This is a genomic window from Hydrocarboniphaga effusa AP103 (assembly GCF_000271305.1).
GTDB lineage: Bacteria > Pseudomonadota > Gammaproteobacteria > Nevskiales > Nevskiaceae > Hydrocarboniphaga > Hydrocarboniphaga effusa.
In genome coordinates this window covers 337333-565232 of the sequence record NZ_AKGD01000001.1, presented here as the reverse complement: position 1 = coordinate 565232, position 227900 = coordinate 337333, and the positions used below count along the sequence as shown (strand labels likewise).

Here is a 227900-nt window from a genome sequence, read left to right as displayed (position 1 = left end):
TGGCCGTTTCTCGATCGCCACAAGCTCAACCCGAGCAAGCCCGCCAAGATGGCTTTCGCGCTGATCGCCTCGGGGCTGTCGTTCTGGCCGCTGCTGATCGGCGCCAACGCGGCCGCGAGCGGGGAGCTCGCGAGCGTCTGGTGGCTGGTGCTGGCCTACCTGATCCTGGAGATCGGCGAAATCTGCTTGTTGCCGATCGGCATGTCGGCCGTCACCCAGCTATCGGTCGGCCGCGTGGTCGGGCTCATGATGGGCGCGTTCTGGCTCGCGACCGCGTATTCCGAGGTGCTCGCCGCGCAGTTCAGCAAGCTCGCCTCGCTGCAGATTCCGGAAGGCGAGACGCTGAACTTCGCCGAGGCCTCGGCCAAATACGGCGAGCTGTTCGGCCAGATGATCGGCGTCGGCCTGGCCACCGGCCTCATCGCGCTGCTGCTCGTGCCGCTGCTCAAGCGCGGCATGCACGGCGTGAAGTGAGGCGGCGCAGCAGGCCCAGCGCCGCGAGCGCGGCAAGCAGGCCGCCGCCGAGGCTGCCGCCGCCGCTGCCTTCACCGTCCTCGTCGCTGGTGACCTGCCGGGAGTCGAGCCCGCCGAGGCTGGTGATGCCGCTGTTGTCCGGATCGAGCCAGGCCTTGAGCTGGCCGCTGCTCGCGCTGTTGGCCTGGTAAGCCACGTTGAGGCGGGCGAAGTAATCGCTGCCGCCCGTGTTGGCGCACGAGGCATTGCCGCCCGACAGCACGCCGACGAGCCGATGGTCCTGGTTCCAGAGTCCGCCACCCGATGAGCCCTGCTCGGTGGTTCCGCGTGCCCAGTCGACCTGCCAGGCGCGCACGCGCCGCGTGCAGGCCTCGCCGTCGATGCAGACGGTTTGCGCGCTCGCCGACGAGGTGTAGGTGCTGATGCGCTTCTCGTCGCCGGCCGGATGGTGGATGGCGACGCCCGAGCGCGGCGCCGCGCTGCCGGCATCCCAGCCCGCGTAATAGACGTTGTACGCGGCGGGCGGCGTCGAGCTCAGGCGCACGAGCGTGAAGTCGCTGCCGACGTCGCCGGCCAGCAAGGTCGAGCCGCTGATGGACTGGCTCAGGCTGCCGTTGGGAACCGCCCGGTTGCAGGTGCTGGTCTGGTAATTCCAGTAAGTGACCACCGAAGAGGCCGGATAGGCCTGCCCGATCTCGCAATGGTTCGCGGTCAGCAGCAGAGGGCTGCGATCCCGGCGCGCATTGTTGACGAGCTGGCCCGAGCAGACGTACTCGTTGCCGATGCTCAGCAGCGCCACCGAGCGAATCTCGTCGCGCCAGTTGTCGCCGTCGCTGCAGATCGCATCGACATTGCAGGAGCCCGACTTGGCCGGCGCATCGACGGCGGCCCTGCCGATGTCGAGATAGGCGTGGCTGAGCTTGCCGAGCTGCAGCCCCACCGCGGACTTCTGCGCCTCCGGAACACGCAGCTCGATCACTGCCTCGTCGCCCGGAACCAGCGCGGTCCAGAGCTTGCCCTCGGGTGTCTGGTCGCGCTGCGAGTACGGGCCCTGCACGAGCTCGCCCCGCGCGTCGTAGATCCACAGCTCGGCGCCGGCCGGCAAGGCGAAGCGCGAAAACTCCAATGCGATCGCCAGCGCGCCCGACGAACTCACGCGCGAACGCCAACGGGCCCGGTCGTCGGGCGCGCGGTCCCAGAGCCCGCCGTCGAGCGCGACCGGAAGCTCGGCGAGCACCGCGAAGCGCAGCGGCTGGCTCTTGCCGGGAGCCTGCGCGAGCGCCTTGGCAACCGTGGTGGGCGCGACCGCGTGGCGCGGCACGGCGTTGAGGCTGGACAGATCGGGCTGCAAGGCCGCATGAGCCTGCAGCGAGCAGGCCAGGGCGAAGCCGAATGCGAGCAGGCGGAGCTTGAGGTTCATGAGCTAGCGCTTGGGCGGTGGGGAGCCTGGCGGCGATCCTACGCCGTCGGCCGCAATCGCGTTTCGGCGTTACAAGGCCTGCGCGGCGGCCTTGCCCGATGCCCAGGCCCACTGGAAGTTGTAGCCGCCGAGCCAGCCGGTCACGTCGACGACCTCGCCGATGAAGTGCAGGCCCGGCTGCAGCTTCGATTCCATCGTCGACGACGACAGCTCGTCGGTATCGACGCCGCCGAGCGTGACTTCGGCCGTGCGATAGCCCTCGGTGCCGTTCGGCGTGATCGGCCAGTCCGACAGCTGCGCGGCGATCTGCGCCAGATCCGCCTCGCGCAGCTGGCGCAGCGGCTTGCCGTCGAACGCGGGGAACAGCGTCTCGACGAGTTTCTGCGCGAGCCGCTTCGGCAGGTGCGCCGTCAAGGCCGTGCGCAGCTCGATGTTCGGACGATCGCGTCGCTCGGCCTGCAACAACGCGAGCGCATCGTCGCCGGGCAGCAGATCGATTCGCAGCGGCTTGCCGGGCTCCCAGTACGAAGAGATCTGCAGCATCGCCGGCCCCGACAAGCCGCGATGCGTGAACAGCATCTGGTTGTTGAAGCTCGCATTGCCGCAGCTCGCTTCGACGGCCAGCGAAAGCCCCGACAGATCCTGGTGCGCCTCGAGCGGCTTGCCCGACAGCGTCAGCGGCACCAGGCCGGCGCGCGTCGGTTTGATGCGGTGCCCGAATTGGCGCGCGAGATCGAAGCCGAAGCCGCTCGCGCCCATCGACGGAATCGACAGCCCGCCGGTAGCGACGACGAGCCGGGCGCAGCGCACGGGGCCGAGCTTGGTGTTGAGCGCAAAGCCGCCGTCGCGATGCTGCACGCGCAGCACCGGCGTTTCGGTTTCGATGCGTACGTTCGCGGCTTCGCATTCGGCCAGCAGCATGCGCACGATGAGCTTGGACGAGTCGTCGCAGAACAGTTGCCCGAGTTCCTTCTCGTGCCAGGCGATGCCGTGCTTGTCGACCAGCGCGATGAAGGCTTCCGGCTTGTAGCGTGCGAGCGCCGATTTGCAGAAGTGCGGGTTCGCCGACAGATAGCGATCGGGCCGCACGTCGAGATTGGTGAAATTGCAGCGCCCGCCGCCCGACATGAGGATCTTCTTGCCGACCTTGTTCGCATGTTCGAGCACCAGCACGCGCAGGCCGCGCGCACCGGCAGTCGCGGCGCAGAACAGGCCGGCGGCGCCACCGCCGATGACCACGACGTCGAAATCATCCATTAGGGGTTCATCAGGCGGCTGTCGGAACGTCGGCCAGCCCGCTGCGCAGCCAGCCGGCCCAGTCCGCTCGCCCGTTGCGTTCGGCCTGTCGCGCGGCGGATTCGAAGTCGTAGTCAATGCTGAGCAACTCGGCACTCCAGCGGCCGTGTTCGTCGCGTTCGATCAGCGCATAGCGCGCGGCCGGCGAGCCCGTCTGCATGCGGTGCGGAACCGGCAGCAGGTCGTCGTAGGCCGGCAGGCCGACACTGCCCGGGTTCACGACCAGCGGGCCGTCGGCGAGCCTCAGGCTGCGCGGCGTATGCGTGTGCCCGCAGACGATCACAGCCTCGCTGCGCGCGGGCAGCAGCTGCCGCAACTCGGGCTCCGAACGCAGCTGCGCATCGCCGCTGCCGACGTCTTCGAGCAGGTAGACCAGATCACTGTCCGGCGTGCCGTGGCAGGCGTAGATCTCATCGACGCTCAGCGTCTTCGGCAGGCCACGCAGCCACGCGAGCCCGGCTGCGCCGAGCGCCTCGACGTCGTAGCGCAGCGTCGGATGCGTGGGCAGCAGGCCGGGATCGTGATCGTAGAGGTCGCGATCCTGGTTGCCTTGAATCGTCAGCGTCGGCAGGGCCAGCGCCTGCAAGCGCTGCCAGGTTTCGCGCGGCCACAGCGGGCCGTAGCAGATGTCGCCGAGGTTGAAGAGTCGATCGACCTCGCGCCGGTCGAGGTCGGCGAGCACCGCTTCGAGCGCCGGCAGGTTGCCGTGAATGTCCGAGATCAGCGCGATGCGCAACGCGGCAGGTGACGGCATCAGCGGGCGACGCGATCGCTCACGTAGGGGTTGCTCTGGCGTTCGCGTCCGAAGGTCGACAGCGGGCCGTGGCCCGGCACGAAGGTGATGTCGTCTCCGAGCGGGAACAGCTTGCTGCGGATCGAGCGGATCAGGTCGTCGTGATTGCCGCGCGGAAAGTCGGTGCGCCCGATCGAGCCTTCGAACAGCACGTCGCCGACGAAAGCCGCCTTCGACGGCGCGTGATAGAACACCACGTGTCCCGGCGTGTGGCCCGGGCAGTGGAGGACGTCGAGCGTCATCGTGCCGATGGTCACGGTGTCGCCATCGGAGAGCCAGCGGTCCGGCGTAAAGCTGCGCAGCGGCGGAAAGCCGTAGCGGCGCCCGGCCTCGGGCATGCCTTCGATCCAGAACTCATCGTCGCGGTGCGGCCCTTCGATCGGCAGCGACAGTTGCTCGGCCAGATCGGCCACCGCGCCCGCATGATCGAGATGCCCGTGCGTGACGAGCAGCTTTTCGAGCGTCACGCCGTGATGCTTCACACGCTCGAGCAGCTGCGCAATGTCACCGCCCGCATCGACGAGCGCCCCGCGCATCGTCGTCGGATCCCAGACCAGCGAGCAGTTCTGCTGGAAGGCAGTGACGGGAATGATTTCGCACTTCAACGCGGACATGGCAGCGGCTATGTGGCAAATGTGCGGAAAGCATAGCGCAGCCGGGGGAGGGTGCTGGGGCGGCGCCGTGTTTTCCGGAGTCTTGTGGGGAGGCCTCGGTTCTCATGATGCTTGACGGCGCCGCCGTCGTTTAACCCTCTCCCGCGTGCGGGGGAGGGTGGCGCACAGCGCCGGGTGAGAGAGCACTGACGGTATCGCAACCAGCAAACCAAGCCACCAGCTTCCGTCCACCCGCAGCCGATCCTCCGCAACGCCCCACCAGCCGTCCCAAACTCGATGCCGAACGATCACAACCTAGCTCCAACCGATCCAGGCGACCTGAGAGCCGTTCCAGATTCAGTTCCAATCGTTTCAGATGCTATGTCGAATGCTTAAAACAAAGTTCCGACCAATCCAGACGATCTGAGAGTTCATCCAGACCTGATGTCGATCACGTCAGGCGCAATGCGAGCCGCTCCAACGGCGTTACCGCCTCATCCAGGTACAGTGTGAGCAGCCCCCGACCCACATAGCGCGCGCCCCAAGACCGATTGCCCGCCAAGGCAGACGACTTTCGATCGCCTGAAACGAAGTGCTACTGCGAGCAAAGCGCCGTCATTCGTTGCCGGATTGTGTTGGATCGCCTCGCAGTAGCCGCAACTCCATCACATCTTGTCTTCATCCAAAGCACGCATCGCAGTAAACGTGACGTGCTTCACTGATACGCGAAAGCCATCATTGCATCGTCCGCGTACCCGCCGAGTGGCGGCCAAACTTGAGGACCGCATGAACAAGCGCGACGAGCTTCGCTACCAGCGAGCCACGGCAGTACGCACCTTCGGCCAGGAGCGCACTGCGGATTTTCCGCAGACGAGCAAAGCAGCCGAACTGTTTGCGACGATCACCGCGCAGTTGGCCAAGCTCATCATCGTCATGGCCGATCAAAAGCCGGCCCGCATCGACAAGCAACCGCTGCTCAAGAAACTCGAAGCCGACTGCCGAAAGATCGCCCGCACCGCGCGCGCCATCGGCCTCGATGCCGACGACGCCAGCTTTGCCATGCCGTACCGGATGCCCGACAAGAACGGCGAAACTGTATTGCTCACACATGTGGACACCCTGCGCGCGCAGCTGCAGGACCAGCCCGGCGACAGCGCCCAGACCCAGCAAACCAAGCTCACCCTGCGCGCCCGCTTCGCCGCCTACGAACTGCCACTCGATTTCATCGACAAGCTCGGCCAGCGCGCCGACGCCATCCGCACCGCCAGCCGAACCAACCAAGGCGAAAACCAGGAAGGCGTCGAAAACACCATGCGCATCAGCCAGCTCCTGGACGACATCGCCGACACCATCCGCAAACTTGACGCGATCATGGTCAACAAATACGCCGCCGAGGCCGAGAAATTGCGTAAGCGTCCAGAGACTACCTATAGCGGGAGCTGAGCGGCGACATTCCAGGGCAGCAGCTCATCAAGCTTGTTGATGGAATGATCTGCGATGCGATCGAGCACATGCCGCAGATAGGCTTCGGGGTTGAGTCCGTTGAGCTTGGCCGTGCCGATCAGGCTGTAGATCGCAGCGGCACGCACGCCGCCGGCATCGGAGCCGCAGAAGAGAAAATTCTTGCGCCCGAGCGCGACGACGCGCAGGGATCGCTCCGCTGCGTTGTTGTCGATTTCCAGATTCCCGTCGTCGCGATAGCGCGTCAGCGCCGGCCAGCGTGAGGTGGCGTAGCGAATCGCCTTGGCGAGTTCGGATTTCGTCGAGAGCGTGCCGACGGTTTGATCGAACCAGCCCTTCAGTTCTTGCAGCAGTGGTCCGGCGCGCGATTGCCGTTGTGCTTTTCGCTCTTGTGCTGGTTTACCGCGAATGTCTTGCTCGACGACATACAAAGCGCCGATGCGATCGAGGGCTTGCTTGGCGATGGGCGAGGCATTGGCCTGGTGGATGTCGAAGAATTTTCTTCGCACGTGCGCCCAGCAGGCGGCTTCCTGGATCTTGCCGCCGCCGTAGAGGTGATGAAAACCGGCGTAACCATCGGCCTGCAGCGTGCCTTCAAAACGGCTCAGGTGCCGCTTCGGATGCTCGCCCTTGCGATCGGGCGTGTAGCGGAAGAGCACCGCTGCGGGAGTCTGGCTGCCAGCCGGGCGATCGTCGCGCACGTAAGTCCACAGCCGTCCGGTCTTGGTTTTCCCATTGCCTGGCGCGAGCACTGGCACCGGCGTGTCGTCCGCATGAATCTTGGTCGCGCTCATCACGTGCGCGGCAATGCGTTCGACCAGCGGGGCGAGTAGCGCCGCGCTGCCGCCGACCCATTCGGCCAGCGTCGAGCGCTCGATCTCGACACCTTCACGGGCGTAAATCTCGCTTTGCCGATACAGCGGCAGGGAGTCGCCGTACTTGCTGACCAGCACATGCGCCAGCAGGCCAGCGCCGGCCAGGCCACGGGCGATCGGCCGTGAAGGTGCCGAGGCCTGGACGATGCGCGAGCAGGCATCACAGGCGCACTTGGGGCGCACGTGCTGAATCACTTTCCAGTGCGCCGGCACGTAATCGAGCATTTCCGAAACATCTTCGCCGATCGGCCGCAGCGCGCCGCCGCAGTCGGGGCACGCCGATGCCGGCGCATGGACGATGGACTCACGCGGCAGGTGATCGGGCAATGGCTTGCGGGCAGGTTTCTGCCTGGCTTCCGTGGCCGCTGAAACGACCGGTACCGCGTCGGGTGTCTGCAGCTCCTCGATCAGCAATTCGAGCTGCTCGATTTCGCGATCGAGCTTCTCGCTCTTGGCGCCAAACTGCATGCGCTTGAGGCGTGCCAGCTGGATCAGCAGCTTGTCGATCTGGGCATCGCGATGGCGCAGCACGCTGCGCAGCGTCGACAGCTCGGCGGCATGCGACTGCACCAGCGCACGCAGCGCTTCGACGGTATCGGGCAGATCGGATTCGGGCGCATCGAGCATGGCATCTCGATGCAAAAAGCTTGCAGAATCAGGCGGCTTTCGAGGGTTTTGTGGTGCGTTCCGGTCGTCGCCAGTCGATGCCTTCGAGCAGCATCGAGAGCTGGGCTGCGGTCAGATGCACGCGGCCCGACTCCGCCTTCGGCCAGACGAAGCGGCCGCGCTCCAGTCGCTTCGATAGCAGACACAAGCCGTCACCGTCCCACCACAGCAGCTTGAGCTGATCGCCGCGGCGACCGCGAAAGGCGAAGACATGGCCCGAGAACGGATCATCTGCGAGCACCTGCTGCACCCGTGCCGATAAACCATCGAAGCCTTTGCGCATGTCCGTCACGCCGGCCGCGATCCACACCTGTGTGCTGGCTGGCAAACCGATCATCGTGAGCGCAGGCGATCAAGGATCGTCAGCACCATCGCATCGGATGCCGATTCGATGCGTAGGCAGGCACCGTCGGCGAAGGACACGCTCAAAGCGACGCTCGTCGATTGCGGAGTCGGTGCAGCAGGCGGGACGATCGTGACCGGCAGCAACGTCGTCTTGCTCGCCGCGTCCGCCTCGCGCCACCATTTGAAAATTAGATTGTGATTCAGCCCATGGCGCCGGGCGATCGACGAGACCGAACTCTGCTTCTGCCGTGCTTCGGCTACGCACGCCGCCTTGAATTCCGCCGAATAGCTGCGCCGCTTCTTGCCCAAGGATGATGCTTGCATGGTGTCCACTTAATCAATCGTGGACACCATCGGCGCCCAAGGGACGCTTATCTTCTACGCCACAACACTCCCTTCAAGCGGTGAGCCTCGGACGCTTACGAAATTGCATGCCTGGAAGACGGCGAGCCGAGTCGAAAAACTGCCCCGCAAGACTAAAACCGTGGCCGCGTCATCTTGATGGTCCCAACTCGGACCTTTGCGTCTTCAAGGAACGGCAATCTGACCGCTTGTCCTGGTGAAACATTTGCCTCGATTCGCTATAAAAGATCGGAACCGTAGCTCGCGCAATCGACCGGCCAGCTTATGGGACATGACAATCCCCCATCGAGCGAGTGAATTCATATTATTCAAGGGGTTGGGAAGCTATGACGAAGGTTATCGAAACGCCTTGCCAGTTTATTGGACAATCCCGTGTCTTCTAATTCGCGTTGGACCTAAGAGATGGAAGACGAAGTCGCCCCGGACAGAGGGACTAAAGTCACCCGGTTCGTTTGTGGCTTCATTTTCTTTGGTGGTATTGCGCTGCTGTTTATCGGCACGCACTTCGCATCGCTTTCTTGCAAGGCGCTTTTGCTGTCGGCGTCATCTGTAGGTTTGGTGGCCGGGCTTTTGGCCATGCGGCTGGGGGATTCATTTTGGCTCAAAGCGAAAGAGTGGCTTCCATGACGCCATATCCAGAAAGTGGCGGCGCGGTCCAACAAGGCACTCCAGGCGACGGCTTCGCCGCGCCTGAGTTTCGGCGTTGGACCCAGGCCTGACGAGCGCATCAAACCCCGCATTTACCGGCACGATACGCCACCGTACTTTCCCATCTGAAACACCGCTGCAGGCCGCATTCTTGCGCGGTTTCTGGCAAGCCTGAGCAAGTTGTTGAATCTATGACAAGCCCAGGCGCCTGACGGCGCCGTGATGCCCGTAGCCGGGCCATGCTCATCCTTGCGCGTGGCCGGCTTCGAGGCCTCCCGGACGCCCGAGCTTTCGCCTGATACGAGGTTTCCGTACAGAAGTTCTGGACGCTGTAGACGCACGCCGCGACTTCTCCACAGCCGCGCCCTTGCGGGGGCGGGCTGGCTGGATAAGTCCGCGATTACAATCACGATGCAGTCGCAGACCTACGGTTCCACGTTGTTGAAGCAGCGCCACGGTCCAACAAGGAGTTCAAGCCGACATGCTCCGCAACAGCAGCCCGAGATTCACGCCGCAGCTCGCCCGCATGCGGCTTAACTCCGAGCGTTGGGCGCTATGAAAGAAGGGCAAAAGCCTTCAGATTGTCCTGTATGTGGCGCTCGCGTTTCGTTGGCGAGGAAAGCTATGGCTGCGGGCCCCGTCGGCATGCAATGCGGTAGCTGTAGGTCTGGGTTGGGTCAGTCAAAGTCCGCCACAGTGATCCAATGGGCATTGCTTCTATTGTTCGTCAGCAGCGCTTATATCTTGCCAACGTGGCTCGTCGTTATCGTTGGCACGTTGGCAATCGCAGCCATGCTAGTCGTCGCGTCAAGGCATCCATTACAAGTTGTCTATATCGCTCCCGGCGCCCAACAAGGTGCTGCAGCCGAACCGCCCGAAAAGCCGGGCGGTCGGCTGAGCTAGGGCGTTAGCGGCCAAGTCAATGGAAACTTTTATCGTCAAGTCAGCAGAAACAGACGCGCGACTAGTGTTTAGCCAGCGTGTCGGAGAAGACTATTCGGTCGAGTTTCAGAGCCAACAACTTCAAGTGGTCCATTCTGTTTGTGGCTATACAGACCCTCAAGGCGTGGCTCGTTTGTTCCAAGCACTGGCGGCATATTCAAAGCCGTGGAAAGGTCAGCTGCACTATCAGTCTCTTGAGCAAGAGTTCAGCATTTCTGCTTCGTGCAGTTCTCTTGGTACAGTCTCTTTGGCAGTTGCGTTCAGCCGCATTGGAGCAACGCAAGAGTGGTCCGCTACAGCCACAATCCAAATCGAGTTCGGTCAACTTTCGGTGCTGGCGTCCAATGCTAAGAGGTTCTTCGGTGCAGTTGGCCGCTAACCAGGCATTCAACGCGACGGCCCGTAAACGGGCCGCGCGTTAATTCTGGCGTTGGACGTCAAGAAATAGTTTCCATCTCATCCCGCGGCTCTAATTGAGGATCAAATGGCAAAGATCATCTCTGTTTTCAACAACAAGGGCGGCGTCGGAAAATCTACGATCTGCTGGAACCTGGCACACGCTCTTGGCAATCTCAACAAGCGAGTTCTTCTGATCGACTTCGATCCTCAATGCAACCTGTCGATTGCGATGCTTGGAGAAGAAACCTTCGTGCAGGCCCTCCCCACGCAGAACGCGCCATACGGAACCACTGTACGTTCCTTCTTACAGAGGTTTCTGCAGAATACCGGGGGCGAGGAAGTATTCCTGCATCATGGCAGGCACACTAGCGGGAACGTTGATCTTGTGGCAGGTGACTTTTGGCTCAACATCTATGCCGACTCACTCAACGTCGGTAACGACTTGCTCATGGGCAGTGGTCTGTCCAGGTATGTTGCGCTCCGACGAATCGTGTCGGCGGCAGAGGGAAAGGCTAGGCTCCCCTACGACTTTGTGATTGTCGATCTACCCCCTTCATTTGGCGCTCTTGTTCGTGCGGCGTTCTACTCGTCTGATTTTTACATCGTTCCATGTACATCGGATAATTTCAGTGTGTACTGCGTCGGCCTTATCGGACAAATGGTCCCGGCATTCATTTCGGATTGGGACATTGGACTTAATCGATTTAAAGCCACGAATCCTCACTTCCCGGATTTTGACAGTCTTGGAAAGCCGGTCTTTGCTGGGTGGATATTCAACGGATTTGATACGGCCAGAAGGCGTAGGACGTCAGCAGAAATCCGCGCCGGTGTCGAACTGGGCGATAAGGAGATGATTCAAGCTGACAGAACGATGCATGATCGCTTGGAAACCGCCATCACTGACGATCTTGTAGGCGCCCTACGCGGAGCCATTACTCGCTATCAGCCGGTGGCTGCAAACCTACCAGCGGGCTGTCGCGTCGGTGATATCGAGGATGCCAATGTTCTTATTCAGAACAGTCTGTGGCTTAGTGTTCCCCTTAGTGATTTGAACCAGCACCAGCAAGTCGTGTCGCTCCGAGATCGCAGTAAGTGGGCCGATAATCAACTTGAGCAGATAGACCTCTTTCGGCAGAAATTCTCTGAAGCAGCAGACAACGTAGTCCGAATTTGCGGGTAGCGTCCAACAAATGCATCCAGCCGACGTATTTGCCTCCGCTTCGCTACGGCAAATCCGCGGCTGATGCCGGCGTTAGGTGCTTGTGGAAACTCAGTCGCTCATCGGCAAAGTGGTACTCGAGATTTTGACTCCCCTCTGTGAGCCGGTGCATCCTGCGTGGGCCAACGAGCACACGACACCCATCGCTACGTCTATGGCTGTGCTTCGGCTGACCGGCGGCGAGTTGATTCAGCTGGCTCCTTGCGAGGTAGAGCTAGCGCCTGGCAAGTATCCTTCGCTGAGCCTCTCATTGCAGGCTTGCGACTCAAGTGCGTTGCAATGGGTTAGGAACGGAAAGACTTACTCCATGCGCCCGCTCGTTGAGGCAGCCGACTTGCTGCCCTTCACTGTGTCGCAGTTCGAAGAGTCTGATCCAATCGGGGAAGGAGCGATTAGTGAAGTTGTGCTGTTCGGTCCGGACGGATCCCAGTTGCTGTTTCGGCATCTCATGCCGCCAATGACACTAGGCATTGAGGTCACCGGACAAGCACCTAACAGTTCATTCAAGCCGACGCCGCTTCGCGGCGCGGCTTAATTCAGGCGTTAGCTGCTATGAAAGAACAGCGCTTTCCGTTTGTCCCTAAGTCCACTAGCTCACTGCGGCGTGGTCAGTTTTGGTCTATTCCGCTGGCTGGCGGCGGATTCGGCGCAGGTTGTGTCGTCGGGCAGTGCGCTGATACAGACGGCAAGGTCAGTTCGCGTTGCTTCATCGCGGGCGTGCTCAATTGGCATGGGGCAGCAGAGCCAACTGCATCGCAGCTAGTGGGTGTCGGCGTTGCCGCTTATGCGTTTGCTCATATCAAAGCAATCACAACATCCGGCGGCGCGGTCTTGGGGCAAGCAAACATTTCGCTGCAAGGTCTACCAGAGGTAGCGGAGTCTTTGTCTATGAGCACTTGGGGTTTCAACGCTCCCGTTTTGTTGGCACAACGGTTGGCTCGGGGAGAGAGCGCAGCTAACCAGGCATTCAACCCGACGTCCACGCCTCCGCTGCGCTCCGGCGCGGCCGCGGGTTAATGCCGGCGTTAGCGCTTATGAACTCGGACTTTGAACAGAGCGCACTCTCAGCAGCCCTTGCTGATGCGACGGTGGTGCATGAGATCTTGCAGGCAATGCCCGGCCAGCCGTACGTCAGTCATTTTCGGAAGCTCATATCCAGCTTGCAGGCTCGTAACATCGAAGAAGCCGTTCGCATTCGCGGGTCTGTACCATTCGCCGGCATGGGTGGCTTCGGCGAGTTCCTAGAAGCCACGCCCGCCATCCAGGCTCGGTACAAATCGCTCGTAGAGCAAATCGGCAAGCTCAAAGTAAATTCACGCTATGGTCTTGTTCCAAATGGCCCGCGCTAACCAGAGCATCAAGCCGACGTCCACGCCTCCGCTGCGCTCCGGCGTGGCCGCGGCTTATGCTCGGCGTTGGGCCTAAAGGACTGTCGTGATCAATAAGACAGAAAATCCGGTGGAGTTCGCGCTGTGGCTATATGAGCTGGAGGATGCGAAGGAGCATCTAGAGCAGCTAATAAAGGAAGCCTCAACAGATTCCGAGTTCGGTGAAGAGGAGTTGAGAGTTAGCTTGGGGCATGTCTTGGCGCATTTGAATCGAGCCTGGAACTCGCGCAACACAAGCGCAGAACTGACAGAGGAGCAATGGAATGCATTTAGGGCGTTTCCACAAGACTTGGAGCCGCTTGTATGAGGCCCAACCAGGTGCTCCAGCCGACGTACTTGCCTTCGCTTCGCTGCGGCAAATCCGCGGCTGAGCTTCGGCGTTGGACCCCATGAAGCGCTGCACAGCGCTGCTGATCCTTTTTGTAACGGCAAGCTGCGCGCAATCGGTAGCAGCACCGCTGAGCATAGAGATATTGCCGGCTGCGTATTTGGTCGATGGCAAGCAGGTCGATACTGCCTTGGAGTTAGATACTGTGGTGGCAAGAACAAAAGCCACAGAAGCTCGGGTGGTAGCGTATCCGCAATCGTCATACGAACAAGTGGCAGCGGCTTTGCATGTACTTCAGCAGCGTAATATTTCCCTTGGGCTGGTAGGCAATGTTCAAGAAAAGTAGTTGCGTCGAGGTCCAATTAGCAGCGCGTAAACCTGAGTGCTGGACCTCAAACGTCGGAGACGAAGCGTGTACAGAATCCTGTCGGCACTAGCAGCGGCATTCCTGTTGATTGCGAGCAGTGCTAATGCCGCGCCAAATGATGAAGCCAAAAAGCTCTTTGAGCGGTATGTGGCGCTTGAGCATGCGTTCGACCCCGAGGTCGCGGATCTTTATGCGGATGACGCGCTGATAAAAAACAGGAGAACTTATCCCACTGGCCAAGTGCGTGAGCTGACCATGCCCGCTCCTCAGTACAAAGCGCTCATTCGGCAGTCGATGCCGCTAGCCAAAGCCAAGGGCGACACCAGTTCGTACTCCGACATCACGTACTCACAAGAAGACTCAGGCGTTAGGGTACGCGCAACGCGCTTCTCCAACCTCAAAAAGTACTCCAGTCCTGTATCACTGCTCGCCGCTCCCAATGCAGATGGGCTGTGGCGCATTCGTGAGGAGCTGTCCGAGTCGCAACCATGAGGTCCAACGGGGCGTTGGCCATGAAAACTTATCCAATCAAAACCAATGATGGTCGGTTGTTGGCCTTTGAGATTCCTAACTGGCGTTTAAGTCGTTCTGGCGCCTGCGTGGTCGTAGAGAGAATTCCGGGTGTAGTTCTAGTTCGCAGACCCAAGATCATGTCTTGGTTCCGAGAGAGCGCGTTCTGTGAGTTCAAAGTCGAGGGTGAGCTTTACGAGATCGAGGAGCCATTTGGAGACAACAGCAGGTATTGGGTCGGTCCCAAGCCACCTCGTGTGTTGCCTCAAACGGAGGCCGTGCATGCTGCATTCTCACGCTGGTAGCAGGGCCAACAAGGCGCTCAAGCCGACGGCCCGCAAACGGGCCGCGCGTTAACTCTGCGTTGGGCCTAAATCAATGGCACATCTAGCCCGCTCAAAAGCCTCGCTTCGAATCTTCGGCGACGATCTCAACCCTGAAGAGGTCACAAATCTACTCGGGTGCATTCCGACTAAAGCGTGGCACAAGGGGCACATCCAAACGGGTACGTCAGGTCGCGGCATCACAAGAAAGTCTGGTAGCTGGCATCTGCATGCCGGCGATGCGGAACCAGAAAATCTAGATGGTCAGGTTTCGGAGTTGCTCGAAAAGCTCACCAGTAATTTGGCCGTATGGGCCGGGCTGTCGCAGCGCTTTGAATTAGACCTGTTCTGCGGCTGGTTCATGAAAGAATCAAATGAAGGTGTGTCCATTTCTCCCGCAACAATGCTTGCCCTTGCAGAGCGAGGCATCGAGCTTTCACTAGATATTTACGGGCCGGACGAGCCTCAGTCTGAGACAGAGCCGGCCCAACCATCGCCTCCAGCCGACGTCCCGGCCTCCGTGGCTTCGCCGCTCCAGCCGGGCCGCAGCTGAAACTCGGCGTTATAGCTATGGAAAGCGAAGGCATAGCGTGCTCAAGTGCACCGACGTGGCGCATCTTCCAAGCTTGCAGCGAACCGAATTGCAGCTTGGCTCTGCAAGCGCCCCTGAGTTCGTCGTTGTGCTCGTCGCTTGCAGCCGGGTTTCTGGCTTCGCTGTTGCGGTCGTTGGTGTCGCCAAACAACGTGAGGTCCTAACCAATGTCCTTGCCTCCCAGCCGCCTGCCGATCGTAATGACCGCAACTGAAGGTGGGTGAATGCGCCACTCAATGTCGCGACATTGCAGGCGAATCGATAGAGAGGCCGGAACAGTTCCGTCGGTAGCCAAGGGTTGATATCAACGAATGTAGCCCGGGCGAGATCCGAGTTTCACCCGGGCTACGCGGACTCAACTCCCCAGCAACCGCCCCAAGAACTCATCATCCGACCACTCATCGAGCTCAGTCGCGAGCGGCGCGAATCGCACCACGACGAGGCGCTGCGTCGGCAGCAGGTAAAGCCGCTGATGGCCGACGCCCGCCGCCATCACCATGTCGTCGGGCGCACGCGGTGCGATCTTGCCGCCGCTGCCGGCGACGCCGTCGACGGGTATCTGGTCGATGTTCGGGTCATAGGTGCCGGCGACCGGGCGGTTGAGCCACCAGGTGATGCCGTAGCCGAGGTAGGCGGGGTTCTGGTACGTCAGGCAGTCGCGCACGCCGCTCGCCGGCAGGACGCGGCGGGTTTGCCAGCTGCCGCTCTGCAGCATCAACTGGCCATAGAGCGCCCAGGCGCTGGCCGTCATCGTCGCGCCGCCGGCCATTTGCGGATGCCCTTGCGCATCGCGCTGCCAGGTATCGCCAGCCAGGCCGATCGGCTCGAACACCTTGTCCTGCAGGTAGGCGACCGGATCGGTATTGTTGCTCGCGCGCTCGAACATCAGCGCAAACGCCTGGAACGCCAGCGGGTCGTAGATGAAGGCCTGGCCCGGTGAATAGTTGGCCGGGTCTTCGAGCGCAAGTGCGTAGGTATCGAGGTTCGAGACCTGCGCGGGATTGTAGTTCGGGTTGGTCGACAGCCCGCTTTGCAGGCTCAGCAGATCGAGCACGGTGATGCGCGATTTGTTGGGGTCGCCCTGCCATTCGGTGAGCCGGTCGGCGACGCGCTGGTTACGGCGCACCAAACCATCCTGCTCGGCCGCCAGCATGAAGGCGCACGAGAAGCTCTTGCTGCCGCTCGCGAGCACGTGCGCGTTGTTGCGATTGAAGCGGTTCGCGTAGCGCTGGAACACTACTTGTCCGTCGCGCAGCACCAGTACCGCCTCTCCATCATGCGATTCGGAGTACGAGGCTGCCGAGTTGAACCGGGTGGTTTCCTGCACGGTGTTGAGCAACCGCGGAACATGCACGGTGGCTTCATCGGATTGGGGCGAAGCATCGCCGGCCTCGTCGACTGCCACGACGGTGACCCGGTAGTCGGTATCGGCGGCCAGGCCGCTCAGGCGGACGCCGGTGGCGGTTGCAGGCTGTTCGCTCTGCACGTCGGGTTGGCCGCTCGCGCGCGCGGTGATGCGGTAGCGGGCGGCGCCCTCCACCGCGGTCCAGCCGACATCGGCTGCGGTGACGGCGGGGTTGGCGAACACATCGGTCGGGGCGTCGAGGCTTTCGTCGTAGCTGCCGCCGTTGGAGCAGGCACCGACCAGCAAGGTACAGGAGAGCAGCAGCCGCATCCGTGCAGCTTCGAGGCGCAACGCCATGAGTCGAGTCCTTGAGGGCGCCTCGACCGGATGCCGGGCGCTGAAAGGGCGACCCTAGGTGGGTTCGCCTTGCGTTCAGCTTAAGGGGGCTTTATCCCGCGGCGGTTTCCGTATCGAAGGCACGATCTGTCGGAATTCGGCTCACCGGGGCTCGGCTCAGCCGGCGGCCCGGCGCGGCTCCACGGGCTTGGCCTTCCTGGCCGCGCGGATCGGCGTGACGCGCGGGCTGGCCTGCGCCGGGCTCTGGTTCAAGTGATCGAGCTCGACCCAGCGGATGATCTCGATGCGCCCGTCCGGTGTTTCGCCGAGCGCGGTGCAGCTCTCCACCCAGTCGCCGCAGTTGTGGTACGTCACGCCGTGCAGCTCACGAATCTCGGCGTGGTGGATGTGCCCGCAGATCACGCCGTCCAGGCCGCGGCGCTTGCACTCGCGCGCAACGCTGTCTTCGTATTCGCTGATGATCGCCACCGCGTTCTTGACGCTCTTCTTGGCGAAGGCCGACAGCGACCAGTAGCGCATGCCGAGCAGCGCGCGGCCGCGGTTGAACCAGTAATTGGTGCGCATCGTCGCCTCGTAGGCGAAGTCGCCCGCGAGCGCGATCCAGCGGTGGTAGCGCGTGATCACGTCGAACAGGTCGCCGTGCGTGACGAGCAGCTGGCGCCCGTCGGCGGTGCGGTGAATGTGCTCGTTGACGACGCGGATGTTGCCGATCTCGATGCGGTAGTCGACGAACTTGCGCAGGAACTCGTCGTGATTGCCGGTCACGTAAATGACCTTGGTTCCGCGCTTGGCCTTGGTCAGCACCTTGCGGATGACGTTGGTGTGCTCCTGCGGCCAGAACCAGCCGTTCTTGAGCTTCCAGCCGTCGACGATGTCGCCGACCAGATACAGCGTGTCGCAATCGTTGTGCTTGAGGAACTCGACCAGATGCTCGGCCTTGCAGCCGGGCGTGCCGAGGTGAACGTCCGAGATCCACAGCGTGCGGTAGCGGCGAGCGCGATTCTGGTCTTTGGCCATCGCCCTTCTCCTGATGGTGGTCGTGCGCAGTATCCGCAGCGGCCGCAACCTCAAGATGACAAAGACGTGGCGATTTTGTGACAGCGCCGGCCTCGCGGCCGAGCGAGGCTACGAATCAGTTTGCCTACTCCAGCCCGAAGCCCGGCAAGCTCGGCAGACTGCCTTCGCCCGGAGGGGCGGGCAGTTCGAAGCGGGCCGCCGCGGGCGCGGTGCGATCGACCTTGAGCACGCGCAGCCGGTCGCCGAAGCGCAGCAGGCCGAGCCCCTTGCTGTCGAGCTCGCGCGCCAGGCGCTCGCTGCCGGCCGGTGGCTGGATGCCGGCCGACTTCGCCATGCGCGTGCCGAGTTGGTAGAGCGACAGGCTCAAGTTGTGCAACAGCGCATCGCGCGAAGCGACGACGACTTCTTCGCGCTGTTGCTGGGCGCCGTCGACATAGCGCAGCCTGTAGCGCTCGCCCGCGACGCCGGCGACGGTTTCCTTCTCGCCGGTTGGCGTCAGCGCGATCAGCTCGCGAATGTCGTCGGTCGGCGCGGGCGTGGGCGGCATCTGGCCCTGGCCCATCTGCGCGATCATGTCGTCGGTGTCGATCACCAGCGGAAAGTTGCCGAACTGCATGACGTTGTAGCTGTTCTGGCCGAGCATCAGCAGATAGGCCTGCGGGTAGGCCTGGCTCGACAGCCGCAGATGCTGCGGATCGGAAAATTCCAGCTGCACGACGATCTCGTTGCCGTCCGGATCGTGGGTCTGCAGGACTGCCGATCCACCTGCGGCCCAGGCGGGCAGGGGGATCAAGCACACGGCGGCGAAAGCGAAACGGCGTAGCGACGACAAGCTCATGAAACGCTCCGATGGCGGCGGACCATGCGCACGAGGGCGCGGGCGATCCACGGAAACACCGCGAGCAGCGCGAAGCTGCCGAGCAGGGCCGGAGACAGAACGCCGTGCAGGCTGTCGAGCCGCGAAAGCTGGCTGCCCGCGTTGGCGAACACGAAGGCACCGGGCGCCATGCCGAGCTGGCTGATGAGCCAGAAGCTGCGCATCCGCATTGCCGAGACTCCGAACGAGAGATTGATCAGGAAGAATGGCAGCACCGGTAGCAAACGCAGCGTGAACAGGTACAGCGCACCGTCGCGCGCCAGGCCTTCGTCGATGCGCCGCACCTGCGTGGCATAGCGCCTGGAAAGCCAGCCGCGCAGCCAGTAGCGCGACAGCGCGAAGCCGAAGGTCGCGCCGATGGCGCCGGTCGCCGAGGCCACCAGAAAGCCGCCGCCGGTTCCGAACAGCGCGCCCGCGAGCACGGTGATGATCACCGCGCCCGGCAGCGGCAGCGTTCCGCTCAGCGCGTAGGCGAGCAGAAAGCCGAGCACGGTCAGCGCCGGGTGATGCTCGCCGAAGGCGACGAACTCGGCCTGCCGCGCCTTGATCGTCTCGAAGCTCAGCACGTGATGCAGATCGAGCGCGAAGAAAGCGGCAACCGCCGCGATGGCCAGCGCCAGCATCAGTGCGCGTTTGGGAAGCGTCATGTCGAACCGACTTTGCGACGGTGCTGATAGTTCGCCAGATGCAGAGAAATCAGCGGCAGGGCTTGGCGCAGCATGAGCCGTTGCTGCTCGCTCGGCGGCGTGTTCAATGCGAATTCGATGGCGCCGAGATTCTCGTCCTTGACCCACAGCGGCAGGATCAGCAGATGCGGCGGGGCCGAGCGGCCGGTGCCGGTGCGAACCATCAGGTAATTCGGCGGCAGCTCGGCGAGCTCGATGCCGCGATGCTGGCGCAGGGCTTCGCCGAGCAGGCTGTCGCCAAGCCGGAACTGGCGCAGCATGAGTTCCTTGGCGAGTCCGTAGCTGCCGATCGGCTGCAGCCAGCCGTCCTCGATGCAGTAAAACGCGCCGAGCGCCGCGCCGAGCACGGGCGCAAGTTCGGACAGCGTGAGCTCGGTGAAGCTTTCGAGGTCCTTGGCCGATTGCATGCGCAGGCTCAGCTCGTAGACCTGCCCGCGAACCTCGCGCAGTTCGCGCTCGGCGCGGGCAAATGCGGCGCTCTCGTTCTCCGCCTGGCTCCGGCGCTCGGCCGCCTCGCGTTGCAGCCGCAGAACGAAGAACGCCGCGATCAGCAGCAACAGCTGCGAGGCCCAGAACGGCGGCGTCAGCAGGATGTGATACCAGGCCGAGACCTCGTCGTGGTGATCGAGCGTGATCCACCAGCCGAGGTCGACGAGCGCTCCGCGCAGGTCGGCGACGCCGCGCAGGGGCAGCAGCGGATGAAAGTAGGTGTTTTGGCGCACCCCGGCATTGCCGGCCGAGGCCTGCATGCGCTGCCAGAGTTCGGGGTCGCGACGCGCGAGCTTCTCTTCGGTGCCGATCTGGCCGCCCCAGCGCATCGCCGGGTTCGGGTGATAAAGCCAGTAGCCCTGGTCGTCGATCAGCGTGCCCTGGCGACCGCGCTTGTCGAGGATGCGGTGCATCGCCTCGATGAGCTGATCGCCGTCCAGATTGAGCGTGATCACCATCGCCGAGCGGCCTTCGAGCCGCACCGGGGTCGACAGGCGCAGCATCGGCGTCGGCGGTTGCACGATCTGGCCGCCCTGTACGTCGAGGTCGAAGCGCGAGACGTAGACCGAGCCCGGCTCGAGTTTTTGCGCTTCTTCGAAGAAATCGCGCCTGGCCTTGGATTCGAGCCCGGATTGCGGCGAGCGATCGAGGCTGCGGCCGTGACGCTCGATCCGCAGCAGCTCCATGCCCTGGGAATCGAAGATGCGCAGTCGGCGATAGAGCGGCTTCTGCCGGAGTATCGAGATGAACTCGGTCGCGGTGGTGGCCAGCTGCGGCTCATGCGGGTCGGCGAGCAGCTCGCGCACTTCGTTGCTGGTGGCCAGAAAGCGCAGGTCGGCGATGGCATTGGCGAGCGTCGCCGCGAGGTATTGCACGGCTTCGGCGGCGACCGCGTCGTCGGTGACGGTGCGCTCGGCCGCCGCCTGGGTGTGCTGGCGCCAGCCGGCGAGCGACCACACCACGGTCAGCAGCGCGGCCATGATCGATAAGGGGGGAAGCCAGTGGCGCATCAGGCGGGAAGCTCGGCTCGGCGCGGATCTTGTGAGGGTGGGGGCAGGCGACTTCTGAAGCGATCGAGGCTTGTGCCGCAATGCATCGTCCCCATTATGGCCTGACCCTGCCGCTTCTGATTCGGGCGGCAGGTCCGTCTCCGACTCATTCGAACGACAGGGATCGACACGATGGACGCTGCAACCCTCCAAGACGTCAACCGCCGCCTCGGGGGACAGCCTCAGGCGCTGGTCGGGTGGGCGCTGGCTCTCGATCCGAATGCGGTGGTGACGACGAGCTTCGGGCCTTTTTCGGGCGTACTGCTGCATCTCGTCACCCAGGCCCGGCCCGACGTGCCGGTGCTATGGATGGATACCGGCTACAACACGCCGGAAACCTATCGCTACGTCGAGGAGATCTCGCGCAAGCTCGCGCTGAACCTGCAGATCGTGCATCCCTGGCGCTCGCGGGCGCACCGCGAGGCGGTCGAAGGCCCGGTGCCCGGCATCGACGATCCGCGCCACGAGGCGTTTTCGCGCGAGGTCAAGATCGAGCCGTTCGAGCGCGCGCTGACGGCGCTTTCGCCGAAGGTCTGGCTCACTGGAATTCGTGCCGAAGAAACCGCCGAGCGCGCCCGCATGGAGCCGGTGTCGCTGAACCCGGACGGCATCGTCAAGGTGGCCCCGCTACTCGGCTGGACCGCCAAGCAGCTGCACGAATACCTCAAGGCTCACAGCCTGCCGAACAACTTCGACTATTTCGACCCGACCAAGGTCGACGAGCATCGCGAGTGCGGGCTGCATCTGGCGCATTGAGGCCGATTCCTTTTCCCTTCGGGAGAAGGTGCCCGAGGGGCGGATGAGGGACTTGCCGGGCCTATCCGGCCTTGGTCGGGCCTGGGAATCCCTCACCCGGCCCTCTCCCGGAGGGAGAGGGAGCGAGGCGCTGGTGTATCATCCGGCGCCGTTTTTTTCGCCATCTTTCAGCCTCCCACCGCGCCAGCCAGGATCGCTCCATGACCGAGCCGCTCAACAAACGCTCCCAGACCATCACGGCGGGCGTCGCCCGCAGCCCCAATCGCGCCATGCTGCGCGCGGTCGGCTTCAAGGATGGAGACTGGGAGAAGCCCATCGTCGGCGTCGCCAACGGCCACTCGACGATGAACCCTTGCAACGCCGGCCTCGATCCGCTCGCGCATCGCGCCGGCGAGGCGCTCAAGGCCGCCGGCGCGATGCCGCAGAGCTTCGGCTTTCCCACCGTCACCGACGGCATCTCGATGGGCACCGAGGGCATGAAGTTCTCGCTGGTCTCGCGCGAAGTCATTGCCGACTCGATCGAAACCGCGACCCAGAGCCAGTTCCTCGATGGCGTGCTCGCCATCGGCGGCTGCGACAAGAACATGCCGGGCGTGATGATCGCGCTTGCCCGCATGAATGTGCCGGGTCTGTTCTGCTACGGCGGCACCATCAAACCGGGCAAGTGGAAAGGCCAGGATCTGACCATCGTGTCGTCGTTCGAGGCGGTCGGCTCGTTCGCGGCCGGCAAGATGTCCGAAGAGGACTTCGTCGGCATCGAAAAGAACGCCTGCCCGAGCTTCGGCGCCTGCGGCGGCATGTACACCGCCAACACCATGTCGAGCGCCTTCGAAGCCCTGGGCATGAGCCTGCTCGGCAGTTCGCAGATGGCCAACCCGGACCCCGAAAAGGCCGATAGTGTGGCCCAGTCCGCCGCGGTGCTCGTCAACGCGATCCGTCGCAACATCAAGCCGCGCGACATCATCACGCGGCAGAGCATCGAAAACGCGATCGCCCTGGTGATGGCGACCGGCGGCTCGACCAACGCGACGCTGCACTTCCTCGCCATCGCCCACGCGGCCGGCGTGGAATGGACGCTCGACGATTTCGAGCGCGTGCGCCGCAAGGTGCCGGTGCTCTGCAACCTGAAGCCTTCGGGCCAGTACGTGGCGGTCGACTTCCACCGTGCCGGCGGCGTGCCGCAGGTGCTCAAGATGCTGCTCGTCAACGGGCTGCTGCACGGCGATTGCCTGACCATCACGGGCAAGACCATGGCCGAAGAGCTCGCCAACGTGCCGGACGCCCCGCGCGCCGACCAGGACGTGATCCGTCCGTTCGACAAGCCGCTGTACGCCCAGGGCCACCTCGCGATCCTCAAGGGCAACCTCGCTCCGAACGGCTCGGTGGCCAAGATCACCGGGCTCAAGAACCCGAGCATCACCGGCCCGGCCCGCGTGTTCAATTCCGAGGCCGAGGCGATGGAGTCGATCATGGCCAAGAAGATCGTCGCCGGCGACATCATCGTGATCCGCTACATCGGCCCGCAGGGCGGCCCCGGCATGCCCGAAATGCTCGCGCCGACCGGCGCGATCATCGGCCAGGGTCTTGGCGAGAGCACCGGCTTCATCACCGACGGCCGCTTCTCGGGCGGAACCTGGGGCATGGTGGTTGGTCACGTGGCGCCCGAAGCGTTCGCGGGTGGCCCGATCGCGCTCGTCGAGGAGGGCGACTCCATCACCATCGATGCGCACCAGCAGCTGATCCAGCTCAACGTCTCGGACGAGGAACTGGCCCGCCGCCGCGCCGCCTGGGTGCAGCCGGCTCCGCGCTACACCAGCGGCGTGCTCGGCAAGTTCGCGCGCCTGGTCAGCGGCGCAGATACCGGTGCCGTCACGGACTGAGCACAACAAAAGGCGGCCGACGATGTCGGCCGCTTTGGAGAACGGGACAGGCGGCCGTGCGGCCCGGGATGTGGAAGATCAGCCCGGAGGGGGCTCAGGGATAGAACGAGCTGATCGATGCAACCGCATGCCCGGATTCCGGGGCATCGGCGCTGGTGGTCTGGACATAGTCGACAGCCTTGTAAGCCACCAGGACACACCAGACCAGCGCGAGCGCGAGAGCAAACGAATTGCAGCAGCGACGTTTGATCACCTGATCCATTTTCCTCCTCCTCGTCCTAGGGCCGGGCGTCATGCGCCTTACCTCTGGACTGCATCCAAAATTCTTATGGGACACTATATATCCCAAGGGCTGAACCCGCGCAATCCAAGCACCACCGCTGTCGGTTACCGGGATGTTGGTCCCGGCGGCTATTCTGGCGGCCATCCACGACGTTCCACGGCGCTGTCTCCATGCAACTGCACAACACCCTGACCGGACAGAAGGAAAGTTTCGTCCCCCAGCATCCGGATCGCGTCACGATGTACGTCTGTGGCCCCACCGTCTACTCGTATGCGCACATCGGCAATTACCGTCCGCCGGTGGTATTCGACACGCTCGCGCGCGTGCTGCGCCGGCGTTTCGGGCGGGTCGACTACGCCCGCAACATCACCGACATCGATGACAAGATCAACGCCGCTGCGGCCAAGGAAGGCGTCGACATCCGCGCGATCACCGATCGCTACGCGGCCGCCTATCACGAGGACCTGGTTTCGCTCGGCGTGGAGCCGACCACCTACGAGCCGCGCGTGACCGAGCATCTGCCGCAGATCATTTCGATGATCGAGCGTCTGATCGCGTCGAACCACGCCTACGCCGCCGAAGGCCACGTGTTGTTCCATACGCTGAGTTATGCAGGCTACGGCGCCCTGTCCAAGCGCGACGAGCAGTCGCTGATGGCGGGCGCCCGAGTTGAAGTGGCTCCGTACAAGAAGCACGCAGGCGACTTCGTGCTCTGGAAACCGTCCTCGGCCGACCAGCCGGGCTGGGATTCGCCCTGGGGGCGTGGGCGCCCGGGCTGGCATATCGAATGCTCGGCGATGTCCGAAGCGGTGCTCGGTGAGACCATCGACATCCACGGCGGCGGGCACGACCTGATCTTCCCGCACCACGAGAACGAGATCGCGCAGAGCACCTGCGCGCACGGCGGAGCGGTCTACGCGCGCTTCTGGCTGCACAACGGCTTCGTGAACGTGAATCACGAGAAGATGAGCAAGTCGCTCGGCAACGTGCTGCTCGTGCGCCAGCTGCTCGAAACGCTGCCGGGCGAAGTCATTCGCCTGGTGCTGCTGACCGGCCACTATCGTCAGCCGCTCGACTGGACCGACGACGTCGCCGCCGATGCGCGCAAGAAACTCGACCGTGTCTACGGCGCGCTACGCGATCTCGGCGATATCGAACCCGCCGCCGGCGTGACCGCGCCGCAGGGCTTCATCGATGCGCTCGAGGACGATCTCAACACGCCGATGGCGCTGGCCGAGCTGTTCGAGCTCGTGCGTGCGGCCAACAAGGCCGAGAGCGCGGACGAGAAGGCCAGGCTCAAGGCGCAGCTGCTCGACGCCGGCTCGTTGCTCGGCCTGCTGCAGCAATCGCCGCAGGACTGGTTCTCGGCGGCGACGTCGGAATCGGAGCTTTCGGCCGAGCGCATCGAGCAGCTCATCGCCGACCGCGCGGCAGCGCGCAAGGCGAAGAACTTTTCCGAATCCGATCGCATTCGCAATGAACTCGCGGAACAGGGTGTGCTGATCGAAGACGGCGCGCAGGGTACGCGCTGGCGTCGCACCTGAGCTAAGGCCTCACCTCGAAACAAAAAAGCCGGCGCTGAGCCGGCTTTTTCGTTGGTGCCTGCGGCTGTGACTTACGTGCCGCGGGTCTCGCGCTGTTCGAGCAGCTTGCCCTTCTCGTCAACCGTATGCAGGCGCACCGTGAAGCCCCAGAGACGGGCCAGATGCTTGAGCACTTCGCCGGATTCCTCGCCGAGCGGGCGGCCGCGATGGCGACGATGCTGGATCGTGAGCGACCGATCGCCGCGATGGTCGTAGCGCACCACCTGGATGTCGGGCACCTGGCCATCGCGGTTGTACTGCTGCGAGAGCAGCTGACGAACGCGGCGATAGCCTTGCTCGTTGTGAATCGAATCGACGACCAGATGTTCGTCCTGCGCGTGATCGGCGATCGCGAACAGATGGAAATCGCGAATCAGGCGCGGCGACAGGAACTGTCCGATGAAGGATTCGTCCTTGTAATTGCGCATCGCGAAGTCGAGCACCTTGAGCCAATCACCGCCCGCGATGTCGGGGAACCACTCGTGATCTTCGGGCGTCGGGTTTTCGCAGATACGGCGGATGTCCGTCATCATCGCGAAGCCCAGCGCATAGGGATTGATGCCGCCATAGCCGCGCTGGTCGAAGCCGCGCTGCGCGACGACGTTGGTATGCGAAGACAGCACTTCGAGCATGAAGCCGTCGTCGACGAGACCCTTGTCGTAGAGGCGATTGAGCAAGGTGTAGTGCCAGAACGTGGCCCAGCCTTCGTTCATGACCTTGGTCATGCCTTGAGGATAGAAGTACTGCGCCATCTTGCGCACGATGCGCACGAGTTCGCGCTGCCACGGTTCCAGCTTCGGTGCGTGCTTCTCTACGAAGTAGAGCAGGTTTTCCTGCGGCTCCGGTGGATAGTTTCCCGCAGCGGCATTCTTGCTTTCGTCGTGGCTGCCGCGGCTCGGCAGCGTACGCCAGATGTCGTCGTACTGCTTCCAGGCGTAGTCCTCGCGCTCACGCTGACGCAGGCGCTCTTCATCCGCCGACAACGGAGCAGGGTGGCGATAACGATCGACGCCGTGGCTTTGCAGTGCGTGACAGGAGTCGAGGATCTCTTCGACGGCCGCGTGGCCGTAGCGATCTTCGCACTTCATCACGTAGTTCCGCGCGAACACCATGTAATCGATGATCGCGTCGGCGTTGGTCCACTGCTTGAACAGGTAATTTCCCTTGAAGAAGGAGTTGTGACCGTAGCAGGCGTGCGCGATCACCAGCGCCTGCATCGGCAGGCTGTTCTCTTCCATCAAGTAGGCAATGCAAGGGTTGCTGTTGATCACGATCTCGTAGGCGAGACCGCGCTGGCCCTTGCGATACATCTGCTCGTTGCGGATGAACTCCTTACCGTAGCTCCAGTGCGGGTAGCCAATCGGCAGGCCCACCGAAGCATAGGCATCGAGCATCTGTTCGGAGGCGATCACCTCGATCTGGTTCGGAAAGATATCGAGCTTGTATTCGTTGAGCGCGATATCACCAATGGCCCGGTCGTAACGCTCGATGAGTTCGAACGTCCACTCCGCGCCCGTCGACAGCGGCCCCGCTTCGAGTGCGTTCATCAGGCGGCCTCTTTCTTGAACAGCTCGCGAAGCACCGGATACACCTCGCCGCGATGGGTGACGCTCGACATCGCGAACTTGTCGCTGTCGATGCGCTGATAGGCGTAAGACAGCGGACTCGTGCGCATCGGATCGTCCGGCACTTCGATGTAGGCGAAGTAGCGCGAGTGCGGCAGCAACTGCTCGGTCAGGCAGGCACGGCTCTTTTCGGGGTCGGCGCCGAAAGCGTCACCATCCGAGACCTGGGCGCCGTAGATGTTCCAGGCGTCCGACGGGTAACGCGCCGTCATGATCTCCTGCATGAGCTTGAGCGCCGACAGCACCACCGTGCCGCCGCTCTGGCGATCGTGGAAGAAGGCGTTCTCGTCCACTTCCTGCGCGTTGTCGGTGTGGCGGATGAAGACGAGTTCCACCTTCTCGTACTTGCGTGACAGGAACAGGTACAGCAGCGTGTAGAAGCGCTTGGCGAGATCCTTCTTGTCTTCGGTCATCGAGGCCGAAACGTCCATCAGGCAGAACATCACCGCGCGCGAAATCGGCTGCGGCACCTTCACGCGATGGCGATAGCGCAGATCGAATTCGTCGAGAAACGGAACGCGGTCGATGCGCTTCTGCAGCTCGGCGATCTCATCGTCGGGCGGCACTTCACGCGCCTTGAGTTCGGCGAGCTGCTTCTTGAGCGGGGATTCGAGCGCGATGCGCCGTGCGAGCGCCTGACGCAGCGAGCGCGTCACCGAAAGGTTCGCGGGCACGCCGGACGGCGTGTAGCCCGCGCGCTGCATCTTGAACTCGCGCACGTCACCGACGACGTTGCGGATCAGGTGTGGCAGCTCCAGATCGTCGAAGAACAGGTTCATGAATTCTTCGCGCGACAGCGTGAAGGTGAATTCGTCCTCGCTGTTCTCGCTCTGGCCATCACCACCCGAGCCGTTTCCGCTGCCGCCCCCGCCACCGTCCGGGCGCTTGAGCTTGTCGCCCGGCGAGAACTGCTTGTTGCCAGGCAGGATCATCTCGCGATCGCCGCCCTGTCCGTGGTGGAAGGTCGGCTCGGAAATGTCGCGGGTGGGGATTTGAACATCCCCACCGCGATCCATGTCGGTGATCAAGCGCTTGGACACCATGTCGCTCACCGACTTGCGAATCTGCTCCTTGTAACGACGCAGGAAGCGTTCGCGGTTTACAGCACTTTTGTTTCGATCATTCAGACGACGATCGATGACGATCGACATTGAGATCTCCTGGCTTTTGCTAAGCCGATTTGCGAACCCGCAGATACCACTCGGACAGCAGGCGAACCTGCTTTTCCGTGTAGCCCTTCGAAACCATGCGGCCGACGAAGCTGTCGTGCTTCTTCTTGTCCTCGACCGAAGCCTTGGCATTGAAGGAGATTACTGGCAGCAGCTCCTCGGTGCTCGAGAACATCTTCTTCTCGATCACTTCGCGAAGCTTTTCGTAACTCGTCCACTTCGGATTCTTGCCGCCATGCTGGCTGCGCGCGCGAAGCACGAAGTTCACGATCTCGTTGCGGAAGTCCTTGGGGTTCGCGATGCCGGCCGGCTTCTCGATCTTCTCGAGCTCGGTGTTGAGCGAGCCGCGATCGAAGGATTCGCCGGTTTCCGGATCGCGATAATCCTCATTCTGGATCCAGTAGTCCGCGAAGGTTACGTAGCGATCGAAAATGTTCTGGCCGTATTCGGAATACGATTCCAGATACGCGGTCTGGATTTCCTTGCCGATGAATTCGGCGTAGCGCGTCGCCAGATAGCCCTTGATGAACTCGAGATAGCGGCGCTGCGTTTCATCCGGCAACTGCTCGCGCAGGATGCGCTGTTCGAGCACGTACATCAGATGTACCGGGTTGGCCGCGACTTCGGTCTGGTCGTAGTTGAAGACAGCCGACAGCACCTTGTAGGCGAAGCGCGTCGACATGCCGGTCATGCCTTCGTCGATGCCTGCGTAGTCACGATATTCCTGGTAGCTCTTCGCGGCCGGATCGGTGTCCTTGAGCGATTCGCCGTCATACACGCGCATCTTCGAGAAGATGCTGCTGTTCTCGGGCTCCTTGATGCGCGTGAGCACCGAGAACTGCGACATCATCTCGAGCGTACCCGGGGCGCAGGGCGCAGCCGTCAGCGAGCTGTTCTTGAGCAGCTTGCGATAAATCTTGACCTCTTCGGACACTTGCAGGCAGTACGGAACCTTGACGATGTAAACGCGATCGAGGAAGGCCTCGTTGTGCTTGTTGTTGCGGAAGCTCTGCCATTCGCTTTCGTTGCTGTGCGCGAGGATCACGCCGTTGAACGGAATCGCAGAGAAACCTTCGGTGCCCTTGAAGTTGCCTTCCTGCGTGGCCGTCAGCAGCGGATGCAACATCTTGATCGGCGCCTTGAACATTTCGACGAACTCGAGCAGGCCCTGGTTGGCCTGGCACAAACCGCCCGAGTAGCTGTAGGCGTCCGGATCGTCCTGGCTGAAGGATTCGAGCTTGCGAATGTCGACCTTGCCGACCAGCGAGCTGATGTCCTGGTTGTTCTCATCGCCCGGCTCGGTCTTGGCGATGGCGGTCTGGCGTAGCACCGACGGCTGGATGCGCACCACGCGGAACTGCGACAAGTCGCCTTCGTATTCGGCGAGACGCTTGAGCGCCCACGGCGAGGCGATGCCCGAAAGCACACGGCGCGGAATGCCGTATTCGGCCTCGAGAGCAGCGCCGTCGCGTTCGGGCGAGAACAGACCGAGCGGAGATTCGTTGATCGGCGAGCCCTTGATCGCATAGATCGGGTAGGCCTCCATGAGCGATTTCAGGCGCTCGGCGATCGACGATTTACCGCCGCCGACCGGGCCGAGCAGATAGAGCACCTGCTTGCGCTCTTCCAGACCTTGCGCGGCGTGCTTGAAGAAGGCCACCACCTGCGCGATGACGTCTTCCATGCCGAAGAATTCGCGGAAAGCCGGATAGCGGCGAATCACACGATTGGCGAACAGGCGTGAGAGGCGCGGATCGTTACGCGTGTCGATGAGCTCGGGTTCACCGATGGCCGCCAGCATACGCTCGGCCGGCGAGGCATACGCAAGCGGATCGCTCTTGCAGAGTTGAAGATATTCCTCCAGCGAAAACTCCTCTTCGCGACCCTTGAGATACTGCTCACGAAAACTGTTCAGCAAACCCATGACGTGTCCTCCACTTTGCTGAAGATGAAGCGTGCAAGCTGCAATCGAGTCTTGGACTCGACTGCTGTCTGCAAGCTGTCTACTTCGAAACCATTCGGATGCCGCTGTTCGATTAGATGCAAGCGATGCGCTTGCATTCGCTTCGACAGCACGATCGGTAGGAATTCCCCACCAAGCGGTGATATCGACAGATTTAAAGGGGACTGAAAGAGCGCTGGGTGCGTCGCCGGAAGATGAGCGACTGCTGGCTTGCGACGGACCCGAGGTGACACATCCCGCCGGTCTCGCAACCGGATGCGGAACCGCCCGAGCGGGAATGTCATCACGGTGTCACTTTCGCAGGAAGCATGCCGTTGATGGAAGTGGGTCGATTCGTACTAGACTGAATATCTGCGCCGCAGCTGCTGTCATAAACTCTGCGAAGCCCGTTATTGCTGCGTTTCGACCGTTCGTCAGCCGATGGAAGCTGCGCGGAACGGTGGAAGTCTGGCGTGAGTTACATGCCGATACGCGATAGGGCTGCGCAGCGACGCGCAGCTTCATTTCATCCATGGCGCAAACGCGCGCAGCCCGTGCCAGAGCAACCATGTCGACAGCACGGCGATGAGCGCCCCCCAGAACCAGAACGGCAGATACAGCGCCTGCGCGATCTGGCTGGTGTCCGAGGGCCCGATCCCTTGGGCCGTGACCGCCTCGCGCATGAAGAGATAGTCGCCGCGCGAGAACACCGACAGCGCCATCTGCACGCCGACGAAAACGCTGCCGAACTGGACAAGGCGCGACGAACCGCGCAGCGAGACGATCCCGAGCGCCAGCGCGAGCGCGCCAATGAACAGCATGCCGAACAGATTGCGCGCCCACAGCAACGATACGAGCATGAAGACGATCGCCACCACGCCGAGCGCCCTTCGGGCGCTGAGCGGATGGCGTCCGGCCACGAACAAGACGTAGGCGAACAGCGGTGGGCCGAGCAGGCCGCCGGCCGCGACGGCCGCACGGCGCACTGTGCCGAAGCGCGCTGAATAGAGCGCCACGCCCGAGGCGTCCGGCCAGATGTAGAGCCCGGTGAACTGCCCGCCGAGGAGTAACGCGGTCAGCCCGTGGCCGAGCTCGTGGACCAGGGTCGACAGCAGCACGAGCGGCCAGAGCAGCAGCCGGCCTTCGGGAAACAGATGGAACGACAGATAGAGCGCGAGGGTCGCCGCCGAGGCGGCGATCAGTGCGGTCAGGCCACCGTGTGCCTTCGTCGTGGCGAAGGCGCGCCTGCGAGCCATCCCGCTGCGCCTACCCGCGGTAATCCGGATGGCAATGGCAGCTCGTGAGATGGTCGTTGACCACGCCCATGGCCTGCAGATAGGCGTAGATGATGGTCGAGCCCACGAACTTGAAGCCGCGCTTGAGCAAGGCCTTGCTGATAGCGTCCGAAAGCTCCGTACGGGCCGGAACCTGCGACAGGCTCCTGCGACGGTGGACGATGGGCTCGCCGCCGGCCTGCGCCCACAGCCAGTCCGAGAAGGAGCCCTCTTGCTCGGCGAAGCGCAGCCAGGCCTGGGCGTTGGTGCGCGTGGCCGCGATCTTGAGCCGGTTGCGCACGATGCCGGGGTTCTGCATCAGCGCGTCGAGCTGCTCGTCGGTGAAGGCGGCGATGCGCTGGGGATCGAAATCGGAGAACGCGGCGCGATAGCCCTCGCGCTTGGCCAGGATGGTGCTCCACGACAGTCCGGCCTGGGCGCCTTCGAGGATCAGGAACTCGAACAGCTTGCGCTCGTCACGGCACGGCACGCCCCACTCGGTGTCGTGGTAGTGCTTGTAGGCATCCGAACCCAGCGACCAGGGGCAGCGCGGCTTGCCGTCGTCGATCGACGGGGCCGGCGGTTTAGCGGGCAAAGGCGAGCCTCTTGCCGAGAACCTGCGGCAGCACCTGTCCGTTCTGGAAGGCGATCTCGCCATTGACCCAGGTGGTGTCGATGCGCACGGGCAGCGTCTGGCCTTCGAGCGGAGACCAGCCGCACTTGTAATAGAGATCCTGCTTGCGCACGGTGGTCGGAGCATCGGTGTCGACCAGCGTCAGGTCGGCCCAGTAGCCCTCGCGGAGGTAGCCGCGCTCGACTACGCCGAAACGGTCGGCGACCGCGTGGCTGGTCTTGCGGACGAGCGTGTGCAGGTCGAGTTCGCCGCGGCGGACGAGCTCGAACAGCATCGGCAGCGCGTGCTGCACGAGCGGCAGGCCGGACGGTGCCTTGAAGTAGGACGGGTTGGCCTTCTCCTCGGCCGTGTGCGGAGCGTGATCGGTGGCGATCACGTCGATGCGGTCGGCCATCACCGCCGCGACCAGCGCCTTGCGGTCGGCCGCGGTCTTGATCGCCGGATTGCACTTGATCAGCGAGCCCAGCGATTCGTACGAGGATTCGTCGTAGAACAGGTGGTGCACGCAGGCTTCGACGGTGATCTGCTTGCCCTTGACCGGTCCGGGCGTGAAGAACTCGAGTTCGCGTGCGGTGGTCAGGTGCAGTACGTGCAGCGAGGTGCCGTGGCGCCTGGCGAGGCCGACGGCGAGCTCGGTGGATTTGTAACAGGCCTCTTCCGAGCGAATGTAGGGATGCTGCGACATCGGCACGGCGTCGCCCCATTTCTGCCGCGCGGCCTCCTCGTTGATCTTGATCGTCGGTGTGTCTTCGCAGTGCGTGACGATCGGAATCTGTGCACGCGCGAAGATGTCGTCGAGCACTTTGGGGTCGTCGACGAGCATGTTGCCGGTCGAGGCGCCCATGAAAATCTTGATCGCGCAGGCCTCGCCGGGCACCACGCGGGCGATTTCGTCGGCGTTGTCGTTGGCTGCACCGAAATAGAAGGCGAAGTTGGTGCGCGCCTTGCCGGTGGCGAGCGTGTACTTGTCGGCCAGGCGCTCGCGCGTGGTCGTGGTCGGGTTGGTATTGGGCATTTCCATCACGCTCGTGATGCCGCCGGCGAGCGCGGCGGACGTCTCGGTCGAGATGTCGCCCTTGTGGGTGAGCCCAGGCTCACGGAAATGCACCTGGTCGTCGATCATGCCGGGGATCAGCAGCTTGCCCTTGGCGTCGACGACGGTTTCATTGGTGTTGGTGATGGACGAGGCGATCTTCTCGATCCGGCCGTTGCGGATCAGCACATCTCCCTCGAACTCGCGACCTTCGTTGACGATGCGGGCGTTGGTGATGAGCACGGTGGACCTCGGTGTTGATGGACGGCCATCTTGCCTGCGTAGACCCGGGCTCGCTACCGGTGCGCGCCTTTGAGCGCCAGCGCGCCGACCGTACGAGCGGGCGGGTCAGCGTAGCGTCAGCCACGGCTTCCGACGATTCCGCGCAGACGAATTCAAGCCACCGACAACAAGGAGAACGCGATGGATCGCGCCGAGCCCCGTCGCTCTGGACCTTCCCACCGGGGACGCATCGTCGGCGCGGTCATCATCGTCGCGCTGATCGCCCTGGTGGTGCTCTGGGACTGGAACTGGTTCAGGCCGCTGGTCGAGAAGCAGGCCTCGAGCGCGCTGGGCCGGCCGGTGACGCTGCAGCATTTCGACATCGACCTGGCTTGGCACCCCAAAGTGATCGCGGACGGGATCGCAGTGGCCAACCCGCCCGAATTCCCCGAAGGCAGCCAGCTCGGCTCGGTGCAGCGCCTGGCCGTGCGCGTGAACCCCTGGGTCTGGTTCTCGAACAAGCTGAGCCTGACCGAGATCGACATCGAGCGTCCGGTCGGCGATCTCGGGCCCGGGCCGTCCGGCAAGCCGAACTACATTTTCGAGGCGCTGCAGGCCAAGGACGACGAGCCCAAGTCCGACAAAGAGCCGCTGCTCGTGGAGATTCGGCGGCTGGTCATCCGTGACGGCGACCTCCACGTCGTCGAGCCCGGCTTGAAGGCGGATTTCCGGCTCAAGATCAAGACCGAGGAGCGCAAGGACGGCGGCGAGCCGAACCTGCGCGTCGATGCCAAGGGCCGTTACGCCGGCCAGCCGATCGACGGTTACTTCGTGGGCGGCTCGGTGCTCGCGCTGCGCGATCCGGCCCAGCCGTATCCGGTCGAGCTCAAGCTGCGCAACGGCGACACGAGCGTGTCGCTGGTCGGCACCGTGCTCGATCCGATGGCCTTCGGGGGCGCCAACCTGAAGCTCGAATTCGCGGGCAACAACCTGGCCGACCTGTATCCGCTCACCGGCGTGCCGCTGCCGCCGTCGCCGGCCTACAAGCTCACGGGCAAGTTCGACTACGCCGACGATCGCTTCCGTTTCCGCGATTTCAAAGGCACTTACGGGCAGAGCGACATCGCGGGCGACGCCGCGGTGCTGCCGGCGAGCAAGGGCGGGCGGCGGCAGGTGAACATCGATGCGCATTCGGACAAGGTGGTCTGGAGCGACCTGGCGGGCCTGATCGGCGGAACGCCGGGCGAGGAGAAGGCCCCGACCGACACGCCCGAGAACAAGGCCGAGCGCGATAAGAAGGAAAAGAGCGGCAAGCTGCTGCCCGATACGCCGATTTCGCTACCGCGCATCCGCGCGGCCGATCTCGACGTGAAATACCGCGTCAAGCGCATCGAGAGCGACATCACCCCGGTCGACACGCTCGAAGGCCATCTCGTACTGCAGGACGGCTTCATCGAGGTCAAGCCGCTCAAGCTCGGCGTTGGGCAGGGCAGCATCCTCGCGAATCTGCAGCTCGACGGGCGCAAGGACGTGGTGCACACGGTGGCGGACATCGACTTCCGCAAGCTCGATTTCTCGCGCATCGTCGAGAAGATGTCGGTGTTCAAGGGCGCCGGCACGGTCGGTGGCAATGCCAGGCTCGATGCGCGCGGCAATTCGGTCGCCGCGATGCTCGGCGACGGCGACGGCGAGCTGCGCCTGTTCATGACCGGGGGCGACATCAGCGCGCTGCTCGTGAATCTCGCGGGTCTCGATTTCGGCAACGTACTGGTCTCGGCGCTCGGCCTGCCGAGCCGGGCCAAGCTCAATTGCATGGTCGCCGACCTCGGCCTCGAAAAAGGCCAGGTCAGGACACGCACGCTGCTCGCCGATACCACCGAGGCGAACGTCGTCGGCAAGGGCGACATCGATCTCAAGAATGAGAAAATCGATTACCAGATCCGCACCGAGCCCAAGCGGCTCAACGTCGGTTCGCTCGCAGCTCCGATCAATATCAAGGGGCCGCTCGCGAGCCCGAGCATTCGGCCCGAGATCGGCAATCTCGCAGCGCGCGGCGGCGCGGTGGCGCTGCTCGCAACCGTGCTCGGTCCGCTGGCCGCATTGGTGCCGACGATCCAGCTCGGCCTTGGCGAGGACAACGATTGCGTGGCGCTGCTCGGGAGCATCGATGCGCCGGCGCCGCCGGCCAAGGACAAGAAGAAGTAAGCGAATGCGGCGCCCGCCGACCCGAAGCGTGCCCTGAAACGGCCTTCGAACCCAGGCACAATCGGCGCATAACAACGTCGGCGGTACAAACGGTTCGGGGGAAAGCCGCATGGAATGGCTGTTAGGGCTCGCCGATTGGCAGGCCATCGGTGCCGATGTGCGCGAGAACTGGCCGCTGTACCTGTCGCTGCCGATCGTGAGCGCGGCGATCGGTTACATCACCAAGGTCGTCGCGATCCAGATGATGTTCAAGCCGATCGAGTTCGTCGGCATCAAGCCGTTCTTCGGCTGGCAGGGCATCGTGCCGCGCAAGGCCGAGAAGATGGCGAGCACGGCCGTCGACATCCTGACCACGCAGCTGATCTCGGTGCGCGACATGTTCAACCGGCTCGATCCGCAGCGGGTCGCGCAGGAGATCGAGCAGCCGCTGATGATCGCGATGGAGCGCATCAGCGAGGAGATCGCCGAGCGCTACAAGCCCGGCATCTGGTACGCGCTGCCGGATTTCGCCAAGCGCCGCATCGTCGAGCGCGTGAAGGACGACGTGCCGCAGACGGTCGAGCGCATCATGACCGAGCTGCGCGAGCACATCGACGAGCTGTTCGATGTGAAGCACATGATCGTCGGCAATCTCGTGCGGGATAAGCACTTGCTCAATCGCATCTTCTGGGAAACCGGCAAGCGCGAGTTCAAGTTCTTCGGCACCGCCGGCTTCTACTTCGGCCTCGTGCTCGGCTTCTGGCAGATGATCGCGTGGGTCTTCTTCAAGGAGCCATGGATTCTGCCGGCTTTCGGCCTGTTCGTCGGCCTGACGAGCGATTGGCTCGCGCTGCAGATGTTGTTCCGTCCGCTGCGGCCACGACGCGTGTTCGGCTTGCAGGTGCAGGGCCTGTTTTTGTCGCGCCAGCAGCAGGTCGCGCACGATTACGGCCAGCTCATCGCCGATCAGCTGCTGACGCCGCAGAAGCTCTGGGAAGGCCTGTTGACCGGCCCGCTGTCGGATCGGCTCACCGAAGTGTTGCAGCGGCACATCAAGCACGCGGTCGATGAGCAGTCTGGATTCGCGAAGCCCTTCGTTGCGTTCGCGGTCGGCTCGCGCAACTACGTCGAGATGAAGCAGGCGATCGCCGAAGCCTTGCTGCGTGAAGTGCCGGCCGCGATCCAGCATCTGAACACCTACGCCGAAAACGCGCTCGACATCCGCAACACGCTGGTGACGAAGATGCAGGCGCTCGAGCCCGAGGAATTCGAGAACATGCTGCGTCCGGTGTTCAAGGAAGACGAGTGGATTCTGATTGCGGTGGGTGCCGCGCTTGGCTTTCTCGTCGGAGAGTTGCAGGTCTTCGTGATGCTGCATTGAAGGCAGCGCCGACGAATCAGCCCAGGTCGCCCCACAAGGCCTGCATCGCCGACATCGCGGCGACGCCTGCGGTTTCGGTGCGCAGTACGCGCGGGCCGAGCTTCACCGCCGTCCAGCCGCTGCGCTGGGCGAGCGCGATTTCGGCCTCGCTGAGCCCGCCTTCGGGGCCGACGAGCAGGCAGGCCGAGCTGACTTTCGGCAGATTGCGCAGCGCCGATTGCGCGGTCGGCGCGAGCGTCAGTCGCAATTCGTGCGCGGGCGGCTGAGCGAGCCAGCTGTCGAGCTTGAGCACCGGATGCAGCGTCGGCAGGCGCGTGCGACCGGATTGCTCGCAGGCCGATACGATCACGCCGCGCCAGTGTTCGAGCTTTTTCTCCCAGCGTTCCGCATCGACCTTGACGACGGTGCGCTCGGTCAGCAAAGGCTGAATCTCGTTGACGCCGAGTTCGACCGCCTTCTGCAGGGTGTAATCCATGCGGTCGCCCTTCGACACCGCCTGCGCGAGCGACAGCCGCAAGGGCGATTCGCGATCGACCGCGATGCGCGCTCCGATTCGCACTTGCGCCGAGCGTTTGCCGATCGCAAGCAGCTGGGCTTCGAACTCGTCGCCGCTGCCGTCGAACAGCTGCGCGGTGTCGCCGACGCGGGCACGCAGCACTTGCACCCAGTGACGAAACGCATCGTCGGGAAGATCGAGTTCCGCACCGATGCCGAGTGGGGCGCTGACGTAGAAGCGGCTCATCGCAAGCTCAGCGGTCGCGCGTCGCGATCTCGATGCCGTCGATCGCGGTCTTGGCCATCAGCGCGACTTCTTCGGTCGTCGTCACGTAGGGCGGCATGAAGTAGACGACGTTGCCGAGCGGGCGCAGCAACACGCCTTTTTCGAGCGCATGCTGGTAGACGCGCAATCCACGACGCTCATGCGCCGGATAGGCCTCGCGCTTGCGTGGATTCTTCGCGAGCTCGATCGCGAGGATCAGGCCTTGCTGGCGCACTTCGGCGACATGCGGATGGCTCACGAGTTCGGACACGCGCATCCACATCAAGTGGCCGAGCTCGCGATTGCGCGCGAGCCAGTTTTCGCTTTCGAACACTTCGAGCGTGGCGAGCGCGGCGGCGCAGGCGAGCGGGTTGCCGGTGTAGCTGTGCGAATGCAGGAAGGCCTTGTACGAGGCGTAATCGTCGTAGAAGGCCTCGTAGATCGAATTCGTGGTCATGACCGCCGCGAGCGGCAAGGTGCCGCCGGTCAGGCCCTTCGACAGGCACATGAAGTCACCCCGAATGGGCTGCGGCGTGCGCGAGCTGACTTTCGCCCAGTCGCTCGCCCACATCATGCCGGTGCGTCCGAAGCCGGTCGCGATCTCGTCGACGATCAGGTGTACGCCATGACGCGTGCAGGCATCGCGCAGCATCGTCAGGTAGATCGGGTGATACATGCGCATGCCGCCCGCGCATTGCACGAGCGGTTCGACGATGACGGCAGCGGTGTCCTTGGCATGTTGTTCGAGCGCGAACTCCATGTGCGCGAACATGCGCCGAGAATGGTCTTCCCAAGAGGTGCCGGGCGCGCGATCGAAGCAGTCGGGCGAGGGCACGAACACCGGCTGCATGAGTAGTGGCGAATACGAATCGCGATAAAGCCCGGTGTCACCGACGGCGAGCGCACCGAGCGTTTCGCCGTGATAGCCGTTGCTCAGCGAGATGAAGCGCGTTTTCTCGGGCTTGCCGGAGTTGCGCCAGTAATGCGCGCTCATCTTGAGCGCCACTTCGACCGCGCTGCTGCCGTTGTCGGCGTAGAAGCAGCGGTCGAGCTGTGTGAGCGCGCAGAGTTTTTCCGCGAGCTTCACCGCAGGCTCGTGCGTGAAGCCCGCGAAGATCACGTGATCGAGCGTGTCGAGCTGCTCCTTGATGCGCTGCACGATGGTCGGGTGGCGGTGGCCGAAGATATTCGTCCACCATGAGCTCACCGCGTCGAGATAGCGCTTGCCGTCGGTTCCCGTGAGCCAGGCGCCTTCGGCCGAGGCGATCGGGATCATCGGCAGCCACTCGTGATCCTTCATCTGCGTGCACGGGTGCCAGACGTGATCGAGCGTGCGCTGGCGGAGGTCGGAAGAAGCGTTCATCGGAGAATCCAGGTTGGACCGCGCAGAAGCGCGGTCGAGCGCCGCTCAAAGCGCCTTGACGAGCACCATCGAGTTGCGCTGCCAGTTGTAGAAGCGCCGGCGATCGTTGGGCAGGTCTTCGACCGCACCCTGCACGAAGCCATGCTCGATGAACCAGTGCGGCGTGTGCGTGGTGAGCGCGAACAGCGCGGTGAGCCCGAGCCGGCGCGCCTCGTTCTCGATGCGCGCGAGCAGCGAAGCGGCGCGGCCGCCGCTTTGATAATCGGCATGCACGGCGACGCAGGCGAGTTCGCCCATGCGGCCATCGGGATAGGTGATCAGGGCGGCGCAGGCGATGACGATGCCGTCGCGCACCATGACGAAGAACTGGCCGATTTCGAGCTCCAGCTGCTCGCGCGAGCGCGGCACCAGGATGCCGGCCGCTTCGAGCGGGGCGATCAGCGCGAGTACGCCGCCGACATCGTCGATGGTGGCCGGTCGCGTCGATTCGTAATCGGCATCCGAATAGAGCATCAGGCCGGCGCCGTCGAGCGTGTAGAGCTCGCGCAGCAGGGCGCCGTCGAGCTCGGCCCCGAGCAGGTGCACGCGCGTGACCCCGGACTTGGAGGCTTCGAGCGCGGCGTCGAGGTAGGCGCGATCCTGGGCTTCCAGCGTCGGACCGGCGAGCAGCAGCCCGGCTTCGGCCACCGTCAGCTGGCCAGCGTCGCCGGTGCCGTCGGCGAGCTTCCAGTCGTCCGGATCGCTGCCGACCACGAAGATCAGCTTGTCGGCCTTGAGCGCGGTGGCGACCGCGGTGGCGAGATATTCCGAGCGCAGGTTGAAGATCTCGCCGGTCGGCGAATAGCCCACGGGCGAGATCAGAGCGATGCGGTCGGCGTCGAGCTCGCGCCGGATCGCCTCGGCGTCGACGCGGCGCACTTCGCCGGTGTACTGGTGATCGATGCCGTTGCGGATGCCGACCGGCCGCGCGGTGACCCAGTTGCCGCCGGCCACGCGGATGCGCGCCCCACCCATGGGGGTGCTCGCGAGCGAAGTCGACAGCCGGGCCTCGATCTCGAGCCGCAGGGCGCCGACCGCGGCCTTGACGCAGTCGAGCGCCGGCCGGTCGGTGACGCGCTGGCCGCTTTCGAAGCGCGAAACCAGGCCCAGCTGGGCGATCTGGCGCTCGATCTGCGGCCGGGCCCCGTGGACCAGCACCAGCTTCACGCCCAGGCTCTGCAGCAGGGCGACGTCGTAGATCAGGCGCTCGAAATCGGCACGCTCGGCGACCTCGCCACCGAAGGCGATCACGAACACGCGCCCGTTGTGCGCATGCACATAGGGCGCCGCGGCGCGCAGCGAGGCAACGAAGTCGGAGGTGATCATGGGCGCATTGTACTGATGGCCCAATGCACGGGGGCCTATAATCCGGCATGGACGACATACTGCCTTACGCCGATCTGGCTGCCGCGCTGAGCCGGCTCGGCTCCCCCGAAGAAGCTTCCGAATTCCACGGCACCCTCTGCGGCGTGTTCTGCTCCCAGGACGCGGCCGAGGTCGACCCGCTGGAGCTGCTCGACATTCCGACCGAAGACATCCGCAACGACGAAGAGGCCGAGGCGCTGCTGCAGACGCTCGCGGCGCAGACGCTCGAGTCGCTGATGTCGAGCGAAATGCACTTCGCTCCGCTGCTGCCCGACGACGATATTCCACTGTCCACTCGCGTGCAGGCGCTCGCGCTCTGGTGCCAGGGCTTTCTGTACGGGCTGTCGAGCCGCCGCCACATCGACCTGACGACGGTTTCGGAAGAGGCGCGCGAAATCATCGGCGACCTCTCGCAGTTCACGCAGGCCGGGCTCGACGCGGGCGACGACCAGGAGATCGAGGAGAGCGCCTACGTCGAGCTCGTCGAATACATCCGCGTCGGCGCGCAGCTGGTGTTCCTCGAACTGAACCCGGCCACGCACGCGCCCGCCAACGACGGCACCAAACCCACCTTGCACTGATTCCGCCATGACACTCAGCTCCCAGGACGCCCGCGAGCACGCGCGCCGCCGCAAGGAACTCATGCGCCGCATCGGCAACGATGCGGTTGCGATCATTCCGTCCGCGTTCGAAGTGGTGCGCGCGCGCGACACGCACTACCGCTTCCGGCAGAACAGCGACTTCCAGTACCTGACCGGCTTCCCGGAGCCCGAATCGATCGCGGTGCTCGTACCGGGACGCAAGGGCGGTGAGTTCGTGCTGTTCGTGCGCCGTCGCGACAAGGAACGCGAAATCTGGGACGGCCGCCGTGCCGGGCCGGAAGGCGCGGTCGAGCGCTACGGCGCCGACGAGGCCTACAACATCGACGAACTCGAAGACGAGCTGCCCAAGCTGCTGGCCGGCCGCGAGACCGTGCATTACACGCTCGGCGAATACGCCGAGCTCGACGCCGAAATCGCGGGCATCATGCGGCACCTGCGCGAAGTCTCACGTCGCGGGGCCACCGCACCGACGACTCTCGTCGCGCTCGAGACCACGTTGCACGAGATGCGCCTGATCAAGTCCAAGGCCGAAATCGCGCTCATGAAAAAGGCGGCGGACGTGTCGGCTCGAGCCCACGTCCGCGCGATGAAGGCGACGCGCCCGGGCCGTTACGAGTGGCAGGTGATGGCCGAGATCCACAGCGAGTTCGAAGTCGAAGACATGCAGCCCGGCTACGGCAGCATCGTCGGCGGCGGCGACAACGCCTGCATCCTGCATTACACCGAAAACAACATGCTGCTGCGCGACGGCGATCTGCTGCTGATCGACGCCGGCGGCGAATACCGCGGCTACACCGCGGACATCACGCGCACGTTTCCGGTCAACGGCAAATTCAACGCGGCCCAGCAGGCGGTGTACGAAGTCGTGCTCGAGGCCAACAAGCAGACGATCAAGACGCTCAAGGCCGGCACTTCGGCCGGCAAGCCGCATGACGTCGCCACGCGCATCCTGACCGAGGGCCTGGTCGAGCTCGGCCTGCTCAAGGGCGACGTCAAGACGCTGATCGCCGAGGGCAGGCAGCGCCAGTTCTACATGCACGGCACCGGGCATTGGCTCGGCATGGACGTGCACGATGTCGGCCGCTATCGCCTCGGCGGCAAGTACCGCCCGTTCGAGCCCGGCATGATCATGACCGTGGAGCCGGGCCTCTACATCGCGCCCGGAACCGAAGGCGTCGACGAGAAATACTGGGGCATCGGCATTCGCGTCGAGGACGACGTGCTCGTGACCGAAAACGGCCCCGAAGTGCTGACCACGGGCGTGCCGAAAGAGATCAAGGACATCGAAGCGCTGATGGCGAAGGCGGCCTGATGCGATCGTCGCGTATCGCGCTCGCAGGGCTTGCGCTGTTGCTCGCGGCCTGCGACTCGACGCCGCCGGAGGCCGACGATGCCGCGCTGCGCGATTCGGTGGAGCAGACAGAGCTGAGCTTTGCGCGCAGCATGGCCGAGCGCGATTTCGCGGCATTCGAAGCGCTGTTGTCCGACGAGGCGGTGTTCGTGCACGACGGCGGAGTTCTGCGCGGAAAATCCGCGATCGCCGCGGTCTGGAAGCCTTATTTCGCTTCGCCGCAGGCGCCGTTCTCATGGAAACCCGAGCATGTCGCCGTGCTGGCTTCGGGTACGCTCGCGCAGAGCAGCGGGCCGGTGCTGAATCCGCAGGGGCAAGTCATCGGGCGCTTTCATTCGATCTGGCGGCGCGAGAAATCGGGTAGCTGGCGCATCGTCTTCGATGACGGCGATGCGGTGACGCTCTGTGCTCCGGCCGGAGCCGCGCTGTGAATACGGAGCGCGTCGACGTCGCGATCATCGGTGGCGGTCTGGTCGGGGCGAGCCTCGCGGTCGCGCTCGCTCCGCTCAAGCTGCGCGTGATGCTGATCGAATCGCAGTCGCCACCGGCGTCCCAGCCGAGCTGGGACGAACGCTGCATCGCGCTCAACGCGGCCTCGCAGCGCATCGTCGAAGGCTTGGGGTTGTGGCCGGCCTTGTCGGCCGACGCCGAGCCGATCACCTCGACGCATATCTCCGAGCGCGGGCGCTTCGGCGTCGCGCGCTTCACGGCCGAGGAAGCCGGCTTGCCGGCGCTCGGCTACAACGTGCCGCTGCGCGCGATCGGTGCGACCTTCGCCTCTCCATTGCTGGGCATTGAAGGCCTGCAGCTGCTCGCCCCGGCGCGCTTGCAGCGCCTGCAGCTCGGCGACAGCGAAGCGGTGCTGAGCATCACGGGCGCCGATGGCGAACGCGAAGTGCGCGCGAGTCTGGTCGTCGCGGCCGATGGCGCGCGCTCGACCGTGCGCGAGCTGCTCGGCATCGGCGCGGAGAGTCGCGACTATCGCCAAAGCGCCATCGTCACCGCCGTACGGCCCAAGCGCGCGCATGCGGGCGTCGCCTACGAGCGCTTTCTGCCGACCGGCCCGATCGCGCTGCTGCCCAAGCCCGACGACGAGTTTGGCCACGCCTGTTCGCTGGTCTGGACGCTGCCGTCCGATCTGCATCGCGAAGTGCTGGCGCTCGACGAAGCGAGCTTCATCGAACGCGCGCAGGACGCTTTCGGCGAGCGCCTCGGCGTGTTTCGTTCGCTCGGCAAGCGCATGGCGTACCCGCTCGAACGGGTCATGAGCGAGCGCCTGACGGCGCCGCGCGTGCTGCTGGTCGGCAATGCGGCGCAGTCGCTGCATCCGGTCGCGGCGCAGGGCTTCAATCTCGGCTTGCGCGATGTCGCGACGCTCGCCGAAACACTGGCCGAAACGCTCGCCGAATCGAATGGCGATCCGGGCTCGCCCGAGCTGCTCGCGCTTTATCAGAGCCGTCGCGAGCGCGATCGTGCGCGGGTCGCCGATTTCACCGACGGCCTCGTGCGCCTGTTCTCGAACGCGGTGCCGGGCTTGCGCGGACTGCGCCACCTCGGTTTGCTGATGCTCGACCTGACGCCGCCGCTGCGCCAGGCCGTGCTCGATCAGAATCTCGGCTACGGCAGCGCCGCACCGAAGCTGGCCCGTCGCCGTGGCTGAGCGCTGCGAGATCGCGGTCGTCGGTGGCGGCGTGGTCGGCGCGGCCACGACGCTCGCGCTGAGCCAGGCCGGCTTCGACGTCCGCCTGCTCGAACGCTCGGCTACGCCGCCGACGCCCGGCGAGGATTACGATCCACGCGTCTACGCGATCTCGCCGGCCTCGGCGCGCTGGTTGCGCGAGCTCGGTGTCTGGCAGGCGATGCCGGCGAATCGGCTCGGCACCTACGAATCGATGCGCATCTGGGAGTCGAGCCCCGAGAAGGCGCTGAGCCTCGATGCGGCCGACATCGGCGGCGCCGCGCTCGGCTGGATCGTCGAGCAGTCTCAATTGCTGTCGGCGATCTGGGCTGCCTTGCCCGCAGGTGTAGCTGAGCCGCGCTGCGACGTAACCGCGGCGGATATCGATGCCGACGGGGCCACGCTGAGGCTCGCCGACGGTCGCTCGCTGCAGGCCGAACTCGTCATCGCCGCCGAAGGGGCGCTGTCTCCGCTGCGCGAGCGCGCGGGCATCGCCACCGCCGAGCGGCAGTACGAACAGCTCGCGCTCGTGACGCATCTGCGCTGCGAGCGCGCGCATGGCGGCGTGGCGCTGCAGCGCTTTCTGCCGGGTGGGCCGCTGGCGTTTCTGCCGCTCGCGGACGGGCGTCGCTCGATCGTCTGGTCATTGCCGCCCGACGAGGCCGAAGCCCTGTGCGCGCAGCCGGCCGAAGCATTTCACCAGGCGCTGTCGGCGGCGATCCAGTTCGAAGTCGGCGTCATCGGCGAGTCGAGTCCGCGCTTCACGTTCCCCTTGCGCCTGCTGCATGCGCAGCAATACGTGAAGGACCGGCTCGTGCTGATCGGCGACAGCGCGCACGTGGTGCATCCGCTGGCCGGGCAGGGCGTCAACCTCGGGCTCGGCGATGCGTCGGCGCTGGTCTCGGAACTCGGTGCCGCGCGAGGCGCCGGCAACGACTGGACTTCGGCTCGCCTGCTGCGTCGTTACGAGCGCTCGCGCAAGGCCGACAATCTCGAAATGCTCGCGCTGACCGACGCGCTCGATCGCGCGTTCCGTGGCGGCTCCGCGGGCCTGTCGAAGGTGCTAGACCTTGGGCTTTCGCTGCTCGATCGCGTCGATCCGATCAAGCGGCTGCTGATCCGGCGCGCGATTTCCTGAGCGCATGGGTGCGGTGAATCAAGGCCCGCGGTCTTCCGCGCGCGCCTGCGATTGCCAGAGCGACCAGATGAAGCCGACGACGAGCGAATAGTTGTTGTTGCGCTCGAACAGCGGGCTGTTCTCGTTGGCCGCTCCGGCGTGGTTGTAATAGCGCGTGGCGACGAAGCCTGAGACACGCGGCGTGAACACGTAGCTCAGCCGCGTGCCGATCGACGAGCCCAGATAGCCGGCCGATGCCGAGTAGGCCGGCCGCTGCCCCTCGATCTCGTATTGCGAGTCCACTTCGTAGAAATATTCGTGCAGGGCCGAGGTTGCCCAGTCGCTGCCGATCGACAGGCGCAGCGTGAGCCGGTCCTTGGGCAGATAGCGGCTCGTCAGCGAAAGCTCGGGCGCGAACGTCGCGCCGCGGCTGCGCAGGTCCGATCCCAGCGAAAACACCGCGCGCACCGGCAGATCGAGCTGCAGTTTCGAACGCGGCACCGGGCCATCGAAGCTCAGCCGCAGGTTGGGGCCGATTTCGGCCAGGTAATCGAGGTCCGGCATGCCGCGACGGGCGCCGGAGCTGCTCGAATTGCTCGACAGCGCACCGCCGCCGGAAAAGCCGAGCTCGATGTTCGGAGTGAAGCGATGGCGCAACCGCGAACCTTCGTCGTCGGCCTGCAGCACGCGTCCGCGATAGACGAAATACGGAACCGGTAGCGCCAGCGTGCGGTAATCGTCCGAGGCCGGATAGTTCGGCGTGATGAAGGCCAGCGCGCCGATTCCGACCTCCCATTTCGGACGATCCGGGATCTGCTCGGATACGTCGTCGATCGACGGCAGGGCCTGGGCGAACGCAGTGGCGGAAAACAGAACCAGCGGCAGCAGCACGGCGCAGGCAAAACGCCGGCCGGTGAGCGGCGCGAGCTTCGAAGTGTTCAGGCGGTAACCTTTTTGCGTGATGCCGGCTTGCGGCTCGAACCATAGCGCGCCTTCGGCTCCTGTACGCCGACCGATGACGCATCGGAATGCAGGTGCGAGCGCAGCCAGGAGGCGAAGTCTGCCTCGGAAAGGCTGCCGTCGGCGAGGGCGATGATCGTCAGGTACTTTTCGTCCGAGCTGGCTTCGAGTCGGGCGTGGTTGAGCGCGAGAAAGGTGCGATAGGAAACGAAGGCCGTGCGCTTGTTGCCGTCGACGAAGGCATGATTCTTCGCAAGGCCATGTGCAAGGCTGGCCGCGAGTGCCGCCAGATCGGGCGGCGGATCGCCGTACGCGAACAGCTGCTGCGGTCGTGCGAGCGCGGATTCCAATAGCCCGGCATCGCGCAGCCCACCGCCGCCGCCGTGTTCGGCGATCTGGCGATCGTGCAGCATCATCACGAGCGGCCTTTCAACCCAGATGATCAGATCCATGTGGACGCGCTCAGCTGTCGGCGAGTTTGCGCAGCACCGTGCGGTCTTCGCGCATCACCCGCTCGGCCACCTCCATCTGCGCCGCGAGCGCCGGATCGTGCGGCATGAGCTTGATGCCGTCGGGCGTCTCGGCCGCGTAGAGCACGTCGCCCTTGTCGACGCGCAGGCGGGCCAGCAGCTCCTTGGGCAGCAGCACGCCTGCCGAATTGCCGACCGCGATGATCTTGAGTTCCATGGGTGCGCCTCCGTCTGTATAACCGATGTTATAACTCGATCGGGCGGAATCGTCGAGGGCATTTCCAGCCGGCGACTGGCTGATGCGGTTTGCTCCGCGCGATCGGGCGCGCAAGTCTGGAGCGAGGCGCGGGCCTCGCGTAGACTCGCGCCAGTTGCAACGCACAAGCAGTGCGCGAGAGTCCGGTAAGGAGCGAAGCGCTTCGAGGCCGGCACCGAAGGCGCAAATCCGCCCGGAATCGCTCAGGTCAAGGGAGCGCACTGCGAGTTCACTGATCCGTGTCAGTGGACCAGCAAAATCTGGAGAGCGGCGGCCACGCGTGGTGATCAGCGGCCGTCCACCGATGGGGCACGGCTGCGAGGTTCGCAGTCTCAACTCTCAGGTCCGAAGCGGCTTTCGGAAGGACAGATGGGGCGGACGAACGCGCGAGCCGGCGAGGCGTACTGTCCCGGGGTCGATGTCGTCCACTTTGTCGAGAGAGTCGAACGCATGCTCAAACAGACGGTTCTTCATTCCGAACATCAGCGCCTGGGCGCCAAGCTGGTCGATTTCGCCGGCTGGGACATGCCGATCCAGTATCAATCGCAGCTCGACGAGCACCACGCGGTGCGCTCGGGCGCGGGCATGTTCGACGTCTCGCACATGTCGGTCATCGACCTCAAGGGCCCGCGCACGCGCGAGTTCCTGCGCAAGCTGCTCGCCAACGACGTCGCCAAGCTGCAGACCGTCGGCCGCGCGCTCTACAGCTGCATGCTGCGCGAGGACGGTGGGGTCATCGACGATTTGATCGTGTATCTCATCGCCGAAGATCGCTTCCGGCTCGTCGTCAATGCGGGCACCACGCAGAAGGATCTCGACTGGGTGCGCGATCATGCGGCGCTGTTCAGCGTCGGCGCGCAGCATCGCAGCGACCTCGGCATCCTCGCCGTTCAGGGGCCGCAGGCACGCGAGATCGTCGGCCGCTTCCTGGAGCCCGAACTGCTCTCGGCCAATGCGGCTTCGCTCAAGCCGTTCAATGCCGTTTTCCACGACGACACTTTCGTCGCACGCACCGGTTACACGGGCGAGGACGGCTATGAGCTGATCCTGCCGCACGCCGAACTCAAGACGCTGTGGACGCAGTTGCTGGACGCCGGCGTGAAGCCCTGCGGGCTCGGCGCGCGCGACACCCTGCGACTCGAAGCCGGCATGAATCTCTATGGCCAGGACATGGACGAATCGACGCATCCGCTCGAATCGGGTCTCGGCTGGACCGTGGCCTGGACCGAAGGACGCGATTTTATCGGCCGCACGGCGATCGAGCCCTACGCCGTCAACGGCACGCCGCGGCTGCTCGCCGGCGTCGTGCTCGAAGGGCGCGGCATCATGCGCGCCCACATGAAACTGCGCTTCGCCAACGGCGCGAGCGGTGAAACCACCAGCGGCGGCTTCGCCCCGACGATGAAGCAGTCGATCGCGCTCGCACGCATCGACGCTACCGCCGACGGCGACTGCGAGGTCGAGATTCGCGGCCAGTGGGTGCCGGCGCGGCTGGTCAAACCGCCGTTCGTTCGCAACGGCAAAATGCTGGTCTGAGCGCGGGCTTGGTCCTGCGCTTCAATCGTTTTCTGCAGTTCCTCACTTCAAATTTTTCGGAGACGCCTCGATGAGCAACATCCCCGCCGATCTCAAGTACGTCGCTTCGCACGAATGGATCAAGACGCTGCCCGACGGCACCTTGCTGATCGGCATCACCGACCATGCGCAGGCCGCGCTGGGCGATCTGGTGTTCGTCGAAGTGCCGCAGGTGGGCCGCCAGCTCGCTGCGAACGAAGCCTGCGCGGTCGTCGAATCGGTGAAGGCCGCGTCCGACGTCTACGCGCCGGTCGCCGGCGAAGTGGTCGAGGTCAACGCAGCGCTCGCGGGCGCTCCCGAGCTGCTCAACAGCGATCCCTACGGCGAAGGCTGGATGTGGAAGCTCAAGCCCCACGACATCGGCAGCGTCGCCGATCTGCTCGATGCGGCGGGCTACGCGAAGTCGATCGAGTCTTAAGCACTTTTTCCCTCTCCCGCCTGCGGGGAGAGGGCGGGGTGAGGGAGCACGGCTTGCCGGCGCGTTGATGCTTTCGTATCGATACTCGCCCCCTCATCCGGCGCCGGCGCGCTACCTTCTCCCGCACTGCGGGAGAAGGGATTCAAATTCCGTTTTCAAAGGCCATCATTCATGCCCTTCATCCCCCATACCGAAACCGACATCGATGAAATGCTCGGCGTCATCGGCGCGAAAAGCTTCGACGCGCTGTTCGACGAGATTCCGGCCGAGCTGCGCTGTGGCGCCTTGCAGCACGTTCCGCATCGGCTCACCGAAATGGAGGTCGTGCGGCTCATGCACGGGCGTGCGCATCAGGATCGGCGCGGGCTGAATTTCATCGGTGCGGGCGCCTACGAGCATCACATTCCGGCGGCCGTCTGGGAGATCACCACGCGCGGCGAGTACTACTCGGCCTACACACCGTATCAGGCCGAGGCGAGCCAGGGCACGCTGCAGTTGCTCTACGAATACCAGAGCATGATGACTGCGCTGACCGGCATGGATGTCAGCAACGCGTCGATGTACGACGGCGCATCGGCGCTCGCCGAGGCGGTGCTGATGGCCGAGCGCAGCCACAAGGCGGGCAAGCGCAAGGTGCTGGTGCCGCGCACGCTGCATCCGCTGTATCGCAAGGTGCTGTTCGCGATCGTCGATGCGCAGCAGATCGAGATCGTGGAGTTGCCGCACGATGCGCACGGCCGCACCGATCTCAAGGCAATCGAAAATTTCGAAGCGGGCAGCTTCACGAGCCTGGTGATCGCGCAGCCGAATTTCTTCGGCGTGCTCGAAGACGTCGACGCGCTGACCGATGCGGCGCGCGCGAAGGGCGCGATGGTGATCGGCGTCGTCAATCCGGTTTCGCTCGCGCTGCTCAAGCCGCCGGGTGAGTGGGGCGCGACCGGCGCGGATATCGTCTGCGGTGATGGCCAGCCGCTCGGTGCGCCGCTGGCTTCGGGCGGCCCGTACTTCGGGTTTCTCACCGCCAAGCAGGCTTTCGTGCGACAGATGCCGGGCCGTATCGTCGGCCGCACCGTCGATCTCGACGGCAAGCCCGGCTACACGCTGACCTTGCAGGCGCGCGAGCAGCACATCCGGCGCAGCAAGGCGACCTCGAACATCTGCACCAACCAGGGTCTGCTCGTCACCGCGGCGACGATTCACATGTCGATTCTGGGCGCCGAAGGTCTCGCGCGCGTGGCTTCTGCGAGCCTGCAGCACACGATCGAACTCGCGCAGTTGCTCATCGAGATTCCGGGCGTGCGCAAAGTCTTCGATGCGCCGGGCTTTCACGAAGCGGCGATCGCGCTGCCGAAGCCCGTCGCACCGGTGCTCGAAGCGCTCGCGGGCGAGCAAGGCATTCTTGGCGGCTTCGATCTGTCGAGCGATTTCCCCGAACTCGGCAACGCCCTGCTGATCTGCGCGACCGAAACCAAAACACCCGCCGATCTGCGGCACTACCGCGATGCGCTCGCTGCCGTGCTCGCGAAGGCCTGATCGGGAGACTATGAAATGACCTTGCTACAGAACACGCTCGTCAACAACGACCTGCTGATCTTCGAACGCGGCTCCAAGGGCCGTGGCGCGGAAGCCCAGCGCCCGTCGACGCCGGCCGATTTCACCGCGGTTCCCGAAGCGCTGCGCCGCAAGCGCGCACCTGCGCTGCCGGAAGTCTCGGAACTGCAGGCCGTGCGTCATTACACGCGGCTGTCGCAGAAGAACTTCTCGATCGACACGCACTTTTATCCGCTCGGTTCGTGCACGATGAAGTACAACCCGCGTGCGTGTAACACGCTCGCGATGCTGCCCGAGTTCCTGCAGCGCCATCCGCTGTCGCCGGCCTCGCACAGCCAGGGTTTTCTGGCCTGCATGTACGACCTGCAGGAGATTCTGAAGGACGTCACCGGCATGGCCGGCGTGAGCCTGACGCCGATGGCGGGCGCGCAGGGCGAATTCGCGGGCGTGGCGATGATCCGCGCGTATCACCTCGCGCGTGGCGATCACGGCCGCACCGAGATTCTGGTGCCCGATGCGGCGCACGGCACCAATCCGGCGACCGCGACGATGATGGGCTACGTCTCGCGCGAGATTCCGACCAATGCCGAAGGCGATGTCGATATCGAAGCGCTCAAGGCTGCGGTCGGTCCGCAAACCGCGGGCATCATGCTGACCAATCCGAGCACGCTCGGCGTGTTCGAGCGCCGCATCAAGCAGATCGCCGCGATCGTCCACGAAGCCGGTGGCCTGCTGTACTACGACGGCGCGAACCTCAACGCGATCCTCGGCCAGGTGCGCCCGGGCGACATGGGCTTCGACGTCATCCACATGAACCTGCACAAGACCTTCTCGACGCCGCATGGTGGCGGCGGTCCGGGCGCCGGTGCGGTCGGCGTGAGCAAGCGCCTGCTGCCGTTCATGCCTGTGCCGATCGTCGGCAAGGCCGACGATCGGCGGGAGACGGCAGACGTTTCAGGGGAGACGAAAGATTCTACGTCTCCCGTCTCCCGTCTCCCGTCTCCTGTATTTCGCTGGCTCGACGAAAAGGACCTGCCGCAATCGATCGGCCGCCTGTCCGCGTTCATGGGCAACGCCGGCGTACTGCTGCGCGCGTACGTCTACGCGCGCCTGCTCGGTCGCGAAGGCATGCATCGGGTCGCCGAATTCGCCACGCTCAACGCCAACTACCTGCAGGCGCGGCTCAAGGACAAGGGCTTCGATCTGGCGTTTCCGGGGCGCCGCGCGAGCCACGAATTCATCGTCACGCTCAAGCGCCAGAAGCAGCAGATCGAGCTGACGGCGACCGACGTCGCCAAGCGCCTACTCGATTACGGCTTCCACGCACCGACGGTGTATTTCCCGCTGCTGGTTCCCGAGTGCCTGCTGATCGAACCCACCGAAACCGAAGACAAGCAGACGCTCGATCTGTTCGTCGATGCGCTCGTCGCGATCTGGGACGAGGCGAAGCACGACATCGCCTACGTCAAGGGTGCGCCGTACACGATGCCGGTGCGCCGGCTCGACGACGTGCGCGCCGCGCGTCAGCTCGATATTCGTTGGCGGCCGGCGAGCTGAGCACGAATTCAGGTTGCGAACCGTCGGGCGGCCGGGAGCCGCGCTGACGGTTCGTGATGGGTTGCCATCAATGGCCCGAATCCGTTCGCTTGCATGGTGACGAACGATTTCACTGGACGGGAACCCTCGCGCTTCAGCAGACTTGGACGACGAGACGGAAGGGCCCAGCGCGCATCGTGAAGTGCCGTCGAAGCATTCGTCCGATACGCAATCTCAGGGTTCCAGGGGGAATCAACCAATGAAGCAATGGAAGGCCGGCCTCGGGCTGGCGGTATGCGTCGTGTTGAGTGGCTGCGCGACCGAGAGTCATCGAACGCTCGAAGTCCCCAAGGTAGCCTCCGCAGGCACCGTGTACCAGGGCGTGCGCAGCCCGATCGCAGTGGGCAAGTTCGACAATCGCTCGAGCTATCTGCGCGGCATTTTCTCGGACGGCGCCGATCAGCTCGGTGGCCAGGCCAAAACCATCCTGATCACGCATCTGCAGCAAACCGGCCGCTTCAATGTTCTGGATCGCGACAATATGAGCGAGATCGGCCAGGAAGCGAAGATCAAGGGCTCCACCCAGGCGCTCAAGGGCGCCGACTACGTCGTAACCGGCGATGTCACCGAGTTCGGCCGTAAGGAAGTGGGCGATCAGCAGCTATTTGGCATTCTGGGCAGCGGCAAGCAGCAGATCGCCTACGCCAAGGTCAATCTGAACATCGTCGATGTATCGACTTCCGAGGTGGTGTTTTCTTCTCAGGGCAGCGGTGAGTACAGCTTGTCGAACCGCGAAGTGATCGGTTTCGGCGGCACCGCGAGCTACGACTCCACGCTCAATGGCAAGGTGCTCGACTTGGCGATTCGGGAGGCAGTCAACACGCTCGTATCGAGCGTCGAAGCCGGCGCCTGGAAGCCGGTGAAGTAAGCCGTCGCTGGGTAAGTCGTCGACGGCGTGCGGTCGCTGCGGGGAGCGGCGATCGTGTGGCGGTGCCATCCACTAGGGGGAGTCATGAAATCAGTCTCAACCACGCCGGTCGGCGCGCTGGCGCTCGCCGCTGCGCTGACGGCCTGCGTGCAGCAGCCCAAACCGCTGTATCACTGGGGAAGCTACCAGCCTCAGGTCTACAACTACTTCAAGGGTGACGGCGAGCCCATCGACAAGCAGCTCGTCGAGCTCGAAGCCACCGTGCAGAAAGCGCAGGCCAAGGGTGAGCGCTTGCCGCCGGGCTTCAACGCTCATCTGGGACTGCTGTATCTCAAGTCAGGGCAAGCCGATCGTGCGCAGCAAGCGTTTCGTACTGAAGAAGCCGCTTTTCCGGAATCCAGGCCATACATGGATTTTCTGCTGGCGCGTTTCACCCAGGGCAAGGGATAAAGCCATGCCGCTTCTTCGCATGAGTTCGCGTGTGAAAGCTTCGCTCCCGGCACTGCTCGGCCTTTCGGCGCTGCTGCTGACTGGTTGTGCCACCCAGGCTTCTTACGACTACACCGCATTCCGGGCGAGCCGCCCGCAGACGATCCTGATCCTGCCGCCCGTCAATGCCTCGACCTCGGTCGAGGCGAGCTACAGCATGCTCTCGCAGCTGACAATGCCGCTTGCCGAATCGGGTTACTACGTATTGCCGGTGACTCTCGTCGACGAGACTTTCCGCCAGAACGGGCTCAGCAACCCGGCGGACGTGAGCAACGTGCCGGTCGCCAAGCTGCACCAGATATTCGGTGCAGACGCGGCGCTCTACATCAATGTGACTCGCTACGGTACTTCGTACAAGCTCATCAGCAGCGAGAGTGTGGTTGCCGCCGACGCCAAGCTCGTCGATCTGCGCAGCGGCAATGTGCTTTGGGAGGGCAATGCAAGTGCTTCGAGCGCAGAAAGCCGGGGTGCTTCCAACGCAGGACTCGTCGGCCTGCTCGTTGAGGCGATCGTGAGCCAGATCGTCGAGAGTTCCACCGATGCGAGCCACAACGTCGCCGCCATCACGAGCAGTCGTCTGCTGGCAGCCGGTCGTCCGTCAGGAATGCTTTACGGCCCGCGCTCGCCAAACTACCAGAAGGAATGAGCGCGGCTCGGTACCCCATCCGCGAGTGCGCAGCGTGGCATCCCGGCATCAGCCTGGTGGCGCTCACTCTAACCGCAGGCCGCGCCGGCGCCCTCGCGCTTTGCCGCGCGTAGCCACAAAATCTGCACGAAAAAGCCTCGCCGCGTATGCTCTGGACAGACAACGAGGCCGATAACGAATAGAGGAAAGCAGTGAGCGTCCTGATCAGTGGTTCTATGGCGTACGACACCATCATGGTGTTTCCGGGTTACTTCAAGAACGAAATCCTGCCCGACAAGGTTCACGTGTTGAACGTGTCGTTCATGGTGCCGCAGTTGCGTCGCGAGTTCGGCGGCTGCGCAGGCAATATCGCCTACAACCTGCACCTGCTCGGCGGTGATGCGCTGCCGATGGGGACGGTCGGAAAGGACTTCGACGCCTACAAGTCCTGGATGGACGCAACCGGCGTGCGCCAGGACCAGATCCTGCGGCTCGACGATCACTACACCGCGCAGGCTTACATCACCACCGATCTCGACGACAACCAGATCACCGCCTTCCATCCGGGCGCGATGAGCGAGGCGCATCGCCAGGTCGTCCCGGCCAAGGGCATCAAGCTCGGCACGGTGTCGCCCAACGGACGCGAGGGTATGCTGCAGCATGCGCAGCAGTTCGCCGAAGCGGGCATCCCGTTCATCTTCGATCCGGGCCAGGGCATGCCGATGTTCAACGGAGACGACCTGCGCGGCTTTCTCGACCAGGCGACCTATGTCGCGGTCAACGACTACGAGGCCGAGGTGCTGATGTCGCGCACCGGGCTGTCGCTCAAGCAGATCGGCGAGCGCGTGGAGGCGTTGATCGTCACGCGCGGCGGCAAGGGCTCGGAGATCTTCACCAGGAAGAAGCTCTACGAGATTCCCTGCGCCAAGGCCGAATCGCTGGCCGATCCGACCGGCTGCGGCGACGCCTATCGCGGCGGCCTGCTGTTCGGTATTTCGAAGGGCCTGGACTGGGATACCACCGGCCGCATCGCCTCGCTGATGGGCGCGATCAAGATCGAGCGCCTGGGCCCGCAGAACCACAGGTTCACGCCTGAGAGCTTCGCCGAGCGCTTCAGGGAAGAGTTCCGCTACGACTTCGGCTGAAAAAAGTCGGAGTCGAACTGCAATAGCGAGCGGATCATCGGTTCGACGACGCGTTCGTAAGTGCTGCAGCCCTCGGCCGTCCGTGGCAGCAGATGGACGGCTTTCTGCAGGGCATTGAACATCTCCAGCCTGCGATTGAGCTCGGCTTCCGGCAGCTTGGAGGCTGCCGGTTCGAGGGCGCGCACGATTTGGCGCTGGCGATCCAGCATGCTGTCGTTCGCTTTTCGCATGAGCTCGGCGATCTGCGGATTTCGCTCACCTTCGGCGAGTATTTCGAGGAACAGGGCGCGCTCGCGGCGCCGGGCTTCGTTCTCGGGGCCTTCGTGATGGGCGGTCAGCGCTTCGAGCAGGCTGGAGTCGCGTGCTGCCTCGGCCATTTTCATGAAGAACTCGCCGAGCTTGGTCTCGACGATCGCGGCGATCAGCGCTTCCTTGGCCGGGAAGTAATGGTAGATGTGGCCAACGCTCATTCCGGCGGCTTCCGATATCTGCGCCATGCTGGCCCCATGGAAGCCTTTCTCTTCGAAGCAGCGAATGGCGGCGTCGACCAGCTGCTGGCGGCGTGGCTTACCTTCTGCGGCGCCGTCCCGGGCGTCGCCTGCTGACCGCTTCGGTCGGGTGGGGCGCATCGTTCCTCGCTCAACCGCTCGAATCCCGCCCGCCTGGGCTTGTGAGATCGGCGATCGCTGACTAGAATGAGCGTTCATTCTAATCAAAGCCGTCATCAAGACGGAAGTGGTGTGTACTAGAGGAGCGATGAGGCGTGCAGACTCGCAGCGCCTCGTTCGACGGACGCGAGCGCCTCTACGAAGGAACGTAAAAGATGAAAAAGAAAGCTCTCCTTTTGACCGCGGCCGCCCTCGTTGTACTCGCGGGTTGCAAGAAGGAGGGTGGGGGAGGCGCAGCACCGCCGCCGCCACCACCACCGGAAGTCGGAACGCTGACCTTGCAGGCCGCTCCGCTGACCCTGACGCTGGATCTGCCCGGTCGCACCCTGCCGTACCGCGTGGCCGAAGTGCGCCCGCAGGTCAGCGGCGTGGTGCTCAAGCGCTTGTTTCAGGAGGGCGGTGAGGTCAAGGCCGGCCAGCCGCTGTACCAGATCGATCCGGCGCCGTTCCAGGCCGCGCTCGCGAGTGCGCAGGCCGCGCTTGCGCGTGCCGAGGCGACCGCCGCCGTGAACAAGTCGGTGGTCGATCGCTACCAGCCGCTCGTCGATACCAACGCGGTGAGCAAGCAGGAATACGACAACGCCGTGGCCGGCCTGCGTTCGGCCGAGGCCGACGTCGCGTCCGCCAAGGCGCAGGTGCAGACCGCGCAGATCAACCTGACCTATACCAAGGTGCTGTCGCCGATCGCCGGCCAGGCCGGCCGCACGCTGGTCACCGAAGGCGCGCTCGTCACCGCGAACCAGGAAGCCTCGCTGGTGGTCATCCAGCAGCTCGATCCGATCTACGTCGACGCGACGCAGCCGAGCGTGACGCTGCTGAACCTGCGTCGCCAGCTCGCCAGCGGCAAGCTCAAGCGCGCCGGCGAGAACGCGGCCGAAACCAGGCTCAAGCTCGAGGACGGCAGCGATTACGGCCCCGCCGGCAAGCTGCAGTTCTCCGAAGTCACGGTCGAGCCCGGCACCGGTTCGGTGACCTTGCGCGCCATCTTCCCGAACCCGGACAAGCTGCTGCTGCCGGGCATGTTCGTGCACGCGACGGTCGAGCAGGGTGAGCAGGCCCAGGCGCTGCTGGTTCCACAACAGGCGGTGACGCGCAACCAGAAGGGCGAGCCGACCGCGCTCGTGGTCGGCGCCGACGGCACCATCGCCGAACGCCAGCTCAAGACCGATCGCGCGGTTGGCGGCGATTGGCTCGTCAGTGAGGGCCTGGCCGCTGGTGATCGCGTGATCGTGCAGGGTTTGCAGAGCGCACACGCCGGAGCCAAGGCGACGCCGCGCGAAATGACGCGTGAGCAGCTCAAGGCGGCATCGAGTGCCGAAGCCCAGACCGGCAAGGTGCCCGCGCAGGGCGCCGGCGCTTCCAAGTCCGACAAGCACTAAGGCGCGATCATGGCCAGTTTCTTCATTGATCGCCCGATCTTCGCCTGGGTTCTTGCCCTGGTGACGATGATGGCCGGCGGCTTCGCGATCTACAAAATGCCGGTTGCCCAATATCCCGCCATCGCGCCTCCGGCGGTTTCACTCACGGCCCAGTACCCGGGCGCTTCGGCCGAAACCGTGCAGAGCACGGTGGTGCAGGTGATCGAGCAGCAGATGAGCGGCCTCGACGGGCTCATGTACTTCTCGTCCTCGAGCGCCAAGGACGGCAGCGCGACGATCACGCTGACCTTCAAGCAGGGCACCAATCCGGACATCGCGCAGGTGCAGGTTCAGAACAAGCTGAGCCTGGCGACGCCGTTGTTGCCGCAGGAAGTGCAGCAGCAAGGTATTCGCGTGGCCAAAGCCACGCGCAACTTCCTGGTCGTCGTGGGCCTGGTTTCGCGCGACGGCAGCATGACCGGTCGCGACATCGCGGACTTCATCGTCTCGCGCGTGCAGGATCCGATCAGCCGCACGCCTGGTGTCGGCGACTACCAGGTCTTCGGCAGCCAGTACGCGATGCGCATCTGGCTCGATGCGGCCAAGCTCAATCAGTATGCGATGGTGCCGTCCGACGTCGCAGCCGCGATCCGCTCGCAGAACGTGCAGCTGGCCTCGGGTGAAATTGGCGGCCTGCCGTCGGTTCTCGAGCAGCAGCTCAACGCGACCGTGATCGGCCCGACGCGCCTGCAGACGCCCGAAGAGTTCGGCGCGGTGCTGCTCAGGGTCAACGCCGACGGCTCGCAAGTGCGTTTGCGGGATGTCGCTCGCGTCGAGCTCGACGGCGAAAGCATGGCCCTCAACGCCAAGTACAACGGCAAGCCCGCCACGGGCTTGGCGATCCGGCTCGCCTCGGGTGCCAATGCGCTCGACACCGTGGCCGCCGTGCGCGCGACGATGGACCGGCTCAAGCCGCTGTTCCCCGAAGGGCTCGAAGTCATCTATCCGTACGATTCCACGCCCTTCGTGAAGCTGTCGATCGAAGAAGTGGTGCAGACGCTGTTCGAAGCGGTGCTGCTGGTGTTCCTGGTGATGTATCTGTTCCTGCAGAACTTCCGGGCCACGCTGATCCCGACGCTGGCGGTGCCGGTGGTGCTGCTCGGAACCTTCGCCATCCTCATGGCGGCGGGCTTTTCGATCAACACGCTGACGATGTTCGGCATGGTGCTCGCCATCGGCCTGCTCGTCGACGACGCCATCGTCGTCGTCGAGAACGTCGAGCGCGTGATGCACGAGGAGCATCTGTCGGCCAAGGAGGCCACCAAACGCTCGATGCGGCAGATCACCGGCGCGCTCGTCGGCATTGCGATGGTGCTGTCGGCGGTGTTCCTGCCGATGGCCTTCTTCGGTGGATCGACCGGTGTCATCTATCGCCAGTTCGCGATCACCGTGGCTTCGGCGATGATCCTGTCGGTGATTACCGCAATCGTGTTCACGCCGGCCTTGTGCGCAACCTTGCTCAAGTCGTCCAACGGCGAGCATCGCGAGAAGAACCGGTTCTTCACCTGGTTCAACAAGTGGTTCGATCGCGGCAACAACCGCTACATGAACACGGTGACGTCCATGGTCGGCCGCACCGGCCGCTTCATGCTCATCTACATCGTCATCGTCGGCGGCCTGGTGTTCCTGTTCACGCGGATCAACACCTCGTTCCTGCCCGACGAAGACCAGGGGCTGATGTTCGCGCTGGTGGTTTCGCCTCCGGGCGCGACGCTGGCGCGTACCGAGACTTCGCTGACGCAGGTGCGCGAGTACTTTCTCGAGCACGAAGCCGATGCGGTGCAAGGCGTGTTCACGGTGGCGGGCTTCAGCTTCGCCGGCCGGGGACAGGCTTCGGGCATGGCCTTCGTGCGGCTCAAGGACTGGTCCGTGCGCAAGGGCAATTCGCAGAGCGTGGCCGCGATCGCCGCCCGCGCGATGGCGCACTTCTCCAAGGCGGTGCCGGATGCCCAGGCTTTCGCCTTCGTTCCTCCGGCGATCAACGAGCTCGGAAACGCCACCGGCTTCGATTTCCAGCTGCTCGACCAGGCCAATCAAGGCCACGAGAAGCTCGCGCAGGCGCGCATCCAGCTGCTGCAACTCGCCGCGCAGGATCCGATCCTGATGGGCGTGCGTCCCAACAACCCGAACGACGAGCCGCAGTACAAGCTCGAGGTCGATCGCGAGCGCGCGAGCGCGCTCGGGCTGACGATCGCGGACATCAACAGCACGCTGTCGGCGGGCTGGGGTTCGAGCTACGTCAACGACTTCATCGATCGCGGCCGCGTCAAGCGCGTCTTCATGCAGGGTGATGCGCACACCCGCATGCTGCCCGAGGATCTCGGCAAGTGGTTCGTGCGCAACGCGAGCGGCGAGATGGTGCCGTTCTCGGCGTTCGCGACCGGCCATTGGGTCTACGGTCCGCAGCAGCTCGATCGCTACAACGGCACGCCGTCGGTCGAATTTCTCGGCCAGGCCAAGCCGGGTTATTCGACCGGCGATGCGATGGCCGCGATGGAAGCCCTGATGCAGAAGCTGCCGCCGGGCTTCGGCTTCGAATGGACGGGCCTGTCATACGAAGAGCGCCTGTCGGGATCGCAGGCTCCGGCGCTCTACGCGGTCTCGCTGATCGTGGTGTTCCTGTGCCTTGCCGCGCTGTACGAGAGCTGGTCGATTCCGGCGGCAGTGATGCTGGTGGTACCGCTCGGCGTGCTCGGCGCGGTGGTGGCGACCTTGCTGCGCGGCTTGTCGAACGACGTGTTCTTCCAGGTGGGCCTGCTGACCACCGTCGGCCTGTCGGCCAAGAACGCGATCCTGATCGTCGAGTTCGCCAAGGAAAACTTCGAGAAGGGCGAGGACCTGGTCAAGGCCACCGTGCATGCGGCGCATCAGCGCCTGCGTCCGATCCTGATGACTTCGCTGGCCTTCGGCCTCGGCGTGATGCCGCTCGCGCTGGCCACCGGCGCAGGCGCCGGCGGCCGCGTGGCGATCGGCACCGGCGTGCTCGGCGGCGTGGTCGCTGGAACCGTGCTCGCCATCTTCTTCGTGCCGGTGTTCTTCGTCGGCGTGATGAAGCTGACCCGGGCCAAGCGGCCGAGCGAGCGCGAGCACGCCGGTGCGGGCAACACGGCGGGAGAGCACTGAGATGAGTGATTCCATGCACAGGCCTTCCAGGCTCCACGCCTTCGCCGCGGCGATCGGCGCGATGCTGCTGGCGGGCTGTACGCTCGCCCCGCGTTACGAACAGCCGGCGGCACCGATCGCCGCGCAGTACGACGCCGTGTCGGTCGCCGATGCGACCGGCGCGGTGCCGGCCAGCGCGGTCGGCTGGCGCGAGTTCTTCACCGATCCGACGCTGCAAGGCCTGATCGACACGGCGCTGCGCAACAATCTTGACCTGCGCGAAGCCGCGCTCAACGTCGAGGCCGCGCGCGCGCAGTACCGCATCCAGCGCGCCGAGCTGTTGCCGACGCTCAACGCGACCGGCAGCGGCAGCGTGCAGAAGACGCCGACGTCGGCCCTCGGCTTCGGCTCGGCGGCGGGCGGCGGCGGTGGCGGTGGCGGTGGCGCCGATTCGATCATCATCCGCGCCTACAGCGCGGGCATCGGCGTGACCTCATACGAGCTCGATCTGTTCGGCCGCATCCGCAGCCTCAACAAGGCGCGGCTGGCCGACTATCTGTCGCTCGAAGAAGCCCGCCGCAGCACGCAGATCAGCCTGATCGCGCAGGTGGCGAGCTCGTACTTCGCGCTGCTCGCCGACGAGCGCCTGCTCGCGGTCACGCGCTCGACCTTCGAAAGCCAACAGTCGACGCTCACGCTCACGCAGCAGCGCGTGAACGTCGGCGTGGCCGATGCGCTGACCTTGCGCCAGGTGGAGACCTCGGTCTACACCGCACAGGCCAACCTGGCCCGCTACGAGCGCCAGGTGAAGCAGGATCGCAATGCGCTCGCGCAACTGCTCGGCGTGCCGAGCCTGCCCGAGAACCTGTCCGCCGGCAGCGGCCTCGACGAGCAGCGCCTGGCCGTGCAGCTCGCGCCGGGCCTGCCGTCGGAGCTGCTCGTGCGACGCCCGGATATTCTCGCGGCCGAGCACAGCCTGATCGCGGCGAACGCCAACATCGGCGCGGCGCGCGCAGCGTTCTTCCCGAGCATCACGCTGACCGGCAGCTACGGCTCCACCAGCCCCGATCTCGACGGCCTATTCGACAGTGGAACCGAGTCCTGGAGCTTTTCGCCGAGCATTCGCATCCCGATCTTCGCGGCCGGCGCCAACAGAGCCAACCTCGATCTCGCGCACGTGCAGAAGGACATCAACGTCGCGCGCTACGAAGCTGCGATCCAGACCGCGTTCCGCGAGGTGGCCGACGCGCTCGCCGCGCGCTCGACCTACGACGAGGAGCTCAAGGCCCAGCAGGGCCTGGCCGACGCGGCGAACGAGAGCTTCAAGCTCGCCAATCTGCGCTACGAGCGCGGCGTCGACAGCTACCTCACGGTGCTCGATTCGCAGCGCTCGCAATACACCGCGCAGCAGTCGCTCGAAACGCTCAAGCTCGCGCGCCTGCAAAACCTCGCGACGCTGTACAAGGTGCTCGGCGGCGGCTGGAGCCAGTCGACGCAGGCGCGGACGGCCGAAGCGCAGAACTAGAGTCGCATCGATGTGAAAGCAGCCCGTGGCCCGCAAGGACCACGGGCTTTTTGTTGTGCGCTGCGCCGCTCAGTGCTTCGGCGGATCGACATGCGGACGCATGAGCGACTCGATCCAGTCCATGAACACCTTCACGCGCTGCGGCAGGTGCCGGCGGTGCGCGTACAACAGCGAGACCGGCATCGGTTCGGCCGGAAAATCCTGGAGCACTTCGATCAGGCGACCGTTGGCGAGCATTTTCTCGCTGCCGAGCACCGGCAGCTGGATGATGCCGAGGCCCGCGAGGCAGCAGGCTTCGTACGCGTCGGTGTTGCTGACGGTCAGCGTCGCCGGCATGTCGATGAAATGGCATTGCTCGCCGTCGAAATATTCGAAACCGCCGGACTTGGCGCCGAGCGTGGAAACGTAATCGACGAGCCGGTGATTCGGCAGGTCTTCGAGCGTGCGCGGCTCGCCGAATTCGGCGATGTAGCTCGGGCTCACGCAGTTGATGATGCGCAGCGAGCCGAGTGGCCGCGCGATCAGGCTCGAGTCCTGCAGCGTGCCGATGCGCATCACGCAGTCGAAGCCTTCGCGCACGAGATCGACGCGCCGGTCGGTGCAGCTCAGCTCGACTTCGATCTGCGGATGCTCGCGCAGGAATTCCGGCAGGCGAGGGATGACGAGCTCGCGCGCCGCCCCGCCGGGCATGTCGACGCGCAGGCGTCCACGCAGGGCCTGCGGCGTCTGCTGGAACATGCTCTGCAGCTCGTCCATGTCGGCGAGCAGGTCCTTGCAGCGCTCGTAGAAGCTCCGGCCGTCGGGCGTCATCTGCACGCGTCGGGTGGTGCGATTGAGCAAGCGCGCCCCGAGCTCGGTTTCGAGCTGCTGCACGGCCAGCGAGGCGCTGGCCTTGGGCAGGTTCAGGCTGTCGGCCGCTCGCGTGAAGCTCGCGAGCTCGGCGACGCGGACGAACAGCTGCATGGCGTCGAGGCGGTTCATCGAGGCTCCGGGAGGCGTGAAGTCGGGACTCATTGTCCAGATCAGAATAACACTGAGGACAATATTGGCTAATTTATTGGCGCGTAACGGATCAATAAGCTGTGCCCACCCTCAGTTCTCACCCGCACAGGAGATTCCGATGAGCACCAAAACCACCACCCGCATCGCCCTGATCACCGGCGGCAGCCGCGGCCTCGGCCGCAATGCCGCGATCAAGCTCGCCGAAGCCGGCACCGACATCGTGCTGACCTACCGCAGCCAGCGCGCCGAGGCCGAGGCCGTGATCGCCGAGATCGCCAAGCTCGGCCGCCGCGCGGTGGCCCTGCCGCTCGACGTCGGCGTGGCGGCCAGCTTCGGCGCTTTCGCTGAAGCCCTGCGTGCCGAGCTCGACAAGACCTGGCAGCGCGCAAGCTTCGACTACCTGCTCAACAACGCTGGCATGGGCATTCACGCCTCGTTTGCCGAAACCACCGAGGCGCAGTTCGACGAGCTCATGAACGCCCATCTGAAAGGTCCGTTCTTCCTGACCCAGAAGCTGCTGCCGCTGATCGCCGACGGCGGTCGCATCCTCAACGTCTCGAGCGGCCTCGCGCGCTTCTCGCTGCCGGGCTACGCGGCCTACGCGACGATGAAGGGCGGCGTCGAAGTGCTCACGCGCTACATGGCCAAGGAGCTCGGTGCGCGCGGCATCAGCGTCAACACGCTGGCTCCGGGCGCCATCGAGACCGACTTCGGCGGCGGCGCGGTGCGCGACAACGCCCAGCTCAACGCTGCGATCGCCTCGCAGACCGCCCTCGGCCGCGTCGGCCTGCCGGACGACATCGGCGGCGTGATCGCGGCGCTGCTGTCGCCGGGCACCGCCTGGATCAATGCCCAGCGCATCGAGGCTTCGGGCGGCACGCTGATCTGAGAGGCCGGGAGACGGGAGACGTAGAAGCGCGGTAGCTGCAGCGAAATCGCTTGCGTGGGACATCGGGAAGAACTCTCCCGTCTCCCGTCTCCCGTCTCCCGTCTCCCGTCTCCCGTCTCCCGTCTCCCGTCTCCCGTCTCCCGTCTCCCGTCTCCCGTCTCCCGTCTCCCGTCTCCCGTCTCCCGTCTCCCGTCTCCCGTCTCCCGTCTCCCGTCTCCCGTCCGCGTGCTAGAGTGCCGCGCCCTGCGACCGCTGTGGCCCGCCTGTGCTCACGCTCAAACTCAAAACCCGCGAAGACCGCCGCCTGCGTGCGGGCCATCTCTGGGTCTATTCCAACGAAATCGATACCGCGACGACAGCCGCCAAGGGCGTCGCCCCGGGCACGCTCTGCAAGTTCGTCGATTCGCGCGACAAGCCGCTCGGCGTCGGTTACGTGAACCCCACCGCGCTGCTCTGCGGTCGCCTGCTCACCGGCAAGGCCGATGCGGTGATCGACGCCGACTGGATGCTGCGCCGCCTGCAATCGGCGCTCGCCCTGCGCGAGAAGCTCTATCCCACGCCGTACTACCGTCTCGCCTTCGGTGACAGCGACGGACTGCCGGGCCTGGTCGTCGATCGCTACGGCGACGTGCTCGTGGTGCAGCTGACCACGGCCGGCATGGAGAATCTCAAGGCCATCGTGATCGAGGCGCTGCAGCGCCTGCTCAAGCCGCGCGGCATCCTGTTGCGCAACGACACTTCGGCGCGCGAACTCGAAGGCCTGTCGCTCTATGAAGAGATCATCGGCGAGGTGCCCGAGACGGTCGATCTGCTCGAATCCGGCGTGCCGTTCAAGGCGCCGGTGCGCGGCGGCCAGAAAACCGGCTGGTTCTACGATCAGCATGCCAACCGCGATCGCCTCGCGCCGTACGTCAAAGGCGCTCGCGTGCTCGACGTGTTCAGCTACGTCGGTGGCTGGGCGGTGCGTGCGGCCAAGTTCGGCGCCAGCGAAGTGACCTGCGTCGACAGCAGCAAGCTCGCGCTGGAAGTCGCGGCCGAGAACGCCAAGCTCAACGGCATCGCGCTCGAGACCCGCCAGGGCGATGCGCTCGACGTGCTCAAGACGCTGCGCGGCGAAGGCCGCCAGTTCGACGTCGTGGTCGTCGATCCGCCCGCGCTGATCAAGCGCAAGCGCGATACCGATGCCGGTACCGAGCACTACGCCGCACTGAACCGCCAGGCCATGCACCTGCTCGCGCCGGACGGCATCCTGATCTCGTGTTCGTGCTCGTTTCACATGGAGGCTGCAGAATTGCAGCGCATCCTGCTGCGCGAATCGCGCACGGTCGGACGCAGGCTGCAAATCCTCGAGCAGGGCGGGCAGTCGCCGGATCATCCGGTGCATCCGGCCATCGTCGAGACGCGCTATTTGAAGGCCTTCTACTGCCGCCTGGCCTGAGCCGGCGGCCTGACAACGACGCCCATGATCCAGTACCCGAACTTCGATCCCGTCGCCGTCTCGCTCGGTCCGGTGAAAGTGCACTGGTACGGGCTCATGTACCTGCTCGGCTTCTGGGGCGGCTGGTATCTGGCCCTGCGCCGCGGCCGGCGTGATTTCACGCCGTTCTCCTCGCAGGCGCTGTCGGACCTTTTGTTCTACATCGTGCTTGGGGTGATCCTCGGCGGCCGGCTCGGCTACACGTTCTTCTACAACCTGCCGAACTTCGTCGCCAACCCGCTGGTGATCTTCCGCATCTGGGAAGGCGGCATGTCCTTCCACGGCGGGCTGATCGGCGTGCTGGTGGCGTTCTGGCTCTATGCGCGCTCACGCAAGCTCACGTTCTTCTACGTGGCGGATTTCATCGCGCCGGTGATTCCGGTGGGCCTGTTCACCGGGCGCATCGGCAACTTCATCAATGCCGAGCTCTGGGGTTCGCCGACCTCGCTGCCCTGGGCGATGGTGTTCCCGACCGACCCGGACCGGTTGCCGCGGCATCCGTCGATGCTCTACGAGGCCTTTCTCGAAGGCCTGGTCATGCTCGCCGTGTTGCTGTGGTTTTCGCGCAAGCCGCGCCCGCCGATGGCGGTGTCGGGCTTGTTCCTGACGCTTTACGGCTCGTTCCGCTGGGCCGTGGAGTTCATTCGCCTGCCTGACGCGCACATCGGCTATCTGGCTTTCGGCTGGCTGACGATGGGGCAGCTGCTGTGCATTCCGATGCTGCTGGCCGGCCTGGGCCTGCTCGCGCTCGCTTATCGGCGGACGTTGCACGCAGCTTGAACCCCAAAGCGCCCTTTCGGCCCATAAATTGCCGGTGCAGACCCGCTCCGGCTAAAATTTAGGGCTTTTCGCAGTCGCGCGATCGAAACGATCTCGCTTTTCTCATTTTTTCAGCTATTTCAACAGGATATTCCGATGGCGGTCGAACGCACCCTTTCCATCATCAAGCCGGACGCCGTGGCCAAGAACGTGATCGGCCAGATCTACAGCCGCTTCGAGCAGGCTGGCCTCAAGATCGTCGCTTCGCGCATGACCCACCTCACCGAGAAGGAAGCGGGCGGTTTCTACGCCGTGCACAGCGCGCGTCCGTTCTTCAAGGATCTGGTTTCGTTCATGACCAGCGGCCCGGTCGTGATCCAGGTGCTCGAAGGCGAAGACGCCATCGCCAAGCACCGCGACATCATGGGCGCCACCAACCCGAAGAACGCCGCTCCGGGCACCATCCGCGCCGACTTCGCCGATTCGATCGACGAAAACGCCGTCCACGGTTCGGACAGCGCCGAGAACGCGGCGGTGGAAATCGCCTACTTCTTCCGCACCATCGAACTCGCCCCGCGTACGCGCTGAAGCGAATTCGGACAGTAGCGAGATGAAGGACGAGGTCGTCCAAGCGGTGACAACGGAGGATGCGGCGCAAGCGCTGCGTTCGTCGCGCCGCTCGGCTGCCTCGGGCCGCATCAACCTGTTCGGCCTGGACCGCGAGCAACTGCGCGCGGTCTTCGCCGACATGGGCGAGAAGCCCTATCGCGCCGACCAGATCATGCAGTGGATCTACCGGCGTGGCGTCGACAGCTTCGACGCGATGAGCAACGTTTCCAAGGATCTGCGCACGCGCATGCAGGAGCGCTTCGAGATCCGCCATCCGGAACTGCTCGCCGAACAGCTTTCGCAGGACGGCACCCGCAAGTGGGTGCTCAAACTCGACGGCGGCAACGCCATCGAAACCGTATTCATTCCCGAGGGCGACTTCGAGTCGCGCCTCGAACGTGTTGCCCCGCAGCGTTTCAAGCCCAGCGTATCGGACGAGTCCGACGCTTCGTCTGCCGCAGAATCGGGCACGACGCGCAGCGCAGTTTCGGACAAGTCCGACAAGCGTTACCGCGGCACGCTTTGCATCAGCTCTCAGGTCGGCTGCGCGATGGACTGCTCGTTCTGCAGCACCGCCCAGCAGGGCCTCAACCGCAACCTGACGACGGCCGAAGTCATCGCCCAGGTCTGGTTCGCGGCGAAGACGCTCGGCGGCGATTTCCAGAACGAGCGCGTGATCAGCAACGTGGTCTTCATGGGCATGGGCGAGCCGCTGGCCAACTACGGCCAGGTGATGCCGGCCATCGGCATCCTGCAGGACGACTTCGGTTTCGGCCTTTCCAAGCGCCGCGTCACCGTTTCGACCTCGGGCCTGGTGCCGTTCATGGATCGCCTGCGTGCCGATTGCGATACCGCGCTCGCGGTGTCGCTGCATGCGCCGAACGACGAACTGCGCAACCGGCTCGTGCCGATCAATCGCAAGTACCCGATCGCCGAACTGATGGCCGCTTGCCGCCGCTACACGGCGGGCAAGGAACGCAAGATGCACATCGTCTACGAGTACGTGATGCTCGACGGTGTCAACGATGCGCCCGAGCACGCCCGCCAGCTCGCCAAGCTGCTCGCGGGCATGCCGGCCAAGGTCAACCTGATTCCGTTCAATCCGTTTCCGGAAGCGCAGTACAAGCGCAGCAAGCCGGAAGCGATCAAGCGCTTCGCCGACATCCTGCGCGAGAAGCACATCATGACGACGACGCGCCGCACGCGCGGAGACGACATCGATGCGGCCTGTGGCCAGCTCGTCGGTCGCGTGCAATCCAAGCAGAAGCAGCGCCTGCGCGATGTCGGCGTGCGCGTCGAAGCCGCGGTGCCGCCCGGCGGCCGATGAGCTTTCTTCTCTCGCGCCGCCTGCTCGTTCTGCTCGGCCTGGCCGCTGCATTGAGCGCGTGCGCGACGAGCATTGAGCGCGAGAGCAACAACACCGATACCAAGCCCGATCTGGCCGAGGCTGCACGTCTCAACACCCAGCTCGGTGTCGACTACGCGCGCCAGGGCCAGTACGAGCTCGCGCTCGAAAAGCTCAAGCGGGCGGTCGACCAGGACGGCCGTTCGCCGCTCGCCCATTCGTCGATCGCCTTCGTCTACGCCCGGCTCGGCGAGGACAAGCTCGCCGAGAAGCACTATCGCAGGGCCATCGAACTGAAGTCCGACGATCCGGACGTGCGCAACAACTTCGGCGTGTTCCTGTGCGGGCACGGTCGCGCGGCCGAGGGCGAGCAGCAGCTCAAGCTCGCGATCGACGACAAGCGCTATCGCACGCCCGAAGTGGCGCTGACCAACGCCGGCGTCTGCGCGCGCAAGCTGCCCGACCTCGACAAGGCCGAGCACTATTTCCGCGAGGCGCTCAAGATCAGCCCGCAATTCGGCGACGCTCTGTCGCAAATGGCATGGCTGTCCTACCAGAAAAAGGATTACCTTCGCGCACGCGCCTTCCTGCAGCGCTATCAGATGGTGGGCAAGCCCACGCCTGAAACGCTGCAGATCGGTGCGCTGACCGAGACCGCGCTGGGCGACCTCGCCTCGGCCCGGGCTTACCAGCAACGTCTCAGGCAAGAGTTCCCCGAATCCGTCGAAAGCGGTCATTTGCCGCCGATTCCTTCCCCATGAACGCTGAGAATTCCGATTTCATCCCGGCCCCGGCCGCCCCCGCTTCCGCCGGCGATAGCCCAGGCGTGGCCATTCGCAGGGCGCGCGAAGCCCTCGGCCTGACGCTCGACGAGCTGGCGGCGCAGACCAAGCTCGCGCGCACCACGCTCGATGCGCTCGAACGCGACGACTACGGCTCGCTGCTCGAGCCGGTCTACGTACGCGGCTACTACCGCAAATGCGCCAAGGTGCTGAACCTTCCCGAGCAGCAGCTGTTGCTGGCCTACGCGGCGCGGGTCACGCCGAAGTCGCCACAAGCTCCGGCCAAGCTGCGCCTCGGCACCGGTGCCGACATGGGCGGCGGACGCAGTTGGCGCGGCCTGCTCGGCATCATCCTCATCGTTGCCATCGCCGGCACCGCCATCTGGTATCTGCGCGAGAAGCAGCAGAGCTCGCAGCAGTCGATCGTGCCGCTGCCCGAAAGCACCGCTCCCGGCGCCGACGCGCCCGCGTCCGTGCCGGCCAACAGCCCGCAGGGTGTCAACGACACCGGCGCGCCGGCCGCGGCGGGCGACGTCAACGTCGCGCCCGCCGATGCCCCGATCACGGCCAGCGCTGCGACGACGAGTCCGGCGGCTCCGGCGCCGAGCGCTCCGGCCGCGAGTCCGCAGACCGCCGCGACGACCGGCGAAACCGCCACCGCGAGCGACAGCGCGCTCAAGCTCAATTTCGTGTCGATTTCCTGGGCGCGCATCGAGGACGCCAACGGCAAGGTGCTGCTGAACCGCGTCGTGCAGGGTGGCGAGCGCCAGGTGCTCGACGGCACGCCCCCGTATTCGGTTTTCCTCGGCAACGCGCCGGGGGTCGAGGCCGAGTTCCAGGGCAAGCCGGTCGACTTCAAGGCGCTGATCCGCGATACCGCCACCGCGCGCTTCACGGTGCCGCTGGCGCGCTGATCGCGCCAGAGTTTTCCGAGACTTCCTCGCATGTCCATGCAAGCCCATCACCGCATCGAGCGGCGCGTCAGCCGGCAGATTCGTGTCGGCCGCATGCCCGTGGGCGGCGACGCGCCGGTGTCGGTGCAGACCATGACCAACACCAAGACCGAGGACGTCGCCGCGACCGTGGCGCAGATCCAGGCCGCGGTGAAGGCCGGCGCCGACATCGTGCGCGTCTCGGTGCCGACGCTCGCGGCCGCGCGCGCGTTCGGCCAAGCCAAGAAGATCGTCGGCGACGTGCCCTTGGTTGCCGACATCCACTTCAACTACAAGTGCGGCATCGCGGCGGCCGAGCAGGGCGCCGATTGCCTGCGCATCAACCCGGGCAACATCGGCAGCGACGCCAAGGTGTCCGAGATCGTCGCCTGCGCGCGCCATCACGGCATTCCGATCCGCATCGGCGTCAATGCCGGCAGCCTCGAAGCCGACCTGCAGGAAAAATACGGCGAGCCGAACGCCGACGCGCTCGTCGAGTCGGCCTTGCGCCACATCAACATCCTCAAGCGCCACAACTTCGAGGACTTCAAGGTTTCGCTGAAAGCCTCGGAAGTGTTTTTGACCGTGGCGGCTTATCGGAAGCTCGCCACGCTGATCGACCAGCCGCTGCATCTGGGCATCACCGAGGCGGGCGGCCAGCGCGCCGGCGCCGTCAAGAGCTCGATCGGTCTGGGCATGCTGCTCGCCGACGGCATCGGCGACACCATCCGCATTTCGCTCGCGGCCGATCCGGTCGAGGAAGTGAAGGTCGGCTGGGACATCCTCAAGTCGCTGCACATCCGCAATCGCGGTATCAATCTCGTCGCCTGCCCGAGCTGCTCGCGCCAGAACTTCGACGTGATCAAGGTCGTCGCCGAGCTCGAATCGCGTTTCGAGGAAATCGACGAGCCGCTCGACCTCGCGGTGATCGGCTGCGTCGTCAACGGTCCGGGCGAATCGCGCGAGGCGGCGATCGGCGTCGCCGGCGGCTATCCGAACTCGATCTACATCGACGGCAAGATCCAGCAGAAGGTCCACAACGATGCGCTCGTCGATCGTCTCGAGCAGCTCGTGCGCGAGAAGATCGCGGCGCGCAAGCTCGCCAAGGCCGTTGATCCCGCGACCTGATCGCGCTACAGCGGAAACATTCCTGAATGGCTCAAAAAATCCAATCCATCCGCGGGTTCAACGACGTGCTGCCGGCCGATTCGGGCCTCTGGCAGCACCTGCACGACACCGCGCGCGGCGTGTTCGAGGACTATGGCTATGCCGAGATCCGGCTGCCGGTCGTCGAGCGCACCGATCTCTACAAGCGCGCGGTCGGTGAAGTCACCGACGTGGTCGAAAAAGAGATGTACGCCTTCGAGGATCGCGGCGGCGAGCACATCGCGCTGCGTCCGGAATTCACCGCGGGCGTCGTGCGCATGGGCGTCGAGCACGGCCTGTTCCACAACAGCCAGCAGCGCGTCTGGTGCACCGGCCCGGTGTTCCGCTACGAGCGCCCGCAGGCCGGCCGCTATCGCCAGTTCCACCAGCTCAACGTCGAGGCCTACGGCATCAATGGGCCGGACGTCGATGCCGAGCTCATCGCGATGTCGGCCCGGCTCTGGAAGAAGCTCGGCTTCACCGGACTGCGGCTCGAGATCAACTCGCTCGGCCAGGCCGAGGCGCGCGCGCGCTACCGCGCGGCGCTGATCGAATTCCTGCAGCGCCACGAATCTTCGCTCGACGAAGACTCCAGGCGCCGCCTGCACAGCAATCCGCTGCGCGTGCTCGATTCCAAGGTGCCGACCACGCAGGCGATCGTCGTCGACGCGCCGAGCATCCTCGACTACCTCGATGCCGATTCGGCCGCCCATTTCGACGGCCTGCAGCAAGGGCTCGGCGACCTCGGCGTCGACTACGTGGTCAACCCGCGCCTCGTGCGCGGGCTCGATTACTACACCAAGGGCGTGTTCGAGTGGATCACCACCGAACTCGGCGCCCAGGGCACGATCTGCGCGGGCGGCCGTTACGACACCCTCGTCGAACAGCTCGGCGGCGGTCCGACGCCGGCCGTGGGCTGGGCCAGCGGCGTCGAGCGCCTGATCCTGTTGCTGCAGGCCAAGGCCGCCGAGCTGCAGATTCCAGAGAACGGCCCAGCGATCGTGGTCTGCTCGCTCGGCGAAGCGGCCCAGCGCGAAGCCGCCAAGCTCGCGGAAACCCTGCGCGACCGCTTCCCGGGCGCGGGCGTGCAGCTGTCGGTCGGCGGCGGCAAGCTGCCGGCGCAGTTCAAGCGGGCCGACCGCTCCGGAGCGCATTACGCGCTGGTCATCGGCGAGGCCGAAATCGCCGCAAAGCAGGTTCAAGTAAAATCCCTGCGCGACGCCTCCCCTCAGGAAACCTGCACCTGGGCTGAACTGCCGGCCCGGCTTGAGAGTCTGTTATCGCGCTGATGCCCGAAACCGGTTCACCGGTTCGGCACGCGACATCATCCACCGATCGTTCCTGAAGCACTTCTTTAAGAGACCCCCGTGGCGAATCATCACGACGACGAACAAGAACTCGAGAACCTCAAGCGCTGGTTCAAGGAAAACTGGATCGCCCTGGCGGCCGGCCTGGTCATCGGCTTCGGCGCGATCGGCGGCTGGCAGGGCTGGAAGGGCTGGCACGAAAAGCAGTACCTGGCGGCTTCGCAGATGTACGCCGACCTCAAGAAGGCGCTCGAAGCGTCCAAGCCCGATGAGGCGGCCAAGATCGCCGACAAGCTGCAGTCCGACTACGCGAGCACCCCGTACGCCACCGCCGCCGCGCTGCGCCTCGCGCAGGTCGGCGTGATCGATTCCAAGCTCGACGAGGCCGGTGCGCGTCTCGACTGGGTGATCAAGAACGGCAACGACGACGGCCTCAAGCAGCTCGCCAAGCTGCGCAAGGCGCGCGTGCTCTGGCAGCAGGGCAAGGCCGACGAAGCGCAGAAGGCGCTCGACAACGACGGCGGCGAGTTTGCCTCGCTGTATTCCGAACTGCGCGGCGACCTCGCGCTGTCGCAGGGCGACCGCAGCGCCGCCCGAACGCATTACGAAGCGGCGCTCAAGGCGTCCACCGAACAGGCGCCGAACCGCCCGCTGCTGCAGCAGAAGCTCGATGATCTCGCGGTCGAAACCGCTTCGGTCGCGGCTCCGGCCGCCGAGGCGAAGCCCTGATGCGCCGCTCGCTCGACAAGTACGCCGCCGGCATCGCCGCGCTGCTGATCGGCGCCGCGCTGCTCGCCGGCTGCTCGGACAAGAAGAAAGTCCGCGAACCGACCCCGCTGGCCGATATCTCCAACCCGGCCGTGCGCCCCCATACCGTGTGGACCGCGAGCACCGGCGGCAGCGGCAAGTACTACAGTGAGCTGCGCGCCGGCGTGGAGATCGACGCGATCTACACCGCCGGACTCGATGGCCGCGTGGCTGCGTATTCGCTCGATAAGGGCAAGCGTCTGTGGTCGGTCAACACCAAGTCGCGTGTCGCCGCCGGCCCTTCGGTTTCGAACGACCTCGTGCTCGTCGGCACCCTCGATGCCGAAGTGATCGCGCTCAAGCGCACCGACGGCAGCGAAGTCTGGCGTGCCAAGCTGTCGAGCGAGGCACTCGGCCCGCCGGTCGGCGAGGGCGGCATCGTCGTCGCGCGCTCCATCGACGGCCGCGTGTTCGGCCTCGATGCGAGCAACGGCCAGCGTCTGTGGAATTTCGATCGCAGCGTGCCCGAGCTGGTGCTGCGCGGCATTTCCAAGCCGCTCATCAGCGGCACCTCGGTGATCGTCGGCATGGAGAACGGCCGCGCGATCGCGCTCGGCCTGACCGATGGCGAGCCGCGCTGGGAGCAGGCGATTTCGGTTCCGGCCGGCCGCACCGTGCTCGATCGCCTGGTCGACATCGACGGCGACATGATCGAAGGCGACGACTGCCTCTACGTCGCCAGCTTCGGCGGCGAAGTGGTGTGCCTGTCGCCGACCAGCGGCGAAGTGGGCTGGCGCCGCGGCGTGAAGTCGTACAACAGCCTCGCGCTCGGCGGCGGCAAGGTGCTGGTGTCGGACGAGAGCGGCGTGGTCTGGGCGCTCGACCAGACCAGTGGCGCCGCGGCCTGGAAGCAGGAAGGCCTGCTGTACCGCCGGCTGTCGCCGCCCGCGTATTTCGGCGGCTATGTCGTGGTCGGCGACTTCGAAGGCTATCTGCACTGGCTCGATCCCTCCGACGGCAAGATCGTCGCGCGCACGCGCGTCGGCTCCGACCCGATCATCACGCAGCCGATGGTCGGCGGCGATCTGCTCTACGTGCTCAACCGCGACGGCAAGCTCGCCGCGATCAGCCTGCCGCAGAAGAAGTAACCCTCAATCAGATTCACACCCAAGGTAGAAAAGTCGATGCAATCGGGATTGCCCGTTTTGGTTCTGGTGGGCCGTCCCAACGTCGGCAAGTCCACGCTGTTCAATCGGCTCACCGGCACGCGCGACGCGCTGGTGGCCGATTACGTCGGCCTCACGCGTGATCGCCAGTACGGCCGCGGCGTGTTCGAGATCGATGGGCAAGGCAGGGCCTTCATCGTCGTCGACACCGGCGGGTTGATGCCCGAATCGGCCGATCCGCTCGCCGTGCTCGCCGAAGAGCAGGCGCAGCTCGCGCTCAGCGAAGCCGACCACATCTTCTTCCTGACCGACGCCATCGCCGGCCGTCACGGCAGTGACGAGGCGATCGCCGCGCAGCTGCGCAAGCTCGGCAAGCCGCTCACGCTGCTCGTCAACAAGACCGAGGGCAAGGCGCGCGGCGGAGCCAAGGGCGTGGCGGTTGCGGATTTCTACGCGCTCGGCCTCGGCGAACCCGAGCCGATCTCGGCCGAGAACGGCGACGGTGTGCCGGGCCTGCTGCGCCGCGTGCTCGAGAAATTCCCGGCCGGCGAACCCGACGAACTCGCCGAGGTTCCGGGCGAAGTGCGCGTGGCCATCGTCGGCCGTCCGAACGTCGGCAAGTCCACGCTCGTGAATCGCCTGGTCGGTGACGAGCGTGTGGTCGCGGCGGATCGCCCGGGCACCACGCGCGACGCCATTCGCGTGCCGTTCGAATACGAAGGCAATGCCTACACGCTGATCGACACCGCCGGCATCCGCCGGCGTTCGCGCGTCGAGGAAGTGATCGAGAAGTTCTCGATCGTGAAGACGCTGCAGGCGATCGAATCCGCGCACGTGGTGATCGTGGTCGTCGATGCGCACGCCGACGTCGGCGAGCAGGACGCGCGCCTCATGGGTCTGGTCGCGCAGCGCGGCCGCGCCATGATCCTCGCGGTCAACAAGTGGGACGGCCTCGATCCGGGCGATCGAGAGCAGACCAAGTACAAGGTCGGCCTGAAGATGCCGTTCCTCGATTTCACGCCGGTGCATTACATCTCGGCCAAGCACGGCTCGGGTGTCGGCGTGGTGATGCGCGACGTGAAAACCGCGTACGACTCGACGATGAAGGATCTGCCGACGCCGGAGCTCACGCGCATTCTCGAGCGCAGCGTCGATCGCCATGCGCCGCCGGCCGTGCTCGGTCGCCGTATCAAGCTGCGTTACGCGCATCAGGGCGGCAGCAACCCGCCGCAGATCGTCATTCACGGCAACCAGACCGACAAGCTGCCGGTCACGTACAAGCGCTACCTGGCCAACGAGTTCCGCAATCACTTCGAGCTCAAGGGTGTTCCGCTCGTGCTCACGTTCAAGACCGGCGACAACCCGTTCAAGGACAAGAAGAACGTGCTGACCGAGCGCCAGATCAAGAAGAAGCGCCGCCTGCGCGAGCACTTCAAGAAGTAGTGCGGAAGCTGCTTGCTCAGGCTCGGTATCAGGAGCCTGCGCCGCGCGGCCCGAACAGGATGATCGCCATGCCGAGCAGGCAGACGGCGACGCCGACCCAATCGGTGAGCGTCGGGCGTATCGAATCGACCGCCCACAACCAGATCAGCGCAACGCCGATATAGACGCCGCCATAGGCCGCGTAGACGCGCCCGGCCGCTTGCGGATGCAGGCTCAGCAGCCAGGCGAACAAGGCCAGGCTCAGCGCGGCCGGCAGCAGCAGCCAGATGCTGCGTCCCTGACGCAGCCATAGATACGGCAGATAGCAGCCGACGATCTCCGCGACCGCGGTCAGCACGAACAGTCCGAAGACCTTGAGAATTTCCATCGGCGATATCGATCCCGTTTACATCGATTGCTTCGCAGTGCTGGCCGCGCGAGTCGAGACCTCGTGAGAACACTTATCGCTGCGTTTGGCGTTTCGCCATGAATTATTTCGAGTGGGCATACTGCGCGCATATTTTTTCAGCGGATAGATGTCATGCAAGGTTCGGCGGCGGTGGTGGCGTGTCTCGAAAATCTCCTGCGTGGAGAGCTCATGGCGCGAGACCAGTACTTCATTCACTCGCGTCGCTACAACGACCTCGGCCTGCACAAGCTCTACGAGCGGCTCGACCATGAGATGCAGGAAGAGACCGCGCATGCCGACGTGCTGATCCGCCGCATCCTGTTTCTCGACGGCGAGCCGGACATGCGCCCGCTGCCGTTCACCTCGGGCAAGACCGTCGAGGAGATGCTGCGCAAGGATCTGGCGACCGAGTACGACGTGCGCCAGCATTTGCAGGACGCCATCGCGCTGTGCGAGCGCGAGCGCGATTTCGTCACGCGCGACCTGCTGCTGCCGCAGCTCAAGGACACCGAGGAAGATCACGCGCACTGGCTCGAGCAGCAGCTCGGCCTGATCGAGCAGATGGGCCTGCAGAACTACGTGCAGATGAAGGCCGCGATCGCCTGAGATCCGCGGGTGCTCCACCCGGCTCGTGGGGTCGCGCGGCCTGTCGGTCTCATTCGCAGCGAGTCGCGGTCCGTGCCGGCTGTCACCGCGCGGATCGTGTCGCCTTGCCTGTCGTCGACATGCCGATGAGCGTCTGGCGATCGCGCCTCCGGCGCCTGTTCTCCGGCTCTCTCGTTTCTGGAGCAGTGATTTGATTTCCGATTCCGTCGCCGCCGAAGTCGGCAAGCTGCCGCACAATCTTTCGCCCTGGAACATGTTCCTGGCCGCCGATGTCGTCGTGCAACTGGTCATGCTCGGCCTGGCGTTCGCGTCGCTGGTGACCTGGACCATCTGGCTCGCCAAGCTCATCGAGCTGCGCGCCAGCTCGCGCAGTGTGCAAAGCGCGCTCGACCGTCTGCGCTCGGCGCCTTCGCTGGCCGAAGCGCATCGCGCGCTGGGCGATGGGCCGATCGCCCCGCTCGCGAGCGCGGCACTGCAGGAGGCCACGCAGTCCGCCGGCCTGCCGGCCGAAGGCATCAAGGAACGTGTCGCGGCCACGCTGAGCCGCATCGAAGCCGCGCTCGGCCGTCGCATGAACCGCAGCACCGGCGTGCTCGCGACGATCGGCTCCACCGCTCCGTTCGTGGGTCTGTTCGGAACGGTCTGGGGCATCATGAACAGCTTCATCGGCATCTCGAAGTCGCAGACGACGAACCTCGCGGTCGTCGCGCCGGGCATCGCCGAAGCGCTGCTCGCGACCGCGCTCGGCCTGCTCGCGGCGATTCCGGCCGTGGTCATCTACAACGTGTTCGCGCGCAGCATCGCGGTGTATCGCGCCTCGCTCGGTGACGCTTCGACCGAGATTCTCAACCTCGTCAGCCGCGACCTCGATCGCGCGCACCGCCCATGAGCACCAGGCTCGACCACGGTGACGACGAGCTCACCGAGAACCACGAGATCAACGTCACCCCGTTCATCGACGTGATGCTGGTGCTGCTGATCATCTTCATGGTCGCCGCGCCGCTCGCGACGGTGGACGTGCCGGTGAACCTGCCGGGTTCGAATGCGCAGCCGCAGGTCAAGCCGCCACAGCCGGTGTACCTGACCCTGCAGGCCGATCTGACGCTGTCGCTCGGCGATACGCCGATCACCCAGGAGGCGCTCGCCGAAGTCCTCGACGGCGCCACCGAAGGCAACAAGGAGGAAGTGATCTTCCTGCGCGCCGACGAGACCGTGAACTACGGCGATCTGATGGCGCTGATGAACCGGCTGCGCCGCGCGGGCTACCTGAAGCTCGCCCTGGTCGGGCTGGAAACCGCGGCCCCGTGAGCCTCGCGCTGAGCGAGTGGGAGGCCCGACAGGCGAGGGCCGAGCGGCGTCGATGGTGCCTCAGCGCGGTGGCCGTGACGCTGGGCTTCGGTCTCGCCTTCGCGGTCTTGCAGTGGCGTCCGGGTACCCATGCGATCGCCCAGCCGCCCGCGGCGATGCTGATCGAGCTCGTGGCCGAAGCGCCGCCCGCATCCGAGCCGCTCCCGCCGCGGCCATCGCCGCCCAAGCCCGTGCCGAAGCCGGTTCCGCGGCCGACGCCCAAGCTCGAAGCGCCGCCGCCTTCGGACATCGCCGAACCGGCTCGGCCCGAACCGCCGCCGCAGCCCGAGCAGGCACTGGAGCAGACCGCGCCGGCCACTCCGGCTCCTCCACCGGCCGATCCACGCGCGGCGAGCGGCAAGGTCACCTACGAGGGCCTGCTGCTCGCGCATCTTGAGCGCAACAAGCGCTATCCGAGACAGGCCCGCAGTCGCCGCGAGCAGGGCTTGCCGTACGTGCGCTTCGTCGTCACGCGCGAGGGCAAGGTACTCAGCGCCAGGCTCGAGCGCAGCTCGGGGCACGAGGCGCTCGACCAGGAGGCGCTGGCCTTGTTCGAACGCGCCCAGCCGCTGCCGGCGTTCACACCCGAGATGGAAGACGACACGCTCGAAGCAGTGGTGCCGATCCAGTTTTCGCTGCGCAGGAACTAGCGCTTTCATCGTCTCGACCAGCTCCACGCGAGCTGAGATTGGGCATCCCTCTCCCACCGGGAGAGAGAGGGACCGAGGGTGAGGGATTCGCCGGCATGGCGAAGCCTGGCTATTCCCGAGACTCCCTCATCCGGCGCTACGCGCCACCTTCTCCCGGGGGGAGAGGGGTTTTCGCGCGAGGCTCCGGCCGCCGCCACAGCCAGATCGCCACGCTCGCCATCACGCCGCAGGCGAGCAGCGCGATCCACGGCTTGGGCACGGTGAACCAGATGATCACCGCGCTGATGCTCATCATGATCGTCGCCATCCACTTGGCGCGGCGGCTCACAGCTCCGTTTTCGCGCCAGTCGCGCAGCATGGGGCCGAAGCGCGGATGGTTCTCAAGCCAGGCGTGGAAGCGCGGCGAGCTGCGCGCCGCCGCCCAGCCGGCGATCAGCACGAACACCGTGGTCGGCATGCCGGGCACGAAGATGCCGATGAAGCCGAGCGTCAGGCTCAGACCCGCGAGGACCATCAGAAGGTAGCGGATCACGACCGGACTCTGGCTCCGGGCATGTCGCTGGCTGGCTGTCTCAGTAGGCACCCGTTGCGAAAATTGACATCAGGAGGGCAATGCTCGGCTGTTGCCGCGCGGTGGGCAAGACCCGCGAGCGACGCGGCCTGGCCGGCGCACCGGCGCACCGGCGCTGGCTCGGTCCGGACCCCGTTCATCGTTCCTTGCATACGCTGGCCCCGCTCGTGGACAGCGAGACGCGCCGACGCCGGATCGCCGATCCACCGCTGGAATCCGAAGCCGGCGTCGGGCTTGCTTCTGACGACTCATTGAAAGAAGAGTAAATAGCATTCCACCCACCGCCAGCCGCAGCGAACCGCGCAGGCCAGCTCTCATTTCGACGGCACGACATGAAGACCAGAAGCGAACGCGACACTTTCGGCCTCATCGAGGTTGACTCCGACCGGCTCTGGGGCGCGCAGACGCAGCGCTCGCTGCAGAACTTCGACATCTCCGGCGAGCAGCAGCCGCGCGAGATCATTCGCGCGCTCGCGCAGGTCAAGCGCGCCTCGGCGCGCGTCAACCAGGCGCTCGGCCTGCAGGACGCAGCCAAGACCGATGCCATCGTCAAGGCGACCGACGAAGTCATCGCCGGCCAGCATCCGCACGAGTTCCCGCTGGTGGTCTGGCAGACCGGCTCGGGCACGCAGAGCAACATGAACATGAACGAGGTCATCGCCAACCGCGCGAGCGAGCTGCTCGGCGGCGAGCGCGGTGAAGGCCGCAAGGTGCACCCGAACGACGACGTCAATCGCAGCCAGTCGAGCAACGACGTGTTCCCGACCGCGATGCACGTGGCCGCCGTGGACGCGCTCACGCACAAGCTGCTGCCGGCGATCGCCAAGCTCAAGCAGACGCTGGTCGGCAAGGCGCGCGAGTTCGACGACATCGTCAAGATCGGCCGCACGCACTTGCAGGACGCGACGCCGCTGACGCTCGGCCAGGAAATTTCGGGCTGGGTGGCGCAGCTCTCGCACGGCGAGCGCCACCTGCGCGATGCGCTGCCGCATCTGTGCGAGCTCGCGCTCGGCGGTACCGCGGTCGGCACGGGCTTGAACGCGCCCAAAGGCTATGCCGAAGCGGTGGCGGCCGAACTCGCGCAGATCACCGGACTGCCGTTCGTGACGGCGCCGAGCAAGTTCGAAGCGCTGGCGTCCTGCGATGCGCTCGTACATGCGCACGGCGCGCTCAAGACGCTCGCTGCGAGCATGATGAAGATCGCCAACGACGTGCGCTGGCTCGCGAGCGGACCGCGCAGCGGCATCGGCGAGATCAGCATTCCCGAGAACGAGCCGGGCTCGTCGATCATGCCGGGCAAGGTCAACCCGACGCAGAGCGAGGCGGTGACGATGCTCGCCGCGCAGGTCATGGGCAACGACGTGGCGATCAACATCGGCGGCGCATCGGGCAACTTCGAGCTCAACGTGTTCCGGCCGATGGTGGCGCACAACTTTTTGCAGAGTGTGCGCCTGCTCGCCGACGGCATGGTGAGCTTCAACGATCACTGCGCGGTGGGCATCGAGCCGAATCGCGAGCGCATCAAGGAACTCGTCGATCGTTCGCTGATGCTGGTGACCGCGCTCAACACGCACATCGGTTACGACAAGGCCGCGTACATCGCCAAGAAAGCGCACAAGGAAGGCACGAGCCTGCGCGAAGCGGCGGTGGCGTCGGGCCATGTGACCGGCGAGCAGTTCGACCAGTGGGTGGTGCCGGGCAACATGGTGGGGCGCTGAGTCGAGCCTGATCGATCGGCTCAGGCAGCACCAAAAGCCTGCGCGCATGCGCGAGCCTTTTCTTGGCTGTCAAGTTACCAATACAAACACGTTCTTCAAAATCATAAGGAAACCTATGATGATGCAAAAAGGGTTTACACCAATAGTTTCCCAAAAATGTCTGGACGACCTGGGATCAGCTTGATCCCGCTATTCGTGAATTAATTGTTGACATGAGGTTTCGCGGTGATTTTCTGAATTTGGCTGCCGACCGCGAATCTATCGATTATCCAGATGCGGCGAAAGATTTCCGCGATGCGCTCAAGACGAATGCATCCAATGCGATGTGTAAAGCATTGTTGAAGAATCAGGATGCTTGGCGTAATGGATGGGGAGCTCCAAGAGAAAGGCATGAAGCCCGGCTAGAAGGTCTTGGCTACGCAGATGGCATGTGCGAGGAATAGCTTCATGTTGAAGATGGTAAAGTTTTTGGTGATAGGTTTTCTTGGGGTCTCTCAGCCACTCAGCTACGCAGGGGATGAAGTAATTCCACAATCGCTCCGTGCCTTGCCAAAAGGAACTCCTCCCTACAGCTACGCCTATGGGCCCAATCTCTCTGGGCTTAGTAAAAAAATGGAAGAAGCTGCAGCGGGCCAGGAATGGTTTGATTTTTTTTTATTGCTACAGGATGACGCTCGTTACGGAGTGCTAAGCGCAGGGAGTGATTATTGGTTCACGGGTAGATTAGATCCTCAGAAGATCCGATGGCTTCCTGGACCATGGGGGAATGAGGTACTTTGCCCGGCGCCCCACTGCCTGCTGTTCGGGGATATGTTTACTTGGTTAATCACTGCTGATGATAACTACAAAATAATTGACTATCAGCTGATCTTTGGAAGAGAAAAGAACGATGCGACGTCAATGCGGGGAAATATTCGGGTTGCATTTCTTGAGTCCTGGATCGGAAGCGTACAGGCGCGCCCGCTAGAAAAAAACGCCAAAGATAGCTACCTTGATTTCAGAACGGCTGGGGTTTTCTGCTCTGAATATGTTGACGAACGCCCTGGTGGTAAGGTCATACATTTCATCCGGAAGGTAGACCAGAGCGGGAAAATAATCTCGAAAGTGATCCCTGAGACGGATGAGCGCGGCCCCCCGCCTTGCATCTACGACGGCTGGTGAGCCGCCAAAGTATGGCTTGGATGCAGAACCCCTAAAAACGTGCTCAGGCGATATTTTGATAGGAGTGAGCCATGAGCGTTGTGATTGAAGACGAGATCAAGCGAGGGACTGCCAATAATAAGCGTAAGCGTCCGAATCTCCCCCTCTAGCCGAGGGATTTGAGCTGTAGAAGATAGGTGTCCTTTGGGCGCCGATGGTGTCCACGATCGATTAAGTGGACACCATGCAAACATCATCCTTACGACAAAAGCGGCGCACCCACTCGGCGGAATTCAAGGCGGCGTGCGTAGCTGAAGCGGGAGCGTGAAACGGCGGTGACGTCGATCGCTCGGCGTCACGGGCTCAATCACAATCTGATCTTCAAGTGGTGGCGCGAGGCGGATGCAGCGGGCAAGACTCAGCTACTGCCGGTCACGATCGTCCTGTCAGCATCCAGTGTTTGGAGCGTGGCGCTGAGCGTCTCCTTCGCCGATGGCGTCTGTCTGCGCATCGAATCGGCTTCCGATGCGATGGTGCTGACGATCCTCGATCACCCGCGCTCGCGATGATCGGTTTGCCGGCGGGTACGCAGGTGTGGATCGCGGCCGGCGTGACCGACATGCGTAAAGGCTTCGATGGGTTATCGGCCTTGGTACAGCAGGTGCTCGCCGACGATCCGTTCTCCGGCCCTGTCTTCGCCTTTCGTGGTTGTCGTGGCGATCAGCTCAAGCTGTTGTGGTGGGATGGCGACGGTTTGTGCCTGCTGTCGAAACGTTTGGAGCGCGGCCGTTTCATCTGGCCGAAGGCCGAGTCCGGTCGCGTGCATCTGACGGCCGCGCAGCTGTCGATGTTGCTCGAAGGCATCGATTGGCGGCCGCCGGATCGCACCGCAAAACCTTTGAAAGCCGCCTGATTTCGCAAGCTTTTTGCATTGAGAGGCCATGCTCGATGCGCCCGAATCCGATCTGCCTGACGACATCGCCGCCCTGCGTGCGCAGGGCGATCGCACGCAGCGGAGCTATCGACTTTGCGCAGCGTGCTGCGCGATACGCAAATCGAAAAGCTGCTGATCCAGCTGGCGTGGCTCAAGCGCATGCAATTCGGCACCAAATCGGAGAAGCTCGACCGTGAGATCGAGCAGCTCGAATTGCTGATCGAAGAGCTGCAGACGCCGAGCGTGGCGCCCATCGTGAGGCCATTGTCCGCGGCGAGAGAAGCCCCTAGTCGTAAATCGCTGCCTGAGCATCTGCCGCGCGAAAATGCTTGGAGGCGGGGCTTAGCCCCTATTGGAGTGTAACCCCGATCTGCAACCCAGAAACTAAAAACCCCTTTAAAATCAAAGGGGTAATAGTATTGGTGGAGGCGGGGGGAATTGAACCCCCGTCCGACGATCCTCCGCCCTCGGTTCTACATGCGTAGCCTAGTCTTTAGTTTTGGTCCGCAGCTCCCGAACAGGCACGGATCGCTACGGCTTATCCCCTTGAGGTTTTCGAGCATCAGCCAAGGGCGGGCTTCAGCCTTATTCGGTAAGAGTCGACGTCCGAGTCCAGAGTACCGACACTGCTGGGTCGAACGCTCACCGGAGTTTAGGCGGCGAGGGCGTAGTTAGCGTCGTTCGCAACTAGCTTTTTTGCAGACCGTTTAACGAGCAGACCTGCAGCTCGGCATGCCCCTTGGGTTTCGCGACCGCCGTCGAAGCCATGTCGCCCCCTTAGAGAGGCGCAAGACTACCACGAACGTGCCGGGTAAACGTGTTTTGGATCCGGGGCGAATAAGGGATCAGCGACTGCGCATGATCCGGTCCTTCTGGCGGTTCCAGTCGCGCTCCTTCATGTCGGCGCGCTTGTCATGCTGCTTCTTGCCCTTGGCGAGGCCGATCTGCAGCTTGGCGCGGCCGCGGGTCCAGTGCAGGTCGAGCGGAACCAGGGTGTAGCCGGCACGCTCGACCTTGCCGATCAAGGTCGCGAGCTCTTTGGCGTTGAGCAGCAGCTTGCGGGTACGGGTCGGTTCCGGGTTGACGTGGGTCGAGGCCGACAGCAGCGGCGAGAACTGCGCGCCGATCAGCCAGGCCTCGCCCTTCTTGATGACCACGTAGGCTTCGGCGATATTCCCTCGTCCGTCGCGCAGGCTCTTCACTTCCCAGCCCATCAGCATCAGGCCGGCTTCATAGGTGTCTTCGATGAAGTAGTCGTGCCGGGCGCGCCGATTGAGGGCGATGATGCGGTCGGCGTCCTTCTCGTCTTTCTTCTTGCTCATGGTTCCATTATAGGGGGCAGAAGCGGTGCGGCCGTGGCAAGTGTCTCAAAACGCTAAACTATCCTAAGTGAACATCCGCGAAAGCAGCTACGGGTACTGGAGTTCCGCGCGCGCCTTCGGGTGGGTGGCCGCGGGCGCCTGCATGGGTATCGGCAATATCGCGCGCCTGCCGTATCTCATGGGCCAGTACGGCGGCTGGGTGTTTTTGGCGGCGTACGTTGTGGCGCTGCTGATCGTCGGCCTGCCGATCCTGGTCAGCGAATGGGCGCTCGGCCGCTGGATGCGCGACGAAGGTTCCGCCGGGTTCGGCCGTCTGGCCCAGCTCGCCGGCAGCAGTGCGCGCTGGGGCTGGCTGGGGGGTATCGCCCTGCTCGGGGCGGCGATGGTGCTGTCGTACTACAGCGTCGTGGCCGGCTGGAGCCTGGCGTATACCTTTCGCGCGGCGGCCGGAAGCCTGGTCGGCGATGCGGCGGCGGCCACCCAGCGATTCCTCGATCTGGCGCAGGATGCCGAGCGCTCGCTGGCCTGGCACACGCTGTTCATGGTCAGCACCTGCGTGATCGTGGCGCAGGGTTTCCGCGAGGGGATGGAGCGCGCGGCACGCTACTTCGTGCCAACCGCGTTCGGGGTGATGCTGCTCGTCGGCATGGTCGCATTCCGCTATGGCGATCCGGCTGCGGCTTCCAAGTACCTTTTTGCGGGCGATTTTTCGCGCTTCGGCTGGCGCGGGGCGGTGGAGGCGCTGCAGCAGGCTTTCTTCACGCTCGCGCTCGGCTTCGGGGCCATGCTCACGCTCGGCTCGTATCTGCCGGCCAGCCAGACGCTCGGCAAGCTCGGCCTGGCCGTCGTGCTGCTCGATACCTTGTTCAGCCTGCTCTCGGGCTTCGTGCTGCTGTGCTTCGTGATGGAGGCCGGTGTCGCTCCGGCTCCCGGGCTGCAGATGCTGTTCCAGACTTTTCCGCAGGCGCTGCCGACGGGCTGGGTGGGCATCGCCATCGGCACGCCGTTCTACCTTGCGTTGTTCATCGTGACCCTGCTGTCGGCGGCGGCGCTGCTCGAGCCGCTTGCGCATTACCTCATGCAGCGCCTGCGGCTCACGCGGGTGTTCGCCGCGGTCGCAGCGGCCATGCTGGTCTGGTATCTCGGGCTGGGCTCGCTGCTCTCGTTCAACGTGCTTGCCGACATGCGCCTGCTCGGGCAGAACTTCTTCGAGTGGATGCAGTTGCTGAGTACCACGCTGATCGCTCCGGTGTTCGCGATCCTCATGTGCTTCGTCGTGGCCAACCTGCCGCGCGAACTCGCCGACTCGATCGCCGGCCCGCACGAGACTTTCTGGATGCGCGGCGGCACTTTTCTGCTGCGCTATCCCACGCGTATCGCCCTGCTCGTGATCATTCTGTACGCCGTGGGCCTGCTCGACTGGTTCGAACAGCTCTGGAGTTGATCGCTGCCGATGCGCAAGCTCGACCGTTCCGCCTTGATGCCGTTTTCCGCCGCCGAGCTTTATGCGCTCGTCGCCGACGTGGCGTCGTATCCGCAGTTTCTTCCGGGCTGCACCTCGGCCGATGTCGAACAGGACGAGCAGCGCGAAGGCGAGCGCTGGGTTCAGGGGCGCGTGAGCTTCAAGGTGAAAGGGCTGTCCGACAGTTTCGCCACCGAGAACCGCATGCTCGACGGCCAGCGCATCGAAATGCGCCTGCTCGAAGGCCCGTTCCGAAGCCTTTCGGGTGTCTGGGTTTTTACGCCGCTGGCCGAACAGGCCTGCAAGGTGTCGCTCTCCATGAGTGTGGATTTCGCCAGCCGGCTCGTCGAGGCGACGCTGGCTCCGTGGATCGACCGTGCGGTCGGCGGGGTGATCGACGCGTTCCGCCTGCGCGCGGAGCAGTGTTACAAGCGGTGATCGCCCGTGATCGAAGGATGATCGCCGTGGAGGTCTGCCACGCCCTGCCTGCGCGGATCTGGCGCGTGCGGCTGCAACTGGCCGGTGACGCGACCGTCGGCGAAGCGATCGAGGCTTCGGGGTTGGCGGCGGAGTTTCCGGAGCTCGACGTCCAAACGTCCGCAATCGGCATCTTCAGCCGGCCGTGCGGCTTGCAGGACGGCTTGCGCGATGGCGACCGGATCGAGATCTACCGGCCCTTGATCCACGATCCCAAGGATGCCCGGCGCTCGCGAGCCCGGCGCGAAGGGCGACGGCGCTAGCCGGGTCGGGCTCGCATAGCTCTCGTCAGGGCGTGCCGCCGGGGATCGGGGTCTGGCGATCGACGGGCGGTGCCGCGGTGCGGCTGTCGTTCGCTTCCTTTTTGAAGTCGGTCTGGATCGCCTGCATGTCCGGAGCCGACAGATCTTCGGTGCTGGCCTGCTGGACGCCTTCCATGCGCGACAGCTTGTTGTCCGCGAAGTACAGGCTCACCGTGCGCGAGGTCGACTGCCCGCGTGGAGATTTGTAGTAACCGAAATAATCCCAGCGCTCGTCGCGGAATGGATTCGCCGCTACCGGCGTGCCCATGACGAACTTGACCTGCTCGCGGGTCATGCCGATCTGCAGCTTGTTGAGGTCGCGCTGATCGATCACGTTGCCCTGGCGCGTCGGCAGGCGATAGAGGATCTGGCAGGCGGAGAGCGAAAGGGCCAGAACGGCCAGCAGCAGAAGGCGCATGAAAAGGTTTGGCTCGTTGTTTGCCATGTGAAGACTGCGATAATAACGAATCGTTCAAACCGGTGGGTCGGGGTCGGGCAGGGAGCCCAGTCGCCGGTGCGCCCCAAAACCAGGAGTTGCCGTGGAATCATCCGACCTGCGCAGCGTAGGCCTCAAGGTCACCTTGCCGCGCCTCAAGATTCTCGAAATGCTCGAGCACAGCTCCACCCGCCATCTGTCTGCCGAAGACATCTATCGTCAGCTCATGGACGGCGGCGAAGATATTGGCCTGGCCACGGTCTATCGCGTGCTCACGCAGTTCGAATCGGCGGGGCTGGTGACGCGCCACCACTTCGAAGGCGGCCATGCGGTGTTCGAACTCGAACGCGGTGGGCACCACGATCATCTGGTCTGCTTCAGCTGCGGCCGTGTCGAAGAGTTCCACGACGAGACCATCGAAAAGCGCCAGCGCCAGCTCGCCAAGGACCATGGTTTCCGCATGACCGAGCACAGCCTGATCATCTACGGCGAGTGCGAAGCCTGCCAGCGTGGTGAAACACCGGCCAGCAAGCTGCGTCCGCGTAGCGCGGTTTCACAGGCTTCCCAGCACGACGATTGATCGCCGGTCCCGCGGCGGGCATCGAGCCCGCCGCACCTCAGGCTTCAGATTGCGGCGCGTTGCAGCAGTTCGCGGGCGTGAGCCTGCGTCGAGGCGGTGATCTCCACACCGCCCATCATTCGGGCGAGCTCGCCGATGCGATCCTCGTCGTCGAGCGGACGCAGACGCGTATACGTCATGCCGCCGCGAATCTCCTTGAAGATGCCGAAGTGTCGCGTGCCCTGGGCCGCGACCTGCGCCAGATGGGTGACGCAGAGCACTTGGCGAGAGGCTCCGAGCGCGCGCAGCTGTTGGCCGACGATCTCGGCGACGCCGCCGCCGATGCCGGCATCCACTTCGTCGAAGATCATCGTCGCCGCGCCGTTAGCCGAGCGGCAGACCACCTGGACCGCGAGTGAAAGCCGCGACAGTTCGCCGCCCGATGCGACCTTGGCCATCGGCCGCGGCGGCTGGCCCGGGTTGGCCGAGAAATCGAAGCGGATCACGTCGCTGCCGTGCGGTGAAGGCGCAGCGGTTTCGGCAGGCTCGATCGCGACGACGAATTGCGAGTTCGGCATGCCGAGCTTGCGTACCGCCTGCGTGACCTTGTCGGCGAAATCCTTCGCCGCCTTTTCGCGCTTCTTGCCGAGCTTGGCAGCCGCAGTTCGATAGCGGGTCTCGACTTCGCTTTGCTGGGCGCGCAGGCGTTCGGCTCCGCCCGCTGCGTTCTCGGCCGCTTCGAGTTCGGCGCGCAGTTCGGCCAGACGCGCGGGCAGCGCTTCGGCACGCGTGCGGTGCTTGCGCGCGAGGTCGTGAATGTCGGATAGGCGACGTTCGAGTTCGGCGAGGGCTTGCGGATCGAGATCGAGCCGGTCGAGCAGGCGTTGCAGCGTATGCGTGGCTTCGCGCAACTGCGCCTGCACGCCGCTGACCTGCGCTTCGATGTCGGCGAATTCGGCGTCGACGCCGGTCATGCCGGCCAGCAGCTGGGCAGCGCTCGAGAGCTGATCGTCGGCGCAGTTCTCGCCGCCGTAGAGCGCTTCGAGCGCGCGATTGCCGTCTTCGAGCAGGCGGCCCGCGTTGGCGAGCCGGCGATGATCGGCGTCGAGGAGTTCGAGCTCGCCCTCGGCGAGATTCAACGCTTCGAGTTCGCGTGCCTGGTAGCGCAGGAATTCGAGCTGCGCCGGGTCGCGTGCGCTCGCGTTTCCGAGCTTTTCGATCTGCCGCGCGAGCTGCTGCCATTCACGTGCGAGTGCCGCGGTCTGCTCGAGGTCCTTGTCGTAAGCCCCGAAGCCGTCGAGCAGATCGCGCTGCACCTCGGCGCGTACGAGCGTCTGGCTCTGGTTCTGGCCGAACACTTCGATCAGCGATTCGCCGAGTTCGCGCAAGGCGCTCGCCGACACCGGCGAGTTGTTGACGAAGGCGCGCGTGCGGCCTTCTGCGTAGACGACGCGGCGCAGGGTGCAGACTTCGGGCTGATCGATATCGACGAGCTCCTGGGCCTGCAGCCATTCGCGGGCGAGCGGGGCATCGCGCAGCGAAAACTCGGCGCCGATCTCGGCGCGCTCCTGTCCGGCGCGCACGAGCGAGGCTTCGCCGCGCGTGCCGATGGCCAGGCCGATGGCGTCGATCAGAATGGACTTGCCGGCGCCGGTTTCGCCCGTGAGCACCGTGAAGCCGGTGCCGAAGTCGAGTTCGAGCGCGTCGATGATCGCGAGATTCTTGATGGAAAGGCTTAGCAGCATGTCTGCAAATCTATCGCGTGTTCATCGCTCGGCGATGCTTTCCTGGCCGCGGCCCCAGCGCAATTTGTTGCGCAGGATCGCAAAGTAGCTCGAGCCGGTCGGGTGGATGAGCTTGAGCGGCTTGTCGCTGCGCTCGATCAGCACCGAATCGCCGGGTTCCAAGGCTTCGCTGATCTGGCCGTCGAAAGTCACGGTGGCCTGGGTGTCGTCGCCGCGCACGATGAGCTTCACTTGCTGGTCGCCGCCGATCACGATCGGGCGATCCGACAAGGTGTGCGGGCAGATCGGCACCAGCGCCATCGCCTGCAGGCTCGGGTGCAGCAGCGGGCCGCCGCCCGAGAGCGCATACGCCGTCGAGCCGGTCGGCGAGCAGACGATCATGCCGTCGGCCCGGTGCAGGCTGATGAACTGCTCGCCCATCCAGCTTTCGAATTCGATCATGCGGATCGAGGCCTGGTTGCGCAGCACCACGTCGTTGACTGCGGTGTAGACGCTGTCCTCCGTCTTGCCGTCGCGCGTCAGGCGCGCGCTCAGGATCAGCCGCTCTTCGAGTTCGTAGCGCCCCCCGATGACGGCTGCGAGCGATTCGGCCATTTCGTCGGGCGCGATGTCGACCAGAAAGCCGAGCCGCCCCTGGTTCACGCCGAGCAGCGGCACGCCGGCTGGAGCGAGATAGCGCCCGGCGCCGAGCAGGGTGCCGTCGCCGCCGACGACGATCGCCAGCTCGGCCCTGCCCGCCAGCTCCTCCGCATCGACGCGGCGACCGGCCGGCAGCTCGGGCAGCTCGTCGTTGTGCGCGACGAGCACCTCGCAGCCCAGCGATTCCAGCGCGCTGCAGAGCTTGCCGAGCGTCGGCCGATGCGGCTCGCGCCGCTTGCCGATCACGCCGACGGTCCGGAATGGTTTCATGAAAAAGGGAGAAGCCTCGAATCGCGACACGATACACGAAGGAGACGGCCGATCGGTGAAGCCTCGACGGCGCTGGCGTCGCGGACATCCGGCGACCGCAGCGCCCTGTCTTGACACGGATTTTGCGAGCCCCTAGCGTCGAGCAGGCACTTTTGCGGCGGCTTTCGAACTCACCATGTCCAACCCTCTCGAACAGCGAGCGGCTGACCTGCTCAAACTGCTGGTCGAGCGCTACATCCAGGACGGCCAGCCGGTCGGATCGCGCACGCTCTCGCGCGCCGCGAGCCTGAACCTGTCGCCGGCGACCATTCGCAACGTGATGGCCGACCTCGACGAGCTTGGTCTGGTGGTATCGCCGCACACCTCGGCCGGCCGCGTGCCGACCACGCGCGGCTATCGCTACTTCGTCGACGCGCTGCTGGCGCCCGAGCCGTTGTCCGAGGCCGATCGCCAGCGCATCGCCGACGACCTGCTGCCACGCGATCGGTCGCCCCAGGACATGGTGCAAGCGGCTTCGGCACTGTTGTCCAGGCTTTCGCTGATGGCCGGCGTGGTGACCACGCCGAGACGCAACATGGCGACCTTGCGCCGCATCCAGTTCCTGCCGCTATCGGACCGGCGCGTGCTGGTGATCCTGGTCGTCAATCACAGCGAAGTGCAGAACCGGGTCATCAATACCGATCGGCCCTACGGCGCGGACGAGCTCGAACGCTTCGCCAACGTGCTCAACGAGCGCTTCGCCGGCCGCGATCTGGTGAGCCTGCGCACCGCGCTCTGGCAGGACGCCAACGACACCCAGGCGCACGTGAACCAGCTGCTGCGCGATGCGGCGACGATGGCCGAACAGGCCTTTCGTCATGAAACGCCGGATGGCGATTTCGTGCTCGCGGGCGGCAGCAACCTGCTGGGTTTTCAGCAGGACATGTCCGATGTGCAGCGCCTGCGCGGACTGTTCGATGCGCTCGATCGCAAGCGCGATCTGCTGCAGTTGTTCGATCAATGTCTGTCGGCCGAAGGCGTGCAGATTTTCATCGGCGAGGAATCGGGCTATCGCGTGCTCGACGAAGTCAGCGTGGTGACCGCTCCGTATCTCGTCGATGGGCGTATCGCGGGCGTGCTCGGGGTGATCGGGCCGACGCGCATGGCGTACAGCCGCATCATTCCGCTGGTCGCGGAAACCGCGCGCTTGCTGTCGGTCGGGCTCGACAACTGAGTGCCCACCGCGGTGCGCTGGAGCTCAGGCGCCGAAGAACGCACTGGGTGTCAGACCGAACTGGCGTTTGAACATCGTGGTGAACGCCGTCGGGCTCGAATAGCCGAGCGCCAGCGCGATGTCGAGCACGCGTTCTCCGCTCGCAAGTCGTTCAAGCGCATTGAGCAAACGGGCCTGCTGACGCCATTGCGTGAACGTCAGCCCGGTCGCCTTCACGAAGCGTCGGTGCAAGGTACGCGGATCGATGCCGAGCTTGCGGCTCCAGGATTCGGCGCTGGTGGGATCGTCAGGCGATTCGCGCAAGCGGTCGCAGATCGGCTGCAGCAGGGCATCGCTGGGCTGCGGCAGATGCAGCGGCAGTGTTTGCAGTGTGCGCAACTCGTCGAGCAGCAGGCGCATGAGCCGACCGTCGCGGCTATCGCGCTGGTAGCTCAGCGGAATATCGAGCGCGGCCAGTATCAACTCGCGCAGCAACGCCGAAATGCCGAGCACCGCGCATTGCGTCGGCAGGCCGGGTGCCGCGTCGGGCTCGACGAATGCGGCGCGCATGTGGACTTCTCCGACCATGCGCACCGCATGCTCGACTCCGGCCGGAACCCAGACGCCGCGCGTCGGCGGCACCACCCAGCGGCCGTGTTCGGTGCTGACCACCATCACGCCGGTCACCGCGTGCAACAGTTGGGCATTCGGATGTCGATGCGGCGGGTTGCGATGGCCCGAGGCGTAATCGACCGCAATCACCGTCACGGGCAGGCCGGTGTCGTGTAGTTGCAGGTAGCGCGGCGCTTTTTCTGGCGTGGTCATGTCCGAATCTAAAAGCTTGGAGACCAATTCTCGCAGGACGGGCGATTTCGGTCGATTTAGGATGCGCGCCGGCTGCGATCGGGCGGCCCGTCCGCCAAGGCGGATGCAAACTTGGGAAGAATTTGCGTCATGACCACCTCCAACTCCGCTTCCATCGCGGCTCCGAGCGCGATGCCTGCGCGCGAAGCCACCGGCTATCGCGTGATCGGGGCGCTGAGCTTTTCGCACTTTCTCAACGACATGATCCAGTCGCTGATTCTGGCGATCTATCCGCTGCTCAAGTCCTCATTCTCACTGAGCTTCGCGCAGATCGGCCTGATCACGCTCACCTACCAGTTCACCGCCTCGCTGCTGCAGCCACTGGTCGGGCTCTATACCGATCGTCGTCCGCAGCCACGTTCGCTGACCGTCGGCATGGGCTTTACCTTGTCGGGGCTCGTGCTGCTCGCGGTTGCGCCCAATTTCCCGACGCTGCTGATCGCCTCGGCGCTGGTCGGCACCGGTTCGTCGATCTTCCATCCGGAGTCTTCGCGCATCGCGCGCATGGCCTCGGGTGGGCGTCACGGTCTGGCGCAATCGCTGTTTCAGGTCGGTGGCAACGCGGGTAGCGCGGCAGGCCCCTTGCTCGCGGCCTGGATCATCATTCCGCAAGGTCAGCGTTCGGTGGCCTGGTTCAGCGTGGCCGCGCTGCTCGCGATGGTGGTGCTCTGGCAGATCGGCAGCTGGTATGCCGCGCAGAACCGCGCAGCAATCGGCAAGCCGCGTGCGGTGGCGCAAAGCGATCTGCCGCGTGGAAAAGTCGCGCTCGCCATCGGCGTGCTGCTGGTGCTGGTGTTCTCGAAGTACTTCTACATGGCGAGCATCATGAGTTACTTCACTTTCTACCTGATCGAGAAGTTTCAGCTCGGCGTGCAATCGGCGCAGATGCATCTGTTCGCGTTTCTGGCCGCGGTCGCCGCAGGTACGCTGCTCGGCGGGCCGATCGGTGACCGCATCGGCCGCAAGACGGTGATCTGGGCGTCGATCCTCGGTGCGGCGCCGTTCACCTTGCTGCTGCCGTACGTGAATCTGTTCTGGACCGGCGTGCTGTCCGTGATCATCGGCTTCGTGCTGGCTTCGGCGTTCTCGGCGATCCTCGTCTACGCGCAGGAACTCATGCCCGGCAAAGTCGGCATGGTGTCGGGCCTGTTCTTCGGCTTCGCGTTCGGCATGGGCGGGCTCGGCGCGGCGGTGCTCGGGCAGTTCGCCGATTCGGCCGGCATCGAGGCGGTCTACAAGGTCTGCGCGTTGTTGCCGCTGATCGGCCTGCTGACCGTTTTGCTGCCGAACACACGCGCGAAACACTGAGCGTGCGCGTAGGTCCGGGCCAAACCACGGGACAGTTCGAGTTCAGTTCCAATGTCTTAGGTTGACCGCGTTCACGCCGGTACTTTCCTTGCTGCCACTTTGCGCAGCACCGCCGGTGTTCGACATGGAAAAACCGAATGGATTCGACTGCGAAGTCCCGCACTGTGGTTTGGCCCGGGCGTTCTTACCCTTTGGGAGCGACCTGGGACGGCGAGGGAGTGAACTTCGCATTGTTTTCGGCGCACGCCGAAGCGGTCGATCTATGTCTGTTCGACGCCACGGGTCAGCATGAAGTGGCCCGCGTGCGTCTGCCCGAGTACAGCGATCAGGTCTGGCATGGCTATCTGCCCGATGCGCGTCCGGGCGTGCTGTACGGCTATCGCGTCTATGGCCCCTACGATCCGGCCAACGGCCACCGGTTCAACCCGCACAAGCTGCTGCTCGATCCCTACGCGAAATCGATCGCGGGCGAGATCAACTGGAGCGATGCGAACTTCGGCTATCGCATCGGCAACGCCAAGGAAGACCTGTCGTTCGATCGCCGCGACAACGCGCGCTACATGCCCAAATGCCGGGTCATCGATACCTCGTTCACCTGGGGCGAAGACCGGCGTCCGCGCACGCGCTGGGAAGAAACCGTGATCATGGAAACCCATGTGCGCGGCTTCACCAAGCGTCATCCGGGCGTCGAGCCCGCACGGCGCGGCACCTTCGCAGGGCTGGTCGCGCCGCCGGTGCTCGACCACTTCGTGCGCACCGGCGTCACCGCCGTGGAGCTGCTGCCGATTCATCACTTTCTCAACGACCGGCATCTGACTCAAAAGGGCCTCACCAATTTCTGGGGCTACAACAGCATCGGCTTCTTCGCGCCCGATCCGCGCTTTTTGTCGAGTGGACTGATCGAAGAATTCAAGACGATGGTCAAGCGCTTTCACGGCGCGGGCATCGAGGTGATTCTCGACGTGGTCTACAACCACACGGCCGAGGGCAATCACATGGGCCCGACGCTGTCGCTGCGCGGCATCGACAACGCAAGCTACTACCGCCTGGCCGAAGACAAGCGCTACTACTGGGACGTGACCGGCACGGGCAACACGATCAACATGGATCATCCGCGCGTGTTGCAGATGGTCATGGATTCGCTGCGCTACTGGGTCAGCGAAATGCACGTCGACGGGTTTCGCTTCGACCTCTGCTCGACGCTCGCACGCGAGCACGGAAACTTCGATCCGGGCAGCGCGTTTCTCGACGCGGTGCGGCAAGACCCGCTGCTCAACACGGTGAAGATGATCGCCGAGCCCTGGGATCTTGGCCCTTACGGCTACCAGGTGGGCGGTTTTCCGCCGGGCTGGGCGGAGTGGAACGGTGCGTTCCGCGACACCGTACGCAAGTTCTGGAAAGGTGATGGCGGGCTGCTCGCCGAAATGGGCAACCGCGTCGCGGGCAGCTCGGACATCTACGATCACAGCGGGCGGCGGCCGTGGGCCTCGATCAACTTCGTCACCGCGCATGATGGCTTCACCTTGCAGGATCTGGTGTCCTACAACGACAAGCACAACGAGGCCAACGGCGAAGACAATCGCGATGGCCACGATCACAACGAATCGTGGAACTGCGGCGCCGAAGGCCCCACCGATGACATCGCCATTCTCGCGCTGCGCGACCAGCTCAAGCGCAATCATCTCGCCACGCTGATTCTGTCGCTCGGCGTGCCGATGCTGCTCGCGGGCGACGAGATGGGCCGCACACAGAACGGCAACAACAATGCCTACTGCCAGGACAACGAGCTGTCGTGGACGCAGTGGGAAAACCTGCGCCCCGAGGACGAGCGCCTGCGTGAATTCGTCGCCGGCGTGATCGCACTGCGGCGCAAGCACCGCGTGTTTTCGCGGCCTGCGTTCTTCCGCGGCAAGGTGATGGCCGCCGATGGCCTCAAGGACATCACCTGGATCGCGCCCGATGGCCGCGAGCAAACCACCGACGACTGGAACAACGGCATGGCGCGTTGCTTCGGTTGGGTGCTCGGCGGGGCCGCTGGCGAGTACTACACGACCGGCGGGCAGCGCGACATCGACGACAGCTTTCTGGTGATGATGAACGCGCATCATGAGGCGATCGATTTCTGCATGCCGGCGCTGGACGTCGAACTGCGTTGGGAGCAGCTCATCGACACTGCGCTCGATAGCGGCTTCGCAGAGCCCGGGCAATTCTACGAGCGCGGCGAATCGTTCCGCATCCAGGGCCGCTCGATGGCTTTGTTCATCAATCGCGGCATGCCGGTGCTGCGTGGCAAGGAACCGCTCGCGGCCTCGGTGCCTGACGCGATTCCCGAAAACGTCGAGCCGCCCGCCAACGACCAGATCGTCGAAGACGAAGCCGTTGCGCAACGCAGGAACAGAAAAGGCAAGGAAGCCGCATGAAACGCTATCGCCGTTTGCCGTTCGGCGCGGAAGTCACCGATGACGGCGTCGAATTCCGCTTGTGGGCGCCGGGTGCCGAAGCGGTGGAACTCGTGATCGAAGGCGGCCCGACGCTGCCGATGCGGCGTGGCGAGGATGGCTTCCACGAATTGCGTACCCAGCAGGCGAACGCCGGTACACGCTATCGCTACAAGATCGGCGATCTGCTGGTTCCCGATCCGGCCGCGCGCTATCAACCTCAGAGCCTGGGCGGCGCGAGCGAAGTGGTCGATGCCAGGACCTTCGACTGGACCGATGCGAACTGGAAAGGCCGTCCCTGGCACGAGCACGTGTTGTATGAACTGCATGTCGGCAGCTTTTCGAAGCGCGGTGATTTCGATGGCGTGATCGGGCACTTCGATCATCTGCTGAGCCTGGGTGTCACCACGATCGAGATCATGCCGGTGGCCGAATGTCCGGGCCGCTGGAACTGGGGCTACGACGGCGTGCTGCTCTATGCGGTTGAAGAGCGCTACGGCGGGCCGCAAGGACTCAAGCGGCTCGTCGACGCCGCGCATGCCAAAGGGCTGTCGGTGATGCTCGACGTGGTCTACAACCACTTCGGCCCCGACGGAAACTACCTGCACGCCTACGCGCCCGATTTCTTCACCGAAAAGCACAAGACGCCGTGGGGCGCGGGCATCAATTTCGATGACCGGCACAACGAAGTCGTGCGCTCGTTCTTCATCGAAAACGCCTTGTACTGGCTGCAGGAATATCACCTCGACGGCCTGCGCTTCGATGCCGTGCATGCGATCGCCGACGACAGCAAGCCCGATTTCGTGACCGAGCTCGGCACGCGTATTCGCGAGGTGATTCCGGATCGTCATGTGCACCTGGTGCTCGAGAACGATCAGAACCGCAGCAGCGTGCTCGGCTTCGGCTTCGGCTACGCCGGTGCCGAGCAGGGCCTGGGCCCGTTCACCGCGCAGTGGAACGACGATTATCACCATGTGCTGCGCGTGGCCGTGACCGGCAACACCAGCGGCTATTACGCCGACTACGCGAATGAGCCGCTCAAGCATGTGGCGCGTGTGCTCGCCGAAGGATTCGCCTATCAGGGCGAAGTTTCGGCGCATCGCGACGGTGCGCGTCGAGGCGAGCCCAGCAAGGCGCTTCCGGCGACGGCTTTCGTCTCGTTCATCCAGAACCACGATCAGGTCGGCAACCATGCCTACGGCTGGCGGCTGCATCACTTCGCATCCGATGAGGCGATCCGCGCTGCCACCGCGATCCTGTTGCTCGGCCCGCAGATTCCGATGCTCTGGATGGGGCAGGAATGGAACTGCGAGCAGCCGTTTCCGTTCTTTTGCGACTTCACGGGCGAACTGGCCGATGCGGTGCGCAAAGGGCGTGCGGAAGAGTTCAAGTCGTTTCCCGAGTTTCAGAGCGAGGAGGCGCGCAAGCGCATTCCCGATCCGCTGGCAGCGTCGACTTTCCAAAGCGCCGTGCTCGACTGGAGCAAGCTCCAGCAGGATTCGGCCAAGCCTTGGCTGGCGCTGTATCGAGATCTGCTGACACTGCGCCGCGAGCACGTGTCGCCCTTGCTTGCGCAAGGCAGTGCTGTCGGCAGCGCGAGTGTCGACAACGGCGTGCTGAACGTGCAGTGGCGCTTCGCCGATGCCGCGGTGCTGCAGCTCGTCGCGAACCTCGGCGACCAGCCTCGCACTCACGGGGAAGGTGCGGTGCTCGGTCGCACGCTGTATGCGACGGCGCGCCTCGAAGGCCGCGAGTTGCCGCCCTGGTACGTTGCGGTCAACAGGCTCGATCAGGAAGGAGCGGTCGGGTGAAAGCTCCGCAGTCTGCGCAGCTTCCGCGAGCGACGTATCGCCTGCAGCTGCACAAGGATTTCACCTTCGACGATGCGATCGAGGTGTTGCCGTACATCGCCGACCTCGGTGTTTCGCATCTGTATCTATCCCCGATCATGGCCGCGCGTCCGGGCTCGACGCACGGCTACGACGTGATCGATCACAACCGCGTCAATCCGGAACTCGGCGGCGAAGAGGGTTTCGATCGGCTCTGCGCGAAAGCGCAGTCGCTCGGCCTGGGCATCATTCTCGACCTCGTGCCGAATCACGTCGGCGTCGGGGCGGACAATGCCGCGTGGATGGAAATGCTCGAATGGGGGCAGCGCTCGGCCAAGGCCGGCATGTTCGATGTCGACTGGAATTCGTCGCGACGGAACCTGCAGGGAAAAGTCCTGCTGCCCGTGCTGGGCGCTCCGTTCGGCATCGTGCTCGAGCAGGGCGAACTCACGCTCAGGCTCGATGCGCAGGCCGGGCAGATCGATGCCTGGTACTACGAGACACGACTGCCGGTTTCGCCCCTCGATTACCTGGCTCTGCTCGAGCCCTCGCTCAAGCGGTACACGGGCGAACACGCTCGCGAGCTCGCGAATCTGGTGCGCGATTTCGAAGCGCTGTCGACGCATCAAGGCTCGGACCAGTCCCTGATCGACACCGCCCGCGGCTTGAAGTCGCGGCTCGCCGAGGCAGTGCGCACCGATGCGGAACTCGCCGCTGCGATCGCATCGACGCTGGCCGAGTTCTCGAAAGACTGGCGAGCGCTCGGCGAGCTGCTCGATCGCCAGGCTTATCGAGCCGCGTACTGGCGTGTCTCCGCCGACGAAATCAACTATCGCCGCTTCTTCGACATCAACGATCTCGCGGGCCTGCGCGTCGAGCGCGAAGCCCTGTTCGCGAGCATGCACGAGCGCGTGTTCGAGTTCGTCGCGCAGGGCAAGGTGCAGGGCCTGCGCATCGATCACGTCGACGGCCTGCTCGACCCCCGCGAATATGCCGAGCGCCTGCAGGCCGCCGCCGGCAAGCCCGATGCGCCGATCTACATCGTCATCGAGAAGATTCTGGCCCCGCACGAATCCTTGCCCGAGAGCTGGCCGGTCGCCGGCACCACCGGCTACGACACGCTCAATCTCGTCGGCGGACTGTTCATCGATCCGGCGTCGGAGCGCGCGCTGTCGCTGCTGTATCGGCGCTATACCCGGCGTGACGAAGATTTCGATTCGCTGCTCGTGCGCAGCAAGCTGCAGATTCTCCAGGAGTCGCTCGCGAGCGAAGTGGGCGTGCTCGCCAACGCGGTGCAGACGCTCAGCGCGAGCGATTGGCACTCGCGCGATTTCACCTACGCCGGAATTCGCCGGGCGCTCGAATCGCTGATCGCGCATTTTCCGGTGTATCGGCCGTATCTCGATCGCAGGCTCGCGCCGAGCGCGGCCGATCTGCGCGTGATCGATTGGGCCGTCGGCCGTGCGAAGAAAGCCGCCGGCGCGGTGGACACGTCGGTGTTCGATTTTCTGGGCAAGCTGCTCAAGGGTGAGCTCTGTGCGCCCGATTCGGGCTACGACGCCGAGCTTGCCTTGCGTGCGGCCCAGCGCTTCCAGCAGCTGTCGGGTCCGGCGATGGCGAAAGGACTCGAAGACACCAGTTTCTATCGGCACTTTCGCCTGCTCGCGCACAACGAAGTCGGTGGCGATCCGCGTCGTTATGCGGTCACGGTGTCGGCGTTTCACCGCGCCAACGAAGAGCGGCTCAGGAAGTTTCCGGCCGACATGCTCGGCGCGACCACGCACGACACCAAGCGTGGCGAAGACGCGCGCATGCGCATCGCGGCGCTGTCCGGCATGACGGCCGAGTGGGGCAGGCGGGTGTCGGCGTGGACGCGTGCGAACCGGCGCTGGGTCGGCGAACACGAGGGCGAAGCCGCGCCTGATCGCAATCACCAGTACTACTTCTATCAAACGCTCGTCGGTGCCTGGCCGATGGAGCTGCGCGTCGACGACGTGGACGGCGCGGCAGCGCTCGCCGAGCGCGTCATCGAGGCGATGCTCAAGGCCGTGCGCGAAGGCAAGGAGCGTTCGAGCTGGACCAATCAGGTCGCGGCTTACGAGGACGCGGTGCGCAGCTTCGTTCGCGGCGCACTCGATGCGAGCAAGCCGAATGCCTTCCTGCTCGACTTTGCCGAATTCATGCAGCGCGTCGGTGCGCTCGGCGCACTCAACTCGCTGTCGCAGACGCTGCTGCGGCTGACCATGCCGGGCGTGCCCGACCTCTATCAGGGGTCCGAAAGCTGGCAGCTGTCGATGGTCGATCCGGACAATCGGCGGCCGGTCGATTACGCGAGACTGCGTGAGCAGCTGGCGGAGCTGCGCAAGGAATCGAATCCCGCGGCGCTCATGCAGCGTTGGGCCGATGGCTTGCCCAAGCTCCATCTCGTGCAGCGCGTGCTGGAGTTGCGCAGGCGAAAGCCGCTGCTGTTCGCCGCGGGCGTGTACCGGCCGTTGGCCGCACAGGGCGAACGTGCGGATCACCTGGTCGCCTACGCTCGCGAGGATGACTCCGCGCAGTTGCTCGTGCTCGCTCCGCGGCTATGGCCGGCGCTGCAGCCCGATCCGGCGCAGCCTGCCGACTGGAGAGACACTCAGCTGATGTTACCGAACGGTCAGTACCGAGATCTGCTCAGTGATCGTGTCGTCAACGGTGGCGCACGAAACGTGAGCGAATTGCTGTCTGCCTTCCCGGTGGCGTTGCTGCTTCGAGCCTGATCGGCCGCTACAATCGCGGCCCTTTGCCGCTTTTTCTGTCGATCGCCGGAACTTTTGCCCCATGGGCTATTGAAACTGCCGATCGCGAACCCAGAAACAGCTGCATCATCGCCCAGACAGCCGTAGCCAACCTCATCATGACGGATCAAGCCGAGCCCAAACCGACCGAAACCGCCGCCGAAGGCAACGAACTGACCGCTGCGCTGCAGCAGGTCGAAGATCTCAAGAACCAGCTGCAGGCCGCCAAGGAAGCGCACCTGCGCTCGCTCGCCGAACTCGACAATGTGCGCAAGCGAGCCGAACGAGAGATCGATTCGGGCCGCAAGTTCGGCGCCGAAAAGCTGCTCAGCGAGCTGCTCGGCATCGCCGACTCGGTGGACCTGGGTCTGGTCGCAGCCGACAAGCCCGACGCTTCGGCCAAGACCATCGCCGAAGGCCTCGAGCTCACGCGCCGCCAGCTCGTGTCGGTGCTCGAAAAGCACGGCGTGACCGCGGTCGACCCCAAGGGTCTTCCGTTCAACCCTGATTTCCACGAGGCCGTGAGCATGGTTCCTTCGGCCGACGTGGCACCCAACCATGTGCTGACGGTGATGCAGAAGGGCTACAAGCTGCACGAGCGCCTGCTGCGCCCGGCCATGGTCATCGTGGCGCGGGCGCCCTGAGACCGTCGGGCGTGTTCGGCACGTCTTCCAGACAACATTGACACGCGTCATTCCGGGCAGAGCCAAAACCTCTTGAAATGCCCGCAGTGATCAATAGATAAGCGGCAACAGCAATCTTTCGGAGCAACACCACAATGGCAAAGATCATCGGCATCGACCTCGGCACCACCAACTCCTGTGTTGCCATCATGGAAGGCAACAACGTCAAGGTCATCGAGAACAGCGAAGGCGAGCGCACCACGCCGTCCATCGTTGCCTACGCCGACGACGGCCAGATCATCGTCGGCCGCTCGGCCAAGCGCCAGGCCGTGACCAATCCGCACAACACCGTGTTCGCGGTCAAGCGCCTGATCGGCCGCCGCTTCGATGACGCGGTGGTGCAGAAGGACATCAACATGGTGCCCTACAAGATCGCCAAGGCCGGCAACGGCGACGCCTGGGTCGAGATCAAGGGCAAGAAGCTGTCGGCGCCGGAAATCTCCGCGCAGACCCTGCTCAAGATGAAGAAGACGGCCGAAGACTATCTCGGCGAAACCGTCACCGAAGCCGTCATCACGGTTCCGGCCTACTTCAACGACAGCCAGCGCCAGGCCACCAAGGACGCCGGCAAGATCGCGGGCCTGGACGTCAAGCGCATCATCAACGAGCCGACCGCCGCCGCGCTCGCGTTCGGCCTCGACAAGGTCAAGGGTGATCGCAAGATCGCCGTCTACGACCTCGGCGGCGGCACCTTCGACGTCTCGATCATCGAGATCGCCGAAGTCGACGGCGAGCACCAGTTCGAAGTGCTGGCCACCAACGGCGACACCTTCCTCGGTGGCGAAGACTTCGACATGCGCGTGATCGAATACATCGCCGACGAGTTCAAGAAGGAGCAGGGCATCGACCTGCGCAAGGATCCGCTCGCGCTGCAGCGCCTCAAGGAAGCGGCCGAAAAGGCCAAGATCGAGCTGTCGAGCACGACGCAGACCGAAATCAACCTGCCGTACGTGACGGCCGACGCCTCGGGCCCGAAGCATCTCAACCTCAAGCTGACGCGCGCCAAGCTCGAGTCGCTGGTCGACGAACTCATCACCAAGACCATCGAGCCCTGCCGCATCGCGCTCAAGGACGCGGGCCTGAAGGCTTCCGAGATCCAGGAAGTGATCCTGGTCGGCGGTCAGACGCGCATGCCCAAGGTGCAGGACCAGGTCAAGGAATTTTTCGGCCGCGAGCCGCGCCGTGACGTCAACCCGGACGAAGCGGTCGCCGTGGGCGCCGCGATCCAGGGCGCGGTGCTGGCCGGCGACGTCAAGGACGTGCTGCTGCTCGACGTCACCCCGCTGTCGCTGGGTATCGAAACCCTCGGCGGCAAGATGACCAAGCTGATCGAGAAGAACACCACGATCCCGACGCGCAAGTCCGAAACCTTCACCACGGCCGACGACAACCAGCAGGCGGTGACGATCCAGGTCTACCAGGGTGAGCGCGAAGTGGCCTCGGCCAACAAGCTGCTCGGCCGCTTCGACCTGTCGGACATTCCGCCGGCCCCGCGCGGCATGCCGCAGATCGAGGTGACCTTCGACATCGACGCCAACGGCATCCTCAACGTGTCGGCCAAGGACAAGGCGACCAACAAGTCGCAGAGCATCGTCATCAAGGCGAACTCGGGTCTGTCGGACGCTGAAATCCAGCAGATGATCAAGGACGCCGAAGCGCACGCCGAGGAAGACAAGAAGTTCAACGAGCTGATCGGCGCCCGCAACCAGGCCGACCAGCTGATCCACGGCGTCGAGAAGTCGCTCAAGGATCTGGCCGAGCAGGTGCAGGAAGACGAGAAGAAGGCCATCGAAACCGCGATCAGCGAACTGCGCGAAGCCATCAAGGGCAGCGACAAAGACGCCATCGAAGCCAAGACGGCCGCGCTCGGCGAGGCGTCCGGCAAGCTGGCCGAGCGTGCCTACGCCAAGGCCGGCGGTGATGCGGCCGGTGCGGCTCCGGGCGGCGCGCCGGGCGCGTCCAGCAAGGACAGCGACGTCGTCGACGCCGAGTTCACCGAGGTCAAGGACGACAAGAAGTAAGTCGGGGAACGAGAAACGGGAGGCGTGAGACGCGAAAGCGGCCACGTCTCCCGTTTCGTTTTTTCTGACACGAACCTTGCCTGTCCAAACCGCATTCGATCGAACTCACGCCCGATGAGCTTTTTCGCCTCCCGTCTCCCGTTTCACGTCTCCTGGCACCCATGAGCAAGCGCGACTATTACGAAGTTCTCGGCATCAGCCGCCAGGCCACCGACGACGAACTCAAGAAGGCGTATCGCCGCTTGGCCATGAAGCTGCACCCGGACCGCAATCCGGGAAATGCCGAAGCCGAGGAGAAGTTCAAGGAGTGCAACGAGGCCTACGAAGTCCTCATCGATCCGCACAAACGTGCGGTATACGACGAGCACGGCCACGAGGGGCTGTCGCGCGGCGGCGGTGGCGGCTTCGGCGACATGGGCGGCGGTTTCTCGGACATTTTCGGGGATGTCTTTTCCGACATCTTCGGCGGGGGAGGCGGCGGACGCCGCAGCGGGCCGCGTCGCGGTGCAGACCTGCGCTACATGATGGATCTCACGCTCGAGCAGGCGGTGTTCGGCTCGGCCGAGACCATCCGCATTCCAACACTCAACGATTGCGAAACCTGCCACGGGCACGGCACCGCCGACGGCAAGGCGCCGCCCAAGTGCAGCACCTGCGGTGGTGCCGGCCAGGTGCGCGTGCAGCAGGGCTTCTTCGTGCTGCAGCAGACCTGCCCGCATTGCCGCGGCCGCGGAACCCAGGTCACCGATCCGTGCAAGAGCTGCCGCGGCGCCGGCAAGCTGCGCAAGGAGAAGACGCTCGAGGTCAAGATTCCGGCCGGCGTCGACACCGGCGACCGTATTCGCCTGACCGGCGAGGGCGAGCCCGGCGAAAAGGGCGCCCAGCCGGGTGATCTCTACGTGCAGGTCAACGTCAAGCCGCACGAATTCTTCGAACGCGATGGCAGCGATCTGTACTGCACGGTGCCGATCGACTTCGTCACCGCCGCGCTCGGGGGCGAGCTCGACGTTCCGACGCTGGCCGGCAGGGCCCAGCTCAAGCTTCCCGAGGAAACCCAGACCGGCAAGGTGTTCCGCCTGCGCGGCAAGGGCGTGAAGTCGGTGCGCGGCGGTCCGGTCGGCGATCTGCTGTGCACCGTCGTCGTCGAAACCCCGGTCAAGCTGACCAAGCGCCAGCGTGAGCTGCTGCGCGAGCTGGGCCAGACCCTGCAGGGCGAAGACGGTGCAGGACACAGCCCCGAATCGGCCTCCTGGCTCGATCGCGCCAAAAAATTCTTCGGCGCCGACGCGCGCTAAGATGTTGGCGCCGCGGCGGCGGGTCTTGTGTTGTCGAGACCCGCTGTGACGGCTTGCACAGGCTTATCAAGCGCTTGCATCTCCAATCTCGATTAAGCCCGCGGTAGCTTTTGTCTACTGATACTTCGTTCATTTCCCGAAACAATACGGGTCGCCGGATGTCGCCGGTTGCCTGCGCTCTCGAAGCTTGCCGCAGCAGGACGCTATCGGCATTGAAATCAACACGTTTCCTCTTTACTTTAAAGAGATAAGTCAAAGACCACGTGCCGTACGCCCTGCGTTTGGCGGCCCGTATCTGGGAGTGCGCATGAGCGACGTCGATCAGGGAAGCCTGCAGTACTTTCAGTCCAGGGCCTGTAACTCCCAATGGGCGGGATTCCTGCGTGCCTTGGCCGAAGAACTCATGCAGCAGATGCCCGTCGAAGAATTGCGGGCTTTCTTTTTCGTGATCGGCGGTCGCATCGCCACACAGAATCCGCTACCGGGCGGGGCCAGTCTGGCCGATCTCGAATCCAACGCGAATGCCTATTTCAACAAGCTTGACTGGGGTTGGGTCAAGGTTCGAGACCTGCAGTCGTCGCTCGAATTCGCGCATTCCTGCGCGCCATTGCGTCAGGCCTTCGGCGACAACGCGCTGAGTTGGGCTTCTGGCGTGCTCGAAGGTCTGTACGCGACCTGGCTGCGTCAGGTCGGTGCAGCGAACCAGCTCGAGTTGCATCAGATCGGTGGTGCCGAGGGAGCCGTGGATACGCTGCGTTTCCGGCTCGCGCACCCCAGCTACTTTGCTTGATCGGTTGGAGCTCGAGGCCATGGCCGACCGCAGCGACGACATCAAACAGCTGTTCTCCCATCTCGGCCTGAACCCGGGCGATTACCAGGAGATGCGCGAAAAAACGCGCGCACTCTCGCGTGGCACCGAAGACGCTCGGGTGCAGGCGGCTGCGAACACGCGCCATGCAGCGGAAGCCGCCACCTCCAAGGCTCAGCAGGCGCCGGCCTTTCCGCCGACCGTGAGGCTCAACCCCTTGATCACGCGCATGCCGGCTGCCGGCAGCGAGGCGGCCCAGCGCTGGCCCTTGCTCAAGGCGGCGGTCGAGACGCCGACGCGCGTCGCCCAGCGCTCCGAGCCGCCCGTGGCTCAGACGCCAGCGGCCTCGACTCCGGACTCGGCCCGGTCGCCCGGCAGCGCCAACGAAGTGACGACCCTGCTCCAGGCCGTCGAACAGGCCAAGGCACTGGAGCGCGCAGAGAGCGATGCGATCGAGCGCACGACTCGTCGGGTCGTCGAAGAATTGCAGCGTCATCGGGTCCCGCCCCAGGAGACCGAGCGCGAGAGTGCTCAGGCTACTCCGCAGGCTGCGGCCGCTCAGCTTCGATCCACCTCGCCAACGCAGGGCAGCACCGCCACGGCTACTGCCGAAGCCCCCAAAACGAGCTTTTTCCAGAAGCCCGGCGCCCGCCCTCGGACCGAGGCGACCGTCGCCGCCCCGGCTTCCGCGGCGCCCGCATCCGAATCCGCTGCCGCATCGGCCGCTTCCGGGTCCGAACTGCAGAGCGCTTTCCAGCGCCTGTCCGATCCCGAGCGCATCCCGCCGCAACGCTTCTCGCGACTGAAGTTCAACTACCGCGCCGCCGAGGCGCCGTCCAAGCCCAAGAAGCTCAAGGAAGAGAATTTGGAAGACGTCTTCAGCCGTATTTCCGGTCCGCCGAAATCTCGCTGATGCTCGCCAGGCGCCAGCCATGACGGCCGCGACAGCAGCTGCGACGGTGGTCGCGGTCGTTTCTCCGAAGGGTGGGGTCGGCAAGACGACCGTGGTGGCCAACCTCGCGACGGCGCTGCTGGATGGTGGCCGTCCGGTGACGGTGGTCGACCTCGATCCGCAGAACGCTTTGAGGCTGCATCTGCAGATGTCGCTCGACGAATCGCGTGGTATCGCGGTCCAGGCCCTGCAGGGCCTGCCGCTCGCACAGGCCTGTTTCGACAGCCCGCAGGGGCTCACGGTATTGCCTTACGGGACGCTCGCGGAGTCCGACCGCCGGGATTTCGAGCGCATGCTCGACGGCGATCCGACCTGGCTTTCGCGTGCGCTGGCCGAGCTTCCGCTGCCTGCGGGCTCGCTGGTGCTGCTCGATACGCCACCGGGTGGCTCGGTCTACCTGCAGCAGGCGCTGACGGCGGCACGCTTCGCCCTGCTGGTGCTGTTGCCGGATGCGGCGTCCTTCGTCACCATCGCGAGCATGGAACGCTGGCTGGATGACTACAGCCGTCCTCGGCCGGAGTTTCTTGGGGGCTATTACCTGGTCAATCGCATGAACAACGCGCGCGCGCTGTGCCGCGACGTGCTCAATGCGATGAACCGCGAGCTCGGTCCTCGCATGGCACCGCACAAGCTGCATTTCGACGCGGCGATCGAAGAGGCGCTGGCTTCGCAGCTGCCGGTTTCGCGCTACGCCCCCGACTCGGTGGCGACGCGCGATTTCTCCGCCGTTGCCGGCTGGCTCTCCGAAAAGGTCTGAACATGGCATTCGGCTTTGCCAATCGCGACATCGACCGTCTGATCGAGCGCTTCGTCGAGCGCCCGCTGTGGGACCATCCATGGGCGCTTACGGTGGCCCTGCTGGTCTGTCTGATTCCGATCTACGTCGTGATCGTGGTGCCGTTGCCGCTGCAGTGGCAGGCACTGTTCGCGATCTCGATGTTCCTCGCCGCGACCTGGCTCAACCGCATCGAAGGGCGACTGGTCTCGCTCGTGCTGATGGCGATCTCGGTGCTCGTGAGCACGCGCTACATGTACTGGCGCATCACCGAGTCGGTCGGATTCAAGACCCACTCGCTCGTCGACAATGCCTTCGCGATCGGCCTGATCCTGGCCGAGCTCTACGCATACACGGTGCTGGTGCTCGGTTATTTCCAGGTGTTGTGGCCGCTGCAACGCAAGCCCGCGCCGATTCCGATGGCGCTGGCCGAGTGGCCGACGGTCGACATCTACATTCCGACCTACAACGAGCCGCTCAAGGTCGTACGCCCGACCGTGCTCGCGGCGCTGGCGATGGACTGGCCCAAGGATCGCTTCCGCGTTTACGTGCTCGACGACGGTCGTCGGCAGGAGTTTCGCGATTTCTGCGCCGCCGTGGGCGCGACCCATATCACACGCAACGATTCCAAGCACGCCAAGGCCGGCAATCTCAACCGCGCCATGGAGAAGACCGCCGGCGAATACATCGCGATCTTCGATTGCGATCATGTGCCGACACGCTCTTTCCTGCAGATCACGCTCGGATGGTTCCTGCGCGACCAGCGCCTGGGCATGCTGCAGACGCCTCACCACTTCTTCTCGCCTGATCCGTTCGAGCGCAACCTCGGTACCTTCCGCAAGGTTCCGAACGAAGGCGAGCTGTTCTACGGCTTGTTGCAGGACGGCAACGATTTCTGGAACGCGACCTTCTTCTGCGGATCGTGCGCGGTGCTGCGCCGGACCGCGCTGCAGGAAGTCGGCGGCATCGCAGTCGAAACCGTGACCGAAGACGCGCACACCGCGCTCAAGATGCATCGCCTGGGCTGGAACACGGCCTACATCAACCTCGCGCAGGCGGCCGGCCTGGCCACCGAATCGCTGTCGGCGCACGTCGGCCAGCGTATCCGCTGGGCGCGCGGAATGGCGCAGATCTTCCGCGTCGACAACCCGCTGCTCGCCAAGGGGCTCAACTGGGGACAGCGGCTCTGCTACACCAACGCGATGCTGCACTTCTTCTACGGCCTGCCGCGCATCGTGTTCCTGACCGCGCCGCTGTCGTATCTGTTCTTCGAAGCGCACATCATTCAAGCGGGCGCCTTGCTGATCCTGGCGTACGCGGCGCCGCACATCATGCACGCCAACCTCACCAATTCGCGCCTGCAGGGGCCGTTCCGGCATTCGTTCTGGGCCGAGGTCTACGAGACGGTGCTGGCGACTTACATTTTGATGCCGACGCTGCTCGCACTGATCAACCCCAAGCTCGGTACGTTCAACGTGACCGCCAAGGGCGGCCTGGTGCAGAACGAGTATTTCGATCGCGACATCGCCAAGCCCTACGTGATGATCCTGATGGCCAACGTGGTCGGCGTGATCGTGGGCATCGGCCGAATGCTGTACTGGAACACCCACGAGCTCGACACCGTGGTGCTCAACCTGTTCTGGACCGCGTACAACATCCTGATCGCGGGCGCCGCGCTGTCGGTGGCCTGGGAATCGCGCCAGATCCGCTCGGCGATTCGCGTGGAGGCCGAACTCGCGGCGGTGGTGCGGGCCGCGGACGGCACCGAGGTCCAGGCGGTGACGAGCGATCTTTCCGAAGGCGGCGTTGCGGTGAAACTTTCGCAGAAGCTCGATCTGCCGGTCGGCACGCTGGTGCAGATCGCGCTCGCTCCGGAATACCGCGTAGTGTGGATTGACGGCAAGGTGACGCGCTCCACGGGCGATATCCTGGCCATGCAGTTCGAGCCGATGGATCTGCGCCAGGAAAGCCAGCTCATCTACGCCATTTTCGGGCGCGCGGATGCCTGGGTGCGCTGGGCCGAGAATCGCCCGAACGACGACATGAAGAAATCGTTCCTGCAGGTGCTCAGGCTCGGCCTCGCCGGCACCTTGAGAATGACGCAAGTGATATTCGAGTCCGCAATCAAAGAAATGAAAAAGTCCATGGAAAAAGTCATGCGCGGGATCAAGACGGGCAAAACGACCGCGGCAGGCATTGCGCTCGCGGTGATGGTGAGCCTGGCCGCGATCAGCCCGAAAGCATCGGCACAGGACGGCACCACCGCTGGCTTCTCGTCGGTCAACCTGCCTTCCGGCGCGATGCCGGTCAGTGGCCCGGCGACCGAGGCGGTGAGCTCGGCCCCGAATTCGCGTCGCCTGACTTTCCGCGACATGGGCATGCAGCGCCCGATCCGCCTGCGCGGCGTGCAGGGCGAATACGCGATTCCGCTGTCGGTCCGCGACGACGAACTCATCACCAAGGCCAAGCTGCGCATCCGCTTCGCGCATTCGCCGGCGCTGCTGTTCAACATTTCGCATCTCAACGTGCTCGTGAACAACGAGCTCGTCGGCACGATCCGCGTTTCGGAAGAGACCGCCGGCGGCGCCGAGCGCGAGATCGACGTCGATCCGCGACTGTTCGTGCAGTACAACCAGATCGGCCTGCAGGCCATCATGTCGTACACGATGGATTGCCAGAACCCGGTCGATTCGAGCCTCTGGACCATCGTCAGCAACACCTCCTCGCTCGAGCTCGAAGTGCAACCGCTGGCGCTGCCGAACGATCTCAAGATGCTGCCGCAGCCGTTCTTCGATCCGCGCGATTCGCGCCGCCTGACGCTGCCGTTCGTGTTCACCGCGCCTCCGGGGCCGCAGGAGCTCGAGGCCGCTTCGGTCGTCGCGTCGTGGTTCGGCTCGATCGCCACCTATCGCTCGGCCAGCTTCCCGGTCTACATCAACCAGCTGCCGCCGCAGGGCCACGCGGTGGTGATCTCCAGCAACGGCGTGTTGCCCGAAGGCGTGGCGATTCCGGGTGGCGGCAGCGGCGGCAAGATCAGTGTGGTCGACAATCCGCGCGCTCGCGGCGGCAAGCTGCTGACGGTCACCGGCAGCGACGGCGGTTCGCTCAATGCGGCGGCGCGTGCGCTGACGCTCGGCTCGCAGGCGCTGGTCGGCGAATCGGTTTCGGTACGCGAGTTCACCGAGCCGGAAGAGCGCAAGGCCTATGACGCGCCGCGCTGGCTGCCGACCGATCGTCCGGTGCAGGTCGGCGAGATCGTCGAGCCCTATGCGCTGGAGGCCAGCGGCCAGTATCCGGAGGCCATTCGCATTCCGTTCCGCCTGCCGCCGGACCTCTTCACCTGGCGCGGCGACGGCATGAAGCTGCACCTCAAGTACCGCTACACGCCGACCATCGGCACCAAGTCCACGCTCAACGTGAACAGCAACGGCGAGTTCGTCTCGGCCGTGCCGCTGCAGGCCACCGGCGAGGATCAGGCCGCCGCCGATCGCATCAACCTGCCGTTCGCCGCGCAGACCGATTCGGTCAACAGCTCCACCGTCTACGTGCCCGAGTACAAGTTCGGCGCCGAGAACACCCTGATGTTGCAGTACTACTTCGAGCGCAAGAAGGAAGGCCCTTGCCGCGATGTGGTGCTCGACAACCTGCGCGGCTCGATCGATCAGGATTCGACCATCGACGTGTCGGCCTACCCGCACTACACGCATCTGCCGAACCTGGCGCTGTTCGCCAACGGCGGCTTCCCGTTCTCGAAGTATTCGGACCTCGCGCAGACCGCGATCGTCGTGCCGGACAGCGTCGGGGCGAAGGATGTCGAGGCCCTGCTGACGGTGATGGGCCGCATCGGCAACGCCACCGGCATGCCGGCGTATCGATTCAAGTTCGGCCGCGCTTCGGACATCGCGCAGTTCAGCGACTTCGACATCCTGGTGATCGGCAGCGGCACCAACCAGCCGTTGCTCGAACAATGGGCCGATTACATGCCGATCACCGTCTCGGGCGGGGTGACGCGCCTGCGCGTGGTCGGCCCGGTCGAGCGCATCCGCGCGCGCTGGGAAGATCGCGACATCGACGCGGCCACCGAGCACGCGGGCCGCGTGATCCTGCAGGCCGGCCGCTCGCTCGCAGTGATGATGAGCTTCGAGTCGCCGATGTCCTCGGGTCGCACGGTAGTGGTGATCACCGCGGGCGATGGCGATCGTCTCGCCGAACTCGCGAACGTGCTGACCGACCCGGGCAAGACGCAGTTCCTGCGCGACGACCTCGTGCTGCTCAACGGCGATGAGATCAATCACTACCAGATGGGTAGCCAGTACACGGTCGGCAAGCTGCCGGTGTTCATGGCCCTGCGCTGGTGGTTCGCGCAGCAGCCGGTGGTGCTCGCCTTCATCGCGCTGTTCGCGGCGCTGATCGTGGCGCTGGTGCTCTATCGCACGCTGCGTCGCATGGCCGTGGTGCGCAAGAACCCCGGTCACTAAGGGCCAGGCCGTCTTCGAGTGAAAGCCTTTCTGGTCACGCTGGGCGTCCTGCTCGCGCTGGCGGCGGTCGCCGCCGGCTGGGCCTGGCGCAGCTACGGTCCCTGGCGTGAGTGGGAAAGCTTCGCTGCCCATTTCATCCAGCCGGACGGCCGTGTGGTCGACATCACGGCCGGGGCTCGCAGCACCTCGGAAGGGCAGGCTTACTCGCTGTTCTTCTCACTCGTGGCGAACGACCGGACGCGCTTCGAGAAGATTCTGCTGTGGACGCAGGACAACCTGGCCGACGGCGATTTCGCCAGGCGGCTTCCGGCCTGGCTCTGGGGCCAGAAGCCGGACGGAAGCTGGGGCATCATCGACGACAACTCGGCCAGCGATGCCGACATCTGGCTCGCCTACACGCTGCTCGAGGCTGGAAGGCTCTGGAACAACGCGCGCTACACCGAGACCGGACGGCTGATTCTCGGGCTCGTCAAGGAGCAGGAGATCAAGCCGGTCGGCGGCTGGGGCCGGCTGTTGTTGCCGGCTACGCGCGGCTTCGAACTTGAAAACGGCCGCTTCAGGCTCAACCCGAGCTACTACGTGCGCTTCCAGTTCGAGGCCCTCGCGCGTGCCGATCCGCAGGGGCCGTGGCGCGAGGTGGGCGGCAACTGTGAACGCGTACTGGCCGCAGCGACGAGCAAGGGGCTGGCGCCCGACTGGTTCATCGTCGACGGGAACAACCAGGTTTATCCAGACAGCAGCAATGCCAATGTCGGCAGCTACGATGCGATCCGCGTGTACCTGTGGGCCGCACTGTCGTCGGCCTCCGACCCCGGCGCCGTCCGGCGCGTCAGCGATTACGCCCGGCTGGTCGACGGGCTCGGCTACGCACCCGAATTCGTCGATGTGCAGACCGCCGAGGTCCGGGGTGGCCAGCCGATCGGTTTCGCCGCCGCCGTATTGCCCTACCTCGATCAACTGGGCGAGGATAGGGCGCTGAAAAAACAGAAAAAAAGAATCAGCGAACAGCGCGTCGCGGGGCTGCTGGGGCAGCCGGCGCATTACTACGATCAAGTGCTGGCCCTGTTTGGTGAGGGAGCACACACGCGACGCTTTCGGTTCGAAGCCGATGGGCGTGTGACGGTGAGATGGGAAAGCCTATGGGTGGGATTGTGAGCACGTCCGCAGCGGTCCGCGCCGCTTTCTTCGCCACGGCCCTGTGGGCCTTGCCGACCATGGTGGCGGCCCAGGCATCGATCGACCAGCTGGCCGTGCAGGCCAAGTACTGGGAAGACAAAGGGCGCTATGACCTGGCCAAGGATTCCTGGCTCAAGTTGTTGCGCGTGAGTCCAAACAGCCCGACGGCGCTATCAGGCCTCGCGCTCGCCGAGGCCAAGAGCAACCGTGCGGCCGCCGCGCAGGTCTATCTCGACCGTCTGCGCGAGACGCAGCCCGATTCGCCGGACATCCGCAAGATCGAGGACGCGATCCGCAGCGGTGCCTACGACCAGAGCAAGCTCGAAGCTCCGCGCACGCTGGCCCGCCAGGGCAAGTTCGACGACGCCGTGGCTGACTACAAACGGGCTTTCGGCAATCAGATTCCCGAGGGGCGCCTGGGCCTGGAGTACTACCAGACGCTCGCAGGCGCCAAGGATGGATGGGAGCCGGCCCGGCAAGGCATCGCCAGGCTCGCGGCCGCCAACCCGGGCGAGCCGGTCTACCAGCTCGCGCTGGCCCAGCACCTGACCTACCGCGAGGAAACCCGCCGCGAAGGCATCGCCAGGCTCGCCGAGCTTTCGCGCGGTGAATCGGGCGTGGCGGTTCCGGCCCAGCAGGCCTGGCGACAGGCGCTGATCTGGCTCGGCGCCAAGCCGGGTGAGGAAAAGCTCTACCAGACGTATCTGGCCGATCACCAGGACGCCCAGGTTGCGGCCAAGCTCGAAACCCTGCGCAGCAACCGCACCGCTCAGGCACCGGCGGCCTCATCGGGCTTCGTCGGACCGGGGCAGGGCGGCTATCCGGGACGCGTCGAACCGCGCGAGCCGACCGCCGAAGAATTGCGCGGCCAGGCGATCAAGCAGGCCTACGACAAGCTCAACGAGGGCGAGCTGACCGAGGCCAATTCGCTGTTCGAGGGCCTGGTCGCCCAGTATCCGGACAGCGACGACGCCATGGGCGGTCTGGGCATCGTGCGCTTGCGCCAGGAACGCTACGGCGAGGCGCGCTCGTACCTGCAGCAGGCTTCGCAGATGGCGCCCAAGCGCGCGAGCCGCTGGACCGAAGCGCTGTCGAGCGCCCGCTTCTGGGAGCAGGTGCGCGGCGCGGCTGCGGCTCGCGAGGCCGGCAACACCGATCAGGCGGTGGCGATGCTGCGGTCGGCGATCGCGTCCGATCCGCAGATCGCCGCCAAGGAACCCTCGGTCAAGGCCACGCTCGCCGACATCCTCAACGAGGCCGGCGATGTCGAACAGGCCGAGCAGCTGTATCGCGAAATCCTCGCGCAGACCCCGAACGACGTCAGCGCCACGCGCGGCCTGGTCGGCGTGCTCGTCAAGCGTGGTCGCATCGGCGAGGCGCTGAACCTGGCCGAACGCCTGCCGCAGGCGCAGAAGGACGAACTCGGCAACCTCGGTTCGCTGAAGGGCCAGTACCTGCGCGATCAGGCCAAGCTCGCGAGCGACGCGCACGACGATGCCCAGGCCGAGCAGCTGCTCAAGCAGGCCCTGCTCGAAGATCCCGAAAGCCCGTGGACGCGCCTCGACCTGTCGCGCATCTACCAGCGCCAGAAGCGCACGCGCGAGGCCAATACGCTGATCGACGGCCTGCTCACGGGCGGCAAGGCGATGCCCGAAGCCCTGCAGATCAAGGCCCTGCTGCTCGCCGAGCAGGACAACTGGCTCGAAGGCCTGCAGACGCTCGAGCAGATTCCGTACGACAAGCGCACGCAGGCGATGGCCGATCTGCAGCGTCGCATGTGGGTGCGCTACCAGACCTCGCGCGCCAGCGTGCTCGCTCGCTATGGCCGCCCGCAGGACGCCGCCGCGATCCTCGCCCAGGTCGAGCCCTATGCGCAGGATTCTCCGGAGCTACTCGGCGCCATGGCGACCGCGCTGGCCGACGTCGGCCAGGACGGCCGCGCGCTCAACTACATCCGCCAGGCACTGTCGCGCCAGTCGGCGCCCGACGTCGGCCTGCGGCTGCAGTACGCCGGCCTGCTGTTCAAGCTGCGCCAGGACGCCGAGTTCGAAGTGGTGATGGAAGAGCTCGTCAAATATCGCGACCTGACCGAACAGCAGTCGATGGACCTCGCCAACCTGCGCGTCGCCTACCGCCTGCGCCAGGCCGATCTGGTGCGCGAAGAGGGCAACCTGGCCCGCGCCTACGAGTACCTCGACCCGCTGCTCAAGGTGAACCCGAACGATCCGCGGCTGATCATGGCGCTGGCCCGCCTGTACACCGATGCCAAGGAGCACGAGCGCGCGGCCGAGCTGTACCGCCGGGCGCTCGAGACCGATCCGAACAACCTCGACGCCTACAAGGGGGCGGTCGGATCGGCACTCTCGCTCAATCAGATCGACGAGGCCCAGGCCCTGCTCGACCGGGCGATCACGCTCGATCCTCAGAACCCGCGTCTCTACGCACTCGCCGCGCGTGCGGCCCGCGCGCGCGGCGAAGACGGCCGCGCCCTGCAGCTTTATCAACAGGCGCTCAGGCTCGATCAGGAGCGCGGCGGAGACAGCGAGTTCGGCGGCGACAACCGCTACACCCCGCAGCTCTACCTGCTCGATCCGACGACCAGCCCGGTCAATGCGCCGAGCTACGGCGGCGGCTATTCCAAGGCCGATCGGGCGCTCGCTCCGGCCGTCGTCGTGCCAACCGAAGTCGCGGCGCTGGCTCCGGCGCCCAAGCCCATCGCTGCCCGACACGATCGGCAGCCCCCCGCGCCAGGGCCGCGCGCTCCGGCCAACGCCGGACGGCTCGTCGCGGCGGCGATGGGGGCCGATCATGCAAGGCCGCTTCCGGCCGCCGTCACGGCGCCGAAGAAACCGAGCCTGCCGCGCCAGCAGGGTGACTACACTCTGGTGGTGATGCCGCGCTGGTGGAAGCAGGGACGCCTGATCAAGGTGTCGACCGAATCCGAAGCGCGCCAGACCGTGCAGCGTTCGCGCTACGGCGATGTGGTGCAGGTTCCGGGCGCGCCGTCGGCGGGTAGCCCGGCCTGGGTGCAGACCGCCCCCGATCGTTACAGCTACACCCTGCAGTCGCCGAGCGGCGGTGCAGCCAGCGTTCCAAATGGGGCCGCGCAGGGCAGCGTGCCGGAGCGGTCGGTTCGGCAGGTCCAGCCGTATCCGCAGCAGGCCCCGAGCAGCGTGCCGAGCTACGTGCCCCGGCAGCTGGCTCCGAGCACCCAGCTCAGCGTTCCCAGCCGAGCGCGCCCTCGCGAATCGTTTCGCGACGAGATGCTGCGCAACATGGACGAGATCAACGGCGTCGAGCAGGCCCCCCAATATGTCGCTCCGCAGCAGGCTCCCGTGCAGTCTGTTCCGGAATATCCGCGTTATTCGCAGACTCCGGCCACCGGCCCGCGCTATCCGGGCGCCGCCGCGCGGGCCCAGCAGACCCAGCAACTCCAGGCTTATCCGGTGCAGCAGGCTCCCGTGCAGACCTATGTGTCGCCGGCTCCGGCCCCGGTTTATTCGGCCGCGCCGGGCGTCGGCGCGACCGAGCAGGAATATCGCCAGCAGGGCCTGCGCGTGCTGCCCGGCCAGACGCGCGAGGTGATCACCACGGCGCCGCAGCCGGTTTACGTGCAGCCGGCCCCGGTGCAGCCGCCGCTGCAGATCGCCCCGGCCCCGTCGCCGATCTATCCGTCCGCCCAGCCGCTCTACGGCGTGAGCCCGTCGCCGCCCGGGCCGGTCGACCTGCGGTCCGATCCGGTGCTGTCGACGCCGGATTTCGTGCTCGAGCGCCGGCGCATGGCGGCCAACCCGCCCAACGAAGTGTTGCGCGAGATCGCCGACATCAACGCCAAGCGCACCGCCTGGGCCTCGTTCGGGCTCGGCGTGCGCAGCCGCGATGGCCAGTCGGGCCTCGATCGCCTGAGCGATATCGAAACGCCGATCGAATTTTCGGTTGCCGGCATCAATGCCGGCCGTTTCCGCCTGCGCGCGGTTCCGGTGTTTCTCGATGCCGGCAGCCTCTCGGGACAGCAGGTTCCGCTGTTCGGCCAGGCGGCGCTCGCGACCGCGATTCCGGACGGCTACAGCCGGGCCCAGGACGAATCGGGCATCGCCGTCGGGGCGGTCTACTCGATCGCCGACTTCACCGCCGACATCGGCAGCAGCCCGCTAGGCTTTCCGGTCGAAACCCTGGTCGGCGGCCTCAACTGGAGGCCGAGTCTCGGCGCGGTGAGCTTCAAGCTCGACCTGTCGCGCCGATCGGTGACCGACAGCCTGCTGTCCTACGCCGGTGCGGTCGATCCGCTCACGGGCGACACCTGGGGCGGCGTGACCAAGACTGGCGGCCGCCTCGATATGGCCTACGACCTCGGCCAGTACGGCGTCTACGCCAACGGCAGCTACCACGTGCTCGACGGCGAGAACGTGGCCCGCAACAGCGTCTACGAGATCGGCGGCGGCTTCTACGCGCGCGCGCTCGAGAAGCGCGACATGCGCGTGACCTGGGGGCTCAACGTCACCACCTTCTTCTACGACAAGAACCTGCGCCGCTTCACCTGGGGCCACGGCGGCTACTTCAGCCCGCAGAGCTATTTCGCGGTGGCGATTCCGGTGGAATGGTCGGGCGGTCGCGGGCGCTTCTCGTACAAGCTCAATGCCGCGCTCGGCATCCAGTCGTTCAAGGAAGACGGCGCCGCCGCATTCCCGAACGATTCGGCGCTGCAGGCCGCCCTGGAGCAGCGCATCATCGATGCGATCGACGAGAGCGAGGACGGCACCACCACGCTGGTCGCCGGCTACTCGGGGCAAAACTCGACCGGCATCGGCTTCAACTTCGGCGGCGCCTTCGAATACCTGATCGCGCCGAACCTCGCCGCTGGCGCGCGCTTCGGGGTCGACAACGCACGCGATTACGAAGAGGCCCAGGCCCTCGGCTATATCCGCTTCTACTTCTCCGGCCAGCGCTCGGCCTCCCGGCCGCCCAATTCGCTGCTGCCTTATTACGATTTCGGAGACCCGACGCTATGACGCGCCTGCTCATCGCCGTTGCCCTGCTCGGCTCCATGACGGCCTGCGCCACCGACACGCTGAGCCCGCAGCCGACCTCGGCCACTCCGCCGCCGTTCCAGACCGGAGCGGGCGGAGCCTACGCGATCGGCGGCCCGGCCTACGCGCCTGATGGTTTCGACAGCAAGGGGCGCACGAACTTCGCTCAGGGCGACGTCGCCGCCGCCGAAGCGAGCTTCGGCCAGGCGGTCGACGTCAACCCGTTCGATCCGATCGCGCTGAACAATCTCGCGGTCACCAAGACCGAAGCCGGCCAGTTCCACGAAGCCCTGTCGCTGTTGCAGCGTGCCGAACGTCTGGCCCCGCAGAACACCGAGATCGCGGCCAATCTGGCTCGCCTGCGCAGCTGGAACCAGAACTACGCGATGCAGGACGGCAGCGTGCTCGGCCAGGCGGGCGTCGATATGGACACGTTCAAGAACCTGCCGCCGCAGCCGCCGGAACTCTGGGACACGCGCACCACGCGCTGAGTAAGCTGCTGCGCTCGGCATCTCGTCCGAGGGCGGTGCTCGGAATGCTCACGTGCTACCCGTACGTTCCGCTTCCTGCGCTCCGTCCTCGAACGACCTGCCATCGCTCACAACGCTTATTCGCAGAGCGCCTCTCTTCAGGCGCGTTGATCACGCTTCCAAGGCATCGAACAGCGCGAGATATTCCTTGGTCACGCGGTGCGAGCCGTCGAGGAAGACCAGCGGCTTGTGCTTCTCGTGGCTCTCCTTGACCTTCACCGAACTTGACAGCGTCTGTGCGAGCAGCGGCCGGCCCTCGGCCTTGAGCTCCTCGACGACGCGCGCCGGCAGGCTCGCGCGCGGTTGGAACTGGTTGACGACGATGCCCTCGATCGCCAGATCGTCGTTGTGATCGGCGCGAATCTCCTGGATGTTGTCGATCAGCGTGTAGAGCGCCTGGCGCGAGAATTCGTCGCAGTCGAACGGAATCAGCACGCGGTCGGCGGCGATCAGCGCCGAGCGCGAATAAAAGTTCAGCGCCGGCGGGGTGTCGATGAACACCGCGTCGTAGCCTTTGATCTTCCTGAGCGCGTCGCGCAGCTTGTAGATCTTCTGCTTGGCCTCGAGTTTGACGATGAGCTCTTCCAGGCGCGGATCGGCAGCGACGACTTCGAGATTGTCGAACGGCGTTGCGGTGGCGTAGCTCACGAACGGCGGCGATTGCAGCGAGAACGACAGTGTCGATTCGAAAAAATCGGCGACCGAGCGCTCCGCTTTCACGCCGCGGCCGAGCAGATACTGCGAGGAATTGCCCTGCGTATCGAGATCGACCACGAGCGTGCGCAGCCCGCGCGAGGCGGCGATGGCAGCGAGATTGCAGACGATGGTGGTCTTGCCCACGCCGCCCTTCTGATTGAACACGACCCGTTTGATCATCGGCTTGTCTCTGAATGTTCCTATCGAACCATGGCTGCGCGGCAGACGGCGCCGCTGCGTCACCTTAGTGGATCGGCACGGCTGCAAGCACTGACTCCGCTGACACCCCTCGCGAAATTCAGAGCAGGGTCAATGCCACAATAGCGCATGCCCATTGCCAGAATGCGATCCACCGAGATGAATCCGCCGCCAACCTTGCCCTGGGACGTCGCCGCCCCGTTCACGCAGAAAGTCGTCGTGGAGCCGCAGCATCTCGATCATTTCCAGCACACCAACAACGTGGTCTATCTGTCCTGGCTCGAACAGGTGGCCTGGGGGCATTCGCAGCGACTCGGGCTGGGATTCGCCGACTACGAGCGGCTCGGCACCGGCTGCGTGGCCCGTCGGCACGAGCTCGATTACCTGGCCGCGACCTTCGCGGGCGATACGCTCTGGCTCGCGACCTGGATCGCCGAAACCGACGCCAAGTTCACCATGTGGCGCGCCTACCAGGTGATTCGCGAGAGCGACCGCAAGACCGTGCTGCGCGGGCGCACCCAATGGGTGTGCGTCGACATGAAGAGCGGACGGCCCAGGCGCATGCCGCCCGAGTTCGTCAGCGCCTACCAGCCGGTGACCGCGTCGGCCGGCTGATCAGGCCGGCAGCCAGAGCAGGCGCGGCGCCTCGCCCAGCTTCGCAGTGACGATCGCGTTCTGATAGAAGCGCGTGCCGAGCTCCATGATCCACACGCGATCGGCGTCGGTGATCAGAAAACCCGGCTCGTCCGGCCATTCCTGCGAAAGATCGACGTTGAGCGCCTGCACCCACTGGCCCGAGCGTGACTCGAGCTCGTAGCGCAGCTGGTTGAAGTAGAACAGGTTGAGTTCCGAGCGCGCGAGTTCGGAGCGCGGGTTGCACGGAGTGATGATGAACCACTCGTTCTTGAGGCCCGTCTCGGCCTGGATCAAGCGCTCGGCCTCGGCATCATATTCGCCGATGCGCAGCGAAACGGTCTGCTGTTCCAGCATGACCTTGTACTCGGTCTTGCGGTAAACCGCTTCCCAGCGCTCACGCACCGATGTGTTCACGATTAGTCCAAAGTTTTTTGAATCCTGAGAGCCTTACTGTACCGCAGCCTGCTCGAGCACCGAGGCGAATATACGACCCAACTCGGGCAATTTGTCGTTGAGGCTGTGGTCGGAATCGAGCAGGTGCAGCGCCGCCTTGTGGCGCCGTGCGAAGCGCAGGCCGCGTTCGTACGGAACGATCTCGTCGCCCCAGCCGTGTACCACGGCGCAGAGATCGGGGATGCCCGCAGGCTCCCGATCCCAGCCCGGAAAGTACAGCGCCGGCGCCAGCAGCATCAACGCGGTGGGACGCAGTGTCTCGCAGGCCATCGCCGACACGTAGCCGCCCATGCTAGACCCTACGAGAACGAGACAGCGGGCCTTCGGTGCGAGGCCGATCAACTGGGACACGCGCACGTCGGGATCGACGGACTGACTATAATCCGGGCTCATCACGTCGAAGCCCTGTTCGCGTGCGATCGCAGCAAGATGCTTGATCTTGATGCCCCACGGGCCGCTTTCCTTGCCATGTGCGAAACAGACGAGCTTGTCGGGAGTCATCGTGTGACCGAGAACCGCGAAGAAGGAGCCACATGATAGCCAAGGCACGCGATCCCGCCGGACGCCGCGCCGGCCGCCGCTCACGCGAGCCCGTCGACATCCGGCTGACCGTGGCCTTCCGCTTCGGTGACGAGCCCGGCGAGCGGGTCACGGTGATGGACGATCGCCACATTCCCTTCGTCGGCAGCCTGTTCGAATCGCGCGACAAGATCCTGCGCGGCTTCACGCGCCTGCTGATCAAGGCCGGGGCGCAGCAACCCAAGGTCGCACGCGAACTCCTGCCCCTGCTCAAGTTGCTGCGGCCGCCCCAGCGTCGCGAACGAAACAAGAATCCGTCCAAACGATGAAGAAGTTCCTGATGATTTTCGACGCCGCGCTCGGCGCGCTGTGCCTGACCCTGGGCATGGTGCAGGGCGTGGTCTGCATTTTGTATTGGTTCGTGCTCGATCTATCGCCCTCGCTGCGCGGCCAGGTGCCGATGCTGCTCGGCAGCACGCTGATCTTCACGATCGTGGGCCTGATGTTCCTGGCGGGCTTCATGGGCTTCTGGCGCCGTTGGAACTGGGCTTGGGGTCTGCAAGCTTTCGTGCTGATCACCGCGGTTCCGGCCTCGCTGGGCCTGTACCGGATTCTGACCCAGGCCTAGCGGCGCACCGCCACGACTTCGATTTCGCTCTTCAGGAGATTCACCATGTCCATGCAACTGGCGACACCGCGGCAGTGGGAATGGTCCGCCATCGTGCCGCTGATCGCGGGCCTCTATGCGATCGCCAGTCACGAGCATTTGCTCTGGTGGCTGTTCGCCGGCGTGCCCGGCGTGCTCGTGCTGGCATCGGCGGTCGCGATGCTGATGATGCCGGGCGATCCGCGCGTGACCGCGTACATGGGCCTCGGCTCGGCGCTCGGGGTGCTGCTGAGCGTTCCCTTGGTCATCGCCGAAGGCTTTGCTCCCGCGCTGGTCGCGGCGCTGCTGTTCGGCGGCTCCTTCCTCGTCGCCGGCCGTGTCGGCTTGCGCAACGAGCCGGTCTACGAGGGCACGGCGGACCTGCACCTGGATTGGAAGATGGCCTTCAAGGCCGGCATGGATGAAGGCGTGCTCGGCTATTTTCTCGCCTCGGCATCGGTGCCGAGCGGCGATGAAGCGGCACGCATGAGCGACGAGGCCGTGAAGCTCGAAAAGATGCTTGCCGACGCCGGCTGGCAGGGCCGTCCCGAGACCTTCCACAAGGAGCCGCCGCCGCCCGAGCGCGTGCAAAGCCACAACGCGCGCATCTACGGCGTCGAGTACGAGCGCGTGAGCTTCGACAGCGGCTTTTCGCTGCCGCCCGATCTGCCCGGCGCGCAGACCTGGCTCGGCTATGAAAGCAACAGCCGCTGCGTCGCCAACGTGCTGCGCCACCCGGGCGCGCCGCGGCCCTGGATCATGTGCATCCACGGCTACCGCATGGGTACGCCGATGATGGATTTTTCGCTGTTCTCGCCGGCTTACCTGCATCATCACCTCGGCCTCAACGTGATCATGCCGACGCTGCCGCTGCATGGTAGCCGCAAGATCGGCATGCGCACGGGCGATCACTATCTCGACGGTGATCTGCTCGATCTGCTCTACGCCGAATCGCAGGCGCTGTGGGATCTGCGCCGCTGGCTGGCCTGGCTGCGCAGCATGGAAGAGGGCCTCAGCATCGGGGTCTACGGTGTCAGCCTCGGCGGCTACAATGCGAGCCTGCTCGCGGGTTATGACGACAAGCTCGATTTCGTCGTCGCCGGCGTTCCGCTCGTCGATCTGGCGAGCGGCCTGTGGCGCTACGTACCGCCGATGCACCAGCGCTATCTGTGCTGGCGCGGGCTCGATCAGCAGCGGTATCAGGACATCCTGCACATCGTCTCGCCGCTCGTGCAGAAGCCCAGGCTCGATGCGCGCAACCTGCACATCTTCGCGGCCACCGGCGATCGCATCGTCGCCCCGCGCCATCCGGTCATGCTGTCGCGGCACTGGGGCGTTCCGGTCACCTGGTACCAGGGCTCGCACCTGTCGATCCGTCGCGAACAGACGCCGAAACTGGTGCTCGAAGAAGCCATGAACCGCGCGGGCTGGCGTGCCGGCGCCTACGCAGCCGTCTGATCCGGACGCTATCAACCCTTCCCAGGTCTTCCCCATGAAATCCGTCTGCATCAGCGGTACCGGGCTGTTCACGCCGTCCGAATCCATCTCCAACGACGAACTCGTCGCCTCGTACAACGCCTACGTCGAAGCGCACAACGCCCGTGAGGCCGAAGCGATCGCGGCCGGAACCGTGCAGCCGCTGGCGGCTTCGAGCAGCGAATTCATCGAAAAGGCCTCGGGCATCAAATCGCGCTACGTGCTCAACAAATCGGGCGTGCTCGATATCGAGCGCATGCGTCCGAGCCTGCCGCTGCGCAGCAACGACGAGCCTTCGCTGATGGTCGAGATGGGGCTGGCGGCCGCGCGCCAGGCGCTGGCCGCCGCAGGCCGCAAGCCCGAAGACGTCGACTGCGTGCTGATGGCCTGCTCGAACATGCAGCGCGGCTATCCGGCGATGGCGGTGGAGTTGCAGACCGCGCTCGGTGCGCGCGGCTTCGGCTTCGACATGAACGTGGCCTGCGCCTCGGCCGCGTTCGGCGTGCAGACCGCCGTCGACGCGGTGCGCAACGGCAGCGCCAAGTGCGCGCTCGTGGTCAGCGCGGAAATCTGCTCGGGACATTTGAACTGGCGCAATCGCGACTGCCATTTCATCTTCGGCGACGCGGCCACCGCGATCGTGGTCGAGCCGGTGGAGTCCGCCGTATCCGAACAGCGCTTCGAAATTCTCGGCACGCGCCTGCAGACGCAGTTCTCGAACAACATCCGCAACAACTTCGGCTTCCTGAACGCTGCGGAAGAAACGCAGCGCAGCTGGGACGACGTGCTGTTCCGCCAGGAAGGCCGCAAGGTGTTCAAGGAAGTGGTGCCGATGGTGGCCGAGCTGATCGGCTCACATCTGGCCGATCTGCAGATCAAGCCCGAGGAGGTCAAGCGCTACTGGTTGCACCAGGCCAATCTGTCGATGAACGAGTTCATCGTGCGCAAGCTGCTCGGCCGCGATGCCGATCGCACCGAGGCACCGGTGATTCTCGACGAGTACGCGAACACCAGCTCGGCCGGCTCGGTGATCGCCTTTCACAAGTACCAGCAGGATTTCGCACCCGGAGATATCGGCGTGCTGAGCGCCTTCGGCGCCGGTTATTCGGCCGGATCGGTGGTCATGCGGCGCATCTGAGCGATCACCGCATCGGCGAGTTCGGGCGAGAGCATGACGAGATTGACGGTCGAAGCGTAGATGCGTTGCTGCTGCCTCAAGATGTCGATGAGCGCGCGATCGCGCTCGTGATGCAGCACGATGAAATCGCTCGTTTCCTGCCAGTGGTTTTCGAGACGGCGAAACGCGCGAAACGCCGAGCCTTTGGGGTGCTGCAGCGACTCGTCGAGTTCGCGCAGGGAGCGCCAGCGATCGATTGCGGGCTTGCTTCGAAGATCGTCCACGAGGAGATGAGTCGTGAGTAGCAGTCTGGATGAGGACGAAGCCACTATGCCACGCCAGAGCGGTGAGGCGTTGGCTGGCGAGGGCGCTGAGTTTGCCGAATGGGAGCAGCGCTTGCGCGCCGCGCTCGCCGGCAGCAGCGAGCAGCAGCGCGAGCTGTATCTGATGGAACTGCCGCCGCAACTCGACGAGCTGCGCAAGCCCGAATGGCTTGCTGCGCTCAAGCCAGCTGCGGTACTGGTGCCGATTGTCGCGCGTGAGCCCGAGCCCACGGTGCTGCTCACGCGCCGATCCGAACTCATGCGCAATCACAAGGGCCAGATCGCGTTTCCGGGCGGGCGTCGCGATGCGGCCGACGTCTCGGCCGTCGACAACGCACTGCGCGAGGCCGACGAGGAAATCGGGCTCAAGCGCGAGCATGTCGAGATCATCGGCTATCTCGACGATTATCCGACCGGCTCGCTGTACCGGGTAACGCCGGTAGTCGGGGTGGTTCGCGAGTTGCCCGAGCTTCGGCTCGATGCGGTCGAAGTCGCCGAAGCGTTCGAAGTGCCGCTGTCGCTGCTGCTCGATCCGAGCAACTACGCATCGAAAACGTTCGTGCGTGACGGCATCGAACTGCCTTTCTTCGAAGTGCGTTACGGCGAGTATGCGATCTGGGGCGCGACCGCCGGCATGCTGCGAAATCTCTGCCGCAAGGTCGGCGGCGCATGAGCGAGCTGCTGGCGATCGCCGCAAAGCTGCAGGAAGAAGCGGCGCGCGAAGGCTTCGATTGGAGCGAACTCGATCCGCTCTGGGACAAGGTTGCGGAGGAACTCGGCGAGCTGCGCGAAACCGTCGACCAGAGCCTCGATCGCCGTCAGGACGAACTCGGCGATCTGCTGTTCGTTGTCGTCAACCTCGCACGTCATCTCGGTGTCGATCCGGTGGCCGCTCTGGCGGGTGCCAACGAAAAATTCACCCGCCGCTACGGGCACGTGATGAAACATGCGCAAACGCTGCCCGCACTTGGCGATCCGCAGCGCCTCGATGCGATGGAAGCACTCTGGCAGCAAGCCAAGAAGCTCGGGCTGTAAGCGTCCGCCATGATGTCCGTCCCCAAGTCGGCGCGGCGGCCCGCGGTGCGCTCGCGATAAACTGCGCGCCTAGACGGAGACGTTCATGACCCAGACTCGCATCGCCATTCTCGGAGCCGCCGGCCGCATGGGCCGGGCGCTGCTCGAAGCCGTTCCCCACCACGGTAATCTGCGCCTCGGCGCGGCCTTCGACCGGGCCGATGCGCCCGGCATCGGCCAGCCGATCGCCGACGGCGTGAAACTGTCCTCCGATCCGCGTGCGGCCGCCGACGACTACGACGTGCTGATCGACTTCACGCGTCCCGAAGGCACGCTGGCCGCGCTCGAAACCTGCCTCGCGAGTGGCAAGGGCATGGTGATTGGCACCACCGGGTTTTCGGCCGAGCAGCGCGCGCTGATCGAGGCCGCGTCCAGGCGCATTCCGATCTGCCTGTCGGGCAATTTCAGCATCGGCGTGAACCTGTGCCTGGCGCTCGTCGAACATGCGGCGCGCGTGCTCGGCGAGACGGTGGACATCGAAATCGTCGAGGCGCATCACCGGCACAAGGTCGATGCGCCGAGCGGCACCGCGCTGATGCTCGGCGAGGCGGCCGCGCGCGGCGTCGGTCGTTCGCTGCGCGAGCACGCGGTGTATGCGCGCGAAGGCCACACCGGAGCGCGCACGCGCACCGACATCGGCTTCGCGACGATCCGCGGCGGCGACGTCGTCGGCGACCACACGGTGATGTTCCTCGGCGACGGCGAACGCGTGGAGATCGCGCACAAGGCCAGCAACCGCGCCAACTTTTCGAACGGTGCGCTGCGCGCGGCGCACTGGCTGCAGGACAAGGCGCCGGGCCTGTACTCGATGAAGGACGTGCTGGCGTAAAGCCCGGGTGATCCTGCGCATGAACATTCGAACTGCCGCCGTTGTCGCCGCCGCTAGCCTTGCAATGGCGCTGCCAGGCTTCTCCGCACAGGCCGCCGACGACCTGCGCGCCGAAGTCGACCGGCTTGCGACTCAGCTGCAACCCACGCTCGTCGAAAACCGCCGCTGGTTCCACGAGCATCCGGAGCTGTCGAATCGCGAGACCCACACGGCGGCCTACGTCGCCAAGCAGCTGCGCAAGCTCGGCCTGCAGGTGCAGACCGGCGTCGCCAACACCGGCGTCGTCGCGGTGCTGCAGGGCGGCAAGCCCGGCCCGGTGATCGCGCTGCGCGCCGACATGGACGGCCTGCCGGTGGTCGAGGACGTCGATCTGCCGTTCAGGTCCAGGGTGAAGGGCAAATTCGACGGCAAGGACGTCGGCGTCATGCACGCCTGCGGGCACGACAGCCACATGGCGGTGCTGCTCGGCGTCGCCGAAGTGGCTTCCAGGCTCAAGGCCGACTGGCCCGGCACGCTCAAGCTGATCTTCCAGCCGGCCGAAGAAGGCGCGCCCGAGGGCGAGCACGGCGGCGCCGAACTGATGGTCAAGCAGGGCGTGCTGAGCGGCGCGCCCAAGCCCGAGGTGATCTTCGGCCTGCACGTGTTCTCGCAGTGGGACGCCGACCAGCTCGCGATCCGCTCGGGCGGGGCGATGGCGAGTTCGGACGACCTGACCATCACCGTGCGCGGCAAGCAGACCCACGGCGCGCGGCCCTGGGCCGGCATCGATCCGATCGCGGTCAGCGCGCAGATCATCGACGGCCTGCAGACCATCGCGAGCCGTCAGATGGACATCAGCCAGGCGCCCGTCATCGTGACGATCGGCAAGATCGAGGGCGGCGTGCGCGGCAATATCATTCCGGACCAGGTGGTCATGAAGGGCACGCTGCGCGCGCTCGACACCGGCATGCAGCAGGAGCTGCACGAGCGCGTGAGGCGCACGGCCGAGAAGATCGCCGAAAGCGCCGGCGCCAGCGCGACGGTCGAGATCGGTGCGGGGCACGCCTATCCGGTCACCTTCAACGACCCGAAGCTCACCGCGCGCATGCTGCCGACGCTGAGCCGCGTGGCCGGCGAGGGCAAGGTTCTCGACGTGCCGCCGATGCTCGGCGCCGAGGATTTCTCGTTCTTCCAGCAGCAGATCCCGGGCCTGTTCGTGTTCATCGGCGGGCGCACGCCCGGAACGCCGGCCGACAATTGGCCCGCGAACCATTCGCCGCGCTTCCATCTCGACGAGGCCATGCTGCCGCTCGGGGTACGCACGCTCGCGAATCTCGCGCTCGATTACGCCGCCGGGGCGGGCGGCTAGGGCCAGCCCGATGAACCCGGCTGAGCCCCGCAAAGGCCGTGGCGCCGGCTCGAACCCGGAAGGGCGCTTCGAATCGCTGCGCCGCGAGGTCTTCGACGACGGCTGGGATCTGCCGGTCGAACCGCTGCCCGCGTTCAGGACCGAGGTGCGCGAGGAGCGCGCCAAGTCGATCATCAGCCGCAACGATTCGCCGGACATCGGCTTTACGCAGTCGATCAACCCGTACCGCGGTTGCGAGCATGGCTGCATCTACTGCTTCGCCCGGCCGACGCATGCGTATTTGAACCTGTCCCCCGGCCTCGATTTCGAGACCAAGCTGTTCTACAAGGGCAACGCGCCCGAGCTGCTCGACGCCGAGCTGCGCCGGCCGCGCTACGAGCCCAAGATCATCGTGCTCGGGGTGAACACGGACTGTTACCAGCCGATCGAGCGCGAGCACCGGGTGACGCGGCGGCTGCTCGAAAAGCTGCTCGAATTCCGCCATCCGGTCGGCATCATCACCAAGGGCGCGACGATCGAGCGCGATCTCGACCTGCTCGCCGAAATGGCCAGGCTCAGGCTGGTTCACGTCGGCATCACGCTCGTGAGCCTGCGCGACGAGCTCAAGCGCGACCTCGAGCCGCGCGCAAGCTCGGCCGCCGCGAGGCTGCGCATCATGCGCAAGCTCGCCGACATCGGGATTCCGGTGCGCGTGATGTTTTCGCCGGTGATTCCGTTCGTGAACGATCACGAGATGGACCGCGTGCTCGAGCTCTCGGCCGAAGCCGGGGCGCGCCAGGCCAGCTACGCCATGCTGCGCCTGCCCTGGGAGGTGAAGGACCTGTTCCGCGAATGGCTCGCCCAGCGCTATCCGCTCAAGGCCGGGCACGTCATGAGCCTGGTCCGGCAGATGCGCGGCGGCAAGGACTACGTGGCCGAGTTCGGCACCCGCATGCGCGGGCAGGGGCAGTACGCCGAGCTGACCGCCCAGCGCTTCCGGCTGGCCTGCAAGCGCTACGGGCTCAACGCGGGCCGCGACGCGACGGTCGAGCTCGACTTCAGACAGTTCCGCGTTCCGGGAGCAGGCGGTCAGATGTCGCTGCTCTGAATCCGGCTGTCGTTCGCGCCGTTGAAAGTTTTTTGCCGACAAGGGCTTGGCTGTCGGCCTGGACACTTTGACGGGCGGTCGATCGCGTTTTCCTCGTTTACGCAGTCGGGCTTGTCGCGTAAACTGCCGGCCTAATCGCGAGGGGGCTCCCGAGGCTCCCGCAGAAGTGCCAAGCACTTCAGCGGGTTCATCGCCGCCCCCTTTTCCATGTCCGCAATTCGATTAGCGCCCCTAGTCCCTAGAGCCCCCAAGAGCCGATGATGAATCGCAAGCCGGCCCTGCTCGCCCTCGCCGATGGCAGCGTTTTCAAAGGTGTTTCGATTGGCGTCGACGGTCAGACGGTCGGAGAAGTCGTTTTCAACACGGCGATGACCGGATACCAGGAGATCATGACCGATCCCTCGTACCGCCGGCAGATCGTCACCCTGACTTATCCGCACATCGGCAACGTCGGCAGCAACGACGAAGATGCCGAATCGTCCGAAGTCCACATTTCCGGCCTGGTGCTGCGCGAAGTGCCGCGGCCGCATTCCAACTGGCGCTCGACGCTCGATTTCTCGGGCTACCTGCAGAAGCATCGCGTGGTGGCGATCGCCGACATCGATACGCGCCGCCTGACGCGCCTGCTGCGCGAAAAAGGTGCGCAGAACGGCTGCATCGTCGCCGGCGATGCGGTCGACGAAGCCGCCGCGCTGGCCGCCGCGCGCGAGTTCCCGGGCCTCAAGGGCATGGATCTCGCCAAGGTGGTTTCGGTGCGCGAGCCCTACAGCTACACCACGGGTTCGTGGGAGCTGGAATCCAACCGCGAAACGCAGTTGAAGGACGAGAGCTTCCACGTCGTCGCCTACGACTTCGGCGTCAAGCGCAACATCCTGCGCATGCTCGTCGATCGCGGCTGCCGCATCACCGTGGTGCCGGCGCAGACGCCGGCTGCGGACGTGCTCGCGCTCAAGCCGGACGGCGTGTTCCTGGCCAACGGCCCGGGCGATCCGGAGCCCTGCACCTACGCGATCGAGGCCGCACGCGAGTTCCTCGCCCGCAAGCTGCCGCTGTTCGGCATCTGCCTCGGTCACCAGATCCTCGGCCTCGCCGCGGGCGCCAAAACGCTCAAGATGAGCACCGGTCACCACGGTGCGAACCACCCGGTGCAGGACATGGACTCCGGCCGCGTGCTGATCACCAGCCAGAACCACGGCTTCGCGGTCGACGAGGCGACGCTGCCGGCCAATGTCGTGGCCACGCATCGCTCGCTGTTCGACGGCTCGAACCAAGGCATCCGGCTCACCGACGCGCCGGCCTTCAGCTTCCAGGGGCACCCGGAAGCGAGCCCCGGCCCTCACGACGTCGATTACCTGTTCGACCGCTTCGTGCAGTCGATGGCGCCGAACGCCTAAGGTCGAGATGAACGGGTTTGGAATCATCGACCTGCCGACTTACCTGCTCGGCACGTTGGTCGTCGTGCTGCTGCCTGGCCCGAACTCGCTGTTCGTGCTCGGCACTGCGGCGGCTCACGGCGTGGGCGCGGGTTATCGCGCGGCCTGCGGTGTGTTCCTCGGCGATGCGGTGCTGATGGTGCTCGCCGCCGGCGGCGTGGCCTCGCTGCTCAAGGCCTACCCGGCGGCTTTCATCGTCTTCAAGTACGTCGGCGCGGCCTATCTGGCCTGGATCGGCGTGTCGATGCTGCGCAGTGTGTTCAAGGGCAGGACCGCGTCGCCCGAAGACCCGGCGCGCCCGGCTCCGGCTGCGGCGACCACGGCCGCTCCGTTCCGCCGCGCGCTCGTGATCAGCCTGCTGAACCCGAAGGCGATCCTGTTCTTCATGGCCTTCTTCATCCAGTTCGTCGATCCGGCCTACGCGCACTCGGTGCTGGCCTTCACGATTCTGGGCCTGATCGCCCAGGCCATGAGTTTTGTTTACCTGAGCGCGCTGATCTTCGGCGGCGCTCGACTTGCCGGCGCGTTTCGCCGCCGCCAGCGCCTGTCCGCCGGACTCACCGGCGGCGCCGGGGCTTTATTCCTCGGATTCGGCGCGAAGCTCGCGACCGCGAGCCTGAACTGACGACGATAAGACGCCATGCCAAAACGTACAGACCTCAAGAGCATCCTCATCATCGGCGCCGGTCCCATCGTGATCGGCCAGGCCTGCGAGTTCGACTACTCCGGCGCGCAAGCCTGCAAGGCGCTGCGCGCCGAAGGCTATCGCGTGATCCTGGTCAACTCGAATCCGGCCACGATCATGACCGACCCGGACACGGCCGATGCGACCTACATCGAGCCGATCCGCTGGCAGACGGTCGCCAAGATCATCGAGGCCGAACGCCCCGACGCGGTGCTGCCGACCATGGGCGGCCAGACCGCACTGAACTGCGCGCTCGATCTGGCGCGCAACGGCGTGCTGAAGAAATTCAACGTCGAGATGATCGGTGCGAACGAGCATGCGATCGATCTCGCCGAAGATCGCCAGAAATTCCGCGATGCGATGACCGAGATTGGCCTCGGCAGCGCGCGCTCGGGTGTCGCGCATTCGATGGACGAGGCGCGCTACATCCAGGAGCAGATCGGTTATCCGGTCATCATCCGTCCGAGCTTCACGCTCGGCGGCTCGGGCGGCGGCGTGGCGTACAACGTCGAGGAGTTCGAGGAGATCGTCACGCGTGGCCTCGACCTGTCGCCGACCACCGAAGTGCTCATCGAGGAATCCTTGCTCGGCTGGAAGGAATTCGAGATGGAGGTGGTGCGTGACCGCAAGGACAACTGCATCATCGTCTGCTCGATCGAGAACTTCGATCCGATGGGCGTGCACACGGGCGATTCGATCACCGTCGCGCCGGCGCAGACGCTGACCGACAAGGAATACCAGCTGCTGCGCGACGCCAGCATCAAGGTGCTGCGCAAGATCGGCGTCGATACCGGCGGCTCGAACGTGCAGTTCGCGATCAGCCCGACCGACGGCCGCATCATCGTCATCGAGATGAACCCGCGCGTGTCGCGCTCGTCGGCGCTGGCATCGAAGGCCACCGGCTTCCCGATCGCCAAGGTCGCGGCCAAGCTCGCGGTCGGCTACACGCTCGACGAACTGCGCAACGAAATCACCGGCGGCGTCACGCCGGCGAGCTTCGAGCCGAGCATCGATTACGTCGTCACCAAGATTCCGCGCTTCACGTTCGAAAAATTCCCGCAGGCCGATTCGCGCCTGACCACGCAGATGAAGTCGGTCGGCGAAGTGATGGCCATGGGCCGCAACTTCCAGGAATCGCTGCTCAAGGCCATGCGCGGCCTCGAAACCGGCTCCGATGGTTTCGATCCGCAGGTGCCGGATTTCCGCGAAGCCAACCTCGACAAGATTCGCGAAGAACTGATCACCGCGCGCGCCAAGCGCCTGTGGTTCGTCGGCGATGCGTTCCGCTCGGGCATGTCGGTCGACGAGGTGCATCGCCTGTCGAAGATCGATCCGTGGTTCCTCGAGCAGATTCACGAGCTGATCGCGACCGAAGCCGAAATCGCCAAGCTCGATCGCAGCAAGATCAGCGCCGATCAGCTGCGTCGCTACAAGCGCCTGGGCTTCTCGGATCGTCGTCTCGCCAAGCTGCTCGGCTACGACGAACTCGACGTGCGCAAGCTGCGCCACGCGCTCGGCGTGCGCCCGGTCTACAAGCGCGTCGATTCCTGCGCGGCCGAATTCGCCTCGACCACGGCCTACATGTATTCCTCGTACGACGAGGAATGCGAAGCGGCGCCGACCGATCGCAAGAAGATCGTCGTGCTCGGCGGCGGCCCGAACCGCATCGGCCAGGGCATCGAGTTCGATTACTGCTGCGTGCACGCGAGCCTCGCGCTGCGTGAAGATGGTTACGAAACCATCATGGTCAACTGCAATCCGGAGACCGTGTCGACCGACTACGACACCTCGGATCGCCTGTACTTCGAGCCGCTGACCTTCGAAGACGTGATGGAAATCATCGACCTCGAAAAGCCGATCGGCGTGATCGTGCAGTTCGGCGGCCAGACGCCGCTCAAGCTCGCGCGCCAGCTCGAAGCCGCGGGTGCGCCGATCATCGGCACCACGCCCGATGCGATCGATCTCGCCGAAGATCGCGAGCGCTTCCAGAAGCTCGTCGACGAACTCAAGCTGCGCCAGCCGCCGAACGGCGTCGCCACCTCGAACGAGCAGGCGCTCGCGGTGGCCGCGAAGGTCGGTTATCCGCTGGTCGTGCGTCCGAGCTACGTGCTCGGTGGCCGCGCGATGGAAATCGTCCACGACGACGAAGACCTCAACCGCTACATGACCGAAGCGGTGAAGGTGAGCAACGATTCGCCGGTGCTGCTCGACCGCTTCCTCAACAACGCGATCGAGGTCGACGTCGATGCGCTCGCCGACGGTGAGCGTGTGGTGATCGGCGGTGTCATGGAGCACATCGAGGAAGCCGGCGTGCATTCGGGCGATTCGGCCTGCTCGCTGCCGCCGTATTCGCTGCCCAAGCACGTCGTCGACGACATTCGCGCGCAGATGGAAAAGCTCGCGCGCGCGCTCAATGTCGTCGGCCTCATGAACGCTCAGTTCGCGGTGCAGGGCGAGACGGTTTACCTGCTCGAAGTGAATCCGCGCGCCTCGCGGACCTCGCCGTTCGTGTCCAAGGCCACCGGCCGCCCGCTCGCGAAGATCGCCGCGCGCTGCATGGCGGGCCAGAGTCTGGCTTCGCAGGGCGTCGACAAGGAAATCATCCCGGCCTATTACTCGGTCAAGGAATCGGTGTTCCCGTTCGGCAAGTTCCCGGGTGTGGATCCGCTGCTCGGGCCGGAAATGCGCTCGACCGGCGAAGTCATGGGCGTGGGCGTGCACTTCGGCGAAGCCTTCAACAAGTCGCTGCTCGCGGCCGGCATGACGGTTCCGCGCCAGGGCACGGCGTTCATCTCGGTGCGCGACAGCGACAAGGCCAAGGCCGTCGACCTGGCCCGCCTGCTCGCCGCGAAGAACTTCCGCGTCGTCGCCACGCACGGCACGGCCGAGCTGATCCGCAAGGCCGGCATCGCCTGCGAGGGCGTCAACAAGGTCAAGGAAGGCCGGCCGCACTGCGTCGACATGATCAAGAACGGCGAGATCCAGTTCATCGCCAATACCACGGAAGGCAAGCGTTCGATCGAGGAATCGCGCTCGATCCGTGCCGCCGCCATCCAGCACAAGCTGTGCTACTTCACGACCATCTCGGGCGCCTACGCGGCGGCCATCGCGATGGACCACCTCGACGCGCTCGACGTCAACCGCCTCCAGTCCCTGCATAGCAGCCTGACGACGGTTTAAGGTACGGTAGGGCCAGGCCGGCGCATCGTCGGCCTGGCCGTTTTTTCTTCATCGATCAATCAATATGACCAAAACGCCCCTCACCGTCCGTGGCGCCGAAAAGCTGCGCGAAGAACTGCGACACCTCAAGTCCGAGGTGCGCCCGCGCGTCATCGCGGCGATCGCCGAAGCCCGCGCGCATGGCGATCTGAAGGAGAACGCCGAATACGCCGCAGCCCGCGAACAGCAGAGCTTCACCGAAGGCCGCATCGGCGAAATCGAAGGCAAGCTCGGCAATTCGCAAGTGATCGACGTGACGACCCTGGAGAACACCGGCAAGGTGATTTTCGGTGCCACCGTGACGGTGGCCGATACCACCAGCGAAGAAGAATCGCGCTATCAGCTCGTCGGCGAAGACGAGGCCGACTCCAAGGCCGGCCTGATCTCTTACAACTCGCCGATCGCGCGTGCCCTGATCGGCAAGGAAGAAGGCGACGTGGTGGAAGTTCGCGCCCCGGGCGGGCCGCGCGAGCTCGAGATCGTGAAGGTGGAGTACATCTGATGACGGGAGACGGGAAACCGGAGACGGGAGGCGTAACGCCACGTCGGTTCGTCTCCGGTTCCCCGTTTCCCGTTCCGCGGCTGTTCGCATGACCCAGAAACGCAGCGACAGCAGTGCGCGCTGGCTTGCCGAGCACGAGGCCGACCTGTATGTCCAGAAGGCCAGAAAGCTCGGTTACCGCTCGCGGGCGGTGTTCAAGCTCCAGGAGATCCTCGAGAAGGACAGGCTCGTCCGTCCCGGCATGATCGTCGTCGACCTCGGCGCGGCCCCGGGCGGCTGGAGCCAGATCACGCGTCCGCTGCTCGGCAGCAAGGGGCGACTCATCGCCCTCGACATCCTGCCGATCGAGCCACTCAAGGACGTCGAGATAATCCTCGGCGACTTTCGTGAGGAGTCGGTGCTGCGCGAGCTCGAGTCCCGCGTGGGCGCCGCCAGCGGGGGGGCGGCGGTCGACCTTGTATTGTCGGACATGGCCCCCAATATGAGCGGGGTGGACGCTGCCGATCAGGCTTCCTCTCTTTATTTATGTGAGCTGGCGCTGGAGTTCTGCGCCGGCCATCTGAAGAAGGGGGGCGCCTATGTGGTCAAGGTGTTCCAGGGTGAAGGTTTCGACGCATATTTGAAGACGGTGCGGAGTCAGTTCGGCTCCGTCAGTATCCGGAAACCCAAGGCTTCGAGGCCTCGCAGCCGCGAGGTTTACTTGGTAGCGCGAAACTATTTGCGGGTGTAAGGTTCAAAACGAGCGGTCTGCCGCTCTGAATGGATGGGAAGGAACAAGCTTGAACGATCTGGCCAAAAATCTCCTGCTTTGGGTCGTCATCCTCATCGTACTGATGACGGTGTTCCAGAGCTTCGCCGGCCGCAGCCGCGCACAGCCCGAAATCCAATATTCGGACTTCCTCGATCAGGTCAAGCAGGGCAACGTTTCCGAAGTCCTGATCTCCGGTGATCAGCTGCATGGCGAGCTGAAGGGCGGTTCGCGCTTCGTCACGATCAGCCCCGAGACCAACAACTCCGGCCTCATCAAGGATCTGATCGAAAACCGCGTCAAGTTCACGGGCGAAAAGCCGCGTGAAACGCCGCTGCTGACGCAATTGTTGTTCAGCTTCGGGCCGATCCTGCTGCTGATCGCGGTCTGGGTGTACTTCATGCGCCAGATGCAGGGCGGGGCGGGGGGGCGTGGGGCGATGAGCTTCGGCAAATCCCGCGCGCGCATGCTCAACGCAGACCAAGTCAAGATCACGTTCAATGACGTCGCCGGCGTCGAAGAAGCCAAGCAGGAAGTGGCCGAGCTCGTCGACTTTCTCAAAGACCCGGGCAAGTTCCAGAAGCTCGGCGGCAAGATTCCGCGCGGCGTGCTGATGGTCGGCTCGCCGGGCACCGGCAAGACGCTGCTGGCCAAGGCCATCGCAGGCGAAGCTGGCGTGCCGTTCTTCGCGATCTCGGGTTCGGACTTCGTCGAAATGTTCGTCGGCGTCGGCGCCAGCCGCGTGCGCGACATGTTCGAGCAAGCCAAGAAGCATGCGCCGTGCATCATCTTCATCGACGAAATCGATGCTGTCGGCCGTCATCGTGGCGCCGGTCTGGGTGGCGGTCACGACGAGCGCGAGCAGACGCTCAACCAGCTGCTCGTCGAGATGGATGGCTTCGAGGGCAGCGAGGGCGTGATCGTCATCGCGGCGACCAACCGCCCTGACGTGCTCGATCCGGCGCTGCTGCGTCCGGGCCGCTTCGATCGCCAGGTCGTGGTGCCGCTGCCCGACGTGCGCGGCCGCGAGCAGATCGTCAAGGTTCATATGCGCGCCGTGCCGCTGGCCGACAACGTCAAGCCGGAGATCATCGCGCGTGCGACTCCGGGCTTCTCGGGCGCCGATCTGGCCAACCTCGTCAACGAGGCAGCGCTGTTCGCCGCTCGCGCCAATAAGCGTCTGGTCGATCACGACGATTTCGAGAAGGCCAAGGACAAGATCATGATGGGGGCTGAACGGCGCTCGATGGTCATGTCCGAGAGCGAGAAGAAGCTCACCGCCTATCACGAAGCCGGCCACGCGATCGTCGGCCTGTCGGTGCCGGATCACGATCCGGTCTACAAGGTCACGATCATTCCGCGCGGCCGTGCACTCGGCGTGACGATGTTCCTGCCTGAGGAAGACCGCTACAGCTACACGCTGGAGCGCCTCAATAGCCAGATCTGCTCGCTGTTCGGTGGCCGTCTCGCCGAAGAGCTGATCTTCGGCTTCGACAAGGTGACCACGGGCGCTTCGAATGACATCGAACGTGCCACCGACATCGCCCGCAACATGGTCACGAAGTGGGGTATGTCGAACAAGCTCGGCCCGCTTTCGTATTCCGAAGACAACGGCGAAGTCTTTCTCGGCAAGAGCGTGACGCAGACCAAGAGCGTATCGGACGACACCGCGCATGCGATCGATCTCGAAGTGCGTGGCGTCATCGAGAGCAACTACGGTCGTGCCAAGCAGATTCTCGTCGACAACATGGAGAAGCTCCATGTGATGGCCGAGGCCCTGCTCAAGTACGAAACGATCGACAGCGACCAGATTCGCGACATCATGGAAGGTCGTCAGCCCGGTCCGCCGGAGTCCTGGAACGACAGCAATCGCACCAATCCGCCGCCGCGCAGCACCGGCAGTGGAACGGGCGCCGGTGCGATGCCACCGGTAAATCCGCGGCCGGCCGGCTCGCCCCCATAAGGCGCGCAGCCAGATCATCGATATCCGAGGCCGGCCCAAGTGCCGGCCTCTCTCTTTGCAGGCATCCAATGACTCGGCTGCAGCTCCCCGACCGAACGCTCGACCTGACCGAGCCGGCGGTCATGGGCATATTGAACGTCACTCCGGATTCGTTCTCCGACGGTGGGAGATTCGCGCAGCTCGATTCCGCATTGCATCGTGCCGAGCAGATGCTCGCCGAGGGCGCGCGCATCATCGATGTCGGTGGTGAATCGACGCGCCCCGGCGCTCCACCGGTGCCTCTGCAAGAGGAACTCGATCGCGTCGTTCCGGTGATCGAGGCCTTGCGCCGGCGCCTGGACATCGCCATCTCGGTGGACACGTTCAAGCCGTCGGTAATGGAAGCCGCCTGCGCCGCCGGTGCGCATCTGATCAACGACATTCGGGCGCTCGAAGAAGACGGCGCGCTGGCGGTCGTGCTGCGGCATCGGGCCGCGGTGTGCCTGATGCACATGCAGGGGCAGCCCCAGAGCATGCAGGCCGCGCCCCACTACGAGGACGTGGTGTCCGAGGTCGCGAGTTATCTGCGCGGACGAGCGGATGCCTGCCTCGCAGCCGGTGTCCCGAAGGAGGCCATCGCGATCGATCCGGGCATCGGCTTCGGCAAGAACCTCGAGCACAACCTCAAGCTGCTCGCGCACGGGCGGAGATTGGGGCAGCTTGGCTTCCCGCTGCTGATCGGTGTTTCGCGCAAATCGATGTTCCAGCACCTGCTCGGCCTACCGGTCGACCGGCGGCTTCATGCGAGCCTTGCCGCCGCTTGCCTGTCGGTCTGGCAAGGTGCGGCTATCATTCGGGCCCACGATGTGCGGCATACCGTCGAGGCGGTGAGAGTGGCGGCCGCCATCCGCCAGGCCAGCAGCACCGACACGGAGGCGTCGCCCTTTTGATGAGCAGGCAGTTTTTTGGTACCGACGGCATCCGCGGTCTGGTCGGCAAAGCGCCGATGACTCCCGAATTCGCGCTCAAGCTCGGCTGGGCAGCGGGCCGTGTGCTCGCGCGCGAGCCTGGCGCTCACGTGCTGATCGGCAAGGACACGCGGCGCTCGGGCTACCTGTTCGAATCGGCGCTCGAAGCGGGCTTGTCGTCGGCCGGGGTTCGCGTGAGTCTGCTCGGCCCGCTGCCGACGCCTGCCGTGGCCTTCCTGACGCGCGATGTCGGGGCGCAGGCTGGTATCGTCATCAGCGCGTCGCACAACCCGCATCACGACAACGGCGTGAAGTTCTTCTCGGCCGACGGCGACAAGCTCAGCGATGCGGTCGAAGAGGAAATCGAGAGCTGGGTCGCGAAGGATCTGGTCTGCGTCGAACCCGAACAGCTCGGCCTCGTGCGCCGCTTCGACGATGGCCGCCGGCGCTATGTGCAGTTCTGCTGCGAGAGCTATCACGGTCCTTCGCTGCAAGGGCTACGCATCGTGCTCGATTGCGCCAACGGCGCCGCCTATCAGGTCGGCCCGGAAGTGCTGCGCAAGCTCGGGGCCGAAGTGGTCTCGATCGCGGATCAGCCCGACGGCTTCAACATCAATCGCGACTGCGGCTCCACGCACATGGAGCATCTTCAGCAGGCGGTACTGCAGCACAAGGCCGATCTCGGTATCGCCTTCGATGGCGACGCCGATCGTTGCCTGCTGATCGATGCAAGCGGCCACACGGTCGATGGTGACCAGATTCTTTACATCATCGCGCGCAGTCGCCTCGAGGCCGGGCAATTGCGGGGGCCGGTGGTCGGCACGCTGATGAGCAACCTCGGCGTCGAACAGGCGATCAGGGCGCTCGGCGTCGGCTTCGAGCGGGCCAAGGTGGGCGACCGCTACGTGCTCGAACTCATGCGCGCGCAGGGCTCCAATCTCGGCGGCGAAGGCTCCGGGCACACCATTTGTCTCGATCGGACACGAACCGGCGACGGCATCGTCTCGGCGTTGCAGGTACTCGCCGCGATGCAAACGGCGGGAACTGCGCTTGCCGAACTCATCGCCGGCGTAAGCCTGTTCCCGCAGGTGCTCATCAACGTGAAGGTCGACGGTTCTGCCGCGCGAGTACTCAAGCAGCCGCCGGTGGCCGAGTCCGTGCGGATTTCGGAGGGACGGCTCGGCGGGCGAGGGCGCGTGCTCCTGCGTGCTTCGGGCACCGAGCCGCTGATTCGCGTGATGGTCGAAGCCGATCAGCAAAGCGCGGCACAATCCGAGGCTGAATTCATTGCATCCCGCGTGCAGGCCGCCGCGGCGCCATCCACTCACTGACACGACTGAAACGGAACATGACGCGCAAATATCTGGTTGCCGGCAATTGGAAAATGAACGGCTCGCTGAAAGCCAACGCCGAGTTGCTCTCGAGCATCGCGGCCAAGACCGGTGAAGTGGCCGGTGTCGAACTGCTCGTATGTCCGACGGCCGTTCATCTCGAATCGGTCGGCAAGTTGCTGCCGGCCGGTGTCGTCCTCGGCGCGCAGAATCTCAGCGAACAGACCAAGGCCGGTGCTTTCACGGGCGAAATCCTCGGTTCGATGTTGACCGAGCTCGGAGTTCGCTACGTGCTCGTGGGTCACTCCGAACGCCGCTCGCTGTACGGCGAGAGCGACCTGCGCGTGGCGGAGAAATTCAAGGCTGCCCAGGCTCAAAACCTGGTTCCGGTGCTCTGCGTCGGCGAGACGCTCGAAGAGCGCGAATCCGACCAGACCGAAGGCGTGCTGACGCGCCAGCTCAATGCGGTGATCGAGCTCTGTGGCATCGATTCGTTCGCCAACGCCGTCATTGCCTATGAGCCGGTCTGGGCGATCGGCACCGGCAAGACCGCCTCGCCGGAGCAGGCCCAGCAGGCACATGCCTTCATCCGTGGCTTGTTGTCGAAGCGGAATGCTACGATAGCGGGCTCCATTCGCTTGCTGTACGGCGGCAGCGTGAAGCCGGACAACGCCAACGAACTGTTCGCCTGCGCGGACATCGATGGCGGTCTGATCGGCGGCGCTTCTCTCAAAGCGGCTGATTTCCTCGGTATCGCGCTCGCAGCGCAGTCCCTTTCGACGTAATCCGAGTAATCAAGCGCGACCGGCAAGCGAAGGTCCCGGGAGAGCTTTCCCGGGATATCTCGAAGAATTCTGGAAGATTGTCTCAATGCATACGTTTCTCGTGGTTCTGCAGGTTCTGGTCGCCATCGGCGTCATCGGCTTGGTGCTGATCCAGCACGGCAAGGGTGCCGACGCCGGCGCCGCCTTCGGCAGCGGCGCTTCGGGCACCGTCTTCGGTGCGCGGGGGGCGGCCAACTTCCTGTCTCGCCTGACGGCCGGCCTCGCATTCGTATTCTTTCTGAGCAGCCTCGCGCTGGCCTACTGGGTCGGCGGCCGCAGCTCGGCGCCGACCAGCGTCGTCGACTCGGTGCAACAGGCTCCGCTCAATGGCGAGCCTGTGCCTGCCCCGGCGCCAGCCGAACAGCCTTCGGCCGACCCTTCGCAGCCCGCTGCTGCCGAGCAGCCGAAGGTTCCGGAGTAGAAACCGCAAACCGGATTCGTTGTTTTCAAGTCGTCGAAAAAAAGTAAAAAAATACGAAGACAAACGCGAAGTCAGGCTGTAAGATTCGCGCCCTTGCCGATGTGGCGGAATTGGTAGACGCACTACCTTGAGGTGGTAGCGGGGAAACCTGTCCGAGTTCGAGTCTCGGCATCGGCACCAATATATTCAAGCAGTTACGAACGGCCCTTTTAGGGCCGTTGTCGTTTTCTGCATTTGTCGCTGCTTTTCCATCTGCCCCGAGTAAACGGCGGGCCAATTGGCTGTTTGCTTCGGAGTTCGCATGCGCCCTGGCCCTTGGAGCCGTAGCGGCAGTTTCCCGCGGTGAAGTGCTTTTTCCTGAGCCGTATTCCTCGATCTCTCGTCGCAGTCGTGCATTCCTTCCGTTCGGGCCTTGGGCGCTGCCGTCGAAAGCTGCGCGGGTCACGTCAGCAGGGGGCAACGGTGCAGCATGCTGCTCGGCACGTCTGGCCGGATTTATTGTTCTGAACGGGACATGAATTCAATGGCTGCGCGCCCTATACTTCTCGCCACGAAGCGCCGATGGGGATCGCGCTTCGCACTGGGGGGAAACGTGTTCTATCTCGATCCTGTCAGCGGCGATCGCAGGCTGAAGCGACGTTATGTCTGGGCGTTCGCGGGCTTCGCTTTGGGTCTTCTGGTCGGCAAGCTGCTGCTCTGAGTCGCCGGCTCAGCTTCCACTGGGCGCTGCGAGCTTGATATGAAATCCCAGGCCGGTAGTATCGATGTCGTCATGGAAGACGGCTGCGCCCGCGTGGGCGCCTGCACTTGCAGGAGAACAGGATGTTCTACTTCGATCGGCTCACCGGCGCTCGCCGCTTGAAGCCCCGCTATCTCTGGTCGCTCACTTGTTTCGTTGCGGGGCTCGCCGTCGGCGCGGGCCTTCGTCTGTTCGTCTGACGATGCTCATCGGGTAGGCTTGGCGGGCCCGCCGCGCGGCTTGCCGATCAGATCGCCGACCCGCGAAGAAAGCGTCTTCATCGGAAACGGTTTGGTGATCATCTGCATGCCCGGCTCCAGGAAGCCCGATGACACGGCGGCGTTTTCGGCGTAGCCGGTCATGAACAAGACTTTGAGCTCCGGGCGCAGCTTGCGCGCCGTATCGGCAACCTGCCGTCCATTGAGTCCGGGCAGCCCGATATCGGTGACGAGCAGATCAATGCGGCGTTCCGAGTCGAGAAGCTTCACCGCGGTTGGCCCATCCGCGGCCTCGAGTACGGAGTAACCGAGCTCTTGCAGTACCTCGGCGACGAGCGCGCGCACCACACGCTCGTCTTCGACGAGCAGGATGGTCTCACCCGCGTTGTGGACGGGACTGTGCTCGGCTTCAAGGCCGATGGAATGGTCTTCGTCGTTGCCGTGAAAGCGCGGCAGGTAGAGTTTCACCGTCGTGCCTTTCCCGACCTCGCTGTAGATCTTCGCGTAACCCTCGGATTGCCGTGCGAAGCCGTAGATCATCGACAGGCCCAGCCCGGTGCCCTGGCCGACCGGCTTGGTCGTGAAGAACGGGTCGAAGGCGCGCGTGATCACCTCGGGCGTCATGCCATCGCCGGTATCGGTGACGCAGATGCAGACGTACTGGCCCGGCGTGACTTCGCGTTGCCGCGCCGCGTAAGCGTTGTCGAGATGTGCGTTGCAGGTTTCGATCGTGAGCTTGCCGCCTTGGGGCATGGCGTCGCGCGCGTTGATCGCGAGATTGAGGATCGCGTTTTCGAGTTGGTTGGTGTCGCAGCGCGTCATCCACAAGCCACCCGCGAGCACCAGCTCGATGTCGATCGAAACCCCCAGCGAGCGACGCAGCAGATCTTCCATCGACGCGATCAGCTGGTTGGCGTGCACCGGCTTGGGATCGAGCGGCTGGCGACGTGCGAAAGCCAGCAGCCGATGCGTGAGCGCAGCCGCGCGATTGGCAGAGGTCATCGCGCTGCCGACGAAGCGATCCGCCTCGACCAGGCGACCGCGCGTGATGTAGGTCTGCACCAGATCGAGGGAGCCGACGATGCCCTGCAGCAGGTTGTTGAAATCGTGTGCGATGCCGCCGGTGAGCTGGCCGACGGCCTCCATTTTCTGAGCCTGGCGCAAGGCCTCTTCGGCGGCGGAGCGCTCGGCCACTTCGGTAGCGACGCGATGCTCCAGTGTGTCGTTGAGCACGCGCAGCTCTTCCTCGATGCTCTTGCGTGCGGTGATGTCGAAGCAGACCCCGACGTAGCGCTGCGGCAGGCGGTCGTTGTCTTGTATGACTTCGCCGCGACGCGCGAGCCATCGGATCTCGCCGGTCTGTGGATCGCGGATCCGGTACTCGGTGTAGTCGAGTGGGTTGGGCGTGTTCTCGAGCAGCGCGGGGCCGGTGCGTTTGCGATCGTCCGGCAACACCAGCGAGACCAGCGTATCGGCGCTGACCTCGGAGTCGGCGGGCAGGTTCCAGATGCGGCGGAACTCGTCGGAGATGACGACTTCGCCGGTGTCCGGAAACCATTCGAAGGCACCGATGCCGCCGGCTTTCTGCGCGATGCGCAGGCGTTCTTCCGCGCTCGCGCGGTCGGTGGCGTCGGTGCCTTCGACGAAGATGGCGATCACCGCTCCGTCCTTCGCGCGGATCGGCTGGTAGACGAAGTCGAGGATGTGCTCGCGCAGTTCTTCGTCGTCGCGGCGACGCAGCAGCACGCTCACGTGCGTGCCGACGAAAGGCTCGCCGGTACGATAGACGCGATCGAGCAGATCGACGAAGCCCTGTTCGGCCACCTCGGGCATCACCTCACGAATCGGCTTGCCGAGCACCTCGCGATCGCCGATCAGCCGCTGATACGGTTCGTTGAGGAGTTCGAACACGTGGTCGGGCCCGCGCAATACGGCGATGAAGCTCGGCGAGTGCTGGAACATGTCGCGCAGAAAATCGGTCTCGGCTTCGAGCTTGCGATTGGCGGCTTCGATGGCCTCGCGCTGCGCACGCAGCTCCTCGTTGAGCCGTTTGAGCTGCTGCTCGTTCTGCTGCTGGCGCTGCAGCGCCAGCACCTTCGCAGTGGTTTCGACCACCGTGCAGAGTATCGCGGAAACCACGCCCGCCTCATCGCGCGTCGGCGCGTAGTACAGATCGAACCAGACCTCTTCGGGCGCGCCGTTGCGCATGAGCAGCAGTTGCTGATCGGTGTACGTGAGCGTTTCGCCGCGAAAGCCGGCCTCGATGATGCGGCGGTTCCAGCTTTCCCAGATCTCGGGCCAGATGCTTGGCACGGTGCCGCCGAGCGCTTGCGGGTGACGCTTGCCGGCGATCAGCGAATAGGCGTCGTTGTAGATCATGACGTGATCGCGACCGCACATGAGTACCATGGCGACCGGTGAGCCGAGCACGATCTCGACCGTCGTGCGCAGGCTTTGCGGCCAGCTCGCGATCGGCCCGAGCGAGGTACGGGACCAGTCGAAGGCTCGAACCAGTGCGGCGGTTTGGCTGTTGACGCGGGGCCAGACTGGGAAGGCGGCGTCCATTGTGCAAAGGGCGTCGTCGCGGGAAGGTGCGACGATGATGCCCGAGATGCGATGAGGCGGGAACGACCTGAGTCACCGGCAGGTGCCGCGCGACTTCGACAAGCTGCGCCGGTCGCGGCGAGCGGCCGTTATCATCGGAACCCGACTCGATCAGGAATCCCGCTTTGCCCATGAGCCCGACGAAAATCGTCCTGGCCGATCCGCAGCCGCTCGTTCGCAGTGGCCTGCGTTGCCTGATCGAAACCCTGCCAGGCCTGCAGGTCTGCGCCGAGGTTTCGACCGGCGATGAGCTGCTCGCCGTGGTGGTCGAACAAAAGCCTGGAATCGTGGTGACCGAGCTCAGCTTGAGCGGCATGAGCGGCGTCGACGCTGCGCGCAGGCTCATGCGACACATGCCGCAGTTGCGCATCCTGGTCGTCAGTGCCGAGCTGCAGGCGGTGCAGGTGAAGGCCGCGCTCCGCGCCGGCATCGCCGGCTACGTGAGCAAGTCGGCCGAGCCCGCGGAGCTGCAGATCGCCCTGCGCGCAATGATCGACGGCAATCCGTACCTGAGCCCGCATGTCGCTCGTCATGCTCTGGAACGCCGTCGGTCGCGACGCCCCCATGACAGCGTCATTCTTTCGTCACGTCAGCGCGAAGTGCTGCAACTCGTGGGGCGAGGGAAGTCGACCAAGGAGATCGCGCTGCTCATGGGGGTATCGGCGAAGACCGTCGAAACCCACCGGCTGCGCCTCATGCAGGCGCTGGACCTGAGCAATATCAATGCTTTGATCCACTTCGCGACCCGTCTTCAGATGGAGGCGGGAGCCCTCGAGTAAGCCTGCTTCAGGCCGCTGTAACGTCCGGTTTCCGTTGTGGGAATTATCCTTACAAAGCGTAAGAAATACTCCTATTTTTCTATTCGGCTCCAGTAGGGACTATGGATTACGGGCCGCTGTTCGGCTCATCAAGAACCCCAGAGGAGACCGTCCATGAGCGCCAAGCCACAGCTGCGGATGCAGGCCGGACAAAGCCAGGTCATGACGCAGCAATTGCTGCAGTCGATCCGTTTGCTGCAGCTGAACTCGCAGGAGCTCGAGCTCGAAGTCACGCAGGCGCTCGAATCGAACCTGCTGCTGGAGGCCGACGATAAGCTCGACGACGAACTCGAGGCGCCGTCCGAACCGAACGCCGAGGCCACAGTGGACTCCATCGACCAGAACGGTTCCGAGGCCGAATCCGTGCGCGAAGTCAGCGGAGCGGATGCCGGTGCCCACCGCGAGGTCGAGGCCGACTTCGACTGGTCGAGCAGCGAAAGCTGGAGCGGCGGCGAGCCGCCCGAGGAAGACGGCGAACCGGCTTCCGCCCGAGTCGCCGAAGCCCTGCCGAGCGATCCGCGCCTGCAGGCACTCGCCCAACTGCAACTCGTGGTGACCGAGGCGCGCGAGGCCGAACTCGTCGCCGCGATCATCGATGCGGTCGACGACAGCGGATACCTGAGCGAGTCGCTCGAAGACATCGTCGCCAGGCATACGCAGGGTTACACGATCGCGGAAGCCGAGGCCGCCCTGCGTCGCGTGCAATCGGTGGAGCCGACCGGCTTCGCGGCACGCAGCCTGTCCGAGTGCCTGAGCCTGCAGCTCGAAGCCTTGCCGGTCGGCACAAAGGGCCGGCTCATCGCGCTCGAAATCGTGCGTGAGCATATCGGGGCATTGGCCAACCTGACCGAAGGCGCGCTGGCTTCGCTGCTCGATTACCGCATCGGGCAGATTCACCAGGCCCTGCTTCTGATCAAAAGCCTCGATCCCAAGCCCGGCGCGAGTGGGGCCGTCGCAGCCCAGGCGGTAGTGCCCGAGATCATCGTCAGTGGTCGTCCGGGCGCCTGGCGCGTCGAGCTGAACCCCGAAACCCTGCCGCGCGTGCGCATCAACCGGGGCTACGAAAAGGCGATCGGTGGGCCCGGCGCGGCCGCCCGGTTCAAAGCCCTGCGCGACCAGCTCAACGAGGCCCGCTGGCTGGTGCGTGGCCTGGAAATGCGCCAGGAGACGCTGATCAGGACCGCCCGCACGGTATTCGAGCGCCAACGCGAGTTCCTGATCCGGGGCGAAGAGGCGATGGCCCCGCTCAATCTGATGGACGTCGCGAATGCCATCGGGGTCCACGAATCAACCGTTAGTCGTGTCGTTGCCAACAAGTACGCCCTTACTCCTTGGGGCGTGTACCCGCTCAAGGCATTCTTCCCCGTGCAAATTGCCGGACGCGAGGCGGAGACCTCGGGTACAGCGGTCCGCGCGATGATTCGCAAGATCATCGACGCCGAAAACCGTGCACGTCCGTTGTCTGATGGGGAAGTCGCGGCGCTGCTAGCGCGCCGGGGCGTGAATGTGGCGCGTCGCACGGTGGCCAAGTATCGGGAGGGGATGCGCATCCCCCCGGCACCCGAGCGTATGCTGCCTTTGCAGAGAGCAACGGCGTAAGCCGTCCGGAGTAAGCTGCCATGTACAGGAAGTACAGGCCTGCTGCGGCTACCAAGGAAATACACGATGAAGCGGTTGAGGACTTTGTTGGTCGACGACAATCAGGCCTTTCTGGCGTTGTCGAAGCATTTGCTGACGCCCATGGACGGCGTCGAAGTGATCGGTTTCGGCTATGACGGATTCGATGCCGTCCGCCTTGCCGAGGAGTTGCACCCCGACCTCATCATCATGGACCTCGTCATGCCCGGCATGGGCGGATTGCAGGCCACCCGACTCATCAAGGCGCAGCACCAGCCGCCGCAGATCGTCATCGCCAGCTACTACGACGATGCCGAACATCGCGAGCACGCCGCCGCGGCCGGCGCCGACGGCTTTGTCGGCAAGAACGCCTACGAGCAGCAGATCGCGCTGTTCCTCAGCAATCGCGGTCCGGTGGTTGGCTAGCGCGTCTACATGTCCGAATCACGCGTACTCATCATCGACCACGACGCGGAGCGCGCCCACGCGCACGCGGCGATCCTGCAGTTCATCGACTATCGCGCGGTCCATGTCGACAGCGTCGCCGAGATTCCGCTGGCCGACCATCGTCCGCAGGACTGGCTCGCGATCCTGCTCGGCCACGAGACGCAATGGGATCGGCTCGAGCAGTTCGTCGACTGGCTCCGGCGTGATCGCTATCACCCGCCGGTGCTGGTGCTGCAGCCGTATCTGGAGATGGCGCGCGAGCGCCTGGGCCTCGACGAATCGGCGCTGCTGACGCTCGAAACCCCGGTCAAATACAGCCAGCTCAACGAGCTGCTGCGGCGCGCGGGCCTGCTGCGCATGGACCGTCAGGCCGCGGCCACGCGTCGCTCCGGCCCGACCGGAAACTCCACCGCGATCCGCCGCGTGCGGCAGATGATCGCGCAGGTTGCGCCGTTCGATTCCACCGTGATGATCACGGGCGAATCGGGCACCGGCAAGGAAGTGGCGGCGCGGGCGGTTCACGATCAGTCCGCGAGGCGCGACCAGCCGTTCGTTGCGGTCAACTGTGGAGCGATTCCGTCCGAGCTGCTCGAATCCGAATTGTTCGGCCACGAGAAGGGCGCGTTCACGGGCGCGATCACCGCGCGCAAGGGCCGCTTCGAAATGGCCGACGGCGGCACGCTGTTCCTCGACGAGATCGGCGACATGGCGCTGCCGATGCAGGTGAAGATCCTGCGCGTGCTGCAGGAGCGCACTTTCGAGCGCGTGGGTGGAACGCGCAGCCAGCGCTGCAACGTGCGCATTATCGCGGCCACGCATCGCAACCTCGAGGACGCCATCATCAAGGGCAGCTTCCGCGAGGATCTGTACTACCGCCTCAACGTGTTCCCGATCGAAATGCCGCCGCTGCGCGAGCGTCTCGAAGACCTGCCGATGCTGATGGACGATCTGGCCAAGGCGATGGAGCGCAACGGCCACGGCCAGGCCGCGCTGACGGCCGATGCGGTGCATGCGCTGCGTGCGTATCACTGGCCCGGCAACGTGCGCGAGCTGTCGAACCTGTTCGAACGGCTTGCGGTGCTGCATCCGGGGCGCCAGGTCAGCGCCGCGGAATTGCCGCGCCAGTATCGGGGGGTGGCGGCCGGCACCGCGACCGCTTCGGCGCAGGCTCCGGCGCCCAAGCCTGCGCCGGTCTACAACGACTGCGTCGTGCTGCCGCAGTCGGCCGAGGCGCCGGTGGCGCAGCGCCTTGGTTCGCAGCTGCCGCCCGAAGGCGTGAACCTGAAAGATCACATCGAGGCGATCGAGATCGACCTGATCAAGCAGGCGCTCGACAAGTCCGATGGCGTCGTCGCGCATGCGGCCAAGCTGCTCAACACGCGTCGCACCACGCTCGTCGAAAAGCTGCGCAAGTACGGCCTCTCGCGCGACTTGCAGGACGACGATCCGCTCGACGGTCCGCAGAACGAAAGCGTCGGCCGCGCACGACAATCCTGAAGGGTATGTGCCGATTGTCGAATGCGGAAAAGCCCAGGTCCGACCTGGGCTTTTTTGTTTTGCGCAACCGCTGAAAGCGCGGCGTCGGCATTCCGGCGCGAAAGCTTCGCCGGGAATTCGTCACCGTGCGAGTCGACTGATTGAAACGCCTGGGCGAAGCGCTTCGCTACAGTCGGGCACAGCGCTTGCCTTAAGTCCGCGACCTTATGTTTCGCAGGATACCGCGATGAGCAGCGTCGACATCAACAGTGTGTTGTCGCAGATCAGAACGCTGAGCCAGCAAGCCGGTGCAAAGCCGGCTGGCCTGCCCCCGCTGCGCGGCGACATCGCAACGCAGGGCGGGCAGGCGACGCAGCCGGGCAATGGCTTCGCCGATCTCGTGCGCGAGGGCATTCGGAACGTCGCTGACGCGCAGAACGGTGCGAGCGCTCAGCAGCGCGCCTTCGAGCTCGGCGATCCGAACACCGATCTGGCGACCGTGATGGTGGCTTCGGCCAAGGCGCAGGTGTCGTTTCGCGCGATGGTCGAAGTGCGCAATCGCGTCGTCAGCGCGTATCAGGAAGTCATGAACATGCCGCTCTAGTCCAGTTGCGCCGAGCTGCGCACGAGCAGCGAAACGATTCGATGAACTGAGACACCTATGGCCGAACTCACCACCCAAAGCGCAATCGACACCTTGAGGCAGATGCAAGGCCTCAAGGATGTTCCGTTGCTGCGCCAGCTCGCGATGTTCGCGGCCGTGTCGATCGCCGTCGCGGTCGGCCTGTCGCTCTACAACTGGTCGCAGAAGCCCGAATACCTGCCGCTGTATCCGGGCCTTTCTGCCCAGGATTCGGCCGAGCTCGCCGATGCCTTGCGCGCCGCCGCGATCGACTATCGGCTCGACGCTTCCACCGGTGCGGTCACCGTCGCGCCGGATCAGGTGCATGCCGCTCGCCTGAAGACGGCCGCGCTCGGCCTGCCCAAGGGCAGCGCGCCGGGCTTCGAAATGATCCAGCAGGATCAGGGCTTCGGCGTTTCGCAGTTCATCGAAAACGCGCGCTACCAGCTCGCGCTCGAAACCGAACTCGCGCGCACGGTCTCGAGCCTGCAGCCGGTCAAAAGCGCGCGCGTGCATCTGGCGGTGCCCAAGCCGAGCGCGTTCACCCAGCAGGGTCGCGGCGGCGCATCGGCCTCGGTCGTCGTCGAGCTGCATCCGGGCCGCAAGCTCGAGGCGAACCAGGTCGATTCGATCCAGCACATCGTCGCTTCGAGCGTGAACGGCATGGCGCCGACGAGCGTGACCGTGATCGATCAATATGGCCGCCTGCTCGGCAACACCGAAGAAAAGAGCGAGTTCGCCGAGAGCGGCGAGCAGTATCAGTTCGCGCGTCGGGCCGAAGCCGACTACGTGCGTCGCATCGAATCGCTGCTCGCCCCGATGCTCGGCGCCGATCGCCTGAGCGCGCAGGTGGCGACCGACTTCGATTTCTCAGTCACCGAAGAAGCGCGCGAAAGCTATCGCCCGGACGGCCAGGTCGTGCGCAGCGAGCAGCTCAACGAAGAAACGCGTCGCGACGGTTCGAGCAGCGAGGCGCAAGGCATTCCGGGCGCGACGAGCAATCAGCCACCGCCAGCTCCGGTGCCGCAGACCGCAACGCAGAACGCGAGCGCTCCGAGTAACGGCCAGAGCAGTGCCGCGACCACGCCGCCGACCCAGAGCACGCGCTCGGAAACGCGCAACTACGAGCTCGATCGCACGCTGAGCCACACGCGCCAGGCGCTCGGCCGCCTGCGCCGCATCTCGGTGGCGGTGCTCGTCGACAACATTCCGCGTGTCGGAGCGGACGGCAAGATCGGCAATGCCGCGTTGACGGCCGACGAACTCGCCAAGGTCGAAGCGCTCGTCAAGCAGGCCGTGGGCTTCGATGCGTCGCGCGGTGACAGCGTGACGGTGCAGAACGCGCCGTTCGTCGTACAGGCGGTCGAAGCGCCGCAGGAAACGCCGCTTTGGCAGCGCAGCGACGTGCGCGACTACGCGCGCCAGGGCATCGGCGCGCTGGTCTTGCTCGGGCTCATCGTTTTCATCGTACGGCCACTGCTGCGCCAGCTCGTCATGGGCCCGGCGCGCAAGGACGAGCCTGAAGCGGCGCATGCGATCGCCGATGCATCCGCAGCCGATGCGCTCACGCACGAATCGCTGCAGACCGATCAGCTGTCGCTGTCATCCGCGCCCGGCCACCACGCCATGGCCGTCGACGCGATGCCGGCGATCGCGAACTCGCATCCGCACTACGAAACCCGCATCGCGGCCGCTCGCAATGCGGTGAATCAAGATCCCAAGCGCGTCGCCCAGGTGGTGAAGACCTGGCTCAACGAAGAGAACTCCTGATGGCGGATCTTGCCGTGATTCCAGAGAAGATCGCAGGCCCTGAACGCGCTGCGATTCTGCTGATGTCGCTCGGCGAAGCCGAAGCCGCGCAAGTGCTCAAGCACATGGGCGCCAAGGACGTGCAGCGCGTCGGACAGGCGATGGCTTCGCTGTCGAACGTCACGCGCGACCGCGTCGAGAACGTGGTCACGCGCTTCGTCACCGAGCTCGATTCGCAGACCTCGCTCGGCGTCGGTGCCGATGACTACGTGCGCCGCGTGCTCGTCGGCGCGCTCGGAGAGGACAAGGCCAGCAGCCTGATCGATCGCATCCTGCTCGGCCGCAACAGCAAGGGCCTCGAAGCGCTCAAGTGGATGGAGACGCGCGCGGTGGCCGATGTGGTGCGCAACGAGCATCCGCAGATCGTCGCGATCGTGCTCGCCTACCTTGATTCCGACCAGGCCGCCGAAGTGCTCGCGCTGCTGCCCGAGCGCATGCAGAGCGACGTGCTCATGCGCATCGCGCGGCTCGATGGCATTCAGCCTGCCGCGCTGCGCGAACTCGACGAAATCATGGAAAAGCAGTTCTCGGGAGGCAACAACCTCAAGTCGTCGAGCGTCGGCGGCGTGAAGGTGGCGGCGAACATCCTGAACCTCATGGACTCGACCACCGAAGGCGCGATCATTTCGCGCATCGGCGAATCGGACAGCGATCTGTCACAGCGCATCCAGGACCTCATGTTCGTGTTCGACGATCTGGGCGACGTCGATGATCGCGGCGTTCAATCGCTGCTGCGCGAAGTCGGCGGCGATCTGCTGTGCACCGCGCTCAAGGGTGCGGATAGCCGGGTCAAGGACAAGTTCCTCAAGAACATGTCCAAGCGCGCGGCCGACATGCTCGTCGAGGACATGGCGGCGCGTGGTCCGGTCCGGCTTGTCGATGTGGAGGCAGCGCAGAAGGAAATTCTCGGCATCGCGCGGCGCCTGTCGGAAGCGGGTGAACTCGCGATGGGAGGGAAGGGCGATGATTTTGTTTGAGGGTGCCGCTGAATCCATGAATTTTTGTGCAGCCATGCTGGTCCCCTCTCCCACTTGTGGGAGAGGGTGGCGCGGAGCGCCGGGAGAGGGGTTGCCCGCAAAGTGCACCGATCTTTTCCGGCGGACCCTCTCTCCCCTCGCTATCGCGAGGGACTCTCTCCCGCGAGCGGCAGAGAGGAACGGTGCGGTGCAAGAGGTTTCGAAATGACCCTGCGCATCGAAGACCCCGCCCAGCTCCGCCGCTGGGAAATGCCGCTGCTGACGCGCTCGGAAGAAATCGTCGAGCCGGTCATCGCGATGCCGACGGCCGAGGAGCTCGAAGCGATCGAGCGCGCCGCGCACGAAGAAGGCTTTCAGCGAGGCCATGCCGAAGGCCTGCAGGCCGGACGTGCGAGCGGCATCGCGGCGGTGCACGAGGAGGCACAACGCCTGCGCGACCTGATCGACCATCTGTCGCGCCCGCTCGCCGATCTCGATGCCGAAGTCGAACGCACGCTGGTGGCGCTGACGATCGAAGTGGCGCGCCGTCTAGTCGACGAGCAGCTGCAACTCGACCCGACGCTGACTGCGAACACCGTGCATCAGGCCATCGCCTCGCTCGCGCAGCCTCCACGCGAAGCGCGCGTGCACCTGCATCCGGCCGATGCGGCTTTGCTCGCGGAGCACTTGCCGGCGCCGGCGGACGTTTCGGTCTGGCGAGTGGTGCCGGACAAGCAATTGCAGCGTGGCGATTGCCGCCTGCTGACCGACAGCGCGCAGGTCGATGCGCTGCTCGATACGCGCCAGTCGGGCGTGGCGCGCGCCCTGCTCGGTGATGGCGAATGAACACGCCGGGCTTCGCTGCGAATACGTTCAGATCCTCGCGAGACCGTCATCTGCTTTCGGCCTTGCGCAGCGCGCGGGCACGCGTGGGCGAGGCGCAGACCGTGGTCATCGAAGGCCAGCTCAAGCGCGTCACGGGGCTGACACTCGAGGCCGTCGGTTGCCAGGCGCGGCTCGGTTCGCGCGTCAACGTGCTGAACGCGGATGGCGGCGCGGTCGAAGCCGAAGTCGTCGGCTTCTCGGGCGAGCGCACCTACCTGATGCCGATCGGCGATCTGCGCGGCGTGCAGGCGAATGCGCGCGTGGTGCCGCAGGCCAAGGCACCGACGGTGCCGGTCGGTCCGGGTCTGCTCGGGCGCGTGCTCGATGGTGAAGGCCGTCCGCTCGATGATCTCGGCCGCTTGAATTGCGAGCGCGCGAGCGTCTCGTCGGCGCCGATCAACCCGCTCGCGCGCGAGCCGATCGCCGAGCCGCTCGACACCGGTGTGCGTGCGATCAACTCGCTGCTCACGGTCGGTCGCGGCCAGCGTCTCGGTCTGTTCGCGGGCACCGGCGTCGGCAAGTCGACCTTGCTCGGCATGATGACGCGCTTCACCAATGCGGACGTCATCGTCGTCGGCCTGGTCGGCGAGCGTGGCCGCGAAGTACGCGACTTCATCGATCACAGTCTCGGCGAAGAGGGGCGCAAGCGCGCCATCGTCGTCGCCACGCCGGCCGATCGCTCGCCGATGCAGCGCCTGCGCGGCGCCTGGCTCGCCACCTCGATCGCCGAAAGCTTTCGCGACCGCGGACAGAACGTTCTGCTGCTGATGGATTCGCTCACGCGCGTCGCGCAGGCGCAGCGCGAGATCGGTCTGGCGATCGGCGAGCCGCCGACCACGCGCGGCTATCCGCCGAGCGTATTCGCGCTGATTCCACGCATCGTCGAGCGCGCCGGCAACGGCGTGCAGGGCGGCGGTTCGATCACCGCCATCTACACGGTGCTGACCGAAGGCGACGACCCGAACGATCCGATCGCGGACACCGCGCGCGGTGTGCTCGACGGTCACATCCTGCTGTCGCGCCAGATCGCCGAGTCCGGCATCTTTCCGGCGATCGACGTCGAAGCTTCGATCTCGCGCGTGATGCATTCGATCGTTCCGACCGAGCATCAGCAGCTCGCGCGCCGCTTCCGCGCGCTGGTGTCGACGTATCAGCGCAACCGCGATCTCATCGCGATCGGCGCGTATCAGCGCGGCGCGGATCCGCGCGTCGACGAAGCGCTCGCGCTGTGGCCGAAGATCGAAGCCTTCCTGCGCCAGGACGTCAGCGAAGGCTCGAACTTCGAAGCGAGCCATGGCGCGCTCGCCGCTCTGTTCAATCACTGAAGAGGTCCCGCATGCTCAGCGCCAAGCGCCTGCAACCGATCCAGCAACTCAGCGAACAGCGTGAAGACGCGGCTGCCGAGGCCTTGGCCGAAGCGCGGCGACAGCTCGCCCAACGCGAAAGCCAGCTGCGCGAACTCGAGAATTATCGCGAACCGACCGGCAGCCTCACGAGCGTCGAATTGCTGCTCAATCGCGAGGCCTTCCGGCTCAAGCTCAACGAGGCGATCGCGCAGCAGCGCCGGGCGATCGAGCAATCCAGACGCGTCGTCGAACAGCAGCGCCAGCGCTGGCTCGCGAGCCATCGCCAGACCCAGGTCTACGATCATCTGGCCGAGCGGTCGCGCGAGCACGAACGCCAGCGCAACGAGCAGCGCGCGCAGCGCGATCTCGATGAGCTCGCCTTGCGCAGCGCGGCCCCGGGCTCGCCGACGTGAACGTCTGCGCCGCGCCTGTCGCCGGCCAGGCCGCTACGCAAGCGCCATCGAACAAGACGTCCGGCTCGAGCGCGGCCGGCGATAATTTCGGCGTGCAGCTGATGCAGCTCCTGCTCGCCGGCGATACGCCGCTTGTCGGTCCTGAGCCGGGCCATCCCCCCGAGCTTGCCGCGAAGGCCGACGACGCCGAATCGACCGATGACGAGCCCACCACTTCGCTGCCGCCGGGCCTGTCGCTGCTGATCCAGCAGATGAGCCATGCCGTCGATGAGCCGGCGGATGCGAGCGCGACCGTGTCGGGTTCCACGAGCGTGACCGATAGCGGCGCGACCGGCGTGCTCGTCGATTTGCTCGAACAGATCGCCGCCGGTTCGAGCGCGAGCGACGACGTGGCGACCGACGCGACCACGGCCGACGCGATGAACCTGCTGGCGCAAGCGCCGCCGCCGCCGACATCGGCATCGGCTGCGACTCCGGCAGCCGGTCCCGACGCCGCTCCGGCGATGTCGGCCCCGCTGGATGCGACCCGCTCCGAACGCCTCGCCGAGGCGCTCGACGAGCAGATCACCTGGCTCGCCGACGCGGCGCGCAAGGACGGTCCGCAGCGCGCGACGATTTCGCTGCATCCGGCCGAGTGGGGCAGCCTGCAGATTCGCGTCGATCTCGGCCACGATGGGCGGACGACCGTGAAGTTCGATTGCGAGACGCCGCAGGCTCGGCAGGCGATCGAATCGTCGCTGGGCCAGCTGCGCGAGCTGCTGTCGACGACCGTGGTGACCGGCGCCGCTCCACGCTTCGAACTCAGCGGAGGTTTCGGCCACTCGCAGTCCGGCAGCTGGAGACCGGGACCGCAGGCGGCCGGTGTGCCCGAGGAAGGCGAGCCTGTCGAACGGCTGTCGATCACGCGTCGTCCGCTCGGGCTGCTCGATCAGTTCGCCTGAGCGCCTCGCCTCGCGGCGCTTCGAGCGATGGCTTACGCGCGGCGCTGACTCCCCCTCGAGGGCCTGCGCGGCTTTCCGCGTCGCCGCTTTGACATGTTCGAGTGGTGACGCATTTCCGGCGCCCGATTTTCGCTGCGGCGCCGTCAAATTGCCGGCTGAATCGTCGAGCGTCGGCGGGCACAGCGCTTGCCTCGGTGGCTCGTCTCATCACTCGCCCCGAGGACTCGCGCATGGCTAGCGCCGCAACAACTCCCGCCGCATCCGCACCGCCTGCGAAGAAAGGCGGCCTGCTGCCGATGCTGCTGTGCGCCGTGGTCGCCGCAGGCGGCGCGGGCGGCGGCGTCTGGTTCATGACGCAGTCCAAGGCCAAGCCGGCCGCGCATGCCGAAGAAGGCGACGGCGAGAAGGCCGCTGCCGAAGAACAGGAATCCTCCGGTCATGGCGATGAGCACGGCAAGACCGGCTCGGCCGAAGGCGCCGCTCAATACCTGCCGCTGACGCCCGCGATCGTCGTCAACCTCAATGACGACGTGACGATGCGCTATCTGCAGGTCGACATCGAGCTGATGGCGCGCAGCAATGCGGCGATCGACGCCGCGACGCTGCACATGCCGCGCATCCGCAACACGCTGATGCTGCTGTTCACGCAGCAGCAGTTCGAAGACATCGTCACGCGCGAAGGCAAGGAGAAGCTGCAGAAAGACGCGCTCGCCGCGGTGCAGGCCGTGCTCAAGGAAGAAACCGGCAAGCCGCGCATCGATGCCCTCTACTTCACCAACTTCGTGATGCAGTGACGCCATGAGCTCCCGCGAACTTCTCTCGCAGGACGAGATCGACGCGCTGCTGCACGGCGTCGATTCCGGTGCGGTCGATACCACGCCGGCGCCGGCCGCGCCCGGTGAGGCACGCAGCTACGATTTCACGACGCAGGATCGCATCGTGCGCGGGCGCCTGCCGACGCTCGAAATGATCAACGAGCGCTTCGCGCGCCTGTTCCGCATTTCGCTGTTCAACCTGCTGCGCCGCACGCCCGAGTTGACCGTGGTCGGCCTGGAGATGGCGAAGTTCGCCGAATACACGCACAGCCTCTACGTGCCGACCAGCCTCAACGTGGTGCGCGTGAAGCCGCTGCGCGGCACCGCATTGTTCATCTTCGAGCCCAAGCTGGTTTTCACCGTGGTCGACAACTTCTTCGGCGGCGACGGACGCAGCGCGATCAAGATCGAAGGCCGCGAATTCACGCCGAGCGAAAACCGCGTGATCCAGATGCTGTTGCGCCAGGTCTTCACCGATCTGCGCGAAGCCTGGGCACCGGTGCTCGACCTCGATTTCGAGTTTCTGCAATCCGAAGTCAATCCGCATTTCGCCAACATCGTGAGCCCATCGGACATCGTCGTGGTCTCACGCTTCAAGATCGATCTCGAAGGGGGCTCGGGCCATCTGCACGTGACGATTCCGTATTCGATGATCGAGCCGATCCGCGATCAGCTCGATGCCGGTCTGCAGTCCGATCGCGCCGAGCGCGACGAGCGCTGGACGCAGGCGCTCGAGGCGCAGATCAAGGACACCGAAGTCGGCATCGAAAGCCAGCTCGCGAGTGCGACGATCAGCCTGCGCCAACTGATCAATCTGAAAGCCGGCGACGTGTTGCCGATCCAGATGCCGAAGACCGTCGACCTCTACGTCGAAGACATGCCGGTGTTTCGCGGCGAGTTTGGCATCTCCAGGGGCCGCAACGCCGTTCGCATCACCGACATCATCCGTCGCCCCGCACCGCATACCCCGACACCCGTTCCGACCCCTCTGCCGACCACAGGAAACCGCCCGTGAACTCCGTCTTGAACTCATCCAGTGGCTCGGGTGCGAGCGCCGCGCAGGACTTGCCCCGCGCCAGCTTTCAGAACCTGCATTCCGATGACATGGCCGCGTCGAGCGAACAGAACCTCGACGTCATTCTCGACGTCTCGGTGACGCTGTCGATGGAAGTCGGGCGAGCCCGTGTGCCGATCCGCAATCTGCTGCAGCTCAATCCAGGCTCGGTCGTCGAACTCGAACGCACGGCCGGCGAGCCGCTCGACATCTACGTCAACGGCACGCTGATCGCGCATGGCGAAGTTGTCGTCATCAACGATCGTTTCGGCGTGCGGCTCACCGACGTGGTGAGCCCGACCGAACGCATCCGCAAGCTGCGCTGAGCGAGCGAGCAGCGTGGCGATCGGCGGAATGCTGCAGTCGATGCTCGGCCTGCTCGTGGTGGTCGGCGCGATCTTCGCGTTGGCCTGGGGCCTGCGGCGCGTGCAGGGCTTGCGGCCGAAGTCGGCCGCCGGACTGCAGGTGCATGCGGGGCTGTCGGTCGGTGCGCGCGAGCGCGTGCTGTGGATCGAGGCGGGCGGCAAGCATTTGCTGATCGGTGTCGCACAGGGGCGCGTCAATGCGCTGCATGTGTTCGACGAGGCGCCGGTGATGGAGCCGGCTGCGACGCAACAGAGCATGCAGGCGCCGAATTTCGCGGAGCTGCTCAAGAAGGCTTTGGGCAGGGAAGGATCATGAGCGGTAATTCGTATCAGCTTGTCCTCTCTCCCGCGTGCGGGAGAGAGTCCCTCGCGCTAGCGAGGGGAGAGAGGGCCGACCCGAAAAGCGGTGCTCGCTCTCCAGGCTTTCCCCCTCCCCCTGCCGGGAGCCGGAATCGAACCGGCACGCCTTGCGGCGCGGGATTTTGAGTCCCGTGCGTCTACCTATTCCGCCATCCCGGCAGGTCCACCGCTGACCGGGGGCAGCAGAACCAAGGGGGCGTCACCCGTAACCATCTCGGACCTCGGTATCACCTCGTCGCCAACAGCGCATGCGATGCGGGGAAGATGGCTTTGGAGGGCCGGGATTTGTTCTCCAAGTTCCTCTAGTATATGAGCCACGCGCGATGGGGCATCGATTGGTAGTTCTAACGCCTCACGCCCTGCTGCTTCTTGAAGCACCCCATAGAACTCGATCCGCATGCGGGAGAGGGGACAGCAAGCCGCAGCCGCGATCTGTTTTTTCTTTGCCGTTTGCCTTACCGGGTTCCCTTGTGGCGCACCGAGCAGCGCAGCGCGCGCAGGGGACGGCGGACAGGGATGTCCGCCGTGCTTCGTCGCGACAGGATGTCGCGTCGAAGCGTTGCCCCGAGCACGTGAGCAGCGCAGGGAACTCTCGCGTAGCGAGAGGGCGTCACCAGGGTGTGCTTTCTCTTGGTTACTTCTCTTTGCACAAGCAAAGAGAAGTAACGCCCGACCGGCGAGGTCAAAACTCCCAGCGTCGAGCGGACTCATCGCGAAGCCGCAACGCCCCGCAGCAGTGGCAAGAGCCACTATTCAACCACCCAACCGATGCATCGTAATCGGTCGCTCGACATACCCGCGCGGTGCCGCGAATCCAGACTCCTTCTTCCACACCGTCGTCCGAATGCGCTCCGCGATCGCCGCATCGTCCGCGCCTTCGCCCAGCAGCTCGCGCAAGCTCGTGCCCTGGCTCGAGAACAGGCAGGGAAACAATTCACCGGTCGCGGTGAGTCGCACGCGATCGCAACTGCCGCAGAACGGATTGGACACCGTGGTGATGATGCCGAGCCGATGCTGCCCGCCGATCACGTATTCGGTCGCCGGATCGCTGCCGCGCGCGAGCTTCTCCACGCGCCCGAAGCGCGCGCCGATGCGGGCCAGGATTTCGTCCTCGGTGACGACGCGGTCGCGGCTCCATTGCTGCGCGTTGTCGAGCGGCATGAACTCGATGAAGCGCAGTTCGAGCGCCTGTTCGAACGCCCATGCGGCGAGCGCTTCGATCTCGCCGTCGTTGTAGCCGCGAATGACCACCGCATTGAGCTTGAACGGAATGCCGGCCGCTCGCGTCGCCGCGATGCCGTCGAGCACCGGCTGCAGCGGGCCGCGCGTGAGTTTTTCGAACAGGGCCGGATCGCGCGCGTCGATGCTGATGTTCAGATCGTCGAGCCCGGCTTCGCGCAGCGGCTGGGCGAGCTCGGCGAGGCGCGTGGCATTGCTCGTCATCGAGATGCGCTTCAGGCCGCTGTCGCGCAGGGCCTGGAGCTCGCCGACCAGTGTGTCGACGCCGCGGCGCAAGGTCGGTTCGCCGCCGGTCAGGCGGATGTTGGTGATGCCGAGCGTCTGCACGAACAGGCGCGACATCTGCGCGAGCTCCTCGATCGTCAGCAGCTCCTTGCGCGGCAGCCACTGCGGATGCTCGGGCATGCAGTAGGCGCAGCGCAGGTTGCAGCGATCGGTCAGCGAGAGCCGCAGCTTGCGCTTGCGCCGGCCGTGCTGGTCGACCAGTTGTCGAAGCTCGCGAAAGCCGTCAGCCATGAGCCGGACTCCCGCAGGCCAGGGTTTGCGCGTAGCGATTCAGGGCGAGCGGATCGTTGACGTTGGCGAGCACGCCATCGCTGCGCAGGCGGACCGTGCGATGGCGGGACTGCCAGTCCTTCACCGAATGCCGCTCGCTGCTCAGCAGAAACTGTTCGAGATCGGGCGCCAGCGCGCAGCGCGTGAGGCTCACGGTCGGATGCACGCCGTCGTCGTCTTCGAGCACGACGATGTCGGCCTGCGTGGCCTGCTGTCGCGCGAACAGTCGCTCGGGCAGCGATTCGGGCAGGGCCAGCGCGTCGCAGGGCAGGCTCAGCAGCCAGTCCGTGGCCGCGGTTTCGAGCAGGCGCAGCAGGCCGGCGAGCGGGCCGGCGCCCAGGCGATCGCGGAGCACCGGAACGCCGAGGCTCCCGTAGCGATCGAGATGGCGGTTCGCGGAGATGCGCAGCTCGCTCGCGAGTGGGCGCAGATGATCGAGCGTGATCTCGATGAACGGCCGGCCGGCGTGTTCGAGCCAGCCCTTGTCCAGCCCGCCGAAGCGACGTCCTTCGCCACCGGCGAGGACGCCTCCGCTGAAGTTGGGCAGCTTGGCTGGACTCATGGCCCCATTCTAATGAAATCGGATCGGGCCGAACCGGCTCCAAAAGGCCGATTCGGCTTCCGAGCCGTTCAGCTTGCGGTACTGGCAGCCTTCGCGCCTGCCTGGGTCTTCGACAGGATCTTCTTGAGCTCGGGCACGCAGGAGCCGCAATTGGTGCCGCATTTGAGCAGCTCGCCGAGCTTGACCACGCTGTCGGCCTGGCCCGATTCGATCGCCGCGACGATGCGCTTCTGGCCAACGCCGAAGCAGGAGCAGATCGTCGCGCCCTCGTCGGGTCCGGCGGCCAGCGGCTCGCCCGCGAGCAGGCCGATGCGCGCTTCGTCGTCGAGCTGCCCGGCCGCGAACAGGCTCGCAAGCCAGTTGCGCGAGGGCAGGTCGGGCCGAGGCGCGACGAACAGCACGGCCTCGATGCGGCCGTCGACCACGTGGGCGGCGCGATAGAGGCCGCCGGCGCCGTCGATGTATTCGAGCCAGTCCGCGTCGGCCGAGGCGCCGAGCAGCACGCGGCCGAACTCCGGCCAGGGCAGGCTCGTCGCATCGCCCGCGAGCTCGTAGCGCGTGAAGCTCGCCCCGGTCACGCGCGTCCACCAGGCCAGGTGGCGGATCGCGAGCGGCTTGCGGCTCAGGATGAAGCCGTGCCAGGCCGGCACGAAAGCCTCGACCTTGGCCGGCGTGTGCTTGAACTCGGGCTCGCCCGAAACCGGATCGACGACCGGGTTCACGAGCGCGCCGACGCGCGCGTCGGAGGCGAACTGCGCGTTCCAGTGGATCGGCACGAACAGGCTGCCGCGCGCGTGCTCGTCGGCGACCACGGCACGGCCGACCAGGCTGCCCCAGCGCGTCGACACGCGGGCCAGCGAGCCGTGCGCGATGCCGGCGGCTTCGGCGTCGGCCGGATTCAGTTCGACGAAGGGCTCCGGAATGTGCGACGACAGCGTCGCCGACAGGCCGGTGCGCGTCATCGTGTGCCAGTGGTCGCGCACGCGGCCGGTGTTGAGCACCAGCGGGTAGTCGGCATCGACGGCGTTGGCCGGCGCGCGCGCGGGCGTGGGGACGAAGCGGGCGAGGCCGTCGGCGTGATAGAAGCGGCCGTCGGCGAATGCCTGCAGATGCCGCGCATCGGCCGCCGTGCGCGGTACCGGCCAGCGCAGCGGAGCGAGCGCGTCGTAGGCATGCGCGTCGAGTCCGGCGAGGCCGCCGATGTCGAAGTAGCGCGCACCCTCGTTCTCAAAGGCCGACAGGCGCGCGTGCTCGTCGAAGATCTCGTGCACGGCCCGGTACGGGAACTGCGCCGCATGGCCCCAGCGCCGCGCGACTTCGCTGAGCATCCACCAGTCCGGCCGTGCCTCGCCGAGCGGCGGCACGAAGGCGCGCTGGCGCGAGATGCAGCGCTCGGAATTGGTGACGGTGCCGTCCTTCTCGCCCCAGCCCTGCGCGGGCAGCAGCAGGTGCGCGTAGGCCGTGGTGTCGGTCTCGGCCATCACGTCGGAGACGATCACGAGCTCGCATTGGTCGAGCGCGCGCCTGACCTGGTCGGCGTCGGGCAGGCTCACGACCGGATTGGTCGCCATGATCCAGACGGCCTTGATCTCGCCGCTCTCGATCGCCTTGAACAGGTCGACCGCCTTCAGGCCCGTGCGGCTCGCGATCGCCGGGCTTTGCCAGAAGCGCTGCACGAGTTCGCGGTGCTCTTCGCGCTCGAGGTCCATGTGCGAGGCGAGCATGTTGGCGAGCCCGCCGACTTCGCGCCCCCCCATCGCATTGGGCTGGCCGGTCAGCGAAAACGGCCCGGCGCCGGGCTTGCCGATGCGGCCCGTGAGCAGGTGGCAGTTGATGATGCTGTTGACCTTGTCGGTGCCGGCCGAGGACTGGTTCACGCCCATCGAGAAACAGGTGATGACGCGCTCGGTGGCGGCGAACAGCGCGTAGAAGCGTTCGAGCGCCTCGACCTCGAGGCCGCAATCGGCGGCGATGTCGGCGAGCGAAGCGTCGCGATCGGCCGCGGCGAGGGTTTCGTCGAGGCCCAGCGTGCTGCGCTCGACGAAGGCCGCGTCGGTGAGTCCGAGTCGGTGCAGATGCGCGAGCAGCCCGTTGAACAGGCGCACGTCGCTGCCGGCGCGCAGGCCCAGGTGCAGGTCGGCCATTTCGGTGCTCGCGGTCTTGCGCGGATCGAGCACCACGATCTTCATCTGCGGCCGCGCCTCGCGTGCGCGCAGCATGCGCTGGAACAGGATCGGATGGCACCAGGCCGTATTCGAGCCGACCAGCACGACCAGATCGCAGCGATCGAGATCCTCGTAGGCCACCGGCACGATGTCCTCGCCGAAAGCGCGCTTGTGCCCGGCGACCGCCGAGGACATGCAGAGCCGCGAGTTGGTGTCGATGTTGGCGGTGCCGACGAAGCCTTTCACGAGCTTGTTGGCGACGTAGTAGTCCTCGGTCAGCAGCTGGCCCGAGACGTACCAGGCCACCGATTCGGGGCCGTGCGTGTCGATGATGCGCCGCAGTTCGCCGGCCGCGTGGTCGAGCGCCGCATCCCAGCTCAGGCGCTGCAAGGGCTGGCCGGGCGACTGCTTGTCGCGCAGCTGCGGATGCAGCAGGCGGCCCTGCGGAACCACCGTGTCGCCGAGCGCGGAACCCTTCACGCACAGACGCCCGGCGTTGGTCGGATGCTGCGGGTCGCCCGCCACGCGCACGAGCTTGCCGGACGGCGTCGCCTCGACGCCGCAGCCGGTGCCGCAGTACGGGCACGTGGTCTTGATCGGCGTTGAAGCCGGCATGGACAGGTTGCCGTCGGCCATGGTCACGCTGCCAGCGGCGCGATGGCCGCCTCGCAGTAGCGTTGCCCGAACAGCAGCTTGGGTCGCATCGGGGCGATGTCGACCGCGTTCTTCATGAGGTCGAGATACCACGGGCCGTCCTTGACGTCGCCGTAGAGCACGGCGCCGACGATGGTGTTGCCCTTGACGACGATGCGCTTGTAGACGCCGCGCCGCGGATCGCGCAGCACGAGGTCCTCGGTCTCGGCGTCGCCGATGAAATCGCCGGCCGAGAACAGATCGATGCCGGTGACCTTGAGTTTGGTCGAAACGGTCGAACCCGGATAGCGCTTGTGGCCGAGCCCGGCCAGATGCGCGGCGCAGACGCGCGCCTGTTCCCACAGCGGGGCGACGAGCCCGTAGACCGCCTTGCGATGCTCCACGCATTCGCCGACCGCGTAGATGCGCGGATCGGACAGCGTCTGCAAGGTGTCGTCGACCACGATCGCGCGCTCGCAATGCAGGCCGCAGGATCTGGCCAGATCGATGTTCGGGCGAATGCCGGCCGCCATCACGACGAGATCGGTCTCGACTTCGCGGCCGTCCTTGAAGCGGATGCCGGTGACGCGGTCCTTGCCGAGAATTTCGGTGGTGCCGGCCTGCATGAGGAACTTCAGGCCGCGTGCTTCGAGCGCGGCCTGCAACAACGCCGCCGCCGGCTTGTCGAGCTGGCGTTCCATGAGGCTGTCCATCACGTGCACGACGGTCACCTCCATGCCGTTGCGCGCGAGCCCGTTGGCGCATTCCAGGCCGAGCAGGCCGCCGCCGATGACCACCGCGCGCCGGTGCGTGCGCGAGGTCTCGAGCATCGCCTCGACATCGTGGATGTCGCGAAACGCGACCACGCCGGGCAGCTGATGGCCCGGCACCGGAATCACGAATGGCTTGGAGCCCGTGGCGATCAGCAGGCGATCGTACGGAACATCGACGCCCTTCTTCGAGGTGACGATGCGGCGCAGGCGATCGATCTTCACGACCGGATCGCCCGCATGGAGCTGGATGCCGCGGTCGGTGTACCAGGCGCGATCGTTGAGCATGATGTCGCCGATGGTCTTCTCACCGGCGAGCACGGGCGACAGCAGGATGCGGTTGTAGTTGCCGTGAGGCTCGGCCCCGAAGACCGTGATGCTGTACTGCTCCGGGTCGAACTTCAGCAGCTCCTCCACCGTCCGCATGCCCGCCATGCCGTTGCCGATCACGACCAGGTGCAGCTTGGGTCGGATATCGTTCACGGCGCTAAACGGCTACCCAGACTTGCCCATCTTCGACGCGAACCGCATACGCGCGGACCGGCGTCGCCGGCTCTTCGAGGCATTCGCCGGTGACCAGGTCGTAATGGTGCTTGTAGATCGGCGAGGCGACGACGATGCGACCGCCGAGCGAACCGGTAAGGCCGCGCGACAGCACGTTGGCGTCGGATTGCGGATCGAAGTTGTCGATCGCGTAGAACTGGTCGGAGCCGTCGCGCTGGCGCACGCGGAATACCGCGATCTGCCGGTCGTCGACGAGGGCCGCGACGCCGAGGTTCGGCACGATGTCGCCGGGGGCGCAGATCGCGTGCCAGGTGGTTGCAGAGAGAGTGGAGTCGGGAGCGCTGCCGTCCATGATGTGTTTTCGTTCTGAGGCTGGAGAGGTCATACGGCCGTTTCGGTCACTCGGATTCCACGGCGGACTCGACGGCCAGGGCGATGCCCTTGAACGTCCGCGGCTCGCCTTTCTCCTCGAGACGCGCCGGACGGATCTGGCCGCGCTCCTTCACGAACTTCACATTGCTGTCGGTGGCCTTGCTGTTGACGAAGGTGCGGAAGCGCTTGAGCGTCTCCGGTGTTTCGATCGCGGTCTTCCACTCATCCTGATAAGTGTTGGCGACGTGCTGCATCTCGGCCTCGAGCTCGGCGCAGATGCCGAGCTTGTCGTCGATGATCACGCTCTTGAGGTAATCGAGCCCGCCTTCCATGTTGTCGCGCCAGGTGCTCGTGCGCTGCAGGCGATCCGCGGTGCGGATGTAGAACATCAGGAAGCGGTCGATGTACTGGATCAGCGTCTTGTCGTCGAGGTCGCCCGCGAGCAGTTCGGCGTGGCGCGGCTTCATGCCGCCGTTGCCGCAGACGTAGAGGTTCCAGCCCTTCTCGGTGGCGATGACGCCGAAGTCCTTGCTCTGCGCCTCGGCGCATTCGCGCGTGCAGCCCGAGACCGCGGACTTGAGCTTGTGCGGAGAGCGCAGGCCCTTGTAGCGATGCTCGATCAGCAGCGCCATGCTCACCGAATCGAGCATGCCGTAGCGGCACCACGTCGAACCCACGCAGCTCTTCACGGTGCGCAGCGACTTGCCGTAGGCGTGGCCCGATTCGAAGCCGGCATCGGTGAGCTCCTTCCAGATCAGCGGCAGCTCGTGCACCTGCGCGCCGAACATGTCGATGCGCTGGCCACCCGTGATCTTGGTGTAGAGCCCGTACTTCTTCGCCACCTGGCCGATCACGATCAGTCCCTCGGGCGTGATCTCGCCGGCGGCGACGCGCGGCACGATCGAATAGGTGCCGTCCTTCTGGATGTTGCCGAGGTAGTAGTCGTTGGAGTCCTGCACCATCGCGTGCTGCTGCTTGAGCACGAACTCGTTCCAGCACGACGCGAGGATCGAGCCGATGGTCGGCTTGCAGATGTCGCAGCCCAGGCCGCTGCCGTGCTTGTCGAGCATCTCGTCGAAGCTTTCGATCTTCTGCACGCGGATCAGGTGGTACAGCTCCTGGCGCGAATACGCAAAGTGCTCGCAGAGATGGTTGTTGACGGCCACGCCCTGCTTCTTGAGCTCGGCCTTGAGCAGTTGCGTCATCAGCGGCACGCAGCCGCCGCAGGACGTACCGGCTTTCGTGCAGCTCTTGAGCGCGCCGATGCTGTGCTGGCCGTCGGCGACGGCCGCGCAGAGCTCGCCCTTGCTGACGTTGTTGCACGAGCAGATCTGCGCGGTGTCGGGCAGCGCGTCGACGCCGATGCCGGCCGGCGCCTTGCCGTCCGAGCTCGGCAGGATCAGGAATTCCGGGTGCTCGGGCAGCGCCATGTTGTTGAGCATCATCTGCAGCAGCGTTCCGTATTCGGTGGCATCGCCGACCAGCACCGCGCCGATCACGGCCTTGCCGTCCTCGGAGGTCACGAGCTTCTTGTAGATCTGCTTGCGCTCGTCGGTGAACACGTAGTTGCGTGCGCCCGGGATGGCGCTGTGCGCATCGCCGATGCTCGCGACGTCGACGCCCATGAGCTTGAGCTTGGTGCTCATGTCGGCGCCGTTGAACTCGGCGGCCGTTCCGCTGAGATGCTGGGCGACGACGCGCGCCATTTCGTAGCCGGGCGCGACGAGGCCGAAGATGCGGCCGTTCCAGAGCGCGCATTCGCCGATCGCGTAGATGTCCGGGTCGCTCGTCAGGCAATGCTTGTCGACCACGATGCCACCGCGTTCGCCGGTGGCGAGGCCGCTCTTGCGCGCGAGTTCGTCGCGCGGGCGGATGCCGGCCGAGAACACGATCATGTCGGTTTCGAGCTGGCTGCCGTCGGCGAACTTCATCGCGTGGCGACCGCCGATGCCCATGCCGGCGCCATCGACGATCTCGAGCGTGTTGCGCTGCGTGTGCACGTCCACGCCGAGTTCTTCGATCTTCTTGCGCAGCACGCGGCCGCCGCCTTCGTCGACCTGCACGGCCATCAGGCGCGGGGCGAACTCGACGACATGCGTCTTCAGGCCCATGTCCTTGAGCGCCTTGGCGCATTCGAGGCCGAGCAGGCCGCCGCCGACGACCACGCCGATCTTCGAGCGCGAGCCCCAATCGGTCATCGCCTCGAGGTCTTCGATGGTGCGATAGACCAGACAACCCGGACGATCGCGGCCCGGAACCGGCGGCACGAACGCGTACGAACCCGTCGCGAGCACGAGCTTGTCGTAGGTGATGCGCTCGCCGCCCGAGGTGATGACGACCTTGGCTTCGCGGTCGATGCTCGTGGCCTTGGCGTTGAGCTTGAGCAGCAGGCCTTCCTGGTCGAAGAAGCCCGGCGCCACGAGCGACAGATCATCGGCCGTCGAGCCGCTGAAGTAGGACGACAGGTGCACGCGATCGTAAGCCGGACGCGGCTCTTCGCAGATCACGGTGATGTCGTGGGGGCCGGGCTGTGCGGTCAGCAGTTCGAGCAGCTTGTGCCCGACCATGCCGTTGCCGATGACGACGAGTTTCATGGCTGGTGAATTTCCTGAGTTTCTTTGAATGACCTTGGTTTTTTCGAACCTGGGTTATGTCCTGGCCGCGCGTCGTCTCAACCGACGGCGAGGCTGCGTTCGCGCACGGCCTGTTGGTACAGCTCTTCTTCCTGCGTCTTGTGTTCCTGGGAGAAGCGCACGGCGATCGCGCAGAGCGAGGTCAGCGTGACGACGATGCCGAGGATGAACAGGCAGTCCTGCGTGTTGGCGCTCGCTTTCATGAGGAAGCCCGCCGCCACCGCGCCGACGTTGCCGCCCGCGCCGATGATGCCGGCCACGCCGCCGAGCGCCTTGCGATCGATGAAGGGCGTCAGCGCGTAGGTGGCGCCGCAGGCCATGTGCGTGCACAGGCCGAAGCTCAGCATCGCGATCACCGCGAGCGCCACCGACTGCGCATGCGAGAACCACAAAAGACCCAGGCCTTCGCCGACGATCAGCACGAACAGCCAGACGCTGCGGCCGTCGAGGCCCTTGGCGCGGGCGATGCGATCCGAGACGATGCCGCCGAGCGCGCGCGCGAACAGGGCCAGCAGACCGAAACTGCCGGCCGCCAGGCCCGCGGTTTTCAGCGACAGGCCGAAGCTGTCGACGTAATAGCTCGCGACGATATTGTGGATGAAGATCTCGACGCCGAAGCACGCGCCGTAGGTCAGGAACAGCATCCACACGCGATAGTTCTTGCAGGCGCGCACGAAGCTCTCGCGCGCCACTTTCTTGCCGGTGTCGGGAATCAGGCCGCTGGCGCGCAGCGTGGAGAAATCGCCGGCCGGGCTGTCCTGCGTGAACTTCCAGTAGGCCCAGGCGGTGATCAGCATGAGCACGCCCGGCACCAGCAGCGCGAGGCGCCAGCCCAGCGCCTGTTCGACGCCCAGCAGCACGATCGCGGTGAGGATCAGCGGCATCAGCGCCTGCGTCGCGCCGCCGCCCGAGTTGCCCCAGCCGGCGCTCGCCGCATTGGCGGTGCCGACCACGTTCGGCGCGAACATCACCGAGGTGTGGTACTGCGTGATCACGAAGCTCGCGCCGATGGCGCCGATCAGCAGGCGAAAGAACAGGAAGCTGCCGTAGCTCTGCGATGCGGCGACGCCGAACACCGGGATCGCGCCGAGGATCAGCAGGCCCACATAGGTGCGACGCGGGCCGTAGCGATCGCACAGCGGACCGACGATCAGGCGGATCAGGATCGTCACCGCGACCGCCGCGATGTTGATGTTGGCGATCTGGTCTTTGCTGAGCCCGAACTCGTTCTTGATGAGGGGCATCAGGGGCGCCGCCGCGAACCAGGCGAAGAAGCAGACGAAGAACGCCACCCAGCTCATGTGAAACGCGCGCATCTGCGGCGTGGAGAAGCTGAACAGCTTGATCGATGTCGCTTTGGATGGGCTATTGGAAATCGTCATGGCGGATCGGAGCGGAAACTGGGTCGGGAGCGTTTTCAGCGGCCTTCAGGAAAGGCGAGAACGCGTGAGAAAAGAAAAGACCGGCGGGCGCAGGAAAGGGAGTCAACCCGCCGGTGAATAAGCGTTGCGCAGGAGCGCGTGATCGAAGCGGCCATCTCGATGGATGCCGTCGCTCTGGAGCGGCGCCTGCGAAGCCGGGATGAGCAGTTGTGTCACGGACAGCCTCCTGCGAATCAAGAAAAACAAAAAAGGCGTCCACCCATCGGCGGGAAAACCCGCCGGGATGGACGCCTTTGTCCAGAATCTATGTTCGTGTGGCACTGCTTGCCGGATCGATCCGGTGAAGCTGCCCCACCTGCGCTATCGCAATCCTGCAGTCATGGCCGCTGCCCTCGTTGGCGGCTGACCCGGGTTACAAGACCAGTGCTTAAAGACAGCAATATTCACGCCATCCGCAGGAAGCCGTTCAGACAGCCATTAGTCGAGTCGAAGGCCCCTGAGCAGCTTGTAGCCCCTGGGCCAGACGTTTGTCGGAATGCGATCGGCTTCTGGTAGGCGCCGCCTTCGTTTCCGGCAGCGCAATCTTCAAGGCCGTCGAGATGTTCCATTTCGGTGCGCCGTTCTTCAGCGGTCCAGGAGCTTTTGCCAAAGGACGTGACTGATATTGGGGCGTTATATGAGCTGCGATGTCGGGCGTGACGCTGCTTTGCCCGGGGCGGAGGGCCAGACGGCAGAGCCAAAATGTCGGTCGAAGTTAATCGTTTTGAAGCCGAGGGAGACCAATCCCGAGGGCGTCCGGAGGCGCAGCGCATAGGTGGCGCCCGAATTGCTGCCGCTGAAAGCTTCGATCAGCCCCTTCATGTCGAGTTCGACGATGGTTATCTGTCTCAGATTGGTGCAACCCGAACTGAGAGAGACGGCTTTGAAACATGCCTCTTTCAAGGTCCATAGAGCCGTAAGTTTCGCGTGTCGGCTCACTGGCGGTTCGAAGGCTTTTGCCAAAAGGAGCCCGCTTTCGGCTTGCAGAAAATGGTTGACGAAGTCGTCGCTGAATGCGGTGGTTTCCTGGATGTCAACGCCAATCGCTCCGCAGCAACTGATGCCGGCCGCCACGTAAGGGTATTGATGGGAGAGCGACAGCGAGCTGACGAGCTGCTTGCGACTGGAGTCCCATAGGATAGGGGTGCCAGTAGTTTGCGGTCGTTCGATCCACAGTGCTCGCATTCTTGACTCGGGAACTTCGTGCAAGGCTTGGTCTGATAGCACCGACCAGACCCCGGTTGTGGCCGGGGAGCCGATGCTTCTCAAATAAGCAAACTTCGCCACGACTCGTGCGCCGATCCACTCCTGTCTTCTCTGCAGGGAGCTGATTTGCAGCGAGCGCTCTTCCTCCTGTGTGGCCATGCGAGACGTCAGGGTGTACGGGGACGTCAGCTTGAAGATAAATGCCGAGGCGCTCATGGCGAGGCTGCGATCAGAAGTATCGCGTCAGCTGTAACCGAACGTAGCTGTCTTGCTTGAAGTTGTACAAGGGGTCCAACACGGGAACGTCGAAGTATGCCGTTGCCTCCAGAGTCAGTCGCCACCGTTCACCGAGTCTTCGCCCCCCTTTTACGGTGGACATCTTCGCGCCTGTTTGCGTGTCGATGAACACGCCGGCAAGTGCTTCAGTGGACGCAGTGTCGTTGAGCGCAAGGCGTCCTCCGAAAAACACGTCATCTTGGAAGGGTGAATATGAAAGTATCTGGAGGTTTCTCAGCTCAGGGAGCTGCTCGAGCCTGAATGTGCCGTTTGATGCAAGCGTACTTATGGCCATCCCTTGAGGTGAGCCGGGCGAAAGTGTGCCGCGGCTATCGCGGTAATATTCCAGCAGTAGCGTCCAATCCCATGCCGAGCTTGAGACGGCTCCCAGGTTGTACTCTAGCCCCGCTGCCGTTGCCCAGAAGCTTTGGGGGGTGGAATGCTGGTGTACGGCCTCCGCCTTGAAAATCCACTGCTCTGCGGTGTAGAGAAGTTCCACTCCATATTGTTCCATCTGATCGTATATCGGCACCAAACGAGGGTCGATTGGACGATAGCTCGGCAGAATGGAGCAGCTTGGTTCCAGCAAAGAGCATCCGCTGAACTGGATGCCAACGCCGCTGTACTCGAAGTCGAATCTCGGCTCTCGCTTCGTTCCACGAAAGTAGGAGAGAGCAAAATCCAGGTCGTTGATGTTGATGGATGCGCGGGCGGCGTAATCAACGTGCCGGTTGCCCTCGTCGCTTTCGTAGCGGGCTTGCGCAGCGTCAACGGGGATGAATGGGCGCAGCCGACCTTGGCTGTCGGGGTATTCACGCTCTCTGAAATAAGGCAGCGCAAAGAGCTCGAGCGTGCCTTGTTCGAACGAATGCGAAACACTGATGGCTGGCTGTCCTAGTTTCTGCTGCCCGTCCGGGCTTTCCAGCCAGTCGCTTTGATTGACGACATCGACAAGGTGGACCGCTTCTACGCTGCCCCAGAATAGCTGCCGGATGCCAGCGTTGACGGTCAAATATTCTCCGGAGTAACGGAGGTTCAATTCTCGGACGTCTGCGTGACTCCGGCTGGAATCCTGTTCATCGATGCGCCCGAATATCGTTGCCTGCAATGACCAGGCTTGCGATGGCCACCGCCCTAGGTAATCGAGCTGCATCGCCAATGAAAGATCGTTGTGATCGTCGGTTTGGCCTGGCCAGCGTGCATGTTGCACGAAGCTTCGGCTTTCAAGCTGCAAGCCCCCGTCCCAGTCAGAGGCTTGCAAAGCAGGAGCAATGACGAGCAGCAGTAAGCTGGCTAGTGCCGCGCGACACATCGGGCTACTGACCAGCTCCAAGTGAACTTTGCTCGAAATCGCGAGGGTTGTAGCCGTTGGCGAAGTGATAGTTGTTGAAGATCAAAGTGGTAACGGCACCACTTTGATTGTTCGTCATGACCAGTCTGTCGGCACGCCAATACTTTCCTGAATACTGCTTGTAGCCTTCGAATACGAGTGTCTTGAGAAGCGACTGTTTACGGTCGTAAAACTCGATTTTCATGGGGCTCAGGGAGAGTTTTTCCGTCCATACCTTTTGCCTGGAGTATGCGGAATCAGAGTCGTTGGGTATGCGCTCCGAAATCCGGCAAGTCGTGCTCCCGCAGGCTTCTTCACCAACAAGCCGATAGCGATACTTGGCCACGTGCTGGGAGCCGATGTCCTCGAACGCGAACTCACTGCCCATGAAAGGCCCGGTTTTGTTCCCGGTAACGATGCGCTTGACGCGCTTGGCCGCCGGCATGTACAGCCATCGATCGTCTTGTCCGTTCGAGTGTGAGTGTGTGAGGAGTGCGGTTCCTCGCACGTCTCCGGGGTCATCGAACAGAATAAGCGAGCGTTCGCCGTCGCTCGGGACTTCAAGAATCCTGGAGTGCATCCTTCGTGTCGATTCCTGCCCTCTAGGATTGCGCAGAATCATCAGCATCTCGACCGAAACGTCGCCAAAACCGGAGTCACGCTGGTTGGCTTCCTGCGCCAAAGAAAGACCCGCTTGTTCCGGAGTCTGCGCGGCTACGCCATTGAGGCTTGCCAAGATCAGAATCATCGAGGCAAGAGCAATCGGCAATCTACGAGCGGGGTGGATTGGCATGGGTGGTATCGTGCATCAGCGAGTTTGGATGAAGATTGCGTCGGCCATCGATCAGCACCAGCAGTCCTGGCAGGACCAAGAGATCGATGGGCCACGCTACAAATACGGTGATCGCGGCCAGTTGGGCCATAGTGGCGTTCGGCTCGAAGGTGGACTGCGCCATTACCAAAAAGCCCGCCTCCAGGATCAACGTGTTGGCGATCATGGCGGCTCCGGCTTCGCGATAGGCATATCGGATCGCCTCCTCGACGTGCATCGCCAGATTTCTCCGGGCGCGCTGATACTTCTCTAGGAAGTGAATGGTATCGTCCACCACGATGCCAACTACCACGTTGAGGACAACGGCCATCGTAAAGATGATTTGTCCGTCCATGAGCGCCCAAATGCCGAAGGCCATTCCTAGAGGTAGCAGGTTGGGAATCAGAGAAAGTAGTCCCAGTTTTGCGCTGCGCAAGCCAGGCAGGAGCAACAACGATATGGCGGCAAGCGAGAGAGGGAGCGATTGAAAGTTGCTCCGAATGTTTCGCTCTGCAATATGCGAAAACATAACCGAAGTGCCGGTTCCTTTCGCATGCAATGTAGGGGCGTTATCAAGTAGCCAAGCGTTACCGGCTGCTTCCATCTCACGAACCTGATCTGCCCCCACATCGTCGAGTACGACACTCATTCGGGAGGCCGATTTGTCTACGGTTATCCAGTCGTTAAGGTCGTGCCCGAAAGGCAACGACATTTCGAACAAGAGCAGGTATTGCGCTGCCGCCTTTGGATCGTCGGGCAGTTTGTGCATGGCTTGGGAATCGGCATGCATGGCCTGGTTGAGGCGTTTGAAGATGTCGGCGACGCTTCCGACGTATACCACATGTGATCGATAGGGGCCGTTCTTCCACCATTCGGAAAACGCGTCGATTTTCTGCAGGTACAGCGGATCTGTCACTCCTTCCGTTGCAGTACTCCGCAGTGAGTATTCGATCGAGTAGATTCCTGTGAGTCCATTCATGACCTTGTCGGAATCTGCACGGAATTTTGAGCTGGGCTCCAGATAGTGGAGGAAGCGATCGTTTGTATCGTTGAGTGTGGCCAAGCAGGAAAGGGCCACGGATAAGCCGATCGTCGACGCGAGGATGACACGATGTTTGGCCATGACCAGCCGGGCTAGCCGATCGAGAGCCGGTTTCAACCAGTCGCCGCCATTCCCTCTAGATTTCAGCGGCAGCACGGCCAGCGAAGCGGGCAGCAGTGTCATGCTGAGCAGCCATGACAGAAGGCCTCCTAGAGAGCTGATGTTTCCCAGGAGGGTCAGAGGCGGTGAGTCGGTGAAGTTAGTGCCCAGAAAACAAATTGATGTGGTCGCATTGGTGAGAAATATGGGAACGAAGTTCAGGCGCAGAGACTCGACGATTGCGTCTTTCCGGGCCAGACCTTTACGCATCTGAGAAAGCAGCGTCAGGCAGATATGGACCGCATCTGCGATGGCGAGCACAGAAATGATCAAAGGAGCCGCCACGACCGGCGGTGTTAGCTGTACTCCGGCATAGCCGGCGACGCCCATGGCGGAAGTCGATGCCAGTAGAACCATGAACAAGGTGGCGAGCGTGGCCTTGACCGACCTCAACAGTACGAACATGACCAAGAATGAAAGCACGTACATCGCAGGCGCCAGCGTCGACATATCACGCATGGATGCTTCCGTGAACGCGTAGCTCATTGCGGTGGAGCCGGTGACGTGGCAATGCAGAGAAGGGTGTTTCTTCTCGATGTCGCCGCAGGCGTTTCGTGCAGCGAGTACCGCTGCTTTCTGTTTTTCGGCCGAAGGACCGGAAAACTCGTTGATGACGTTGATGCCTGCCATTCGCCCATCGGGGGAGACGAGGCGTCTCAGCAATGCCGGTTCCTGCAAGGCGATACGGCGTATGCGTGCCCCTATTTCTGCCGTGGGGTGGACACTGTCCGAGAGAAGTGGGGTGACGTTAATATCATCGCCCAGCGTTTCCACATGTTGATGATTGGTCAGTGAGTCGACTCTGGCGCTGTACGGGAAGGCCCAAGCGGCCGTTGTCAGCTCTCGTATCGCGAGAAGGATTTCGGGTTCGAATACGTCCCCATTTTGGGGCTCGATACCGATGAATACGTTGTCCGCCACGGCATAGTCGGACTGTAGCTGATCGAAAACTTGAAGCTCAGGATTCCCTTTGCCGAAATAGGCACGAAAATCGGTATCGAATCCGAGTTTAAATGCGCCGAGGCTCATCACAAGCGAAGCCACGACCGTCGCTGCCATCACGAACCATGCATGGTTTACCAGCCAGCGCGAGTAGGAGATGAGCAGCGGCTCCAGCCTTATGGTGAAGGACATGGGAGCCCGGATTGCTTGAGGAATTCGGCTACTCGTTTGCCGCTGTGAGCGGCGCTATCCGAGTAAGGAAACCCCATGTAGTCTCCTGCGAGCAGAACCGTGCTTCCAGGATCGAGATGTCGCCAGTACTGGTTGACTTCCTGGCTGCGGCCTACGGGAGAGTCGGCTGCCGCGTGCTCCCAGCGCACGACATGCGCCAGACGCAAAGCTGCGAACGCGCCGGGAAAGTACCGCTCGAACTCGGGTCGTATCTGCTCGAGGATGGCAGCATCAGACTGCTGCAACAGGTCTCGAGAACTTCCCGCCAGGATGATGTCGAACAGCTGTCCTTCTCGTGTGCGAGCACCTCCCTTTTCAAGTTCGATCCCAATGCTCGCTATGGAGGTTCGCTCTCGGGCTGGGATCAGTACCCCATAGATTCCCTTCCAATGTTCTGGCAATTGCCACCCAGGGTGAGTTGCGATGCCGATCTTGAGTGTGGAACTGTATTGGGTGGCGATCAACCGATTGCTGACTTTATCGTCGGTTCGGTAAATGCGATTCGCGACAGGAGCGGGAATGGCCAGTACGACCTTGTCGAATTTCTCCGTGCCATTGTCCGTTCCCACTTCGACTCCGCGTTCGAGTTTGATGACTGAGTGAACCGTACAGTCGAAGTGGACATCGAGCGACTGTGCGATGCGATCCGGTAGTGAGCCCATCCCGGTTTTGAGCGTCATCAGACGTTGCTGCTCACTGCCGATCTTGAGTATCGACATGCCCAAGGCGGCGGAAGCCGTAGCAGGAGATTGGTAATAGAGTGCTTGGAGAAAGGGTTCTACGATGTAATCGAGCGCCGCTGATCCGAGAGTGCGGGTCAGCATGCTTTCGCAATCTTCGCGATCGAAGGCAGACCAGCCTGCATAGTCGTCGAATGGCAGTGAGGCCAGTTGCCGATGCAGTGGCAGATAGCCGCGCAGGAATTTCAACGCTTCTCGGGGGCGCAGACACTTGAGCACCATCGCCAGGCCTGGCGGGAGGCGGCCGATGCTGAGTGCCTTGATTCTGCCGTCCCGCACTAGAGCGCTACGAGGTGTTATGGAGACGATCTCGTCCGCCATGCCGAACTCGCCCAACAGCGGCAATAGCGTGTTGTAGTTTCCCGACAAGAACTGGACACCCCTGTCGATCAAGCAGTCTTGCACGACGTCGGTGCTCATGCGCCCGCCTGGTCGGTGGCTGCTTTCATAGACCGTTACATCGAATCCGTAGATACGAAGATAGTGTGCGGCCGTGAGTCCGGCTATTCCGGCACCGACGACGGCGATCTTGTGCGGGCGATCCACGTGTCAGTTCCGCTAGGACAGAGCTTCGTCTGAAGCACTGAACAAGGCTGCTGCACCTTGAACCTCTATGCGATAGTGCCGAAAGTTCTGAGCCAAGGCAGTCCGAAGACCATCGAGGCCATCATCGCTATTGTTGAAGATCCCCATGCGATTGAAGGCTTTCATCAGGAGGCTGCCGAACAGGTTTCTTTTCACTCCGATTGATAGAAGTGTGCTGCCGAACAGCACGCCGCCTGGGCGCAAAAGATGTTTCAAATGCGAGAAAGCGACCCCTTTCTGGGGAAACTGACCAGGTACCACGTGCAGAACATAGTTGATTCCGATGGAGGTGACAGGCTCGGCACTGCCCTCGAAGGGATGCAGAACGTTGTGTTGTATCGGCTTCGGCTGGCAATGTTTCAATTGGTCGGCAGCCTTGCTGAGGCAGTCGGGATTCAGATCCATCAGCTGAAGGTTCTTGAGTCGGCTGGCGGGTAACGCGCGCTGAAGGTAGTACGTGGAGACGACCCCTACCTCGAGGTGCTCATCAGTTACATGGCGCCGATAATGGCTTACGAGCTTCTCTCGTGGGCAGTTCCATGCGAAGCGATTGTTGAAGTAAGTGACATAGAAATCGTAAACCGCCAGCATGGTTCTGCTGCTGTATACCTGTACCGATTTCTTCGCTCTGGCATCAGTATCCATTGTCGAGTTCTCTGGGCCTAAATTCTGATCGTGATTCCGCCGTCCATGAGAAGTACCGCTCCACTGATTGCATCGGCAGCACCGCTCAACAGAAAGTTTGCGACGTTGGCAACTTCCTCCGGCAGCATCAGGCGGCGGGGCAAAGTCTTTTCTTCCCAGAGTTCAATGGCTTTTGCGCTGTTTGGAATCTTTGTCATCAGCTCTCCATAGACGGCACCGGCGGAGATGCAGTTGACGGTTACGTTGTACTTTTGGAACTCCACGGCCATCGTTCTGGTGAGCGATTCGACAGCGGCTTTGAGTGCTCCCATGCAACCAAAGTCCGGGGTATGGCGACTGCTGATCGGAGATGAGAGCGTAATGATCCTGCCGCCGCCTCGGCGGGCCATGAGTTTGACGGCGTGCAGTGCACATTGGTGCAGGCCAATGACGTTGGTTTGAAAGCCTTTGGCCCAGTGCTCGTCTGTTATCTGATCGAAGTCGCCGATGATTCCGTTGGAGGCGTTACTGACAAAGAAGTCGAGGCCCCCAAAGCGGCTTTCGATTTCATCGAACAGAGCTTGACGGTGAGCCTTGTGAGCTACAGAGCCCCAGATGAAATGCGCTTTGCCACCGGCGTCGACAATTGCTTTTGCGGTTTGCTCGCCGGCATCCCGAGAATGGAATGCGTTGACGATCACGGTGGCGCCAAGGCCAGCGAGTGAGGTGGCGAACTGTCGTCCGATGCCTCTGCCGGAGCCGGTTACGAGGGCGACCTTCCCGCTAAACGGTTTGGCATCGCCTCCAAAAATCTCGCGTAGATCTCTGACCCGCGCCTGGGCGCCGGTCTCCGGTGCTTGGGCACGAGCCGCTTGGAATAAAGGAGGAGCAATCACGGAAGGCGCCGATATTCTCTTCTGTAATGCCGACTGAAGGACTTCAGCGGCCGCTCGAATGGTGCGGAAGCGGCCGATATCCAGTTCAGCATCGTCAGGGATACCGAAATGCTTGCGAGTGGCGACGAGAATCTCGCCCAATTTGACTGAGTCGATGCCAAGGTCGTATTCGAAGTCCGCGTCGGGTGTCAGCACCTGGGCAGGAAAGCGCGTCACTTGCTGAACGATTTCCGTCAGTGCGGCCAGTACGGAACTCGGTGTGATGGCAGGGACGGTTGTGGAGGCAGCGGCGGGTTCGGATGTTAGAAGCGTTGCCGGGGAGGGCAGAGAGCTACGGGGTTCAGTCTGTTGGAGTGCATGTTTCAAGACTTCTGCCGCGCCCTGAATGGTGCGAAAGCGGCTGATATCCAACTCTGCATCGTCTGGGATGCCGAAATGCTTGCGAGTGGCGACGAGAATCTCGCCCAGCTTGACCGAGTCGATGCCGAGGTCGTATTCGAAATCTGCATCGGGTGTCAGCACCTGGGCAGGGAATCGTGTCACTTGCTGAACGATTCTGGTCAGGGCAGGCAATACGGATTCTGGTTCGATCAAGGCGACGTTTGTCTTTGTCAGCGTCAAAGCGACAGCCGGCGCAGATGTGAGTGGTGTTGGCGGCGGCAGCGATGGGGCGGAGCCCGCTTGTGCCTGGTGGAGTGCACTCTTCAAGACTTCTGCTGCGCTTTGAATGGTGCGGAAGCGGCTGATATCCAACTCTGCATCGTCTGCGATGCCGAAATGCTTGCGGGTGGCGACGAGAATCTCGCCCAGCTTGACCGAGTCGATGCCGAGGTCGTACTCGAAATCAGCATCGGGCATCAGTACTTGTGCGGGGAATCGCGTCACCTGTTGAACGATATCGGTCAACTCACCTACGACGTTCAAGGGTGGCCGCATGATGATCGCCGTAGGCAGTTCGGCTGGGGCCATAGACGAAGCTAGGATGACGTTCATTTCGACCTTGGAGATGCTTCGAGCGAGATTTTCGGAGAAGCAGACGAGTAAGCGGCCGTCAGCGGTGGTTGCCCAGACACGGTCCATGACCACCGTGTCTGGAGAGCCCGGAAGGGGGCGGGGACGGGTCGCGTGCAGCCGGGCGCCACGCAGCAGGTCCGGAAGGGCGCCTGAGTAGAAGTCGAAATGCACGCTGGTCTGGCCGCAGGCAACGGGGACGTAGGACGGCATGCGCCCTTCGGTCGGTTGCATGACCGAAAGTCTCCAAAGAGCATCGATGAATATGGATGGAGTCAGCAGTGCAGCATGTCGATCGGATGCCAGGCTCAATGGAAGGTCGAGAAGCGCATTCTGCTGATGCTGGCTTACCCGAATCTGCCGTAGACAGTCGAAGGCTCCCTTGAGTGTGAGACTTCCCGGCGAGCTGATGTAAGGATCGAGGATGTAATAGCCCTCGGTCTCCGGAATTGGAGTTGATGCTGCCGGCGGATGGCTGCTCAGGGTGTCCGCGCATACCAGGATGGCTTCGCAATTCAGCGAGTCTTCCCTCAACACCCAGCCGTCCTTATGAACGAGGTCGGACAGCACGGTGACCTTGACCGTCGTCGAATCATGATCGTCCGATATGACTTCACCGACGATGCGAACACGATCACGACGGTGGTCGAGGGAACGCACGAACTGTTTGAAACTTGCACTTTGGATGCCGACGACATGATGTCGGCCGGATGTTTTTTGAGCGATGCGTATCGAGTGCGCAAGCAGTGCCGCCCCCGGCATGGTCGGAATGCCGTCGACCAAGTGGTCCTTCAAGTAAGGACTGGTTTCCAGACTCAAATCCAAGGGTTCGCCGTAAGTTCTTCCCTCGCGCTCAGGAGCTTCGCGAGTGGTTACCTCGTAGTAAGCAATTTCGTGAGGTGTGGCCAAGACGTTGATGGCCCGGAGAGGCTGCCCATCAAGTAATAGACGCGAGAAGATGTGCTGGCCCTCGGAACGCGTGACCGGATACAAGCCTCGTTGCTGAGCCAGCGAGGCATACTCGGAGCCGCGGGTCATGCCAATTCCCGCCCAGCCAAGCCAAGCGAGGGATGACCATTTTTCCATCGAGCTTTGGCTTGCCTGTGCGTCGGCAATGCGGTTCAGCGCCTCGTTTGCCGCTCCGTAATCTGGCTGTCCGTCGTTACCCCAGACGCTGAACGATGAGGTCAGAGTATGGAAGTGGACATTCGAGATCGATTGTGTGGCTTTCAAAGTTCTGTATACGTTGCGCAAACCTCGAAGTTTCGTATCGACGACGGAGGCGAACTCTTCAACACTCTTTTTTGCGATGGTCTTTGAAAGCTGGGTGCCTGCGCCATGAATCACCGCATCGACGGGGCCATGCTCGGCGACAATGCGCTGTATGGATTTTGTAGCGGCAATCTCGTCGACGATATCCGTCGCCACGTAGTGAAACGATCCGCCGAGTTGGTTCAGTATATGTACGTTTCGGTATATCTCGTTTGCCGCGACATAGTCTTGGTATCGTCGGCGTAGAATTCGAATGCTGCTTGCAGGGTCACGCGCCAGTTCATCCTGATAGAAGCGTTGTTCGTAGCGATCAAGCGCATCTGCGTCCATGCCGAGAATGTGTTCGGGGACATCATCCAGGCTGGTGCGACCGATTGCGATGACCTTGCAGTTGCGCTGCCTGATGAGCTCTTCGAGGAGCACTGCGGTGACGCCGCGCGCTCCTCCTGTGGCAAGAACGACAGCGCCTTGCTTGATGGCAGGCGGCTCCTTCTTGATCGAGATATCTACTATCGGAGATAGGGCGTGACGAAATCTTTTGCCCTTTCTGTAGAAAATTTCAGCGAACGTATCCGCGCGATTTGGTGCCTGCATTTCTGCGTGCAGGACAGTGTTTGACTCACTGAAGGCTTGGTCCGTATGAACGGCCCTGATCAAAGCGTTCGGATAATCGCGTGCGATTGATTTGGTCAAGCCGCCGAACAGTCCCGTGAAGGGAGATATCACCCCGGTGTCCAGCCAGGCGTTGCAGACGAGTCCGATGATGCGTGTTTTCCCGCTCGAGAGTTCAGCGTGGAAATGCTTTGCCAGGATGAACAGGACGTTGAGCAATTGCTGTTGCTCCTGCAGTCCTTCGTCGAGTAGCGAAGACGCGTGAAAATTCCGGGCATCGACTGCCAGGACGATTGCTTTCGGGGCTACCCCGGAATTCGCTAATGCATCTGATATTGGTACGGTTGATTCAGGGGATGACAGAGTGGCGATACGGGCGGAACTAGCACTGGTTTTGTCGATAGGCGGATGCAGTGCCCATACTCGATGAAGTCCCGGCAGTGTTGGTGTATTGGGTGACGATATCGATCGAGGCAGGATCCACAAAACGTCGTGAGGCTGTATCGATGTGTCTTCCTGCGATGAAGGCAAAGGAGCTTCTATCGGTATCGGCCGATAAAACTCGATAGGGGTAGGTGAAGCCTGTCCCCCGGAAACTACCTCTGCCGTACTCAGGAGTGCCGTCGAATGATGGCTCTGCAGTGCTCTGGCTATCGACAGGACGCCAGCCATATCCCTGTATATCGGTTCACCCATAAATCTTCTCCGACTTTTGTTGTCAGGCCGCAAGGTCCATTGAACGATGAGCAGAACCCGAATGGATTTGGCGTAGTGGCGCTATGATCGGAAGGTCGTACTTCTCGGCAATCTTTTTCGTCGCCACAGCAAAGACGACTATCCCTTCTGCTACTTCAGAGTCGTGGTGCTCGCCTAGCTCTGCGAAATGCTTGCCCAGGCTCATGCCGCCACAAACCACAACATCGGCGTTACCGAAGCGCACATAAAGACCTGCTATTTCCAGGGAATCTGCGGAGCGGGCGCTGCTCTCGCCGACGATGAAATTAGGCCCCTTTAGATCGTTTAGTTGCGCAACCCGGCCAGAGACGATGCTCGGCATGATTCCGGGAAGTGTGTAAGGCCCGGAAGGAAGGTGGGTTTTACGCAACGTGGTAAAGAAGCGATCGGTGGCTGATTCAAGCCAGGCGTCAGGTCCTGCCGTTGCTGAGATTTCACGAAGTAGTCGACGCAACCTGTCTTCGTAGATAAAGAGGTTGGTGACGCAGGCTCTATCGCACTTGTCATTGTGCGAGAGGATGACGGATATTCTTTCGGGATCGACACCTTTGCCCTTCAGCATGCTCAGGGCGTCCTCGCAACCCATGAGCGACAAGTACTGCGAGCGAGACATTTGCTCTGCGACATCGGGTAGCAAAAGCTTTCCGGCCGGGATTTTCAACGCTTGCGCTTTGAATCTCAGGAAGTGTGAGTCAAGATTGTCCGTTATGGAGTCGCCAAACGGAAAGATGGTCCGAATTGCGCATATCACGACGTCTTGATGATCGGCGCCAGCATGCTGGTCGCGCGGAACCGAGGCGATGGATGCCGGGCAATATTCTTCGATTACCACGTGCGCGTTTGTGCCCCCAAAGCCAAAGGAGTTGATCGCGCAGCGTCTGGGTTGCCCGGCCGTATTGGCAGGCCATGATTCATGAGTCGTCGTGACTTGAAACGGACTGCTTTCGATCTGGAACCGGCTATTGATTCTATGCAGAGCCGTTTGCCCAGGCATGATCTGATTTTTAAGTGCATACAGCATTTTCACGATCGCCGAGCCACCCGATGCCCATCCCGTGTGGCCAATCAGGGATTTTCCAGCGCCGAGCCTGATCTTTTCCAAATCGGGCTTGCGTGTTGAGAAGGCCCGAGTGAGAGACTTGAACTCGACGACGTCGCCTGCGGTAGCGGTAGCGTGGGCTTCTATGTATTGAATGGACTGACGATCCACGCTGCTGCCGGAATATGCGCGCTCTATTGCGAGATGCTGCCCGGTGACCGTCGGAACATTGACCCCTGGAGATTTTCCATCGCTCGACAACCCGATGGCTCGAATCACTCCATAGATGTGATGGCCTGCGTTGACTGCATCGCTCATGCGCCTCAGTAATAAGGTCACCGCACCATCGCTGAAGACAGTTCCTTCGGCGTTATCGTCCAGGGCGCGAACGGCGCTGGTGGCCAAGCCCCTGAACTGTGCAAAGAGAGCGCTGTTGCCTGCGCTTGCTGCGAACGCGCCGCCGCACAGGGCAAGGTCGGTCTGCCCTGTCATGAGAGATTTGACCGCCAGGTCGGTGGCGTACAACGAAGACGAACAGGCGGAATCAACGAGAATGGTTTTTGTCTCTGCGCGAAATAGATCGTTGAACACCACTTTGTAGGTCTGCGCCGGGGAAAAACTCTCGGGGTTTCCGGTTCCACCACCAAAACGGCGTTGTAGAAGCTCCAAGCGCTCTTTGCTGCTGGAGCTTGCTTCTGGAAGCTTTTCGATCCCTTCGCGAAAGTGCTTTAGAACCAGAGATTCGTCATATTCACGGATACCATCGGGTGTCGCCCCGTAGAAGCAGGCAACTTTTCCGAAGTTGTCGGAGACTCCGTAGCGCTCGAAGGCTTCGGTGCTCGCGACCGCGATCATCTTCTGTATTTTTGAGTATTGGCGGCTTGCTTTTATACCAATAGATGCAAAGCGCTGGTCGAGGAGAGTTTCGTCGACGTACCCCGCCAGAGGCGAGTAGGTTTTGTCGACCGTTACAGCTTCTTCGTTATACAAATCCTCAAGGAAGAACGGATCAACGGCATCGCAACGGCTGATCGTGCATCGCCCTTCCAGGATATTCATCCAGTATTCGTCGGAATCGAGAGCGCCTGGCAATACACATCCGTAACCGACAATCGCGACCGGCTCCATCTTGTCTGCTGGAATCTGTGCGTCGGGTGTCGAGGTTCTTATGCTGGTTGCTTGTGAAAATGGACTCATTTCGAGTGCTCCATGCAGGCTGATGTCGCTGTGTTCTCGGAGTGTTCTACGCACCAGATTTCGCAGCAGAGTGCCCCCGCCACATTCATAGAATGTGCGATAGCCGAGCGCATAAAGGTTTTGTACCGCGGAGGCGAAATCGAATGGGGTCGTTAAGTGGCGAGACAATGCGCCAGCGATATCAAACCCGGGCGATTGGACGCAGCTTTCGCTGGGGAAGTAGATGGGATAGGTTGCGTCTGCATAGCGGATGCGGCTGGCGCGCTCGCGGAATATCGGCACTGCAGGAAGCAGCTTCGTGCAGTGGAACGGATATTGACTCTTGAGCCGATGCATCGCCCGTTGCTCGAGTCGCAGCTTTTCATCGAGCCTTGCGAGATCCTGTTCACTGCCTGATACGACAGCTTGTTCTGGATGATTGATGACGGCGATTTCGAGATCATGGTCCTGCAAGTCCCGAAGATGATGTTCGAGTTGCTCGGCTCCCATTGATACTGCCGCCATCCGCCCAGCCTGCTCCAGGCCTTGTAATGCCTTGATTCTCTCGCAGACGAGTTGTGCTCCATCGGCGAAGCTCACTGCGCCGCCGACAGCCAATGATGCAAACTCGCCAAAGCTGTGGCCTAGCATGATATGTGGCGTGATACCTCGCTCGATCAGTGAGCGGCCCCATAGAAAGCCTCCCAGGTATATGCCCAACTGTTCGCAGGAAAATGGCGGCTTTTCACGGTCTCCAAGTGATAGGGAGGCATGAAAGTCCGTTCCGAATTCGGTCCCGCAGAGGTGCTGCACCAGTTGAAAAAGCGGGCGCACCCCGGCATTCGTTTCGAATTCGCTTTTTAGTGCAGCAGGATGGAACCCCCCTTGTCCTTGAAATAGAAAGACGGTGGTTCCACGAGGCACTGGCCGATCAGTTGCTGCTTTGCCCATCTTCACTTCGCTCCCCAGCGGGTGATTTGGTCCGGCGCGACGGCGATGCAAAAAAAAGCGCCCGATCAACCTTTTCGAGTTGATTGGGCGCCCTTGCCCCTAAGCATTGAAATTGGACGATCAAGCCATCGTTAGCTTGCATCGGACCCGGAGCCTGACTTGTGGTTCAGGGGCGGGGGCTAACACGAAGCAATCTTCGTGCTGGATCAATCTTCGACCGCTCCGAAGATCAGCAAAAGGCTTGCGTGAGTTTACGTAGCTGGAATTACTCTCCACGCGATGCCCGGCTCGGGCTGCAAACGCGCTGCCAGCTTGGGCGTGACGGCAATCTGCCCTCTATCATCGACAGCCAAAACCTGATCGATTCCCAGTTGTTTGGCGAGCGCGGGCCAATGGTTTGTACCCGCGACGAATAATGCTGCCCCGCCAGCTTCCGCAAGCGCCCCATCTGAGTGCACGACCGTAAGAGATCGAAGCCCACTGGCGCACTGTCCGCTGCGCGGATCAAGGATATGCGCGTAACGTTTTCCCTCGTGGATGAAATAGCGCTGATCGTCTCCATGGGTGTTCACGGATTCGTCTCGAGCATCGAGAATCGCGATCAAATCTGGTGCGTCGATGTCGTCATCCGGGGCCAGTGGCCTGCGAATACCGATGCGCCAGGATCGCTCGCGCCGTTGACCACGAACTGCGATGTTGCCGCCGGCGTCGATGGTTGCGTCCACGAAGCCTTCCGCCGCGAGCAGATCGAGCGCCTGATCGACGATGTAGCCCTTGCCGATGCCGCCGAAATCCCAACCTACGTTCGGAGCAGGGCCGTAGTGATCAGCATTGGGTGTGTAGTCGGGGGCTCTCGCGAGCGCCTGCATGAAGGCTGTGATTTCATCGGGGGGCGGAGGCTCGTTACGAATGCGCTCGACACTGTCGAAGCCCCACAGATACACCAGCGATGCGACGCGCGGCTCGAACAGGCCGCCGCTGGCCTGGCGCATCTCCCAGGCGCGATCGAACAGGGGGCGCAACGATGTCGGAATGGTCGGCGCCTTGCCGGCGCCGAGTTCGCGATTGAACTCGGCGAGTGCTCCGTAACCCCAGGCCCAGCCGTCGTGGCCGAAGTTGCGCAGCAGGATCTTGAGCTCGGTCATCGCACGCTTGACGCTACGGAACTGGCCCCGCCGCTGCGGGGCCAGTGTGACCGTGATTTCCGTGCCCATCGCCAGAAAATTTCTTCTGACGAGTGGTGGAGGACCGAACAATTTGACGACCATGGGCTACCTGCGGGTGGCCGTCGTTGTGGGGGTCAGCGTCGAGCGGCTTTACGCTGCTGGTTGGTACGCCAGATGATCCAGACGCCGGTGATGCTCAGCGCCATCGAGGCGAGGCCGACGAAGTTGATCAGCCAGGCTCCGCCGATGCCGAAGATGCGACCGCTGTGCGCGTCGACGAGGACGTGCTCGAGCGTGACCGAAGGTAGCGAAAACGGCATCGCCGCATTGCGCTGTGCCTCGGGCAGATCGACCGGCGCGGCCCACTCGACCGGCGAATTCACGGGCAGCTTTTCCCAGCCGAGGCCATCGCTGGTCACGTAGGCGTCGAGGTCCTGAATCACGACTTTCGACGGATTGCCCGGAATGGTGCCGATACGACGAACCTGCGGTGCCGGCAAGGTGTAGCCGCTCATTTCATCGACCAGATCACCGGTCGGTGAAAGCACGAATACACGTTCCGGCTCCGCAATGAACAGCAGTGGCTTGTCGGCCGAGCCGGCGACCGCCATGCCGAGCTGATGGCTGATGCGCATCTTCAGCGGCTTGCCGTCGAGCATCGAGGCGTCCTGCGCTTCCGCGAGCCAATGACCGCCGACGTTGTAGCCCTTGGTCGGAGGCTCGGGATGCAGGCCGTACAAGGCCATCACCCAGCTCGCGGTGATGGGTTTGACGTCATAGCCCCAATCCGCGCTCTGGTTGATCAGAAAGCCGCTGAAGCCGAGCCAGCCCATGAAGACGAAGGCGAACAGGCCGATGCGCTTGTGCCAGGTGCGCAGCGTCATGCTCAGGTTCGTCTTGGGACGAGCCTGCGTGTGCTGGCGGCGCGAGGACAGCGCTTGTTCACTGAAATGCCGCAGACGTCCGACCACGCCTCTCGGCTTGGTCGGCTGCGGGGTAGGGGACTTGGGTGAGGTCATGGTGGACATGTCAGTAGGACCTGATGAGTTGGGCCTTACCGGCACTCAGCCTCAAGCCGGAACCGACGCGTCCAGCGCCAGTGCTACACGCGCCATGCGTTTCATCAGGTTGACCGAGTAGGTCGCGCCCGAAACGTTGTCGACATTCTTGTCGATGCCCGCGCCCGATGACTTCGCGCCAACGAACTGCTGCAGGAAGCCGGCCGTGCCGATCTGATCCCCGCGCGATTCGCGGTAGATCAACACGCTGGCCGATTCGATGGCGCCGCCCTTGACGACGAAGCCACAGGTGGTTGGCAGATAGCCGGCCTTGCCGATCTCGTCGAAGATCCAGACGGTTTTGCCGTTGGCACGCCAGTAGCGCGTGCGCTGCGGCAGTGGCTGCAGCATGTCGCCGCTCTTGCCCGCGGTGTCGGCGACTTGCGGGGCCGGAACCTGGCCGCCGAAAACGCCCGAGAGATAGTCCTCGGGCTTGGTGTTGTACTTGTAGAACTTCTCGAGGCCTTCGGCGGCGCGAGCGCTCATGGACACGAAGCTGACAACCGGGAACGACAGGCCGGCAACGACCATCGAACGGCGCAGCGAAGAATGCTCGACGGCTGCCTTGCGGGAGCCGATGGAGAAGAGGTTCCTGAAGGTCGATTTCATTTCTGTATTCCTCTGAGAGGTTTCGTGGTTTTTTGTGCCGCAAAGTGCTGCAAAAATCAGACTGCAAAAAGTGATGTCGGTTACCGCGATGGCGAACAGCTGAACGGTGCAAGCAAAACAACGTAGACGCAGATAGAACGAATCGGAGGCCAGGCTGCCCCGGCCCCCGATTCGTAAAAACGCTAACCGCTTTCTGAGCTTTTCTTCGACAAAGAAATCGTCGGGAAACGAATCAGATTTAGCGCGTGACGATGTCGGCCGTGAACGGAGCCAGCGCGTTGATGAGCTGGTTGCAGGTGTGATACTTGATCACGTTGCGTTCGCAGGCGTTGTAAGCCGCTTCCACCACCGCGTTGAACTGCGTCATGGTGATGCCGAGGTCAGCGTGAGCCGCGCTCATGCTGGCGCCCTGATACTCGTTCGGACCGCCGAGCACCATCGTTTCGAGCTGCGTGTTGAGGAAGATCTGGCGTTCCGGGTTGCCGAATTCGCGGAAGATCGGAGCGATGCGATTGTCGAGCATGATGTAGTAGAACAGGCTCTCGACCCAGGCGCGGACGCCTTCGCGGCCACCGAACTCTTCGAGCGAAGAAGCCGGGATACCCATGATCGGGCTCGTCGGATTCTCACCGGCGAACGATGGGGCGGAGGACATCGCGGCGATCGACAGCGCAGCGCCAGCGAACAACTTCTTGGTGAAAACTTTCATGAAAATCTCCATCAGTTAAAGGTGCAATAGAGCTACGACGTGTGTCTTGCTACTGGATGCACTTTTAGATTTTTTAGAACGTGGCGTGCAGGGAGAAGTAGAGACCGTTCTGCTCGCGAGCAACCGCAATGTCACCCAGGAACAGATAGGCGAACGTCAGCGAGTAATTCTTGTTCGGCGCGTAGGCGAAGAAGAAGTCGTACCAGTCAGACTCATTTTGCGCGAGCGTATTGCGAAGTCCGGTTGCGCCTACTACGCCGCCAACGATACCTCCGATCAGCGGATTCAAGAGTGCGTCACCGTTGTCGTTGGTGGACAGCAGGTTGCCTGCATCAACTGGCTTGTTCTTCTGCTTGTTGCTGTGCTGCTGGTACTCACCACCGATGGCGAAGTTCTTCTGCAACAGATAAGCCGTCGAGAACTCGAAGCGGAAATCCTTGTCGTCATCGCACTCCGTACGGCCGTTGTTGCACTCGCCGAAGCCGGTCAGGCCGATCTGGTTGGCAGCGCTATAGCGGACCGTCAAGTTGACCAGCGTGCTGTAGCGGAAGAACACCTTGGTGAACGCAAGATAGGCTTCCCAGTCCTTGGCCTTGTCGGCGCTCAGAGTGCGAGTGAACTCCGGCGTGGTGTTGTTTTTGTACAGAAATCCGAGAGAAGTCTGCGGGATGAAGCTGTCGGAGGTGTAAACCGCATCGCCGAACAGACGCACCTTGGCGCCGTAGGTATCCATTTGCAGCTTGCTGCCGTGGGGGTCGAGGCCAAGATTCCCGGCAAGACCCAGGGCGTCAGCCGCCATGGCGACCGTATTGACGTTCGACAGGTCGGTCGTCAATTTGACGTTGACATACGAAAGCTCAAAGCGATCGTAGAAGCCGACCGAACCGCCGATCCAGTTGATGTCGTAGTTCGGCAGACGCACATACGTGAAGCCTACGCCGCCGTTGATGCCGTCACGGCTTTCATAGCCCGTAATGGTTGCCCACGGCACCGCGCCACCACCGCCCGCGCCGTCAACCGTGAACACACCGCCGGTCAGAAACACCTTGCCGTCGTTGTACATACCCGCCCAGGAACCCGTGGAGAACAAGCTCAACGCCGCGAACGCCGCCGACTTGATCCAACGAGATCCATTTGCCTTCGACCCTTTCATGCCTCAACTCCCTCTATTGGTTGCGTTACTGCTTGTTGGATGAAAAGCCTCCGCCTCCGGAACACTTTTCGTTCGTACCGCACAGCGACAGGACGTTCTGCTCGTTTTCCTTCGGCTCCCCACGCGGTCCACTGCGTTCATTGCCTCGGAACATCCTCCGGAGCCCAAAACAAAAAAGTCCACGTGCTGACCCCAGTAACAAGGTTGGGGGCCAAAACGTGGACTTCGGTATCCGGTAGATCGAGCGTCTTTGCTCGAAAACAACACGCGTTATCGTTGCGTGCCTGTCATACAGCAATCAGCATGCCAATACATGACCGCTGAATCAGTCGGCGTTCAGCTTTTGGAGTTCCGAACGCTGCAATCGGCTTCGGGGCTGGCCACGAGCATCGGAACCAGCCGGCTGAAGGCATAGACGCAGGCGCTCGCGACGGCCGCGAGCACCAGGCTGGCGATCACCAGATCGCGCAAAAGCCGGAAGCGGGCCCGCCTCGATGACCTCTCGCTGGCTCGAGGGCTCAAGGCGTTCACGGCGGCAGATAGGCGAGCGGATAGTTCGGATAGACGAAGACGCCGACGTTCTTCGCTCCGAAATTCATCAATCGCACGCGCTGCAGAATCTTTTCTTCGAGTTCCGGATCGCCGAAGCTGCTCGATACCAGTGCGCAATCGGACACCGAGCCATCCGCCTGGATCGTCAGGCGCATCACGATGGTGCCGGCGCCCATGTTTGGATTGCTGCGCGCCGCACGATTGAACAGCGCGAAGAAGGCGGTCTTGTTGCGATCGAAAACGAGCTGGATTTCTTGCGGGGTGCGCGTAGCCGCCGGGCCAGCGCCCGAACCCGCGCCGGCCGCGCTGCCCCCACCGTTGCCGCGACCATATCCGATGCCGCTTTGCACGGCTTCTGTGCGACGCGAGCCCAAACGGGTGCCGGCGTCGTTTCCGGCGATGCCGTTGGTGTTCGTCCCGCCGCCGCTGCGGGAAGCGGCCGCTCCGGCGATCGAAGCGCCCAGCGCCGAGGTGCTGGCGGCCGAGCGCGGATTCGGTGCATCGCTCGTCAGCAGCGCCTGATTCGCGGCCTCCAGCGCATCATCGGTGCGCATGGCCGACAGGCGATCGTTGAACTGCATGATGCCGGAGCGGCTTGCGAGTTCGCGGGCCGCATTCGGCGCGGCTGCGGCTTGCGAGGCCTGTTCCGCTGGCTTGGGCTTTTCGGCCGGCGTGGTCGGAAGCGGCTTGGTTTCGGCGCGCGCCTGCTTGGCCGGCTCGGCTTTGGGCTCGGGTTTTTCTTCGGGCTGCGGCTGGACCTTCGGCAGTTCGGGTTCGGGCAGCACGATGAGTTCGGCGACCGGCGTGATGACTTCCTGCTCCGCGATCTCGAAGTGCAGCCACGGAATCACGATCGCGCAGACCGCCACCGGCACCAGCACGCGGCCGACGATGCGCCTGAATTTGCGATCGCTTTCCTGGGCGATGCCCCAGGAGTCGAGTCCGAGGGGTTGGTTATGGAAGGTGGCGGCGGTCATAGAATGGGTACGGTTGTGCTGGCTGGCGTCATCCAGACGTGAGGGACAAGCCGCGATGGCGAAACTGGCTCAAGTCGGCAGCTCCCTCACCCTCGGTCCCTCTCCCGCAGGGAGAGGGAGGCAAAGCGAGATCGGGCTTCACAAGCTGCTGCCTTTCTTCTCGACGACAGCGAGCGAGATGCGAGCGAAGCGCGTGTCGGTGCAGGTGGCCATCACTTTCTTGAGCAGGCGATAGGGGATGGACTTGTCGGCGACGATGTTGACTTCTCCGCGGGTGAGGCGGTTCTGGGCATCGCCTTCGACCTGCATGAGCGGGGCGAGCAGCAGGGCGGACTTGAGCGGGGCGAGCAGCTTGACGTCGGCGGCCAGCGCCTGCGCGGTCGACATCACCGGCTGGTTGTCGACCAGGATGCTGTCGGGCGTGACGACGATGGTGACCGACAGGCGCGGCTGATCCTTGATGACCGACTCGGGCAAGGTCAGCGAGCGCGGGCTCGGAATCACTTCGACCACCAGCGCGTTGACGAGCAGGTAGAAGACCAGCATCGCGAAGATGTCGATCAGCGAGACGATGTTGATGACCACCGTCTGGCTCTTGCGGCGGACAGCTCGCTCGGTGCGGCGGTCTCTCCGGCGCGAGCTCATGGTGTAGCTCCCGGCGAAACCGGCGTGGTGCCCTGCGCATCGCCGAGCGAGATCAGCGGATACAGCTCGCGCGGCAGGCCCAGGTTGCGCGCCTCGGCCGGCGTCAGGCGTGCGGCGTCCATGACCTTCACGACATCGTCGTAGGGCACATCGGGCGCCACCAGCAGCGTCAGGCTGTTCTCCGAAGGCGCCGCCTTCTTGGTCTCGACGAGCACTTCGGACAGCGCCTGGATGTTGTAGCCGGCTGGCGTGTTGTCGAGCTTGCGAATCGCGCCATTGCGATCGGACACCACCATCGCACCGGGCAGCAGGCTCACCGTCAGCTGCAGCGGCAGCTTCTCGGGTGGCGTGGCCTGATCGTTCGACGGCAGGTTCAGCGACAGCACGTTCAAGCGCGCGGCCGCGATCGACGAACTCACGAGCAGGAAGAACACCAGCACCGCGAACACGTCGATCATCGAGACGATGTTGAGCTCCTCGTTGCCGCCGCGCTTCAGATGCCGCTCGAGCCGGCGCGTGCGCCGGGCCTTGCGGGGCGCCTGGTCTTCTTCCTCGAGAAGGACCGGAGTCGTCATGACCAACTCAGCGGCGCTTGCAGACGGCGGAGACGAAACGCGAGCAGACCGACTCGAGCGTGTCGATGAGCTCGGTGGTGCGGCTGCTGAGCCAGGCATGGGCGAGCAGCGACGGAATGGCGACCATCAGGCCGAAGGCCGTGCAGTTCATGGCTTCGGAAATACCCGCCGACAACAAGTCCGCCTTCTCGGCCGGATCGGCGTTGCCCAAAGCCGCGAACGCACCGATCAGACCGAGCACGGTGCCGAGCAGGCCGAGCAGGGTCGACATGTTGGAGAAGGTGCCGAGATAGTGCGTGCGGCGCTCGATGGCGGGCAGCACTTCCATGAGGCCTTCCTCGGTGGCGATCTCGACTTCGGAGCGACGGTTGTCGACGCGGGCCTGGGCGAAGCCGGTGGTCAGCAGCTTGCCGACGGCGGTGTCGGATTCGCTGGCCAGGCGCTCGGCCTCGTTCAAGTCGCCGGCCTTGAGCAGCGGCGCGATCTTCGCCCACAGGTTGCGATTCTCACGCTCGGTGCGACCCAGAAAGATCACCCGCTCCACCCCCACGGCCAGCGCCAGCGCCAGCACCAGCGCAATGGGATACATGAATGCGCCGCCAGCCTGGAAAAAACGGATGACGTGGTTGAACAACTCCATGGTGAGCGAGACCTCTGTGGTGGTTGAAAGATGGATGCGAGCGTTCGCGATGGCGGCGGGCCCTGAAGCGCGAAAGCTTCAGCGCGGATCGACGCTCGATCGGCGGAATGCGGAGATGGTTTGCTGCGTGCGCACGCGGCTCTTGAGCTCGGCGGCGTTGATCTTCTCGGCGCCGGGTTCGAGCAGCAGCGGCGGGCGATCCATCTCGACCGGGCTTTCCTCCTGCCAGGGCGTGATCGTGAGGCCGAGCGCGGCTTCCTCGTCGCCGATGATGCGCGTGCCGATGGCGTCGTCGGCAGCCTGTGCGACTGCGGTACAGCCGAAGCCGAAGACCGCTGCGAAGAACAGTGCGGTCTTCATCGTGCCGACTCCGCCGTAGCGGACGCGGTGCGCGTCGTCGTGCTGTCTTCGAGCTCCTTGATCCAGACGCTGACCATGAGGTTCTGGTTCTTCGGTCCGGCGATGCGCTGGTATTCGCGATAGGCGGCGAGCGCGTTCTGCGGCTGGCGCAGCGACACGTCGTAGAGAATGCCCAGATTGAGCTGGGCCGGCGCGTAGTCGGGCTTGGCCTTGATCGCCTTCTGGTAAGCCTCTTCGGCGCGTTTGAAATCGCCGTTCTCGCGATAGAGCGAGCCGAGCCAGTTCAGAGCGACCGCATTGTCCGGGTTCGCGGTGCTGGCCTTGGCGAAGCTGTCGAGCGCCTGCGAGCGCTGCTTGCCTTGTGCGTAGAGAATGCCGAGCGCGGTCAGCGGCCCCGAGAAGGCAGGGAAGTCCTTCGACAGCGACACCAGGGCCGCTTGAGCTTCGGTCTGCTTGTGCTCGCGCATGAGCTGCAGCGCCTGCTTGAAGCGGCGATCGGCTTCGACGCGGTCGGTCGACGTGGTCGACGCGCTGCTGCTCGCGGCGACCGGCGTCGAGCTCTTGCTGCTGGCACTGTTGCGTGCCGGCTGGCGCGGCGCCGTGCCGCAGGCGGCGAGCGCCAGGACGAGCAGCGCGACGGCGCCGCGGTTCGCGTGTGACTTAGAGAAGGGAGTCATAAACGGTATCGCGCTGATCCTGCTTGCCGTACTTGGCGGGTGCGAGTTCCACCAGAGCCTTCGCGCTCTGGCGAATCCAGTCGTTCCACAAACCTTGCTGTAGCCGGGCCAGATTGGCCTCGTAAGCCTTGATGGCTTTTTCTTCGAACGGGAAGGCCTGTTCTTCGAGCAGGATGTTGTACTGCTCGAGTGCATCGCCGTTGAGATTGGACGGGCGGCTCGACTTCATGATCGCCTGGCCGAATTCGCGATAAACGCTGCCGAGTTCGTAGGTCGCGGCCGTGGTGATGTCGGGATCGCCGAAGCGCGCCGCGCGCGTGAGCGTGGCGATGGCGGTTTCGGTGGCCGCCATGCGCTCGGGCAAGCTCTTTTCGACCGGCAGGCTCAGCGCGACGCGACGTGCCTGCAGGGCCTGATCACGACCAATCTCGAGGCTCGCCTGCGCGGCCATCTTCTGCGTGTCCTGGGTGCGTGCGCTGCCGGCGGCTGCGTCGGCGGTGACGATCTCCTGCAGCCAGCGCTGATAGTTCGCACGATCATGCAGATCGTCGCGCGCCAGATCGGCGAGCCGGCGACGCGCCTGCATCGCCCGATCGAGCGGCTGCGGGAAGCTGCTTAGGTAGAACTCGTAGGACTGGTTCGTGAGCGCCGGCTGGCGGCTCTTGTCGTAGAGGTTCGCCGCGAGCCAGGCCGAATCGCGACGCAGCGCCGGCGATTCGCTGTCACGGCGCGCGATGCGCGAATACGCATCGGCGGCCGGGCTCCACTTCGAATCCTGCTCGTAGGCGTAGGCGAGCCGCTTGTCGACATCGGCGATCAACGCATGCTGCGGATAGCGGCTGCGGAAGGCTTCTAGCGTGCTTTCGGTGGCCGGCCAATCCTTGAGATCGGCGAATGCGACGGCGGCGTCGTAGTCGGCGTTCACGCGGATAGACGAGGCCGGCGCGACCTGGCCGACGCGCAGGAACGTGCTCGCGGCGAGCTTCAGGTCGCCGGCCGTGCGCGCGGCTTCGGCCTGCTTGTAGACCGAGGCTGCGAGCCGATCGGTAACCGCGCCGCGCTGTGCATCGTTTGCGGGCATTGCGTTGAGCAGCGAGCCGTAGGCGACTTCGGCCTGGTCGAACTGCTTGAGCGAAAAGCGTGCATCGGCCATCACCGACAGGCTGCGACGGCGCTGCTCGTTGCTCGGCCTGGCATCGTCCGCGAGCACGCGGCCGGCGATGTCGATGGCCTTCTGGTCGTCTCCGATCGTCAGCAGGTCTTCGGCGCTTTGCGTGAGCACCGCGTTGCGCTGCGCGTGCCCGGGCATCTTGTCGGCGAGCTGCAGCGAGGCATCGACCGATTGCTTGAGCGCCGCATCACGCTGGGCGCTGCCGGCATCGCGCGCCATGCGCTGATAAACCTGCACGGCGGCAAACGCGGCTTCGGGGGCGCGCGTGTTGTTCGGGTATTCGTAGGCGGCCTTGGTGTATTCCGCAGCGGCCTGCTGCGGGTTGCCGCCATCGAGCAGGGCGTCGGCGTAGAGCACGTTGATCTGCGGCGTGCGCTCGTCGGTCGGGAACAGCTTGAGCGTGCGCTGATACCAGTCGGCCGCGGTCAGGAACGACTTCTGCCGCGAAGCCGCTTCGGTCTCTGGCGTGCGCTGGGCGAGTGCCTGGTAGTGACGCGCGATGTCGTCGTAATGGCCGCGCGTGGTCGCGAGCATTTCGGCGGATGGCTTGCGCGAGGCCCAGTACGGACTGTCCGGTGCGAATTCGCGTGCGTATTCTTCCTTTGCGAGCAGCACCTGATCGCTGAAGCCCCCGGCCTTGTAGGCATCGATCGCGAGCGTCTGGAATTCGGGCGAAAGCTCGCTCTGCGGGTGGCGCTTGCGATACGTGGTATAGAGGCTCGCCGCATCGGTATAGCGCTGTTTCTTGAGCAGATATTCGCCGGTGTCGCGGTAAAGCACCGGCGCATAGCGCGGCTCGCCGGCGCGTTCGAAGTAGCGATTGAGATTGTCCGCTCCGCCGAGTCCGACGACCGAAAGGCTGGCTGCGTGCAATGTTTCCTTCGCCGAAGCTTCGCGATTCTTCGGCACGCCCGCGAGTGCAGCTTGCAGATCGTTCGACGATCCTGCTGCAAAACTGCGATCGAGAATGCCGAGGAACGCCGCCAACGATTGGTCGTACTTGGCTTGCTGATAAAGCGCCCAGCCGTACTTGTATTCTGCGGTTTCGAAGTAACGCGTTTCCTTGCCTTGGGCGATGACCTTCGCGTAAGCCGACTCGGCCTCGTCGTAATGTCCGCGCATGAACAGCTGCTCGGCCGCGCGGAACAAGCCGTCGCCGACGAGCGCCGATTGCGGGAAGCGTTCGCCGAGCTGTTGCAGACTGCGGATCGAAGCATCGTTGTTGCCATCGAGCTGATAGGCGCGTGCGAGCTGGTAGAGCGCGCGATCGTTGCCTGGATCGTTCGGTGTCTCGGCGAGCAGCTGTTCGTAAATCTTGATTGCGCGCTTGACGTCGTCGGGCTTGCCATTCCCCGCGTCGGAGCGCTGCACCCGCAGGTAGGCGGCGCGACGCATCGCCTCGGCGCGCACGACCGGATCGACGGCGGGCAGTTCGAGAATGCGGTCGTAATGTTCGAGCGCGACGCCGATGTCGGCCGGAATCGCTTCCGACATTTCGAGCCGCAAGATGCTCGGCGTCTTGACGACGAACCAGCCGTCGGAAGAGCGTCCGTTATCGTTGGCGACATCGCCGATGGTGGATGGGTTGTCCGCGGCGAATGCGGCCGTGGTCGCAAGCAGGGCTGCGGTGAACGCGGTGACGGTGAAGCCGGCGCTGCGTTGTTTCGGAGAGAGTTTCATTTTGCGCTGACCTGCAGCGGACGATCGTTGAGACGTGCGATCGCGAAATGAGCTTCGACGAGATAGCGTTCGGTCTGTTCCTTGATGCTCGTGATGTAGCGCGTGGCCGCGCTTTCGAGCACGGCGCGTTCTGCAACTTCGGCCGCGATCAGGCGATCTTCGATCGCATCCATGCGCTGTTGTAGTGCGGTGTCGCCCGATTTCTTCACGATGTCTTCGCGGCGCGACATCGCCATGCCGAGTTCGTGCAGCTGGTGCGCGGCTTCGAGGTGTTCGCGGAATTCCTCGTCTTCGGTGAGCCGTTCGAAGTAGAAATTCGGCGGCGCATGCGGGCGGTTCTTGAGCCACCAGCGCGGCGGTGGAAGGTCTTTGAGCCACCAGGACCAGCCGCTGCCTCCGGGGCTGTCGCTCTCGACGATCTTGCTCGCCATTTCGCCGCTGGCGATGTGTTCGAGTGCCTTTTCGAGATGCCCGCGCGTGTTCTCGAGTTGATCGACCGCGCGCTTGCTGTAATCGTGCGCCTGCTCGTGTGCGCCCAGATGTTCGAACGCATAGGGCAGGGCCAGCATCGCTTCCTGCACGGCGGCGTCGGTCGGATCGCGGCCGATGAGTTCGGTCCATGGCACCAGCGCGCGGCGCAGATCGTCCGCACGCTTGCCGGTGGCGACACCCCAGGCGTTGTTGAACGGCATCGCCTTGCGTGCGGTGCTGAGCTTCTCCGGGGCGCTCAGCGAGCTCTTCACCGATTGCGCGGTCAGCGGAGCCGTGCTTTCGGCGGCGTTGCCGCGCGGTGCGAGCATCGCCCAGCCCAGGCCGAGCAGCGCGGTGTTCGCATAGGGGCTGGCGCTGCGCACACGCTTGAACGTGGTCGCGGCCAGGTCGGGCTGCTTCATGCTCAGGAAGTAGTAGCCGAGCGTGGTGTTGGCCTGATCGCGCAACACCCAGGATTCGGCGCTGTTGGCCTTCTCGCTCGCGATCTGCTCGAGCATCGGAATCGCGTCGGCATTGCGGCCGGCGTCAAGCGAGGCGGCTGCGGACTGATACTTGGCGAGCACCGGCGAGGCGCTCGCATCGGCCGGCATGCTGTGGCGCAGCCCGCCGATGCAGGTCTGCAGGCGCTGTTCGTAATCGGCCGGCAGGTTGCCGCCGGCGGCGTCGCGCATCTGCATGATCTGCGAGGCCGCGCTGAAGTAGCGGCCCGAGTGGATCAGGTAGTCGATCTGCCGCAGCACGACGTCGCCCGCGGCGTTGACGAGCGTGAGCGAAGGATCGCCACCGAGCCCTCCCGGCTTGACCTCGATGACGATCGGCTGGCCGGCGGCAGGCGCTTCGATGGTCTGCACCAATCGCGAGCGCAGGCGCGGAACTCCAGGGCGATCGTCGTCGCCACGTGCGGCGTAGTCGATATAAAGACGATGTTGTCCCGGCGCGAGCGGAATCTGCGTGAGCTTGTGGAGTCCGCGTTCGTTGAGCGCGGCGGATTCTGCTGGGGAGTACGCGTAGCGCACCGGCTTGACCGCATCGATCTGGAACGTGACTTCGAGTACCTGCACCTCGCCGGCTTGCGATCCGATGTAGATCGGGGTCAGCGCCTGTGCGGATGGGCTCGCAGCGGGATCGAGTTGCATTGCGAGGCGCTCGATGTCGAGCGCCTCCATGACCAGATCGCCGGGAACTTCGGCGGAAGCGGTGGCTTCGCCGGCCAGCAGCAACGTGGTCAGAGCCAAGAGCCCGCCGACGCGGCGGAACGCACGGACTGTGGTGGTATGGCTATCGGTCTTCATCTTCCTGAGTGGCAGTCGGGGCTGGCTACGTGAGCCAGTTAACCTGTCCATGAGCCGACGGTGATGAAGCCGTCGTCCCGTTGTTTGGGACCGCCATTGGTCCGTCTGATCGAGGCCGGCAACCACACCAGCGCCGTCAGACCGTGCTTCTTGAGGACCAGAACGGACCCTCAGTTTCAGCCGGAGCAACCATCGTGCCAGTGGCTGAAAGCCGATTCAGATGGGATGTGAGCGGTGGCGAAAGGCTTACAAGCGGTCGCAGCGCAGAAAAGTTCCAACGAGCCGACGATTGGCAGAGATATTGCTAACCCGTTAACCTGAGTTTGCCGTCAGGCAGCTCGCTCACGGACCAACGACGGTCCGGACCCCGACAACGACGTCCACCGAGTGACCCCTTCAGGGTAGGCCACTCGGTGGATTTTTTTTGTCCGGAGGTCGCCGTGCAGCGAGCGCTTGGACCGTGGACCGAGAACGATAGATCTATAGAAGGGGCCGCATGAAAACGTTTCGCTATGCCTTGTTGCCGCTGGTGATCGCCACGACCTACGGAGCCGCAGCGCACGCGGTCGAGGACGATCGCATCTACATCGCCCCCATGGGCTCCTATGCAATCGCCGACAAGGATCGTCTGAACTCCGACGATGGTATCGGCGGAATGCTGGCGGTTGGGTTCCCCATGACGCCGGCGTTCGCACTTGAGCTGCGTGGTGGCTATCTCGACTACGGCAAGAGAGATTTCTGCAGTGGTGCGTTGGGCATGATCTGCGAGAACAAGAAAGACGATGTATGGGGTGTTGGTGGTGGTGTGAACTGGTATCTGGCCGGATCAACTGTGGGGCCATATCTGCACGCGGATGTTATGGGCGGCGATCAAGTGCAGTTCAATGCGGGACTGGGCTGGGATTTCCCGTTGTTCGATACGTTCAGCATCCGAGCAGAAGCGCTCTATCACATTCAGAAGCCTGAGGAAAACGATACGCGGAATTCGGATTTCCACGAACCCCTGTTCAACCTCGGTATCCGGATTCCGCTTGGCGCCAAGCCGGTTGCGCCGCCGCCCCCGCCGCCTCCGGCTGTCGTGGTGCCCGCACCGCCGCCGCCGCCGCAGTGCAGCGACGGTATCGACAATGATGGCGATGGCGCGATCGACTTCCCGGCCGACAAGGGCTGCACCGACGCCAGCGACAACGACGAGTACAACCCCATCTGCAAGGCGCCCGGTCCGGGCGAGCCGATGACGCTGGAAGGCTGCGCGGTGGGCGACACCATCGTGCTGCAGGGCGTGACCTTCGAATTCGACAAGGCGCGCCTCACGCCGAACGCCAAGGTCATTCTCGACGGCGTCGCCGGTGCACTCGAGAAGCGTCCCGACATCAAGGTCGAGATCGGCGGCCACACCGACTCCAAGGGTTCGGATGCGTACAACCTGAGCCTGTCGGACAAGCGCTCGAAGTCGGTCAAGGACTATCTGGTCTCCAAGGGCGTCGCGGCCGGCCGCATGACCACGCGTGGCTACGGTGAATCCATGCCGGTCGCGGACAACAACACCGACGAGGGACGCGAGCTGAATCGCCGCGTCGAACTCAAGGTGACCGAGTCCACTGGCGGCGGCGTGACGGTCGCTCCGACCGAGGCAACCGCCGAGTTCGCCAAGCCGATGACAACCACGCCGGCCGCCGAGCCCGCTCCGGCTCCCGCGCCCGCGCCGGTAGCCGGCGGCACGACGGTGATCCTCAAGGATTACGCCTATTCGCCGGCGTCGCTGACGGTGCCGGTCGGTGCGACGGTGACCTGGAAGAACGAGGACGGTTCCAATCACTTCGTGAACTTCGCCGGTGAATCGAGCGGTCGCCTGAAGGAGGGCGCCACTTACACCAAGACCTTCACCTCGCCGGGTGTCTACGAGTACGCCTGTCAGCTGCATCCGCAAATGAAAGGCACGGTCGTCGTCCAGTAACGACGACCTGCTGCTCACAAAAATCAGTTAGCCGATCCTGAGATTCCGCCGGTCTGAATAAGACCGGCGGCTTTTTGTTGTCCGCGCCAAATTCAGGCAATAAAAAACCGGCTCGTGCCGGCGTGATTGCAGTCGCGGTGGTGTGAAGGAGCGGGCTGGACTATCGACGTGAATCGCCGATCGAAACCGATCGGCGATTCATGTTTCAGCGACCCTCGAAATGCTGGCCGTCGAAAAAGCGATCCGGGCCCATCGTGATGCCGCTGTCCGTGTTGCCGAGTTTCCAGCTGCGCGCGTGGTCGCCTTCACTCTTGAAATCCTGGGCGGGGCAGGGCTCGCCGACGAGCGCAGCCGCGGCACGGTACAGATCCGGCCGATAGCTCGCCGATGCGACCGCAGCGGCATCGATGTCGCTCGGAGCCTGCTGCCAGCGAATCATTTGCTGGATGAACCAGAGCGCGTGCGAAGTCCAAGGAAAATTCGCGGCGCCTTCGTGGAAAACCAGGCCGCGTCCGAGTGGATGTCCGCTCGATCGAGCCTGCAAGGCTTCGTGTACGACTTCGGGCGGGGCCTCGAGTGCGTGGCTTTCGACGACGATGCGGGCTGCCTCGGCGCGATTCTCGGTGCGATCGAGCCAGCGCGCGGTTTCGATCAGGGCCGCGATCAGAGCCAGGTGCGTGTTCGGATTCTGGTGAGCCCAACTATGGGTCACGCCAAGCACTTTTTCGGGGCTGTTGTTCCAGATTTGATACTTGCGCACGACGACGCGACCGATGCCGTCGGCCTGCGCTACCTCGCTCCACGGAGCGCCGACGCAGAAGCCGTCGATGCTGCCCTCGCGCAGTGACTTGACCATCTGCGGTGGTGGCACCACCGACAGATTCAAATCGCGATCGGGGTCGATGCCGCAACCGGCCAGCCAGTAACGCAGTTCGTAGTTATGCGTGGAGAACGGAAAGACATGGGCGAAGACGCGCGGTGAAGCACCTGCCGCACGATCGGTTTCGAGCACGTGCTTGAGCCGGCTTCCGACTTCGCGAGGCGTGATCGAATCGAGTTGCAATTGCCAGAACAGCGACTCGGAAATGGTGATCGCGTTGCCGTTGAGGTTGAGCGAGAGCGCGGTGAGCATGGGCACGCGCACGCCATCGATCCCCGCGGTCGCGGCGATCGGCATCGGAGCGAGCATGTGGGCCGCGTCCAGCATGCCGGCCGCCACCTTGTCGCGAATATTGGCCCAGGAGGCTTCGACCGACAGGTCGACCTGGAGCCCATGAGCGGCGAAGAAGCCCTTTTCTCTTGCGATGATCAGCGGTGCGGCGTCGACCAGCGGCACCAACCCGATCTTCAGTTCTGTTTTTTCGAGTGGCATGGCGTGTTTCACTAGAGGAGCTCGGCTGCCGCGATCAAGGCGCGTGCGGCTTCGCCAAGCTTGAGATTGCGGTCCATCGCCATGCGCCGCAATAGTTCATAAGCACTGTTTTCGTCCAGATTGCGGCGCTTCATGAGCAAACCCTTGGCTTTTTCGATGTCACGCCGGTCGGCCAGCTTGCTCTTGGTTTCTTCGAGCTCGTTGCGCAGCGCTTGGAATTCTTCGAAACGGGCAATGGCCACGTCCAGAATGGGCTTGAGCCTGGAGGCGTTGAGCCCATCGACCACATACGAGGTGACGCCGGCCTGCAGTGCCTTCTTGATGGTGTCGGGCGCGCCCGTGTGCGCGAACAGCACGATCGGCCGCGGGCGATCCCGCGTCACCTGACCGAGCGATTCGAGCGTGTCGCGGCTCGGCGAATCGACGTCGATCAGGATGACATCGGGTTGGTGGCGGCGCACGGCTGCCGACAAGTCGGCAGCCGACGTGATGGCGCCAACGACTTCGTGTTCGAGCGAGCGCAGCGACGCTTCGATAGCGGCGCGGCGCGCTGGATCATCGTCGACGAGCATCACGCGCATGTGCGGTATCTGCCTGAGAACATAGGTGGATCCCTGAGGTCGCCAGTTGCTGACGAACGGCTTCGTTAAAGTCCTGTTACAACGGCTTCCCTACCGCAGCATTCGTGCCATGGAGAAGCTGATCGCGGCCTCGATAAGCTGCGTGGACTCAGGGGCTTGGCTGGTTTTCCCGGGGCGTAGGAAAAGCCGCGCAGAACGCTGCTTTCCTACCGCTCAGAAAGTAGAAATGATCTTGCGCAACTCGGCGTAACCATGCACGAGTCGCGGGCCGGGACGACCCAGGTACGCTTCGGAGATCGCATGCACCCGGCCATGCACCAATGCCGGCCAGTGCCGTGCCTCTTGGCGACGCAGCACCACATCGGCCCGATATTTTTCGAGCGGCACACCGCACCAGGACATCACCACCGCGTCGGCCTGGCGCGCCACCTCGGTGTGATCGACGGTGACGCTCTTGGCTTCGGCATCGGCCCAGGGATTGCAGCCACCGGCAAGTTCGATGAGGTCGCTCACCCAGGATTGCCGGGCCGGTACGATCACCGGCTTGGGCCACCATTCAACGGCAATGCGCGGACGCTGCGTGCCGGCGGCGACGGGTGGCATCTGATCGCGCATCTGCGCGATCAGATCGGCACCGCGCTGCTCGATACCGAGCGCTGCCGCGATCGTGGCGATGCTCGCATAGACATCTTCAAGACTCAGCGGATCAATCGTGATCGTGCGCAATCCGAGTGCTTCGAGCTCGGCAACGATGCGCTCGTGCCCCGGCACCGTGAGCGAGGTCAATACGAGGTCAGGCGCCAGATCTGCGACCATGCTCGTGTCGAGATCGAGATCGCGTCCGGGCTTTGGCAGTGCGGAGACGAGGTCGGGCGGATAGTCGGAATCGGCGTCGACGCCGACTAGGCAGCTGCCGGCTCCGAGCGCGCAGACGATTTCAGTGTTCGAGCAGGTGTGGCTGAAGACGCGCATCGCGCTCAGCGATCGCCGCTCATGAGCCGGTCGACCGCTCGATTCACGCCGCGCAGCCAGGCTGCGTGCATGACCCCCGAAACGAAGTTGCCGAACAGCGGCCATCGGCAATCGAAGGCGATGTCGTAATCGAGCTGAGTGCCGCCCGGCACTTCGGAAAACCGCATGCGACCGACATGGTTCTTGAACGGACCGCCGCGCGTGACCCGGTATTCGATCGTGCTGTCGGGCGTGATCTCGGTGGTGGTCTCCTCGAAACGAACGAGCCCGACCCGGATTTCGCGAACCGAACCCACACCATTGGCGTCTCCGTTCGGAGCGGCCTTGATCCAGCGGCATTGCGCCGGCCACCAGAGCCGTCCGAAATTGTCGTGCTGCACGAAGTAGGCGAAGACGCGCTCGCGCGGCAGCGCGAAGAAATGCTGGAGCTGGATAAGCTGCTGGGTCATGCGCCGAATGTGCCGTTGCTTGCGTGATCGCTCAATGACTCTTTGGCATGCGTGTGCTGTCAGGGCGACAAATCGTCGCCGGTGCTGACTTCGCGATCGTCCGGATTGCTTGGCTTGCGAACCAGATCGAGCGCGTGAATTTCGAAGCGCCCCTTGGCGCGGTCGGCGAAGAAGAACTCGAGGCCGTGGTGAATGTTCGGAAACGCGAGTTCGTCCCACGGAATCTCGTGCTCGGCGAACAGCTGGGTTTCGCTGCTCTCGGGGGTCGGCGCGTGGTGGTCGCTGCGCATGCGCCCGCGGTGGATCATGAAGACCTGTGACACGTAAGGCACGCTGATGACCGCCACGAGCGGGCCGACATCGACGTCGGCTTCGGATTCCTCACGCGCCTCGCGGCCCGCGCCTTCGGCTGTCGTTTCGCCGAGCTCCATGAAGCCGGACGGAAACGTCCACAGGCCGATGCGCGGCTCGATGTTGCGCCGGCACAGCAGGATCCGTCCGTCCTCCCACTCGGGAATCACGCCGACGATCACGCGCGGGTTGAAGTACTGCACGTGGCCGCAGTTGGGGCAGACATGCCGAGGCAGGTGATCGCCTTCGGGCACGCGAAAATCCACCTTGTGGCCGCAGAGGTTGCAGAAATGAGCGGTCATCATGGGGCTGAGCGTCGGGGAAGAGATGCCATGGGTGGCCTATTGTGCATGAGCCCCCGCATCGGAGCCGCCGAGCACACTGCCGGGCCTGCACGCGTATGGTGCGGTGTGCGTCGAGCTGACATTAGAATCGCATGATCCGCCTCGAGCGGAGCACAAGGACACCAGAGTCCATACAGGGAGGAGAACATGCCGAAAACCGTTGCCGGTCTGGCCTTGCTGGCCTTGCTCGCGGCACCGTTGGTGTCGCTGGCGCAGGACGCTCAAGTCATGCCCGTCGAGGACACAGCCTCGACCGAGGCTCCGGCCGAAGAGGCCGCGCCGGCGACCGATAGCGTCGATTCGGCTTCCGGCCCCGATGCATCGGCGGACGCGACGAGCCCGGAAACGGCCGAAGCGTCGGGTGAGTCCAGCTCCGGCACGACCGACTCGACCGACACAGTCGATGCGGGTGGCTCGGGCGACAGCTACGACTCCTCGGGTTCGGGTGGCGAGGAGCCGGCCTCGCAGTCGATCGACGAGGAAGAGCATCCCAACTTCTACGTCGCCATCGATCGCGCCGAAGCCAGGATCGATCTGTCGGACGATGGCATCGAAGATCGCTTCGGTACAGACGAACTCGATGGCGGTTTCTATCGCGGCCATCTCGGCTGGCGCCTGATTCCGGGCGTCGCCATCGAAGGCTTGGTCGGCTTCGCACCCGACAAGGCCAAGGCGGTCGACGAGTTCGAAATGAAGAAGTTCTACGGCGCCTACATCGTGCCGACCGGAACCGTGCTCGACGTGCTCGAAATCTCCGGACGCTTTGGCTATTCGTGGTCCTCGGCCGAAGCAGCCAACGGAGCGGAGAAGAGCTTCAGCGGGGTCAGCTACGGTGCCGAGCTGCTGTTTCCGATTCGCGTGATCTCGAAATCGCTGCCGAACCTGCGCCTGACCGCCGGCGGCACGGTGTTCTATCAGGACCGCGATGCCCGCACGATGGCCTGGCACTACGGTCTGCGTTACGACTTCCGTCTTTGATCGCCAAGCGGGCCGCATGTGCATTGCTGCGCTTGAGGCCCGCGGGTATGATCGCGCCCCTTGCCTGGGTGGCGGAATCGGTAGACGCAGCGGACTCAAAATCCGCCGAGGTAGCCCCTCGTGAGAGTTCGAGTCTCTCCCTAGGCACCAGTTTAGAGTGTGTAGAAGTGCACCATAGAGTTTGATGAGTTAGCTAAGCCCCGGTAAATCCGGGGCTTTTTTGTTGCCGTCGTGTTTTATCGTGTGCCACCGGTTGCCTACAGCTACGCCGACGAGGGGGTACGTTTGGGGGTATATTTTGTGCTCGAAGAGGGTTAAATCTCTTCGAAGTGGCAGAAAGTACCCCCAAACGGAAAAGTACCCCCTCATGCTCACTGACACCTTGATTCGACAGGCAAAACCGAGAGACACGCCCTACAAATTGGCAGACGAGAAGGGCATGTATCTGCTCGTGACGTCCACAATGGACGCCACTAAGGGCAAGCGCTGGCGACTCAAGTACCGATTTGGGGGTACGGAGAAGCTTCTGGCACTGGGTTCGTACCCCCAGGTCAGCCTCAAGGAGGCGAGGGCCCGCCGCGATGAAGCTCGAGCTCTGCTATCGAATGGCGTCGATCCCGGCGAGCATCGCAAGACTGAGAAGCGGGAAAGTGCCTTGCGCCGTGAGAACACCTTTCGGGCCGTCTCGCAGGCCTGGTACGCGTTGAAGAGCGCCGAGTGGTCTGTGTCGACCGCGAGTAAGGTCAGGACCTACCTCGATCTCGATCTGATCCCACAGCTTGGCGATCGGCCCATCCCCGACATCAAGCGTCCCGAGCTCGTCACCGCGCTCCGCAAGATCGAGAAGCGCGATGCGCTCGACGTCGCGAAAAAGGCGAGGGGATGGCTCGGCGCGATCTTCGCCTACGCACACGCCGAAGGGGTCATCGAAGACAACCCGGCGCTGGCCCTGTCTGCGGTGGCCCTGAAGAAGCGGGCGCGATCACAGCACGCCCATCTGCAGCTCGACGAACTCCCGGCATTCCTCAAAGCGATGGACGGGTACGCCGCAGCGTCACCGGATGCGGTCGACGCGATCTCCATGCTGCTACTCACTGCGGTACGGCCTGGTGAGCTTCGCGGCGCCAGCTGGGACGAAATCGACCTCGACGCCGGCGTGTGGAGCATTCCGGCTGAGCGCATGAAGATGCGGCGCCCGCATATCGTGCCGCTGCCGACCCAAGCAATCACGCTGCTGCGCGAGCGGTTCGACGCCAATGGCGACCGGCCGCTTGTTTTCGCGAGCCCCTACAAGCCCAAGCAGGTGATCAGCGAGAACACGATCAATGTCGCTATCGGGCGCATGGGGTACAAGGGCAAGCAGACTGGCCACGGCTTCCGCCATATCGTGAGCACGGCCCTCAATGAGCGCGGCTACAACTCCGACTGGATCGAAAAGCAACTGGCACATGGCAGCGATGACGAGATCCGCGACACGTACAACAAGGCCGCATATCTCGAACAGCGCCGAAAGATGATGCAGGCCTGGGCCGATCATCTCGATCGATTACGTGACGGTGGCGGCAACGTGATTGAGTTGCGTGCGGCGTAATTTGGTAGTGTCGGCACCTTCAAGGGCGCAAGGAGTGCGACTGATGCCGAACAAGGATCCCAGGGCAAAAGCTGCGACGAGAACGAGAAAGCCAAGTCGACCGATCAGGATGCTGCCCTCGACTGGAAAACCCGATCCTGAAGTGGCTGCGCGTTTCGTTCGCAGGCTCATTGCCCTGAGTTTGGAAGAAGAGCAGGAGCGCGAGCGCAACACGCGTAAATGAAGCGCGGAAGCGCGCCTCCTTTGGGTGCAGGGTGTCGATTCGAGCCCGTTTCGGGGAGCTAAATAAATGTGCTTCTTCGGCGCTTTACCCGACGATGATGTGATCGTCGATGTAAAGAAACCCGCCTAGCACCACGTCTGCTTCGTCAGCTGAGATATCCCAATAGGAGCCGTCTGCTTTTGCGCGAATCTCCAGGTCGAAGGGGATAGCCCAGTAATCCATGCCAGTGAGGTTGTGAGGCATATCGAGCCGCAGGATTCTTGACTCGTAGAGCTGCACGCCGTAGCCGATGTTCGCGGGCATCAATACCCAGTTGACGTTCGGCTTGTACTTCGCGATCCACGCTCGAAACTCGAAAGCCTGAGTGCTCGTCACGATCACGTGATGTGGAACCACGATGCACGAGCCTGAGAAAACTTCTTCGACGTGCTCGACAGGCCCACCAAAAGCGGTGCGCTCATGCCTTGGGCCAGGAGTGCCGCTGTAGCTGCCTCTCAGCGGTTCCGGCAGTGAACTGGGGTATTGAGGTAGTGGCATCAGCCGTACACCTTCGAATTACGATTTCGGCGCTGCACCACAGAGCCAGCCTGTAGGCCGGCGTACACATCGCCTGAGCGGGATGCGAGTTGTGCTGCGGTAATTCCGACGGCCCGTGACGCCGCAGTCTGCATGCCTTGATCCACGCGATGGCTGATCTCGGCGATGATCTGGCCGTCGCTGAGTTGGCGAGCGTTGACCGCCACGCCGACGTTATCGTTGAAGGTGATTTTTACCCCACCGCCTCCTGACGAAAGCGGAGCAATGGCGCTCGCCGGCTCTACTACGCCGGATTGCGAGCCCATCATCAGCAGAGTCTTGTTGCCGTAGCGCAGTAGTTCCGGATTACCTGGCTCAGCTACCTCGTACATCCCACCGGCAGAGACAATACCGCCGTAGCGTCGGCCGCTGAACTGCATGGATCTGATTTGCTGGACCTGTGCGAGCTGGACGGCAACCGCCGCCGCCGCCGCCGCGGGCGCCAATGCCGGGCCTATCACCGGCACCGCCAGCGCCGATTCGTAGGCTTTGATCGCGCTGGATGGAATCGAGATCATTGCCTCGGCAATCTTCAGAGCTTTGAAAACCGCGAATCCCTTAGCCCCGAAGGCCGAGGCAGCATCGGCTGCCATGCTGAGCACGCCTGCGATCGCATCAGCCTGCGTAACCATCGCGTCGATCTGCTGCCGCTGGTAGTTCGCCATGCTGTCGGCGACTCCTTTCCGGCGCTGTTCGGCAGCGATCTCCGCGTCGTAGGAGGCTTTGTGATAGTCCTGCTCCTGCTGCAGACGTTGCTCAAGGAGGTCGTGCTCGGCCGTGATTTGCTCCCGCAGAGGGCGCAGCGCGTCAGCCTCGATCGACTTGAGGTCGAACCTGCCATCAAAGGTCGCTTCCGGCCCGAACTTGATCTGGGATTTGCCGTCGCCTGCTTCCGCCTTGGCGGCTCGCGTGCGTACCTGCTCATCGGTCTTGCCGAGATTGAGTAGCGCAGTATTGAGTTCGTCGATGCGCCTTCGAGCGTCGGCCGCGTCAGCGACCATCGCATCATGGATCGCCGCTGCACCACTGAAGTCTAGATGCGCGAGGGCGACAGCTTGGGCTGCGATGCCTCCAATCTCCCGGCCGATCTGCTCGAACACGTAGGAGACGTTGGCGACCACGAGCGCGACGCCCTGGAATCCAACGCGCAGCGAATCGGCCAAGCCTGCCGCGACGTCGCCTGTCGCGGAGGTTTCGGTGAATTGTGCGGTGAGATCGCGCAGCGATGGCAGCAGGTCAGCAGCGACCCGCGACGCTAAGCCGCTTGCTGAAGCTTGGAGGATGAATAGGTTGTCGTTGAACTCACCGGCGGCTGCGGCGATCTCGTCGTCGATAACCAGGCCAAGCTCTTCGGCTTTGCGGGTCAGTCGATCGAGTCCTTCCGCGCCGTTGTTGAGGAAGGGGATCATGTCCGCGCCACTGCGACCGAGCAGGGCCATCGCCACCGCGCTCTTGGTTGCCCCATCCTCGCTTTGTGCGAAGGCCTCTGCCATCTCGCGTAGTACGACATCGCTGGTCTTCAGCTGGCCGGACGCATCGCGCACGTTGATGCCGAGTGCGGCGAATGCGCGGCCTTGTTCGCTGCCGGCCTTCTCGCTCTCCACCATCGCCTTGCTGAGCTTGGCGAGCGCTTCGGTCAGGCCATCGACGCCTTCGAGATCGGCGGCGAACTTCAAGCCGGACAGTCCGCGCACGGATGCGCCGACTTTCTGCGCCATCTCGTCGAGCTCGTCGGCTCGCTCGATCGCAGCACGCAAGCCTTCGCCCAGGCGCCGGCCGATGTCGAGCGCCGCCAGGCTTGCGGCGATGTTCTTCGCCGCGTCCTGAAAGCCCTTCTGTATTTCGCGAGCGCGCTTCTCAGACTCGCGAGACGCACGTCCGATGTCTGTTTCAAATTTGGCTGTGTTCGCTGCTACATCGATAAACACACTGCCGATTGATCCAAGGTTCATCGTTGCTCCTACAGTAGGGCCAGCACTTGGTGATCGATGTTGACGATGGCGGCCGTTTCCGGTTCCCGATCTCGATACGGCATGAACTGCTCAAGCGGGATCATGGGCGTGCCTTCTTTGCGCCTGCTGTTGACGTAGAGGTGACGGATTTCAGCCGCGGGCCGATCGAAGCAGCGGCGATCGTCGAAGGGCTCTTCTGCGAAATGCCGAGCCCAATAAAGGAACTCCGCGTAGGACAGCTTTACTCGGGACAGGTATCGCAGCGAGCATCCCCAACGTAGGGAAAGCGCGCGGCGAACCCGATCCTCGTAAGCCAAAACCTCCGCGGGCGTTAGACTTTTGGGCTTGCACCCTCATCCGAGGCGCTCTCGGTACTTTGAGTCAGCGGGATGTTGTTGGTCGCGGCGGCGGCTGCAAACAGCGCCTGCAAGGTTGCCGATCCCAAGCCCTCCACCTCTTCAACAGTGGCGTTCCGCTCGCCACTGGCATCGCAGGAAGACGCGAGCACGAGTGAGCGCATGATGCGATTACCGCGATCTGCATCGGATTCGCTTTCAACCACGCGGAAGATCGTTCGACCCTCTGCATCAGTGATTTGGCGGAAGTGCAGAGGCTTGGTCTTGCCGTTGAGCGTGATCTGATGCGCCTGTACTTCAGCACCGATGAGGTCGGACAACTCGTCGCGCAGGCTCATGATGCAGCCTTCCAGTGCGGGGTTCTGCGCCCGCTACGTTGGACCGTCATGGCACTTTCGAACTTGGAGTTGAGTGCAGCGTCAATCGGGAAGTCGGCAATGAAGCCAGTGAACTCGATGTAGGTGCGAGAGGTGGGGAAGGTGATGACACCTGCTGCCGACGTCGGCGGAGCAACGCCATCGGACAGGCCGACCACCCACTTCACACGAGCGCCGCTTTCCCACAGCGCGTATAGGGCCTGATGGCTCGGGAGCGAGTGATCGAAGTTCATCGGGACGCTTACCGCGCCAGGCTGCGCCAAGCCCGGCTTGTACTCCATCTCCTTGCTCGAAAGATTGGTGACGTCGATCTGGCTTCGCGCGCCACCGGTGCCGGTAACGCCCGTGATTTCTTCGACAAGAGTCATCGTGTCGGGAGCCGACTGATAGAACAGTTCGGTCCCTTGAGTCAGCTGAGACATATGTAATCACCTCAAAAAAATGCCCGCAATTTTGCGGGCGTTGGGAAAGCAGTGGCGCCGGTCAGCGCTTCTGCCAGAACTCGAAATCAAAACTGATGCGATAGGCGCGCGTTGCAGCATCACGTCCATCGGCGTTGATGCTGACGATGTAGCCCTTCGGTTCGAGCGCGGTTCGCAGGGCGCTGGCTGCCGTGTCTGCCTCGTCTGCCTTCGCAGCCCAGACATCGATCTGCACGCGAAACCAATCCAGCGTGGCCGAGCCTTTGAGCTGGTTCTGAGGCAGGCCTGAGATCAGCTGCCAAGTCGCGTAGACCTGGTTGGCGTTGCTGCCCTCGTCGGCTTCACCGAACGGGAAGAAGCGCATCGGGTCATCGCCAAGGATCGCTTGCACACCTGCATCACCCTGGACCATCGGGTAAAGGTTGGGCCTCATCACTTCCTCATCTTTGCAACCACGCGCTTGATGCCGGATGCCAGCGAATCTTTAAAGTCGAGCACCGCCGCTTCCTTCTCGGATTCAAACGCAGGACGAAGGAACGGCTGTGCCTGTTGAGTGGCGGTGCCGAACTCCACCCAGCGCCAGTAATACGCATCGTTGCTGCGGCGATAGTCGATCTTGCCGTTGGCTCTGCGCGTGGCGCGTTCCTTCGCCTGCTTCGACCAACGCTTCTTGCGCACGGTGATGATGTAACGCTCGCTTGCGCCGTTGGCTCGTGGGTTCTTGTCCCGCACGGCGATGATGTTCTTCGCGAGGACACCGGTGTCGTGAGGTGCGCGCTGGCGTGCTTGCTCTCGAATTCGCTTCGTCGCCTTGAACAACGCGGTGCGCACCAATCCGCCGTTCTTGCTCACCAGCTCACGCGGCAGCTGCTCGAGGTTCTTCAACAGCTGGTCGAGCCCCTGAACCTTGATCGTGCTACTCGCCATCGTTGAGCCCCTGCGAGCAGTGCAGCGTCACCCACTCAAGCCCGCTGCGATCATCGGGCAGTGGCTCGGCTTCGATCGCGAAGATCATGTCGTCGCGTAATCGGCGCACGCGCATCTTGCGATCGATGTCGGTGCGGTACCGGATCGTGATCACGTATGTCGCCTGGCTTTGCAACGCCTGCGCGGCGAGCAGGCCCGTGACGGACATCGGTTTCACCTCGGCCCAGAGTTCGGGAATCACGGGCGTCCACGTCACGACTTTCTCGTTGCTCGGGCCACGGCTCACGATCTGCGCTTCGATCGCGATGCGCTGATTGAGTCTGCCTGCGGAGAGCATCAGGCCACCGTCGGCTTGCGCAGCGGGTACAGCAACGCGGTCACGGCCCAAGGTAGATAGCCCTGCGGCCAGTCCTTCGACTCCGTGCCGTCGGGGTCACGAGCCATCATGCCCACGAGGACGAGCGTCGCGTTCTTCACCTCGGGTGGAATGGCATTCTGCGCGTAACCTTCCGGCTTCTTGAGATAGTTGAGCACCGCGGCTGATGCGCCTTCGATCATCAGCGTGACGTTCGGATCGTTCTCGGCGATGTCGAGTTTCAAGCGCGCCTTCGCCTGGGCGACGGTCACGAGCATCATTCGTTTTCTCCGGGCTTCGGTTCGTTCGCTGGCCGCAAATTTGTGTTCAGTGCTTTGGCAAACGGCTTGTCGCCATCGCGCTCGGCCAGCGCCGCCAGTGCGTAGTTCTGCTGCTGCAAGTAGGGCGATTCGCCACCCTTCACCGGCTTTAGGTTGAGCCGCTTGCGCGCCTCGTTCGGGGACTTGATGCCGGCGCCGACTGCGGCAGCTTCGGCAGTGATCAGCGTCGAGGTATCCATGCGTAGCAGGCTGTCGAGCTCCAGCTCAGTGCCGTAGTTCACTGGCAGACCCAACCCTTCGTCCTGACACGCTTCCCAATGTTCGATCAGGGTTTGCAGGCAGGTGGAGTAGTACTCCTGCGCCAGCGCTTCGATGTTGTTGTAACTCGGTGGTGGCGCGGCGCCGATCTTGTAGGCCGGCACATGGAAGGTTGAGCACACGTTCTCGGCAGTCCACTTCAGTTGCTCGATGACCTGTGCATCAACGGCAGTCATGCGCATCGGCTCGAACTTCAAGCCATCACCGAGAACTGCGATCTTGCCGGCGTTCTCGCCGCCGTAGTTCACGGACCAGTTGTCGCGGATCTCGTTCGCTGTCTGATCGCTGATGGCACCGGGCGCGATCAGCACGCCGCCGGGGTTGGCCCCGTTGGCGAAGAAGCGATTCGCGTCACGCTGCATCTGCAAGCCTTGGCCTGCGGCAAGGCCCGCAGCGAACAGCGGAGAAACGCCCACGAGCGGGTGAAACAGGCAGTTCATGCGGTCGTGAATGATCTCGCTGGCCGGCACGATCAGCGCCGTATCGCGCACGCCGTTGAGCACGTCCTGGCCGAGCTGGTAGTAGATCGATCCGTCGCTGGAAATCAGCGGCGTGACGCGCATCGGGTCGAGCAGGTACTCGGCGACCACCACGCGCCGGCTGTCGCGCTGTTTCAGAACGTAGGCGTTCCCATAGACCAGCTTCGACATGATCCACCACTCGATGAACTGGATGCGGTTCTGAAAGTGGTTGGGCTTGCGCAGCACCGGCGAATACGCCGCGCTCGTGGTCTCGGTCCAGATGCCATCGGCGTCGATCTGCATCAGCATCGGACGAAGCTTGCCGATGTCGCTGGCGATCAGCGTCATGCACGAATACACCGCAGAGTGGGCCAGCGCCGTTTCGACGCTGACCTCCTCGTTGCGCTGCCACGCACCGGCGTAGGGTTCGCGAATCCACGGCAGCACGTTGCGACCGCCGACAGGCGCGAGCGTGCCGGCTTTCGTCACGGTGACGGTGGGGGCAATGCGCTGGCTGAGCTTCATGCTTTGCGGGCCTTCTTGGGCTTGGCCGGCTCGGGTTCGTCGTCGACCACGACTTCCAGTGGCGTAATCGCAGGCGCGTCATCGGCGAGATTCACGGCTTTGAACAGCCGAGCATCTTTCTCCGATGCGCTGTAACGCTGACCGACCGCGATGGGTCGGTCAGCGTAGCGATGCGGTTTGCGGGCGATGAGATCGACCTTCATGGCTTAGGGCGTCTCGGGTTCGGCCGGCTCACCCCAGGCCACGTTGTCTAGCACCACGACAGCGGCCGCGCGACGCTTCGACCAGTTGATCCAGCGCTCGGCGCGGATCGCCACCTGGTTCGTCTGGAACATGCTGACGAGCTCGGCTGCGCCAGCGACCGGGCTGCTGTCCATCTGCAGCGAGGCTTCGCGGCTCGCGTCGATCACGACCTGGCCATCGTCCGCCAGCCAGATGTCGGATGCATTGGCGAGGATCACCATGTCGTCCGGCACGTACTCGGACGTGATGATCGGCAAGCCCTGCAACGTGCCGCCCGTCATCGTGACGCTGGCGAACTCAGGCTGGCCGAGGGCGTTGTGCATCATGGAGAGGGCCAGCGCGCGGGTCGGCGACATGATCCAGACGCCGGCGGTGGGCGTGATCTTGGCGGCGATGAAGGCCGCGAAAGCCGCTCGGATATCGGCGCGCACGGCGTCGGCATCGTTGCCCGATGACTCGATCGGCGCCACACCATAGGTGATCGATGCCGGCGAGACATTTGCCGCCGCAGCCTTGGCCGGATCGATGAAGTCGGTATCGATGCGCGAGATCAGCGCCTCGGCGAGCGCGCTGCGCACCAGTTGTTCGGCGTTCGGATTCGAGAAGCGGACGAGGTCTTCGGTCAGCACGCAGATGTTCGCGACCTTCGCCCAGCCCAGGTAGGTATCGTTGAAGTCGAACTTGGTCAGGGGCTTGGGCTTGCCTTCACCGACCCAGTAGCCGGCACCACCCGAGGTCTGGCCCCGGATATGGATGTTGAAAGGCACGAGGCGAAGTGCCGGAATGCCACCCTGACCGAAGCGGCCGATGATTGTCTGCGGTCGCAGGAACTCCACGAAGTCGCCGGCGAAGTCGTTGTACTCGACCAGCGGCTTCGCCCAGGTCGCATCGGTCGTGGTGCCAGCAGCGACGGCCGCCTTGAGCACGGTATGCAGCTGCGGCGAATCGGCGAAGCGGGACTTCGCGATCTCGTGAGCCTGCATCAGGTTGCCTTTCGCGGAAGCCAGGCACATGACGTAGCGAGCGAACTCGATGCCCTTCTCGATGACGGGCTTGACCTGAGTGGTGTTCGGCCCCTTGATGCCGGTGATCGGAACGGCCTTGCTGATGTTGATCTTCTCGAGTTCGCGCAGACGCTCGAGGTGATCATCGATCGCTTTCACTTCGCCGGTGAGGGCGTCGTACTCCTTGGTCTGCTCGGCATCCAGCGACTTGTCGCCGGCTGCCTCCATGATCGCGGTCATGCGCACGCCTTTGGTGACGCGCTCGTCTTCGAACTGCTGAATTTTCTGTTGAATGTTCACGTTGCCCTCCTGGGGCGTCTTGATGGTCACAACGGGCGCCGGGGATGCGGCAGTGAGACGAACGACGACGGTCGCGGGCGGAGCACGCTGCTGAGTCGCGATCGACTTGATGGTTTGAATGGAGGCCTCGGCGTTGTCGGGAATCGCAACGCACGACAGTTCGAGCCAGAGCCATTTCAGATAGCGGGTGCCGAAGGTGCCTTCGATGCGTGCGGCTTCTTTCGGCTTGAAGCCCACGGAGAATCCGCGCACGAGGCCGGCCTTGATCGACTGCCAGGCCTCGTCGAGCCGATCCTTCAGCGTGCCGGCCTCGTCGACTTTCGCAATGCGGGCCTTCACTTCGATGCCGGCCGCGGTCACCTTGGCGGCGAAGACCTGTCCGACTGGAAACTTGTGCTCCCAGAACAGCGCGATCGGCAGCTTGAACTCGGCGCCCTTCGGTTCGACGACATCGCCGCTGCGATCAGGCGTCGGCGTTGATGCGATGCCCGTGATCTCGCGCGACTCTTCGTCCACGCTCTTGATCGTGAGCAGACTGTAGGCTCTTTGCATCGATACCCCTTAACGACGAAACCCCGCCGAAGCGGGGTCTCTTTGGTTCGTGCCGGCCGGTCGCCCGCCAGCGAAAAACATCTGGAACTTCCGCTTCTGCGCCGGCGGGTTCAGCGCGATCAGCGACACCGCGTTGAACAGCGCCATCAGCGGATCGATCTTGGCGGTGCCGCTCGCTTGCTTCGTGACCACTGTCGAGTTCGCGCGCTGTTCGATCTTCGCGTTGCCTGCACACCAGGCCATCAACGCTTGTCCGCAATGGAGCAATCGGCCCTCAGCCAATGCTCGCTCGGTGGTCTTGATCGCGCCGCCGAGCCGCCAGCCCTGCGAGACACCAACGATCTTGTCTTGCGGAACTGCGGCTGCAACCAGCGCATCGATGATCGCGCCGATGCCGGCCGGGTCCATGCCGATCTTGTCGAGCAGTTCGCGTGCGTGGATGCCGGCGACGATCTCTGCAAGATCCTCGATGTCCTCGCCGAGTTGCTTGACCAGCGTCAGGTCGCCGGCCTTCTCGAAATCGCGAAAGCGCGGTGCCTCTGCCTTGCGACGCTCCAGAACGCTCGGATGCGCCCAGGCATGGCACCAGGCCAGCCATTCGCGTGTCTCGCGATCGCGGCCCACAACAGCGAGCCCGAGAAGGTCATCAAGGCCGCCGCCATCAACGCCCACGTCGACCACCTCGCAGCGCTCCAGCAGCGATTCGAGCGTGAGCATTTGCCGCGCCTGCTGCCCCCAGAACTCAGCGCCCGGCCAGCCGTCGGACTTGAGCGCCAAGCCGATCTCGACGTTGCCGTGCTTCGCCATGAAGCCGATGAACGATTCGTCGCCGGATTCGCGCGCCTTCCGGTACTCGCGCATCAGGAACTCGCGATCGACGGAGTACCCGAGGTTCGGGTTCACCAGCGCCAGGTTCTCGGCGAGCAGGTGCTCCTTGCGCTCCACCATCTCCGTCGGGTGCTCGAAGATGATCGGCACGAACCGTGGATCGTGAATCGTCCCGTCGCGCACGCCGCGCGCGTACTGCAGCTTCTGCTTGAACACGCCGGCGGGTGCGTCGTCGCTCTGCGTGGTCAGGTAGATCACGAAGCCTTCTGGCCGCGATGCCAAGCCGCCGACCGCCTCGCGCAGCATGTTCTCCGCATTGGCCTGCTTGCCGAAGAGCCAAAGCTCGTCGACCAGCGTGCCCACCGACTTCTTGCCGCCGACCGTGTTCGAGTCGGCAGCTACGACTTTGAGCGTCGCGTTGCTCTCGCGATGCGTGATCGTCTTGGTGTGCCCTTGTACGTGCATCAGCGCGTCAAGGTCGTCATCCCGCTGCACCATGTCTCGCGCGGGCGTGAAGCTGTTGCCGGCGACTTCGATCGTCGGCGCGAGGATCGCGAACTCCCCCGACTGCCGCCAGTTCAAGATCAGGGCCGTCATCATGATGCCGGCGGCGATCGTCGACTTGCTGTTCTTCTTCGGCAGGCAGATGAACCACTCGGTGATCAGCCGTCGACCGCTCTCCGCGTCGTAGCTGCCGAAGATGCTCGCGACCAACTCGAACACCCAAGGTGCGCAGGCCTCGCCGAACGTGGGGCTACCCGGCGCATCGACGATTCGCAGTTGCTTGAATATCTCCAGCGCCTTCTCTGCCTCGTCGGGAAAGATCGGAGGCGGGATGATCGATTCACCCGCGCGCAGTCTATCCGCCCAATCAGGGCAAGCGGTTGTCCAATCCATCGATTACTTCGTGTTGTCGCGCACCAGGCGCGGCGGTGTGCTGGCTTGGAATCGCGTGGCGGCTACTTCCTTCGAAGCGCGCTGTTTCGCTTCCTTCTTGCCCATATCCGAAACCTTGGGATGGCGGTATTGAGCCGCTGCAATTGCGGCCTTCACCCGCAGTGCATCGTCGGCTTTCGTGTCGCGCATCACGCTCTCAAGGAACGCCAGCGGCGTGTCGGCGGCAACTTCACCGAGAACCGGCTCGGCTTTGGGCTTCGGCTTGCGACCAGCGCCAGGACGCGCGCCGCCGCGGCCCTTCTTCTGGTCGGCCATTTTGAATCTCGTTTGAAAAGGTCAAAAAATCTCTGCGTGAGAGGAAGTGCGATTTCCAAGGCATCGTCCTCAGAACTTTTTTACCTCCCCCGGTGGCGGAGAGAGAGGAATCCGAACCTCGGCGGATTTTGAGTCCGCTGCGTCCGCTGCGTCCGCTGGGCCCGTTAGAGGAGATTTAAAGTCTCTTCTGTCTACCGGTCCGATGATGGACTGGACCGACAGGCATTGCCGAATGTGGCAGAGAGGAGGGGATTCAAACTCCTAAACCCTTGTGGCGCTCCTGTGGGTATCCGAACCCGGATTTAAGCCTTGGCGTCCTCTCGCGTCTTGGCGAGGTGGCAGCCTTCGGTGCCGTTGCACAGCACTTGGCAGTTCTCGTCGGTGTCCTCACCGCCTTGGTGTAGCGGAACGCGGTGGTCGAGCTCGTAGCCGTGCGGGTGGATCGTCAGCCGACCACACCTCGCGCAGTTCGGGTCACGCTGCCAGATACGCTTGCGGCGCTCCTGCAGCCTTCTGCCGCTGATCCGAACGTCTGCCGTCGTCACCGTCTTCAAGCGGCTTGTGGTCGCAGGCTGAAGGCGCGACGGCAGGGTTCGGAGTTTCATCCTCGGGTCAGCATGCCGAACTGAGGCGGCCGAGTCATCGCGGCGATGGCACGCTCACGCTCTTCACGGAAGAAGCGCACGTCATCCGCAATGTTCTCGAGCAATTCGTTCTGCCGCTTCGTCTGCTCAGCGATCTGCTTGAGCAACTGCTTCACGTCATCATCCATATCGGTTCCTTGGTAGTTGAAGAAGGCCCGTCTCGTGGGCAAGACGGCGATTTCAGACACGGAAGGAAAAACCGTAGGAGAGCCGTATCCAATCGCTGCCGCTGTTACTCGCCACCTGCGGCTGGGCGCTCACCAAAAATTGGTAGCGGGGGCAGGATTCGAACCTGCCAACAAAAAGCCCGCTCAATGGCGGGTTTGGTGAAAGGCTTTAGGTGAGGCTTGTCCGCATCAGATGCGGAAACATTGCCGACTCTATGCACGGAGGCAGAGGCGAATCCGCAAAACCCAATTTTCGGCTTTGCCATGAAATCAGCCATTTGCCATTTCAAATGGCGTTTGGCTATGCGGTCAGTTTGCAGACCCACGGTACTTCACCGTGACCTGGCATTTCGCTAGGAAAACGCCAAGCGAAAACCCTGCGCCGCAAACGAAAAAACCCAGCCGGTTAGGGCTGGGTTTTTCTTTCAGGCACAGTTCGTCCGAGGCGGATTATGGGGTGCTTGCATGCAAAATCGCAAGAGAGTGCGTCTATCCGGTGCGTCCCAGATGCGATGGGTCGTTGACCCCTTGGAGGTTCAGCGCGCGGCTCCCGATCATCCACTTGCTGTCGTCGATGATGTTGCCCGCGTGGTTGCGGTCGACCCCGAGCATCGATGCGATCTGCTGGATCTTCCGCCTTTCGACGTAGAACAGCTTCACCGCGCGCCGGTGCTCACCCGGCAGTTCACTGACCCAGCGCTCCACTGTGAGCGTCGTCTTCGCACGCTCGGCGATCTTCTCCATCGCATCCAGCAGTGGATCGCCGAATGCATCGTGTGTGGCCGTGCTCCTCGCCAGCCCGTCGCGCATTTCCTTCGCGCGCTCCAATGTGCGATCAGGCCGCGCGCCGATCCGCTCAAAATCGATCTCGCGATGCTCAGCCCAGTTCTCCAGCATCAACTCACCGTAGGCCACGGTGCGGGTCCGCATGTCGTATGGGGTGTCGTTGGGTGCTGCCTTCACGCCTTCACTCCGAAGAGTGAGCGGATACTTCCGGTCAGTAGTGCGACCTGTTGTTCGCGTTTGCTCCAAGTGTCGTCGGTGACTGGGTCGAGGATTGTGCGCAAGGCAGCCTCTGACCTCTCAAGGAGATCATCGGCGAGCTCGCTTCGTTCGGCGGCGTCAGGGATAACTCGCTCCATAAGTAGCTTGATAGCCATGCCCAAGGAAAATATGTGAATCGCGACCTTCTCGCTTTCCAGCAGGTCAGGCAGGGGTCTTTCGTCACTCATCATCGGCTCCTATGCAGCTTTCGGTTTCACGCGGTCATGGGTTGGGGAAGGGTTCCGCAAGGGTTTCGGATTCGCCGCCCGCGGTGAGGCACTGCTTTCAGCAGCAGAAGCAACGTCAACAGCCACAGCAGAAGCATCTGCGTTCGCAGGCGCACCTGGTATATCTATAGAGGTATACAGATTCTGTATCTGAGGATTTGGCAAAAACGGCGAAACAGATACAGTTTCTGTAGCTGAAGGCTGATCACAGATACAGTTTCTGTAGCTGTCAGATACAGTTTCTGTATCACCGTGCTCCAGTTTCTGTATCACGGATTTTTTCTTGCTCTTCCTTTCGTTGAGCCCAAGCAACTCGACTTTTTTGGGGAACTTGTCGGGCTCTGGGTTCTTTCCAAGCTTCCAGTATCCGAGCGCCACCTGCGATGCTTTGACATCAAGCTTGCCGTTGCAGTCATCAATGGCAAGAAAGGTGAGTGCGTAGAGAACCGGGCTTTTTCGGGTTGCCCATGTCGTACGCACGATCCAGCCGCGATCCTCGAGCTCGTCACGTGCAGCTGCGAGCGTCATGGGTGATTTCCAGCCGCGTGGCTGCATGATCGTCATAGCAACGCTGAGGTCGCCGTTGTTCTTACCGTTGTAGCGGTGGTGCATGTCGTGAAGCAGCTTGACCGCGCTGCCACTGAGGCCCAGATAGTTCGTGTGCTCTGCGCAGGCGTGAGGAAAGGCGGCAAAGCTGCCGCCCTCCCTTCGTCCTTTCAGCTTGGCTCGCAACTTCGCCACTCAGTGCTGATCCTCGTTCTGAGCGTCACGGTTGCCGATGAACGTTGCGAGCACCGAGTTCGCCTTTGCCTTTGCAAGCGCCTCTGCAGCGGCCGTGATACCAAGCCGATATTCCGGCTGCACCTCGGCCGCTTCGAGCGCGTCTGCGAAGCGTTGGCGAGCTGCTTCGAGGTCGGCTTGTGGAGTTTTAGGACTAAGCATTGCCTGCCTCCCGCTCCGCTGCTGCGGTCAGTACGTCCGCCACGGTCTGCAAGATGATGAAGGCGCCATGGGCCTCGTCTTCAGTGAAGCTCGCTCGTTCCGCCTCGCAAAAAGCAGAGCCCATGAAGCGAACGACTGACGCGCACTTTTCTGCGGTGTCTTTCAGGGTGTCGCCGGCCATCCAACTGACATCGATCTGAGGTTTCATTTCGCAATACCCTTCAATGCAGCTCGCGCCGCTTCGTATTCAAGTGCGTCGCGAACCATAATGAAGATCCAGCGGGCCCCATCTCCTATCGTCTGCCGGTTGGCCGCCATGTCGTCGGCGATATCGGGGTTTGTCACCGCTTCTTCGAGGAAACACAGTACGTGCGAGCAAGCAGTGAGCGTGTCCGGAGCGTAGTCGTTAACAAGGACATTGGTGGGGCGTTCGGGGGCAGCTTTGGTGGGGGCTTTGGTGATCATGCTGCGCGCTCCAGTGATTGAACTCGCGCCTTCTCGTACTCGAGTGCATCGGTGATCGTCGACATGAGCCTGGACACTGCGTCGGCATCATCTGCGCTGAAGGTGAGGCCGCTCGGGACGTTGGCGAAAGCACCAGAGAGGAAGTTGGTGAGCTTGGCGCAGTTGAGTAACGTCTCAGACGGAAGGTCGTCGGACACAAACCAGCGAAGGGCCGGCATCGGTGGCACGGCGGGTTTCGACTTGGTGCTCATGCCTTCACCTCGATGGAATCGACGACCGCCTTGGCCATCTCAAGCAGGAATAGCGACGCGAATGCCGTTTGCCTGAGATCGCATGCCATGCCCGCGCGAACGTCGTCATCCGAAAGGCTGCCGATGCCTTTGCAGAGCGAGAGAGCGACGTCCATAAAGCACGACGCTGCTTCCAGGGCATCAGAGGCCGGAACGCCAGGGCGAACCGTAAATAGCTTGGTTTCCTCGGGGTTGACCTGATGGAAGGCAAAGCAGGTGGTTGCGGCGGACTTAGCCATTGCGCACCTCCGCGGCCAGGCGCTCGAACTCATCCGCTTCGTTCGCGGCCATCTGCAGATTCGCGGCGAGTTGTCGAGCCTGAGGAGGCGTCAGGTTCGGGATGCGGAAACTCAGCCCGAAGGTGGGAATCGACGCGTCGAAGGCGACGAACGCATGCGGTGTGGGGTTGTGAACAGAGCCGCGATCAGCCCAGTAGGCGCGAGCGTCGAGCTGGCAACGGTTTTCGTTCAGTCGCTGGGTGAGGCTGAAACTTGCGCCGCCAGTCCACTCGGTCGGGTTGAAGTTGAGGAAGTGCTCGGGCGCTTTGCAGAGGGGAAGGGCAATGCTATCGTTGGGCATCGGTGTTACTCCATTGGAAGTACATCGGACGCCCCGCCGCTCGCATCGCCGCCAAGCACACGCGATCGGTGGGGTTCTTTGTTTTCGCCGGCCTGACGCCAAGCGAATGCAGCGTTGACGATCACCAGCAGCATCAAGCCGGTAAGGCTCAAAGCCTGGATCGCGCTGGCGAGCATCACGCCCTCCAGCAGCACCGCGAAGGCCCAGGCCTTGATCCGCGAACGGCACCAGCCTTCCGCCCACTCGGCGAGTGACGGCGCGCTGTAGATCAGCGAAGCCCCTACCAAGGCCCAGAGAAGGGGCTTCTCGGCGGTGATCTCGACGTGGGCCAGCACGTAGGCTGCGACGGGCAGGAAGCCCGCTGCGATGGCCGCGAGCGAACGGTGAGCTGCACGCTGCCAAGTCGATGCGGTGCGAGACGCAATGAAGCTCCGGCGCTTACCCGTGCCCGGCCCACGCTGCGCCGGCTTGCGCATGGGCGTGTCGATGGCGCTCAAGCGGCCACCTTCCTGGCCTTGCGGGCCTCTGCTTCCTTGCGAGTCAAGTAGTCCTCGATCGCGCGATGCGTGATCCGGCGGGACTTGCCGCTTTTGAACGATTCCAGTTCGCCGTCGCGGATCAGCTTGAACACCTTGCTGACGCAACTGCCGATTAAGTCTCCTGCTTCCGCAGGCGTGTAAGCCAGCTTTGGCCGTTCTGGGGTGTTGCCGTGTTTCATCGATGTCTGTCGCCTCCCTCTGAGTTCCTGTGGGTGTAACTAGCGATGTCGAGTCGCTACCATTCAAAAATATGTCGAGTCGACACTACTGTCAACTCGACATCATCACAGCTAATCTGGGGCCGATATGAGCGACTATCCGAGCGATCAACAAGATAAATTCATGCTTCGCCTGCCTGCAGGTATGAGGGCGCAGTTGCGTGATATGGCGAGAGTGCAGGGACGATCTATGAATGCCGAGATCGTCCTGCGGCTAGAGCAGTCGCTTGGTGGGGGCATGCCTGCCGAACTTGATGAACAGTTCAATGCCCAACTTGATGCTCAGCGGAGGGAATTGGCCAACTTGGAAAGATTGATTGAGGCCAAAGAAAACCAAATCGATGCGTTGACGCTTGCGCTGAACGCTGTATCAAGCGCGCACCAGGATCTGCGTAAATTTTCAGATCACTACGCGCCGCTCCTTGATTACATTCTTGACAAGTCCTCTAAGGCGAGAGTTGGGTTTGAGGGGGTCCGAGAGCAATATCTCGAGTCACGCAAACAAGTCGTGAAATCTTCGGAAGAGGCGCAGAAAGTTTCCGCAGACTTGCAAGTTGCTGCGTCAAAAATGATGGATGCCATTGAGGCAAGGATCGCGCGCTACAAGTCTGGGCTTAGCAGTTCAGCACCCGGTACTGATCGCAAGAACGAGTGACTGTTAATCATTTGGTCTGGTGCGGCGTCCCCGGCGGGCCTGAAACCTGCGACCTCACGCGAGGCAAAGAGCAGATGATTAAAAGTCAACTGCTCGACCGGTCGCGGTTGACCCGCAGCCTTGCACTCGGCAGAGCGTGCAAAGGTGTGGGGGTATCTTTGGGGGTATGTTGGCCGTTTTTAGGTGAATTTACCTCGAAAGTATTAAGCCCTCCCTAGCACACCTGATCAGTTTGTAGAAGTGCATCATAGAGTTTCATGAGTTGGCTAAGCCCCGGTAAATCCGGGGCTTTTTTGTTGCCACAGCGTTATCGAGTGCCATGATGTGCCTGCAGCTTCGCCGTAATGGGGGCGTCGATCCTGCGACTCTAGGCTTGAGCTCTTTCGGGGCGTACAGATGGCGGAAGCTATCTGGACGCGTCGGGAGCAACGCGGGAACTCGCCGCGCTGCCCTTTGTGGGGTTCACCGTATGGGGCGCTGCGCTTTCTCGATGAACATCGCGATCTGCTTTTCGAACTCGTCCTTGCTGACGAAGGCATCGGCGCCTGCGGCGGCCGCATGCTCGCGACGCTCGACGTCATCGTGGTAGCTGGCGATGACGATCAGGGGTGGCTGATGTTGAGCCTTGATCAGGCGGGTGGCTTGCAACCCTCCCATGCCAGGCATGCCGAGATCCATGATGACGAGATCGGGGCAGAGTTCTTCCGCCAAGCGGACTCCATTGAACCCGTCGTATGCCCAGCCGATCACTTCGACGTCATCCAACGATGACAGCAGTCGCAATGCGAGAGCCAGAAACGTCTGATTGTCATCGACCAACAGGATCTGCAGCGGCTTCATCGTCTATTCCCTGAGACTACGGGGCCCTGCACTTCCATGGTGCAAGGTGGCAAAGCGGCGCTCGCTTCGAGGACAAGTGGCGCAGCCAAGTATTGGCCGGGGATCCTGTTGCAACCTGCCAGGGACGGGGATTCCAAGCTCGGCGATACGGCAGCATGCCGCTGGCGAATTTACGCGCCAAGGTAAAAAGTGCTGAGTGAGCGCGGGAATTCGACCAGCGGCCGTATTGCGTGCGATCAACGGTCCGACATTTTCGCTTTCCCCGGCTGTGGCCCGGACGGAGAATCGGGGCGCAGGTAGCCGGTGGCATGCGCCTGGGCCGAGTGGCGGACAAAAAGAAGCCCCCAAAAGGGGGCCAAAGTGCGAGAAGGGCGCGTAGCCCTTCTGGAGGAGACTGGCTATGCCTCGGAGCCGGAGCTCAACGAGCCATGTTGCGGTGCAGTATATAGAAACTTACTGAAAGGTAAATAGGGCCGTCGAGCGCCTTGACGCGAAGGCGGTGCAACGCCCATCGCAGCATTGCGGGTAAGGCGGCCTGCTTACCGATCTTCCCAGCTGTCATCGACTTCCGCCTGCTGTGTCTCGGCATAGGCCAGGCAGCCCTCCACGAACGAGGACGATTCGTTGTCGCAATCGACGGGGTCGTCGACGCGCATCTGTTCTGCCCAGTTGTATCCGGCTTCCTGCTCGAAACAGCCTGCTGTGCAAGGGCTGTCCTCCGGCGGTTCCTTGTTTTTTGGAACGAGGACCGCGGTGCTTCGAGTTTCGCCGCTCGAGATTGACTGCGCCGGTTCGGGGGCTGCGGCGTTTGGGGCGGCAGCCGTTAGCGGTCTGGCTACCGCATGGGCAGTGGGAACCTCGTGACGAGACGCCCAGTGAACCAGCAGCGCCAGGGTCGCGGCTCCACCTGCCAATTTCAAACTCGTGCGCATCTCGCTCGCCCACGGCATCCGTATCAACGCGACAGCCTAGCGCGGCTGTTTGCCATTTTGATTAAACCGGCGGGCCCGGTTTCCGAAGCAGGTGCGAATCGTTCAGCCTTTCCGGTACACGCTGGAGCTTCAAACGCAAGAGGCCCGCCATGACGACCGGAACCATTCTGCTGATCATCCTGTTGCTTGCACTGCTCGGCGTGCTGCCGGTATTTCCGCATAGCCGCAGCTGGGGCTATGGACCGTCCGGGGGGCTGCTCGCTGCGGTCATCATCGTGGCGGTGCTTTTGTTCGGGGGCTTCGTCTGATCGGGTGCCCCGCCCGTCGCCGTCGCGTCGGTTCGCGGAGGTTGGCGCGAATGGTTCAGTACCGTCGAATGCGCGGGGCTTCAGGCTGAAACCGGCGGGCTCCGCTGTGTAAACTGCGCGCCTTCTTATGCGCCGCTCCGATTTCAACTACGAACTCCCCCCGGAACTGATCGCCCAGTTTCCGGCTGAGCGACGCAGTGCCAGTCGCCTGCTCGAGCTTGCACCCAATGGCACGCTGGCTGACCGACAGATGCGCGATTTCGCTTCGCTGATCGAGCCGGGCGATTTGCTCATTTTCAATGACACCCGCGTGATTCCGGCTCGCCTGTTCGGGCGCAAGCCGACGGGCGGACGTGTCGAGATTTTGATCGAGCGGCTGCTTGGCGAGCGCGAGGCGCTCGCGCAGGTCGGTGCGTCGAAAACGCCCAAGCCAGGCGGCGAGATCCTGATCGATCTGGCCGATGGCGAAGCGCCTGCGGTGCTCGTGATGATCGATCGGCAGGACGACATGTTCCGCCTGCAGTTGCATTCGGCGGGCAGCTTCGAGCGCTTGATGGAGCGCGTCGGCCGGCTGCCGCTACCGCCCTATATCGAGCATGCGCCGGGCGGTTTCGATGCGGAGCGCTATCAAACCGTGTTCGCGGCGAAGCCGGGCGCTGTCGCGGCGCCGACGGCCGGGCTGCATTTCGACGACACCTTGCTGGCGGATTTGAATTCCCGCGGGGTGCGGACGGCTACGCTGACGCTGCACGTCGGCGCCGGCACGTTCCAGCCATTGCGCGTCGATGATGTATCCGAGCATCGCATGCACGCCGAGCGCTACGAGATTTCGCCGGAGCTTTGCGAGGCGATCGTCCGGACCAAGGCACGGGGTGGTCGCGTCGTCGCCGTCGGGACTACGGTGACGCGAGCGCTTGAATCGGCCGCGCTCAGTGGAACGCTGCAGTCCGGCGCGGGCGAGACACGGCTGTTCATCACTCCGGGCTACCGCTTCAATGTCGTCGATCGCTTGCTGACCAATTTCCACTTGCCCGAAAGCACGCTGCTGATGCTCGTGAGCGCTTTCGCGGGCTACGAGCGCATCATGGCCGCCTATCGACATGCGGTGCAGCAGCGTTATCGATTTTTCAGCTACGGCGACGCCATGCTGCTGACCCGGCAAGGCTAGAATCGAAGACTGGCTGTTCAACAAGCCGATTCGCAAGACAAGGCCGACGGAGAATCACATGAGTGTCTACGATTACAGCGCCAAGACCATCAAGGGACAGGAGCAGTCGCTCAGCGCATACAAGGGCAGGCTGCTGCTGATCGTCAACGTGGCGAGCAAGTGCGGTTTCACGCCGCAGTACACGGGCCTGGAAGCGCTGTACAAAAAGTACAACGGCAAGGGGTTGGAGATTCTCGGCTTTCCGTGCGATCAGTTCGGTCATCAGGAGCCGGGCACCGAAGCCGAGATCGAAGAGTTCTGCTCGCTCAACTACGGTGTGAGCTTTCCGCTGTTCGCCAAGATCGAAGTCAACGGCGCGGATGCGCATCCGCTGTATCGCTACCTGCGCAAGGAGCAGCCGGGCCACTTCGACGAGAACTTGCCCGGTGCGCAGCGCCTGGTCTCGCATCTCAAAGCCAATTTCCCGGAGTTGATCGGCACCGACGCGGTCAAGTGGAACTTCACCAAGTTCCTCGTCGATCAGCAGGGCAAGGTCGTCAATCGCTACGAATCGGTCGCCACGCCCGAAGAGATCGATCAGGATCTGGCCAAGCTGTTGGGCTGAGCCATCGGGTTGAGATTCAAGGCCGGCGCGCGCGCCGGCGGTATGCGATGCGCTGACGGATAAAACAAAAGCCGGGCTGCAACAGCGGCCCGGCTTTTTGTTCGATGCACCGGGATCGCCTCGCAGGGCTCATCGACGGATGCACAAGGCCTGCGCCAGGCGGCGCAGGGCTGACGAGTGCCTCAGCGACGCGGGCGAACGTCGTCGAGGAGATCGAAGTCGTCGCCGACGAGGCGGCGCAGCTCGCGCATCTCCTTCAACTTCTCGACGTCGCGCCAGTCGCGCAGCTTGCCTGCGGAGACGGCTTCGACAGGCTCGACGTTCACGTCTTCTTCGAGTCCTTCGCTTTCTTCGGCGAATTCATCGAAGTTCTTGGCGGGCTCCGCCTGCGGCTTGGGTTTGGGCTTTCGGGCCATCGCTGCTGAGTTGTGGACCAGTGCGGCGCCTATTTAGCAGGGTTTTTTTTCCGCGTGAAGAGGGCGCTGCGAAATGGTCGAACAGATGGTGTGAAGCT

General features: G+C 63.8%; 219 protein-coding genes, 3 tRNA genes, 1 other RNA gene, 1 pseudogene and 2 riboswitches (1 of these 226 running past the window's edge). Of the genes and pseudogenes, 119 read left to right on the top strand and 105 right to left on the bottom strand.

Annotated features, from left to right (window positions below; all coding sequences use genetic code 11):
* Positions 1-474 carry the final stretch of a peptide MFS transporter gene (locus tag WQQ_RS02525; protein WP_007183476.1) on the top strand. 1284 nt of this gene lie to the left of the window's left edge, so 474 of the gene's 1758 nt are visible here — the last part of the coding sequence; its start codon lies off the left edge, out of view; it ends in the stop codon at positions 472-474.
* Here the strand turns inward: WQQ_RS02525 and WQQ_RS02520 are convergent.
* The 4 genes from WQQ_RS02520 to WQQ_RS02505 form a co-directional block, all read right to left on the bottom strand.
* Entirely contained in the window at positions 446-1894 is a 1449-nt protein-coding gene (locus WQQ_RS02520; RefSeq protein WP_007183474.1) for a trypsin-like serine peptidase, read from the bottom strand. The two genes, WQQ_RS02525 and WQQ_RS02520, sit on opposite strands and share 29 nt — an antisense overlap.
* 69 nt (positions 1895-1963) lie before the next feature.
* Positions 1964-3151, bottom strand: a complete 1188-nt coding sequence (locus tag WQQ_RS02515) for a BaiN/RdsA family NAD(P)/FAD-dependent oxidoreductase (RefSeq protein WP_007183473.1) — start codon at positions 3149-3151, stop codon at positions 1964-1966.
* Positions 3152-3161: 10 nt separating this feature from the next.
* Positions 3162-3944, bottom strand: coding sequence for a metallophosphoesterase family protein (locus WQQ_RS02510; protein WP_007183472.1), 783 nt, complete (start codon positions 3942-3944; stop codon positions 3162-3164).
* Positions 3944-4597 carry an MBL fold metallo-hydrolase gene (locus WQQ_RS02505; protein ID WP_007183471.1) on the bottom strand — a complete coding sequence of 218 codons (654 nt, stop codon included), beginning with the start codon at positions 4595-4597 and terminating at the stop codon, positions 3944-3946. Before WQQ_RS02505 ends, WQQ_RS02510 begins: the two co-directional genes overlap by 1 nt.
* A gap of 765 nt (positions 4598-5362) precedes the next feature.
* On the opposite strand from WQQ_RS02505, the gene WQQ_RS02500 reads away from it, so the two are divergent.
* Positions 5363-6019, top strand: coding sequence for a hypothetical protein (locus WQQ_RS02500; RefSeq protein ID WP_007183470.1), 657 nt, complete (start codon positions 5363-5365; stop codon positions 6017-6019).
* Here WQQ_RS02500 and tnpC read toward each other — a convergent pair.
* The 3 genes from tnpC to tnpA are packed head-to-tail and all read right to left on the bottom strand — an operon-like array spanning position 6004 to position 8247.
* Positions 6004-7539, bottom strand: coding sequence for an IS66 family transposase (tnpC, locus tag WQQ_RS02495; RefSeq protein WP_007183254.1), 1536 nt, complete (start codon positions 7537-7539; stop codon positions 6004-6006). The genes WQQ_RS02500 and tnpC overlap by 16 nt on opposite strands.
* A 28-nt stretch (positions 7540-7567) precedes the next feature.
* Positions 7568-7915, bottom strand: coding sequence for an IS66 family insertion sequence element accessory protein TnpB (gene tnpB / locus WQQ_RS02490; protein WP_040452778.1), 348 nt, complete (start codon positions 7913-7915; stop codon positions 7568-7570).
* Positions 7912-8247 carry an IS66-like element accessory protein TnpA gene (gene tnpA, locus WQQ_RS22800; protein ID WP_083844375.1) on the bottom strand — a complete coding sequence of 112 codons (336 nt, stop codon included), beginning with the start codon at positions 8245-8247 and terminating at the stop codon, positions 7912-7914. The genes tnpB (WQQ_RS02490) and tnpA overlap by 4 nt, the downstream gene beginning before the upstream one ends.
* 441 nt (positions 8248-8688) lie before the next feature.
* Between tnpA and WQQ_RS02480 the strand changes: the two genes are divergently transcribed.
* The 8 genes from WQQ_RS02480 to WQQ_RS23505 all read left to right on the top strand — a co-directional run bounded on the left by WQQ_RS02480 (position 8689) and on the right by WQQ_RS23505 (position 14963).
* Entirely contained in the window at positions 8689-8913 is a 225-nt protein-coding gene (locus tag WQQ_RS02480; RefSeq protein WP_040452856.1) for a hypothetical protein, read from the top strand.
* Between the two features lie 943 nt (positions 8914-9856).
* Positions 9857-10255, top strand: coding sequence for a DUF6228 family protein (locus WQQ_RS24165; RefSeq protein WP_157534480.1), 399 nt, complete (start codon positions 9857-9859; stop codon positions 10253-10255).
* Positions 10256-10360: 105 nt separating this feature from the next.
* Positions 10361-11455 carry a ParA family protein gene (locus WQQ_RS02475; RefSeq protein WP_040452854.1) on the top strand — a complete coding sequence of 365 codons (1095 nt, stop codon included), beginning with the start codon at positions 10361-10363 and terminating at the stop codon, positions 11453-11455.
* Positions 11456-12528: 1073 nt separating this feature from the next.
* Positions 12529-12843, top strand: a complete 315-nt coding sequence (locus tag WQQ_RS02465) for a hypothetical protein (protein ID WP_157534478.1) — start codon at positions 12529-12531, stop codon at positions 12841-12843.
* Positions 12844-12928: 85 nt separating this feature from the next.
* The gene (locus tag WQQ_RS02460; protein WP_040452848.1) at positions 12929-13189 is read left to right on the top strand and encodes a hypothetical protein; all 261 of its coding nucleotides are present in this window, start codon (positions 12929-12931) and stop codon (positions 13187-13189) included.
* Between the two features lie 82 nt (positions 13190-13271).
* The gene (locus tag WQQ_RS24155) at positions 13272-13556 is read left to right on the top strand and encodes a hypothetical protein (protein ID WP_157534477.1); all 285 of its coding nucleotides are present in this window, start codon (positions 13272-13274) and stop codon (positions 13554-13556) included.
* 66 nt (positions 13557-13622) lie between these two features.
* Positions 13623-14069 (top strand): hypothetical protein, encoded by a 447-nt coding sequence (locus WQQ_RS02455; RefSeq protein WP_157534476.1) that lies wholly within the window; start codon positions 13623-13625, stop codon positions 14067-14069.
* 396 nt (positions 14070-14465) lie between these two features.
* On the top strand, positions 14466-14963 hold the full coding sequence (locus tag WQQ_RS23505) for a DUF4279 domain-containing protein (protein ID WP_083844385.1): 498 nt from the start codon (positions 14466-14468) through the stop codon (positions 14961-14963).
* Between the two features lie 394 nt (positions 14964-15357).
* On the opposite strand, the gene WQQ_RS02450 is transcribed toward WQQ_RS23505, so the two are convergent.
* The 5 genes from WQQ_RS02450 to WQQ_RS02430 form a co-directional block, all read right to left on the bottom strand.
* Positions 15358-16704 carry a serine hydrolase gene (locus WQQ_RS02450; protein ID WP_007183468.1) on the bottom strand — a complete coding sequence of 449 codons (1347 nt, stop codon included), beginning with the start codon at positions 16702-16704 and terminating at the stop codon, positions 15358-15360.
* A 156-nt stretch (positions 16705-16860) separates the two neighbouring features.
* On the bottom strand, positions 16861-17721 hold the full coding sequence (locus WQQ_RS02445) for a UDP-2,3-diacylglucosamine diphosphatase (RefSeq protein ID WP_007183467.1): 861 nt from the start codon (positions 17719-17721) through the stop codon (positions 16861-16863).
* Between the two features lie 124 nt (positions 17722-17845).
* Positions 17846-18559, bottom strand: a complete 714-nt coding sequence (locus WQQ_RS02440; protein ID WP_007183466.1) for a hypothetical protein — start codon at positions 18557-18559, stop codon at positions 17846-17848.
* A complete protein-coding gene (locus WQQ_RS02435) occupies positions 18556-19245 on the bottom strand; it encodes a TVP38/TMEM64 family protein (protein WP_040452846.1) in 690 nt (229 codons plus the stop codon). The genes WQQ_RS02440 and WQQ_RS02435 overlap by 4 nt, the downstream gene beginning before the upstream one ends.
* Positions 19242-20783 (bottom strand): GAF domain-containing protein, encoded by a 1542-nt coding sequence (locus tag WQQ_RS02430; protein ID WP_083844384.1) that lies wholly within the window; start codon positions 20781-20783, stop codon positions 19242-19244. The genes WQQ_RS02435 and WQQ_RS02430 overlap by 4 nt, the downstream gene beginning before the upstream one ends.
* A gap of 171 nt (positions 20784-20954) precedes the next feature.
* Here WQQ_RS02430 and WQQ_RS02425 point away from each other — a divergent pair, with 171 nt between their 5' ends.
* Positions 20955-21578: a phosphoadenosine phosphosulfate reductase domain-containing protein gene (locus WQQ_RS02425; RefSeq protein ID WP_007183463.1), complete on the top strand. Its 624-nt coding sequence runs from the start codon at positions 20955-20957 to the stop codon at positions 21576-21578.
* 200 nt (positions 21579-21778) lie between these two features.
* A complete protein-coding gene (gene ilvD / locus WQQ_RS02420) occupies positions 21779-23458 on the top strand; it encodes a dihydroxy-acid dehydratase (protein ID WP_007183462.1) in 1680 nt (559 codons plus the stop codon).
* Positions 23459-23552: 94 nt separating this feature from the next.
* Here ilvD and WQQ_RS24150 read toward each other — a convergent pair whose 3' ends face one another.
* The gene (locus WQQ_RS24150; RefSeq protein ID WP_007183461.1) at positions 23553-23720 is read right to left on the bottom strand and encodes a hypothetical protein; all 168 of its coding nucleotides are present in this window, start codon (positions 23718-23720) and stop codon (positions 23553-23555) included.
* Between the two features lie 191 nt (positions 23721-23911).
* On the opposite strand from WQQ_RS24150, the gene cysS reads away from it, so the two are divergent.
* Positions 23912-25285 carry a cysteine--tRNA ligase gene (gene cysS, locus WQQ_RS02415; protein WP_007183460.1) on the top strand — a complete coding sequence of 458 codons (1374 nt, stop codon included), beginning with the start codon at positions 23912-23914 and terminating at the stop codon, positions 25283-25285.
* A gap of 71 nt (positions 25286-25356) precedes the next feature.
* Here the strand turns inward: cysS and WQQ_RS02410 are convergent, their stop codons facing one another.
* From WQQ_RS02410 to WQQ_RS02385, 6 genes are all read right to left on the bottom strand, one after another.
* Positions 25357-26871, bottom strand: a complete 1515-nt coding sequence (locus tag WQQ_RS02410; RefSeq protein WP_007183459.1) for a SpoVR family protein — start codon at positions 26869-26871, stop codon at positions 25357-25359.
* Positions 26871-28100: a YeaH/YhbH family protein gene (locus WQQ_RS02405; RefSeq protein ID WP_007183458.1), complete on the bottom strand. Its 1230-nt coding sequence runs from the start codon at positions 28098-28100 to the stop codon at positions 26871-26873. Before WQQ_RS02405 ends, WQQ_RS02410 begins: the two co-directional genes overlap by 1 nt.
* 19 nt (positions 28101-28119) lie before the next feature.
* Complete coding sequence (locus WQQ_RS02400) at positions 28120-30042, bottom strand: PrkA family serine protein kinase (RefSeq protein WP_007183457.1); 1923 nt, start codon at positions 30040-30042, stop codon at positions 28120-28122.
* Positions 30043-30581: 539 nt separating this feature from the next.
* Positions 30582-31316, bottom strand: coding sequence for a M50 family metallopeptidase (locus WQQ_RS02395; RefSeq protein WP_007183455.1), 735 nt, complete (start codon positions 31314-31316; stop codon positions 30582-30584).
* Between the two features lie 10 nt (positions 31317-31326).
* Positions 31327-31929, bottom strand: coding sequence for a DNA-3-methyladenine glycosylase I (locus tag WQQ_RS02390; protein WP_007183454.1), 603 nt, complete (start codon positions 31927-31929; stop codon positions 31327-31329).
* Entirely contained in the window at positions 31919-33244 is a 1326-nt protein-coding gene (locus WQQ_RS02385) for a dihydroorotase (RefSeq protein ID WP_007183453.1), read from the bottom strand. Before WQQ_RS02385 ends, WQQ_RS02390 begins: the two co-directional genes overlap by 11 nt.
* 180 nt (positions 33245-33424) lie before the next feature.
* Between WQQ_RS02385 and WQQ_RS02380 the strand changes: the two genes are divergently transcribed.
* Both WQQ_RS02380 and WQQ_RS02375 read left to right on the top strand, forming a co-directional pair.
* Positions 33425-35428 (top strand): AsmA family protein, encoded by a 2004-nt coding sequence (locus WQQ_RS02380; RefSeq protein WP_007183452.1) that lies wholly within the window; start codon positions 33425-33427, stop codon positions 35426-35428.
* A gap of 109 nt (positions 35429-35537) precedes the next feature.
* A complete protein-coding gene (locus WQQ_RS02375) occupies positions 35538-36788 on the top strand; it encodes a DUF445 domain-containing protein (RefSeq protein WP_007183451.1) in 1251 nt (416 codons plus the stop codon).
* Between the two features lie 16 nt (positions 36789-36804).
* On the opposite strand, the gene WQQ_RS02370 is transcribed toward WQQ_RS02375, so the two are convergent.
* The 3 genes from WQQ_RS02370 to argA are packed head-to-tail and all read right to left on the bottom strand — an operon-like array spanning position 36805 to position 40276.
* Positions 36805-37530 carry a 16S rRNA (uracil(1498)-N(3))-methyltransferase gene (locus WQQ_RS02370; protein ID WP_007183450.1) on the bottom strand — a complete coding sequence of 242 codons (726 nt, stop codon included), beginning with the start codon at positions 37528-37530 and terminating at the stop codon, positions 36805-36807.
* Positions 37531-37537: 7 nt separating this feature from the next.
* A complete protein-coding gene (locus WQQ_RS02365) occupies positions 37538-38911 on the bottom strand; it encodes an adenosylmethionine--8-amino-7-oxononanoate transaminase (RefSeq protein ID WP_007183449.1) in 1374 nt (457 codons plus the stop codon).
* 45 nt (positions 38912-38956) lie between these two features.
* Positions 38957-40276: an amino-acid N-acetyltransferase gene (argA, locus tag WQQ_RS02360; protein WP_007183448.1), complete on the bottom strand. Its 1320-nt coding sequence runs from the start codon at positions 40274-40276 to the stop codon at positions 38957-38959.
* Between the two features lie 47 nt (positions 40277-40323).
* On the opposite strand from argA, the gene WQQ_RS02355 reads away from it, so the two are divergent.
* The 5 genes from WQQ_RS02355 to WQQ_RS02335 are packed head-to-tail and all read left to right on the top strand — an operon-like array spanning position 40324 to position 45084.
* The gene (locus WQQ_RS02355) at positions 40324-40896 is read left to right on the top strand and encodes a UPF0149 family protein (RefSeq protein ID WP_007183447.1); all 573 of its coding nucleotides are present in this window, start codon (positions 40324-40326) and stop codon (positions 40894-40896) included.
* Positions 40897-40903: 7 nt separating this feature from the next.
* Positions 40904-42229 (top strand): Xaa-Pro aminopeptidase, encoded by a 1326-nt coding sequence (gene pepP / locus WQQ_RS02350; protein WP_007183446.1) that lies wholly within the window; start codon positions 40904-40906, stop codon positions 42227-42229.
* Positions 42229-42699, top strand: a complete 471-nt coding sequence (locus WQQ_RS02345; RefSeq protein WP_007183445.1) for a YybH family protein — start codon at positions 42229-42231, stop codon at positions 42697-42699. The genes pepP and WQQ_RS02345 overlap by 1 nt, the downstream gene beginning before the upstream one ends.
* Positions 42696-43928: a 2-octaprenyl-6-methoxyphenyl hydroxylase gene (gene ubiH, locus WQQ_RS02340; RefSeq protein ID WP_007183444.1), complete on the top strand. Its 1233-nt coding sequence runs from the start codon at positions 42696-42698 to the stop codon at positions 43926-43928. Before WQQ_RS02345 ends, ubiH begins: the two co-directional genes overlap by 4 nt.
* Complete coding sequence (locus WQQ_RS02335; RefSeq protein WP_007183443.1) at positions 43921-45084, top strand: FAD-dependent monooxygenase; 1164 nt, start codon at positions 43921-43923, stop codon at positions 45082-45084. Before ubiH ends, WQQ_RS02335 begins: the two co-directional genes overlap by 8 nt.
* 18 nt (positions 45085-45102) lie before the next feature.
* Here WQQ_RS02335 and WQQ_RS02330 read toward each other — a convergent pair whose 3' ends face one another.
* Genes WQQ_RS02330 through WQQ_RS02320 form a run of 3 tightly spaced genes read right to left on the bottom strand, consistent with a single transcriptional unit; the run spans position 45103 to position 46710 of the window.
* Positions 45103-45954, bottom strand: coding sequence for a MipA/OmpV family protein (locus WQQ_RS02330; RefSeq protein ID WP_007183442.1), 852 nt, complete (start codon positions 45952-45954; stop codon positions 45103-45105).
* Between the two features lie 47 nt (positions 45955-46001).
* A complete protein-coding gene (locus WQQ_RS02325; RefSeq protein ID WP_050997637.1) occupies positions 46002-46469 on the bottom strand; it encodes a type II toxin-antitoxin system death-on-curing family toxin in 468 nt (155 codons plus the stop codon).
* Positions 46470-46485: 16 nt separating this feature from the next.
* A complete protein-coding gene (locus WQQ_RS02320) occupies positions 46486-46710 on the bottom strand; it encodes an AbrB/MazE/SpoVT family DNA-binding domain-containing protein (RefSeq protein WP_007183440.1) in 225 nt (74 codons plus the stop codon).
* A 163-nt stretch (positions 46711-46873) separates the two neighbouring features.
* Positions 46874-46978: riboswitch (glycine riboswitch) on the top strand.
* A gap of 21 nt (positions 46979-46999) precedes the next feature.
* A riboswitch (glycine riboswitch) is annotated at positions 47000-47128 on the top strand.
* A gap of 71 nt (positions 47129-47199) precedes the next feature.
* Here WQQ_RS02320 and gcvT point away from each other — a divergent pair.
* The 8 genes from gcvT (at position 47200) to WQQ_RS02280 (ending at position 55016) form a co-directional block, all read left to right on the top strand.
* Complete coding sequence (gene gcvT / locus WQQ_RS02315; RefSeq protein WP_007183439.1) at positions 47200-48285, top strand: glycine cleavage system aminomethyltransferase GcvT; 1086 nt, start codon at positions 47200-47202, stop codon at positions 48283-48285.
* A 70-nt stretch (positions 48286-48355) separates the two neighbouring features.
* Positions 48356-48742, top strand: coding sequence for a glycine cleavage system protein GcvH (gene gcvH, locus WQQ_RS02310; protein WP_007183438.1), 387 nt, complete (start codon positions 48356-48358; stop codon positions 48740-48742).
* 171 nt (positions 48743-48913) lie between these two features.
* Positions 48914-50275 (top strand): aminomethyl-transferring glycine dehydrogenase subunit GcvPA, encoded by a 1362-nt coding sequence (gene gcvPA, locus WQQ_RS02305; protein WP_007183437.1) that lies wholly within the window; start codon positions 48914-48916, stop codon positions 50273-50275.
* A 15-nt stretch (positions 50276-50290) separates the two neighbouring features.
* On the top strand, positions 50291-51850 hold the full coding sequence (gcvPB, locus tag WQQ_RS02300) for an aminomethyl-transferring glycine dehydrogenase subunit GcvPB (RefSeq protein ID WP_007183436.1): 1560 nt from the start codon (positions 50291-50293) through the stop codon (positions 51848-51850).
* 238 nt (positions 51851-52088) lie between these two features.
* A complete protein-coding gene (locus tag WQQ_RS02295; RefSeq protein WP_007183435.1) occupies positions 52089-52757 on the top strand; it encodes a CsgG/HfaB family protein in 669 nt (222 codons plus the stop codon).
* 84 nt (positions 52758-52841) lie between these two features.
* Positions 52842-53207, top strand: coding sequence for a DUF4810 domain-containing protein (locus WQQ_RS02290; protein ID WP_007183434.1), 366 nt, complete (start codon positions 52842-52844; stop codon positions 53205-53207).
* Between the two features lie 4 nt (positions 53208-53211).
* On the top strand, positions 53212-53892 hold the full coding sequence (locus WQQ_RS02285) for a DUF799 domain-containing protein (RefSeq protein WP_007183433.1): 681 nt from the start codon (positions 53212-53214) through the stop codon (positions 53890-53892).
* Positions 53893-54083: 191 nt separating this feature from the next.
* Entirely contained in the window at positions 54084-55016 is a 933-nt protein-coding gene (locus tag WQQ_RS02280) for a carbohydrate kinase family protein (protein ID WP_040452841.1), read from the top strand.
* On the opposite strand, the gene WQQ_RS22795 is transcribed toward WQQ_RS02280, so the two are convergent.
* Positions 55001-55723, bottom strand: coding sequence for a TetR/AcrR family transcriptional regulator (locus WQQ_RS22795; protein ID WP_157534474.1), 723 nt, complete (start codon positions 55721-55723; stop codon positions 55001-55003). The genes WQQ_RS02280 and WQQ_RS22795 overlap by 16 nt on opposite strands.
* 116 nt (positions 55724-55839) lie before the next feature.
* Here WQQ_RS22795 and WQQ_RS02270 point away from each other — a divergent pair, with 116 nt between their 5' ends.
* From WQQ_RS02270 to WQQ_RS02260, 3 genes are read left to right on the top strand one after another with little or no spacing between them, the layout of a single operon-like run.
* Positions 55840-57063: an efflux RND transporter periplasmic adaptor subunit gene (locus WQQ_RS02270; RefSeq protein WP_007183430.1), complete on the top strand. Its 1224-nt coding sequence runs from the start codon at positions 55840-55842 to the stop codon at positions 57061-57063.
* A gap of 9 nt (positions 57064-57072) precedes the next feature.
* Entirely contained in the window at positions 57073-60225 is a 3153-nt protein-coding gene (locus tag WQQ_RS02265) for an efflux RND transporter permease subunit (protein ID WP_007183429.1), read from the top strand.
* A gap of 1 nt (position 60226) precedes the next feature.
* Positions 60227-61729, top strand: coding sequence for an efflux transporter outer membrane subunit (locus WQQ_RS02260; RefSeq protein WP_272942415.1), 1503 nt, complete (start codon positions 60227-60229; stop codon positions 61727-61729).
* 69 nt (positions 61730-61798) lie between these two features.
* Here the strand turns inward: WQQ_RS02260 and WQQ_RS02255 are convergent, their stop codons facing one another.
* A complete protein-coding gene (locus WQQ_RS02255; protein WP_007183427.1) occupies positions 61799-62710 on the bottom strand; it encodes a LysR family transcriptional regulator in 912 nt (303 codons plus the stop codon).
* Between the two features lie 139 nt (positions 62711-62849).
* Here WQQ_RS02255 and WQQ_RS02250 point away from each other — a divergent pair, with 139 nt between their 5' ends.
* The 12 genes from WQQ_RS02250 to der all read left to right on the top strand — a co-directional run bounded on the left by WQQ_RS02250 (position 62850) and on the right by der (position 75333).
* Positions 62850-63620 (top strand): SDR family NAD(P)-dependent oxidoreductase, encoded by a 771-nt coding sequence (locus WQQ_RS02250; RefSeq protein WP_007183426.1) that lies wholly within the window; start codon positions 62850-62852, stop codon positions 63618-63620.
* A gap of 265 nt (positions 63621-63885) precedes the next feature.
* Positions 63886-65058, top strand: coding sequence for a class I SAM-dependent rRNA methyltransferase (locus WQQ_RS02245; RefSeq protein WP_007183425.1), 1173 nt, complete (start codon positions 63886-63888; stop codon positions 65056-65058).
* Positions 65059-65082: 24 nt separating this feature from the next.
* On the top strand, positions 65083-65877 hold the full coding sequence (gene lgt, locus WQQ_RS02240) for a prolipoprotein diacylglyceryl transferase (RefSeq protein WP_007183424.1): 795 nt from the start codon (positions 65083-65085) through the stop codon (positions 65875-65877).
* 135 nt (positions 65878-66012) lie between these two features.
* Positions 66013-66444: a nucleoside-diphosphate kinase gene (gene ndk, locus WQQ_RS02235; RefSeq protein WP_007183423.1), complete on the top strand. Its 432-nt coding sequence runs from the start codon at positions 66013-66015 to the stop codon at positions 66442-66444.
* 22 nt (positions 66445-66466) lie between these two features.
* Entirely contained in the window at positions 66467-67792 is a 1326-nt protein-coding gene (gene rlmN / locus WQQ_RS02230; RefSeq protein ID WP_007183422.1) for a dual-specificity RNA methyltransferase RlmN, read from the top strand.
* Positions 67789-68571, top strand: coding sequence for a type IV pilus biogenesis/stability protein PilW (gene pilW / locus WQQ_RS02225; RefSeq protein ID WP_007183421.1), 783 nt, complete (start codon positions 67789-67791; stop codon positions 68569-68571). The genes rlmN and pilW overlap by 4 nt, the downstream gene beginning before the upstream one ends.
* Entirely contained in the window at positions 68568-69506 is a 939-nt protein-coding gene (locus WQQ_RS22790) for a RodZ domain-containing protein (protein WP_007183420.1), read from the top strand. The genes pilW and WQQ_RS22790 overlap by 4 nt, the downstream gene beginning before the upstream one ends.
* A gap of 36 nt (positions 69507-69542) precedes the next feature.
* Positions 69543-70652 carry a flavodoxin-dependent (E)-4-hydroxy-3-methylbut-2-enyl-diphosphate synthase gene (ispG, locus tag WQQ_RS02215; protein ID WP_040453470.1) on the top strand — a complete coding sequence of 370 codons (1110 nt, stop codon included), beginning with the start codon at positions 69543-69545 and terminating at the stop codon, positions 70650-70652.
* A 26-nt stretch (positions 70653-70678) separates the two neighbouring features.
* A complete protein-coding gene (gene hisS / locus WQQ_RS02210) occupies positions 70679-71959 on the top strand; it encodes a histidine--tRNA ligase (protein WP_007183418.1) in 1281 nt (426 codons plus the stop codon).
* A gap of 78 nt (positions 71960-72037) precedes the next feature.
* Positions 72038-72706: a YfgM family protein gene (locus tag WQQ_RS02205; RefSeq protein ID WP_007183417.1), complete on the top strand. Its 669-nt coding sequence runs from the start codon at positions 72038-72040 to the stop codon at positions 72704-72706.
* Positions 72706-73872 carry an outer membrane protein assembly factor BamB gene (gene bamB, locus WQQ_RS02200; RefSeq protein ID WP_007183416.1) on the top strand — a complete coding sequence of 389 codons (1167 nt, stop codon included), beginning with the start codon at positions 72706-72708 and terminating at the stop codon, positions 73870-73872. Before WQQ_RS02205 ends, bamB begins: the two co-directional genes overlap by 1 nt.
* 36 nt (positions 73873-73908) lie before the next feature.
* Positions 73909-75333, top strand: coding sequence for a ribosome biogenesis GTPase Der (gene der, locus WQQ_RS02195; RefSeq protein ID WP_007183415.1), 1425 nt, complete (start codon positions 73909-73911; stop codon positions 75331-75333).
* A 28-nt stretch (positions 75334-75361) separates the two neighbouring features.
* Here der and WQQ_RS02190 read toward each other — a convergent pair whose 3' ends face one another.
* Entirely contained in the window at positions 75362-75700 is a 339-nt protein-coding gene (locus WQQ_RS02190; protein ID WP_007183414.1) for a YnfA family protein, read from the bottom strand.
* A gap of 153 nt (positions 75701-75853) precedes the next feature.
* Between WQQ_RS02190 and bfr the strand changes: the two genes are divergently transcribed.
* The 4 genes from bfr to WQQ_RS02170 all read left to right on the top strand — a co-directional run bounded on the left by bfr (position 75854) and on the right by WQQ_RS02170 (position 78324).
* The gene (bfr, locus tag WQQ_RS02185; protein WP_040452838.1) at positions 75854-76327 is read left to right on the top strand and encodes a bacterioferritin; all 474 of its coding nucleotides are present in this window, start codon (positions 75854-75856) and stop codon (positions 76325-76327) included.
* Between the two features lie 133 nt (positions 76328-76460).
* Positions 76461-77216: a tonB-system energizer ExbB gene (exbB, locus tag WQQ_RS02180; protein ID WP_374679600.1), complete on the top strand. Its 756-nt coding sequence runs from the start codon at positions 76461-76463 to the stop codon at positions 77214-77216.
* The gene (exbD, locus tag WQQ_RS02175; RefSeq protein WP_007183410.1) at positions 77213-77635 is read left to right on the top strand and encodes a TonB system transport protein ExbD; all 423 of its coding nucleotides are present in this window, start codon (positions 77213-77215) and stop codon (positions 77633-77635) included. Before exbB ends, exbD begins: the two co-directional genes overlap by 4 nt.
* Positions 77632-78324 carry an energy transducer TonB gene (locus WQQ_RS02170; RefSeq protein ID WP_157534473.1) on the top strand — a complete coding sequence of 231 codons (693 nt, stop codon included), beginning with the start codon at positions 77632-77634 and terminating at the stop codon, positions 78322-78324. The genes exbD and WQQ_RS02170 overlap by 4 nt, the downstream gene beginning before the upstream one ends.
* A 136-nt stretch (positions 78325-78460) precedes the next feature.
* Here the strand turns inward: WQQ_RS02170 and WQQ_RS02165 are convergent, their stop codons facing one another.
* On the bottom strand, positions 78461-78856 hold the full coding sequence (locus tag WQQ_RS02165; RefSeq protein ID WP_007183408.1) for a YbaN family protein: 396 nt from the start codon (positions 78854-78856) through the stop codon (positions 78461-78463).
* 80 nt (positions 78857-78936) lie between these two features.
* Here WQQ_RS02165 and WQQ_RS02160 point away from each other — a divergent pair, with 80 nt between their 5' ends.
* The 7 genes and pseudogenes from WQQ_RS02160 to WQQ_RS02135 all read left to right on the top strand — a co-directional run bounded on the left by WQQ_RS02160 (position 78937) and on the right by WQQ_RS02135 (position 83050).
* Positions 78937-79161: a hypothetical protein gene (locus WQQ_RS02160; protein ID WP_007183407.1), complete on the top strand. Its 225-nt coding sequence runs from the start codon at positions 78937-78939 to the stop codon at positions 79159-79161.
* Positions 79162-79227: 66 nt separating this feature from the next.
* Complete coding sequence (fumC, locus tag WQQ_RS02155; RefSeq protein WP_007183406.1) at positions 79228-80613, top strand: class II fumarate hydratase; 1386 nt, start codon at positions 79228-79230, stop codon at positions 80611-80613.
* Positions 80614-80789: 176 nt separating this feature from the next.
* A pseudogene (locus WQQ_RS24145) lies at positions 80790-81056 on the top strand (hypothetical protein); the annotation flags it as partial.
* A gap of 4 nt (positions 81057-81060) precedes the next feature.
* Positions 81061-81774 (top strand): hypothetical protein, encoded by a 714-nt coding sequence (locus WQQ_RS24140; protein WP_157534472.1) that lies wholly within the window; start codon positions 81061-81063, stop codon positions 81772-81774.
* Positions 81775-82088: 314 nt separating this feature from the next.
* On the top strand, positions 82089-82322 hold the full coding sequence (locus WQQ_RS02145; protein WP_007183404.1) for a transposase: 234 nt from the start codon (positions 82089-82091) through the stop codon (positions 82320-82322).
* The gene (gene tnpB / locus WQQ_RS02140; protein WP_007183403.1) at positions 82319-82666 is read left to right on the top strand and encodes an IS66 family insertion sequence element accessory protein TnpB; all 348 of its coding nucleotides are present in this window, start codon (positions 82319-82321) and stop codon (positions 82664-82666) included. Before WQQ_RS02145 ends, tnpB (WQQ_RS02140) begins: the two co-directional genes overlap by 4 nt.
* 123 nt (positions 82667-82789) lie before the next feature.
* Positions 82790-83050, top strand: coding sequence for a transposase (locus WQQ_RS02135; protein WP_237715047.1), 261 nt, complete (start codon positions 82790-82792; stop codon positions 83048-83050).
* A gap of 57 nt (positions 83051-83107) precedes the next feature.
* Here the strand turns inward: WQQ_RS02135 and ssrA are convergent.
* Both ssrA and smpB read right to left on the bottom strand, forming a co-directional pair.
* Positions 83108-83464, bottom strand: a transfer-messenger RNA (tmRNA) gene (gene ssrA / locus WQQ_RS23495).
* A 68-nt stretch (positions 83465-83532) separates the two neighbouring features.
* Positions 83533-84009: an SsrA-binding protein SmpB gene (smpB, locus tag WQQ_RS02130; protein ID WP_007183401.1), complete on the bottom strand. Its 477-nt coding sequence runs from the start codon at positions 84007-84009 to the stop codon at positions 83533-83535.
* Positions 84010-84076: 67 nt separating this feature from the next.
* On the opposite strand from smpB, the gene WQQ_RS02125 reads away from it, so the two are divergent.
* Genes WQQ_RS02125 through WQQ_RS02115 form a run of 3 tightly spaced genes read left to right on the top strand, consistent with a single transcriptional unit; the run spans position 84077 to position 86211 of the window.
* Positions 84077-85453, top strand: a complete 1377-nt coding sequence (locus WQQ_RS02125; RefSeq protein WP_007183400.1) for a sodium-dependent transporter — start codon at positions 84077-84079, stop codon at positions 85451-85453.
* Positions 85454-85462: 9 nt separating this feature from the next.
* Entirely contained in the window at positions 85463-85909 is a 447-nt protein-coding gene (locus WQQ_RS02120; RefSeq protein ID WP_007183399.1) for a type II toxin-antitoxin system RatA family toxin, read from the top strand.
* 17 nt (positions 85910-85926) lie between these two features.
* Complete coding sequence (locus tag WQQ_RS02115) at positions 85927-86211, top strand: RnfH family protein (RefSeq protein WP_040452833.1); 285 nt, start codon at positions 85927-85929, stop codon at positions 86209-86211.
* Positions 86212-86236: 25 nt separating this feature from the next.
* On the opposite strand, the gene WQQ_RS02110 is transcribed toward WQQ_RS02115, so the two are convergent.
* On the bottom strand, positions 86237-86668 hold the full coding sequence (locus tag WQQ_RS02110) for an outer membrane protein assembly factor BamE (RefSeq protein WP_007183397.1): 432 nt from the start codon (positions 86666-86668) through the stop codon (positions 86237-86239).
* Between the two features lie 121 nt (positions 86669-86789).
* Here WQQ_RS02110 and fur point away from each other — a divergent pair, with 121 nt between their 5' ends.
* Positions 86790-87266 carry a ferric iron uptake transcriptional regulator gene (gene fur / locus WQQ_RS02105; protein WP_007183396.1) on the top strand — a complete coding sequence of 159 codons (477 nt, stop codon included), beginning with the start codon at positions 86790-86792 and terminating at the stop codon, positions 87264-87266.
* Between the two features lie 44 nt (positions 87267-87310).
* On the opposite strand, the gene recN is transcribed toward fur, so the two are convergent.
* Both recN and WQQ_RS02095 read right to left on the bottom strand, forming a co-directional pair.
* On the bottom strand, positions 87311-88990 hold the full coding sequence (gene recN, locus WQQ_RS02100) for a DNA repair protein RecN (RefSeq protein WP_007183395.1): 1680 nt from the start codon (positions 88988-88990) through the stop codon (positions 87311-87313).
* Positions 88991-89011: 21 nt separating this feature from the next.
* On the bottom strand, positions 89012-89899 hold the full coding sequence (locus tag WQQ_RS02095; RefSeq protein ID WP_007183394.1) for an NAD(+)/NADH kinase: 888 nt from the start codon (positions 89897-89899) through the stop codon (positions 89012-89014).
* Positions 89900-90074: 175 nt separating this feature from the next.
* On the opposite strand from WQQ_RS02095, the gene hrcA reads away from it, so the two are divergent.
* Positions 90075-91112 (top strand): heat-inducible transcriptional repressor HrcA, encoded by a 1038-nt coding sequence (hrcA, locus tag WQQ_RS02090; RefSeq protein ID WP_007183393.1) that lies wholly within the window; start codon positions 90075-90077, stop codon positions 91110-91112.
* A gap of 24 nt (positions 91113-91136) precedes the next feature.
* Here hrcA and WQQ_RS02085 read toward each other — a convergent pair whose 3' ends face one another.
* Positions 91137-91916, bottom strand: coding sequence for an AraC family transcriptional regulator (locus WQQ_RS02085; RefSeq protein WP_007183392.1), 780 nt, complete (start codon positions 91914-91916; stop codon positions 91137-91139).
* Between the two features lie 129 nt (positions 91917-92045).
* Between WQQ_RS02085 and WQQ_RS02080 the strand changes: the two genes are divergently transcribed.
* The 14 genes from WQQ_RS02080 (at position 92046) to WQQ_RS02015 (ending at position 118010) form a co-directional block, all read left to right on the top strand.
* The gene (locus WQQ_RS02080; protein WP_040452831.1) at positions 92046-93263 is read left to right on the top strand and encodes an MFS transporter; all 1218 of its coding nucleotides are present in this window, start codon (positions 92046-92048) and stop codon (positions 93261-93263) included.
* 137 nt (positions 93264-93400) lie between these two features.
* Positions 93401-95683, top strand: a complete 2283-nt coding sequence (gene glgX / locus WQQ_RS02075; RefSeq protein ID WP_083844381.1) for a glycogen debranching protein GlgX — start codon at positions 93401-93403, stop codon at positions 95681-95683.
* A complete protein-coding gene (gene treZ / locus WQQ_RS02070; RefSeq protein ID WP_007183388.1) occupies positions 95680-97512 on the top strand; it encodes a malto-oligosyltrehalose trehalohydrolase in 1833 nt (610 codons plus the stop codon). The genes glgX and treZ overlap by 4 nt, the downstream gene beginning before the upstream one ends.
* On the top strand, positions 97509-100286 hold the full coding sequence (treY, locus tag WQQ_RS02065) for a malto-oligosyltrehalose synthase (RefSeq protein WP_007183387.1): 2778 nt from the start codon (positions 97509-97511) through the stop codon (positions 100284-100286). The genes treZ and treY overlap by 4 nt, the downstream gene beginning before the upstream one ends.
* A gap of 137 nt (positions 100287-100423) precedes the next feature.
* Entirely contained in the window at positions 100424-100948 is a 525-nt protein-coding gene (grpE, locus tag WQQ_RS02060) for a nucleotide exchange factor GrpE (protein WP_007183386.1), read from the top strand.
* A 134-nt stretch (positions 100949-101082) separates the two neighbouring features.
* Positions 101083-103008 (top strand): molecular chaperone DnaK, encoded by a 1926-nt coding sequence (dnaK, locus tag WQQ_RS02055; protein WP_007183385.1) that lies wholly within the window; start codon positions 101083-101085, stop codon positions 103006-103008.
* Between the two features lie 161 nt (positions 103009-103169).
* Positions 103170-104303, top strand: coding sequence for a molecular chaperone DnaJ (dnaJ, locus tag WQQ_RS02050; RefSeq protein WP_007183384.1), 1134 nt, complete (start codon positions 103170-103172; stop codon positions 104301-104303).
* A 187-nt stretch (positions 104304-104490) separates the two neighbouring features.
* A complete protein-coding gene (gene bcsD / locus WQQ_RS02045; RefSeq protein WP_157534471.1) occupies positions 104491-105093 on the top strand; it encodes a cellulose biosynthesis protein BcsD in 603 nt (200 codons plus the stop codon).
* Positions 105094-105112: 19 nt separating this feature from the next.
* Entirely contained in the window at positions 105113-106024 is a 912-nt protein-coding gene (locus WQQ_RS02040) for a flagellar biosynthesis protein FlhF (protein WP_007183382.1), read from the top strand.
* A 19-nt stretch (positions 106025-106043) separates the two neighbouring features.
* Positions 106044-106820, top strand: a complete 777-nt coding sequence (gene bcsQ, locus WQQ_RS02035) for a cellulose biosynthesis protein BcsQ (RefSeq protein WP_007183381.1) — start codon at positions 106044-106046, stop codon at positions 106818-106820.
* 2 nt (positions 106821-106822) lie between these two features.
* On the top strand, positions 106823-111316 hold the full coding sequence (gene bcsA, locus WQQ_RS02030) for a UDP-forming cellulose synthase catalytic subunit (protein ID WP_007183380.1): 4494 nt from the start codon (positions 106823-106825) through the stop codon (positions 111314-111316).
* An 18-nt stretch (positions 111317-111334) separates the two neighbouring features.
* On the top strand, positions 111335-112471 hold the full coding sequence (gene bcsZ / locus WQQ_RS02025) for a cellulose synthase complex periplasmic endoglucanase BcsZ (RefSeq protein ID WP_007183379.1): 1137 nt from the start codon (positions 111335-111337) through the stop codon (positions 112469-112471).
* Positions 112468-117501, top strand: coding sequence for a cellulose synthase subunit BcsC-related outer membrane protein (locus WQQ_RS02020; RefSeq protein WP_192812940.1), 5034 nt, complete (start codon positions 112468-112470; stop codon positions 117499-117501). The genes bcsZ and WQQ_RS02020 overlap by 4 nt, the downstream gene beginning before the upstream one ends.
* Entirely contained in the window at positions 117498-118010 is a 513-nt protein-coding gene (locus tag WQQ_RS02015; RefSeq protein ID WP_007183377.1) for a tetratricopeptide repeat protein, read from the top strand. The genes WQQ_RS02020 and WQQ_RS02015 overlap by 4 nt, the downstream gene beginning before the upstream one ends.
* A 150-nt stretch (positions 118011-118160) precedes the next feature.
* Here the strand turns inward: WQQ_RS02015 and WQQ_RS02010 are convergent, their stop codons facing one another.
* Positions 118161-118922: a ParA family protein gene (locus tag WQQ_RS02010; protein ID WP_040453463.1), complete on the bottom strand. Its 762-nt coding sequence runs from the start codon at positions 118920-118922 to the stop codon at positions 118161-118163.
* Between the two features lie 180 nt (positions 118923-119102).
* Here WQQ_RS02010 and WQQ_RS02005 point away from each other — a divergent pair, with 180 nt between their 5' ends.
* Positions 119103-119558 carry an acyl-CoA thioesterase gene (locus WQQ_RS02005; protein WP_007183375.1) on the top strand — a complete coding sequence of 152 codons (456 nt, stop codon included), beginning with the start codon at positions 119103-119105 and terminating at the stop codon, positions 119556-119558.
* Here WQQ_RS02005 and WQQ_RS02000 read toward each other — a convergent pair whose 3' ends face one another.
* Both WQQ_RS02000 and WQQ_RS01995 read right to left on the bottom strand, forming a co-directional pair.
* Positions 119559-119993 (bottom strand): DUF3293 domain-containing protein, encoded by a 435-nt coding sequence (locus WQQ_RS02000; protein WP_040452823.1) that lies wholly within the window; start codon positions 119991-119993, stop codon positions 119559-119561.
* A gap of 33 nt (positions 119994-120026) precedes the next feature.
* A complete protein-coding gene (locus WQQ_RS01995; protein ID WP_007183373.1) occupies positions 120027-120533 on the bottom strand; it encodes an alpha/beta hydrolase in 507 nt (168 codons plus the stop codon).
* 32 nt (positions 120534-120565) lie between these two features.
* Here WQQ_RS01995 and WQQ_RS01990 point away from each other — a divergent pair, with 32 nt between their 5' ends.
* Genes WQQ_RS01990 through WQQ_RS01975 form a run of 4 tightly spaced genes read left to right on the top strand, consistent with a single transcriptional unit; the run spans position 120566 to position 123811 of the window.
* The gene (locus WQQ_RS01990; RefSeq protein WP_007183372.1) at positions 120566-120880 is read left to right on the top strand and encodes a hypothetical protein; all 315 of its coding nucleotides are present in this window, start codon (positions 120566-120568) and stop codon (positions 120878-120880) included.
* On the top strand, positions 120877-121179 hold the full coding sequence (locus tag WQQ_RS01985; protein WP_007183371.1) for a hypothetical protein: 303 nt from the start codon (positions 120877-120879) through the stop codon (positions 121177-121179). Before WQQ_RS01990 ends, WQQ_RS01985 begins: the two co-directional genes overlap by 4 nt.
* Positions 121180-121224: 45 nt before the next feature.
* On the top strand, positions 121225-122655 hold the full coding sequence (locus tag WQQ_RS01980) for an alpha/beta hydrolase family protein (protein ID WP_007183370.1): 1431 nt from the start codon (positions 121225-121227) through the stop codon (positions 122653-122655).
* Between the two features lie 34 nt (positions 122656-122689).
* The gene (locus WQQ_RS01975) at positions 122690-123811 is read left to right on the top strand and encodes a beta-ketoacyl-ACP synthase III (protein WP_007183369.1); all 1122 of its coding nucleotides are present in this window, start codon (positions 122690-122692) and stop codon (positions 123809-123811) included.
* Here the strand turns inward: WQQ_RS01975 and WQQ_RS01970 are convergent.
* Positions 123775-124074 (bottom strand): hypothetical protein, encoded by a 300-nt coding sequence (locus WQQ_RS01970; RefSeq protein WP_007183368.1) that lies wholly within the window; start codon positions 124072-124074, stop codon positions 123775-123777. The two genes, WQQ_RS01975 and WQQ_RS01970, sit on opposite strands and share 37 nt — an antisense overlap.
* A gap of 13 nt (positions 124075-124087) precedes the next feature.
* Between WQQ_RS01970 and WQQ_RS01965 the strand changes: the two genes are divergently transcribed.
* The 17 genes from WQQ_RS01965 to WQQ_RS24135 all read left to right on the top strand — a co-directional run bounded on the left by WQQ_RS01965 (position 124088) and on the right by WQQ_RS24135 (position 141224).
* Positions 124088-124786, top strand: coding sequence for a CoA pyrophosphatase (locus WQQ_RS01965; protein WP_202800595.1), 699 nt, complete (start codon positions 124088-124090; stop codon positions 124784-124786).
* Positions 124783-125148: a MazG nucleotide pyrophosphohydrolase domain-containing protein gene (locus WQQ_RS01960; protein WP_007183366.1), complete on the top strand. Its 366-nt coding sequence runs from the start codon at positions 124783-124785 to the stop codon at positions 125146-125148. The genes WQQ_RS01965 and WQQ_RS01960 overlap by 4 nt, the downstream gene beginning before the upstream one ends.
* Before the next feature lie 85 nt (positions 125149-125233).
* Positions 125234-126016, top strand: coding sequence for a 4-hydroxy-tetrahydrodipicolinate reductase (gene dapB / locus WQQ_RS01955; RefSeq protein ID WP_007183365.1), 783 nt, complete (start codon positions 125234-125236; stop codon positions 126014-126016).
* 19 nt (positions 126017-126035) lie between these two features.
* The gene (locus WQQ_RS01950) at positions 126036-127364 is read left to right on the top strand and encodes an amidohydrolase (protein ID WP_040453460.1); all 1329 of its coding nucleotides are present in this window, start codon (positions 126036-126038) and stop codon (positions 127362-127364) included.
* Between the two features lie 10 nt (positions 127365-127374).
* On the top strand, positions 127375-128451 hold the full coding sequence (locus WQQ_RS01945) for a PA0069 family radical SAM protein (RefSeq protein ID WP_007183363.1): 1077 nt from the start codon (positions 127375-127377) through the stop codon (positions 128449-128451).
* Positions 128452-128711: 260 nt separating this feature from the next.
* Positions 128712-129845, top strand: coding sequence for a glutamine-hydrolyzing carbamoyl-phosphate synthase small subunit (carA, locus tag WQQ_RS01940; protein WP_040453459.1), 1134 nt, complete (start codon positions 128712-128714; stop codon positions 129843-129845).
* Between the two features lie 7 nt (positions 129846-129852).
* Entirely contained in the window at positions 129853-130509 is a 657-nt protein-coding gene (leuE, locus tag WQQ_RS01935; protein ID WP_007183360.1) for a leucine efflux protein LeuE, read from the top strand.
* Positions 130510-130524: 15 nt separating this feature from the next.
* Entirely contained in the window at positions 130525-133749 is a 3225-nt protein-coding gene (carB, locus tag WQQ_RS01930) for a carbamoyl-phosphate synthase large subunit (RefSeq protein WP_007183359.1), read from the top strand.
* A 64-nt stretch (positions 133750-133813) separates the two neighbouring features.
* The gene (gene greA / locus WQQ_RS01925; RefSeq protein ID WP_007183358.1) at positions 133814-134290 is read left to right on the top strand and encodes a transcription elongation factor GreA; all 477 of its coding nucleotides are present in this window, start codon (positions 133814-133816) and stop codon (positions 134288-134290) included.
* Positions 134291-134378: 88 nt separating this feature from the next.
* Entirely contained in the window at positions 134379-135020 is a 642-nt protein-coding gene (gene rlmE, locus WQQ_RS01920) for a 23S rRNA (uridine(2552)-2'-O)-methyltransferase RlmE (RefSeq protein ID WP_007183357.1), read from the top strand.
* Positions 135021-135069: 49 nt separating this feature from the next.
* Positions 135070-137001, top strand: a complete 1932-nt coding sequence (gene ftsH / locus WQQ_RS01915; protein ID WP_007183356.1) for an ATP-dependent zinc metalloprotease FtsH — start codon at positions 135070-135072, stop codon at positions 136999-137001.
* Between the two features lie 68 nt (positions 137002-137069).
* Positions 137070-137930, top strand: a complete 861-nt coding sequence (gene folP, locus WQQ_RS01910; RefSeq protein ID WP_007183355.1) for a dihydropteroate synthase — start codon at positions 137070-137072, stop codon at positions 137928-137930.
* On the top strand, positions 137927-139279 hold the full coding sequence (glmM, locus tag WQQ_RS01905) for a phosphoglucosamine mutase (RefSeq protein WP_007183354.1): 1353 nt from the start codon (positions 137927-137929) through the stop codon (positions 139277-139279). The genes folP and glmM overlap by 4 nt, the downstream gene beginning before the upstream one ends.
* A 17-nt stretch (positions 139280-139296) precedes the next feature.
* Positions 139297-140064 (top strand): triose-phosphate isomerase, encoded by a 768-nt coding sequence (gene tpiA / locus WQQ_RS01900; protein WP_007183353.1) that lies wholly within the window; start codon positions 139297-139299, stop codon positions 140062-140064.
* An 85-nt stretch (positions 140065-140149) separates the two neighbouring features.
* Entirely contained in the window at positions 140150-140524 is a 375-nt protein-coding gene (secG, locus tag WQQ_RS01895) for a preprotein translocase subunit SecG (RefSeq protein WP_007183352.1), read from the top strand.
* 95 nt (positions 140525-140619) lie between these two features.
* Positions 140620-140704: transfer RNA gene (locus WQQ_RS01890), tRNA-Leu, on the top strand.
* 289 nt (positions 140705-140993) lie between these two features.
* On the top strand, positions 140994-141224 hold the full coding sequence (locus WQQ_RS24135; protein WP_157534469.1) for a hypothetical protein: 231 nt from the start codon (positions 140994-140996) through the stop codon (positions 141222-141224).
* A gap of 245 nt (positions 141225-141469) precedes the next feature.
* Here WQQ_RS24135 and WQQ_RS01885 read toward each other — a convergent pair whose 3' ends face one another.
* Entirely contained in the window at positions 141470-144046 is a 2577-nt protein-coding gene (locus WQQ_RS01885) for a response regulator (protein ID WP_007183349.1), read from the bottom strand.
* A 170-nt stretch (positions 144047-144216) separates the two neighbouring features.
* On the opposite strand from WQQ_RS01885, the gene WQQ_RS01880 reads away from it, so the two are divergent.
* From WQQ_RS01880 to fliO, 15 genes are all read left to right on the top strand, one after another.
* A complete protein-coding gene (locus WQQ_RS01880) occupies positions 144217-144864 on the top strand; it encodes a response regulator (RefSeq protein WP_007183348.1) in 648 nt (215 codons plus the stop codon).
* Positions 144865-145017: 153 nt separating this feature from the next.
* Entirely contained in the window at positions 145018-146502 is a 1485-nt protein-coding gene (rpoN, locus tag WQQ_RS01875) for an RNA polymerase factor sigma-54 (protein ID WP_007183347.1), read from the top strand.
* 66 nt (positions 146503-146568) lie between these two features.
* Positions 146569-146946: a response regulator gene (locus WQQ_RS01870; protein ID WP_007183346.1), complete on the top strand. Its 378-nt coding sequence runs from the start codon at positions 146569-146571 to the stop codon at positions 146944-146946.
* Between the two features lie 9 nt (positions 146947-146955).
* The gene (locus WQQ_RS01865) at positions 146956-148464 is read left to right on the top strand and encodes a sigma-54 dependent transcriptional regulator (RefSeq protein ID WP_007183345.1); all 1509 of its coding nucleotides are present in this window, start codon (positions 146956-146958) and stop codon (positions 148462-148464) included.
* 226 nt (positions 148465-148690) lie between these two features.
* Complete coding sequence (fliE, locus tag WQQ_RS01860) at positions 148691-149047, top strand: flagellar hook-basal body complex protein FliE (RefSeq protein ID WP_007183344.1); 357 nt, start codon at positions 148691-148693, stop codon at positions 149045-149047.
* A gap of 57 nt (positions 149048-149104) precedes the next feature.
* On the top strand, positions 149105-150835 hold the full coding sequence (fliF, locus tag WQQ_RS01855; RefSeq protein ID WP_007183343.1) for a flagellar basal-body MS-ring/collar protein FliF: 1731 nt from the start codon (positions 149105-149107) through the stop codon (positions 150833-150835).
* 29 nt (positions 150836-150864) lie between these two features.
* Positions 150865-151851, top strand: a complete 987-nt coding sequence (gene fliG, locus WQQ_RS01850; protein ID WP_040453454.1) for a flagellar motor switch protein FliG — start codon at positions 150865-150867, stop codon at positions 151849-151851.
* Between the two features lie 204 nt (positions 151852-152055).
* Positions 152056-152676 carry a FliH/SctL family protein gene (locus tag WQQ_RS01845; protein ID WP_007183341.1) on the top strand — a complete coding sequence of 207 codons (621 nt, stop codon included), beginning with the start codon at positions 152056-152058 and terminating at the stop codon, positions 152674-152676.
* Positions 152673-154040, top strand: coding sequence for a flagellar protein export ATPase FliI (gene fliI / locus WQQ_RS01840; protein ID WP_007183340.1), 1368 nt, complete (start codon positions 152673-152675; stop codon positions 154038-154040). Before WQQ_RS01845 ends, fliI begins: the two co-directional genes overlap by 4 nt.
* A gap of 11 nt (positions 154041-154051) precedes the next feature.
* Positions 154052-154474, top strand: coding sequence for a flagellar export protein FliJ (gene fliJ / locus WQQ_RS01835; protein ID WP_007183339.1), 423 nt, complete (start codon positions 154052-154054; stop codon positions 154472-154474).
* Positions 154471-155415 (top strand): flagellar hook-length control protein FliK, encoded by a 945-nt coding sequence (locus WQQ_RS01830; protein WP_007183338.1) that lies wholly within the window; start codon positions 154471-154473, stop codon positions 155413-155415. Before fliJ ends, WQQ_RS01830 begins: the two co-directional genes overlap by 4 nt.
* A gap of 230 nt (positions 155416-155645) precedes the next feature.
* Positions 155646-156209 carry a flagellar basal body-associated FliL family protein gene (locus WQQ_RS01825; protein WP_007183337.1) on the top strand — a complete coding sequence of 188 codons (564 nt, stop codon included), beginning with the start codon at positions 155646-155648 and terminating at the stop codon, positions 156207-156209.
* 4 nt (positions 156210-156213) lie between these two features.
* The gene (fliM, locus tag WQQ_RS01820; RefSeq protein ID WP_007183336.1) at positions 156214-157245 is read left to right on the top strand and encodes a flagellar motor switch protein FliM; all 1032 of its coding nucleotides are present in this window, start codon (positions 156214-156216) and stop codon (positions 157243-157245) included.
* Positions 157246-157334: 89 nt separating this feature from the next.
* Positions 157335-157610, top strand: coding sequence for a flagellar motor switch protein FliN (gene fliN, locus WQQ_RS01815; RefSeq protein WP_083844380.1), 276 nt, complete (start codon positions 157335-157337; stop codon positions 157608-157610).
* A gap of 13 nt (positions 157611-157623) precedes the next feature.
* The gene (gene fliO, locus WQQ_RS01810) at positions 157624-157965 is read left to right on the top strand and encodes a flagellar biosynthetic protein FliO (protein WP_007183334.1); all 342 of its coding nucleotides are present in this window, start codon (positions 157624-157626) and stop codon (positions 157963-157965) included.
* Between the two features lie 121 nt (positions 157966-158086).
* Here the strand turns inward: fliO and WQQ_RS01805 are convergent.
* From WQQ_RS01805 to WQQ_RS24580, 31 genes are all read right to left on the bottom strand, one after another.
* Positions 158087-158168: transfer RNA gene (locus tag WQQ_RS01805), tRNA-Leu, on the bottom strand.
* A complete protein-coding gene (locus WQQ_RS25165; RefSeq protein WP_083844379.1) occupies positions 158151-158408 on the bottom strand; it encodes a MoaD/ThiS family protein in 258 nt (85 codons plus the stop codon). The genes WQQ_RS01805 and WQQ_RS25165 overlap by 18 nt, the downstream gene beginning before the upstream one ends.
* Positions 158409-158762: 354 nt before the next feature.
* The gene (gene moaA / locus WQQ_RS01800) at positions 158763-159764 is read right to left on the bottom strand and encodes a GTP 3',8-cyclase MoaA (protein WP_007183333.1); all 1002 of its coding nucleotides are present in this window, start codon (positions 159762-159764) and stop codon (positions 158763-158765) included.
* Positions 159757-160365, bottom strand: a complete 609-nt coding sequence (locus WQQ_RS01795; RefSeq protein ID WP_007183332.1) for an NTP transferase domain-containing protein — start codon at positions 160363-160365, stop codon at positions 159757-159759. Before WQQ_RS01795 ends, moaA begins: the two co-directional genes overlap by 8 nt.
* A gap of 68 nt (positions 160366-160433) precedes the next feature.
* A complete protein-coding gene (locus WQQ_RS01790; RefSeq protein WP_007183331.1) occupies positions 160434-163166 on the bottom strand; it encodes a nitrate reductase in 2733 nt (910 codons plus the stop codon).
* A 2-nt stretch (positions 163167-163168) separates the two neighbouring features.
* Positions 163169-164416: an NAD(P)/FAD-dependent oxidoreductase gene (locus tag WQQ_RS01785; protein ID WP_007183330.1), complete on the bottom strand. Its 1248-nt coding sequence runs from the start codon at positions 164414-164416 to the stop codon at positions 163169-163171.
* Positions 164417-164420: 4 nt separating this feature from the next.
* The gene (gene nirD, locus WQQ_RS01780; protein WP_007183329.1) at positions 164421-164789 is read right to left on the bottom strand and encodes a nitrite reductase small subunit NirD; all 369 of its coding nucleotides are present in this window, start codon (positions 164787-164789) and stop codon (positions 164421-164423) included.
* A 46-nt stretch (positions 164790-164835) separates the two neighbouring features.
* Entirely contained in the window at positions 164836-167403 is a 2568-nt protein-coding gene (nirB, locus tag WQQ_RS01775) for a nitrite reductase large subunit NirB (protein WP_007183328.1), read from the bottom strand.
* Between the two features lie 77 nt (positions 167404-167480).
* Entirely contained in the window at positions 167481-168824 is a 1344-nt protein-coding gene (locus WQQ_RS01770; protein WP_007183327.1) for an MFS transporter, read from the bottom strand.
* 672 nt (positions 168825-169496) lie between these two features.
* Positions 169497-170285: a 4'-phosphopantetheinyl transferase family protein gene (locus WQQ_RS01765; protein ID WP_007183324.1), complete on the bottom strand. Its 789-nt coding sequence runs from the start codon at positions 170283-170285 to the stop codon at positions 169497-169499.
* Between the two features lie 13 nt (positions 170286-170298).
* Positions 170299-171678 (bottom strand): hypothetical protein, encoded by a 1380-nt coding sequence (locus tag WQQ_RS01760; RefSeq protein ID WP_007183323.1) that lies wholly within the window; start codon positions 171676-171678, stop codon positions 170299-170301.
* Positions 171662-172468 carry an outer membrane lipoprotein-sorting protein gene (locus WQQ_RS01755; RefSeq protein WP_050997542.1) on the bottom strand — a complete coding sequence of 269 codons (807 nt, stop codon included), beginning with the start codon at positions 172466-172468 and terminating at the stop codon, positions 171662-171664. The genes WQQ_RS01760 and WQQ_RS01755 overlap by 17 nt, the downstream gene beginning before the upstream one ends.
* Entirely contained in the window at positions 172446-174821 is a 2376-nt protein-coding gene (locus tag WQQ_RS01750; RefSeq protein WP_007183321.1) for an efflux RND transporter permease subunit, read from the bottom strand. The genes WQQ_RS01755 and WQQ_RS01750 overlap by 23 nt, the downstream gene beginning before the upstream one ends.
* Entirely contained in the window at positions 174806-176146 is a 1341-nt protein-coding gene (locus tag WQQ_RS01745; RefSeq protein ID WP_007183320.1) for a protoporphyrinogen/coproporphyrinogen oxidase, read from the bottom strand. The genes WQQ_RS01750 and WQQ_RS01745 overlap by 16 nt, the downstream gene beginning before the upstream one ends.
* 12 nt (positions 176147-176158) lie before the next feature.
* Entirely contained in the window at positions 176159-176830 is a 672-nt protein-coding gene (locus WQQ_RS24130; protein ID WP_040452812.1) for a class I SAM-dependent methyltransferase, read from the bottom strand.
* Between the two features lie 17 nt (positions 176831-176847).
* Positions 176848-180819: an SDR family oxidoreductase gene (locus WQQ_RS22785; RefSeq protein ID WP_007183318.1), complete on the bottom strand. Its 3972-nt coding sequence runs from the start codon at positions 180817-180819 to the stop codon at positions 176848-176850.
* A 499-nt stretch (positions 180820-181318) separates the two neighbouring features.
* Positions 181319-184501, bottom strand: coding sequence for a type I polyketide synthase (locus WQQ_RS01730; RefSeq protein ID WP_157534467.1), 3183 nt, complete (start codon positions 184499-184501; stop codon positions 181319-181321).
* A 251-nt stretch (positions 184502-184752) separates the two neighbouring features.
* Complete coding sequence (locus WQQ_RS01720; protein WP_007183316.1) at positions 184753-185769, bottom strand: FAD:protein FMN transferase; 1017 nt, start codon at positions 185767-185769, stop codon at positions 184753-184755.
* Positions 185770-185801: 32 nt separating this feature from the next.
* Positions 185802-186695, bottom strand: coding sequence for a PepSY-associated TM helix domain-containing protein (locus WQQ_RS01715; protein ID WP_157534466.1), 894 nt, complete (start codon positions 186693-186695; stop codon positions 185802-185804).
* Between the two features lie 42 nt (positions 186696-186737).
* Positions 186738-187334, bottom strand: a complete 597-nt coding sequence (locus tag WQQ_RS22780; RefSeq protein WP_007183314.1) for an FMN-binding protein — start codon at positions 187332-187334, stop codon at positions 186738-186740.
* Positions 187335-187572: 238 nt separating this feature from the next.
* Positions 187573-188043, bottom strand: a complete 471-nt coding sequence (locus tag WQQ_RS01705; protein ID WP_157534465.1) for a group I truncated hemoglobin — start codon at positions 188041-188043, stop codon at positions 187573-187575.
* Positions 188044-188116: 73 nt separating this feature from the next.
* Complete coding sequence (locus WQQ_RS01700; RefSeq protein ID WP_007183312.1) at positions 188117-189196, bottom strand: DUF3034 family protein; 1080 nt, start codon at positions 189194-189196, stop codon at positions 188117-188119.
* Positions 189197-189532: 336 nt separating this feature from the next.
* Positions 189533-189655 (bottom strand): hypothetical protein, encoded by a 123-nt coding sequence (locus WQQ_RS25065; RefSeq protein ID WP_272942414.1) that lies wholly within the window; start codon positions 189653-189655, stop codon positions 189533-189535.
* Between the two features lie 68 nt (positions 189656-189723).
* The gene (locus WQQ_RS01695; RefSeq protein WP_007183309.1) at positions 189724-190725 is read right to left on the bottom strand and encodes an AgmX/PglI C-terminal domain-containing protein; all 1002 of its coding nucleotides are present in this window, start codon (positions 190723-190725) and stop codon (positions 189724-189726) included.
* Between the two features lie 138 nt (positions 190726-190863).
* Positions 190864-191370, bottom strand: a complete 507-nt coding sequence (locus tag WQQ_RS01690; RefSeq protein WP_083844376.1) for an ExbD/TolR family protein — start codon at positions 191368-191370, stop codon at positions 190864-190866.
* Positions 191367-191945 carry an ExbD/TolR family protein gene (locus tag WQQ_RS01685; protein ID WP_007183307.1) on the bottom strand — a complete coding sequence of 193 codons (579 nt, stop codon included), beginning with the start codon at positions 191943-191945 and terminating at the stop codon, positions 191367-191369. The genes WQQ_RS01690 and WQQ_RS01685 overlap by 4 nt, the downstream gene beginning before the upstream one ends.
* 7 nt (positions 191946-191952) lie before the next feature.
* Entirely contained in the window at positions 191953-192534 is a 582-nt protein-coding gene (locus tag WQQ_RS01680; protein ID WP_237714994.1) for a MotA/TolQ/ExbB proton channel family protein, read from the bottom strand.
* 129 nt (positions 192535-192663) lie between these two features.
* Entirely contained in the window at positions 192664-192945 is a 282-nt protein-coding gene (locus WQQ_RS01675; RefSeq protein ID WP_007183305.1) for a hypothetical protein, read from the bottom strand.
* Positions 192942-193622 (bottom strand): tetratricopeptide repeat protein, encoded by a 681-nt coding sequence (locus tag WQQ_RS01670; protein ID WP_007183304.1) that lies wholly within the window; start codon positions 193620-193622, stop codon positions 192942-192944. The genes WQQ_RS01675 and WQQ_RS01670 overlap by 4 nt, the downstream gene beginning before the upstream one ends.
* Positions 193606-196473, bottom strand: a complete 2868-nt coding sequence (locus tag WQQ_RS01665; RefSeq protein ID WP_007183303.1) for a tetratricopeptide repeat protein — start codon at positions 196471-196473, stop codon at positions 193606-193608. Before WQQ_RS01665 ends, WQQ_RS01670 begins: the two co-directional genes overlap by 17 nt.
* Entirely contained in the window at positions 196470-198257 is a 1788-nt protein-coding gene (locus WQQ_RS24580) for a tetratricopeptide repeat protein (RefSeq protein WP_192812939.1), read from the bottom strand. The genes WQQ_RS01665 and WQQ_RS24580 overlap by 4 nt, the downstream gene beginning before the upstream one ends.
* 496 nt (positions 198258-198753) lie before the next feature.
* Here WQQ_RS24580 and WQQ_RS22775 point away from each other — a divergent pair, with 496 nt between their 5' ends.
* Positions 198754-200214 carry an OmpA family protein gene (locus WQQ_RS22775; protein ID WP_007183301.1) on the top strand — a complete coding sequence of 487 codons (1461 nt, stop codon included), beginning with the start codon at positions 198754-198756 and terminating at the stop codon, positions 200212-200214.
* 205 nt (positions 200215-200419) lie between these two features.
* Here the strand turns inward: WQQ_RS22775 and WQQ_RS01650 are convergent, their stop codons facing one another.
* From WQQ_RS01650 to WQQ_RS01630, 5 genes are all read right to left on the bottom strand, one after another.
* Complete coding sequence (locus WQQ_RS01650) at positions 200420-201586, bottom strand: CmpA/NrtA family ABC transporter substrate-binding protein (RefSeq protein ID WP_007183300.1); 1167 nt, start codon at positions 201584-201586, stop codon at positions 200420-200422.
* 11 nt (positions 201587-201597) lie between these two features.
* The gene (locus WQQ_RS01645; RefSeq protein ID WP_007183299.1) at positions 201598-202167 is read right to left on the bottom strand and encodes an ANTAR domain-containing response regulator; all 570 of its coding nucleotides are present in this window, start codon (positions 202165-202167) and stop codon (positions 201598-201600) included.
* 213 nt (positions 202168-202380) lie between these two features.
* Positions 202381-203139 (bottom strand): ABC transporter substrate-binding protein, encoded by a 759-nt coding sequence (locus tag WQQ_RS01640; protein ID WP_007183298.1) that lies wholly within the window; start codon positions 203137-203139, stop codon positions 202381-202383.
* Between the two features lie 5 nt (positions 203140-203144).
* The gene (locus WQQ_RS01635) at positions 203145-203588 is read right to left on the bottom strand and encodes an SRPBCC family protein (RefSeq protein WP_007183297.1); all 444 of its coding nucleotides are present in this window, start codon (positions 203586-203588) and stop codon (positions 203145-203147) included.
* 59 nt (positions 203589-203647) lie between these two features.
* Positions 203648-204244, bottom strand: a complete 597-nt coding sequence (locus tag WQQ_RS01630) for an NUDIX hydrolase (RefSeq protein ID WP_007183296.1) — start codon at positions 204242-204244, stop codon at positions 203648-203650.
* Between the two features lie 186 nt (positions 204245-204430).
* Between WQQ_RS01630 and WQQ_RS01625 the strand changes: the two genes are divergently transcribed.
* The 4 genes from WQQ_RS01625 to WQQ_RS24125 all read left to right on the top strand — a co-directional run bounded on the left by WQQ_RS01625 (position 204431) and on the right by WQQ_RS24125 (position 207075).
* Positions 204431-205261, top strand: a complete 831-nt coding sequence (locus WQQ_RS01625) for a hypothetical protein (RefSeq protein ID WP_007183295.1) — start codon at positions 204431-204433, stop codon at positions 205259-205261.
* Positions 205262-205323: 62 nt separating this feature from the next.
* Positions 205324-205411, top strand: a tRNA-Leu gene (locus WQQ_RS01620).
* 217 nt (positions 205412-205628) lie between these two features.
* Positions 205629-206852 (top strand): tyrosine-type recombinase/integrase, encoded by a 1224-nt coding sequence (locus WQQ_RS01615; RefSeq protein WP_040452800.1) that lies wholly within the window; start codon positions 205629-205631, stop codon positions 206850-206852.
* Positions 206853-206895: 43 nt separating this feature from the next.
* The gene (locus tag WQQ_RS24125) at positions 206896-207075 is read left to right on the top strand and encodes a hypothetical protein (protein WP_157534463.1); all 180 of its coding nucleotides are present in this window, start codon (positions 206896-206898) and stop codon (positions 207073-207075) included.
* Positions 207076-207159: 84 nt separating this feature from the next.
* Here the strand turns inward: WQQ_RS24125 and WQQ_RS01610 are convergent, their stop codons facing one another.
* The 26 genes from WQQ_RS01610 to WQQ_RS23470 form a co-directional block, all read right to left on the bottom strand.
* Positions 207160-207612: a hypothetical protein gene (locus WQQ_RS01610; RefSeq protein WP_157534462.1), complete on the bottom strand. Its 453-nt coding sequence runs from the start codon at positions 207610-207612 to the stop codon at positions 207160-207162.
* Positions 207612-209603 (bottom strand): phage tail tape measure protein, encoded by a 1992-nt coding sequence (locus tag WQQ_RS01605; protein ID WP_007183291.1) that lies wholly within the window; start codon positions 209601-209603, stop codon positions 207612-207614. Before WQQ_RS01605 ends, WQQ_RS01610 begins: the two co-directional genes overlap by 1 nt.
* An 8-nt stretch (positions 209604-209611) precedes the next feature.
* Positions 209612-209920, bottom strand: coding sequence for a phage tail assembly protein T (locus WQQ_RS01600; protein WP_007183290.1), 309 nt, complete (start codon positions 209918-209920; stop codon positions 209612-209614).
* A 14-nt stretch (positions 209921-209934) separates the two neighbouring features.
* Positions 209935-210297, bottom strand: coding sequence for a hypothetical protein (locus WQQ_RS01595; protein ID WP_007183289.1), 363 nt, complete (start codon positions 210295-210297; stop codon positions 209935-209937).
* Positions 210294-210758 (bottom strand): phage tail tube protein, encoded by a 465-nt coding sequence (locus WQQ_RS01590; RefSeq protein WP_007183288.1) that lies wholly within the window; start codon positions 210756-210758, stop codon positions 210294-210296. Before WQQ_RS01590 ends, WQQ_RS01595 begins: the two co-directional genes overlap by 4 nt.
* Positions 210759-210819: 61 nt before the next feature.
* Positions 210820-211191, bottom strand: a complete 372-nt coding sequence (gp17, locus tag WQQ_RS01585; protein ID WP_040452796.1) for a tail completion protein gp17 — start codon at positions 211189-211191, stop codon at positions 210820-210822.
* Entirely contained in the window at positions 211191-211685 is a 495-nt protein-coding gene (locus WQQ_RS01580) for an HK97-gp10 family putative phage morphogenesis protein (RefSeq protein WP_007183286.1), read from the bottom strand. The genes gp17 and WQQ_RS01580 overlap by 1 nt, the downstream gene beginning before the upstream one ends.
* Positions 211675-212022, bottom strand: coding sequence for a phage head closure protein (locus WQQ_RS01575; RefSeq protein ID WP_007183285.1), 348 nt, complete (start codon positions 212020-212022; stop codon positions 211675-211677). The genes WQQ_RS01580 and WQQ_RS01575 overlap by 11 nt, the downstream gene beginning before the upstream one ends.
* Positions 212022-212321, bottom strand: coding sequence for a head-tail connector protein (locus tag WQQ_RS01570; protein ID WP_007183284.1), 300 nt, complete (start codon positions 212319-212321; stop codon positions 212022-212024). Before WQQ_RS01570 ends, WQQ_RS01575 begins: the two co-directional genes overlap by 1 nt.
* Positions 212318-213625 (bottom strand): phage portal protein, encoded by a 1308-nt coding sequence (locus tag WQQ_RS01565; protein ID WP_007183283.1) that lies wholly within the window; start codon positions 213623-213625, stop codon positions 212318-212320. The genes WQQ_RS01570 and WQQ_RS01565 overlap by 4 nt, the downstream gene beginning before the upstream one ends.
* The gene (locus tag WQQ_RS01560) at positions 213622-213828 is read right to left on the bottom strand and encodes a hypothetical protein (RefSeq protein WP_007183282.1); all 207 of its coding nucleotides are present in this window, start codon (positions 213826-213828) and stop codon (positions 213622-213624) included. Before WQQ_RS01560 ends, WQQ_RS01565 begins: the two co-directional genes overlap by 4 nt.
* Before the next feature lie 3 nt (positions 213829-213831).
* Complete coding sequence (locus tag WQQ_RS01555) at positions 213832-215724, bottom strand: phage major capsid protein (protein WP_007183281.1); 1893 nt, start codon at positions 215722-215724, stop codon at positions 213832-213834.
* A 9-nt stretch (positions 215725-215733) separates the two neighbouring features.
* On the bottom strand, positions 215734-217449 hold the full coding sequence (locus WQQ_RS01550; protein ID WP_007183280.1) for a terminase large subunit: 1716 nt from the start codon (positions 217447-217449) through the stop codon (positions 215734-215736).
* Positions 217450-217452: 3 nt separating this feature from the next.
* Entirely contained in the window at positions 217453-217764 is a 312-nt protein-coding gene (locus WQQ_RS01545; RefSeq protein ID WP_007183279.1) for a hypothetical protein, read from the bottom strand.
* A gap of 302 nt (positions 217765-218066) precedes the next feature.
* Positions 218067-218369: an HNH endonuclease gene (locus WQQ_RS01540; protein WP_040452794.1), complete on the bottom strand. Its 303-nt coding sequence runs from the start codon at positions 218367-218369 to the stop codon at positions 218067-218069.
* Complete coding sequence (locus WQQ_RS24120; protein WP_007183276.1) at positions 218366-218536, bottom strand: hypothetical protein; 171 nt, start codon at positions 218534-218536, stop codon at positions 218366-218368. The genes WQQ_RS01540 and WQQ_RS24120 overlap by 4 nt, the downstream gene beginning before the upstream one ends.
* A gap of 528 nt (positions 218537-219064) precedes the next feature.
* Positions 219065-219538, bottom strand: a complete 474-nt coding sequence (locus tag WQQ_RS01535) for an RNA polymerase sigma factor (protein WP_007183275.1) — start codon at positions 219536-219538, stop codon at positions 219065-219067.
* Positions 219535-219807 (bottom strand): hypothetical protein, encoded by a 273-nt coding sequence (locus tag WQQ_RS01530; protein ID WP_157534461.1) that lies wholly within the window; start codon positions 219805-219807, stop codon positions 219535-219537. The genes WQQ_RS01535 and WQQ_RS01530 overlap by 4 nt, the downstream gene beginning before the upstream one ends.
* A 9-nt stretch (positions 219808-219816) precedes the next feature.
* The gene (locus WQQ_RS23475; RefSeq protein WP_007183274.1) at positions 219817-220587 is read right to left on the bottom strand and encodes a hypothetical protein; all 771 of its coding nucleotides are present in this window, start codon (positions 220585-220587) and stop codon (positions 219817-219819) included.
* A gap of 193 nt (positions 220588-220780) precedes the next feature.
* On the bottom strand, positions 220781-220996 hold the full coding sequence (locus WQQ_RS01520) for a hypothetical protein (protein ID WP_040452789.1): 216 nt from the start codon (positions 220994-220996) through the stop codon (positions 220781-220783).
* Entirely contained in the window at positions 220993-221253 is a 261-nt protein-coding gene (locus tag WQQ_RS01515) for a hypothetical protein (RefSeq protein ID WP_040452787.1), read from the bottom strand. Before WQQ_RS01515 ends, WQQ_RS01520 begins: the two co-directional genes overlap by 4 nt.
* Positions 221250-221504 carry a hypothetical protein gene (locus WQQ_RS01510; protein ID WP_007183271.1) on the bottom strand — a complete coding sequence of 85 codons (255 nt, stop codon included), beginning with the start codon at positions 221502-221504 and terminating at the stop codon, positions 221250-221252. The genes WQQ_RS01515 and WQQ_RS01510 overlap by 4 nt, the downstream gene beginning before the upstream one ends.
* A complete protein-coding gene (locus tag WQQ_RS01505; RefSeq protein WP_040452785.1) occupies positions 221501-221782 on the bottom strand; it encodes a DUF3077 domain-containing protein in 282 nt (93 codons plus the stop codon). Before WQQ_RS01505 ends, WQQ_RS01510 begins: the two co-directional genes overlap by 4 nt.
* On the bottom strand, positions 221775-222122 hold the full coding sequence (locus tag WQQ_RS01500) for a hypothetical protein (RefSeq protein WP_007183269.1): 348 nt from the start codon (positions 222120-222122) through the stop codon (positions 221775-221777). The genes WQQ_RS01505 and WQQ_RS01500 overlap by 8 nt, the downstream gene beginning before the upstream one ends.
* Positions 222123-222127: 5 nt before the next feature.
* A complete protein-coding gene (locus WQQ_RS01495; RefSeq protein WP_007183268.1) occupies positions 222128-222619 on the bottom strand; it encodes a hypothetical protein in 492 nt (163 codons plus the stop codon).
* Positions 222616-222840 carry a helix-turn-helix domain-containing protein gene (locus WQQ_RS23470; protein ID WP_007183267.1) on the bottom strand — a complete coding sequence of 75 codons (225 nt, stop codon included), beginning with the start codon at positions 222838-222840 and terminating at the stop codon, positions 222616-222618. Before WQQ_RS23470 ends, WQQ_RS01495 begins: the two co-directional genes overlap by 4 nt.
* Positions 222841-222967: 127 nt before the next feature.
* On the opposite strand from WQQ_RS23470, the gene WQQ_RS25060 reads away from it, so the two are divergent.
* The gene (locus tag WQQ_RS25060; RefSeq protein WP_050997541.1) at positions 222968-223534 is read left to right on the top strand and encodes an Arc family DNA-binding protein; all 567 of its coding nucleotides are present in this window, start codon (positions 222968-222970) and stop codon (positions 223532-223534) included.
* 462 nt (positions 223535-223996) lie between these two features.
* On the opposite strand, the gene WQQ_RS01485 is transcribed toward WQQ_RS25060, so the two are convergent.
* Positions 223997-224374, bottom strand: coding sequence for a response regulator (locus WQQ_RS01485; protein WP_007183266.1), 378 nt, complete (start codon positions 224372-224374; stop codon positions 223997-223999).
* A 539-nt stretch (positions 224375-224913) separates the two neighbouring features.
* Complete coding sequence (locus WQQ_RS24115; protein WP_157534460.1) at positions 224914-225306, bottom strand: hypothetical protein; 393 nt, start codon at positions 225304-225306, stop codon at positions 224914-224916.
* 149 nt (positions 225307-225455) lie between these two features.
* Between WQQ_RS24115 and WQQ_RS23465 the strand changes: the two genes are divergently transcribed.
* The 3 genes from WQQ_RS23465 (at position 225456) to WQQ_RS01475 (ending at position 227386) form a co-directional block, all read left to right on the top strand.
* Positions 225456-225614, top strand: a complete 159-nt coding sequence (locus tag WQQ_RS23465; protein ID WP_007183264.1) for a DUF3309 family protein — start codon at positions 225456-225458, stop codon at positions 225612-225614.
* A gap of 127 nt (positions 225615-225741) precedes the next feature.
* Positions 225742-226782, top strand: a complete 1041-nt coding sequence (gene queA / locus WQQ_RS01480; protein ID WP_007183263.1) for a tRNA preQ1(34) S-adenosylmethionine ribosyltransferase-isomerase QueA — start codon at positions 225742-225744, stop codon at positions 226780-226782.
* A 58-nt stretch (positions 226783-226840) separates the two neighbouring features.
* On the top strand, positions 226841-227386 hold the full coding sequence (locus WQQ_RS01475; protein WP_007183262.1) for a glutathione peroxidase: 546 nt from the start codon (positions 226841-226843) through the stop codon (positions 227384-227386).
* A gap of 182 nt (positions 227387-227568) precedes the next feature.
* Here the strand turns inward: WQQ_RS01475 and WQQ_RS01470 are convergent, their stop codons facing one another.
* Positions 227569-227802: a hypothetical protein gene (locus WQQ_RS01470; protein ID WP_007183261.1), complete on the bottom strand. Its 234-nt coding sequence runs from the start codon at positions 227800-227802 to the stop codon at positions 227569-227571.
* Between the last annotated feature and the right edge of the window lie 98 nt (positions 227803-227900).

Bases quoted from the DNA above. Each gene is read 5' to 3' on its own strand.
- WQQ_RS02250 (WP_007183426.1), top strand. From the start codon at position 62,850: ATGAGCACCAAAACCACCACCCGCATCGCCCTGATCACCGGCGGCAGC.
- WQQ_RS22790 (WP_007183420.1), top strand. From the start codon at position 68,568: ATGAACGCTGAGAATTCCGATTTCATCCCGGCCCCGGCCGCCCCCGCT.
- WQQ_RS01885 (WP_007183349.1), bottom strand. From the start codon at position 144,046: ATGGACGCCGCCTTCCCAGTCTGGCCCCGCGTCAACAGCCAAACCGCC.
- WQQ_RS01690 (WP_083844376.1), bottom strand. From the start codon at position 191,370: ATGAGCTCGCGCCGGAGAGACCGCCGCACCGAGCGAGCTGTCCGCCGC.
- WQQ_RS02255 (WP_007183427.1), bottom strand. From the start codon at position 62,710: ATGAACCGCCTCGACGCCATGCAGCTGTTCGTCCGCGTCGCCGAGCTC.
- cysS (WP_007183460.1), top strand. From the start codon at position 23,912: ATGCAACTGCACAACACCCTGACCGGACAGAAGGAAAGTTTCGTCCCC.
- WQQ_RS02480 (WP_040452856.1), top strand. From the start codon at position 8,689: ATGGAAGACGAAGTCGCCCCGGACAGAGGGACTAAAGTCACCCGGTTC.
- WQQ_RS01995 (WP_007183373.1), bottom strand. From the start codon at position 120,533: ATGACTCCCGACAAGCTCGTCTGTTTCGCACATGGCAAGGAAAGCGGC.
- WQQ_RS01580 (WP_007183286.1), bottom strand. From the start codon at position 211,685: ATGGCGAGTAGCACGATCAAGGTTCAGGGGCTCGACCAGCTGTTGAAG.
- WQQ_RS01695 (WP_007183309.1), bottom strand. From the start codon at position 190,725: ATGACCGCCGCCACCTTCCATAACCAACCCCTCGGACTCGACTCCTGG.
- hrcA (WP_007183393.1), top strand. From the start codon at position 90,075: ATGTCCAACCCTCTCGAACAGCGAGCGGCTGACCTGCTCAAACTGCTG.
- fumC (WP_007183406.1), top strand. From the start codon at position 79,228: ATGAAGACCAGAAGCGAACGCGACACTTTCGGCCTCATCGAGGTTGAC.
- WQQ_RS24580 (WP_192812939.1), bottom strand. From the start codon at position 198,257: ATGAAGACCGATAGCCATACCACCACAGTCCGTGCGTTCCGCCGCGTC.
- WQQ_RS01790 (WP_007183331.1), bottom strand. From the start codon at position 163,166: ATGGCCGACGGCAACCTGTCCATGCCGGCTTCAACGCCGATCAAGACC.
- WQQ_RS02095 (WP_007183394.1), bottom strand. From the start codon at position 89,899: ATGAAACCATTCCGGACCGTCGGCGTGATCGGCAAGCGGCGCGAGCCG.
- WQQ_RS02425 (WP_007183463.1), top strand. From the start codon at position 20,955: ATGGACGCTGCAACCCTCCAAGACGTCAACCGCCGCCTCGGGGGACAG.
- bcsQ (WP_007183381.1), top strand. From the start codon at position 106,044: ATGACGGCCGCGACAGCAGCTGCGACGGTGGTCGCGGTCGTTTCTCCG.
- WQQ_RS01680 (WP_237714994.1), bottom strand. From the start codon at position 192,534: ATGTATCCCATTGCGCTGGTGCTGGCGCTGGCGCTGGCCGTGGGGGTG.
- WQQ_RS01485 (WP_007183266.1), bottom strand. From the start codon at position 224,374: ATGAAGCCGCTGCAGATCCTGTTGGTCGATGACAATCAGACGTTTCTG.
- WQQ_RS24120 (WP_007183276.1), bottom strand. From the start codon at position 218,536: ATGGATGATGACGTGAAGCAGTTGCTCAAGCAGATCGCTGAGCAGACG.
- WQQ_RS02450 (WP_007183468.1), bottom strand. From the start codon at position 16,704: ATGGCGTTGCGCCTCGAAGCTGCACGGATGCGGCTGCTGCTCTCCTGT.
- WQQ_RS01555 (WP_007183281.1), bottom strand. From the start codon at position 215,724: ATGCAAAGAGCCTACAGTCTGCTCACGATCAAGAGCGTGGACGAAGAG.
- grpE (WP_007183386.1), top strand. From the start codon at position 100,424: ATGACGGATCAAGCCGAGCCCAAACCGACCGAAACCGCCGCCGAAGGC.
- WQQ_RS01500 (WP_007183269.1), bottom strand. From the start codon at position 222,122: ATGCCCAACGATAGCATTGCCCTTCCCCTCTGCAAAGCGCCCGAGCAC.
- fliM (WP_007183336.1), top strand. From the start codon at position 156,214: ATGAGCTCCCGCGAACTTCTCTCGCAGGACGAGATCGACGCGCTGCTG.
- gcvPB (WP_007183436.1), top strand. From the start codon at position 50,291: ATGACCTTGCTACAGAACACGCTCGTCAACAACGACCTGCTGATCTTC.
- WQQ_RS22775 (WP_007183301.1), top strand. From the start codon at position 198,754: ATGAAAACGTTTCGCTATGCCTTGTTGCCGCTGGTGATCGCCACGACC.
- dapB (WP_007183365.1), top strand. From the start codon at position 125,234: ATGACCCAGACTCGCATCGCCATTCTCGGAGCCGCCGGCCGCATGGGC.
- WQQ_RS23505 (WP_083844385.1), top strand. From the start codon at position 14,466: ATGGCACATCTAGCCCGCTCAAAAGCCTCGCTTCGAATCTTCGGCGAC.
- recN (WP_007183395.1), bottom strand. From the start codon at position 88,990: ATGCTGCTAAGCCTTTCCATCAAGAATCTCGCGATCATCGACGCGCTC.
- fliN (WP_083844380.1), top strand. From the start codon at position 157,335: ATGGCCGCGTCGAGCGAACAGAACCTCGACGTCATTCTCGACGTCTCG.
- gcvH (WP_007183438.1), top strand. From the start codon at position 48,356: ATGAGCAACATCCCCGCCGATCTCAAGTACGTCGCTTCGCACGAATGG.
- WQQ_RS01685 (WP_007183307.1), bottom strand. From the start codon at position 191,945: ATGACGACTCCGGTCCTTCTCGAGGAAGAAGACCAGGCGCCCCGCAAG.
- WQQ_RS01665 (WP_007183303.1), bottom strand. From the start codon at position 196,473: ATGAAACTCTCTCCGAAACAACGCAGCGCCGGCTTCACCGTCACCGCG.
- rlmE (WP_007183357.1), top strand. From the start codon at position 134,379: ATGACCCAGAAACGCAGCGACAGCAGTGCGCGCTGGCTTGCCGAGCAC.
- WQQ_RS01825 (WP_007183337.1), top strand. From the start codon at position 155,646: ATGGCTAGCGCCGCAACAACTCCCGCCGCATCCGCACCGCCTGCGAAG.
- WQQ_RS02270 (WP_007183430.1), top strand. From the start codon at position 55,840: ATGAAAAAGAAAGCTCTCCTTTTGACCGCGGCCGCCCTCGTTGTACTC.
- WQQ_RS02160 (WP_007183407.1), top strand. From the start codon at position 78,937: ATGCTCGGCTGTTGCCGCGCGGTGGGCAAGACCCGCGAGCGACGCGGC.
- WQQ_RS24155 (WP_157534477.1), top strand. From the start codon at position 13,272: ATGAAGCGCTGCACAGCGCTGCTGATCCTTTTTGTAACGGCAAGCTGC.
- WQQ_RS02395 (WP_007183455.1), bottom strand. From the start codon at position 31,316: ATGGCTCGCAGGCGCGCCTTCGCCACGACGAAGGCACACGGTGGCCTG.
- lgt (WP_007183424.1), top strand. From the start codon at position 65,083: ATGATCCAGTACCCGAACTTCGATCCCGTCGCCGTCTCGCTCGGTCCG.
- WQQ_RS01550 (WP_007183280.1), bottom strand. From the start codon at position 217,449: ATGGATTGGACAACCGCTTGCCCTGATTGGGCGGATAGACTGCGCGCG.
- bcsA (WP_007183380.1), top strand. From the start codon at position 106,823: ATGGCATTCGGCTTTGCCAATCGCGACATCGACCGTCTGATCGAGCGC.
- WQQ_RS02345 (WP_007183445.1), top strand. From the start codon at position 42,229: ATGCGATCGTCGCGTATCGCGCTCGCAGGGCTTGCGCTGTTGCTCGCG.
- WQQ_RS01945 (WP_007183363.1), top strand. From the start codon at position 127,375: ATGAACCCGGCTGAGCCCCGCAAAGGCCGTGGCGCCGGCTCGAACCCG.
- exbD (WP_007183410.1), top strand. From the start codon at position 77,213: ATGAGCACCAGGCTCGACCACGGTGACGACGAGCTCACCGAGAACCAC.
- secG (WP_007183352.1), top strand. From the start codon at position 140,150: ATGCATACGTTTCTCGTGGTTCTGCAGGTTCTGGTCGCCATCGGCGTC.
- WQQ_RS02115 (WP_040452833.1), top strand. From the start codon at position 85,927: ATGATCGCCGTGGAGGTCTGCCACGCCCTGCCTGCGCGGATCTGGCGC.
- WQQ_RS01765 (WP_007183324.1), bottom strand. From the start codon at position 170,285: ATGAGCGCCTCGGCATTTATCTTCAAGCTGACGTCCCCGTACACCCTG.
- WQQ_RS01540 (WP_040452794.1), bottom strand. From the start codon at position 218,369: ATGAAACTCCGAACCCTGCCGTCGCGCCTTCAGCCTGCGACCACAAGC.
- WQQ_RS02440 (WP_007183466.1), bottom strand. From the start codon at position 18,559: ATGAGCTTGTCGTCGCTACGCCGTTTCGCTTTCGCCGCCGTGTGCTTG.
- WQQ_RS01545 (WP_007183279.1), bottom strand. From the start codon at position 217,764: ATGGCCGACCAGAAGAAGGGCCGCGGCGGCGCGCGTCCTGGCGCTGGT.
- dnaJ (WP_007183384.1), top strand. From the start codon at position 103,170: ATGAGCAAGCGCGACTATTACGAAGTTCTCGGCATCAGCCGCCAGGCC.
- tnpB (WP_040452778.1), bottom strand. From the start codon at position 7,915: ATGATCGGTTTGCCAGCCAGCACACAGGTGTGGATCGCGGCCGGCGTG.
- WQQ_RS01960 (WP_007183366.1), top strand. From the start codon at position 124,783: ATGAGCGAGCTGCTGGCGATCGCCGCAAAGCTGCAGGAAGAAGCGGCG.
- fliE (WP_007183344.1), top strand. From the start codon at position 148,691: ATGAGCAGCGTCGACATCAACAGTGTGTTGTCGCAGATCAGAACGCTG.
- carA (WP_040453459.1), top strand. From the start codon at position 128,712: ATGAATCGCAAGCCGGCCCTGCTCGCCCTCGCCGATGGCAGCGTTTTC.
- WQQ_RS02265 (WP_007183429.1), top strand. From the start codon at position 57,073: ATGGCCAGTTTCTTCATTGATCGCCCGATCTTCGCCTGGGTTCTTGCC.
- tnpA (WP_083844375.1), bottom strand. From the start codon at position 8,247: ATGCAAGCATCATCCTTGGGCAAGAAGCGGCGCAGCTATTCGGCGGAA.
- WQQ_RS01615 (WP_040452800.1), top strand. From the start codon at position 205,629: ATGCTCACTGACACCTTGATTCGACAGGCAAAACCGAGAGACACGCCC.
- pilW (WP_007183421.1), top strand. From the start codon at position 67,789: ATGAGCTTTCTTCTCTCGCGCCGCCTGCTCGTTCTGCTCGGCCTGGCC.
- bamB (WP_007183416.1), top strand. From the start codon at position 72,706: ATGCGCCGCTCGCTCGACAAGTACGCCGCCGGCATCGCCGCGCTGCTG.
- fliF (WP_007183343.1), top strand. From the start codon at position 149,105: ATGGCCGAACTCACCACCCAAAGCGCAATCGACACCTTGAGGCAGATG.
- WQQ_RS02110 (WP_007183397.1), bottom strand. From the start codon at position 86,668: ATGCGCCTTCTGCTGCTGGCCGTTCTGGCCCTTTCGCTCTCCGCCTGC.
- WQQ_RS01700 (WP_007183312.1), bottom strand. From the start codon at position 189,196: ATGAAAGGGTCGAAGGCAAATGGATCTCGTTGGATCAAGTCGGCGGCG.
- WQQ_RS01670 (WP_007183304.1), bottom strand. From the start codon at position 193,622: ATGACTCCCTTCTCTAAGTCACACGCGAACCGCGGCGCCGTCGCGCTG.
- WQQ_RS02370 (WP_007183450.1), bottom strand. From the start codon at position 37,530: ATGAGCCGCTTCTACGTCAGCGCCCCACTCGGCATCGGTGCGGAACTC.
- carB (WP_007183359.1), top strand. From the start codon at position 130,525: ATGCCAAAACGTACAGACCTCAAGAGCATCCTCATCATCGGCGCCGGT.
- rlmN (WP_007183422.1), top strand. From the start codon at position 66,467: ATGAAGGACGAGGTCGTCCAAGCGGTGACAACGGAGGATGCGGCGCAA.
- ilvD (WP_007183462.1), top strand. From the start codon at position 21,779: ATGACCGAGCCGCTCAACAAACGCTCCCAGACCATCACGGCGGGCGTC.
- treZ (WP_007183388.1), top strand. From the start codon at position 95,680: ATGAAACGCTATCGCCGTTTGCCGTTCGGCGCGGAAGTCACCGATGAC.
- WQQ_RS02400 (WP_007183457.1), bottom strand. From the start codon at position 30,042: ATGGGTTTGCTGAACAGTTTTCGTGAGCAGTATCTCAAGGGTCGCGAA.
- WQQ_RS01510 (WP_007183271.1), bottom strand. From the start codon at position 221,504: ATGAGCACCAAGTCGAAACCCGCCGTGCCACCGATGCCGGCCCTTCGC.
- WQQ_RS01730 (WP_157534467.1), bottom strand. From the start codon at position 184,501: ATGGGCAAAGCAGCAACTGATCGGCCAGTGCCTCGTGGAACCACCGTC.
- leuE (WP_007183360.1), top strand. From the start codon at position 129,853: ATGAACGGGTTTGGAATCATCGACCTGCCGACTTACCTGCTCGGCACG.
- rpoN (WP_007183347.1), top strand. From the start codon at position 145,018: ATGAGCGCCAAGCCACAGCTGCGGATGCAGGCCGGACAAAGCCAGGTC.
- WQQ_RS02355 (WP_007183447.1), top strand. From the start codon at position 40,324: ATGGACGACATACTGCCTTACGCCGATCTGGCTGCCGCGCTGAGCCGG.
- WQQ_RS02380 (WP_007183452.1), top strand. From the start codon at position 33,425: ATGGATCGCGCCGAGCCCCGTCGCTCTGGACCTTCCCACCGGGGACGC.
- WQQ_RS02435 (WP_040452846.1), bottom strand. From the start codon at position 19,245: ATGACGCTTCCCAAACGCGCACTGATGCTGGCGCTGGCCATCGCGGCG.
- smpB (WP_007183401.1), bottom strand. From the start codon at position 84,009: ATGAGCAAGAAGAAAGACGAGAAGGACGCCGACCGCATCATCGCCCTC.
- queA (WP_007183263.1), top strand. From the start codon at position 225,742: ATGCGCCGCTCCGATTTCAACTACGAACTCCCCCCGGAACTGATCGCC.
- WQQ_RS01985 (WP_007183371.1), top strand. From the start codon at position 120,877: ATGAAGAAGTTCCTGATGATTTTCGACGCCGCGCTCGGCGCGCTGTGC.
- WQQ_RS01470 (WP_007183261.1), bottom strand. From the start codon at position 227,802: ATGGCCCGAAAGCCCAAACCCAAGCCGCAGGCGGAGCCCGCCAAGAAC.
- WQQ_RS01520 (WP_040452789.1), bottom strand. From the start codon at position 220,996: ATGAAACCTCAGATCGATGTCAGTTGGATGGCCGGCGACACCCTGAAA.
- ispG (WP_040453470.1), top strand. From the start codon at position 69,543: ATGCAAGCCCATCACCGCATCGAGCGGCGCGTCAGCCGGCAGATTCGT.
- WQQ_RS01845 (WP_007183341.1), top strand. From the start codon at position 152,056: ATGACCCTGCGCATCGAAGACCCCGCCCAGCTCCGCCGCTGGGAAATG.
- WQQ_RS24130 (WP_040452812.1), bottom strand. From the start codon at position 176,830: ATGGATACTGATGCCAGAGCGAAGAAATCGGTACAGGTATACAGCAGC.
- WQQ_RS02290 (WP_007183434.1), top strand. From the start codon at position 52,842: ATGAAATCAGTCTCAACCACGCCGGTCGGCGCGCTGGCGCTCGCCGCT.
- WQQ_RS01530 (WP_157534461.1), bottom strand. From the start codon at position 219,807: ATGAGTGACGAAAGACCCCTGCCTGACCTGCTGGAAAGCGAGAAGGTC.
- tnpC (WP_007183254.1), bottom strand. From the start codon at position 7,539: ATGCTCGATGCGCCCGAATCCGATCTGCCCGATACCGTCGAAGCGCTG.
- WQQ_RS02505 (WP_007183471.1), bottom strand. From the start codon at position 4,597: ATGTCCGCGTTGAAGTGCGAAATCATTCCCGTCACTGCCTTCCAGCAG.
- bfr (WP_040452838.1), top strand. From the start codon at position 75,854: ATGCAAGGTTCGGCGGCGGTGGTGGCGTGTCTCGAAAATCTCCTGCGT.
- WQQ_RS02515 (WP_007183473.1), bottom strand. From the start codon at position 3,151: ATGGATGATTTCGACGTCGTGGTCATCGGCGGTGGCGCCGCCGGCCTG.
- WQQ_RS02085 (WP_007183392.1), bottom strand. From the start codon at position 91,916: ATGACCACGCCAGAAAAAGCGCCGCGCTACCTGCAACTACACGACACC.
- WQQ_RS22780 (WP_007183314.1), bottom strand. From the start codon at position 187,334: ATGAAATCGACCTTCAGGAACCTCTTCTCCATCGGCTCCCGCAAGGCA.
- gcvT (WP_007183439.1), top strand. From the start codon at position 47,200: ATGCTCAAACAGACGGTTCTTCATTCCGAACATCAGCGCCTGGGCGCC.
- WQQ_RS02080 (WP_040452831.1), top strand. From the start codon at position 92,046: ATGACCACCTCCAACTCCGCTTCCATCGCGGCTCCGAGCGCGATGCCT.
- WQQ_RS01590 (WP_007183288.1), bottom strand. From the start codon at position 210,758: ATGTCTCAGCTGACTCAAGGGACCGAACTGTTCTATCAGTCGGCTCCC.
- glgX (WP_083844381.1), top strand. From the start codon at position 93,401: ATGGATTCGACTGCGAAGTCCCGCACTGTGGTTTGGCCCGGGCGTTCT.
- WQQ_RS01635 (WP_007183297.1), bottom strand. From the start codon at position 203,588: ATGACCCAGCAGCTTATCCAGCTCCAGCATTTCTTCGCGCTGCCGCGC.
- WQQ_RS01715 (WP_157534466.1), bottom strand. From the start codon at position 186,695: ATGTCCACCATGACCTCACCCAAGTCCCCTACCCCGCAGCCGACCAAG.
- WQQ_RS01505 (WP_040452785.1), bottom strand. From the start codon at position 221,782: ATGGCTAAGTCCGCCGCAACCACCTGCTTTGCCTTCCATCAGGTCAAC.
- tnpB (WP_007183403.1), top strand. From the start codon at position 82,319: ATGATCGGTTTGCCGGCGGGTACGCAGGTGTGGATCGCGGCCGGCGTG.
- WQQ_RS24125 (WP_157534463.1), top strand. From the start codon at position 206,896: ATGCCGAACAAGGATCCCAGGGCAAAAGCTGCGACGAGAACGAGAAAG.
- WQQ_RS01610 (WP_157534462.1), bottom strand. From the start codon at position 207,612: ATGCCACTACCTCAATACCCCAGTTCACTGCCGGAACCGCTGAGAGGC.
- WQQ_RS01880 (WP_007183348.1), top strand. From the start codon at position 144,217: ATGAGCCCGACGAAAATCGTCCTGGCCGATCCGCAGCCGCTCGTTCGC.
- WQQ_RS01595 (WP_007183289.1), bottom strand. From the start codon at position 210,297: ATGAGCCTGCGCGACGAGTTGTCCGACCTCATCGGTGCTGAAGTACAG.
- WQQ_RS01990 (WP_007183372.1), top strand. From the start codon at position 120,566: ATGATAGCCAAGGCACGCGATCCCGCCGGACGCCGCGCCGGCCGCCGC.
- WQQ_RS01575 (WP_007183285.1), bottom strand. From the start codon at position 212,022: ATGCTCTCCGCAGGCAGACTCAATCAGCGCATCGCGATCGAAGCGCAG.
- gp17 (WP_040452796.1), bottom strand. From the start codon at position 211,191: ATGAGGCCCAACCTTTACCCGATGGTCCAGGGTGATGCAGGTGTGCAA.
- WQQ_RS01755 (WP_050997542.1), bottom strand. From the start codon at position 172,468: ATGCCAATCCACCCCGCTCGTAGATTGCCGATTGCTCTTGCCTCGATG.
- hisS (WP_007183418.1), top strand. From the start codon at position 70,679: ATGGCTCAAAAAATCCAATCCATCCGCGGGTTCAACGACGTGCTGCCG.
- greA (WP_007183358.1), top strand. From the start codon at position 133,814: ATGACCAAAACGCCCCTCACCGTCCGTGGCGCCGAAAAGCTGCGCGAA.
- nirB (WP_007183328.1), bottom strand. From the start codon at position 167,403: ATGAAACTCGTCGTCATCGGCAACGGCATGGTCGGGCACAAGCTGCTC.
- WQQ_RS01570 (WP_007183284.1), bottom strand. From the start codon at position 212,321: ATGATGCTCGTGACCGTCGCCCAGGCGAAGGCGCGCTTGAAACTCGAC.
- WQQ_RS02120 (WP_007183399.1), top strand. From the start codon at position 85,463: ATGCGCAAGCTCGACCGTTCCGCCTTGATGCCGTTTTCCGCCGCCGAG.
- WQQ_RS23470 (WP_007183267.1), bottom strand. From the start codon at position 222,840: ATGAAACACGGCAACACCCCAGAACGGCCAAAGCTGGCTTACACGCCT.
- fliI (WP_007183340.1), top strand. From the start codon at position 152,673: ATGAACACGCCGGGCTTCGCTGCGAATACGTTCAGATCCTCGCGAGAC.
- WQQ_RS01650 (WP_007183300.1), bottom strand. From the start codon at position 201,586: ATGCCACTCGAAAAAACAGAACTGAAGATCGGGTTGGTGCCGCTGGTC.
- WQQ_RS02005 (WP_007183375.1), top strand. From the start codon at position 119,103: ATGAATCCGCCGCCAACCTTGCCCTGGGACGTCGCCGCCCCGTTCACG.
- WQQ_RS02510 (WP_007183472.1), bottom strand. From the start codon at position 3,944: ATGCCGTCACCTGCCGCGTTGCGCATCGCGCTGATCTCGGACATTCAC.
- WQQ_RS02430 (WP_083844384.1), bottom strand. From the start codon at position 20,783: ATGCGCCACTGGCTTCCCCCCTTATCGATCATGGCCGCGCTGCTGACC.
- WQQ_RS01870 (WP_007183346.1), top strand. From the start codon at position 146,569: ATGAAGCGGTTGAGGACTTTGTTGGTCGACGACAATCAGGCCTTTCTG.
- WQQ_RS02365 (WP_007183449.1), bottom strand. From the start codon at position 38,911: ATGAACGCTTCTTCCGACCTCCGCCAGCGCACGCTCGATCACGTCTGG.
- WQQ_RS02190 (WP_007183414.1), bottom strand. From the start codon at position 75,700: ATGGAAATTCTCAAGGTCTTCGGACTGTTCGTGCTGACCGCGGTCGCG.
- WQQ_RS02520 (WP_007183474.1), bottom strand. From the start codon at position 1,894: ATGAACCTCAAGCTCCGCCTGCTCGCATTCGGCTTCGCCCTGGCCTGC.
- der (WP_007183415.1), top strand. From the start codon at position 73,909: ATGCAATCGGGATTGCCCGTTTTGGTTCTGGTGGGCCGTCCCAACGTC.
- WQQ_RS25060 (WP_050997541.1), top strand. From the start codon at position 222,968: ATGAGCGACTATCCGAGCGATCAACAAGATAAATTCATGCTTCGCCTG.
- pepP (WP_007183446.1), top strand. From the start codon at position 40,904: ATGACACTCAGCTCCCAGGACGCCCGCGAGCACGCGCGCCGCCGCAAG.
- WQQ_RS24135 (WP_157534469.1), top strand. From the start codon at position 140,994: ATGCTGCTCGGCACGTCTGGCCGGATTTATTGTTCTGAACGGGACATG.
- argA (WP_007183448.1), bottom strand. From the start codon at position 40,276: ATGATCACCTCCGACTTCGTTGCCTCGCTGCGCGCCGCGGCGCCCTAT.
- dnaK (WP_007183385.1), top strand. From the start codon at position 101,083: ATGGCAAAGATCATCGGCATCGACCTCGGCACCACCAACTCCTGTGTT.
- WQQ_RS01565 (WP_007183283.1), bottom strand. From the start codon at position 213,625: ATGAAGCTCAGCCAGCGCATTGCCCCCACCGTCACCGTGACGAAAGCC.
- WQQ_RS02405 (WP_007183458.1), bottom strand. From the start codon at position 28,100: ATGTCGATCGTCATCGATCGTCGTCTGAATGATCGAAACAAAAGTGCT.
- WQQ_RS02015 (WP_007183377.1), top strand. From the start codon at position 117,498: ATGACGCGCCTGCTCATCGCCGTTGCCCTGCTCGGCTCCATGACGGCC.
- WQQ_RS02285 (WP_007183433.1), top strand. From the start codon at position 53,212: ATGCCGCTTCTTCGCATGAGTTCGCGTGTGAAAGCTTCGCTCCCGGCA.
- WQQ_RS25165 (WP_083844379.1), bottom strand. From the start codon at position 158,408: ATGCGGATCGAGTTCTATGGGGTGCTTCAAGAAGCAGCAGGGCGTGAG.
- WQQ_RS24140 (WP_157534472.1), top strand. From the start codon at position 81,061: ATGTTGAAGATGGTAAAGTTTTTGGTGATAGGTTTTCTTGGGGTCTCT.
- WQQ_RS02465 (WP_157534478.1), top strand. From the start codon at position 12,529: ATGAACTCGGACTTTGAACAGAGCGCACTCTCAGCAGCCCTTGCTGAT.
- WQQ_RS01640 (WP_007183298.1), bottom strand. From the start codon at position 203,139: ATGCGCGTCTTCAGCCACACCTGCTCGAACACTGAAATCGTCTGCGCG.
- WQQ_RS02475 (WP_040452854.1), top strand. From the start codon at position 10,361: ATGGCAAAGATCATCTCTGTTTTCAACAACAAGGGCGGCGTCGGAAAA.
- WQQ_RS24150 (WP_007183461.1), bottom strand. From the start codon at position 23,720: ATGGATCAGGTGATCAAACGTCGCTGCTGCAATTCGTTTGCTCTCGCG.
- WQQ_RS02500 (WP_007183470.1), top strand. From the start codon at position 5,363: ATGAACAAGCGCGACGAGCTTCGCTACCAGCGAGCCACGGCAGTACGC.
- WQQ_RS02040 (WP_007183382.1), top strand. From the start codon at position 105,113: ATGGCCGACCGCAGCGACGACATCAAACAGCTGTTCTCCCATCTCGGC.
- WQQ_RS01770 (WP_007183327.1), bottom strand. From the start codon at position 168,824: ATGACGATTTCCAATAGCCCATCCAAAGCGACATCGATCAAGCTGTTC.
- WQQ_RS01720 (WP_007183316.1), bottom strand. From the start codon at position 185,769: ATGGTCGTCAAATTGTTCGGTCCTCCACCACTCGTCAGAAGAAATTTT.
- WQQ_RS02410 (WP_007183459.1), bottom strand. From the start codon at position 26,871: ATGAACGCACTCGAAGCGGGGCCGCTGTCGACGGGCGCGGAGTGGACG.
- WQQ_RS24165 (WP_157534480.1), top strand. From the start codon at position 9,857: ATGGAAACTTTTATCGTCAAGTCAGCAGAAACAGACGCGCGACTAGTG.
- ndk (WP_007183423.1), top strand. From the start codon at position 66,013: ATGGCGGTCGAACGCACCCTTTCCATCATCAAGCCGGACGCCGTGGCC.
- WQQ_RS01625 (WP_007183295.1), top strand. From the start codon at position 204,431: ATGCCGAAAACCGTTGCCGGTCTGGCCTTGCTGGCCTTGCTCGCGGCA.
- WQQ_RS02295 (WP_007183435.1), top strand. From the start codon at position 52,089: ATGAAGCAATGGAAGGCCGGCCTCGGGCTGGCGGTATGCGTCGTGTTG.
- WQQ_RS01705 (WP_157534465.1), bottom strand. From the start codon at position 188,043: ATGAAAGTTTTCACCAAGAAGTTGTTCGCTGGCGCTGCGCTGTCGATC.
- WQQ_RS24115 (WP_157534460.1), bottom strand. From the start codon at position 225,306: ATGCGCACGAGTTTGAAATTGGCAGGTGGAGCCGCGACCCTGGCGCTG.
- moaA (WP_007183333.1), bottom strand. From the start codon at position 159,764: ATGGCTGACGGCTTTCGCGAGCTTCGACAACTGGTCGACCAGCACGGC.
- gcvPA (WP_007183437.1), top strand. From the start codon at position 48,914: ATGCCCTTCATCCCCCATACCGAAACCGACATCGATGAAATGCTCGGC.
- WQQ_RS01560 (WP_007183282.1), bottom strand. From the start codon at position 213,828: ATGAAGGTCGATCTCATCGCCCGCAAACCGCATCGCTACGCTGACCGA.
- WQQ_RS01980 (WP_007183370.1), top strand. From the start codon at position 121,225: ATGTCCATGCAACTGGCGACACCGCGGCAGTGGGAATGGTCCGCCATC.
- WQQ_RS23465 (WP_007183264.1), top strand. From the start codon at position 225,456: ATGACGACCGGAACCATTCTGCTGATCATCCTGTTGCTTGCACTGCTC.
- WQQ_RS01975 (WP_007183369.1), top strand. From the start codon at position 122,690: ATGAAATCCGTCTGCATCAGCGGTACCGGGCTGTTCACGCCGTCCGAA.
- WQQ_RS01795 (WP_007183332.1), bottom strand. From the start codon at position 160,365: ATGAGTCCAGCCAAGCTGCCCAACTTCAGCGGAGGCGTCCTCGCCGGT.
- fliJ (WP_007183339.1), top strand. From the start codon at position 154,052: ATGCTCAGCGCCAAGCGCCTGCAACCGATCCAGCAACTCAGCGAACAG.
- WQQ_RS01750 (WP_007183321.1), bottom strand. From the start codon at position 174,821: ATGTCCTTCACCATAAGGCTGGAGCCGCTGCTCATCTCCTACTCGCGC.
- folP (WP_007183355.1), top strand. From the start codon at position 137,070: ATGACTCGGCTGCAGCTCCCCGACCGAACGCTCGACCTGACCGAGCCG.
- tpiA (WP_007183353.1), top strand. From the start codon at position 139,297: ATGACGCGCAAATATCTGGTTGCCGGCAATTGGAAAATGAACGGCTCG.
- WQQ_RS01630 (WP_007183296.1), bottom strand. From the start codon at position 204,244: ATGATGACCGCTCATTTCTGCAACCTCTGCGGCCACAAGGTGGATTTT.
- WQQ_RS01515 (WP_040452787.1), bottom strand. From the start codon at position 221,253: ATGATCACCAAAGCCCCCACCAAAGCTGCCCCCGAACGCCCCACCAAT.
- WQQ_RS01950 (WP_040453460.1), top strand. From the start codon at position 126,036: ATGAACATTCGAACTGCCGCCGTTGTCGCCGCCGCTAGCCTTGCAATG.
- WQQ_RS01675 (WP_007183305.1), bottom strand. From the start codon at position 192,945: ATGAAGACCGCACTGTTCTTCGCAGCGGTCTTCGGCTTCGGCTGTACC.
- WQQ_RS22795 (WP_157534474.1), bottom strand. From the start codon at position 55,723: ATGAACGCTCATTCTAGTCAGCGATCGCCGATCTCACAAGCCCAGGCG.
- WQQ_RS01605 (WP_007183291.1), bottom strand. From the start codon at position 209,603: ATGAACCTTGGATCAATCGGCAGTGTGTTTATCGATGTAGCAGCGAAC.
- WQQ_RS02375 (WP_007183451.1), top strand. From the start codon at position 35,538: ATGGAATGGCTGTTAGGGCTCGCCGATTGGCAGGCCATCGGTGCCGAT.
- WQQ_RS02445 (WP_007183467.1), bottom strand. From the start codon at position 17,721: ATGGCCAAAGACCAGAATCGCGCTCGCCGCTACCGCACGCTGTGGATC.
- WQQ_RS02320 (WP_007183440.1), bottom strand. From the start codon at position 46,710: ATGGAACTCAAGATCATCGCGGTCGGCAATTCGGCAGGCGTGCTGCTG.
- WQQ_RS01645 (WP_007183299.1), bottom strand. From the start codon at position 202,167: ATGCGCGTGATGCTCGTCGACGATGATCCAGCGCGCCGCGCCGCTATC.
- nirD (WP_007183329.1), bottom strand. From the start codon at position 164,789: ATGGACGGCAGCGCTCCCGACTCCACTCTCTCTGCAACCACCTGGCAC.
- WQQ_RS01865 (WP_007183345.1), top strand. From the start codon at position 146,956: ATGTCCGAATCACGCGTACTCATCATCGACCACGACGCGGAGCGCGCC.
- WQQ_RS02260 (WP_272942415.1), top strand. From the start codon at position 60,227: ATGAGTGATTCCATGCACAGGCCTTCCAGGCTCCACGCCTTCGCCGCG.
- WQQ_RS01475 (WP_007183262.1), top strand. From the start codon at position 226,841: ATGAGTGTCTACGATTACAGCGCCAAGACCATCAAGGGACAGGAGCAG.